Annotated in this window: 211 protein-coding genes (1 of these 211 cut by a window edge); 100 read left to right on the plus strand and 111 right to left on the minus strand. The window is 45.1% G+C overall.

From position 1 onward, the window contains the following. Together NOM90_RS00770 and NOM90_RS00775 are read right to left on the minus strand one after the other, a co-directional pair. A protein-coding gene (locus NOM90_RS00770; RefSeq protein WP_255939268.1) for an amidohydrolase family protein crosses the window boundary here: on the minus strand, nt 1-354 show its 5' portion. Its footprint begins 534 nt before the window's first position; only the first 354 of its 888 coding nucleotides appear in the window; the start codon lies at nt 352-354; its stop codon lies off the left edge, out of view. A 27-nt stretch (nt 355-381) separates the two neighbouring features. After that, on the minus strand, nt 382-3,513 hold the full coding sequence (locus NOM90_RS00775; protein ID WP_255939270.1) for a GNAT family N-acetyltransferase: 3,132 nt from the start codon (nt 3,511-3,513) through the stop codon (nt 382-384). A 179-nt stretch (nt 3,514-3,692) separates the two neighbouring features. Between NOM90_RS00775 and NOM90_RS00780 the strand changes: the two genes are divergently transcribed. The 3 genes from NOM90_RS00780 (at nt 3,693) to NOM90_RS00790 (ending at nt 6,999) form a co-directional block, all read left to right on the plus strand. Next, the gene (locus tag NOM90_RS00780) at nt 3,693-4,889 is read left to right on the plus strand and encodes a S1C family serine protease (protein WP_255939271.1); all 1,197 of its coding nucleotides are present in this window, start codon (nt 3,693-3,695) and stop codon (nt 4,887-4,889) included. Nucleotides 4,890-5,061: 172 nt separating this feature from the next. Then, nucleotides 5,062-6,000 (plus strand): EAL domain-containing protein, encoded by a 939-nt coding sequence (locus tag NOM90_RS00785; protein ID WP_255939272.1) that lies wholly within the window; start codon nt 5,062-5,064, stop codon nt 5,998-6,000. Between the two features lie 24 nt (nt 6,001-6,024). After that, nucleotides 6,025-6,999 (plus strand): GGDEF domain-containing protein, encoded by a 975-nt coding sequence (locus NOM90_RS00790; RefSeq protein ID WP_255939273.1) that lies wholly within the window; start codon nt 6,025-6,027, stop codon nt 6,997-6,999. Between the two features lie 287 nt (nt 7,000-7,286). Here the strand turns inward: NOM90_RS00790 and NOM90_RS00795 are convergent, their stop codons facing one another. Then, nucleotides 7,287-8,201, minus strand: a complete 915-nt coding sequence (locus NOM90_RS00795) for a LysR family transcriptional regulator (RefSeq protein ID WP_255939274.1) — start codon at nt 8,199-8,201, stop codon at nt 7,287-7,289. A gap of 126 nt (nt 8,202-8,327) precedes the next feature. Between NOM90_RS00795 and dapA the strand changes: the two genes are divergently transcribed. Beyond that, nucleotides 8,328-9,227 (plus strand): 4-hydroxy-tetrahydrodipicolinate synthase, encoded by a 900-nt coding sequence (gene dapA, locus NOM90_RS00800; RefSeq protein WP_255939275.1) that lies wholly within the window; start codon nt 8,328-8,330, stop codon nt 9,225-9,227. Between the two features lie 81 nt (nt 9,228-9,308). On the opposite strand, the gene NOM90_RS00805 is transcribed toward dapA, so the two are convergent. Further along, nucleotides 9,309-10,514 (minus strand): acyltransferase, encoded by a 1,206-nt coding sequence (locus tag NOM90_RS00805; protein ID WP_255939276.1) that lies wholly within the window; start codon nt 10,512-10,514, stop codon nt 9,309-9,311. Between the two features lie 114 nt (nt 10,515-10,628). Here NOM90_RS00805 and NOM90_RS00810 point away from each other — a divergent pair, with 114 nt between their 5' ends. The 20 genes from NOM90_RS00810 to NOM90_RS00905 all read left to right on the plus strand — a co-directional run bounded on the left by NOM90_RS00810 (nt 10,629) and on the right by NOM90_RS00905 (nt 33,807). Then, a complete protein-coding gene (locus NOM90_RS00810) occupies nt 10,629-11,228 on the plus strand; it encodes a GNAT family N-acetyltransferase (protein ID WP_255939278.1) in 600 nt (199 codons plus the stop codon). Nucleotides 11,229-11,296: 68 nt separating this feature from the next. After that, nucleotides 11,297-13,156 (plus strand): glycoside hydrolase family 35 protein, encoded by a 1,860-nt coding sequence (locus tag NOM90_RS00815; RefSeq protein ID WP_255939280.1) that lies wholly within the window; start codon nt 11,297-11,299, stop codon nt 13,154-13,156. Between the two features lie 74 nt (nt 13,157-13,230). Continuing rightward, entirely contained in the window at nt 13,231-14,595 is a 1,365-nt protein-coding gene (locus NOM90_RS00820) for an AraC family transcriptional regulator (RefSeq protein ID WP_255939281.1), read from the plus strand. Nucleotides 14,596-14,708: 113 nt separating this feature from the next. Next, entirely contained in the window at nt 14,709-16,253 is a 1,545-nt protein-coding gene (locus NOM90_RS19290) for a response regulator (protein ID WP_255939282.1), read from the plus strand. Next, complete coding sequence (locus NOM90_RS00830) at nt 16,250-18,061, plus strand: sensor histidine kinase (RefSeq protein WP_255939284.1); 1,812 nt, start codon at nt 16,250-16,252, stop codon at nt 18,059-18,061. The genes NOM90_RS19290 and NOM90_RS00830 overlap by 4 nt, the downstream gene beginning before the upstream one ends. Nucleotides 18,062-18,063: 2 nt before the next feature. After that, nucleotides 18,064-19,605 (plus strand): response regulator transcription factor, encoded by a 1,542-nt coding sequence (locus NOM90_RS00835; protein WP_255939285.1) that lies wholly within the window; start codon nt 18,064-18,066, stop codon nt 19,603-19,605. 136 nt (nt 19,606-19,741) lie between these two features. Next, the gene (locus NOM90_RS00840; RefSeq protein ID WP_255939286.1) at nt 19,742-21,397 is read left to right on the plus strand and encodes an ABC transporter substrate-binding protein; all 1,656 of its coding nucleotides are present in this window, start codon (nt 19,742-19,744) and stop codon (nt 21,395-21,397) included. Between the two features lie 90 nt (nt 21,398-21,487). Further along, on the plus strand, nt 21,488-22,444 hold the full coding sequence (locus NOM90_RS00845) for an ABC transporter permease (protein ID WP_370866545.1): 957 nt from the start codon (nt 21,488-21,490) through the stop codon (nt 22,442-22,444). Nucleotides 22,445-22,459: 15 nt separating this feature from the next. After that, nucleotides 22,460-23,365 (plus strand): carbohydrate ABC transporter permease, encoded by a 906-nt coding sequence (locus NOM90_RS00850; protein ID WP_255939288.1) that lies wholly within the window; start codon nt 22,460-22,462, stop codon nt 23,363-23,365. A gap of 43 nt (nt 23,366-23,408) precedes the next feature. Continuing rightward, complete coding sequence (locus tag NOM90_RS00855; protein ID WP_255939290.1) at nt 23,409-24,413, plus strand: endo-1,4-beta-xylanase; 1,005 nt, start codon at nt 23,409-23,411, stop codon at nt 24,411-24,413. Nucleotides 24,414-24,452: 39 nt separating this feature from the next. Then, the gene (locus tag NOM90_RS00860) at nt 24,453-25,448 is read left to right on the plus strand and encodes a glycoside hydrolase family 43 protein (RefSeq protein ID WP_255939291.1); all 996 of its coding nucleotides are present in this window, start codon (nt 24,453-24,455) and stop codon (nt 25,446-25,448) included. 256 nt (nt 25,449-25,704) lie between these two features. Further along, the gene (locus tag NOM90_RS00865) at nt 25,705-26,652 is read left to right on the plus strand and encodes a phosphate ABC transporter substrate-binding protein (protein ID WP_255939292.1); all 948 of its coding nucleotides are present in this window, start codon (nt 25,705-25,707) and stop codon (nt 26,650-26,652) included. 84 nt (nt 26,653-26,736) lie between these two features. Next, a complete protein-coding gene (pstC, locus tag NOM90_RS00870; RefSeq protein WP_255939294.1) occupies nt 26,737-27,660 on the plus strand; it encodes a phosphate ABC transporter permease subunit PstC in 924 nt (307 codons plus the stop codon). Then, nucleotides 27,657-28,553, plus strand: coding sequence for a phosphate ABC transporter permease PstA (gene pstA / locus NOM90_RS00875; RefSeq protein ID WP_255939296.1), 897 nt, complete (start codon nt 27,657-27,659; stop codon nt 28,551-28,553). Before pstC ends, pstA begins: the two co-directional genes overlap by 4 nt. A 13-nt stretch (nt 28,554-28,566) precedes the next feature. Next, nucleotides 28,567-29,337 carry a phosphate ABC transporter ATP-binding protein PstB gene (gene pstB / locus NOM90_RS00880; RefSeq protein ID WP_255939297.1) on the plus strand — a complete coding sequence of 257 codons (771 nt, stop codon included), beginning with the start codon at nt 28,567-28,569 and terminating at the stop codon, nt 29,335-29,337. Between the two features lie 217 nt (nt 29,338-29,554). After that, a complete protein-coding gene (locus tag NOM90_RS00885; protein ID WP_255939298.1) occupies nt 29,555-30,364 on the plus strand; it encodes a (2Fe-2S)-binding protein in 810 nt (269 codons plus the stop codon). After that, the gene (locus NOM90_RS00890; protein WP_255939300.1) at nt 30,361-30,915 is read left to right on the plus strand and encodes a metallophosphoesterase family protein; all 555 of its coding nucleotides are present in this window, start codon (nt 30,361-30,363) and stop codon (nt 30,913-30,915) included. The genes NOM90_RS00885 and NOM90_RS00890 overlap by 4 nt, the downstream gene beginning before the upstream one ends. A gap of 79 nt (nt 30,916-30,994) precedes the next feature. Continuing rightward, a complete protein-coding gene (locus NOM90_RS00895; RefSeq protein WP_255939301.1) occupies nt 30,995-32,944 on the plus strand; it encodes an LTA synthase family protein in 1,950 nt (649 codons plus the stop codon). A 44-nt stretch (nt 32,945-32,988) separates the two neighbouring features. Continuing rightward, on the plus strand, nt 32,989-33,585 hold the full coding sequence (locus NOM90_RS00900) for a DNA-3-methyladenine glycosylase I (protein WP_305120884.1): 597 nt from the start codon (nt 32,989-32,991) through the stop codon (nt 33,583-33,585). A 66-nt stretch (nt 33,586-33,651) separates the two neighbouring features. Next, nucleotides 33,652-33,807, plus strand: a complete 156-nt coding sequence (locus tag NOM90_RS00905) for a hypothetical protein (RefSeq protein ID WP_255939302.1) — start codon at nt 33,652-33,654, stop codon at nt 33,805-33,807. A 109-nt stretch (nt 33,808-33,916) separates the two neighbouring features. Here the strand turns inward: NOM90_RS00905 and NOM90_RS00910 are convergent, their stop codons facing one another. Next, a complete protein-coding gene (locus NOM90_RS00910; RefSeq protein ID WP_255939303.1) occupies nt 33,917-35,572 on the minus strand; it encodes a putative bifunctional diguanylate cyclase/phosphodiesterase in 1,656 nt (551 codons plus the stop codon). A gap of 205 nt (nt 35,573-35,777) precedes the next feature. Here NOM90_RS00910 and NOM90_RS00915 point away from each other — a divergent pair, with 205 nt between their 5' ends. After that, nucleotides 35,778-36,491 (plus strand): general stress protein, encoded by a 714-nt coding sequence (locus NOM90_RS00915; RefSeq protein ID WP_255939304.1) that lies wholly within the window; start codon nt 35,778-35,780, stop codon nt 36,489-36,491. Between the two features lie 439 nt (nt 36,492-36,930). Here the strand turns inward: NOM90_RS00915 and NOM90_RS00920 are convergent, their stop codons facing one another. Beyond that, entirely contained in the window at nt 36,931-38,145 is a 1,215-nt protein-coding gene (locus tag NOM90_RS00920; RefSeq protein WP_255939305.1) for an MFS transporter, read from the minus strand. Between the two features lie 209 nt (nt 38,146-38,354). On the opposite strand from NOM90_RS00920, the gene NOM90_RS00925 reads away from it, so the two are divergent. The 6 genes from NOM90_RS00925 (at nt 38,355) to NOM90_RS00950 (ending at nt 45,688) form a co-directional block, all read left to right on the plus strand. Then, nucleotides 38,355-38,777, plus strand: a complete 423-nt coding sequence (locus NOM90_RS00925; protein ID WP_255939306.1) for a hypothetical protein — start codon at nt 38,355-38,357, stop codon at nt 38,775-38,777. Between the two features lie 85 nt (nt 38,778-38,862). After that, nucleotides 38,863-39,585 (plus strand): YebC/PmpR family DNA-binding transcriptional regulator, encoded by a 723-nt coding sequence (locus tag NOM90_RS00930; RefSeq protein WP_255939307.1) that lies wholly within the window; start codon nt 38,863-38,865, stop codon nt 39,583-39,585. A gap of 171 nt (nt 39,586-39,756) precedes the next feature. Further along, nucleotides 39,757-40,224, plus strand: coding sequence for a chemotaxis protein CheW (locus NOM90_RS00935; RefSeq protein WP_255939308.1), 468 nt, complete (start codon nt 39,757-39,759; stop codon nt 40,222-40,224). Nucleotides 40,225-41,711: 1,487 nt separating this feature from the next. Next, the gene (locus NOM90_RS00940; protein ID WP_255939309.1) at nt 41,712-42,281 is read left to right on the plus strand and encodes a GNAT family N-acetyltransferase; all 570 of its coding nucleotides are present in this window, start codon (nt 41,712-41,714) and stop codon (nt 42,279-42,281) included. A gap of 200 nt (nt 42,282-42,481) precedes the next feature. Then, the gene (locus tag NOM90_RS00945) at nt 42,482-43,084 is read left to right on the plus strand and encodes a biliverdin-producing heme oxygenase (RefSeq protein ID WP_255939310.1); all 603 of its coding nucleotides are present in this window, start codon (nt 42,482-42,484) and stop codon (nt 43,082-43,084) included. A gap of 42 nt (nt 43,085-43,126) precedes the next feature. Continuing rightward, a complete protein-coding gene (locus NOM90_RS00950) occupies nt 43,127-45,688 on the plus strand; it encodes a diguanylate cyclase domain-containing protein (RefSeq protein ID WP_255939311.1) in 2,562 nt (853 codons plus the stop codon). A gap of 68 nt (nt 45,689-45,756) precedes the next feature. On the opposite strand, the gene NOM90_RS00955 is transcribed toward NOM90_RS00950, so the two are convergent. After that, complete coding sequence (locus NOM90_RS00955) at nt 45,757-46,938, minus strand: cytochrome P450 family protein (RefSeq protein ID WP_255940501.1); 1,182 nt, start codon at nt 46,936-46,938, stop codon at nt 45,757-45,759. A gap of 171 nt (nt 46,939-47,109) precedes the next feature. Here NOM90_RS00955 and NOM90_RS00960 point away from each other — a divergent pair, with 171 nt between their 5' ends. The 11 genes from NOM90_RS00960 to NOM90_RS01010 all read left to right on the plus strand — a co-directional run bounded on the left by NOM90_RS00960 (nt 47,110) and on the right by NOM90_RS01010 (nt 58,128). Continuing rightward, nucleotides 47,110-47,574: a DinB family protein gene (locus NOM90_RS00960; protein WP_255939312.1), complete on the plus strand. Its 465-nt coding sequence runs from the start codon at nt 47,110-47,112 to the stop codon at nt 47,572-47,574. A gap of 57 nt (nt 47,575-47,631) precedes the next feature. Continuing rightward, entirely contained in the window at nt 47,632-48,606 is a 975-nt protein-coding gene (locus NOM90_RS00965; protein WP_255939313.1) for an alpha/beta hydrolase, read from the plus strand. A gap of 143 nt (nt 48,607-48,749) precedes the next feature. Further along, the gene (locus NOM90_RS00970; protein WP_255939314.1) at nt 48,750-49,178 is read left to right on the plus strand and encodes a DMT family transporter; all 429 of its coding nucleotides are present in this window, start codon (nt 48,750-48,752) and stop codon (nt 49,176-49,178) included. 18 nt (nt 49,179-49,196) lie between these two features. Beyond that, nucleotides 49,197-49,898, plus strand: a complete 702-nt coding sequence (locus tag NOM90_RS00975) for a Crp/Fnr family transcriptional regulator (protein ID WP_255939315.1) — start codon at nt 49,197-49,199, stop codon at nt 49,896-49,898. Between the two features lie 14 nt (nt 49,899-49,912). Continuing rightward, complete coding sequence (locus NOM90_RS00980; RefSeq protein WP_255939316.1) at nt 49,913-50,386, plus strand: DMT family transporter; 474 nt, start codon at nt 49,913-49,915, stop codon at nt 50,384-50,386. Nucleotides 50,387-50,424: 38 nt separating this feature from the next. Then, a complete protein-coding gene (locus tag NOM90_RS00985; RefSeq protein WP_255939317.1) occupies nt 50,425-50,802 on the plus strand; it encodes an NUDIX hydrolase in 378 nt (125 codons plus the stop codon). A 45-nt stretch (nt 50,803-50,847) separates the two neighbouring features. After that, nucleotides 50,848-51,327: a GNAT family N-acetyltransferase gene (locus tag NOM90_RS00990; protein WP_255939318.1), complete on the plus strand. Its 480-nt coding sequence runs from the start codon at nt 50,848-50,850 to the stop codon at nt 51,325-51,327. 107 nt (nt 51,328-51,434) lie between these two features. Next, the gene (locus NOM90_RS00995) at nt 51,435-52,442 is read left to right on the plus strand and encodes an ROK family transcriptional regulator (RefSeq protein WP_255939319.1); all 1,008 of its coding nucleotides are present in this window, start codon (nt 51,435-51,437) and stop codon (nt 52,440-52,442) included. Between the two features lie 36 nt (nt 52,443-52,478). Beyond that, a complete protein-coding gene (locus tag NOM90_RS01000; RefSeq protein ID WP_255939320.1) occupies nt 52,479-53,708 on the plus strand; it encodes an MFS transporter in 1,230 nt (409 codons plus the stop codon). 169 nt (nt 53,709-53,877) lie between these two features. After that, nucleotides 53,878-55,173, plus strand: coding sequence for an arsenic transporter (locus tag NOM90_RS01005; protein ID WP_255939321.1), 1,296 nt, complete (start codon nt 53,878-53,880; stop codon nt 55,171-55,173). Nucleotides 55,174-55,323: 150 nt separating this feature from the next. Beyond that, the gene (locus tag NOM90_RS01010; RefSeq protein ID WP_255939322.1) at nt 55,324-58,128 is read left to right on the plus strand and encodes a glycoside hydrolase family 2 TIM barrel-domain containing protein; all 2,805 of its coding nucleotides are present in this window, start codon (nt 55,324-55,326) and stop codon (nt 58,126-58,128) included. 86 nt (nt 58,129-58,214) lie between these two features. On the opposite strand, the gene NOM90_RS01015 is transcribed toward NOM90_RS01010, so the two are convergent. Both NOM90_RS01015 and NOM90_RS01020 read right to left on the minus strand, forming a co-directional pair. After that, a complete protein-coding gene (locus NOM90_RS01015) occupies nt 58,215-60,674 on the minus strand; it encodes a molybdopterin-dependent oxidoreductase (protein ID WP_255939323.1) in 2,460 nt (819 codons plus the stop codon). Next, the gene (locus NOM90_RS01020; protein WP_255939324.1) at nt 60,671-61,102 is read right to left on the minus strand and encodes a hypothetical protein; all 432 of its coding nucleotides are present in this window, start codon (nt 61,100-61,102) and stop codon (nt 60,671-60,673) included. Before NOM90_RS01020 ends, NOM90_RS01015 begins: the two co-directional genes overlap by 4 nt. Nucleotides 61,103-61,301: 199 nt before the next feature. On the opposite strand from NOM90_RS01020, the gene NOM90_RS01025 reads away from it, so the two are divergent. The 4 genes from NOM90_RS01025 to NOM90_RS01040 all read left to right on the plus strand — a co-directional run bounded on the left by NOM90_RS01025 (nt 61,302) and on the right by NOM90_RS01040 (nt 65,253). Further along, complete coding sequence (locus tag NOM90_RS01025) at nt 61,302-61,979, plus strand: GntR family transcriptional regulator (protein WP_255939325.1); 678 nt, start codon at nt 61,302-61,304, stop codon at nt 61,977-61,979. Nucleotides 61,980-61,994: 15 nt separating this feature from the next. Beyond that, nucleotides 61,995-63,698, plus strand: coding sequence for a dihydroxy-acid dehydratase (ilvD, locus tag NOM90_RS01030; protein WP_255939326.1), 1,704 nt, complete (start codon nt 61,995-61,997; stop codon nt 63,696-63,698). A gap of 6 nt (nt 63,699-63,704) precedes the next feature. Then, the gene (locus NOM90_RS01035; protein WP_255939327.1) at nt 63,705-64,292 is read left to right on the plus strand and encodes a sugar O-acetyltransferase; all 588 of its coding nucleotides are present in this window, start codon (nt 63,705-63,707) and stop codon (nt 64,290-64,292) included. Between the two features lie 148 nt (nt 64,293-64,440). After that, nucleotides 64,441-65,253, plus strand: coding sequence for an HAD-IIB family hydrolase (locus NOM90_RS01040; RefSeq protein ID WP_255939328.1), 813 nt, complete (start codon nt 64,441-64,443; stop codon nt 65,251-65,253). Here the strand turns inward: NOM90_RS01040 and NOM90_RS01045 are convergent. Then, nucleotides 65,250-65,462: a hypothetical protein gene (locus NOM90_RS01045; RefSeq protein WP_255939329.1), complete on the minus strand. Its 213-nt coding sequence runs from the start codon at nt 65,460-65,462 to the stop codon at nt 65,250-65,252. The two genes, NOM90_RS01040 and NOM90_RS01045, sit on opposite strands and share 4 nt — an antisense overlap. 170 nt (nt 65,463-65,632) lie before the next feature. On the opposite strand from NOM90_RS01045, the gene NOM90_RS01050 reads away from it, so the two are divergent. Beyond that, nucleotides 65,633-65,782 (plus strand): hypothetical protein, encoded by a 150-nt coding sequence (locus NOM90_RS01050; protein ID WP_255939330.1) that lies wholly within the window; start codon nt 65,633-65,635, stop codon nt 65,780-65,782. Between the two features lie 88 nt (nt 65,783-65,870). On the opposite strand, the gene NOM90_RS01055 is transcribed toward NOM90_RS01050, so the two are convergent. Next, the gene (locus NOM90_RS01055) at nt 65,871-67,304 is read right to left on the minus strand and encodes a DHA2 family efflux MFS transporter permease subunit (protein WP_255940502.1); all 1,434 of its coding nucleotides are present in this window, start codon (nt 67,302-67,304) and stop codon (nt 65,871-65,873) included. 274 nt (nt 67,305-67,578) lie between these two features. Between NOM90_RS01055 and NOM90_RS01060 the strand changes: the two genes are divergently transcribed. Next, nucleotides 67,579-68,178, plus strand: a complete 600-nt coding sequence (locus tag NOM90_RS01060; RefSeq protein WP_255939331.1) for a TetR/AcrR family transcriptional regulator — start codon at nt 67,579-67,581, stop codon at nt 68,176-68,178. A 71-nt stretch (nt 68,179-68,249) separates the two neighbouring features. Here the strand turns inward: NOM90_RS01060 and NOM90_RS01065 are convergent, their stop codons facing one another. From NOM90_RS01065 to NOM90_RS01075, 3 genes are all read right to left on the minus strand, one after another. Continuing rightward, nucleotides 68,250-69,350, minus strand: coding sequence for a DUF4179 domain-containing protein (locus NOM90_RS01065; RefSeq protein WP_255939332.1), 1,101 nt, complete (start codon nt 69,348-69,350; stop codon nt 68,250-68,252). Further along, a complete protein-coding gene (locus NOM90_RS01070; RefSeq protein WP_255939333.1) occupies nt 69,337-69,870 on the minus strand; it encodes a sigma-70 family RNA polymerase sigma factor in 534 nt (177 codons plus the stop codon). Before NOM90_RS01070 ends, NOM90_RS01065 begins: the two co-directional genes overlap by 14 nt. A gap of 182 nt (nt 69,871-70,052) precedes the next feature. After that, on the minus strand, nt 70,053-71,366 hold the full coding sequence (locus NOM90_RS01075; protein ID WP_255939334.1) for an aldehyde dehydrogenase: 1,314 nt from the start codon (nt 71,364-71,366) through the stop codon (nt 70,053-70,055). Nucleotides 71,367-71,536: 170 nt separating this feature from the next. Here NOM90_RS01075 and NOM90_RS01080 point away from each other — a divergent pair, with 170 nt between their 5' ends. The 3 genes from NOM90_RS01080 to NOM90_RS01090 all read left to right on the plus strand — a co-directional run bounded on the left by NOM90_RS01080 (nt 71,537) and on the right by NOM90_RS01090 (nt 74,101). Continuing rightward, nucleotides 71,537-72,145 (plus strand): TetR/AcrR family transcriptional regulator, encoded by a 609-nt coding sequence (locus NOM90_RS01080; protein ID WP_255939335.1) that lies wholly within the window; start codon nt 71,537-71,539, stop codon nt 72,143-72,145. Nucleotides 72,146-72,230: 85 nt separating this feature from the next. Next, nucleotides 72,231-73,205 (plus strand): hypothetical protein, encoded by a 975-nt coding sequence (locus tag NOM90_RS01085; RefSeq protein ID WP_255939336.1) that lies wholly within the window; start codon nt 72,231-72,233, stop codon nt 73,203-73,205. 89 nt (nt 73,206-73,294) lie between these two features. Then, entirely contained in the window at nt 73,295-74,101 is an 807-nt protein-coding gene (locus NOM90_RS01090) for a hypothetical protein (protein WP_255939337.1), read from the plus strand. Here the strand turns inward: NOM90_RS01090 and NOM90_RS01095 are convergent. The 3 genes from NOM90_RS01095 to NOM90_RS01105 all read right to left on the minus strand — a co-directional run bounded on the left by NOM90_RS01095 (nt 74,079) and on the right by NOM90_RS01105 (nt 77,694). After that, nucleotides 74,079-75,326, minus strand: coding sequence for an MFS transporter (locus NOM90_RS01095; protein ID WP_255939338.1), 1,248 nt, complete (start codon nt 75,324-75,326; stop codon nt 74,079-74,081). The genes NOM90_RS01090 and NOM90_RS01095 overlap by 23 nt on opposite strands. A gap of 131 nt (nt 75,327-75,457) precedes the next feature. Next, nucleotides 75,458-75,940 (minus strand): MarR family winged helix-turn-helix transcriptional regulator, encoded by a 483-nt coding sequence (locus tag NOM90_RS01100; RefSeq protein ID WP_255939339.1) that lies wholly within the window; start codon nt 75,938-75,940, stop codon nt 75,458-75,460. 371 nt (nt 75,941-76,311) lie between these two features. After that, nucleotides 76,312-77,694: an MFS transporter gene (locus NOM90_RS01105; RefSeq protein WP_255939340.1), complete on the minus strand. Its 1,383-nt coding sequence runs from the start codon at nt 77,692-77,694 to the stop codon at nt 76,312-76,314. Nucleotides 77,695-77,812: 118 nt separating this feature from the next. Between NOM90_RS01105 and NOM90_RS01110 the strand changes: the two genes are divergently transcribed. The 9 genes from NOM90_RS01110 to NOM90_RS01150 all read left to right on the plus strand — a co-directional run bounded on the left by NOM90_RS01110 (nt 77,813) and on the right by NOM90_RS01150 (nt 86,076). Continuing rightward, nucleotides 77,813-78,142 (plus strand): ArsR/SmtB family transcription factor, encoded by a 330-nt coding sequence (locus NOM90_RS01110; RefSeq protein WP_255939341.1) that lies wholly within the window; start codon nt 77,813-77,815, stop codon nt 78,140-78,142. 252 nt (nt 78,143-78,394) lie between these two features. Next, a complete protein-coding gene (locus NOM90_RS01115) occupies nt 78,395-79,405 on the plus strand; it encodes a M14 family metallopeptidase (RefSeq protein WP_255939342.1) in 1,011 nt (336 codons plus the stop codon). A 50-nt stretch (nt 79,406-79,455) separates the two neighbouring features. Beyond that, nucleotides 79,456-80,991, plus strand: a complete 1,536-nt coding sequence (locus tag NOM90_RS01120; protein ID WP_255939343.1) for an ABC transporter substrate-binding protein — start codon at nt 79,456-79,458, stop codon at nt 80,989-80,991. A gap of 50 nt (nt 80,992-81,041) precedes the next feature. Continuing rightward, nucleotides 81,042-81,959, plus strand: coding sequence for an ABC transporter permease (locus NOM90_RS01125; RefSeq protein ID WP_255939344.1), 918 nt, complete (start codon nt 81,042-81,044; stop codon nt 81,957-81,959). 19 nt (nt 81,960-81,978) lie between these two features. Further along, a complete protein-coding gene (locus tag NOM90_RS01130) occupies nt 81,979-82,818 on the plus strand; it encodes an ABC transporter permease (RefSeq protein ID WP_255939345.1) in 840 nt (279 codons plus the stop codon). Between the two features lie 39 nt (nt 82,819-82,857). Further along, complete coding sequence (locus NOM90_RS01135; RefSeq protein ID WP_255939346.1) at nt 82,858-83,895, plus strand: hypothetical protein; 1,038 nt, start codon at nt 82,858-82,860, stop codon at nt 83,893-83,895. A 6-nt stretch (nt 83,896-83,901) separates the two neighbouring features. Beyond that, nucleotides 83,902-84,720 (plus strand): ABC transporter ATP-binding protein, encoded by an 819-nt coding sequence (locus NOM90_RS01140; protein WP_255939348.1) that lies wholly within the window; start codon nt 83,902-83,904, stop codon nt 84,718-84,720. After that, nucleotides 84,717-85,502 (plus strand): ABC transporter ATP-binding protein, encoded by a 786-nt coding sequence (locus NOM90_RS01145; protein ID WP_255939350.1) that lies wholly within the window; start codon nt 84,717-84,719, stop codon nt 85,500-85,502. Before NOM90_RS01140 ends, NOM90_RS01145 begins: the two co-directional genes overlap by 4 nt. A 16-nt stretch (nt 85,503-85,518) precedes the next feature. Beyond that, on the plus strand, nt 85,519-86,076 hold the full coding sequence (locus NOM90_RS01150) for a carboxymuconolactone decarboxylase family protein (protein WP_255939351.1): 558 nt from the start codon (nt 85,519-85,521) through the stop codon (nt 86,074-86,076). Nucleotides 86,077-86,134: 58 nt separating this feature from the next. On the opposite strand, the gene NOM90_RS01155 is transcribed toward NOM90_RS01150, so the two are convergent. Continuing rightward, complete coding sequence (locus NOM90_RS01155; RefSeq protein WP_255939352.1) at nt 86,135-86,974, minus strand: YitT family protein; 840 nt, start codon at nt 86,972-86,974, stop codon at nt 86,135-86,137. A gap of 213 nt (nt 86,975-87,187) precedes the next feature. On the opposite strand from NOM90_RS01155, the gene NOM90_RS01160 reads away from it, so the two are divergent. After that, nucleotides 87,188-87,517 (plus strand): hypothetical protein, encoded by a 330-nt coding sequence (locus tag NOM90_RS01160; protein ID WP_255939354.1) that lies wholly within the window; start codon nt 87,188-87,190, stop codon nt 87,515-87,517. A gap of 97 nt (nt 87,518-87,614) precedes the next feature. Here the strand turns inward: NOM90_RS01160 and NOM90_RS01165 are convergent, their stop codons facing one another. Then, complete coding sequence (locus tag NOM90_RS01165; RefSeq protein WP_255939356.1) at nt 87,615-88,133, minus strand: TetR/AcrR family transcriptional regulator; 519 nt, start codon at nt 88,131-88,133, stop codon at nt 87,615-87,617. A 141-nt stretch (nt 88,134-88,274) separates the two neighbouring features. On the opposite strand from NOM90_RS01165, the gene NOM90_RS01170 reads away from it, so the two are divergent. The 5 genes from NOM90_RS01170 to NOM90_RS01190 all read left to right on the plus strand — a co-directional run bounded on the left by NOM90_RS01170 (nt 88,275) and on the right by NOM90_RS01190 (nt 92,400). Further along, on the plus strand, nt 88,275-88,823 hold the full coding sequence (locus NOM90_RS01170; protein WP_255939357.1) for a DUF4334 domain-containing protein: 549 nt from the start codon (nt 88,275-88,277) through the stop codon (nt 88,821-88,823). 12 nt (nt 88,824-88,835) lie between these two features. Beyond that, the gene (locus tag NOM90_RS01175) at nt 88,836-89,816 is read left to right on the plus strand and encodes an aldo/keto reductase (RefSeq protein WP_255939358.1); all 981 of its coding nucleotides are present in this window, start codon (nt 88,836-88,838) and stop codon (nt 89,814-89,816) included. A 48-nt stretch (nt 89,817-89,864) separates the two neighbouring features. Beyond that, a complete protein-coding gene (locus tag NOM90_RS01180; RefSeq protein WP_255939359.1) occupies nt 89,865-91,157 on the plus strand; it encodes an MFS transporter in 1,293 nt (430 codons plus the stop codon). Between the two features lie 111 nt (nt 91,158-91,268). Further along, nucleotides 91,269-91,508, plus strand: a complete 240-nt coding sequence (locus NOM90_RS01185; protein WP_255939361.1) for a DUF896 domain-containing protein — start codon at nt 91,269-91,271, stop codon at nt 91,506-91,508. A 112-nt stretch (nt 91,509-91,620) separates the two neighbouring features. Then, nucleotides 91,621-92,400, plus strand: a complete 780-nt coding sequence (locus NOM90_RS01190; RefSeq protein ID WP_255939363.1) for a PP2C family serine/threonine-protein phosphatase — start codon at nt 91,621-91,623, stop codon at nt 92,398-92,400. Between the two features lie 85 nt (nt 92,401-92,485). Here NOM90_RS01190 and NOM90_RS01195 read toward each other — a convergent pair whose 3' ends face one another. From NOM90_RS01195 to NOM90_RS01205, 3 genes are read right to left on the minus strand one after another with little or no spacing between them, the layout of a single operon-like run. Next, nucleotides 92,486-92,962 (minus strand): DinB family protein, encoded by a 477-nt coding sequence (locus NOM90_RS01195; RefSeq protein ID WP_255939365.1) that lies wholly within the window; start codon nt 92,960-92,962, stop codon nt 92,486-92,488. A gap of 14 nt (nt 92,963-92,976) precedes the next feature. Next, the gene (locus tag NOM90_RS01200) at nt 92,977-93,558 is read right to left on the minus strand and encodes a TetR/AcrR family transcriptional regulator (RefSeq protein ID WP_255939367.1); all 582 of its coding nucleotides are present in this window, start codon (nt 93,556-93,558) and stop codon (nt 92,977-92,979) included. After that, nucleotides 93,555-94,016 carry a nuclear transport factor 2 family protein gene (locus tag NOM90_RS01205; protein ID WP_255939369.1) on the minus strand — a complete coding sequence of 154 codons (462 nt, stop codon included), beginning with the start codon at nt 94,014-94,016 and terminating at the stop codon, nt 93,555-93,557. The genes NOM90_RS01200 and NOM90_RS01205 overlap by 4 nt, the downstream gene beginning before the upstream one ends. Before the next feature lie 169 nt (nt 94,017-94,185). Here NOM90_RS01205 and NOM90_RS01210 point away from each other — a divergent pair, with 169 nt between their 5' ends. Continuing rightward, the gene (locus NOM90_RS01210; protein WP_255939371.1) at nt 94,186-94,998 is read left to right on the plus strand and encodes a GNAT family N-acetyltransferase; all 813 of its coding nucleotides are present in this window, start codon (nt 94,186-94,188) and stop codon (nt 94,996-94,998) included. 191 nt (nt 94,999-95,189) lie between these two features. Here the strand turns inward: NOM90_RS01210 and NOM90_RS01215 are convergent, their stop codons facing one another. From NOM90_RS01215 to NOM90_RS01230, 4 genes are all read right to left on the minus strand, one after another. Then, nucleotides 95,190-95,951, minus strand: a complete 762-nt coding sequence (locus NOM90_RS01215; protein WP_255939372.1) for a hypothetical protein — start codon at nt 95,949-95,951, stop codon at nt 95,190-95,192. A 144-nt stretch (nt 95,952-96,095) separates the two neighbouring features. Next, nucleotides 96,096-97,124 (minus strand): zinc-binding alcohol dehydrogenase family protein, encoded by a 1,029-nt coding sequence (locus tag NOM90_RS01220; protein WP_255939373.1) that lies wholly within the window; start codon nt 97,122-97,124, stop codon nt 96,096-96,098. Next, nucleotides 97,121-98,089, minus strand: a complete 969-nt coding sequence (locus tag NOM90_RS01225) for an aldo/keto reductase (RefSeq protein ID WP_255939374.1) — start codon at nt 98,087-98,089, stop codon at nt 97,121-97,123. The genes NOM90_RS01220 and NOM90_RS01225 overlap by 4 nt, the downstream gene beginning before the upstream one ends. After that, complete coding sequence (locus tag NOM90_RS01230) at nt 98,086-98,934, minus strand: amidohydrolase family protein (RefSeq protein ID WP_255939375.1); 849 nt, start codon at nt 98,932-98,934, stop codon at nt 98,086-98,088. The genes NOM90_RS01225 and NOM90_RS01230 overlap by 4 nt, the downstream gene beginning before the upstream one ends. Before the next feature lie 140 nt (nt 98,935-99,074). On the opposite strand from NOM90_RS01230, the gene NOM90_RS01235 reads away from it, so the two are divergent. Next, nucleotides 99,075-99,947, plus strand: a complete 873-nt coding sequence (locus NOM90_RS01235; protein WP_255939376.1) for an AraC family transcriptional regulator — start codon at nt 99,075-99,077, stop codon at nt 99,945-99,947. Nucleotides 99,948-99,986: 39 nt separating this feature from the next. On the opposite strand, the gene NOM90_RS01240 is transcribed toward NOM90_RS01235, so the two are convergent. Further along, nucleotides 99,987-101,039: a dienelactone hydrolase family protein gene (locus NOM90_RS01240; RefSeq protein ID WP_255939377.1), complete on the minus strand. Its 1,053-nt coding sequence runs from the start codon at nt 101,037-101,039 to the stop codon at nt 99,987-99,989. A 30-nt stretch (nt 101,040-101,069) separates the two neighbouring features. On the opposite strand from NOM90_RS01240, the gene NOM90_RS01245 reads away from it, so the two are divergent. After that, on the plus strand, nt 101,070-101,939 hold the full coding sequence (locus NOM90_RS01245) for a helix-turn-helix transcriptional regulator (protein ID WP_255939378.1): 870 nt from the start codon (nt 101,070-101,072) through the stop codon (nt 101,937-101,939). On the opposite strand, the gene NOM90_RS01250 is transcribed toward NOM90_RS01245, so the two are convergent. Next, nucleotides 101,869-103,362: a glycoside hydrolase family 28 protein gene (locus tag NOM90_RS01250; protein WP_255939379.1), complete on the minus strand. Its 1,494-nt coding sequence runs from the start codon at nt 103,360-103,362 to the stop codon at nt 101,869-101,871. The genes NOM90_RS01245 and NOM90_RS01250 overlap by 71 nt on opposite strands. Nucleotides 103,363-103,589: 227 nt before the next feature. On the opposite strand from NOM90_RS01250, the gene NOM90_RS01255 reads away from it, so the two are divergent. Then, entirely contained in the window at nt 103,590-104,474 is an 885-nt protein-coding gene (locus tag NOM90_RS01255; RefSeq protein WP_255939380.1) for a dihydrodipicolinate synthase family protein, read from the plus strand. Between the two features lie 19 nt (nt 104,475-104,493). Next, on the plus strand, nt 104,494-105,360 hold the full coding sequence (locus NOM90_RS01260) for a DMT family transporter (RefSeq protein ID WP_255939381.1): 867 nt from the start codon (nt 104,494-104,496) through the stop codon (nt 105,358-105,360). A gap of 293 nt (nt 105,361-105,653) precedes the next feature. On the opposite strand, the gene NOM90_RS01265 is transcribed toward NOM90_RS01260, so the two are convergent. The 10 genes from NOM90_RS01265 to NOM90_RS01310 all read right to left on the minus strand — a co-directional run bounded on the left by NOM90_RS01265 (nt 105,654) and on the right by NOM90_RS01310 (nt 113,025). Further along, nucleotides 105,654-106,418, minus strand: coding sequence for an energy-coupling factor transporter transmembrane component T family protein (locus tag NOM90_RS01265; protein ID WP_255939382.1), 765 nt, complete (start codon nt 106,416-106,418; stop codon nt 105,654-105,656). Next, complete coding sequence (locus NOM90_RS01270; RefSeq protein WP_255939384.1) at nt 106,405-107,328, minus strand: ATP-binding cassette domain-containing protein; 924 nt, start codon at nt 107,326-107,328, stop codon at nt 106,405-106,407. Before NOM90_RS01270 ends, NOM90_RS01265 begins: the two co-directional genes overlap by 14 nt. Continuing rightward, a complete protein-coding gene (locus tag NOM90_RS01275) occupies nt 107,313-108,113 on the minus strand; it encodes an energy-coupling factor transporter ATPase (RefSeq protein ID WP_255939385.1) in 801 nt (266 codons plus the stop codon). Before NOM90_RS01275 ends, NOM90_RS01270 begins: the two co-directional genes overlap by 16 nt. Before the next feature lies 1 nt (nt 108,114). Then, complete coding sequence (locus tag NOM90_RS01280) at nt 108,115-108,666, minus strand: biotin transporter BioY (protein WP_255939386.1); 552 nt, start codon at nt 108,664-108,666, stop codon at nt 108,115-108,117. A gap of 177 nt (nt 108,667-108,843) precedes the next feature. Next, the gene (moaA, locus tag NOM90_RS01285; RefSeq protein WP_255939388.1) at nt 108,844-109,860 is read right to left on the minus strand and encodes a GTP 3',8-cyclase MoaA; all 1,017 of its coding nucleotides are present in this window, start codon (nt 109,858-109,860) and stop codon (nt 108,844-108,846) included. Beyond that, nucleotides 109,860-110,501 (minus strand): molybdenum cofactor guanylyltransferase, encoded by a 642-nt coding sequence (mobA, locus tag NOM90_RS01290; protein ID WP_255939389.1) that lies wholly within the window; start codon nt 110,499-110,501, stop codon nt 109,860-109,862. Before mobA ends, moaA begins: the two co-directional genes overlap by 1 nt. Then, nucleotides 110,498-110,731 (minus strand): molybdopterin converting factor subunit 1, encoded by a 234-nt coding sequence (gene moaD, locus NOM90_RS01295; protein ID WP_255939390.1) that lies wholly within the window; start codon nt 110,729-110,731, stop codon nt 110,498-110,500. The genes mobA and moaD overlap by 4 nt, the downstream gene beginning before the upstream one ends. Continuing rightward, nucleotides 110,728-111,171 carry a molybdenum cofactor biosynthesis protein MoaE gene (locus tag NOM90_RS01300; RefSeq protein WP_255939392.1) on the minus strand — a complete coding sequence of 148 codons (444 nt, stop codon included), beginning with the start codon at nt 111,169-111,171 and terminating at the stop codon, nt 110,728-110,730. The genes moaD and NOM90_RS01300 overlap by 4 nt, the downstream gene beginning before the upstream one ends. Then, nucleotides 111,158-111,772, minus strand: coding sequence for a molybdopterin-guanine dinucleotide biosynthesis protein B (gene mobB, locus NOM90_RS01305; protein ID WP_255939393.1), 615 nt, complete (start codon nt 111,770-111,772; stop codon nt 111,158-111,160). The genes NOM90_RS01300 and mobB overlap by 14 nt, the downstream gene beginning before the upstream one ends. After that, nucleotides 111,769-113,025, minus strand: a complete 1,257-nt coding sequence (locus NOM90_RS01310; protein ID WP_255939394.1) for a molybdopterin molybdotransferase MoeA — start codon at nt 113,023-113,025, stop codon at nt 111,769-111,771. Before NOM90_RS01310 ends, mobB begins: the two co-directional genes overlap by 4 nt. A gap of 64 nt (nt 113,026-113,089) precedes the next feature. On the opposite strand from NOM90_RS01310, the gene moaC reads away from it, so the two are divergent. Next, a complete protein-coding gene (moaC, locus tag NOM90_RS01315) occupies nt 113,090-113,578 on the plus strand; it encodes a cyclic pyranopterin monophosphate synthase MoaC (protein ID WP_255939395.1) in 489 nt (162 codons plus the stop codon). 17 nt (nt 113,579-113,595) lie between these two features. On the opposite strand, the gene NOM90_RS01320 is transcribed toward moaC, so the two are convergent. From NOM90_RS01320 to modA, 4 genes are all read right to left on the minus strand, one after another. Further along, nucleotides 113,596-114,111 carry a MogA/MoaB family molybdenum cofactor biosynthesis protein gene (locus NOM90_RS01320; protein ID WP_255939397.1) on the minus strand — a complete coding sequence of 172 codons (516 nt, stop codon included), beginning with the start codon at nt 114,109-114,111 and terminating at the stop codon, nt 113,596-113,598. A 14-nt stretch (nt 114,112-114,125) separates the two neighbouring features. Then, complete coding sequence (locus tag NOM90_RS01325) at nt 114,126-115,157, minus strand: ThiF family adenylyltransferase (RefSeq protein ID WP_255939398.1); 1,032 nt, start codon at nt 115,155-115,157, stop codon at nt 114,126-114,128. Nucleotides 115,158-115,230: 73 nt separating this feature from the next. Next, nucleotides 115,231-115,917 (minus strand): molybdate ABC transporter permease subunit, encoded by a 687-nt coding sequence (gene modB, locus NOM90_RS01330; RefSeq protein ID WP_255939400.1) that lies wholly within the window; start codon nt 115,915-115,917, stop codon nt 115,231-115,233. Further along, the gene (modA, locus tag NOM90_RS01335; RefSeq protein ID WP_255939402.1) at nt 115,914-116,717 is read right to left on the minus strand and encodes a molybdate ABC transporter substrate-binding protein; all 804 of its coding nucleotides are present in this window, start codon (nt 116,715-116,717) and stop codon (nt 115,914-115,916) included. Before modA ends, modB begins: the two co-directional genes overlap by 4 nt. Before the next feature lie 125 nt (nt 116,718-116,842). On the opposite strand from modA, the gene NOM90_RS01340 reads away from it, so the two are divergent. The 6 genes from NOM90_RS01340 (at nt 116,843) to NOM90_RS01365 (ending at nt 124,716) form a co-directional block, all read left to right on the plus strand. Further along, on the plus strand, nt 116,843-118,525 hold the full coding sequence (locus tag NOM90_RS01340; protein WP_255939403.1) for a sigma-54-dependent Fis family transcriptional regulator: 1,683 nt from the start codon (nt 116,843-116,845) through the stop codon (nt 118,523-118,525). A 160-nt stretch (nt 118,526-118,685) separates the two neighbouring features. After that, a complete protein-coding gene (locus tag NOM90_RS01345; protein ID WP_255939404.1) occupies nt 118,686-119,714 on the plus strand; it encodes a 2-keto-3-deoxygluconate permease in 1,029 nt (342 codons plus the stop codon). 61 nt (nt 119,715-119,775) lie between these two features. Further along, a complete protein-coding gene (locus NOM90_RS01350) occupies nt 119,776-121,071 on the plus strand; it encodes a four-carbon acid sugar kinase family protein (RefSeq protein ID WP_255939406.1) in 1,296 nt (431 codons plus the stop codon). Next, complete coding sequence (gene pdxA, locus NOM90_RS01355) at nt 121,068-122,063, plus strand: 4-hydroxythreonine-4-phosphate dehydrogenase PdxA (RefSeq protein WP_255939408.1); 996 nt, start codon at nt 121,068-121,070, stop codon at nt 122,061-122,063. Before NOM90_RS01350 ends, pdxA begins: the two co-directional genes overlap by 4 nt. A gap of 208 nt (nt 122,064-122,271) precedes the next feature. Next, nucleotides 122,272-123,324, plus strand: coding sequence for an NAD(P)/FAD-dependent oxidoreductase (locus tag NOM90_RS01360; RefSeq protein ID WP_255939410.1), 1,053 nt, complete (start codon nt 122,272-122,274; stop codon nt 123,322-123,324). Between the two features lie 159 nt (nt 123,325-123,483). Next, nucleotides 123,484-124,716 (plus strand): aminopeptidase, encoded by a 1,233-nt coding sequence (locus NOM90_RS01365; protein ID WP_255939411.1) that lies wholly within the window; start codon nt 123,484-123,486, stop codon nt 124,714-124,716. Nucleotides 124,717-124,805: 89 nt separating this feature from the next. Here the strand turns inward: NOM90_RS01365 and NOM90_RS01370 are convergent, their stop codons facing one another. After that, nucleotides 124,806-125,948 carry a zinc-dependent alcohol dehydrogenase gene (locus tag NOM90_RS01370; RefSeq protein ID WP_255939412.1) on the minus strand — a complete coding sequence of 381 codons (1,143 nt, stop codon included), beginning with the start codon at nt 125,946-125,948 and terminating at the stop codon, nt 124,806-124,808. A 251-nt stretch (nt 125,949-126,199) separates the two neighbouring features. On the opposite strand from NOM90_RS01370, the gene NOM90_RS01375 reads away from it, so the two are divergent. The 3 genes from NOM90_RS01375 (at nt 126,200) to NOM90_RS01385 (ending at nt 128,686) form a co-directional block, all read left to right on the plus strand. Next, the gene (locus NOM90_RS01375; protein ID WP_255939414.1) at nt 126,200-127,012 is read left to right on the plus strand and encodes a TraR/DksA C4-type zinc finger protein; all 813 of its coding nucleotides are present in this window, start codon (nt 126,200-126,202) and stop codon (nt 127,010-127,012) included. Nucleotides 127,013-127,329: 317 nt separating this feature from the next. Continuing rightward, entirely contained in the window at nt 127,330-127,899 is a 570-nt protein-coding gene (locus NOM90_RS01380; RefSeq protein ID WP_255940503.1) for an RNA polymerase sigma factor, read from the plus strand. Continuing rightward, nucleotides 127,880-128,686: a DUF4367 domain-containing protein gene (locus NOM90_RS01385; protein WP_255939416.1), complete on the plus strand. Its 807-nt coding sequence runs from the start codon at nt 127,880-127,882 to the stop codon at nt 128,684-128,686. The genes NOM90_RS01380 and NOM90_RS01385 overlap by 20 nt, the downstream gene beginning before the upstream one ends. A 73-nt stretch (nt 128,687-128,759) precedes the next feature. On the opposite strand, the gene NOM90_RS01390 is transcribed toward NOM90_RS01385, so the two are convergent. From NOM90_RS01390 to NOM90_RS01415, 6 genes are all read right to left on the minus strand, one after another. Next, nucleotides 128,760-129,320 carry a hypothetical protein gene (locus NOM90_RS01390; RefSeq protein WP_255939417.1) on the minus strand — a complete coding sequence of 187 codons (561 nt, stop codon included), beginning with the start codon at nt 129,318-129,320 and terminating at the stop codon, nt 128,760-128,762. Between the two features lie 120 nt (nt 129,321-129,440). Continuing rightward, a complete protein-coding gene (locus NOM90_RS01395) occupies nt 129,441-130,931 on the minus strand; it encodes a PH domain-containing protein (protein WP_255939418.1) in 1,491 nt (496 codons plus the stop codon). Beyond that, nucleotides 130,928-131,422 carry a PH domain-containing protein gene (locus NOM90_RS01400; RefSeq protein WP_255939420.1) on the minus strand — a complete coding sequence of 165 codons (495 nt, stop codon included), beginning with the start codon at nt 131,420-131,422 and terminating at the stop codon, nt 130,928-130,930. Before NOM90_RS01400 ends, NOM90_RS01395 begins: the two co-directional genes overlap by 4 nt. A gap of 166 nt (nt 131,423-131,588) precedes the next feature. Then, nucleotides 131,589-132,971 (minus strand): hemolysin family protein, encoded by a 1,383-nt coding sequence (locus NOM90_RS01405; RefSeq protein WP_255940504.1) that lies wholly within the window; start codon nt 132,969-132,971, stop codon nt 131,589-131,591. 376 nt (nt 132,972-133,347) lie between these two features. Then, nucleotides 133,348-134,139, minus strand: a complete 792-nt coding sequence (locus NOM90_RS01410; protein ID WP_255939422.1) for a class I SAM-dependent methyltransferase — start codon at nt 134,137-134,139, stop codon at nt 133,348-133,350. Nucleotides 134,140-134,157: 18 nt separating this feature from the next. Then, a complete protein-coding gene (locus tag NOM90_RS01415) occupies nt 134,158-135,612 on the minus strand; it encodes a DUF6892 domain-containing protein (protein WP_255939424.1) in 1,455 nt (484 codons plus the stop codon). A gap of 207 nt (nt 135,613-135,819) precedes the next feature. Between NOM90_RS01415 and NOM90_RS01420 the strand changes: the two genes are divergently transcribed. Continuing rightward, nucleotides 135,820-137,226 carry a glycoside hydrolase family 30 protein gene (locus tag NOM90_RS01420; protein WP_255939426.1) on the plus strand — a complete coding sequence of 469 codons (1,407 nt, stop codon included), beginning with the start codon at nt 135,820-135,822 and terminating at the stop codon, nt 137,224-137,226. A 123-nt stretch (nt 137,227-137,349) separates the two neighbouring features. Here NOM90_RS01420 and NOM90_RS01425 read toward each other — a convergent pair whose 3' ends face one another. The 6 genes from NOM90_RS01425 to NOM90_RS01450 all read right to left on the minus strand — a co-directional run bounded on the left by NOM90_RS01425 (nt 137,350) and on the right by NOM90_RS01450 (nt 141,536). After that, nucleotides 137,350-137,727, minus strand: a complete 378-nt coding sequence (locus tag NOM90_RS01425) for a spore coat protein GerQ (protein WP_255939427.1) — start codon at nt 137,725-137,727, stop codon at nt 137,350-137,352. Between the two features lie 184 nt (nt 137,728-137,911). Then, nucleotides 137,912-138,658 (minus strand): SDR family NAD(P)-dependent oxidoreductase, encoded by a 747-nt coding sequence (locus tag NOM90_RS01430; protein ID WP_255939428.1) that lies wholly within the window; start codon nt 138,656-138,658, stop codon nt 137,912-137,914. A gap of 100 nt (nt 138,659-138,758) precedes the next feature. Beyond that, complete coding sequence (locus NOM90_RS01435; protein WP_255939429.1) at nt 138,759-138,941, minus strand: hypothetical protein; 183 nt, start codon at nt 138,939-138,941, stop codon at nt 138,759-138,761. Nucleotides 138,942-139,116: 175 nt separating this feature from the next. After that, nucleotides 139,117-140,403, minus strand: a complete 1,287-nt coding sequence (locus NOM90_RS01440) for a WD40/YVTN/BNR-like repeat-containing protein (RefSeq protein ID WP_255939430.1) — start codon at nt 140,401-140,403, stop codon at nt 139,117-139,119. Nucleotides 140,404-140,500: 97 nt separating this feature from the next. Further along, nucleotides 140,501-141,184, minus strand: coding sequence for an LrgB family protein (locus NOM90_RS01445; RefSeq protein ID WP_255939431.1), 684 nt, complete (start codon nt 141,182-141,184; stop codon nt 140,501-140,503). Between the two features lies 1 nt (nt 141,185). Beyond that, on the minus strand, nt 141,186-141,536 hold the full coding sequence (locus NOM90_RS01450) for a CidA/LrgA family protein (RefSeq protein WP_255939432.1): 351 nt from the start codon (nt 141,534-141,536) through the stop codon (nt 141,186-141,188). A 225-nt stretch (nt 141,537-141,761) separates the two neighbouring features. Between NOM90_RS01450 and NOM90_RS01455 the strand changes: the two genes are divergently transcribed. After that, nucleotides 141,762-142,691: an L-lactate dehydrogenase gene (locus NOM90_RS01455; protein ID WP_255939433.1), complete on the plus strand. Its 930-nt coding sequence runs from the start codon at nt 141,762-141,764 to the stop codon at nt 142,689-142,691. Between the two features lie 86 nt (nt 142,692-142,777). On the opposite strand, the gene NOM90_RS01460 is transcribed toward NOM90_RS01455, so the two are convergent. The 4 genes from NOM90_RS01460 to NOM90_RS01475 form a co-directional block, all read right to left on the minus strand. Then, on the minus strand, nt 142,778-143,863 hold the full coding sequence (locus NOM90_RS01460; protein ID WP_255939434.1) for a hypothetical protein: 1,086 nt from the start codon (nt 143,861-143,863) through the stop codon (nt 142,778-142,780). 20 nt (nt 143,864-143,883) lie between these two features. Then, a complete protein-coding gene (locus tag NOM90_RS01465; protein WP_255939436.1) occupies nt 143,884-144,978 on the minus strand; it encodes a DUF3900 domain-containing protein in 1,095 nt (364 codons plus the stop codon). Between the two features lie 184 nt (nt 144,979-145,162). After that, nucleotides 145,163-145,507, minus strand: coding sequence for a hypothetical protein (locus tag NOM90_RS01470; RefSeq protein ID WP_255939437.1), 345 nt, complete (start codon nt 145,505-145,507; stop codon nt 145,163-145,165). Continuing rightward, nucleotides 145,497-146,486: a tyrosine-type recombinase/integrase gene (locus NOM90_RS01475; RefSeq protein ID WP_255939439.1), complete on the minus strand. Its 990-nt coding sequence runs from the start codon at nt 146,484-146,486 to the stop codon at nt 145,497-145,499. The genes NOM90_RS01470 and NOM90_RS01475 overlap by 11 nt, the downstream gene beginning before the upstream one ends. Nucleotides 146,487-146,676: 190 nt before the next feature. Between NOM90_RS01475 and NOM90_RS01480 the strand changes: the two genes are divergently transcribed. Then, nucleotides 146,677-147,624, plus strand: coding sequence for an alpha/beta hydrolase (locus NOM90_RS01480; protein WP_255939441.1), 948 nt, complete (start codon nt 146,677-146,679; stop codon nt 147,622-147,624). 252 nt (nt 147,625-147,876) lie between these two features. Here the strand turns inward: NOM90_RS01480 and NOM90_RS01485 are convergent, their stop codons facing one another. After that, the gene (locus NOM90_RS01485; protein ID WP_071318957.1) at nt 147,877-150,843 is read right to left on the minus strand and encodes a Tn3 family transposase; all 2,967 of its coding nucleotides are present in this window, start codon (nt 150,841-150,843) and stop codon (nt 147,877-147,879) included. Nucleotides 150,844-150,989: 146 nt separating this feature from the next. Between NOM90_RS01485 and NOM90_RS01490 the strand changes: the two genes are divergently transcribed. Beyond that, nucleotides 150,990-151,559 carry a recombinase family protein gene (locus NOM90_RS01490; protein ID WP_017815735.1) on the plus strand — a complete coding sequence of 190 codons (570 nt, stop codon included), beginning with the start codon at nt 150,990-150,992 and terminating at the stop codon, nt 151,557-151,559. A gap of 73 nt (nt 151,560-151,632) precedes the next feature. Here the strand turns inward: NOM90_RS01490 and NOM90_RS01495 are convergent, their stop codons facing one another. Together NOM90_RS01495 and NOM90_RS01500 are read right to left on the minus strand one after the other, a co-directional pair. Then, on the minus strand, nt 151,633-152,055 hold the full coding sequence (locus NOM90_RS01495) for a universal stress protein (RefSeq protein WP_017815736.1): 423 nt from the start codon (nt 152,053-152,055) through the stop codon (nt 151,633-151,635). Nucleotides 152,056-152,082: 27 nt separating this feature from the next. Continuing rightward, nucleotides 152,083-153,105 (minus strand): YeiH family protein, encoded by a 1,023-nt coding sequence (locus NOM90_RS01500; protein WP_017815737.1) that lies wholly within the window; start codon nt 153,103-153,105, stop codon nt 152,083-152,085. Between the two features lie 148 nt (nt 153,106-153,253). On the opposite strand from NOM90_RS01500, the gene NOM90_RS01505 reads away from it, so the two are divergent. Both NOM90_RS01505 and NOM90_RS01510 read left to right on the plus strand, forming a co-directional pair. Next, on the plus strand, nt 153,254-154,129 hold the full coding sequence (locus NOM90_RS01505) for a LysR family transcriptional regulator (RefSeq protein ID WP_107935737.1): 876 nt from the start codon (nt 153,254-153,256) through the stop codon (nt 154,127-154,129). A 446-nt stretch (nt 154,130-154,575) separates the two neighbouring features. Next, on the plus strand, nt 154,576-157,080 hold the full coding sequence (locus tag NOM90_RS01510) for a DUF4116 domain-containing protein (protein WP_255939453.1): 2,505 nt from the start codon (nt 154,576-154,578) through the stop codon (nt 157,078-157,080). Between the two features lie 87 nt (nt 157,081-157,167). On the opposite strand, the gene NOM90_RS01515 is transcribed toward NOM90_RS01510, so the two are convergent. The 25 genes from NOM90_RS01515 to NOM90_RS01635 form a co-directional block, all read right to left on the minus strand. Continuing rightward, on the minus strand, nt 157,168-158,067 hold the full coding sequence (locus NOM90_RS01515; RefSeq protein WP_255939455.1) for a 3-hydroxyacyl-CoA dehydrogenase: 900 nt from the start codon (nt 158,065-158,067) through the stop codon (nt 157,168-157,170). Nucleotides 158,068-158,187: 120 nt separating this feature from the next. Next, nucleotides 158,188-159,162: a phosphotransferase family protein gene (locus tag NOM90_RS01520; RefSeq protein ID WP_255939458.1), complete on the minus strand. Its 975-nt coding sequence runs from the start codon at nt 159,160-159,162 to the stop codon at nt 158,188-158,190. Between the two features lie 184 nt (nt 159,163-159,346). Then, nucleotides 159,347-160,222 (minus strand): hypothetical protein, encoded by an 876-nt coding sequence (locus NOM90_RS01525; protein WP_255939460.1) that lies wholly within the window; start codon nt 160,220-160,222, stop codon nt 159,347-159,349. A 134-nt stretch (nt 160,223-160,356) separates the two neighbouring features. Further along, on the minus strand, nt 160,357-161,262 hold the full coding sequence (locus tag NOM90_RS01530; RefSeq protein WP_305120886.1) for a LysR family transcriptional regulator: 906 nt from the start codon (nt 161,260-161,262) through the stop codon (nt 160,357-160,359). A gap of 228 nt (nt 161,263-161,490) precedes the next feature. Beyond that, on the minus strand, nt 161,491-162,135 hold the full coding sequence (locus NOM90_RS01535) for an HAD-IA family hydrolase (RefSeq protein WP_255939463.1): 645 nt from the start codon (nt 162,133-162,135) through the stop codon (nt 161,491-161,493). Between the two features lie 227 nt (nt 162,136-162,362). Then, the gene (locus tag NOM90_RS01540; RefSeq protein WP_255939466.1) at nt 162,363-163,034 is read right to left on the minus strand and encodes a pyridoxine/pyridoxamine 5'-phosphate oxidase; all 672 of its coding nucleotides are present in this window, start codon (nt 163,032-163,034) and stop codon (nt 162,363-162,365) included. Nucleotide 163,035: 1 nt separating this feature from the next. Continuing rightward, entirely contained in the window at nt 163,036-163,905 is an 870-nt protein-coding gene (locus tag NOM90_RS01545) for an aldo/keto reductase (RefSeq protein WP_255939469.1), read from the minus strand. Between the two features lie 162 nt (nt 163,906-164,067). After that, nucleotides 164,068-165,525 carry a glycoside hydrolase family 1 protein gene (locus NOM90_RS01550; RefSeq protein ID WP_255939471.1) on the minus strand — a complete coding sequence of 486 codons (1,458 nt, stop codon included), beginning with the start codon at nt 165,523-165,525 and terminating at the stop codon, nt 164,068-164,070. Nucleotides 165,526-165,538: 13 nt separating this feature from the next. Further along, nucleotides 165,539-167,416: a beta-glucoside-specific PTS transporter subunit IIABC gene (locus NOM90_RS01555; RefSeq protein WP_255939473.1), complete on the minus strand. Its 1,878-nt coding sequence runs from the start codon at nt 167,414-167,416 to the stop codon at nt 165,539-165,541. Nucleotides 167,417-167,554: 138 nt separating this feature from the next. Further along, nucleotides 167,555-168,397: a BglG family transcription antiterminator LicT gene (licT, locus tag NOM90_RS01560; protein WP_255939475.1), complete on the minus strand. Its 843-nt coding sequence runs from the start codon at nt 168,395-168,397 to the stop codon at nt 167,555-167,557. Between the two features lie 210 nt (nt 168,398-168,607). Continuing rightward, nucleotides 168,608-169,393 (minus strand): AraC family transcriptional regulator, encoded by a 786-nt coding sequence (locus NOM90_RS01565; RefSeq protein WP_255939476.1) that lies wholly within the window; start codon nt 169,391-169,393, stop codon nt 168,608-168,610. A 14-nt stretch (nt 169,394-169,407) separates the two neighbouring features. After that, nucleotides 169,408-169,998: a LysE family translocator gene (locus tag NOM90_RS01570; protein ID WP_255939478.1), complete on the minus strand. Its 591-nt coding sequence runs from the start codon at nt 169,996-169,998 to the stop codon at nt 169,408-169,410. A 74-nt stretch (nt 169,999-170,072) separates the two neighbouring features. Further along, on the minus strand, nt 170,073-170,966 hold the full coding sequence (locus tag NOM90_RS01575) for a Cof-type HAD-IIB family hydrolase (RefSeq protein WP_255939480.1): 894 nt from the start codon (nt 170,964-170,966) through the stop codon (nt 170,073-170,075). A 122-nt stretch (nt 170,967-171,088) separates the two neighbouring features. Further along, on the minus strand, nt 171,089-171,886 hold the full coding sequence (locus tag NOM90_RS01580; RefSeq protein WP_255939482.1) for a hypothetical protein: 798 nt from the start codon (nt 171,884-171,886) through the stop codon (nt 171,089-171,091). Nucleotides 171,887-171,920: 34 nt separating this feature from the next. Beyond that, nucleotides 171,921-172,334, minus strand: coding sequence for a DUF3592 domain-containing protein (locus NOM90_RS01585; protein ID WP_255939483.1), 414 nt, complete (start codon nt 172,332-172,334; stop codon nt 171,921-171,923). A gap of 139 nt (nt 172,335-172,473) precedes the next feature. Then, a complete protein-coding gene (locus NOM90_RS01590) occupies nt 172,474-174,714 on the minus strand; it encodes a TerD family protein (RefSeq protein WP_255939484.1) in 2,241 nt (746 codons plus the stop codon). Between the two features lie 192 nt (nt 174,715-174,906). Beyond that, nucleotides 174,907-175,278 (minus strand): hypothetical protein, encoded by a 372-nt coding sequence (locus NOM90_RS01595; protein ID WP_255939485.1) that lies wholly within the window; start codon nt 175,276-175,278, stop codon nt 174,907-174,909. A gap of 79 nt (nt 175,279-175,357) precedes the next feature. Then, nucleotides 175,358-176,275 carry an NAD(P)/FAD-dependent oxidoreductase gene (locus tag NOM90_RS01600; RefSeq protein ID WP_255939486.1) on the minus strand — a complete coding sequence of 306 codons (918 nt, stop codon included), beginning with the start codon at nt 176,273-176,275 and terminating at the stop codon, nt 175,358-175,360. A 157-nt stretch (nt 176,276-176,432) separates the two neighbouring features. Further along, the gene (locus NOM90_RS01605) at nt 176,433-177,443 is read right to left on the minus strand and encodes an ABC transporter substrate-binding protein (RefSeq protein ID WP_255939487.1); all 1,011 of its coding nucleotides are present in this window, start codon (nt 177,441-177,443) and stop codon (nt 176,433-176,435) included. 125 nt (nt 177,444-177,568) lie between these two features. Then, the gene (locus NOM90_RS01610; RefSeq protein WP_255939489.1) at nt 177,569-178,030 is read right to left on the minus strand and encodes a hypothetical protein; all 462 of its coding nucleotides are present in this window, start codon (nt 178,028-178,030) and stop codon (nt 177,569-177,571) included. 127 nt (nt 178,031-178,157) lie between these two features. Further along, entirely contained in the window at nt 178,158-178,910 is a 753-nt protein-coding gene (locus tag NOM90_RS01615) for a hypothetical protein (RefSeq protein WP_255939491.1), read from the minus strand. Nucleotides 178,911-179,084: 174 nt separating this feature from the next. After that, on the minus strand, nt 179,085-179,600 hold the full coding sequence (locus NOM90_RS01620; RefSeq protein WP_255939492.1) for a hypothetical protein: 516 nt from the start codon (nt 179,598-179,600) through the stop codon (nt 179,085-179,087). Nucleotides 179,601-179,717: 117 nt separating this feature from the next. After that, nucleotides 179,718-181,034: a GNAT family N-acetyltransferase gene (locus NOM90_RS01625; RefSeq protein WP_255939494.1), complete on the minus strand. Its 1,317-nt coding sequence runs from the start codon at nt 181,032-181,034 to the stop codon at nt 179,718-179,720. A 36-nt stretch (nt 181,035-181,070) separates the two neighbouring features. Further along, nucleotides 181,071-182,066 (minus strand): nucleoside hydrolase, encoded by a 996-nt coding sequence (locus NOM90_RS01630; RefSeq protein WP_255939496.1) that lies wholly within the window; start codon nt 182,064-182,066, stop codon nt 181,071-181,073. 81 nt (nt 182,067-182,147) lie between these two features. Then, nucleotides 182,148-183,911: an ABC transporter substrate-binding protein gene (locus NOM90_RS01635; protein WP_255939499.1), complete on the minus strand. Its 1,764-nt coding sequence runs from the start codon at nt 183,909-183,911 to the stop codon at nt 182,148-182,150. A 151-nt stretch (nt 183,912-184,062) separates the two neighbouring features. Here NOM90_RS01635 and NOM90_RS01640 point away from each other — a divergent pair, with 151 nt between their 5' ends. Further along, entirely contained in the window at nt 184,063-185,319 is a 1,257-nt protein-coding gene (locus NOM90_RS01640; RefSeq protein WP_255939502.1) for an MDR family MFS transporter, read from the plus strand. A 206-nt stretch (nt 185,320-185,525) separates the two neighbouring features. Then, nucleotides 185,526-186,896, plus strand: coding sequence for a magnesium transporter (gene mgtE, locus NOM90_RS01645; RefSeq protein ID WP_255939504.1), 1,371 nt, complete (start codon nt 185,526-185,528; stop codon nt 186,894-186,896). A gap of 280 nt (nt 186,897-187,176) precedes the next feature. Here the strand turns inward: mgtE and NOM90_RS01650 are convergent, their stop codons facing one another. Continuing rightward, entirely contained in the window at nt 187,177-189,435 is a 2,259-nt protein-coding gene (locus NOM90_RS01650) for a heavy metal translocating P-type ATPase (RefSeq protein WP_255940506.1), read from the minus strand. 175 nt (nt 189,436-189,610) lie between these two features. Between NOM90_RS01650 and NOM90_RS01655 the strand changes: the two genes are divergently transcribed. Together NOM90_RS01655 and NOM90_RS01660 are read left to right on the plus strand one after the other, a co-directional pair. Next, nucleotides 189,611-190,003 carry an ArsR/SmtB family transcription factor gene (locus NOM90_RS01655; RefSeq protein WP_255939507.1) on the plus strand — a complete coding sequence of 131 codons (393 nt, stop codon included), beginning with the start codon at nt 189,611-189,613 and terminating at the stop codon, nt 190,001-190,003. A gap of 309 nt (nt 190,004-190,312) precedes the next feature. Further along, nucleotides 190,313-192,514 (plus strand): anthranilate synthase component I, encoded by a 2,202-nt coding sequence (locus NOM90_RS01660; RefSeq protein WP_255939510.1) that lies wholly within the window; start codon nt 190,313-190,315, stop codon nt 192,512-192,514. A 77-nt stretch (nt 192,515-192,591) separates the two neighbouring features. On the opposite strand, the gene yidC is transcribed toward NOM90_RS01660, so the two are convergent. After that, complete coding sequence (yidC, locus tag NOM90_RS01665; protein WP_255939511.1) at nt 192,592-193,455, minus strand: membrane protein insertase YidC; 864 nt, start codon at nt 193,453-193,455, stop codon at nt 192,592-192,594. 479 nt (nt 193,456-193,934) lie between these two features. On the opposite strand from yidC, the gene NOM90_RS01670 reads away from it, so the two are divergent. Next, nucleotides 193,935-196,046, plus strand: a complete 2,112-nt coding sequence (locus NOM90_RS01670) for a sensor histidine kinase (RefSeq protein WP_255939512.1) — start codon at nt 193,935-193,937, stop codon at nt 196,044-196,046. A 54-nt stretch (nt 196,047-196,100) separates the two neighbouring features. Here NOM90_RS01670 and aguB read toward each other — a convergent pair whose 3' ends face one another. The 4 genes from aguB to NOM90_RS01690 all read right to left on the minus strand — a co-directional run bounded on the left by aguB (nt 196,101) and on the right by NOM90_RS01690 (nt 200,506). After that, on the minus strand, nt 196,101-196,982 hold the full coding sequence (aguB, locus tag NOM90_RS01675) for an N-carbamoylputrescine amidase (protein WP_255939513.1): 882 nt from the start codon (nt 196,980-196,982) through the stop codon (nt 196,101-196,103). 44 nt (nt 196,983-197,026) lie between these two features. Then, entirely contained in the window at nt 197,027-198,055 is a 1,029-nt protein-coding gene (locus tag NOM90_RS01680; RefSeq protein WP_370866547.1) for an agmatine deiminase family protein, read from the minus strand. Nucleotides 198,056-198,190: 135 nt separating this feature from the next. After that, a complete protein-coding gene (locus NOM90_RS01685; RefSeq protein WP_255939514.1) occupies nt 198,191-199,423 on the minus strand; it encodes a Bcr/CflA family multidrug efflux MFS transporter in 1,233 nt (410 codons plus the stop codon). 156 nt (nt 199,424-199,579) lie between these two features. Next, a complete protein-coding gene (locus NOM90_RS01690) occupies nt 199,580-200,506 on the minus strand; it encodes a ketopantoate reductase family protein (protein WP_255939515.1) in 927 nt (308 codons plus the stop codon). Between the two features lie 174 nt (nt 200,507-200,680). Between NOM90_RS01690 and NOM90_RS01695 the strand changes: the two genes are divergently transcribed. Both NOM90_RS01695 and NOM90_RS01700 read left to right on the plus strand, forming a co-directional pair. After that, a complete protein-coding gene (locus NOM90_RS01695) occupies nt 200,681-201,283 on the plus strand; it encodes a TetR/AcrR family transcriptional regulator (protein ID WP_255939516.1) in 603 nt (200 codons plus the stop codon). Nucleotides 201,284-201,369: 86 nt separating this feature from the next. After that, on the plus strand, nt 201,370-202,500 hold the full coding sequence (locus tag NOM90_RS01700; RefSeq protein WP_255939517.1) for an AI-2E family transporter: 1,131 nt from the start codon (nt 201,370-201,372) through the stop codon (nt 202,498-202,500). Between the two features lie 86 nt (nt 202,501-202,586). Here NOM90_RS01700 and NOM90_RS01705 read toward each other — a convergent pair whose 3' ends face one another. Then, nucleotides 202,587-203,474, minus strand: coding sequence for an aldo/keto reductase (locus NOM90_RS01705; protein WP_255939519.1), 888 nt, complete (start codon nt 203,472-203,474; stop codon nt 202,587-202,589). Between the two features lie 92 nt (nt 203,475-203,566). Further along, complete coding sequence (locus NOM90_RS01710) at nt 203,567-204,085, minus strand: GNAT family N-acetyltransferase (RefSeq protein WP_255939520.1); 519 nt, start codon at nt 204,083-204,085, stop codon at nt 203,567-203,569. 153 nt (nt 204,086-204,238) lie between these two features. Here NOM90_RS01710 and xerS point away from each other — a divergent pair, with 153 nt between their 5' ends. Then, entirely contained in the window at nt 204,239-205,324 is a 1,086-nt protein-coding gene (xerS, locus tag NOM90_RS01715; RefSeq protein ID WP_255939521.1) for a tyrosine recombinase XerS, read from the plus strand. Between the two features lie 220 nt (nt 205,325-205,544). Here xerS and NOM90_RS01720 read toward each other — a convergent pair whose 3' ends face one another. The 5 genes from NOM90_RS01720 to NOM90_RS01735 form a co-directional block, all read right to left on the minus strand. Beyond that, a complete protein-coding gene (locus tag NOM90_RS01720) occupies nt 205,545-205,955 on the minus strand; it encodes a DUF350 domain-containing protein (protein WP_255939523.1) in 411 nt (136 codons plus the stop codon). A 134-nt stretch (nt 205,956-206,089) separates the two neighbouring features. Beyond that, the gene (locus NOM90_RS01725) at nt 206,090-206,761 is read right to left on the minus strand and encodes a PspA/IM30 family protein (protein WP_255939524.1); all 672 of its coding nucleotides are present in this window, start codon (nt 206,759-206,761) and stop codon (nt 206,090-206,092) included. Nucleotides 206,762-206,859: 98 nt separating this feature from the next. Next, the gene (locus NOM90_RS19295; RefSeq protein ID WP_370866548.1) at nt 206,860-207,066 is read right to left on the minus strand and encodes a DUF5316 family protein; all 207 of its coding nucleotides are present in this window, start codon (nt 207,064-207,066) and stop codon (nt 206,860-206,862) included. Between the two features lie 147 nt (nt 207,067-207,213). Continuing rightward, a complete protein-coding gene (locus tag NOM90_RS01730; protein ID WP_255939525.1) occupies nt 207,214-207,936 on the minus strand; it encodes an amino acid ABC transporter ATP-binding protein in 723 nt (240 codons plus the stop codon). Next, nucleotides 207,923-209,398, minus strand: coding sequence for an ABC transporter substrate-binding protein/permease (locus NOM90_RS01735; protein WP_255939527.1), 1,476 nt, complete (start codon nt 209,396-209,398; stop codon nt 207,923-207,925). The genes NOM90_RS01730 and NOM90_RS01735 overlap by 14 nt, the downstream gene beginning before the upstream one ends. Before the next feature lie 208 nt (nt 209,399-209,606). Here NOM90_RS01735 and NOM90_RS01740 point away from each other — a divergent pair, with 208 nt between their 5' ends. Then, nucleotides 209,607-210,797 carry a M20 family metallopeptidase gene (locus tag NOM90_RS01740; protein WP_255939529.1) on the plus strand — a complete coding sequence of 397 codons (1,191 nt, stop codon included), beginning with the start codon at nt 209,607-209,609 and terminating at the stop codon, nt 210,795-210,797. Nucleotides 210,798-211,039: 242 nt separating this feature from the next. Further along, nucleotides 211,040-212,806 carry an alpha-glycosidase gene (locus NOM90_RS01745; RefSeq protein WP_255939531.1) on the plus strand — a complete coding sequence of 589 codons (1,767 nt, stop codon included), beginning with the start codon at nt 211,040-211,042 and terminating at the stop codon, nt 212,804-212,806. 26 nt (nt 212,807-212,832) lie between these two features. Here NOM90_RS01745 and NOM90_RS01750 read toward each other — a convergent pair whose 3' ends face one another. From NOM90_RS01750 to glgB, 3 genes are all read right to left on the minus strand, one after another. Then, nucleotides 212,833-213,204: an iron chaperone gene (locus NOM90_RS01750; protein WP_255939532.1), complete on the minus strand. Its 372-nt coding sequence runs from the start codon at nt 213,202-213,204 to the stop codon at nt 212,833-212,835. A 369-nt stretch (nt 213,205-213,573) separates the two neighbouring features. Then, entirely contained in the window at nt 213,574-215,004 is a 1,431-nt protein-coding gene (gene glgA / locus NOM90_RS01755; RefSeq protein ID WP_255939534.1) for a glycogen synthase GlgA, read from the minus strand. Beyond that, entirely contained in the window at nt 215,004-217,040 is a 2,037-nt protein-coding gene (gene glgB, locus NOM90_RS01760; protein ID WP_255939536.1) for a 1,4-alpha-glucan branching protein GlgB, read from the minus strand. The genes glgA and glgB overlap by 1 nt, the downstream gene beginning before the upstream one ends. A 220-nt stretch (nt 217,041-217,260) precedes the next feature. Here glgB and NOM90_RS01765 point away from each other — a divergent pair, with 220 nt between their 5' ends. After that, complete coding sequence (locus tag NOM90_RS01765; RefSeq protein WP_255939537.1) at nt 217,261-218,481, plus strand: glucose-1-phosphate adenylyltransferase; 1,221 nt, start codon at nt 217,261-217,263, stop codon at nt 218,479-218,481. Between the two features lie 83 nt (nt 218,482-218,564). Here NOM90_RS01765 and NOM90_RS01770 read toward each other — a convergent pair whose 3' ends face one another. The 6 genes from NOM90_RS01770 to NOM90_RS01795 all read right to left on the minus strand — a co-directional run bounded on the left by NOM90_RS01770 (nt 218,565) and on the right by NOM90_RS01795 (nt 224,669). Beyond that, nucleotides 218,565-219,080, minus strand: coding sequence for a GNAT family N-acetyltransferase (locus NOM90_RS01770; RefSeq protein WP_255939538.1), 516 nt, complete (start codon nt 219,078-219,080; stop codon nt 218,565-218,567). Between the two features lie 46 nt (nt 219,081-219,126). Continuing rightward, the gene (locus NOM90_RS01775) at nt 219,127-220,581 is read right to left on the minus strand and encodes a sensor histidine kinase (RefSeq protein WP_255939540.1); all 1,455 of its coding nucleotides are present in this window, start codon (nt 220,579-220,581) and stop codon (nt 219,127-219,129) included. Continuing rightward, nucleotides 220,578-221,276 (minus strand): response regulator transcription factor, encoded by a 699-nt coding sequence (locus NOM90_RS01780; RefSeq protein WP_255939541.1) that lies wholly within the window; start codon nt 221,274-221,276, stop codon nt 220,578-220,580. Before NOM90_RS01780 ends, NOM90_RS01775 begins: the two co-directional genes overlap by 4 nt. 59 nt (nt 221,277-221,335) lie before the next feature. Continuing rightward, entirely contained in the window at nt 221,336-222,640 is a 1,305-nt protein-coding gene (locus tag NOM90_RS01785) for a hypothetical protein (RefSeq protein ID WP_255939542.1), read from the minus strand. Nucleotides 222,641-222,694: 54 nt separating this feature from the next. Then, the gene (locus NOM90_RS01790; protein WP_255939543.1) at nt 222,695-223,420 is read right to left on the minus strand and encodes a phosphonate ABC transporter ATP-binding protein; all 726 of its coding nucleotides are present in this window, start codon (nt 223,418-223,420) and stop codon (nt 222,695-222,697) included. A gap of 73 nt (nt 223,421-223,493) precedes the next feature. Continuing rightward, nucleotides 223,494-224,669 carry an MFS transporter gene (locus tag NOM90_RS01795; protein ID WP_370866549.1) on the minus strand — a complete coding sequence of 392 codons (1,176 nt, stop codon included), beginning with the start codon at nt 224,667-224,669 and terminating at the stop codon, nt 223,494-223,496. Nucleotides 224,670-224,897: 228 nt separating this feature from the next. On the opposite strand from NOM90_RS01795, the gene NOM90_RS01800 reads away from it, so the two are divergent. Both NOM90_RS01800 and NOM90_RS01805 read left to right on the plus strand, forming a co-directional pair. Further along, nucleotides 224,898-225,758, plus strand: coding sequence for an ArsR family transcriptional regulator (locus NOM90_RS01800; protein ID WP_255940509.1), 861 nt, complete (start codon nt 224,898-224,900; stop codon nt 225,756-225,758). 59 nt (nt 225,759-225,817) lie between these two features. Further along, nucleotides 225,818-226,582 (plus strand): HAD family hydrolase, encoded by a 765-nt coding sequence (locus NOM90_RS01805; protein ID WP_255939544.1) that lies wholly within the window; start codon nt 225,818-225,820, stop codon nt 226,580-226,582. Nucleotides 226,583-226,614: 32 nt separating this feature from the next. Here NOM90_RS01805 and NOM90_RS01810 read toward each other — a convergent pair whose 3' ends face one another. Both NOM90_RS01810 and NOM90_RS01815 read right to left on the minus strand, forming a co-directional pair. Then, nucleotides 226,615-228,891, minus strand: coding sequence for a DNA topoisomerase III (locus NOM90_RS01810; protein WP_255939545.1), 2,277 nt, complete (start codon nt 228,889-228,891; stop codon nt 226,615-226,617). A 202-nt stretch (nt 228,892-229,093) separates the two neighbouring features. Beyond that, nucleotides 229,094-230,581, minus strand: coding sequence for a glutamate synthase subunit beta (locus tag NOM90_RS01815; RefSeq protein ID WP_255939546.1), 1,488 nt, complete (start codon nt 230,579-230,581; stop codon nt 229,094-229,096). Between the last annotated feature and the right edge of the window lie 105 nt (nt 230,582-230,686).

Genomic DNA, 230,686 nt, shown 5'->3' on the forward strand with positions numbered 1-230,686 from the left:
ATATAGCTTGATTCCCACTGTTTTGGGATGTTGAAGCGACTTTTCCAAAGCTTCCAATTGTCCCGGTTCATGTAGAGTATGCGGATTGATGCCCGCGCACTCGAATACATTTTTCGGTAACGTATCCAGCGTGCCGTCGCCAAGATCCAGACCCATTGGGTTAGCAGCGGCATGATCTGGAAATCCGCCGGCTACCGTCTCCGTCACGCCCATACCCACAGCGGCAACAACGCCTGCGCGGCGGAATTCATCGGCGAGCCCTTCCGGGGTATAGCTGAGTAGAGCTACTTCGTTAGCGGTCTGATGAAAAGCCTCAATTTCGGAGTAGTGGATATGAGCGTCGATAATTTTCAAAATAGAAATCCTCCTTTGGGAAAAAGATTATAGAAATTCGATTCGGCGAAGATCGGTCAAATGTTGATCTTCCGGTTCCAAATCCGTAAAGACATAGAAATAAGGGCGAGTGAAGCTGGTTTTCCCGTCACGTCCATCAAACTGATCTTTGTAATTGACAAAAGAAACTTCATTAAGAACCATCAATTGTTGCTGCAAAGGCGTCTCGATCCCGGGAACGATAAGCAATTTTTCTGTCCGTTCGTTAGAAAAGGCACGCAGTACATGTTCAAAAGTCGTACTGTTCTCGTAACGTCCTGTTTTGTAAATCATTTTATCGCCTTGTGAATCGTGAACTTGCCATTTACCGTCGCGCGGATCTTCCGAACTGTAAATATGGGCTTGCGTGAGCATCGCTGCATGTGGAATCGGGTTGCCGGATTGTTGTTCAATCCGCGTGACAGATGCCATCACCGGTGTGCCTGGACGCAGCAAAAAGTATTGATGGTAAGTTAGACCTTTGAATTTTTTGTTTTGTTCAATCGTAATCGTAAGTCGGATTCCTGACCACTCATTACCTGCGGTATCAGAAAGACGATCAAACTCCGCAAAAATCTGTTCTTCCGTTAGCGCACGTAATGTTAATCCTTCCGGTACACTTCCAATCCCGCCTAACCACGGATTCCAGAACGATTTAGGCCCCGCTTGCGGGAACGAAGAATCTAGCCATTCCTTGCCTTGATATTGCATCGAGTACAACGCAGAGCCGAAAGAAGGTGCAACGCGCAACGTTAAGATCCCATTACTGACTTCAAACACATCCAGCTCTTTGTCGATTATTCGACGCGTAGAAACTTTTTCGCTATCAAGCGTGGAAGACGGAAATACCAGTTGTTTGCGTTCAAAGCTCAGCGCGTCCATATCAAAGTTCCAAGTCACCATATCGCTTTCGACGGGGTTGGTCACTTTCAGGGTATCCGTAATTTGATGGAACTCGGACGTTGATTCAGGCGCGAATTTTTTCGTTTGTATCGAACCGCGCTGAGCAGACAATGTGATCTCGCCGCTTAAATAAATATCTTTATGCTCGCGGATATGGAGATCAAAGGCTTCGGGTAAAAACGGATTTCCGTTATTCAACGAAGCAGACAAATGTTCCGTGATCTGCGAAGGTAATAACGCACTTTGCTCTAACGCGTGAGCTCGAAGCTGCTGCCAGTCGCGGAACGTATCGACAAATAATCGTAGAGGAGCCGTCGAATCAGATTCGCCGATTGCAAGCGGTCCGATTGATTGTTCAAAAGTATAACTACGGTGACTTCGAACAGGCTTCAAGCCCTTATGCCAGACCACTCCACAAGCCGAACTTAAACGACGGAAAAAGATCCAATTTTCGCTTAAGCGCTCGGGTTTCCAATAATCCAGTGGTATTGCACCTGCGCCGGTACTCAAATCCAAAAAGGTATCATCGTAAGGCAATACAGCTTGAGTCAAAGAAATCGGCAGATCCAATTTCAATTTCAAATCTGTGGCTGGAGCAGCTTCTTCGGTACGCAAAACACGGTGAGACAACTGCAAAGCTCCATTCGGAGACAATTCAGCTACAACGGTCAATAAGATTCCACTCAGTTCTTGCCACATATAATCGGCTTCCAGCGTAACTTTCTCTTCCTGCTGAACAAAACGGACATCCACAGGGCGACGTTCGACAAACTGATCGCTAAAAGGCGGCCCTAACTTCGGTAAATTAAATTCGAATGGCGTAGAAGGTTCAATTGCGCTTCGAAGCGATAGGCGGTTATCAAATTTGTTTAAGGAAAGAACCGTAGATCCGTTTGCCGCAAGCCATGCGCTAGACGTTTCCCCGTAAAAGATACCGGAAGGCGATACAAAATAAGCATCGAGTTCTCCATGTACGGTGAACGTTTCCGTCCCCGAAGTGACGCGGATCGGCAGACTCGAAGCGGCAATACCCGGTTTGGTCACATGCGTGTGGACGGTAGCTGAAGTTCGGCTTCCGGCAGGCAGATGAAGCGACAACGTATTCGGTTCAAAAGACACCGCTCCCGACGCAGGTAACGTCACTTGAATCTCGGTACCTTCCGCAAAACGGCTTTCAAAGCTCAATTGAACTTCATTAACTTGACCCGGATAAAAGACCGGATCAACAATCAGCGTATGAACGTCGATCGGGAACACGGGTGCAATCCCTGTTTTGAATACAGCGGATTTGCCATTGATCGACAGCTTGGCTTCTACGCCCGGATGCGTACGCCATACGCTCGGTTCTTCTGCTTGTTCAAGCAGCTCAAAACTTCCGGTGACGTCTTGCGAGCTGCCTGCTGTCGAAAGGGAAATTTGTTGGTTCAGATCGAACTGAATGCCTTTACCGGGTTGACCTTCAATCGTAACGTCTAGCGGCGCTCCGCTTTTATTCGTAATCCGATAAGTAACAGGGTAGCTGCGACCGAAAGGAAGGGTATGCCTTTCAATGATGGTTTCGATCCTATAATCATCGTTTTCGATTTTACGTAAGCCACGTCCAGTGCGTTCAAACTGCATCGTTAACGAGCGGCCTTCTTTTTCCCAGTCGTAAGTGAAAAAGTCGAACCCGTTTTCGCCGCCGCCATCCGGGTATACGGACAAGTCGCGTTTGCCGTCCGTATACCAATCCGCAACATCGAAAAAGTCGGATACCGCCTCAGTCGCGAGAACGCTCGGAATAAAGTTCATTAAATGCGTAGTATCTTCACGTTTTTCCCAGAAAAAGCCGCTTTTTTTGTAAGCAGGAACAGCCTTGATATTGCCCGGCCATGTATACAGGTCAAGCCTTGGATAACCAAGCTCGATCGTCCGGCGAACAGCGTTAAGAACAAGCATTTTGCCGACTTTTTGCCCGTGATAATCCGGTCTTACATTGAGCAGCGGAATATACATGGCGCCTTCGTCTTCTTTGTAATAAGAAAAGCTGCAAAATCCAACGACCAAGTCGCCATCGAGTGCCAAAAAAGTCTGTAGATCAGTGCTATGTTTACTTTTTTCCAAGATATCTTGTTCGGTATGTACGTAAGCGTCTCCGCCCCAGCTATCGCTGCTTACATTCCACATTTCGGCAAGCGAAGCCGCATAACGAGGTTCATATTCGACGATCGTGATCGGTGCTTTTGAAGAAGTGTTCATAACGTGCCTCCTTCGCCTGATAAACATCCGGCATAATTAATCAACCCACCTTATTATAAGCGGAAAATAAATTACATTCCATAAAGCCCGTTTGGTGACTGAGTATCAAGGGTATGTCAAAAGAAAGAGCCTCTATTCCACAAAATCTTCTGATTATTTAAATAGAAAGGATGGAGAAGATGGAAAAATCAAAAGGGAGTCGTTTGGGATATTTCTTATCCAGTCTAGTCGGTTTGATCCTTGGAGCTTTATTGGTCTTATTCTTTTTGCCGACTGCATCCGAGCAAACTGTTACAGAATCTGCTGTTAGGGAGACTCCGGCTGTTCAAGAAACGGCAAGCCAGCCTGCTCAAACCGCGGCTTTGCCTCAATCTGAAGTCATGGATGTATCCTCTGTGGTCGAACAAGTCGGAGGGTCTGTAGTCGGAATTACGAATATTCAAATGCAGCGGGAAAATGGCGTGTTCGGTATTCCGCAAAGCACGCAAGAAGTTCCGGCAGGAACGGGTTCAGGTGTCATTTACAAAAAAGAAGGCGATCTTGCATACATTGTCACAAATAATCATGTAGTCGCCGGTGCCAATCAATTGGAAATCACATTAGATGACGGAACCAACGTAGAAGGCAAAATGGTCGGTACCGACGTCTGGACAGATCTCGCCGTGATTACCATGGATGCTTCAGCAGCAGAGACGGTAGTCGATTTCGGTGATTCTTCCGCGTTAAAAGCCGGTCAACCCGTGATCGCAATCGGAAATCCGTTAGGGCTAGAATTTGCAGGTTCTGTAACGACTGGAGTCGTGTCAGGAGTGGAACGAATAGTACCTGTCGATGTGGATGGAGATGGCAGACCGGATTTTCAATCGGAAGCGATTCAGACAGACGCTGCTATTAATCCGGGAAATAGCGGGGGAGCACTGCTGGACACGTCGGGTAAGTTAATTGGAATCAATTCGATGAAAATCAGCACGGAGACCGTAGAAGGAATTGGGCTCGCTATCCCGATTAGTTACGCAATGCCAATCATTGAGCAATTGGAGCAAAATGGAGAAGTCCATCGAGCGACGATCGGAGCAACTCTTATCGATCTCAGTGCGATTCGTTCTGTTTATCGTGCTGATCTAGGTTTGCCAGAAAGCGTAGAATCGGGCGTGATCGTGCAGCGCGTACTTCGAGATTCAGCAGCTTCGCGCGCGGGTCTTCAAGCGGTGGATGTGATTACATCTGCTGACGGTCAGACCATCGAAAGTACGCAGCAGCTCAGACAATATTTATTTACAGAAAAGAAAGTCGGCGATGAACTGCAATTACAGATTTACCGCAACGGAAATCCGATGCAAATGACATTGTCGTTGACAGATAATCTGCAAATTTAATTTCTTCTTCGATTGCGGCACTTGGAATCTTAAAGTGCCGCAATCGTTTTTTCGTTTACATGGATTTTACATAGTCTTGACGCTTGCTGAGACTTGAAATGGTACGATAGTCGCATAGAGATGCTCCAATCCAATGACAGTCTCGATTCTTAATCGATCAGGTGAATCTATTATGAAATTTCCGCCCACAACGACGGGGCTTAGTACCGCTTGGAAAGACCTTGTAGAAAGTATTCAATCTTCGACGCGAACGTATCGCAAGTCCAGAGAACTACATCGAATTATTCAAGAACGCAAGCTCTCGACCTTTTTCCAGCCTATTTTAAATTTACAAAGCGGTAGTTGTCTCGGTTATGAAGTGCTCAATCGTCCTCCGAGTTCAATCAGTTTTCCGAATACCGAAATGTTTTATGATTATCTGGGGCAGACCAATCGGGTATTTGCTTTTGAACAATATTGCCGGGAGACTTCGTTTGAACGTTTTGAAGCAGCGCGTAGTCAAAAGCAGTCGCAACCTACGAACGAGACTTCAAGCGATATTGTATTTATCAACGTTCATCCTTTGATCATGACGGATTCGGCATATCGCAGCGGAGAAACGGTTCGGATGTTGGCTAAATACGGGCTTTTACCGGAGCAGGTTGTTTTTGAATTGACGGAAAAACAAGCAGTGACCGATTATGCTGAATTTTCGCGCGTACTTTCGCATTATCGCGATCAAGGGTTCCGAATTGCGGTAGATGATGCGGGGTCGGGATATAGCAGCCTCAAAACGATTGTGAATTTGAAGCCGGAATTTATCAAGCTCGATAAATCTTTGATTCGTGATCTACATCAACATGAAGATCGGCGTCGTATGGTCAAATTGTTGCAAGAGTTTGCGCAAGGTTCCGGTACATCGATTATTGCCGAAGGAATTGAAAACCGATTCGAAGCGGAATTTTTACGGGCTGAAGGGATTCAGTATGGGCAAGGATATGCACTGGGTTATCCCGATCCTCAATTGAAGCCGGCACAGTTCCCTATTGAAGACTATCCGGTTGCTCAGAGTGAATCGATCATTCCATCACATAAAGTACCTGAGATCAAGCCTCATGGACGTTTGGCTTAAACATGCGGAAAGGGGAAACAGCGATTGCTTACAAAAATCGGAGAGATAGCAGAATCGATTCCGGTCGTCGATGCACGTACCAAATGTGAAGCGGTGGACGATCTGTTCAAACGAAATCCTAAGCTCGAAGGCTTAGCAATCGCTTGTGAAGACGGAACGAATGCGTTGATGATGCGGGTTCACTTTTACCAACAGATCGGGACGAGATATGGCTATACGCTGTTTATGAATCGTCCAGTCGGGATGATGTCTAATGCTCGACCGCTGCTTGTCGATGAATTCGAATTGATTACGGATGTCAGTATTCAAGCGATGAATCGACCCGCAGAAGAACTGTACGACCTGGTTCTGGTGAGCGGTGGAGGCGAGCTGCGCGGAGCGGTAAGTGTGCGACATTTGTTGCTTAGCGTTGCGGATGTTCGCACGCAGATTGCGACTTTCATGAATCCGTTAACGGGGCTTCCCGGCAATCGGATTATCGAAGATCGTTTGAATCAGATTTTGGGCTTGGAAAAGTTCAGCGTGCTCTACATCGATCTGGATCAATTCAAATCATTCAATGATGGTTACGGCTTCAAACAAGGTGATCTTCTGCTACAAGCGACAGCGAATTTATTGAGCGAGATCTTCAATCAATCGGATAGCTTTTTCGGGCATATCGGCGGAGATGATTATGTCGCGATCTTGCACCATCATCATTATGAAGAAGCTTGCGGAGTCGCGATCGAGAAATTCGAACAGTTAAAACGCGACTTTTATCGTCATGAAGATTTGATGCGCGGAGCGGTAACCGGCGAAAATCGATATGGCAGTCGCGGGCTGATTCCTCTGGTTTCTTTGTCGATTGCGGTCGTTACCAATCGCAGTCGCCATTACGAAAATATTGATGAAATCGTCGAAGAATCGGCACGGATCAAAAAGCGTTGCAAAGCGGTGCAAGGGAGTATTGTTTTTGCGGATGGGCAGACGTTGAATAAAGAATCGTGTTGCGTCGAATAAAAGCTAGATGAATAGAAAACGAAACGGTTCTCATCGTAAAGTCGTCCTTTTCATCAGGGCGGCTTTTTTATTGTTTTTTTCGTTTTTTATAAAGTAGACATTTAGAAGCAAAACGTAAACTACATACATAGATAAGCACAATACCTCTATGGAAGCAGTCATTGTCATGTATCGAATATCTGCCGACGAACTAACTTTTAAGCCTAATGAGATTACCGAACGATTTGTACGCGGGGATATGATTTGGCGACGTATAGAGTCGGTCTAGCAGCTTGAAAAAAATTTACTTATTGGACGCTTTCGCTCAATCGCTGATTCACTTGTTCGCTGTCTTCGCCGGTCATAAGGCCGATCAACGTCAGCAGCACTTGAGACATCCATTTTTTCGGGTGCAGCAGTAATTGTAGATGGAATTTCAAGTCGGGATGGACGAAAGGAATACTTGCGAGCGTACCGCGTTCCAATTCTTCTTCGACCGCAATTTGTGGCAATAGCGCAATACCCAGACCGTTCATTACACAGTGCTTGATCGCTTCCAGACTGCCGAGTTCAAACCCGATTTTATAACTGACCTGATGCTCACGCAGCACTTTCTCGAACGTACTTCGATACAAGCAGCTGCCTTCGGATACAATCAATTCGCATCCGTTCAGATCACCCAGTTGAATCTGTTCTTCCAATGTTAAAGTATGTCCCGGAGGCGCAACAAGGACAAGCGGTTCTTCGCGAATGATAATGCTGCGTAGCGAAAGATCGGCAGGTTTGCGGTCAAGAAGTAGAGCCAGATCGTATTCGCCTTCTTTAAGCTTGTTGACGAGATTGCTTTCGCTATCCGGTAACATCTGAATTCCGATTCCCGGATGCTTTAGGCGAAGCTGTTGCAGATAAGGTGGAAGATAATAAGCGGCAAGAGAGTCAATGGTGCCGATCGTGACGGCTCCGTCAAGTTGCTTGCCTATTGCTTCTTTGGATTCGTCATAGAGCTCGAGCATCTGCACCGCAAGTTTGAGCAGTGCTTCTCCGGGCGGGGTCAGTCGAAGTTGCCGACCGTAACGTTCGAATAAAGCGACGCCGTATTCGCGTTCTAACTTCTGCATTTGCATCGTGACACTGGACTGCGCATAGCCTAATTCTTCCGCAGCTTTTGTAAAACTTTGTCGCCGAGCGACTTCCCGAAACGTTCGGAGATAGGTCAATTCCACGGTATAGCTCCTTCATAAATGAATTCATCAATAATTTTGATACGATGTATCATTTATTATAGCTAACGCCGATGCAATTTTCCATGATAAAGTAAACCTAACAAAAGTCTGCTGGGAGGAAACCCAATGTTAACCGAACAACAGCTGCATGGCATTTATTTGCCAGTCGTTACCCCGTTTCTGCCGGGAGGAGAGCTGGATCTGGAGTCATTCCATAAGCTTTCTTCATCACTCATTTCTCAAGGAATCGACGGTCTGGTCGTTAATGGCACGACTGGCGAATCGCCAACTGTAAGTTGCGAGGAATTAAGTCTATTGTCCGCTGCCGCTAAATCTGCAATCGGAGCGTCGAAAGTTCCGCTTGTGCTTGGAACAGGAACGAACGATACTCGCGCTTCTGTCAAAAAAACCGAACTTGCGGGTCAACTCGGCGCAGATGCTGTGCTGGCTGTTGTTCCGTATTACAATAAACCTTCGCAACAAGGGCTGATTGCCCATTTTCGTAAAATCGCTGAAGTCGGTATTCCCGTTGTCGTCTATGAGATTCCAACGCGAACAGGAGTTTCTTTAGAACTTGATACGATGCGCACGATCTTGGAAATCGATGGAATCGTCGGCGTCAAAGACTGCTCAGGCAGTACAGAATTGCTCAAAGGTCTGCAAGCTTCAGGTCATCATAAGCCATTTCTAAGTGGAGACGATACAAAATTGCTTGAATTTTTGGAAGCCGGTGCAGCGGGCGGTATGCTCGTATCCGCACATGTGCATACCCAAAAGTTTGTACAAATTTATCGTCACTTCCGTATGGGGCATATGGAGCAAGCTCAAGTGATGTTTGACGAACTGATGCCCCTGATGAAACTGATGTTCGAAGAACCGAACCCAGCGCCCGTTAAATGGCTACTCGCGGAACTCGGTGCGATTTCACACGGGACGCTGAGGTTGCCGATGGTCGAGATCGGAGAAGAGTTGCGCCGGAAGTTGCGTGAGACAAGAGTATTGCCGGGCGATGCGTTGGCTCTATAAGATTTAAATAAAAGAAATGAGCATATGAAAAAACCTTTCTAAAAACCGCTAGCTTGCGGGTTTCGGAAAGGTTTTTCTTTTTTAGATCGAAGATTTATTTTTGCTCAATCGCCAGTTTCGTCCAGCTCCGCCGGTTAACCAATGCCCACCGGGTAAGCGAGATAACGTGACGCATAATAATATCGCTACCGGAGCGACGATAAGTGCCGTCAAGACGGACACCAGTAGATGCCAACCCGGGAAAATCAAACCTTTGGTGTAGAATGCGATCAAGCTAATAAACATGGCATGACTGAGATAAGCTCCGAACGAGTATTTTGCACATACCGCCAGCACTTTCTTGAATCTGCTATTTTGTTTTTGCAACAGAAGTGCCCATCCGTATAACATCAAGATCTGAGCAGTCACCGCGATAAAGCTACTCGGTTTCAAATACGTCGAGTAATTCAGATTGATTTGCTCACCTGAACTGCGAATCATATCGAGGTTCATCCAGATATACATCGCGACAAATAACAGCGTACTGTAGGGAAGAACTTTTAACACGAAGATTCGCCATTGTTCCAAATAAGTGCCGCAGATCCCGCCGAGTATAAAATAAAACGCATAATAAGGAAATTCGTACGTTCGATAATCCAGCAGCGTTTTCCAAAGCCCGGATGTTTGCCATTGCGGCATTTCATAGTAAGAAGCAAACATCAACAAGCCGTAAGCTAATGTGAGTAAAGTCAGCAGCAGTGCTATCCGTCCCTGTTTGCCTTGATCGGAACGGGCTGCTTTTTTCCACCGACCGATCGCTGAGGCAGCAGATCGAAATAGCGGGAAACATACATAAAACTGAAAAATCATAACGACAAACCATAGATGGTACCCGTAAGTCGGAGCGATAAATTGTTGAAGAAACACAGGCAGGTCACCTTGTACGAATAACGGCTGATAAGATGATTTTTTCGTAAAAATCCAATAAATGATCGTCCATAGTGCAAACGGAACATAAATGTCACCGATTCGCTTCACCAGTACCGGCGCATAACGCCGATCGCTTTTGCCATATTGATAAAACAAAATCGCACCAGCGAGAAACACGAAAGTCAGCGTGCCGTAGCGGATAAAATGATAAAGCATGGCAATCGCGACCGCGTCGGGATACAAAATATCACTACGATAAATAAATTCTCCGAGACTATGCTGCATTACAATTGCAAAAAAAGATAAGCCGCGCAGCAATCCCCATTCGTCTACACGGGTAAGAGAAGAGCGCTTGGTCGTTGAAATTGCTTCAGACATGACAAAAATAACTCCTTCCACAACCATTCTTCCTGTATTCTATACTAAGCAAGTCAAGTAGCAATAGAATTAAACCGGTTATCATTATAAATCGAAAAGGAGTATAAATTCAAAATGCCAACTGCAAATTTTAAAGAAAAGCCAATATTAGCTGGGGAAAAAGTTCAACTGCGTCCTTTTGAAGAGAGCGACGGAAACCGGATGCTTAAAATCTTGGCAGAGGTCGATGTTCAACGTCTAACAGGTTCTGTACATAACGATCAAGAAGCACTTAAAGTTCGTACCGACGAAGAAAAGCAAAAAGTGTTGGCATGGTATTCCAGTCGCAACGCCCAAGAAGATCGATTGGATCTCGCGATTGTCGATATGGCAAGCGGGCAGATAGTTGGAGAAGCGGTTTTCAATGAATACGAAGAATATGCCAATAACGCCAGTTTTCGAATTTTGATCGGTTCGGACGGACAAGGCAAAGGGCTGGGGACAGAAGCGATTGCTTTATTTTTGAAATACGGATTTGAGAAGTTGGGGTTGAACCGGATCTGGCTGGAAGTGTATAGCTTTAATCCTAGAGCCGAGCGGGTCTATATCAAAAGCGGTTTCGTTTTAGAAGGGGTAAGGCGCGAAGATTTTAAATATGACGGTCAATATATCGACACCAAAATATACGGGATGCTGCGTTCCGATTATGAATTCACCAAAAAAGCAGGAATATGAAGTCAAAATCTCGAAATCTATATTGAAAGCGTTCTATAGTTATTATTTTTGGATTGGGAGGCTGTTTGATGTCGACTTTTGGAACACATGGGAATCAATTTATTTACAATGACGAACCGATCACTTTATTATCCGGTGCGATTCACTATTTCCGGGTGGTTCCGGAATATTGGGAAGATCGACTCCGTAAACTGATGGCGGTTGGTTTTAATACGGTAGAAACGTATGTGGCTTGGAACGTGCATGAACCGAAAGAAGGAACTTTCGTGTTCGATGATATCGCCGACTTGGAAGCTTTCGTTCGGCTTGCAGGTAAACTCGGCTTGCATGTGATCGTTCGACCTAGCCCTTATATTTGCGCGGAATGGGAATTCGGCGGATTACCGGCATGGCTGCTCGAAAACGGAGATATTCGTTTACGCTGCGCCGATCCTGCTTTTTTGGAAAAAGTAGATGCTTATTTCGACGAGTTGTTGCCTAGATTGGTTCCTCTTCTTTGCACGAACGGCGGTCCAATCATCGCCATGCAGATCGAAAATGAATACGGCAGTTACGGAGCCGACGCGACATACCTCAACTATCTGAAAGACGGTATGATCCGTAGAGGGATCGACGTCTTGTTGTTCACTTCCGACGGTCCGGAAGTTGCGATGCTGCGTGGGGGTTCGGTTGAAGGCATCCTGGCGACAGTGAACTTCGGTTCCAGAACGCGCGAAGCTTTCGAGATTTTGCGCAATCATCAACCGGAAGGTCCTCTGATGGTTATGGAATTTTGGGACGGTTGGTTCGATCGATGGTTAGGGCCTCACCATACGCGCCCAACCGCAGAGATCGTGACCGAACTCGAACAGATGTTGGAGCTTCAAGCATCGTTCAACTTCTACATGTTCCACGGCGGCACGAACTTTGGTTTTATGAACGGAGCCAATCACGTCAACCATTATGAGCCGACCGTGAACAGTTATGATTACGATGCCATTTTGAGCGAAGACGGGCAACCGACTCAGACATTTTTCGCTGTTCGTCAATTGTTAACCGAACGTCTGGGCCTGACGCCGCCGGAACTTCCGGCTCCTTTGCCGCAAAAAGCATACGGACGCGTCGAATTGACGCAATATGCGGGATTGTTTGAGCAAGCGGAGCAGTTATCCGGTAAGCCGATTGCCAGCATCTATCCGGAGCCTATGGAAAAAGTCGGCCAAGCTTACGGATTTATTTTGTATACGACAACGATCGGCGATGAGCATAACGGAGGCAAGCTGATCTTGCAAGAAGTTCGCGACCGCGCGCTTATCTTTGCGGACGGCAAGCAGATCGGGCTTGTAAACCGTTGGGAAGACCACCCGGAACTGATCTTGAACGTACCGACGGGAAGCAAGGTACGCCTTGATATTCTGGTCGAAAACATGGGACGGATCAATTACGGGCCACTGATGCGCGATCGCAAAGGCATTACGGAAGGTATCCGAGTCGGCAATCAATTTTTGCATGGCTGGGAAATTACGCCGCTTCCTTTAGAAAGTCTGGAAGGATTGAACTTTGCTTCGCTTAAAGGCCATTCAGACCAAAGCAAAACTTCGAAGTTGCACAGTAAACCTCGAACTGGAGAAAGTTATTCGCAAGAAGCTTGGGGCGAGAGTGAAGAGTCACAGCCTGGTTTTTATCGCGGCGTGTTCGATGTTCAAGACGCTGCCGATACTTTTATTCGGACAGAGGGTTGGGGCAAAGGCGTGATTTGGATCAACGGATTTTTGCTTAGCCGTTATTGGCAAGCGGGACCGACCAAAACAGCGTATATTCCTGCACCGCTATTGCGTCAAGGAGAAAATGAAATTGTTGTGTTCGAATTGCATCGCTTTGGCAGCGTAGACGGGGATTTGAACGTATTGCCATTCGTTGAACTGACGGATAAGCCTGATTTGGGCTAATCTCAATCCAAGATCATAACAGCCCGTCTTTTATACAAAAGGCGGGTTTTGTTGATCGGAAAAGAGGCGGGAATATGTCGTGGATCTCGGAAGCGGCTGGCGGCAGAGAATTTAATATCGATCAATATGCGATGCCGGATGTACGTGTTTCGATGCAAATTTGCGGTACGCATTGGCGTGAAGTATCGACCGGTTGGTCGTATCCGGCTCACAACCATGCCTTGTTCGAACTGAATTACGTATTGGAAGGTCAACAATTGATGACCATCGACAATCGGCGGTATGTCCAGCAGTCTGGCGAATTGCTGATGCTGGCACCGGATTGTTTACACGAAAGCCGGATAGGACGCTGCCCTTCGATGTCGTATTTTTGCTTGCATTTCGATATCGAAGACGAAGTGATGTACAGACGAATTGCGGCTTTAGGAAGTCAGTTATTCGACGCATCAGCGGAACTTACGATAAAGCTCAAGCCAGAACTTGAGCGATTGGCTGCATTGTGCAGAGAGCAGACCGAAGACGCCGTAGAAGGGATCGAAATTCGGATTTCTATTCTGCGTTTGATCTTGGAGTTGAGCGAATATTGCGTGTCGCTTGCCACGCAAGAACAGCAGATCACCGCAACAAAGCGACAACAAACCGAGTCTGCACAAGGGCTAAGAGAACGATACGCATTGGAAAAAAAGATTCAAGATTTTTTGGGGCATGCAGAATCTATGGGCGCTTGGAATGAACGAACATTGCTACCTCCTTTTCATTGGGTAGGGTTATTTACGATTGGTGTGCCGGATCGAAGTTTCTGGACAAAGCCGGATCGTTTTTTAGCGAAAACGTTGTTGGAAGATGCTTTGTCGGAATGGGCAACGCCTGCGGTGGTAGTCGGTAAGCAGCGGTTGACTGCCGTACTGTTTATCGAAGGCTATAGCGTGCCGCCCCTAGAAGAATACGCTTCGGATTGTCGGAGCCGGCTCAAACGCAAGCTGAATCAAAATATAACGCTTGGTATTGGCGGAGTAGCGGTGTCGCCTAATGAATTACAAGGATTATATCGTCAAAGTCTTCGCGGACTCGGACTCAATGAAGAACTCGGCTCTATGCCTGACTTTGAATTTACGAATCGAACGATTCGCTTGGCATTGCTTGCGATTGAATCGGAATATGCCGATTCTTTAACGTTGAGCCAACTCGCTAGCCGCTTACAGCTAACGCCTAATTACTTGAGCGGTTTGTTTACAAGCGAGACCGGGCATTCGTTCACATGGCATTTGACTCGGATTCGAATGGATCGAGCCTGTGAACTTCTTGCCAATACGCAGATCAAAATTCATGAAGTCGCGCGGCAAGTCGGGTATTCGGATCAAGCGTATTTTAGTCGTTGCTTCAAATCTATGATCGGGATGAGCCCGAACTCTTACCGAACCAAAAGACTTGAGTATTAAAGAATACGCTTACAATTGACTGTAGAATTGTCCAAAAAAGCGTAGATCATTACATTGTCGGCTTTATGAGGTAATGACATACTGGAAAAAATACTCAGTCAGGGGGAGACACCGTGTATAAAGTCATCGTAGCGGACGATGAACCGCTAATGTTGGAAGGCTGGAAAACGATGATCGATTGGGAAGCATTCGGCTATCAATTGTGCGGAGCCGCTTCGGATGGGGACGAAGCGCTTGAATTGATCGAACAAATCAAGCCTGATCTGCTTTTGACGGATATTCGGATGCCTGGGCTGAGTGGGCTGGAATTAATCGGTGAGTTGGATAAGCGAAATCATCTGCATATGAAAAGTGTGATTGTCAGCGGCTACGCGGAATTCGATTATGCACGTCAAGCGATGCAATATGGTGTTGACCGGTATGTTTTAAAGCCAATTATGCCGGATGAAATCCATGATTTGTTGCAAGAGTTGAAAGCCCCGCTGGAATCATTGTCTACCGTGGAACTATCCAATTCGGTTCAGAACGCTGATATTCAGAGCGGTATTTTACAACTTCTACACGGACAGTTACACACAAGTTCGCAAGTCGAAAAGGTGCTAGGGGATATAGATCACCCTTTATTATCTGTATTGCTTACGGAATCTTCGTTGATAGGCGAATATTCCGACTTCAATCCTGTCCGTTTTGTTTTGGGAGAAATCGTAAGCCGAATGCGGGCAGATGGAATCTCTGCTTGGTTTTTTGAAGACGTTCAACCTCATATCGGGTTACTTGCCGGATGTTCGTCTGAATCGTTACTGACGTATGTAACGCAAGTAAACAACAGCTTTGCAGGGATAAGTACGTACACAAGTGGAACTGTAGAAAATCATACGGCTTTAACTTCTTTATATTTGGAGTTACAGCAACAACTTAATCACAGCGTTCAAAGCTTTCAGACCGTCAACAAGAAATCTCCGATACCAACGGCTCAACAGATCGCTGCGTCTCATGCACTAAGCACTAGGGAACAAAGTATCTATACAACGACGCTAACTGCAGCAGAATTTCTTTTGAAGCAAGTGAAAGCAGGAGAAGCCGAAGCTGCCGAAGCTGCGGTTAACGATTTATTTTATTTATTCGAAGAACAAGAGGTGCCAGAGGGGTGGAGCGATTCGCTTATCCGGCATATCGAAGATGAACTTTTACAGCTGTTATCCTATTCGCCTGAGCACTTGTCCAAGTTAGAACACTTAGAAAATAATACCCGTCAAGCACTCATTCTTCGTTGCCGAAGCCAAGCGCAGCAAGTTGCAGATTCGCTAGCTGGTCAATCTCAAGCTTCGACAAACCCGGTTCAAGCTATCGTTGCATATGCCAAAGCTCATTACCGCGACAAATTGCAATTACGTGAATTAGCGGACAAACTGCATATTAATTCGGTACATTTAGGGCAAGCCTTCAAGCGTGAGCTAGGTTGCTGCTTCAATGATTATATTCATCGTCTCCGCGCCGAAGAAGCACAGCGAATGTTACGCCGTACCGATATGAAGATTGCTGAAGTCGCAGAGCGGCTCGGGTATCATGATACTGAATATTTCAGTGCCAAATTCAAAGCCGCGACCGGAGAACTTCCTTCTGCGTACCGCACGCGAAAGCAGGTGGCTTCGTTATGAAACCACGGCGTTTGATTTTGTCGAAGCTTAACGATTTGCCGCTCAAACGTAAATTTTTGCTTATTTATTTGCTTTGTGTGTTGTTACCGATTATGACCATCAATCTGTTTTTTTATTTTCGTACAGTCGCCGATATTCAAACGCGCGAACAAGAAAATCTACGACGTTCGCTTGAACGTGCCAGTGGCGAGTTAATCGGCATGATCGATGAAAGTATTGCTTTAAGTCGATCGATTGCTGCCGACGATTTTCTGTATAAAGCTTTAGATGAAACGTATGCTTCGCCTTCCGATTATTATGTCGTATACGATGAGTCGCTACGCGATAAGCTGACTCGCTATATGTCTGCCAATATTGGAGAGGTGCGGGTGTATACCGATAATCAAAGTATTCAAAGCGGTTCCAATTACGGGGTGCTCAGCGATCGATATCCGAAGCCGGCGTGGTTAGATGCACTGAAAGATCCGTCTTCATCGATTGCCGTCACAGCTTATATGGATACCGAAACGCAGCAACCCAGACGGCGTCTGAGTGTAGTCGGCAAAATGGATGTCTATCCTTCGTATGCAACGTATCCCAAATACTCCAAAGTCGATCTGGATCTTGGGCGAGTGTCGGCGATTTTGAATCGCGAGCGCAGCGTGAAATTCCGATTGGTCAATCATCAAAATCAAGTCGTTGCGGACGGGATCGGTGGCAGAGACGGCGAAGGAAGTTTGTACGCAAATCCAGCGTTGACTCCTGAGCAAAAAAAATCCGGTTTTGCACTTGAACAGTCGCTTGGCAATCTTCGTTATATCGAAGGTTGGAAAGTCGTTGGGATTGCAGATACGCGCTATCTCGATGGGCTTCGTCTGGAATCGATGCGTTCGATTTTGTGGCTTGGCATACTCAGTACAATCTTGCCATCGTTGCTGATCTTTTTCATCTTCCGTTCGTATCATAGCCGGATCAAGCATCTGTACCGGCATATGGAAAAAGTCGGCGACCAACGTTTCGATTCGATCGTGATTGCGGAAGGGAAAGACGAAATCGGCGGGCTGATTCGTGCGTTTAATTCGATGTCGCAGCGGATCCGTCTATTGATTGACGATGTCTACAAACTTGAAATCCGACAAAAAAATCTCGAGCTTGACCGGGTGCGTACCGAACTTGCGATGCTGCAAAGTCAAGTGAATCCACACTTTTTATTCAATACACTCAATGCCGTAATGATTGTCTGTGCCAAAAACGGATATCGGGAAGTAACGGAAATTGTCAAAAATTTATCTATGCTGATGCGTCAGCTATTGAATCGACCCGACGATTTGGTTCCGCTTGAAGAAGAATTGAAATTTATCAAAATGTATCTGGATATTGAAAAATTCCGCTTCGGCGATCGATTTGATTATGTTTTCCGTGTTGAACCCAGCACATTGTCACTTCGAATTCCGAGTATGAGTCTTCAGCCGCTAGTCGAAAACGCGTGCAAGCACGGATTACAAGCGATCAAAGGCGATCGGAAAATCGAAGTCATCGCACGGATGACAGGAGACGGCTTGCAATTGGCGGTGTCCGACAACGGAATCGGTATCAGTGAAAGCCGAATTTGTGAGATCGAAAAGAGGATGGCTTCCGATTATTCGCCTGACGGTAATACGATCGGACTACGCAATGTGCATCGGCGCTTGGAATTGTTTTATCGACGGGATGTTCACTTAAGTCTGCAAAGTCAAGTCGGGCAAGGAACGGTAGTCGGATTTACGATTCCTTCGTTCTGGCTGCATGCAGAAGATCCAAATACGTATCTATGGGACAAGGAGGCATAAATATGTACAAAGTGCTATTGATCGACGATGAACCGTTAGCAATCGAAGGGTTGAAATGGCTGATTGATTGGGAGAAGTATGATTTTCATATTCAAGGCACTTACGACAATGGGGAAGATGCGCTTGAACATATTCGCCGAAATGCGCCTGATCTTGTAGTGACCGATATTCGGATGCCGGGCTTAGACGGATTGCAATTTATCGAAGCTGCACGAAAAATAGGCAATACGTCTACGTTATTTGTGATCGCGAGCGGATATGACGATTTCGATTATGCAAGGCGAGCCGTGCATTTAGGTGTATCGGGGTACTTAACAAAGCCTCTAATCGAAGAAGATACCCAGCAACTTCTAGCGAGGCTTTCTCGAGAATTACACAAACAAAAGTTAAAGAAAGCAGCAGAGGTTCAAAAACAAGCTTGGCAAGAGCAGTTGTTGCTACAAAAAATGCTGGATGATCCGCAAATGGATCTTTCACAAGATCAAGCGGGATTGCAGCTCTTATCTCAACAAGCGAATTATTGGTACTGGGCTAAGTTATCTGGCGATACCCGAATTTTTCCGACGCTTCGCGAACGGTTTCAAGCTTCAGTATTTGAAGTTGATTTCGTTAGATGGATTGAAAAAGATCGTTGCGGCTTTGTGATCGGAATTAGCGCACAACAGGAGAAGTTAGCCGATGATCAAATGCGAATCGTTGTGAAGCAATTAGAAAAACAACTTTCTACATCAGTCGCAGATTCCATAACACTCTCAATCGGATGCCAAGTGAACCAACCGCAGCAATTATGGCTTTCGGTAAATACAGCCGAGATCGCCTCTGTCGCCGCTTTTTTTAACGGATCGAAAATCGGATATTACGCCGATGCAGAAGGTATAGAGCCGTCTTCGGAAATACCAAGTTCACGATTGGCGCAACAGATCGCGGAGATTGTAGAAAAAGGTAGCGAAGATGAAGTGGACAAGCTTCTGACTTCTATATTCAAAGAGTTCCGTCGCAAATCATTATATCCATACCGGATTCAAGCTTTTGCGCAGCATATTGTACTGAGCTGTGCTTATATCTTAAAAGAGTTAGGCGGCGACCCCGAACCGCTCATTTCCCGTTCGCCGTTTTGTGGTCATTCAGCGCCGTTATCCGCATGGGAGCAGACTTTAAAGGCACTAAAAACCTTTTGTTTATCGTGTCGTCAAGAAGTACTATTGCTGCGCGAGTGCAGCGGAGGCGGTGTACAAGGGCAAGTCGCGAATTTTCTTCGCTGCCATTACACCGAGACGTTTACCATTCAGGAACTTGCCGAACGATTTTATGTGCATCCGACTTATTTGGGTCAATCGTTCACTCGAAAATATGGAGTCGGAATCGCAGAATTTGTGCATACGCTACGAATAGAAGAAGCTTGCCGGCTGCTGCAAGATTGCGATATGAACGTCTGCACAATCGCTGAACAGGTAGGTTACAAAGATTACCGACACTTTTTAAAGCAATTTGAAAAAAGAACAGGTAAGAAGCCGGCTCATTATCGGACGCTAGCTTACAGCTAGACGTCTTTTTTTGTGCAAAATCTGACTTTCCTAAAATTAGGGGGGGAAGAAGCTTAAATCCAGCCATTTTGTAAGCGTATACATTCAATCATAATAAAGAAGCAAAGAAGATTATATTTCCAGAGGAGGTCAATTGATGGGGGGTTATAAAGTGAAAAAATTATGGGGCAGCGTATCGTTGGTATTGGCTGCGGCGTTGACGTTAAGCGCATGTGGCGGCGGCGGAGATACCACCACAGCAGAAGACGGTTCAGAGATTACGACGATTTCCGCTTTTATTAGTACACCGAATCAAGCGCCGACGGAAGACAATCGGATTTATAAAAAGATTCAAGATGATCTGGGCGTTAAGTTAAATATGGAATTTTTGGTCGGCGATCTGCAACAAAAGCTCGGCGTTATGATCGCAGGCGGCGAATACCCGGATTTGATTACAGCGGATACGAAATTAGTGGCGGCAGGAGCGGTTATTCCGCTTGAAGATTTGATCGAAGAACACGCGCCAAATTTGAAAAAGCACTATGAGAAATATTGGAACCGAATGAAAGACTCCAGCGATGGGCATATTTATTGGTTGCCAAACTACGGCGCGTATTCCGGTGAATTCAACAGTAACTCGTATTCGGGCCCTGCGTTCTGGATTCAAAAAGCGGTACTGGAAGATGCCGGCTACCCAACACCGAAAACGCTGGATGATTTCACCAAGCTGATTCGTGATTACGCGGCGAAAAATCCTACAATCGATGGTCAACCTACAATCGGATTCAGTACACTTGCTTCCGACTGGCGGACTTTCCCGCTGCTGAACCCACCTGAGCATTTGACAGGGCACCCGAATGATGGGGGCGTAGTCGTAGATGATGGCGTAGCGACAGTATTCGCGGATAAAGACATTTCCAAGACTTATTACAAAGAACTCAATAACTTGTTTAACGAAGGTCTATTCGACAAAGAAGCTTTCGTACAAAACTATGACCAATACTTAGCCAAACTTTCCTCGGGACGCGTTCTCGGGATGTTCGACCAGCATTGGAATTTCCAGCCTGCCGAAGACACGCTGATTTCTCAAGGCAAAATCGATCGTACTTATGTCGGATTCCCGCTCGTCTATGATACTTCGATCAAAGATCATTATCTCGATCGTCCGGTTATCAACTTGAATAATGGATTCGGGATCAGCAAAAATGCAAAAGATCCAGTGAAAATCATCAAGTTCCTGGATGCGCTGATGGATGAAAAATATCAAAAAATGTTGAGCTGGGGCGAAGAAGATGTCGACTACAAAGTCGATGACAAAGGTCGTTTCTACCGGACGCCAGAGCAACGCAAAGAGCAAGAAGACCCAACATGGAAACTGGCAAACCGCGCAGATGGATTCTACGGTGCCGCTCCGAAAACACAAGGTACGTTCAGTGACGGTAACGCAACCGGTCCTGGCGACCAACCGGAAGAATTCTATGCCAGCTTAAAAGAAGAAGATAAAAAGATCTTGGATACGTACGGATTCAAAACATGGAGCGATTTCTTCTCGCCTGCCCCGGAAAACGAAGTGTATTACCCGGTATGGCAGATCGATCTGATCGAAGGGTCTGATGCGTCTGTTGCCAACAAGCAAATGACAGATACTTCGCTGAAGTTCTTACCGCAAGCCGTGATGGCGACCAATGGTAACTTCGACTCGGTATGGGATCAATATGTACAAGCTTTCAGCAAGATCAATGTGAAAGCTTACGAAGACCGCGTCAATGAACAAATTCAATGGCGGCTCGAAAACTGGTCGACAGACAAGTAAATCGGTAGCGAGTGTCGGGGAAACGAATACCGTTTCTCCGGCTATTCGCGCCTATCCAAGCGGTTAAGCCGGTAAGGGGGAGGCATCACTATGGCAAAAGTCATTTCACGCAAATCTGCAACCACAGATCTGCCTAAAACTTCATTACTCAAAAAGATGCGCGGTCAAAAGCAGTTGATGTTTATGTCGCTACCGATTGTCATTTATATTTTGGTTTTCTCGTACTATCCAATCTGGGGTTGGACGATGGCATTCCAAGATTACAGCCCGGCAAAAGCGCTTTCTGAACAAAAATGGGTTGGATTCAAACATTTTGCGTTTTTATTTACGGATGAAGCTTTCTTACGGGTACTCCGCAATACGATTGCAATGAGTTTAATCAATATGATTTTGGGGTTCGTTACAGCGATTGCATTCGCATTGCTGCTGAATGAAATCAAAGGACGCTTTTTCAAAAGAACGATTCAGACCGTATCTTATTTGCCTCACTTTTTGTCATGGATTATCGTAACGGGCATCGTGGCAAGTTCGCTATCCGTAGACGGAGGCATTATCAACGTACTCCTGCTCAAACTCGGATTTATTAACGAACCGATCATGTGGCTGAGCGTTCCCGAATACTTCTGGGGCATCGTCGGCGGTTCTCATGTATGGAAAGAACTCGGTTGGAACGCGATTATCTATTTGGCGGCAATCACTTCGATTGATCCTTCGCAGTACGAAGCAGCGGAGATCGACGGAGCGAATCGTTATCAAAAGATGCTCTACATTACATTGCCGGGTATCAAATCGATTATCGTAATCTTGCTGATTATGAATATGGGATGGATGTTGGAAGCTGGATTCGAAGTTCAGTATTTGCTGGGCAACGGGGTAGTCGTAGACTGGTCGCAAACGATCGATATTTTCGTGTTGAAATACGGAATTCAGATCGGCAACTATTCGCTCGCAACCGCAGCCGGTATTTTCAAAACAGTCGTGAGTATCACGTTGATTTTCGCAGCCAATTCGATTGCCAAGCGGATCGGCGATGACCGACTCATTTAAGAAAGGGGAAAGTCGATGAATACGAAAAAAGTAGGCATAGAGCCGGTCGTTTTCCATACGCTCAATACGCTGCTCATGATCGCGATCGCGGTCATTACGCTTTATCCGTTTCTTAATACATTCGCCGTATCGCTAAATGCAGGTAACGATACGATCCGCGGCGGGATCTATTTATGGCCACGGGTATGGACGGATCAGAACTACAAAGCGGTTTTTGCTAACGGCCATATTCTGAATGCGTTCTGGATCTCGGTTGCTCGAACGATTTTGGGAACGGTACTAAGTCTATTCTTGACTTCGATGTTGGCATATACGCTCAGCCGCAAAGATTATGTATTTCGTAAACCGATTACGATCTTGGTCGTACTCACGATGTACTTCAGCGCAGGCTTGATCCCGACTTATTTTTTGATCAAAGATTTGCATTTGCTGAACAACTTCTTGGTGTATATCATTCCGGGTCTGGTTAGTGCATTTAATATGATCGTGATTCGAACGTATATTCAGACGCTTCCCGAAGGGTTGATTGAATCCGCGAAAATCGATGGTGCCGGCGATTTCCGGACATTTATCTCGATTATTTTGCCGCTGTGCCAACCCGTGCTTGCCACCGTCGCTTTGTTCGTCGCGGTCGGGCAATGGAACTCTTGGTTTGATACGTTCTTGTACGCGTCATCGAAGCAACAACTGAGCACCTTGCAATTTGAATTAATGAAGTTGCTATCGTCTTCGATGAACTTGAACAGCAGCGCCGCTGTAACGAGTGGAGCCGATCCGGCTGCCGCGGCGCAAAGCATGGTTACGCCTGTCTCGATTCGCGCTGCGATCACCATTGTAGCTTCGCTTCCGATCTTGATCGTGTATCCATTTTTACAAAAGTATTTCGTACACGGTCTGCAATTGGGCAGTGTCAAAGAATAGGCGAGAGTTAAGATATTACGGAATCTTGAAAGGAGCTTCTTAGATGAATACAGAAATTCCGTCTTTACATCAAGCGTATACGGGGACATTCAAAATCGGAGCAGCGGTTAGCACTCGCACGCTTCGCCGAGAAGGTTCGTTTATCGCCAAGCATTACAATAGCCTCACTGCCGAAAATCAAATGAAATTCGAAGAAATCCATCCGGATCTTGATCGTTACGATTTTGCAGCCGCGGACGAAATCGTCGATTTTGCCATGCAGCATGGAATGGCACTTCGCGGACATACGTTAGTCTGGCATAATCAGACTCCGAATTGGGTATTTGAAAAAGAAGACGGTACTCCGGCTTCCAGAGAGCAGGTATTGGAGAGACTGCGTAGTCATGCTCAGACTGTGATGGGACGGTATATCGGCAAAATTCAAGCTTGGGATGTCGTGAATGAAGCGATTGAAGATAAAAGCGAGGAGTATTTGCGCGAAACCAAATGGCTGAGTACGGTCGGCGAAGATTATTTGGAGCAAGCGTTCCGTATTGCACACGAAGTCGATCCTTCGGCGCAACTGTTTTACAATGACTATAATGAAACGAATCCGGTCAAGCGCGATAAGATTTACCGCTTAGTCCGTTCGTTATTGGATGTAGGAACGCCAATTCACGGGATTGGGATGCAAGGGCATTGGAATTTATATGGCCCTTCAATTGATGAAATCCGCGAAGCTATTGAATTGTATGCTTCGTTGGGGCTTCGGTTACATATTACGGAACTCGATATTTCATCTTTTGATTTTGAAGATCGTCGTAGTGATTTGAAAGCTCCGACAGATGAGATGGCTCAGCGACTCACGCATCGATACGATGAAATTTTTAAGCTACTGACGGAATACCGCTCCGAGATCGATTCTGTCACATTTTGGGGAGCAGCGGATAACGGAACTTGGTTGGATGGGTTCCCGGTACGCGGACGACTGAACTGGCCGCTTCCTTTTGATCGAGAGTTGCAACCGAAACCTTCTTTTTGGAAGATCCTTGAGCATGGACAACGTTAAATCTATAGCATCTATCTAAATATCCAAAGGAGCGATCTTATGCGTACTCCATTCAATCAACCGATCGTGACTCATATTTATACCGCCGATCCATCGGCACATGTATTCGAAGGGAAATTATATATTTATCCTTCGCATGATTTGGATCACAATGAACCCAGCAACGATAACGGCGATCAATATAAAATGGAAGATTATCATGTGCTGTCTATCGATGAGATCGGCGGAGAAGTGACGGATCATGGGCAAGTGCTGCATGTGCGCGATGTGCCGTGGGCTTCCAAGCAAATGTGGGCACCTGACGCCGCGTACAAAAACGGAAAGTACTATTTGTTTTTTCCGGCACGCGACCATGAAGATGTATTTCGGATCGGGGTAGCGACTTCCATGTCTCCGCAAGGGCCTTTCGAAGCAGAACCGCATTATATTCCGGGCAGCTTCAGTATTGATCCGGCGGTACTTGTCGATGATGACAATCAATCGTATATGTACTTCGGGGGATTATGGGGCGGTCAATTGGAAAAATGGCAAAGCGGAAGTTACAAGCCTGATGTCGCGGAAGGACCACCTCACGATCAACCCGCATTAGGACCTTATGTTGCGAAGTTGAGCGAGGATATGTTGTCGTTTGAAGGTCAGCCACAGCAAATTTCAATTGTAGACGAAGATGGAAATCCGATTTTGGCAGGCGACGAAGAACGGCGTTATTTCGAAGGGCCGTGGATGCACAAACATCACAATCTTTATTATTTGTCTTACTCGACAGGCACCACGCACCAGATCGTCTACGCCGTGAGCGAAAATCCTCAAGGGCCTTTTCAATATAAAGGCGTGATTTTGTCTCCCGTTGTCGGCTGGACAACACATCATTCAATTGTTGAATTTAACGGAAAATGGTTTTTGTTTTATCATGACAGTTCCTTATCCGAAGGAGTCAATCACAAACGCTGCGTAAAATACGTGGAGTTGAATATCGGAGAAGACGGGACGATTGAAACGATTCATCCGTATGAAGTTATTGAAGCGGAAGCTTGAACCTGTCAGATACACTTTAATCAGTTGAGCCAAGCACCTTGAGCAATCAGGGTGCTTTTTTGCGCGCGATCCTATCCGAAACAAGCTTCCTCGAATTTTAAACACCTTTCAAAATATTTTACATAGTTTTTACAAAAGAAGTGTTTTGCGTTGATTTTCGAATCCTACAATGAGAACTGTAAAGCGGCTCGGACAACTCGGACAGAGAGAAGACGGTCGCAATCGTATGAATATACCTAGGAGGGTCAACCTACTCATGAAATCGAAAAAAACGTTATTCGGTACTTTAACACTTTCCGCAATGCTCGCACTTACTGCTTGTGGCGGAGGCAACACAGCAGCAACTACAGACGCGACAACAGGATCGGGTGCAAGCACGACTCCAGCAGCAACAGAAGCACCTGCTGAAGCTGGTGTATCCGGCGAAATCTTGGCAGTTGGATCGACAGCATTACAACCATTGGTTGATCAAGTTGGACAAAACTTCATGGCTGAAAATAAAGATGTGACCGTACAAGTACAAGGTGGCGGTAGCGGTACAGGTCTGACGCAAGTTTCTGAAGGCGCAGCAGACATCGGTAACTCGGATGTATTCGCGGAAGAAAAATTAGATGCTGACAAAGCAGCTGAATTGGTCGATCACCAAGTGGCGGTGGTTGCAATGGCAACTGTCGTAAATAAAGATGCAGGCGTAACAAACCTGACTAAGCAACAACTGCTTGATATCTTCAAAGGTACGATCACGAACTGGAAAGATGTAGGCGGCGCTGATCAAAAGATCACAATCGTTAACCGTCCAAGCAGCTCGGGTACACGTGCTACTTTCGAAAAATATGCACTAGGCGAAAAAGTTGAAAACGTACCGGGCGCAATCGAGCAAGATTCCTCGGGTACCGTTAAACAAATCGTTGCGGATACAAAAGGTGCTGTAGGCTACCTGGCATTCTCTTACCTCGATGATACGGTAACTGCTTTGTCTTATGACGGCGTAGAGCCAAAAGAAGAAAATGTACAAAGTGGCGAATACCCAATCTGGGCTTATGAGCACATGTATACAAAAGGCGAAGCTGAAGGCGCGACGAAAGCATTCCTGGATTACTTCATGACCGAAGAAGTTCAAAATGCAGATGTAACTGAACTGGGCTACATTCCAGTATCGAGCATGGAAGTTAAGCGCGATGCAGAAGGTAAAACAGTTCAATAATACATTCGACGCACCAGCAAAAAAAGAGGCGGTCTTTCCGCCTCTATTTTCGCGTTTATTAACGATTGGAGAGGGTATCCACTTATGGAAAATAATAAGGAAGCTGCTGCGCCTAAGCCGCGCGGATTAGCAAAACACCGTCGCGAAGATATGATCGGCAAAATTTATACGTATCTTTGTGTATTGATGTTAATTGTCGTGATTGTTGCGATTGTATACTTTGTAGCTTCAAAAGGTCTGGCAACTTTTTTCAAAGACGGCGTAAGCCCGCTCGAATTTTTGTTCGGCACGACTTGGAGCCCCGACGGCGATAATCCATCGTTTGGCGCATTGCCGTTTATCGGCGGATCTTTTGTAGTCTCGATGCTTGCGGCTCTGATTGCAGGTCCGCTGAGTATTTGCGCGGCATTGTTCATGACGGAGATCGTACCGGGTAAAGGCAAACGCATTCTGCAACCGGTTATCGAATTGTTGTCGGGTATCCCGTCCGTTGTCTATGGCTTTATCGGTCTGACCGTGTTGGTTCCGTTTATTTCTAAGTTGACAGGCGGCGATTCGCTTGGCTACGGCGTAGCAGCGGGCGCATTGGTCTTGTCGGTTATGATTTTGCCAACGATCACAAGTATTGCGGCAGATGCACTGGCGTCGCTACCGCGCGGGATGCGCGAAGCATCTTACGCACTGGGAGCAACACGCTGGCAAACGATCTACCGCGTTGTCCTGCCTACACTAGCTCCTTCGCTGTGGACAGGAGTTATCCTCGGTATTGCGCGTGCATTCGGTGAAGCGCTCGCTGTACAGATGGTAATCGGTAACGCGCCGTTCTTGCCGACATCGCTTCTCACATCGGCTTCTACGCTGACAAGTGTGATCACGCTGAATATGACGAATACATCGACCGGATCGGTTCAAAATAATGTCCTTTGGAGCATGGCGCTTATGCTGCTCTTTATGACCTTCGTATTTATTATCATCGTACGGTTGCTTCAAAGGAGGAATAAGCTGTGAAAGCAAAAACAGCCGATAAAATCGCCACAGGCGTCATTATCTTTTTTGCGGTACTCATCGTCGCTATCTTGGGAGGATTGCTTGGCTTTATCTTGATTCGAGGCATCTCTCATATTGACTGGCATTTCTTGACGTCGCCTTCACAAAACTTCAAAGCAGGCGGCGGTATTGGGCCTCAATTATTCAACTCGTTGTTCTTATTGGTATTAACGATGATCATCACCGTACCTCTAGGTTTAGGCGGCGGTATTTATATGGCGGAGTATGCAAAAGACAACAAATTGACTGGATTTATCCGTCTCGTTGTCGAAGTGTTGTCTTCGTTCCCATCGATCGTTGTAGGTCTGTTCGGCTTGTTGCTATTCGTTAACACATTTGACTTCGGTTATTCCTTGCTATCCGGCGCGATTGCTCTTGCGATCTTCAACTTGCCACTGATGGTACGGATTACCGAGCAATCGTTCCGTGCGGTTCCCCAAGAGCAAAAAGAAGCAGGGCTTGCACTCGGTCTATCCAAGTGGAAAATCATTACGTCGATCTTGCTGCCGGTAGCTTTGCCAAGCTTGATCACGGGTACAATCTTGGCGGCTGGACGGGTATTCGGTGAAGCGGCAGCATTGCTGTTCACATCCGGTATGACGACGCCACCACTGGATTTCACCGATTGGAATCCGTTCAACGCGCGTTCGCCAATCAACCCGATGCGTTCGGCAGAAACTTTGGCTGTACACATCTGGAAAGTAAACAGCGAAGGACGTATCCCGGATGCCAAAGACGTATCGGCTGGAGCTTCCGCAGTCCTGGTCATTATGGTATTGCTGTTCAACCTCGTGGCGCGTTGGTTCGGACGCGTCGTCTATCGTAAAATTACTGCTTCCAAGCAAGTGAACTAGGAGGGCTTCCGTTATGCAAACAACAAGCACACAACCTCGCTTCGGCACGGAAGAGCTAAGCGTCTTCTACGGCACGAACGAAGCGGTCAAAAAGATCAATATGGAATTTCCCGAAAAAAGCGTAACTGCGCTGATCGGCCCTTCGGGATGCGGCAAATCCACGTTTTTACGTTCGCTCAACCGGATGAATGACGAGATTGCTTCGGCAAAAGTTGTCGGCAAGATCTGGATGGATGGGCAAGACTTGAATAACAAAGAAACCGATGCGGTCACGCTTCGCCAAAAGATCGGTATGGTATGGCAGCGCCCGAATCCGTTCTATAAATCGATTTACGAAAATATTGCGTTTGGCCCTCGTTACCACGGAACGAAAAACAAAAAGCAATTGGATGAGATCGTCGAGCAAAGTTTGCGCAAAGCTGCGCTGTGGGATGAAGTCAAAGACCGATTGAAAGAATCGGCATTGGCTTTGTCCGGCGGTCAACAACAGCGTCTATGTATTGCGCGCGCGTTGTCGGTTAGCCCTCAAATTTTGCTTCTGGACGAACCGGCATCGGCGCTTGATCCGGTATCGACCGGCAAAGTCGAAGAATTGATTATCGAGCTGAAAAAAGAACTTCGAATCGTAATCGTCACGCACAATATGCAGCAAGCCGCGCGTGTATCAGATTCGACCGCTTACTTCTACTTGGGCAATCTGATTGAACACGACGAGACAACCAAGTTGTTCTCCAACCCTGCTAACCAAATGACGCAAGAATATATTATGGGTCGTTTCGGTTGATGAAAGTTTCATGCTTGTAATCTGTTCAGATCATTTGTTCAGCTATAGGCGCAACGATTCATACGATTAAATGTTGAACCGTTTCCTTCTACTGTAGAAGGAAACGGTCTTTTTTATTTCAACGACGGGATTGGATCGCAATATAGAGCAAGATTTTGTATGATTAATAAGTTAACAATGATAAGAACCATTTCCGATACGGAAAGGATGAAGATACATGCCGGATAAAATCTTGTTCGACAAGGAATGGATTCAACCTCAATTTTATATGGCAACCGAACGTAACCCCGAAGCCGTAGCCACTGCGACGCTTGAAGAACTATCCACGCCTGAAGGCGCGAAGTCTTTTTTGCATACTTTTGCCCAGCTGCTTCAAGCTCCTGATCTCCAAGCTGCTGTGACTTACTTTTGCAGTTGGTTTAGCGGAGCGGTGACGGCTTCTTTATATTTCCCGGTTGTAAAAGGAATCCGTCCGGATTTTTCGGCAAGTAACCTAAGCGCTCAGCTTTTTCGTTATGATAACGGCGGTCATTCGATGCAGATCGTGATCGATAGCCGATTAGCAGAACCAGCTCCGCAAAAAGAATCGCCTGCTAGATGGACAGAAGAAGGGTTCCGTCTTTTTTACGGAGAAACTTGTCGTCCTCTTTTTGAAAATTTTGCGGCGTTATCCGGTGTTCCCGTCGGAATGATCTGGGCACAGTTGCCGGGTCGACTCGACTATTTTGCGCAAACCTGGCGGACTCACCCGGATCTCAGCGTGGAGTTAGCGCCTTATGTCGAGCAATTAGAAAAAAGCTATGCACAAATTAAAAATTTAGAACCTCAATTATTCGGACGTAAAAAAAATCCGTTTGATCTACGGTTTCGTTATATTGAACATATGACCGATCCGACTCAGCAAATCCAGATGCGACCAAGCTGCTGTCTATATCATATGTTGCCTGGTGCCGAAGCTTGTTATAACTGTCCGAAGCTAAGCGAGCAAGACCGAGTAGAGCGAAGAGAGAAGGCGCGGGCGCAATGAATATTCCGATTAGCCGACCTACCTGTGATTCGCTGTCTCCTTATATCGTTGTCGTATCTGATACGCATATGCCGAGAATGGCAAAATCTTTACCGTCTGAACTGATCGAGGAATTGGAAAAAGCAGATCTGATTATCCATGCCGGAGATTGGACAAAGCCGGACGTATACAAGCTATTTGAAGCCTATGCACCGATCGAAAGTGTAGCAGGGAACAATGATGGCGACGAGATTATCGAGAAGTTCGGCTATCACCGGATTATCGAGATTGGTTCGATCCGAATCGGATTAACTCATGGACATATCGGACGCCGCAGTACGCCTGATAACGCAGCATCTGTTTTTCAAAATGAACAAGTGGATCTGATTATATTCGGTCACTCCCATATTCCGTTTCTTTCGCCAGAAGCAGATTCTAGCGAAGCCGTCCCTTTATTCAATCCCGGATCGCCTACCGACAAACGTCGTCAAAGCCAATATTCATTTGGAATCGTAACGTTTAACGGTGGAAAAGTTCAGTGTCAACATCGCTATTATGCAGAAAAAGGTTAAGACTATGTTTTGACGAGGTAAAAAGAGTGTTTTATAATGGGTATTTAATCCAAACACTCTAGTTAAAGAAGGTTATTTAATGAACAAAATATTATCTTCACCGCATATCACTCGAAAGCCCGATCGTTTATTCGTAGCGTCGGTCAGCATTCTATTTGCTAAACTTCTGATGCTACGCGGATTTTTCTTCGGGCATTATGAATTTAGCGGGATGTTTATCGACTTATTTACCGCGATCGGTGTGGTATGTATATTCGAATTGATCGTACCGCGCCGGGTTCGTTTCATATCGGCGTGGAGCGTCAACATCTTACTATCGGCTGTCTTTTTCTCAGCGGCAGTCTATCATTCTTATTTCGGTTCCGTCCCGACTTATGTTGTACTCGGTTCGCTGGGTCAGGTCCCGGAAGTCGGCAATATGGTCGGAGGTCTGATCAAACCCGCATTTTTCTTGTTTTTCGCCGATTTACTTGCTTTCGTGATTTCGATTGCTGTACTCAAAGTTCGTTCTCGCAAAGGATTATCCTTCCACAAACCGCGTCGTTCCCGATCGAATTGGGAAGGTAAAGCGACTCGGATGAGCCGGATCGTCGTATCGGTTGCTCTGATTGTATGTTTACTATTGTCAGGCGTATGGATCAATCGCAGTGTAGCGATCAGTAACGAGATTGTACGTGCGGAGAATGTAGGCTTTATCAATTATCAAGTCAGCACAGCGATTGAAAAACGCAAAGAACGGGATTTCCTTGAATCGACTTCTCCAGAAGAAGTACAGCGTCAAGTGAAGCAATTGCAACAATCGTTCCCGTACACAGAAGACGCTACATCCAATGCTAAAAGTCAATATTTTGGCGTTGCAAAAGGGATGAATGTCGTCGTCGTACAGATGGAATCGTTCCAAAACTTTTTGATTAACTATAAGCTCGATGGAAAAGAAGTCACACCTAACCTCAACGCACTCATGAAAAAAAGCTTCTATTTCCCGCATGTGTATCAGCAGATCGGACAAGGGAATACTTCCGATGCTGAGTTTATTTCGAATACGTCGATCTATCCGACTGCGGACATCGCGATGTCTACCGGTTATGGAGATCGCAAAATTCCAAGCTCTCCAAAATTATTAGCAGAAAAAGGTTATCAAACCGCGACGTTCCAAATCAATAACGCTTCGTTTTGGAATCGAAATCAATTGTATCCGGCGCTTGGTTTCCAAAATTTTTATGACAAACCAAGCTACGAAAACGATAAGTTCAACAATTTTGGCGCATCAGATGAAGAAATGTACAAAGTCGGTTTAGAAAAAATCGATGAAATGACGGCGGACGGGTCGAATTTTTATACGCAATTTGTGACCACTTCCAGTCATGCGCCTTTTGATGTACCGGAACAATTTCAACAATTCGAGATTCCTGAACGCTTGCAAGGTACGCAGCTTGGCAGATATCTGAATGCTCAACATTATACGGATTATGCGTTAGGTAAGCTGATCGACGGGCTCAAAGAAAAAGGATTATGGGACAATACTGTATTGATGGTCTACGGCGACCACGGTGGATTGTCTACCGCAGATAATGATCCGAAGTGGGTGTCCGACATGCTTGGGATTTCATACGATGCGAATGCGAGTCGATTTAATATTCCATTAGGTATTCACGTGCCGGGTGTGGAAAAAGGTAAAGAAGTTAAGCTTGCAGGCGGACAGATGGATTTTGTTCCGACTCTGATGAATTTACTTGGCATTTCGTTGGAACAAGAATCGTACACGGCATTCGGTCGAGATCTGCTGAATACGGATCGCAACGTAGCAGGTATCCGATATTATCTGCCAACCGGTTCTTTTGTCGGGGATAACATCTTATTTATTCCAGGTAAAGGATTTGAAGACGGAACCGCAATCTCTTTGGATACGCATGAACCGATTACCGATCTTGAGCCTTACCGTGAAGATTACGAACATATATTGAAGTTAATGAAATTATCTGATGATTATGTCAAAGTATTGCCTAGACGTGGTTTCGGTGCCAATTAGTTTTAATCGGTTTTTCAAATCGTAGAGAAGAGGTACACGCGTAGATGTATGATCCAAAAGAAATTGTTCGTTGCCGCTGGGTCAATGACGATCCGCTCTATATTCGTTATCATGACGAAGAATGGGGTGTACCCAATCACGACGATCAGAAGTGGTTTGAACTATTGACACTTGAAGGCGCGCAAGCCGGGCTTAGTTTTTATACTGTATTAAAAAAGCGGCAGCGTTATCGCGAAGTGATGGATGATTTTGATCCGGAACTTGTTGCGCAGTATGATGCAGCCAAGATCGAAAACCTATTGCAAGACGCCGGCATTATCCGTCATCGCGGCAAACTGAATGCTACGGTCAAAAATGCTCAAGCTTTTTTGCGTGTTCAACAAGAGTTCGGCAGCTTTGATCATTATATATGGGCATTTGTATCCGGTGTACCGATTGTTAACCATCATCAAGTGCCGGGAGATGTTCCGGGAAGCAATGAACTTTCGGATCGCCTAAGCAAAGATTTGAAAAAAAGAGGATTTACTTTCGTCGGAAGTACGATCTGTTATGCTCTTATGCAAGCTTCGGGAATGATTGATGATCATTGGGAATATTGTATATGTCGTACCCGGCATAATACCGAGTCGCAAGAAGCTTGAAGCGGGTAATAAAGGATAGATGTACAAGCAAACAAGCTCTGCTATGGCGAAAGGGGTCGGATAACGATGAAAGTCATGATTACTCAACAAGAAGCAATGCAACGGAAAATTTGGAGTCAAATTATCGCCATGTTCGGATTAGATCCGGACAAAGATTATTGGGAAACGGAACAGTTTATTTTGACCGAAGAACAAGCTCGCGAAGTTGGACTGATTCGTTAGATTTAACAAATCATGAATAGCAACAAAAAAGCTGTCGGCGTCGCAATCAAGCGATACCGGCAGCTTTTTTGTTGATCAAGCGATCAAGCATAAATACAATTATTGCTCCTTACATAACATAAGGGCGCGTTGCGTCTGGGAACCAAATATTTGGTAGATCCCCTACGCTCATTGGACGACAAATCAAGTATCCTTGAATGCCTGGGCAGCCCATATTCATCAGTTGAATGAGCTGCTCACCGTCTTCGACGCCTTCCGCGACGACATCCAAATTCATTGCACGCGCCATCGCGAGAAGCGCTGAGATCACGGCTGGATTCATCTGTACAATAAAGGAACGATCCAGCTTAAATTTATCGATCGGAATTTGAGACAAAATACCAAGTGACGAATATCCGGTTCCAAAATCATCAAGTGAAATCGTATAACCTTGCGCTCGAAGTTGTTCCAAAATCAAGCAAATTTCTTCGAGGTTTCGCATCACGAGTGATTCGGTGACTTCCAAATCAAAATGCCTGGAAGGCACGCCTTCTTCGGTAAGAATCGTATTCAGACGTTCAACGAAATATTCTTCTTCAAATTGTACACGCGAAATATTTACTGCGATCCGTACATCCGGTCCGAACTTTTCACGGATAGCCGGTAAATCGCGGCAAGCTTGCCGGATCACCCACTCGCCGATCGGAACAATAAGCCCGGTTTCTTCTGCTACCGGAATAAAATCAGCAGGCGAGACCATTCGGGTATGACCCAAATTCCAACGCAGGAGTGCTTCAACTTCAACCACTTTATTTTGTGAAGCGTCGAAGATCGGTTGATAATGCAAGATCAATTCATCACGTTCGATACAATGGTTTAGCGCGATCTCGTAGTCGAATTTAAGGACCTGATCGTAACGTAAATCTTCATTATATTCATGGTAACGGTTGCGACCTTTGCTTTTGGCATAATAGAGCGCAATATCTGCTTGTCTTAACAAGACTGATAATTCGGAACGTTCAGCAGATACGGCAATCCCTACGCTTGCACTCACGCGTACCGAACGTCCTTTTAAGATAAAAGGCTCGTCCAGCACTTCAAGAATCCGTTTGGCTTGTTCTGCGGATTTTAAAATAGGGGTGTCGCAAACGATAATAAATTCGTCGGCACCTTGACGCGCAATCGCATAAGGCGAATCAAAAGCTTTGCGGAAACGCTGCGCGACTTCGATCAGCAAGATATCGCCGGTTTCATGACCCAGCGCATCGTTGATACTTTTAAAGTTATCGAGATCGATTAAGAAAAGACCGAACGATTTATGCAAAAATTCGTAAAGAAAACGTCGATTGAACAATTGAGTCAATTCGTCATGATACGCGTAATGATGCAAATGTTGCCGATCTTCCGCACGGGTAATATGATCGCGAGTCATACAAGTGATCGCTTGTATGTTGCCATGCTCGTCAAAGATTGGAGACAAAATACTTTCGCCGCTCAGTGATCCTGTTGGCAACAAAGCTCCGTCAGCAAACCGAATACTTTCGCCTTTCTCAATGACTTTCATATATTTGTGATGCAGATATTTTCCCATTTCCGGTTCGTGCGTAAATACTTCTTCGAAAGTTCGTCCCATATGTTGAGGTCCAATATGACTGATTTCAGCGGCAGCTCGATTCACATAACGATATCGAAAATGCTTACCGTCCCAATCCATAACATATAAAGAATCCTCCAGCGCATGAAGGTATTGGGCAAGATCTGATGCTTGGTCTTTCATTTGTGTCATTTTATAAAAGCCCTCCTTATCCGCCTACAACCGAGATACCTAATTTATATAGTCCTATCATACTATGTGTAGGCGTCCACGCAAAGGGAAGAAAGGAGGATAGCCTCATCTTTATTGAAAAGAATTTTTCTCATTTTAGCAGAACGTTTGATGCTTATTGACAACGGGTAAAAAAAGGAAACGACAATATCGGGAGGAATAGCAGATGATTAAAAAAATCTCAGCCACTTTCGAACGAGAAGAACAAGCGATTCAAGCGATTCATGATCTGCAAACAGCCGGCTATAGCCAAGACGATATCTCTATCGTAACCAAAGACCGCAAAGAATCCGAAGCACTGCGAACCGAAACCGGTACAAAAGCGCCAGAAGGATTAACCGCAGGAGCGATTACAGGCGGAACACTCGGCGGAGCGGCAGGCGTCATCGCAAGTCTGGGGGCTCTAGCCATTCCGGGCATTGGACCTCTTCTTGCAGCTGGACCGATTGCAGCCGGGCTTGCCGGAGCAACAGTGGGAGCCGGAATCGGCGGACTAACTGGAGGATTTATTGGTCTGGGTATTCCGGAAAAAGAAGCGGAATATTACGATGAACGTGTACATGAAGGCGACGTACTCGTCATGGTCGATGAAGACGAAGCGATGCGTAGTCAAATCTACGAAATCTTTGAGCGTAACGGGGCGAATAATACCTCGTACTTCGACCCCGCCGGAACTTCACGTACTTCAGGCATGGCGCCTGTGGACGAACGAGTCCCGCCAGCCGGTGTAGATTCCAATACGTTAGAAAATTCATCTGAGAAAGACCGTTCGGCTTACGATCAATCCGATGATATTGATTTTCGTGATACGACCGACCCAACACGTCAAGCTTCAAACTTAATCATCGGACAAAACGACCGCCCTTACAAAGGCGAATAAATCACCAAAAAAGCCGACTGCTGGATATACAGTCGGCTTTTTTGGTGATTTGGTGGGGGAATCGAGGATACTGCGAGAGAAATTTGTTGCGGTCGCTTGTTGAAATTGGGAAAAGAGATTGAAGTTGTAGTTGATTGTTCCCGATTTCAAAGGCGAACATTCCATTCCTAAACTGAATTTATCTCTCCATCAGCTCGCTTCTAGTTACTGTAGTTTTGGAACGAAAAAACGACGGAAAGTAACCGTCGCTTTTTCTTTTAAACTCTATTCAATGTTAGAAACCGCGCAGCAGCGGAGGAAGAAATTCAGAGAAAAACGCCTTTGAACTCGGAAAATTCCTTGCTCCAATCCAATTCCATTTTCCGAGTGAAACAGCGTTTTGAACCAATTTCTTCCGAAGCGTCTTCCAAAGCGGTTCCTAACGCATCAAAGTAACATTTTACGCCGAAGCTTTTGAAGCATCCTGATGCGATACGGTCGAACTTTTACGCTGACGTTGTTCTCTACGATGATATAGTCCGTAATATACGGCGAGCGAAAGAAGAACCGTCACGCCTCCGACAGCGTACATTGCCGAGTACCCCGCAGAAGAAGCTAGACGTCCAAGTAGATAAGAACCTAATCCATAACCAAGATCGAAAAATACGAAGTAGGTTCCGGTCGCAAGCCCGCTACGGTGTGCGGGAGCCGATTGGATCGCAAGGGTTTGGAAACTTGGGATGATCGCGCCGTAACCTAGGCCGATAATCGCCGCTGTAATCAAGAAAAAGGTTGCCGAATGCGCTTGGCTTAACGCGATCATGCCAATCGCAAATAAAGCGATACCCGGATAGACCAGCATATGCGCGCCGCGACGGTCGAACCATCTTCCGGTAAACGGGCGAGAAAGCAGGACCATCGCTGCAAATACGATGAAGAAATAACTCGCAATACTTTTGAGTCCCAAAGAATTCGCATAGACCGAGATGAAAGTCGAGATAGCTCCGTAAGCGAATGCAATCAGAAAACCTGCCGATGCAATCGGAATCGCGCGGAATTCGATAAACCGTTGAATATGCCACGCGCTTAATTCACTAGGTTTACGTTCGTGCTCTGGAATATGACTAATTACGCCGAATAAACAAGCCAAAGCTGCAAAGATCGTGATGCAGATAAATAACACCGGATACCCTGCATTTGACGATACCGACAACCCGATAAAAGGTCCAAACACCATAGCTAGACTCATAAATAGGGTGAAGTATCCAATACCTTCGCCTTTGCGTTCACGCGGAATGACGTCCAAGACGACGGTAGACGTCGTAGTCGCTGCAACCCCGAATGAAATACCGTGTACGAAGCGAAGAACAAGCAACAATGTATAGTTGGGTACCCATAGATACAAAAAGCTGCATAAAGCAAACATAATAACCGAGATCACAAGAAGCTTTTTACGGTTGATTTCATCCAGCCATTTGCCTGTTAACGGACGAAAAATAACAGCCGCAATAACGAATACGGTTGTCACGAGCCCGATTCCGTTTTGACTGCCACCCAATTCATTTAACGCGTATTCCGGCAAAGTTACCGCTAAAATATAAAAGTTAATAAAAATAAAAAAACTACTAAAACTGATGGTCAAAAAATTACGGCTCCATAACGATTGTTTTTCCAAGATGATAGGCCTCCTAAATCTTATCCATAAACGAATATTTAATTGTCTTAACAAGTATATCGTTTAACCTCAACCTTTGTCAATTTCAGTCTTTTTTGATCAAGGTCGTGAAGAACAGGGGGAGTTAAGGTTCGTTTTTGCCGATCTTATGATATGCTGAAACTATCTAATATGTTGACGAAAAAACGTTGAAGAACGGAGGATTATTCATGTCGGAAGAAGTGAGCCGAGTGCACCGGATTCCTTTTAGTCGTATTCGCGGCGTGCTGGGGATTAGGCAGAAGATTACGAATGTATACGCGGATCATGTGAATCAATGCGTCGTTGTCGAAACAGACAAAAACGTGCGAATTCCAAGTACGATCATTGAAGTGAAAAATACGTATCTCGATGTGCGAACGGTGAGCGCCGAAGAATATAACCGAATGCCTTACACGCCTAACGTAACCGATAAATTAAAAGCCTTATTGGACGAAGCTGAGCGGGAAGTGTTAAGACAAAGTCTGCATGAGGCAATCGGAAAAGCGGAACATCGTCTGCAAACGGAGTTGTCGGAATCGGAACGTTTGGAACAAGAACGCTTTTTGAAAAGCGCCCGTAGAGCGTTCAACAAGCTGAATGGCGATTTATAACTTGTTCCAATCTCTTTTTCAGGCTACAATAAATAGGTGTGAAATTTAGGACATAACCAATCAATGGAAAGCGAGCGGGATAGATATGGGTCGTAAATGGAATAATATTAAGGAAAAAAAAGCTTCCAAAGATGCTAACACTAGCCGGGTTTATGCAAAATTCGGCGTTGAAATTTATGTAGCAGCCAAAAAAGGCGAGCCGGACCCGGAATCGAACCGTGCACTTAAAGTCGTGCTGGAACGTGCGAAGACGTATAATGTACCGAAAGCGATTATTGATCGTGCGATGGATAAAGCAAAAGGTAGCGGCGACGAGACGTATACCGAGCTTCGTTATGAAGGATTCGGTCCGAACGGATCGATGGTTATCGTGGATGCGCTGACGAACAACGTCAACCGCACAGCATCCGATGTTCGTTCGGCTTTTAACAAAAACGGAGGTAATCTCGGCGTAAGCGGATCGGTCGCTTATATGTTCGACGAGACAGCCGTAATCGGTATTGAAGGCAAGACCGAAGAAGAAGTGCTTGAACTGTTGATGGAAGCAGATGTCGATGCACGCGATATTTTGACCGAAGATGAAGCGGTTATCATTTATTCAGCGCCAGATCAATTCCACGCCGTGCAAGAAGCGCTTCGCGCAGCTGGAATCGAAGAGTTTACGGTAGCTGAAATTACGATGTTGCCTCAGACTTTTGTATCGCTGGATGCAGAGTCGGAAAAGCAATTCGAGAAAATGATCGACGCGATCGAAGATTTGGAAGATGTTCAACAAGTCTATCATAACGTTGATTCTGAAGAAGAATAAGCGGATTTTCCAAAGCGGAATAGCCTCAAATGGCTATTCCGTTTTTTCGTATCATCGACTATATATCTTATCCGTTGCTTTTTAACTTAGTCGGTATGTCCCGTAGGCGATCCTTTAACTTTCATGTAAAATAAAAACAAATCTCAGCGGTAGAAAGGAAGGGTTAAGCTTATGTTCCAAGACCATGTAGAGCAGTATGTTGTTTTTAAGATTGAAGGCGAAGAATACGGATTGCCGATTCAATATGTACTACAAATTTTGAGTGTTCCGGAAGATGTTCCGATGTCCGATTACTATTCGGCAATTCGGGGCATGATGAAAGTCCGTGAACAAATCATTCCGATCTTCGATGTGCGTTTTGCTTTTGGTTTTGAGGAGGCAGAGCCTGATCCCAAACAACGACTTTTACTGGTTCAGATCGGTCGATTACATGTAGGTCTGATTGTCGAAGAAGTAACCGAAGTGTTGAAAGTAGGGGCAGAAGCTCCTCAGATCAGCGATGGAAAAAGTCGAGGCAAACGCAAAGGCTCATTCTTTACGGGTATGTACAAAACGTCAGATCGAATCGTGATGTTGTTTGATGTCGAAGAAATGTTAGAAGAAGAAGGGCTGAATACACAAATACCCCCACATCCTTGAATTAACAAGACTGTGGGGGGCTATTCGTTACGGTCAGTATTCAATTTTGTTCGTTCCTCCTGATGATCCAATCCACATGCTTGACATGGTAAGCCACTAGCTTTTGTATCCAGTCTTGCCGATTGTCGTATGCTTCACAGCTTTCGTCAACCGTTTAGCGGTTTGTTCTTAGTTTTTTGATTATTCTTTTTCTTACATCCGTACTCCGGTACTTTCGGAGCTCGTCGCAACTTCGCGACGATCACCATGTCGTATGATGTGGTTATGAGTTCCCGCATACATCGATTTCACGAAAAGTGTTTTCACGGACACTTTTCCTTTGTGTAAATCGGGCTAGTATGCTTCGCTTGCGCTATTGCATCGGAATCCTGCTCCTTTCTATGCAAGGCTTAATCTTGCGCGAAACGGCCGTTTCCACTGAACAATAGTTCATGTTGGTTTGACAACCTGAATACTCGCATGAGACGTCTGCTGAACAAAATCATTCAGTATGCGAAAGCAACGGTCTGCCTGCCTAACCTATTGCATTGGAATCATGCTCCTTTTTTGCAAGGTGTCTTTCCTTGCTTGAGATCGCGATTTCCTTCTACAATGGTCTTTTTCAAAACAGATTCACCTTTACCTTGTTCAATTTTTTGCTTATGACGACTTGTGGCTCTGAGTTTCCCACATACCTGATTTTACAGAAAGGTGCTGTCACGAACGCCTTCTGATCGTAAAACCACTCAGTATGCTTCGCTAACCTGTTTCATCGGAATCTTCTCCTTTAGAGCGATTAACGCTACTTTGGTATTTTCCGTCGATCGACAAGTTGCCTCAAATGTACAATGTTCTAAGCCGACTAGCTTTGGTAAGTTCCCACGTATCCTCGATCTCACGAAAAACGTTTTCACCGACGTTTTTCATGCGTGAAAATCGGTCATTGATACGCTTCGCTAACCTGTTTCATTGGAATCCTGCTCCCTTCGAAATTAAAGATTGAACTTCTTTTCGATTGGCATTCAATTCCCGTCCTTTACAATGGTCTACGGTGAGTACTCTGAGTTCCCCACATATCTCTTCTCTCGAAAGACGTTTTCACGAGCGCCTTTCTTTCAATGTAAGAGTATAAGATATGCTTCGCTTACCCTAGTCCATTGGACTTGTCCCTCCTTTTAATGGATGATGGAAAAGTCTTGGATTGGCACCTGCAATGACTTCGTGGTGAAGACTGTTGAAGTATTGTTGGTGTTGCTCATATATTAACCCCGTGTAAAGAAAAGTAAAACGTCTGTAAAAACATCTCGAAGTTTGTAAAAGCACATCTGCGTCATTCAGCTCTTTCGTACTTCCTCGTACGCATGATAACGCTTTATTTTACGTTTTTTCGCGATTTTATTACCTAGCGACCTCGATAATCTAACTTAAAAAATACCATTCACTTTTACATATAAATGCAGGGAGTTGGGTAATAGACAGTAAAGAAGCAATATAAGGAGGCGTGCAATATGGGAATGTTGAAAACGATCAAAAATAGCATGAACGATACAAAGCAAGCGCTGGACGGAATCAAAGCATCGATGGATGGTCTGAAAACAGAAATGGATACGCTGAAAACGAGCATGGGGCAAGTGCAAGAACAGATGAAAGACAAGCCTGCCACATTTAAAGCCTCGTTGTCGTATTTGAAATTGGGAGTCGGTGATTTGAAATCAGAAGTCAACACGATCAAGCAAGGAATCGCTCAATACAAAGATGCGGGAAAAGATCGTGAGCCGGCTGCTTCAATTGTTGCGGGAGCCGAGTTTGTTCGCGAAGATTCGGGCTTTAAGTTAGTTCGAGGCACAGAAGTGATTGGTGAAATTACGTATGCCAATGGTGCAGAACCGGATGTATGGATTGCTAATCATACGTATGTAGACCCGAAATATCGAGGTGCAAGTGTAGCCAAACTGCTGCTGGATCGATTGGTGGGGGAAGCAAGAGTACAAGAAAAACAGATTTTCCCGGCTTGTTCTTACGTACGTGCACAGTTTAAAAGACATGCTTCGTATCAAGATGTATGGCATCAATATTGATTTTTGTATAAATGCAGCGGACCAAAGCGGGAAAACTCGCGGAGGTTCGCTCTTTTTTTTATAAGAAGAATCAGGTATTGTTAACATAGAGAAACTTGTAACAAATAAAATTGTTCATAATCACTTAAGATCGTGCAAGAAGCGACAGTCTAGCAGCTGTCGCTTCATTTTTCGGCGCGGCAGCAAGGAGAGAAAATAAGATGACGGCAAGTATTTTAGAACGCCTGAAAAATGAAAGTGCTCCGTATCACGATCGAGTTGAAGCGAATCCGTACGCTTCGGCGATTATGAGCGGAACAATCGATTTGCATGAATATAAGCAGTATTTAGCGCTGTTTTATGGATTTATCGCCCCGCTAGAACGTCAAGCTGAAGCTTCTCCAGGATTAGAGTCGTCCGGTTACGATCTGAGCGCACGTCGCAAAACGCCAATGCTTGAAAAAGATTTGATGGAGCTTGGCATGAGTAGTCAAGAAATTGCCGACATTCCATTAAGTGAAGAATTGCCGGACGTATCTACGGCTGAGCAGCTATTAGGCACTTTTTACGTGATTGAAGGGTCTACGATGGGTGGACAATTTATTACAAGAAAATTATTGGGTACACTTGCGATCACACCGGATTCCGGGCTTTCGTATTTCAATGCTTATGGTGAACATAGCCGCGCTCGCTGGGGAGAATTCCGCGAATTACTGCTTGCAGCAGGGACGAACGAATCACAGTGTGATGAAATTACGCGATCTGCAATCGATACATTTCGTTTGCTGGAACTTTGGTTTAATCGAAACACAAGCCAGGCATAATCAAACCCAACTCTAGAACGTACAGGAGGCAAACGCCCTATCATGTCTAACTTCAATGCGAGCTCCGAAAACGATTCGTTAAATCGCTCGTTGATTACCGGCGACGGCTTCGTTACCGACGAACCGATCGATTTAACCAACTGCGACAAAGAACCGATCCATATTCCAGGCATGATTCAACCCAATGGTGTTTTGCTTGCAGCAAGACGCACAGCGAATGGCAAAATTGTTCAATGTAGTCGTAATTCCGGTAGCCTTCTTGGACGTGCGCCTGAGCAACTGCTTGGAACTCCATTGTCCAACCTGATTGGACAAGACATCATGCAAGAGTTGATTCAGCGCGATCTGAACGCAGTCGCGTCTTCAGACCTTCAATATTTGAAATTGCAGATTGAAGTCGATGGATTGCCGGTTCGATTTACGGCGGTCGCTCATGAAAGCGAAGGGTTGCTCATTTTGGAATTGGAACTTGAGCAAGACGAAAATGATGAAGGTGAAGATGATTTCCGCTGGATTCGTACTTTTTTCGTGAAGCTCAAGCAAAGCTCTAACCGTTACACAGCAAGTCAAGCGGCAGCTGAACAAGTCAAAGAAATTCTGGGTTATGACCGAGTGATGATCTATGAATTTGATAAGCAATGGAATGGTAAAGTTATCGCGGAAGCTAAAGAATCTGCGTTAGAGCCATTCCTGGGTCACCATTATCCGGCTTCGGATATTCCGAAGCAGGCTCGTGAACTATATCTGCGTAATTGGCTGCGTACGATCGTAAATGTCAATTACGAGCCAGTAGAAATCGTACCTACCGTGCAGCCGCTGACAGGACGCCCGCTTAACTTAAGTTTGTCGGTGCTTCGCAGCGTGTCGCCGATGCACATCGAATATTTGAACAATATGGGTGTTGGAGCGACCGTCACGATCTCGCTTATTCACGACGGACAACTGTGGGGCATGATTACTTGTCATCATTATTCGCCCAAGTATGTCACCCACCGGATTCGCAATCTGTGCAATTTCCTGGGTGCCTTTTTCTCCAACGAATTGTATCAGCGTCAGCAGCTCGACGAGTATCAAGCGGAACTCCAGCTTCGTACCGAAGCTTCCAAGATTGCGAAAATTTTCTTGGGCAACTCCAGCCCGTTTCATATCGTGGAAGAATTATACGCATCGGAAAGCCGTCTGCTTCGAATGATGGATGCTTCGGGAGCAGCAATTAGCTACAATGATAAATTATTGCTGTTTGGAGATACGCCGGCTCCGGCGCAAGTGCGTGAACTTTCCGGCTGGATGGCGGGGAAAGCGAAAAATTATTCGCATCATACGTCACGATTAAGTTTGGAGTTTTCTCCGGCTACTGCTTATAAAGAAAAAGCTTCGGGAGCTTTATATGTGGCATTATCTCCGGGTCAACAAAACTATATCATCTGGTTCCGTCCAGAAGTGCTTCAGATTGTGGATTGGGCAGGAGACCCTGCAAAAGCCGTGATTCGCGACGACGACGGTATGCGATTATCGCCGCGCAAGTCGTTCGAGAAATGGCGTCAAGTCGTACAGTCTACCGCTTTCGATTGGAAAACCGAACAATTGAACGCACTGAGCGAATTGCGAGCTGTTGTCGATAATCAGACGAAAAGCGATTTACAACGCGCGGAAGAACAAGCTTTGCAAAATTCTCGGATGCTCCGTCAAAATGAGCAACGTTATTTGCAACTGATGGAATTTTCTCCGGTAGCCTTTTTCACGATTACCGATCAGCATATCGTTTATTGCAATGAGCAAGCTTCCCATTTGTTAGGCGAACCTGATAAACAAGAATTGATCGGCAAAGATTTCCTGCCGTTCGTATTGCCTGAATCCAGAGAACCGATGCGCCGCTTATTGGATCAATTGGAACGTGATGCTTCGGCACTCGTTTCGGGGACTCAAGCTTTTGTCAATGTACAATGCGAGACCCTTCAACTCGATATTACTTTGGCAGCGGTGTCCCATAGCGGCAGACCTTCGATTATGTTGATTGCTCGAAAAGCGGCAGAGACCGTAGAGCAACTGACCGAATACACGAGTATTACCGATCAGTTGAGCAGCTATATGACGACAGACCCGCTGACAGATTTGCCGAACCGACGTGCTTTTGAAGAACGTCTGGAAAGCGACTGGATTGCAGCGGCTTCGTCAAATGCTCGATCGTTAATCGCGCTATTGGAGATCGATATTGATGATTTCCGGGCTTACAACGCTGTACATGGCTTGCAAGGTGGCGATCTATGTATCCAAAGCGTAGCGCAAGTCTTGGACGTATTCGGAGGTCAGCATGAAGCGAGTGTATCACGGACAGGTGGCGGCACATTTATGCTTCGTCTGGACGGAGAACATGCGGACCGTGCACCGGAGCTTGCCGAACAATTGCGTGAAGCCGTGGAAGGTCTGCAAATGAACCGAGACGAAGGACGAGGATCTGAAGATTATGTGACGGTCAGTATCGGAGGCGTCATTATGCGTCCGAATCGCGATTATCGCTTTACCCATTTTATTTCACAAGCAGATCGCGCGCTGATGAAAGCCAAAAGAGAAGGCAAAAATCGCGTGGTCTTTATGGAAGAATAGAACAAAAGTACAAAGTAAAATGCGAAAAAGCCGTTCCCGAATTTCGGGAACGGCTTTTTTATAAGCAATTATAGAGATAAAGGAATTTCTTTGACGCCGCGTACGATCATACCCGGACGCCATTCCAATTTTCCGGCATCTTCGCGAAGCCGAATATTAGGGAAACGGCGCAATAACGTATTGATCGCAATTTCGCCTTCGAGTCTTGCGAGCGGAGCACCGAGGCACATATGGATGCCGTGACCGAAAGCCAGATGGCGACTACGTTCACGTGTAATATCGAATTGATCGGGATTTACAAATTGCTGACCGTCTCGATTCGCGGAATCCAGTGCGACAACAACCAAATCGCCTTTTTTCATCGCATGACCTTTGAAGTCCAAGTCTTCGCTTGCCCATCTGGATGTACTGAATTCGACCGGGCCATTATAACGTAGCATTTCTTCGATAGCCCCTTTGATTAACTCAGGGTTTTCTTGCAATTTTGCCAACTGATCAGGATGTTGAAGCAGCGAAATCATGCCGTTTCCAATCAGATTGACGGTCGTTTCGTGCCCTGCAATAATCAAAAGCGCGACTACCCCATAGATTTCTTGTTCCGATAACTTTTCTCCAGCTTCTTCGGCAGTGATCAACTGGCTAATCAGATCATCACCGGGCTGCTGGCGGACTTTTTCAAACCATTGTCCGAGGTAAGCGGTGAATTCTTGCATATGTTGATAGACGGTGGCGCTTTCTTCCGAATTGGAAGCTCCGATGATCGAATTTGACCACACCCGAAATTTATCTTGATCTTCGATCGGTACCCCTAGAATTTCACTAATCACGATAATCGGAAGCGGGAAGGCAAAGTCGTCGATCAACGCCATGCGATCTTTTCCTTCTGCGTTATCGAGCAACTGATCGGCAATTTGCTGAATATGACCACGCATACTTTCAACAAGCTTGGGCGTGAAGCCTTGCTGAACCAGTCCGCGCAAACGTCGATGATCGGGTGGATCGGAAAATAGCATATTGCTCGTAAATATACTTTGAGAACCGCTGCCGAATACTTTCGTCATATCTTTGATAAAACGATTATCTTTAAGTACTTCGGCGGCATCTTCGTACTTGGTAATCATCCAACCAAACTGCCCGTCAGGAAACATAAGCTTAGCAATGGGTTCTTCTTCTCGCATCTGTGCATACACCGGATACGGGTCTTGTGTAAATGATTTCGAAAATAATGAATTGGAAGCGTTCAAGCGAATCACTCCTTTTTGGATTTGGGAATTGGTGCTCCCTTCCATAAAGTTAAGTGTAGCGGATACAAGAAGGGTTTTGCAATTTTAGCGTTAGAGTGGCGTTGGATATGCAAAGAAGAACACGATATAATAGAGATATGTGAAAAGGATACGAATTGAAATATGGAGGGCAATAACATGACAGAAGCTTTTGTTTTTAAAATGACAGATCGTGCGGGAGCACAAGCTCTGAAGTATTTGGAAGGCGTATCGGAAGAAGCTCGCACACAGATGCCGGCAGGGTACTCCAACAACTTGCATTGGCAATTGGGTCATATTTTGACCGTAGCTGACCGAGTTGTAAATGGTTTATCCGGTCGTCAACCGGTTTACCCGGATACGTATACGACTTTCTTCGGACCGGGAACCAAGCCTGCTGATTGGCAAGGAGAGCCGCCTGCTTGGGACGAGCTGGTCGCGAACTTGCAAAGTCTTCCGCAACGTTTCCGCGAAGAATACGAAGGTAAATTTGATGAAGGTTTGGCAAACAAAGAAAATTTCGCAAAAGCGGAGACGCTCGGCGATCTGCTATGGTTGAATGCTGGGCATATGCAGCACCACGGCGGATTTATCAACGCACTAGCACGTACGGTTCGTAATTAACACCATTAAGAGCTGCCTATCTTTAAATTTCATCCAAACGAGAAGGAGAGATTTTCTGTGAAAAAGTCTACAGCGTTGTGGACAGCTCTCGGCGTTGCGGCGATTCCGGCTGCTGCGGTTATTGGTGGGAGCTTCTACTTTTATAAATTGGCAGTCGCACGCGCACCGAAAAAGTTTCTCGACGGTGATCCGGGGCTGCAACCTCATCCGGATGTGCAGACCGAGACAACGTCTAGCCGCGATTGGTGGAACTCGCAAACGTTTGAACATCGACAATTGAATGCTACAGACGAGCTGATGTTACATGGTTATTATTTACCGGCAAAAGCTTCAACGCATCAAACGGCGATTTTGGCACACGGATATTCTGGCGACGCTTCGATCATGAGCGGGGTCGCGAAATTTTATCATGAAGATTTGAACATGAATATTTTGGTGCCGGATGCCCGGGGTCATGGACGCAGTGAAGGTACGTATATCGGCTATGGCTGGCATGAGCGGATTGATTACTTGGGCTGGATTCGGCAAGTGATTAAGCAAGACGGACCGCAAGCGCAAATCGTTTTGCATGGTATTTCGATGGGCGGCGCGACGGTCACGATGACAAGCGGCGAAGACTTGCCTCCTAACGTCAGAGCCATCGTTGAAGACTGCGGATATACATCGGTTCAGGCGGAGCTGGAGTATCAGATGAAACGGATGTATAAATTACCTGCGTTTCCGATGATTCCGGCGACGGATGTGATGACGAAGATTCGTGCAGGATATTCATTTAGCGAAGCGTCGGCACTTAATCAAGTCCGTCGCAGCCGGACACCGATGTTATTTATTCACGGATCGAACGATACGTTCGTACCGACTTCGATGGTGCATGAATTGTACGAAGCTTGCCCGGCGGAAAAAGATCTGTTGATTGTAGACGGCGCGGGGCATGGCGATTCTTTCTTGATCAACAAAGTCATGTATACCGATAAAGTCAAAGAGTTTTTAGCCGATCGATTGACGGATTTGCCTTTAGCTGATGCTCAATAAAATAGTCGCTTTTCTTCGTCATTAAGACGGGGAAAAGCGTTTTTTTATGCAAATTTTTAAATTTGGGACATATGTCCTTCCCTATTCCTACAGGTCTATCCGTATAATGAGAAAGGCATTCAAAGGAAACGGAGGCATACGACGTGTTTAGAGGAATACTTTTTGCTTTTTTGGGCGGAGCTTGTATTACGTTGCAAGGTGTAGCGAATTCGCGGATCAGTCACGATATTGGAACTTGGCAAGCCGCGACCATTACTCAGCTTACCGGATTTATTATGGCGTTGTTGATCTACTTGTTAGTGCGAGATGGGGACTTGGGCGGATTCCGTAAAGTCAAACCGCTGTATTTGGCGGGCGGGGCATTCGGTTCGGTCATTATTTTCAGCGAAGTAACAGCGATTCAGACCATCGGGGTTACGTTCACCATCTCGGCTTTGCTTATTGCACAGCTTCTGGTCACTTTTTTGATTGATCGATTTGGTTGGTTTGGTACGTCCAAAAGTAAAATGGGCGCAGCACAGTTTATAGGATTAGCATTGATGATCGGCGGCGTGCTTATTATGAAATTATAAAAGAAGGAGTCTTTTACGATGAAAGAAATCAAAGATTCCGCTTTACTGAATCATTATCTACGGGAACACCAGTTGCAAGACGTTTTTCATGAACCGCTACGTCCTTTTTTAACTTTGTATCTCGTACAACCCGGCGAAAAGTTATGCAATCAAGGCGAACAAGCGGATACGATCTATGTGTTGGTCAAAGGAAAAATTAAAATCTATACCACCTCGCCGGAAGGACGGACGCTAGTCATTTCATTCAAGCCTCCACCAGAAGTAATCGGAGATATCGAATACATTCGCGATCTACCGATTATCAATACAGTCGAAGCGGTATCGCCATCTACAGTGATCGCAATCCCCGCGAAAATGCTCCATCGTTATGGAGATGATCATGCGCCGTTACTGCGATTCATGCTGGATATTATCACAAAAAAGTTTTATATCAAATCGGACTTTTTAAGCTTTAATCTGATGGTTCCGGTCGAAGTGCGGTTGGCGAGTTACTTGTTGTCCGTCTGTTATGACGAGAGCGATCGTACTTTTCAAGGACGCCTTGCCACGTCAGAGTTGACCGATACCGCGAATCTGATAGGAAGTAGTTATCGACATTTGAACCGGGTAATTCGCAAACTTGCCGAAAAAGGCTTGATTGAGCGAAGCGGCGGATATGTATATGTACGAGATCGAACAAAGCTTGCTCAACTAGCAGGCAAAAATGTATACGAACGATAGAAGGAGAGACGAACATGGCTTTAGGATTATTACTTGCCGTATTTGCAGGCGTTATGGTCGCGTTGCAGACGATTTTTAACAATCGAACCGATGTACATATGGGTTCTTGGGCGACGACGACTTGGGTTTTGTTTATGGGGTTTGTCGCTTCGCTTGCATGCAGCTTGATTTTCGAAGGCAGTCGCACATTCAATTTACAACAGATGCAGCCTTGGTATTGGTTCAGCGGCTTGATCGGCGTTGGCGTGGTGATTTGTTTAGTATTGGGGATCAAAATTTTGGGACCCACATTCTCGGTATCGATTACGCTGACGGCTCAACTCGGATTTGCTCTATTATTCGATACGATGGGTTGGCTTGGTTTAGAAAAAGTCGCGTTCGATTGGAAACAACTGCTCGGCGTTACCGTGATCGTAGCAGGTATCTTTATTTTCAAATTTGGCGGGAAAAAGGGTGCGAAAGCCAAGACGGTAGCTGCAAATCAATAAATAAGCTAGATAGGTATCCAAATCAGGAGGTAATGATCATGATCGATAAAATAGCATGGATTTCAATAAAAGATGGAAAAGTTCTTGGCGCAAGATCGAAAGGGAAAGAAACGTATTATTTCCCCGGCGGTAAAAGAGAAGTTGGAGAAAGCGATATCGAAACGTTGGTACGGGAGATCGAAGAAGAATTAACGGTACAGATTGACAAAGAAAGCGTACAGTTTTTCGGAACATTTGAAGCGCAAGCAGACGGAAAAGCAAGCGGTGAAACCGTACGAATGACTTGCTATACCGGAGATTACACCGGAGAATTAGCGCCGGCAGCGGAAATCGATGAAATTGCGTGGTTAGACGAAAAAGATCGAGATCGAATATCGGCAGTCAGTCAGCTTGTTTTTGATCAAATCTATTCGTAAACTTGAGAGATCAACAGCAAGCGCTAGCGGCAGGAGGGTAAAGATTTGGAAATTAGAGAACTTCGTAGCGAAGACAATGCAAGGCTTGAGACCGTTATTCGGGAATGCCTGATTGAGTTCGGCGGCAATCGTGAAGGATTAGCTTGGCAAGACGATAGCTTATCTGCTTTATCCGAATTTTATCAAGGTAAAGGTCTGAAGTACTGGGTCGTGATCGAAAATGGAAAACTGTTAGGCGGTTGCGGGATCGCGCCTTTCAATCATTCAACAGAAATTTGTGAGCTGCAAAAAATGTACCTGGTCGCAGAAGCACGCGGAACCGGAGCCGCGAACAAGTTATTACAAATCGCACTGGAATTCGCTTCGCGTCACTATAAAGAATGTTATCTGGAAACCCTGCAAACGATGGAAGCCGCTAATCGTTTTTATCGTAAAAACGGATTCCGAGAATTGACTGAGCCGCTTGCCGGATCCGAACATTTTGCTTGCGATGCTTGGTATATCCGTTCGCTGACAGCAAATTAATTTAGAGCCGATTCTTTACGAATCGGCTTTTTACATTGACAATCGATCAAAGAGTACGCTATATAAATAAAGGATCTTTATAAAGTGTCGAAAAGGACGGAGGTTACATGAAAAAAGCCGATACCACATTGATGAAACAAATCAACATGAATACGGTGCGCCAAGCGCTTAAGCGATTAGAAACCACAACCAAACCACAATTGGCAGCAGAAACAGGGCTAAGCGTCGTCACAATCGCCGCCCTTGTTCGAGAACTTGAGCAAGAAGGAGAAATCCGCGAAGAACAACTGGGGGTCTCGACAGGCGGACGTCCAGCGACTATCTACCGATTTAATTACGAATACCGACTGGCGTTGTCGATTCATCTGCACGAGCAAAATGGGATCGATACCCTATTTGCAGCAGTCGTTAATCTTCGGGGCGAAGTCTTAAAGCAAGAAGAACGACCTTTTGATACATGGAATCAGACGTCGCTACTGAATTGGATCGATCAATGGATTTCTGTTTATCCGCAAATTCATATCGTGGGTCTGGGCATTCCGGGGCAAGTCGTCGATGGCGAGATCGTCGTCAGCAGTCACAATGAGCTGCGCGGCACGTCGCCAGCAACTTGGATTCAAGAACGTTTTGGGCTTCAAGTTCTGATCGAAAATGATGTGAATGCAGCACTACACGGTTATCTTTTACAAGAAAATAAGCCTGAACGTATATCGAATGAAATCGTACTGGGTCTATATTTTCCCAAAAAGTATCCACCCGGTATGGCAATCTCGATCAATGGAACCTTGATTGGCGGAAAACGCGGTATGGCGGGTGAAGTGAAATATTTGCCATTAGACATCGACTGGACTCAGCCGCCGATAGGCGAAGAGTGGCAAGAAGTTCTTTGCCGCATTATACATACGGCGTCGGTTATTCTCGCGCCAGAACGTATCGTGCTTTACGATGAAGTCACTGAGCAAGAGTCATTGATGAATAATTGGCAATCTTTCCTGCAACGTTATCCGTTACCGGCTGAGCCAAACATTCATAAATCGGAACGTTTTTCGGAACATTTTGCAACAGGTTTACATGATTTAGCTTTACAGGCAATCGAACCTCGAATTTTTGAATAACAGAATCTACTATGGAACGAAGGAAGGAAGATCAAGATGGCAACGTGGTTTTTGATCGTCATTTATTTAGCTTTTATCAGTCTGGGCTTGCCCGACTCTCTACTTGGAGCGGCTTGGCCGGTCATGCAACCGTCACTTGGCGCTCCGCTCGAATCGGCAGGGATGCTCGCGATGATTGTAGCTGGCGGTACGATTGTATCCAGTCTCGCTAGCGGCAAATTGATCGAAAAAATGGGCACCGGCTTGCTGACGTTGATCAGCTGTCTGATGACAGCGGTAGCGCTGCTTGGATTTTCTTTGGCGCCTTCGCTAATGTGGCTGGCACTGTTAGCGATTCCACTCGGTCTAGGTGCCGGAGCGGTCGATGCGGCGCTGAATCATTACGTCGCAACGCATTACAAAGCGCATCATATGAGCTGGTTACATTGTTTCTGGGGGCTTGGCGCAACCGGAGGGCCCTTGCTCATGTCGTATTTTATCAAAGAGCGAAATTCATGGGAATCCGGCTATATGGCAGTTGCGATTATTCAGTTTAGTCTCGTGATTGTGCTGCTCGTCACATTGCCGTTATGGAAAAAGGTTGCGCAGCAACGCGGCGATCTCTCGAATGCTGAAATTGCAGACCAAGCTGCAACGCACGATTCGGCTTCGGTCGCTACGAAGCCGAATGATCATGCACCGTCTAAGCAACCGCTTCGTTTGCCCGGTGTCAAAATGACGCTGCTCGCCTTTTTGTTTTATTGCGGTGTAGAAACGACGGTTGGGCTGTGGGGAGCGAGTTTCCTTGCAGGTGCACGCGGAATGTCGGCGGACACAGCGGCAGGCTGGATCTCGCTGTATTACGGCGGAATCACGATTGGACGATTGATTACCGGCTTCATTACGTTAAAAGTAAGCAATCGCGTTCTCATTTTGGTGGGACAGACGATCTCGGTATTGGGTGCGATTTTGCTGATGTTGCCTTTACCCAACGTTGTAGTCTTGATCGGATTCGTTCTGATCGGTCTAGGCTTTGCTCCCGTCTATCCGGGTCTTATTCATGAGACGCCAACTCGATTTGGACGTGCCAATTCTGCCAAATTGATAGGATATCAGATGGCGATCGCGTACACGGGAACGACGCTGTTACCTCCGCTATTCGGCGTATTCGCTTCCCAATGGGGAATCGGCTTGTTCCCATTCATTACGTTATTATTGGTCGTCTTGATGTTGCTGAGTTCAGAGCAAGTCAACCGAGCTATTAAACGAAATGCAGTATCCAATTGAGTCCAGATTAGCAGGGTTCATCCAGACTATCCGATACCCGGAACAAGCCGCTTGATTCCTTGTAGCGAAGCAGATAATATATAGACGGCTATTCGGAAGAAACGTGCAGGGCAAGCGTCCAAAATGAAAATTTTGGCTCAGGTTTGCTCGATCAATTGGAGGTTAATCGGTGTACGCTGCATTATGGGCAATTTTCATCTTTGTGGTTACTTTATTTTTTGTTATTCGGCGTCCTTACGGTCTTCCGATCGGATGGTCGGCATGTGGCGGAGCGGTGCTGGCTTTGCTTACTGGAGTTGTCGATCTGCAAGACGTTCGGGATGTAACGGATGTGGTCTGGAACGCTACACTGGCTTTTGTCGCGATCATTTTGATTTCATTGGTGCTGGACCGTGTCGGATTGTTTGAATGGGCGGCGCTGCATGTGTCTCGTTTATCGAATGGAAGCGGCATACGCATGTTTGTCTATTTAATTTTGCTCGGAGCGGTTGTCGCGGCATTGTTCGCGAATGATGGGGCGGCGCTCATTTTGACCCCGATCGTACTCGCAATGGTACGTGCGCTCAAGCTGGATGAACGGCAAGTATTTCCGTTTATTATTGCGGGCGGCTTTATTGCCGATACGACTTCGCTACCGCTATTAATCAGCAACCTGGTCAATATCGTGTCTGCGGATTATTTCCATATCGGATTTATGCAGTATGCAGGTCGGATGATTGTGCCGAATCTTTTTGCATTGGTAGGAAGTCTTGCCGTTCTATATTTCTTTTTCCGTAAAAGTATTCCTAAGACCTTCGATAAATCTCAATTGCAAGATCCTTCAACAGCGATCCATGATCGTAAATTGTTCAAGGTCTCGTGGGTTGTCGTCGTATTGCTGTTGATCGGTTATTTTGCTGGAGAGTTACTTGGGGTTCCCTTGTCGCTTACAGCCGGCATTATCGCGATCTTGTTTTTGATTCTTGCAAGCCGCAGTTCTTCAATCTCGGTCAAAGCAGTGGTCAAAGAATCACCGTGGTCGATCGTCTTTTTCTCTGTCGGTATGTATGTCGTCGTCTATGGGCTGCGTAATGTAGGATTTACAGATTTGCTGGCTCAAGGTATTCGCGCATTTTCGGATCACGGATTGTTCGCAGCGACGATGGGCATGGGTTTCCTTAGCGCTGTAATGTCTTCCATCATGAATAACTTGCCAAGCGTGCTGATCGGCGCGCTCGCCATAGACACTGCAAATACAGCGGGGCATATTCAAGAAGCGCTGGTATATGCGAATATTATTGGTGCGGATCTGGGTCCTAAGCTTACGCCGATCGGATCGCTTGCGACGCTACTATGGCTACATGTACTCGGTAATAAAGGGATCAAAATCACTTGGGGGCAATATTTCCGTATCGGCGTGATTTTAACGATTCCGACGTTGTTTATTACTTTGCTCGGATTGTATTTATGGTTGTCTTGGCTTTAAAAACATTTTAGCTAAAAAGTTCCAAAAGTCTCGGAGAAATCTTCTCCGGGACTTTTTTTATGTAAATAAAGCGTTTGCTCTACATTTACGAAAACGTTATAGTAAAAGATAGAGTGGACCGAAAACGTATTCAATTAGGAGTGAATGATGATGTTAAACAAAATAAATCTATCTGGTAGTTGGCAAATGACTTTGGACGAACAGCAACAAGGATTCCCACAATCGTTTGAAGATGAGATGGAACTGCCAGGTACGACTTCACACGCACGAAAAGGAAAACGAAATGACGAAAAGTTAACCGGATCTTTAACCGATACATACAAATTCGAAGGCTCCGTCTGGTTTCAAAAAGAAGTTGAGCTTTCCGAACATTCGGCAACTCAGACGATATTTTTGCATCTGGAACGGACACGGATCACGACGGTATGGGTGAACGGCGAAAAGATCGGAAGTTGCAATAGCCTGAATGCACCGCATATTTACGATCTGACAGGCAAGCTTGCCGCAGGTTCGAATACGCTCACGATTCGAGTAGACAATATCGGCTATCCGACCAAAGGCGGTCATATGACTTCCCCGGATACGCAAACGAATTGGAATGGCATCACAGGTGCGATCGAACTACAATTTTACGGAGAATCGCGTCTGGAGACACTTCGTACCTATCCGAATGGTGCAGAGAAAAAAGTTCGAATTACAGCGAAGGTTGCAGGGAAACCGGCAGCAAAACTTCGCGTCTCGGCAGAAAGCTTTAACGGTGAAAACGTGCATACGCCGAGTTCAGCAGAATTTGATCTGAATGGATCTGAGGTCGAAGTTATTTATGACTTGGGACAAGAAGCACGTCTTTGGAGCGAATGGACGCCCGAATTATACCGTCTGAAATTAGAGCTGTTAGAGGCTAACGGAGCTGTGGTTGATACGACAGAAAATGTGCTTGGGTTGCGCGAGTTCAAATCAGCCGGCGATAAATTCGAAATCAATGGAACACGAACCTTTTTACGCGGTAAGCACGACGGGCTGATCTTCCCGTTGACCGGATATGCGCCAACGGACGTGGAAGAATGGGTACGGATTTTGAATATTTCCAAATCCTACGGTATGAACCATTATCGGTTCCATACCGCATGCCCGCCGGAAGCCGCGTTCGTCGCTGCGGATCTGCTGGGCATCTATATGGAGCCGGAATTGCCGTTCTGGGGAACGGTGACGGAGCCGGGCGAAGACAATCACAACCAAGCCGAACAAGACTATTTGATTCAAGAAGGATATCGAATTTTAGAAACTTTCGGTAATCATCCGTCGTTTGTTATGTTCTCGCTGGGGAACGAATTATGGGGCAGCCGGACGAAGATCGATTCGATTTTAAAAGGATACAAAGAATTCGACGAACGCCCGCTATATACGCAAGGGTCGAATAACCATCAATGGGTACCGGAGCTTTTGGAACATGACGATTTCTTTTGCGGAGTTCGTTTTACGCGCGAGCGGTTGTTCCGAGGTTCGTATGCGATGTGCGATGCGCCGCAAGGTCATGTTCAAGTCGGCGTGCCAAGTACATTGAGAGATTATGATCAAGACATTGATCCGCCGAAAGTGGCATCGACCGATATCGAAGACAGCGGGAAAAAGCAAATTCAGATTCAATACGGCACGGAAATGAAGACGGTTGAAGCGGAAGGCGATGGCGGAGAATGGGTATCGCCGCTTCCGGTTATCTCGCATGAGATCGGTCAATACGCGACATTCCCGAATTTTGACGAGATCGAAAAGTATACCGGTTCACTGCAAGCCGAAAATTTCAAGATTTTCCGCGAACGTTTGCAAGAAAAAGGATTGCTTCATCTAGCGGATGCTTACTTCGAAAATTCCGGTAAGCTTGCGATGGAATGTTATAAAGAAGAATTGGAAGCGGCGCTTCGTTCACGTAAATTGGCAGGATTCCAACTGCTTGATCTGCAAGATTTCAGCGGGCAAGGAACAGCTTTGGTCGGTGCGCTAGATGCTTTTATGGATTCCAAAGGGTTGATCAGCGAGGAAGATTGGCGCTCGTTCTGTGATAATGCGGTATTGTTAGCGCGTTTTGCGACGTATAACTGGACGGGCGGCGATACATTCCGTTCAGACGTCGAACTCAGCTGGTATCGTGGGCAAGCACCGGGCAGTGTAGAAGTGAATTGGTCTCTGCATCATAATAGTAGCGCGATCGGTGAAGGCACCGTTCAAGCTGATATCACTCAAACGGGCGATTTGTTCCAACTTGGACAGATTGAATGCACATTGCCAGATGTAGACCAGATGCAGCAAATTCAGTTGACGTTAAACCTTAAGGGTACAGATGTCTACAAAAATTATACGTTGTGGATCTATCCGGCTCAGCAAAAAGCAGATTTCGATGGAATGTATCTGTTCGACAGCTTAACGGAAGAAGCGGAAAAAAGATTGGCAGAAGGCGAAAAAGTAGTGCTGATGCCGAATCTGTCCAAGCTTCAGCATTCGATCGAAGGAACGTACGCGGCTGACTTCTGGTGTTTCCCCATGTTCCGTTCGATCTCGGAAAGTATGGAGCGTAAAATTCCAGTCGGTACGCATGGTCTGTTGATCTCAAAAGAACATCCAGCGCTTCAAGAATTCCCAAGTCAGACCCATTCTACCTACGCATGGTGGAACATTGTGATGAATTCGCGCTCTGTCATTATGGACGATATGCCTGCAGAATGGGAGCCGATTGTCCAGACGATCGACAATTTCGAACGAAATCATAAGCTTGGATTGCTGCTGGAGTGTCAGACGGGAGGCGGTCGCTTGCTCATCTGCAACGTCGATGCCGATGCCGCGAAGCAATCTCCTGATGGTCGACAGTTTTTGAGTAGTGTATTCAATTATGTCCGTTCCGAGAGTTTCCAGCCGACTGTAAAGATTGAATTGCAGCAAGTGAAAGCCTTGATGAATTAAAAGGTAATAATCGATCAGAGCTCAATATCAAAAGCCCTCGTTGTCCGTATATGGCGGATATCGGGGGCTTTTTGATACAGCTTTAATTAGGTTTGATCTTGTTCCTGAACCCGTGTCTTTTTAAAATCGGTTCGTTGAGGCGAATAAGGTTGAATCGGTACATTGATCATCGAGATTGGAACCTCCAGTTCTCTGCCAACCTGGATATCGTAAGGTGTCGTCATAGCGTTAACCCGAAGCAAATCTTCGGTACTCATCTGGTATTGCTCCGCAATATAGTCGAGGGTTTCACCGTCTGCGACCAGATGTTGCTGACGTAATTTCTCGATTCGACAAGCCGATTGCTTGAATGTCGGCTGCTTCGATAACGGATCGACAAAGTCGGCGGTCAGATCGTTTGCCGCTTGATTACTTTCCCAACTCCCGAAATGGAACGGAACGAATACTAGACCCGGCTGCACCGCATCGCCAATTTTAGCCGGGACTTCGATCTGTCCGCGTGGAGAAACGATCCGAATCACTTCGCCTTCGATAATACCTAGTTTCTGCGCGTCTTTTTCGTTCACTTCAACATAGCCGTGCGGCGCAGCAGCTTGAAGATACGGCGAACGTCCGGTTTTGGTGCGCGTATGCCAATGCCATACTAGACGTCCGGTTGTTAGCCACATCGGGAAATCGGCATTCGGTTGTTCGGAAGGTGGATTGTAGCGCGTCGCATGAAAAATCGCCCGTCCGTTGGCTTGTTTTTGTTCATATTCAGCTCGGGTCAAAGCTCGTCCGGTGAACTGATTTTTAGTATAACTTTGTGCATAATCCGTATCCGTCGCAAATTTGAAATCTTCGTACAAACGAACGGTACCTTCGGGATTGTCTGCTGTAGCCGGCCAGCGTATGCCGTTTTGCGCTTCGAGCTTGGCGTAGGTCATACCGGTCATATCGCTTGGACGTCCCCGTGATACTTTTTTCCATTCTTCGAAGGCTGCTTCAGGAGTGGTGTACTGAATTAACGGTTGACCGTCTTTGTCACGGAAATCCATACGTTTGGAAAAGTCGAGCAAAATATCCAGATCGCTTCGAACTCCTTCGGGTGGATTCACCGCTTTGCGAAGCAGGTTAATCCGGCGATCCGCGTTCTCCATCGTACCTTCTTTTTCGCCCCACATCGCCGCCGGCAAAATAACATCGGCAACTTTTGAAGTTTCGGTCAAAAAGTGATCTTGCATAATCAAAAATACTTTGCCCAATGCCGCACGTGCTCGTTTTCGATTCGGCAACGAAACAAGCGGATTCGTCCCAATATTCCAAAAAACATCGATCTGATCTTGCTCGATCATTTCTAATTGTTCTTCGATGCCTTTTTCCGGGCCAGCAGGTAATTTGCTTTCGTCTACGTTCCATAGCTCCGCCATTTCTTGCAAATGCTGAGGATTCATCGGATTGCGGTTCGCCGGATACGTTCCGACGCCGCCAACGGTCCGATTCGACGAAGAACTAGGTTGCCCTGCCATATGCAAAGGCCCGCTGCCCGGTTTGCCGATCAAGCCGCGTACCAAGTGCATATTGTTGATCGCCACGCAAGCAGTGGTCGCATCCGCGCTTTGAAAAGCGCCTTGAAGCGTCGTCGTGACAAGGGATGGCGTCTCGGATAAGATGCGCCCGGCTTCAAGCAACGTATCGACCGGTATTCCTGTGATCTCTGACGTATACTCCGGTGTCCACGGTTGCAACGCTTCATACATATCTTCGTATCCAACGGTATATTGCGCGATAAATTCTTCGTCGGCTGCGCCATTTTCTAGCATCATACGAAGTAGCCCATTCAGTAGCGGAACGTTGGTTCCGGGGCGCAGCTGCAAATGCAGATCCGCACCACGCACGGTAAGCGTTCGGCGGGGATCGACAGCAATGATATAAGGTTTGCCTGTACGGGCTTTACGATCCATGATCCGTTCATGCAGCACAGTTCCGGTCTCCGCCACGTTATGGCCGAACAACGTCAGAGTCTCTGTCTGGTCAATATCTTCGTAAGAAGCAGGAGCACCGTCCGCCCCGAACGATTGCAGCAAACAAAATTCTGTCGTTGCGGTGCAAAGCCGTGTATTGGCATCCAAAAGATGTGTGCCTAGACCGGCGCGTCCGATTTTGGCGATTGTATAATAGTCTTCCAAAAAAGCTTGACCCGTCGAATAGATCGCGATGCCGTTAGGTCCTTTGTCCGCTAAAGTCTGTTTCATCTTAGATACGATCAGATTCATCGCTTCGTCCCAAGATGCGGGAACCAATTGACCGGCTTCATTGCGGATCAGCGGAGAGAGTAGACGATCAGGGCTGGAATTGGCTTGCCATTGATGTTCGCCTTTCGGTCCAAGTCGTCCGCGGTTGATCGAGTGGTTCGCGTTCCCGCGAATCCCGACGATTTTTTCGTCTTTGACCGCAATCTCGCAACCGCAGCCAACCGAACATAGATTGCAAGTGCTATATACCCAACGGTCCACTTCGCCTTGACTATATACGTTCATATCGATGCGTTCTTTTTGCCAGCTCATCGCACGCCTCCTGTTTGTGGACGATAAAGTACAGGAATTACATATTTGCTTGTATCGTCGCCATACGTATTTTCGATTTCGGTTGCGGCTTCGGTCAATATTTGTTTGATTTTAGGGAAACGGTTTTCTAATTTAGCTGCTTCTTTAGAGTCTTCGTGATCTATCCAATCTACAGCACGTCTCCATGCGCGAAACGTAGATTCGACGATTTCATCGTTGAGATACACGATCGAACAATCCGTTCTGAAATCTTCCAAACGAACATCGGTTTTCTGTAACATTGGCAGAAGATTACGCAGCGCTTTTTGCTCATCTTCCAATGCCGTGCGAAACAAAATGACGAGAGGATGGCTCATATCGACGGTTTCTTTTAATACCTGTTCAACTTCTTCAAGTACGGAGCCAAAAAGGGTATAGAGTTTACTCATTTTATGCCTCCTATTCAGTCGCTTCTTATTTTGAAAGTTTTTGTGCGCACAATTATGTATGCTCAAGATTACATACCCGGATTGTCTTTGGGTTAACAAAAAAAAGCGAAATGTATCAATAAGGATTGATTTTCATATACATATGCGATATATTGCATACGTAGAGATTGTTGCTTTGTTAAGCAAAGGAGGCATCTCATTGCCCGTTCCTCAAAATTTTAAAGCGCCGGCACGTATTTCTGCAAAAGAAAAAGCGCTCACACAAATTCAACGCTGGATTGTTGACGGAACGCTTCAGCCGGGAGAAAAATTGCTGGAAGCGGAACTGAGCGAATCGCTTGGTGTGAGTCGTACGCCGATCCGCGAAGCTTTTCAACTGCTTGAAGTACAAGGGCTGGTTGCTACTTATCCAGGGAAAGAAACGAAAGTGACAGGAGTCGAAAAAGGCGATATTCTTAAGTTGTATTCGACTTTGGCGGCATTACATGCTTCAGCTGCGGAAGTGGCTGCAGAGCTTATTTCTCCACAGCAAATCCAACGTCTGATCGATTTGAACGCAGAATTTGCACATGCGGTGAGCAGTGACCAACCGTATTTGGCGATGGAGACCGACGAAGAATTTCACAAGGTTATCGTGGAACTTTCGAATAATCCGTACACGGCAACGTTCAGTGATTCGCTTCAAGTACATATCCGTCGATTCAAATACGTGTTTTTGCAGCAACCGATCGATTCGACGCAAGCTTCGGTAGACGAACACGTCGCGATTATTGCGGCTTTTCAAAATCGAGATGCCGCCGCTGCACATGAAGCCATGAAAAAAAACTTAATCCGTCCTATGCGTGAACTGGAACACCTGATTGATACTTTCAATTGATAGGAGCTAATCCACATGGAAAACAACAACGAAACCAAAAAAGACCTGAGAATCCGCAGTAAAGTGATCAGCGAAGGCGCAAACCGCGTACCGAACCGTGCGATGCTGCGTGCTGTAGGTTTTACCGACGAAGACTTCAAAAAACCGATGATCGGCGTAGCCAGCACATGGAGCGAAGTCACGCCATGTAATATGCACATCAACGACTTGGCTTTCCAAGCGAAAAAAGGCGTTAAAGACAGCGGCGGCGCGCCACTCGTGTTCAATACGATTACGGTATCCGACGGTATTTCGATGGGTCACGAAGGTATGTTGTTCTCGCTGCCAAGCCGTGAAGCAATCGCCGATTCGATCGAAATCGTAGCGGGCGCGGAACGTTTTGACGGGATTGTAGCTGTAGGCGGATGTGACAAAAATACACCGGCTTGCCTCATGGCAATCGGACGTCTGAACGTACCTTCTGTGTATGTATACGGCGGCACGATCCAACCGGGTATCTTGGACGGCAAAAAAGTCGATATCGTATCGGCATTCGAAGCTGTTGGTCAATATCAGGAAGGCAAGATCACGGACGAAGAATTGAAACAAGTCGAATGTAGCGTATGCCCGGGCCCTGGCGCTTGCGGCGGTATGTACACAGCGAATACGATGGCTGCTTCTGCGGAAGCGATGGGGATGAGTCTTCCGGGTTCGTCTTCGACGCCTGCGATTTCTCCAGATAAAGCCGACGAGTGTGAAAGAGCGGGAGCGGCAGTTCTTAACTTGCTGGAAAAAGACATCTATCCTCGCGACATCATGACCAAAGAAGCTTTCGAAAATGCGATCACAGTCGTTATGGCTCTTGGCGGTTCGACTAACGCATTCTTGCACTTGCTTGCAATGGCGCATTCGGTTGACGTCGACCTGACGTTGGACGATTTCGAACGTATCCGTCTGCAAGTGCCGCATTTGGCTGACTTGAAACCAAGCGGTCTGCACGTTATGCAAGACTTGAACGATATCGGCGGCGTACCGGGCGTCATGAAATTGCTGCTCGAAAAAGGACTGCTGCATGGCGATTGCATGACAGTAACCGGACGTACATTGGCAGAAAACCTTGCGGATATGCCATCGCTGCAAGAAGGGCAAGACGTGATTCGTCCATTCGACAACCCACTCAAGCCAAACGGCCCATTGGTTGTATTGAAAGGTAACTTGGCTCCGGACGGAGCGGTAGCGAAAATGTCGGGTATGAAAAAATCCCGCTTTACCGGCCCGGCAAAAGTCTATGACAGCGAGGACGAAGCAACAGAAGCGATCATGAAAGACGAGATCAAAAAAGGCGACGTGCTGGTTATTCGTTATTGCGGACCTAAAGGCGGCCCAGGTATGCCGGAAATGCTTTCGGTTACTGCGATGATCGTCGGTAAAGGTCTGGGCGGCGAAGTCGCATTGATGACAGACGGACGTTTCTCCGGCGGTTCGCACGGTTTCGTAGTGGGTCACGTTTCGCCGGAAGCGCAAGTCGGAGGACCAATCGGCCTGCTTCGTACAGGCGATATGGTCACTTTCGATAGCGAAAGCCGTGAAGTGACCATGGACGTGAGCGAAGAAGAATTGGCGGCACGTAAGAACGCTTGGGTACAACCACCGCTGAAAGTAAAAACAGGCGTACTGGCAAAATACGCACATCTGGTTTCTTCCGCTTCCAAAGGCGCGGTAACCGATCTGTTCGAGTAATTGCTGATGAATGAGAAAGAAAAAGCAGCGGCGGGTCTGTTATACGATAACAATAACGACCCGCAACTGATTCGCGAACGCAATTATTGCAAATCGCTTTGTTTTGAACATAATCAGTTGAATCCGCTAAAAATTACCGAGCGAGAAGAGATGATTCGGAATATTGTCGCAGAAGCCAAAGGACCGTTTGTCATCGAACAACCTTTTTATTGCGATCTGGGTTATCATATCGAGCTTGGACGGAATTTTTTTGCGAATCATAATTTAGTGATTTTGGACTCGGCAAAAGTGACTTTCGGAGACAACGTATTTATCGGTCCGAACTGCGGATTTTACGCAGCGGGTCACCCGCTTGATGTCGAACAACGTAACGCAGGGTTAGAGTATGCGTATCCAATCACCGTTGGCGACAACGTCTGGTTTGGAGGACATGTCTCGGTATTGCCGGGTGTGACGATTGGTTCGGGAAGCGTGATTGGAGCGGGTAGCGTGGTGAACCGCGATATTCCGCCGGGCGTCATCGCCGCGGGTAATCCATGCCGCGTGATTCGCGAAATTACGGAAGAAGATCGAAATAAATACAATCGAGATTGAGTATAAAAAGAAAGACGTATATCCGCTTAGGCGGATGTACGTCTTTTTTGTTGAAGCAAGCTTGACATGAAACGCGTTTCAACATGTACCATTAACTCGAATCTTAATAAATGATCTTTATAAAGTGTGGAAATAGAGGAGGAGTAAGATGTTTAAGTTGATTGTGAGCGATTTGGATGGAACTTTTTTGAATGCTACAGGTGGGTTTAACCGACAGCGATTTGCAAACGTCTATGCGCAGATGAAACAGCAGGCAATTGAATTTGCCGCTTGTACAGGGAAACAATGTGAGCGAGTCGAAGAACTTTTTGCAGGATTTGAAGGGATCTGGATTCTGGGAGATAGTGCAACCCGAATCAAGCGAGATGGGAAAGTGATACAAGAATTTACGCTAGAGCGTGAACTCGCACTGCAATCGATTCAAGAAATTGAAGAGTTCGATCAAGAGATGATTGTGATTGCGTGTACAGGCGATGCCGCTTATGTGTATGATACGTTGAATGAAGAAGACTACCGCCTTGTCAAAAGTTCGTACCGTGAAGTGATTAAAGTTTCTTCATTTGACCAAGTGCCAGGCGCATTTGTTAAAGTCACAGTGTTCGATGCAAAAGGACGCACTGCAGAGCTTCGACGCAAGATTGAACATACCCTTGGCGGGAAAATATACATGGTCGATTCCGAACCGCGTTGGCTAGATATTGCCGCGCTCGGTACACATAAAGGAGAAACGGTCACTAAGCTACAGCATAGGCTAGGCATTACGCGGGAAGAAACGATTGCTTTTGGCGACGGAGAAAATGATATCGAACTGATGCAGATCGCCGAGTTCAGCTTTGCTGTGCGTAATGCGTGTGAGAATACGAAAGAAGCTGCGGCTTTTGTGACCCGATCCAATGATGAAGATGGCGTGCTTATGACGATAGAGAAACTTCTGAAGTTGCAGCCCAGCTTGCATGTTTAATTCTTTTTTCTGAAAAAATCGAATTTGATCACGTAATCAAAAAGGAGTGTAATTGCAGTAGCTCCCAGCGGAATCATCGCATAAGCCCATGGTGGATTAACGGGTGATTCGCCTTCAGGAGCTTGGATCAGAATCGCATATAAGACAAAGCAATAGAGAACAGCGACAATAATCCCCGTAATATTTCTTGGTTTTTTCTCTTTTTTCATTTGGCTGTACCTCCTTCATGCCGTAGATTCACTCATTTTTAGCTCCTCTTTTATTAAGCGTATCTTCAGTGGATAAAGTTTGTTTTTATAGCTAAAAGGTACAAACAAAATAGAAAGAACGAGGTATGATAGGAACATCAACGATATTCGGTAGGGAGGAGGCATAAACGATGAAAAAAGCACTGGGGTTGTTCGCGGTGGTTGGATTGTTATCGATTGTTATGGGTTGCGTTGCGGATAATGATCACGATATGAATGATATGGATATGGACGACGCAGAGCATCAACAGATGGATCATGATGAAACTGACGATGATTAAGTAGAGATTTGGCGTATGGAAAAGCCCTGCGAGTTAGAAATTTCTAACTCGCAGGGCTTTTTGGTGACTTGTTATGATAAAAATCGATTTACGCGTTGACTGTTTTTTCTTCGTTGGAACGAACTTCAATCGTAGCCTCACTACCTCGTTGCACCTTTTTAATAAAGAACGAGAGCAATAACCCGACCACGCCAATACCTACGATAACCAGATACGCATCGTTGATCCCGGAAATTTGAGCTTGCGTTGCAATCTGAGCCGGATCTGTACCGTTTTGCATCATTTCAGCGGCATGAGATTTCGCGCGATCCGACATGACGGTAACAAGCAGCGATGTACCGATAGCACCAGCAACTTGACGCGTTGTATTGCTGATTGCCGTACCGTGCGCATTCAGACTTGGCGGCAATTGATTCAGCCCGGCAGTCTGAAGCGGCATCATCATGAACGCCATTCCGATTCGGCGAGCGGTAGACATCAAGACCAAATACGTGTAACTTGTGGTATCTGTCAAATTAATGAAGCCAAGCGTTGTCGCGATAACAATTGCCATACCGATGATCGTCAGCCATTTGGCACCGTATTTATCGAACAATCGTCCGGTGATCGGCATTAACAGCCCCATTAATAAAGCACCCGGCAATAATAACAATCCTGACTCGATCGCCGTATAGCCGCGAGCATTTTGCAAATACAGAGGAAGTAGCATCATATCCGCATACATAATCATTGTAACTGCAATACTGATCACAATCGTTAATGAAAACATATTAAAGCGGAAAGTGCGAAGGTCAAGCAGCGGCGATTTCATTCGCAATTGCCGAACGCAGAAAATGACCAGACCAACCACGCCGATTGCGATCATGATCAGCACTTCAGAGCTAGACCAACCGAGACTTCCTGCGCGGCTAAATCCGTACAACAAAGCGCCAAAACCAATCGTTGATAAGATTACGCTGATTGCATCGAATTTGACATGTTGACGTTCACCTACATTACGCAGATAGATGAAGCCAAGTACGATAACGAGTAAAGCGAGCGGGATCATCGCATAGAACATCGTTTCCCATGAATAATTTTCAAGCGTATAGCCTGCAAGCGTTGGACCGATTGCGGGTGCGACGATAATCGCAAGACCAACCAATCCCATCGCGGAGCCACGTTTTTCAGGAGGGAACAAGGCAAGAATAACGTTCATCAACAGAGGCATAATAATCCCTGCGCCAGCGGCTTGGATCAATCGTCCAGTCAGCAGTACGGGAAAATCATTGGCAAGCGCCGATACCGTTGTACCCACCAAAAAGATCATCATTGCCGTTTGGAAAAGTTGGCGTGTCGAGAATTTTTGCATCAAATACGCGGTGATCGGAATCAAAACGCCATTCACAAGCAGATAACCCGTGGTTAACCATTGTGCGGTTGCAGCGGTAATATCAAAGTCTTTCATCAGTTCCGGTGTTGCCACGCTCATCAGCGTCTGGTTTAGCGTCGTCAGGAAAGCACCCAGAATCATGATAAACATAATCGGGCCTTTTTTGATCGAAGCTGTAGATAATATCGCGGTACTACTCAATTGTTCTCCGTCCTCTCGTTTCTGGGCTAGACTTTTTTTACATTGTGTCGGATAATCAACAATACATAAAACAGATTATAATCATCTGATGTGTATCGATACAAGCAACAGTTTTTGTGAAAACGTCAATTAAATCTCGTAAATCATCAGAATGTTGTTTAACTTTTGAATAATCGACAAAATTTTTAAAAGTGTAAATTTAAACATATAAGGAGAAACCGTGATGGCAGAAAGCAACAAAACCAAAATCGACCCTCGGGTAGTGCGAACTCGTCAATTGTTGAAACATGCGTTAATCGAGCTGCTGCAAGAGATGGAGCCTGAGAAGATTACTGTGAATCGGATTGCGGAAAAAGCGACGATTAACCGTGTAACCTTCTATCTGCATTATCGGGATATTCAAGATATGATGGAGAAGATGGCAGACGAAATGGTAGAAGCGATCAAACTTGCGATGACGAAAACAGTTGAGGAAAAGAAAACGGGTAGCGACGATGTGATTTTGCTTGGGTTGCTTGAACATATCGCGGAAAATGCCAGTTTCTATAAAGTCATGATTGGCTCGTATCGAATTCCGATTTTCCAAGAAAAATTGAAAGATATTTTTGTGCAAAAAATAACAGAAGGCGTGGCAAAACGTTCACTCCAAGAACATGGCATTCAGCAAGACTTCGCGATTTGGTTTGGTTCGTCGGCTCTGCTGGGCACGATTGTTTCTTGGCTCCGTAACGATATGCCTTACTCTCCGCAGTTTTTGGCGCGTCAATTCGCGTTGCTTCTTCGCCGGGGAGATTTGGAGCTTCTCGAAAAGTCTACGTTTTGATTCAACAAAAATCCGCTGCGAAAAGTTCGCAGCGGATTTTTTTATTTCTTTTAGAAGTGGAGATTGCCGTATTATTTTTTTGCCTTTAAATCAATTTGAAGTTCAAGGTTTTTCAAATATTGCTTGTTATCGTTTTTAAGCAGGTAAGGTTTGATTGTAATGAATTTCGTTTTGGCAAGATCGGCTCCGTAGTTGGACATCCCGACCATTTTGTTTCCTTCTTGCGTAGCTTGTCCGCCAATCACATCAAGAGCATGACCGCGATCATCGACAAGTTCGTAGCCGCTAGGAAGCAAAGCTTTTTGTTGTTCTTCTGCGGACATTTGATTTGCGTTCAGTTCAAGCGTCGTATTTAATTGTACCGTCGATGCGGTTACGTTCAAGCGATCAATATTCAACGTATACTTTTGATCCGAAACGGTAGGCCCAGGAGTAAGTTTGAATTCATAACCGGTAACAATGCGCTCGAAAGGAACCGTCGCTTGAAGCGGCTGCGTTTGATTTTGGATCGAAATATTAAGCCGTGCTTCGAAATCAAGACCTAAGGCATCGGCTTCTTTGGCATCAAGCGGTCGGTTGGCTAGAAGCGTATACGTACCGTTACCTTGATCAATCGGCTTCTCGTAAAAGAATCCGTCTAATTTCTTGCCACCGATCTCTAAAGTGATATTTTCTACTTGACCTTCGAAGTCGCTGGTGTTTGAAACTCCCGGTAGAGTCAGATCAAGAGCTACTGCGATTCTGGAACCGTCAAAGATCGTTTCTTTGATATTCATTTTCGTATTTCCCACGGCAGCTGTAGCATGAACCATTAATCCTTGTTGACGTTCTCCCGCTGTACGCAGACCTTCGTCTCCTTTAATTTTGGTAAACAAGCTACCGATCAATGGAATTTCGCGAATGGTATCTGCCATAGCAGGCGAAGCGAATCCCGAAGCAAATACCCCGCTAGAAATTACAATGACAGAAGCGGCAGTCCACATCAAGCGATTCATATGACGTTTCATTGCAAAGCGCGGGCGTGCCGATACAGGTGTCGCTGCAACTGTTTGTTCAGGTAACGAAGCATAAGTGTCATCTAAACGAGAGCGGACGAATGGAGAGATCGGTGGCGTGTTTTCCCCAGCTTTTTTGAGATGAAGCTCCAATGGATGGTTGTTAGACGGATTCATAATTTATTCCCCTTTTCATCGGAATTTGAAATTTTTTCATTAAAGCAGTTCTTGCTCGCATCAATCTTGTTTTCACGGCGCTTTCTGTGAGATTGAGCGTCTCGGCAACTTGCGTGATACTCATATCTTCAAAGTAATGCAAAATGATCACGGTACGTTGTTTTTGTTCCAAACGATCCACAGCGTCTCGCATATCTACGCCGTCATAATCGTTTCCTTTTGCTGCGACGATCGGGAAATCCGAGACAGTGACGGTTCGGTTACGACTTCGAAGCAAAGTGTTACATTCGTTGATTAAAATCCTAAAAAGCCAGGTTCGAAAAAATTGCGGGCTGTGTAAGTCTGAGATTGCACGGTAAGCTTTAAGTATCGTTTCTTGCAATACATCTGCGACATCTTCTTCTTTTCTCAACATCGACCATGCCATACGGTGAAGCGCTTCTTCATGTTGCCGCATCAACTCGACAAAAGCGTCGCGGTCGCCATGTTGGGCTCGTTGTACCCATTCTTCATTTTCCAAAGCGTATCGTCCTTTCTTCTTTTTGGATAACTATTAGAGTGCGCAAGCTGCCGATCGGTTACATTTGATTTCATCATAAACGAAAAAAAGTTTAAAAGTCAGATACGAAAGGCATGGGACGAAAAAAAGCGGCGATTCGCATGAGGTGCGAATCGCCGCTGTAGATCAATTAAAATCCAATTTTATACGTTGCGAACAAGCATGGATTTATGGTGCGAGAATGTCTCAAAGCTTTGACGACCGTGATACGAACCCATACCGCTATCGCCGACCCCGCCGAATGGCAGTTCATGCGAACTCATATGCAGCAAGGTTTCATTTACACAACCGCCGCCGAAAGAAACGTTATTCAATACAAGGTCTTGCACCTGTTGGGCGCGAGTGAAGAGATACAAAGCCAAAGGTTTTGGACGGTCTACGATTTTTTCGATCACTTCGTCCAAGTCGGTATAGGTCATCATAGGCAAGATCGGTCCAAAAATTTCTTCTTGCATGATTGGCGAATCCCAAGTAATACCTTGAAGCAAAGTAGGCTCGATCATCAACTGTTCACGATCCGAACGTCCACCGATGACTTTTTCACCATTCTCCAAAAACGCATTCAATCGATCGAAGTTTTTTCCGTTTACGATATGCGGGAAGTCCGGATTTTGCATCACGTCTTCGCCGTGCTTATTCGTAATTTCTTGACGGAGTTCTTCAATAAACGCATCGCGTACATCTTCATGTACAAGCAGATAGTCCGGTGCTACGCAAGTCTGACCTGCATTGAGGAACTTACCGCGAACGATACTTTGCGCTGCGCTTTTGAGATTGGCATCGGCATGTACGATTGAAGGGCTTTTTCCCCCAAGCTCAAGGGTAGTCGGTGTCAAATGTTCAGCAGCAGCGCGCATCACGACTTTGCCGACCTGTGTGCTACCTGTAAAGAAGATATAATCGAATTTTTCGCGCAATAGCTCGGTACTTGTCTCAACTTCACCTTCCATTGCTGCAAAGAACTCTTCCGGGAAATACTCACGAATCAGCTCAGCGCTGATTTTAGAGACAGTAGGTGTGAGTTCAGAGGGTTTCAATACAACGGTGTTCCCTGCGGAGATCGCACCGACGATTGGAGAAAATGCGAGCTGGAACGGATAGTTCCAAGGCGCGATCACCAGTGTTACGCCATAAGGTTCCGGATGGATTTTGCTTGTACCGTCCGGAATCTGATCAGAAGTCGGTACCGTGCGAGGCAGCACCCATTCTTCAAGACTTTTCAATGTATAATCGATTTCTCCGAGGACTAAGCGAATTTCTGTATAAAAACCTTCGCCTTCGGATTTGTTAAGATCGGCGCGCAAAGCACTTAGGATACGTTCTTGATAAGTCTCAATACCGCTGCGGAGACGTTTGAGCGCATCGATTCGGTAAGCGACCGATTTGGTTTCTCCTGTACGGAAAAATTTACGTTGTTTCTCTACTAATTCTTTGGCACTTAGTGTAGTTGTTGTCATTTCAATCGCTCCTAAACATTTTAAATTTCTTATCATTTAATTGTTATAAACTTATATTTGAAATTATAAACGCCGCTTGACTCCTTCACAATAACCAGAAACGCCCCAATTGCGGCTTATGCCACAAATGAGGTAAAGTTGGGGTGCGATAAACAAGGAGGAGAATTTTTATGCCAACATTTGCTGATCTACCCGAGAAAATCGATCCTAGGATTGTGCGAACACGAAATATGCTGAGGGACGCTTTAATCGAATTATTGAAAGAAAAATCGTACGACAAGATTACGATCTCGAATATCACCGAACGAGCAGGCGTTAATCGAAAAACTTTTTATCTTCATTACGAAACGAAAGACCATTTGCTGCAAAAGGTGACGGATCAGATTTTAGACGAAATGCTTGGCGAAGCGGAGAAAGCGCAACCTGTTGATCTATCGATTGACGAGATGCAGCAAGATATAGCAGGGCAGATTTTTACTTATGTGAAAAAGCACCGTACTTTTTTCGAGGTAATGTTCGAACGAAAAGCAATGACCGACTTTGTTCAATATATGAAGCGGTATTTTGCCCGTTTTTATGAAAAAAAGTTCGCTGATCTGGATGAAAGTCGATTGCCGGTACAAAAAGACGTGATTGCAAGTTATATCGGTTCGGCTTATGTGGGCGTTATTCATGGTTGGCTCAATGACGGAATGAAGCAGACACCCGAAGAAATGACACAGCAGATGATGTTGCTTAATATGCAAGGCCCAATTCAGACAGTGAAAAATTCACAATAGAAAAACAAAATTAAAATCAAAACCAACGAAAAACGTAGATCGAACGTTTGATAGATATAAAGCTATTCAACAAGGAGGAAATAGAGTGCGGTTAAAAAACTTGAAAGAACTTATGCTGCTCCCTGAGCGCGAAATTTTGCTAAACCGGTGGGCAAAGATCGGTGGCGTTGATGTGTTATTACTGACAATCACGTCGGAGAATGGAATGAACAAATTGTGGACGCTTCAAAAATTTCCGGAAAAATCGAATCAAGAAAACGATTCTAACGACCAGCAACCTTATCTGAGTCAAATGATCATTCAAGGACAGACTATGACTTTTTCCTCATCGGAATCTACGTTTTGTATACCTGGGCATCACGATATCGAGATGAAACTTCAACATTTTGCCGAAACAGGAGTTGATCTTGAAGCTTTCTCAGACGTTCGGTTGAAGCAGTTATTTTTGACTTGTCACGAGCAAGATGCAAATGAATCTTTCCCGAACATTGATCCAAGCCAAGAATTGGACGTCATTATAAAATTGAATAGTTATTACCGCCAAATTCCGATACAAATCGAGCCGATCGTACTGGAATTTGAAGAATTCCCAAACAAAATTAAATACACGTATTACGATTCCTTTTATAAGCAAGATCGAGTTTTCTATATTCATGCTCTGAAACGTCATGATATTTGGGAAGAAGTAGAAAATACGCTTGAGCAGCAATTGCCCGAAGAAATGAGTGAAGAAGAATGGGCAGCATTCAAAAAACAATATACTCAGAATATGGAGGGGATATGTTCCAGAGATCAAGACTTGGCGATCATCGAATATCAATCAGAAGGTAATGTTCAGTTGAATTTTCATGTTCAAAGTTCTTTAAGAGAAAAAGCTTCGTCATCCGAATACGCACACAGCACGATGTTTTTTTCGTTAAAACAAAGAGTAGGGGATGACGGATTACCTGTTCAAATAGAATCTCTTGTTCCAGTAGACAAAAAATTTAAAGGGAATGTGATGATTAAACTTCTTTCTTATTATATGGAGATACCGGAAGAAGAAATCAAAGTCCATTAAGCAAAAATAAATATTTAAGGCAATGAAAAATTCACAATAGTAAATCTAAAATCGAAACCTGAAAAAATTAAAAGAAAAGGTGGAAACCAATGAACCAAACCTTATATGAAAAGCTTCTATCTATGGATAACGAAGTGGAGCAATTTTTGACTTTATATCATAAGCTGCACGCCAATTATTCAAAAGAAGCTAGACAACGATTTGATAGCGAGACGGTAGGGTTTTCACATGAATCGTTAATTTTACTGAAAGCATGCAGTCAAATTGGGTTGACCGGCTTTGGCGAAATATATTTTTCCGATGATAACAATGATCAGCAGATTAGTTCGTATTCATTGTTTATTGAAGAATCTGCGGAAGATCTTTTAAAACGCTATGTCTTATTTTATGTTTTTTGCAGCCGTGAAGAGTTACTGGATCATATTGCTCGATATATTGAATTTAGCGAAAGCTTAGAGAAGGGCTTGAGCCTTTTAAAAAGTCTACAAAAGCCTGCTACTTCACTTCAATTAGAGGCAGGCTTTGAAGAATTAGTATTAAACACAATGAACGGCAAAGCAGATCTTTCTTTCACCCAAGCTGCAACTTTAGTTGTAGCGATGGACTACTCAAACGGGAAATACATATATTTTGAATTTCGCGAAGATGTGGCGCATCGAATCGAAGAATTACGTACTGAGTTCTATGATTGGATGTATACACGAAAAGGAATTCAGCCGTTTAGAATCGATCGTTTCGCTCTTTATCAAGGAGAGATTGTAGATAAAGGCTGGTACTACATCCAATCTCACCATGATTTCGTAAATTGGATAAATGTTATGGTATACAAAGAGCGCGTCGGACGTAAAAAGGTAGATCAATCCGCCCAAGAACTTATCGCCATGATATCTTTTTAAAACCAATAGGCAATCGAACGTACAGGAAAACTATTGCAATACCGATCAAAATCACGCCCATAAAAGCAGGAGCAGCATGACCCAGCCATACATACAATTGACCTCCAACGACCGGACCACCAATACGCGCTAAGGCTTGGATAGATTGACTGCCTCCTTGAATCCGTCCTTGTTCGTGATCGTCGACTGATTTGGACAACATTCCGTTGAACGAAGGGCCGAAGATCGAATCACCGAAGCCGAATACGAATAGTCCTGCGATCAGTAGCGGATAATAGGCGAATATAGCAGAGAGTGCGATCAGCAGGTAAGCCACCATTTCGGCAATCATCCCGAGCATCGCGATTTTGGAATCGGTTAGCTTTTTGAGCAGCACCGGCATTAGAAGAGCTTGCGATAAAATATCTTGAACTCCGATGATCGAGAACATGACTCCGATAGCGGTAGGCTGCCAGCCGAACCCATCGATGGTGAACTGAGGAAGAATCGATTGGAAAGAACCGTTAGGCAGCCAAAGTAAAAAAGCGGTGATAAACAGTCTTTGTAGAGGTTTGACAGAAAGTACACTTCCAAGTTGAATAAACGGATTTAATCGAGCGGCTGTGATCTTTTTTAGACGTTGCTCTGACTTTAGCGTTTCTGGCATGATGACTAATCCCAGCAAAAATGTAAGCAGAGTTACAGCCGCTCCGGCAAACATCGGAACCGCATATCCATAATGAGCAAGCAAACCTCCAATAACAGGACCCAGAATCGTTCCGACGCCTGCCATTGCACCGACCCAACCAAAGTAACGAGTGCGTTGTTCGCGAGGCGTAATATCAGCAAAGTAAGCAAACAACATCCCGATACTGCCACCGGTGATTCCTTCAATGATCCGTCCAACGAACAACACCCACAATGCACCACCGATTCCGAACACCGCATATCCGATAGCAGAACCGAGTAAGCAAAGCAGCAGCAAAGGACGACGCCCGAAGCGATCACTCAGCGCACCGATTGCAGGAGCAGCGAGGAATACACATGCGGCGTAAATCGCCATCAGTAACGTCACCATTGTCGCTTGGTCGGCAGCGTTATGTACGTAAGGCTGAATAAGGAACGGAACGACAGGGGAGATGATCGTGAATCCTACTCCGCAAAGAAATACAGCAAGCAAACCGAAAAATAAAGCTTTTTTGTCGATAGGTGGAGAAGAATGATTTGTGTTGGAAGATGAGGACATAAGGTGAACACTCCTTCAAGATGATTTTTAGTTTCCTAAGAAACAATATCATCATAAGACCATTTTGTTTCCTTGTCAACAAAAATAATAAACCGCTTTTCTATAAGAATAGAAAAACGGTTTATCTCTAGTTAAGACTTGATCTGATCTTCAGGTGTAATCCCTTGTTTATGAATTTCATGATCCAAATGCTGACGATAAAGATCGAGAAAATGAAAGATCGTCTCATACTGTGCATCTGATATATGTTCAAATACTGCATCGTCTCGCTCACGAAAAGATTGGTGCAACCCTTCGTGAATCTCAAACACTTCTTGTCCTTGCGGCGTTAGTTTGAAATAAATTTCTTTCTTGTTCTCTGCACTCTGATAACTTTCAATCAATCCTTTGTCCAATAACTTCTTCGTAATTTTACTAATCGCTCCCCGCGTCATATAAAAAGCATCCGCGAGCTTCGTGACATTGGAATCTTCATGCTTACCGATATATTCGATACAATGAACCTCGGAAGATTTATGACCTTTCAACTTTTCTTCCATTTCCCCGCGATTCAACCACACGAGCTTATTGAATACATGACCGAACTCCTCTAGCAGTTGTTCTTGTTTACTCATTGGTAATCCTCCCATTCTATACACCCACACACCCGATCTATGTTATAAATTTAATTATATGCAAGATTTGTTTCCTTTACAACAAAAAAGGCGACTACATAAGTAGCCGCTCTTTTTATTTAAACTGTATAAAACTCTGACGCAAAACGTAACTGGGAAGCAAGGAGACGGAGGGGGAATTCAGTGTAGTCAAATCTTTTCGAAGAAAAGATACTTCGGAAGCATATGCTTGGAATGTTCGCCTTTGAACTTGGGAAAATCCAAACAAAAAATTCCAATCCAGTTTTCCCGAGTTCAACACGCGACCGAAACGAATTTACCCCGTAGTCTCCTTACTTCCCCACAACCGTAACTTTTTCGATGTCTAAAATCTAACCAAGCTGCACCCTAGAATGTCGACGATACCAAATCGCACTCCCAATCGCAATCAAAGCAAAGATCGACAATCCCCAATAAATATTCGAATACGCCGTAGACATCGGAAGCGCATGCTGCCATTCCATCGCAGTCGTCGCCATTGCCACGCTAAAAGCTCCGCTGAAGAATTGCAACAATTGGAATAGACCCATACCCGAACCGATCGAAGATTCAGGAAGCACACGCGAAATTTCATTCGATAAGCTGCTGGAAAGCGCAGTGAACGAAATACTTAAAATCATATAAATGATCATTGCAGCTACCCACGACTGTGTAATAAATAGCGCAAACAACAAAGTTGAAGTCAACAATAGCGGCGGACCGAAACGCAAGATGCCGTGGTTCCCGTATCGGTCAATAATTTTACCGATTTTACGCGATGCGACGATCGCAAGTAATGAACCCGGGAAAATAACAAGACCCGCATGACCCACAGTAAACTCGAAGTTTCTCGTTAAGATCTGTGGCAGCATGAACAACGTCGAGAAGTTACATACATAAGCCGTCATTCCAGCCAATGCCAATAACAAATATTTGCGATTCCCGAACAGAGAAGGTAACACGAACGGATCAGGCGTTAAGCAAATCCGAACAACGAACAAAGCAAGTGCCACAACCCCGAGTACAAGCAATGCCCAGATCTGATTCGTTAAGAACAGAAGAAGACTTGTAATTCCGACAGCAAGCAGCACGCCGCCGATCGCATCGAAAGAACCGCGTTTCGGTAATTCTTTTGGCAACAACCAAGCGAATAAAGGAAGTAGCAAAAGTACGATCGCAGTAATCGCAAACAACCAATGCCAGCTTAGATTTTCAACAATCAGACCGCCGACAACCGGACCTAAGCCCAGACCCAGTGCAACCGCAGACATAATCGTTGCCATCGCCGAACCTCGGCGCTCTAGAGGTATGTAGCGAGTGAACAAGACCATTGCAAGCGATACCGTACCGCCGGCTCCGGAAGCTTGAATAATTCGGCAAATCAGCAGAACCATAAAGCTTTGACTGAAAAATCCGATTACGCCGGCTCCGCCCAAAGCGATAAGCCCGATCATTAACAATCGGCGCAGCGGGACAAAGTCAGATAATCGGCTAAACGTGATCGACGAGATCGCAAACATAATCGAATATCCCGTTACAATCCACGAAGCCGCCGTTGCAGAAATTTGAAAATCGGAAGTGATACCGGGTAATGCCATATTAAACATTGCCGTGTTCATGACGACCAGAATAACCGCGATGCTAAAGACAAGTACCGTCAATCCTTCACGATTTAAAGATACTTGATGTTCGGTTTGCGGGGCTTCTGCCGCATAAGAAGGTTCAGTAGTTTTCAAAATCCATTCTCCTTTTTCTATAGTTCGGTAATTAACGAACCATTGAAGTATAGCAGGAGAATAAGCTAAAATACAATTGAAACTTGAAAATTTGATTTCGAAAAAAGGAGTAACACATATGAAACTTTTGCATCATCCTTCTCGCGACGATCTGATGTTACCTACCGTACTTTATGCGCTAAGCGATCCGATCCGTCTACAAATTGTTTCTCAGATCCATCAAGGCGGCGAACAAGCTTGCAAAAATTTCGAAGTTTCAATCGCCAAGTCTACCTTTTCCCAGCATGCACGCATGCTAAGAGAAGCTGGCGTCACCCATACCAGAGTCGTAGGTACCCATCGTTTGTTATCTCTCCGTACTGAAGACTTGGAAGCTCGTTTTCCAGGGTTACTTCATGCTGTGCTAAGTAGTTACGAATCGAATCTACAGGAACATTTGTCCAAATAAAAGTCAAATGATGCAAACTTTCTATAAATCTTTATCTATAAGTTCTATCAACTATTTCCTTGTAAGCGAAAGGCATTTTGAACTGAAATAAGAGTTGACGAAAATTAAGTTTTGAAATGTATTATAGAAGATTTCTATAGGAACTTTATGACATTGACTTTGTTTTCCAAACTTTGATAGCATGGCAATTAATTTAGAATTCCTATCCAATCACCCGGATATAACATGACCATGTAAAGGAGGCTTTTGGAGATGATGCAGCCCGATTGCCTTTTTCCTACATTAGAAGATGCACTGTTGCATCAGACACCTGGAACTATTGCTAGAATTGACGAAGTTCAAGACGATCTTTCATTTGTTCTTTTCCGCGCCGTAGGTGAGCAAGAAGGTCCAGTAGTATGGATTCAAGCCGCTGTACACGGAGATGAACATGACGGTGTGATTGCATGTATACGTCTTTTGTCGGAATTATCTTTGCATCGTCTACGAGGAAGTTTGATCGTGTGCCCAGTCGCGAATGCGTCTGCGCTGCTTGCTGGAACCAATGCCAGCCCGATCGATGGAATCAATTTAAACCGCGTTTTTATCGACACCTCAGAAGAACATCAAGAAGCAAGCCAAACCTATTCCTACCGTTATGGACAATTTTTCGCTGACAAGATCAAGAACAATGCCAACCTATTTATCGACCTACATGGAGGCGGACAATATTTGGATGTTACCTCATTCGCGATGGTCGCCAAAAATCATGAACAAGCGTATGAGACTGCACTGAACGTGTTAAAAGACACACCGCTCGTCGCGATTTATCATTGTCCTTCCAGCAGCAAAGGCATGCTTATTAACGAAATCTGCCGGGCGGGTATTCCGTCGATTTTGTTAGAAAACGGAGGCGGAAGTAGCTGGGAAGAACCTGCGGTCGAAAAGCATCTGGAGATCGTACGTACCCTCCTACATAACTTTGAGTCTTACTCTTTTGCAACATCCGACTTTGATACTGCACAGCGTTACTTGGATTTAACTACCGCTCATATCGATGATGTCGTTGAACTTCGGTTCGAAGTAGACGGGGTCCGCACGTTTCGAGAGCAAGTCGGCAAAGTCGTCAAACAAGGAGATCTTTTACTCGAAACTTTGGACTATCCTTCGTTTACCGAGCAACAACTGATCTGCCCAATTCCTTACGGTATCATTTTATCTATTCATACCGCTTCTTCTGTCCACAAAGGCGGATACGCGGTTATGCTTGGAAAATTTTCATAAAAAATAAAAGGTTATGGGGGCTGTATATGTTGAAGAAAAGCAGATTTTTTATGAGTTTGACCTTGTTGGCGGCGTTGACGGCTGGATGCTCGACCGTAAGTAAAGAGCCTGCAGCAACAGGGGAATCAACACCGGGGACAGCAGCGGAGCAGAATTTGGATATTACGATCGGTCGTGCTTTTGACGTAAGCGGTCTTGATCCAGGATTTTTGACTGAAAATGCACAAGTGGTGGACAACATCTTCGATACCTTGGTCAAACGCGACGAGAACGAGAAATTGATTCCGGGTCTTGCAACAAGCTGGAAACAAGTTGACGATCTGACTTGGGAGTTCAAATTGCGCGAAGGCGTAAGTTTCACGAACGGCGAACCCTTCAATGCGGAAGCCGTTAAATATTCGCTTGACCGAGTCATCGATCCGGCTAGCAATGCACCGACAGCAAGTTATGTATCGACCATCGATAAAGTTGAAGCCATTGATGATTACACGGTACATGTAATTACGAAAAAACCAGATCCGCTGATCCCGACACGGTTTAACCGATACCCAACTGAAGTCGTGCCTCCGAAATATGCCGAAGAAGTAGGACAAGAAGAATTTGCGCAAAAACCGATCGGTACAGGTCCTTACAAATTCGTAAGCTGGGATAAAGGCAGTAATGTCGTGTTAGAAGCGAATGCCGATTATTGGAACGGAGCACCTGAAGTTAAAAAAGTAACATTCCGCTCGATTCCTGAAGCTTCGACGCGTGTGAGCGCTTTGTTAAACGGGGAAGTCGATATCGTAACCGGCGTATCTCCAGAAGATCGCAGCAAAATCGAATCGTCTTCGAATGCGCGTCTGTCTACGGTAGAGCGTGCAGGCAACACCGTCTATGTTGGATTTAAAACAGACGTAAAACCATTCAACGATCCAAAAGTACGTCAAGCGTTGAACTACGCGATTGATGTCGATACGATTGTCGATAAAGTGCTTCAAGGCGCTGCGGTACGTACCAACAGCTTGATCGGACCGAAAGACTTCGGTTACGCTGGCGAACCGGAAGGTTACAACTACGATCCAGAAAAAGCAAAACAACTGCTTGCTGAAGCGGGTTATCCAGATGGATTTTCGATCACACTGGATACCGTAAGCTGGTATATCAAAAATACAGACGTGGCTCAAGTTATCGCGGAGCAATTGAAAGCCGTTGGCGTTACCGTAAAAGTCAATAACGTCGAAAGTTCCGTATATCGCACGCTTGTACCTGCAGGCAAACAATCCGATATGTATGTACTCGGTTGGAGCAGTACGAATACGCTAGATGCGGATGCTGCAATCTATGCGATCCTGCGCTCGGGCGAATCGTATTCGACGTATCATAACGCGGATGTGGATGCCAAGCTGGATGAAGCAAGATCGTCTACGGATGAGAATAAACGCACAGAGCTATACAAAGAAATTCAAGACGAAGTCATCAAAGATGCGCCGCGTATTTTCTTGTATCAAGAAAATCAATACTACGGTGTATCGGATTCTCTGAACTGGGATGGTAGAGTCGACACTTCGATTCAAGTCTCGACGATCACCGCAAAAACGCAATAATGACAACTATGCAAAAGTTTTGGCTTAAGCCGGATAGGAGGTAGACAGCCGTGAAACGTTATGTACTCAAGCGTCTGGGACAGGCACTTCTTGCTGTGATCGGCGCGGCAACGATTGTATTCTTCATTATCCGGCTGTCGGGCGATCCCGCCCGGCTGATGTTGCCACCGGAAGCCAGCGAAGATCAAGTGACGGCGCTGAGACAAAGTCTCGGCTTTGATCGTCCGGTATGGATGCAATATATCGATTATCTCAAAAATTTAGTCACCGGCGATCTAGGCAACTCTCTTTATTACAAAGATTCAGCTCTGAAAATGGTGCTTGAACGTATGCCTGCAACGATCGATCTGGCAGTATTCGCGATTATTATCGCGGTTGCCGTCGGGTTGTTAGTTGGCATTTTGTCGGCGTACTACAAAAACAGCATCATTGATTATCTACTCAATGGTTGGATCTTTTTAACCCAGTCTTTACCGGTCTTTTGGATCGGTATCGTGCTGATTTTGATTTTTGCCGTGAATCTGCACTGGTTACCGACATCCGGTAATCGCGGGCTTGAATCGATTATTCTTCCAGCATTGACTCTAGCTGCGTATCCGATTGCTCCAATCGCAAGGACGATGCGCGCTTCGCTGATTGAAGTCATGGAGCAAGGTTATATGGTCACTAGTCAAGCTCAAGGATTTTCCAAGCGCAGACGAATCTTCAAACGCGGATTGAAAAATGCACTGCTTCCCGTCGTCACCGTTATCAGTTTGGAATTCGGGGTCATGATCGCAGGCGCGGTTGTTACCGAAACGATCTTTTCTTGGCCCGGCGTGGGTCAGTTGATTATCCAAGCCGTAAGTAATCGAGATTTCCCATTGGTTCAAGCCAGTATTTTAGTCGTCAGCATTTTGTATATTACGCTGACGCTCGTAACAGATTTGATCTATCATCGTATCGATCCACGTATCAAGGTTCGATGAATGAAGTGAGGCATACGTGATGAAAAAAAGCATTTTACCGCGCGGCGGTGCAAAAGGCATCGTGAGTATCGGAGCGCTTGTTGTCATCTTTATATTGACGGTATTTGCTCCTTGGTTCGCGCCCGTCGATCCGTATAGTCAATCACTCCAAGATATTTTGATTCCGCCGCTCAGTCATTATGGCAATGATGGCGGCATCAGCTTGCTTGGAACCGATCAACTAGGACGAGACGTATTAAGCCGTTTGTTGTATGGCGGGCGTTTGTCATTATGGATCAGTATCATCGCCGTATTCGTTTCTGGTGTTCTTGGGAGCGCGATCGGTATTATCGCAGGGTACTTTGGCGGTAAAGTCGATGCCTTACTCATGCGCCTGGCGGATATTCAAATGTCGATTCCGAGCATGTTGCTTGCGATTGTGATGGTAGCGGTATTGGGTTCGGGACTTACGAATATCGTCATCGTACTCGCCGTAACAGGTTGGGTGACGTTCGCCCGGGTAGTCCGTAGCCAAGTGCTGTCATTAAAAGAAATGGAGTATGTCGAAGCAGCGCGTGCAATGGGCGTTCCGCATGCTACCGTTATGATTCGGCATATTTTACCGAATACGTGGTTTACGATTGCCACGCAAGCGGCGCTGCAAATGTCGCATATGATCTTGCTTGCCGCTGCACTGAGTTTCCTCGGGCTTGGTATCGAAGTCTCGACGCCAACTTGGGGCGGTATGGTCAATGACGGCAAAAGCTATATTGACTCCGCATGGTGGTTATCGACTCTTCCCGGTCTTGCAATCGCCTTTGTGATCTTGAGTATTAATCTGTTCGGCGATTGGCTACGGGATCGCTCCGAAGCTAGATAATGTAACGTTTAGATTCAAAAGAAAGGAAGCGAACGCAGAATGTATATCGTGTCCCGCGATTTGATTGAGCAAAGCGGTATTGATGATCCACAGTTAACGCTGTCAGTGATTGAAGAAACACTACGCGGCAAAGCGGCTGGAACGTCGGTTTTTGCACAGGAAGTTGCGATGAAGCGAGGAAAGCCGGAACACGGCGCATTTTATTCGCTCCCTGCTTATCTTGGCGCTACACCAGAAGCTTCCGGCGTTGCCGGGCTAAAATGGACATCGCATATGCCAAGAAGTAATAATCAAGCCCTTCCTTATACGCAGCCAATTATTTTGTTAAATGATCTGGAAAGCGGTCAACCGATTGCTCTGCTTGAAGGTGAGCTAATTAGCGGGCTACGTACGGGTGCGGTATCTGCTGCCGCTGCACGCGCTCTTGCTCATCCTTCAGCAGGCTCTTTGCTAATATGCGGATCTGGGTTCCAAGCTTTTTATCAATTACGCAGTCTATTACCCGTACTGCCGAATCTAAAAGAGCTGCATCTGTGGAGTCGTAATCCCGAACATGCCAAGCAGCTTCAAGAAAAGTTCCAAGTTGAACTGGATAAACGAGGCATTACGGTTCGAATCCACCTTGAACTTCCAAACCGGCTTGATTTTGTAGAAATTATTGTCGGGGTAACATCGGCAGCTGAGCCGTATTTAAATTCTCAGCATTTCGTGAACGGTCACTTGTATCTGCACGTAGGGATGAGAGATGTTTCAAGTGATGCTATCGAAGCTTTCGATCATATTGTATGCGACGATTACGCAGCGGGCGTTCCGTCCAGTAGTCAATCTCTTTTCGTTCATGCAAGAGAGTACCCTTCTATTGAAAACAAAGTGAAGTTATTGGAGAATGTGAGCGATACGAATGTGATCAAACAAAATTCTTCCACTAAGCTTATGTTTAACGCTTTCGGGCTATCGATTTTTGATCTAGCTCTTGCCCGTGAAGCTCTGCAGCGTCTACGGCGTAGCGACAATTTGGCGCATCAGCCGCTTTCATTCAATCTCACGGGCGCATCGCCTCGGGAAGGAGGAGACTAGACCATCATGTCTACACCGCTTATCAAAGTTCAACAACTCGGTCTGCAATTTGTAAAACGCGAATCGACAACGACTATTTTCAAAGACTTGTCTTTCGATATTCGCGAAGGCGAAGTGTTATGTATGGTCGGCGAATCCGGAAGCGGTAAAAGCGTCGCCGCAAAATCGATTATGCGATTGTTACCAGAACCGCCTGCGCAATATACCCAAGGACAGATTCTTTTTGAAGGTCAAGATCTATTGAAGCTTAACGAAAAGCAATTATGCCAAGTTCGCGGCAAAAAGATTGCGATGGTCTTTCAAGATGCGCTTAGCGCGCTGAACCCGGTCTATACGATCGGCACGCAGATGGTCGATCTGATTCGACTACATGCTGACAAAAAACTCAGCCGTAAAGTCGCACTGAGCGAAGCCAAAGAATTGCTGAAACAAGTCGAAATTCGGAATGTCGATGATGTGGTGAAGCAATATCCGTTTCAACTCTCTGGCGGGATGCGGCAACGCGTAATGATCGCCATGGCTCTTTCTTCGAAGCCGAAGTTGCTGCTTGCCGACGAACCGACGACTGCTCTTGACGTCACTGTGCAAGCTCAGATCTTGCAGCTGATCTTAAAGCTTAAAAAGCAATACGGCATGACCGTATTATTTATCACGCACGATTTAGGCGTTGTGCATGAAGTCGCAGATCGAGTGATCGTCATGAAGCAAGGCGAACTCGTTGAAGAAGGCAGCAAAACCGATATCTTCACACGTCCTGCGCATCCCTATACCAAACAGCTGTTAAGCAGTATGCCGCGGATCTACTTCGAGGAGGTGAAGCTATGAGTGAACCTGTACTTGAAGTTGAAGGTCTACGCAAAGTCTATCCCACTCGAAGCGGCAAAGATTTTACCGCGGTAGACGGCGTTTCGTTGTTTCTGGGAAAAGGAGAGACGTTAGGCATTGTTGGAGAGTCCGGTAGCGGAAAAACAACAGTTGCCAAAATGATCGCGGGTATGATTCCGACAACGGAAGGTCAGATGCGATTAAATGGCAAAACGCTAGATCGTGCTTCTCGCCCTAGAGAGGATAAACGCAATGTTCAGTATATTTTTCAAGATCCGGTGTCATCATTGAACCCTCGGTTGAAAGTGCGCGATCTGATTGCCGAACCTTTGAAGCTTTATTTCAAACTTTCGGGCAAAGATATCGATACACGCGTCGATCAATTGCTGAACGATGTAGGGTTGCCGCTGGAATATCGATCGCGATATCCTAAAGAACTTTCTGGCGGTCAGTGTCAGCGGGTCGGAATAGCTCGCGCACTAGCCGCCGAGCCATCGATTATCGTGTGTGACGAACCGACATCCGCACTCGATATGACGATTCAATCGCAGATTTTAGAATTGCTCAAAGCATTGCAGCGAAGCAAAGGCGTATCGTATTTGTTTATCGCTCACGGTTTGGAAGTGATCTATAGCATTTCGCACCGGGTGATGGTCATGAAAGAAGGCGTTGTCGTTGAAGAAGGCGAGACCGCAGATATTTTTCATCGTCCGCAGCATATGTATACCCAGTCGCTAATCGGAGCGATTCCAAAGATCGACATTCCACAATTTACAGATTAATAAGGAGGAGTTAACTATGACGATCAGCAACAGTGTTGTACCTTTGATGAAACCCGAAGAGATGAGCCCGGAAGTTCAAGCTTTTATGGATGAACGGTTGAAAAGCGGTAGCCGCGTTACAAATATGGTGAAAACATTGCTGTATTCGATGCCTTCATTCCGCGCGATGGAGTTTTATCCGGTACGTAATGAACTCCAAGAAATTATCGGCAGCCGCGCGGTATACTTCTACTGCTATGCGATTTCGACCGAAAACGACTGCTTGGTGTGCTCGACTTACCATGCGAAACTGCTTCGAGATTTGGATCTGCAATTCGACGAATTCGAATTTACAGAGACTGAAAAAGTATTAATCGACTACGGTCGCGGCCTGGTGAACAACGCGAACAATATCGATCCTTCGATCTATGATCGCCTGAAAGCGAAATTTACACCGGCAGAGATCGTTCTGATTACAACAGTAGGTTGCAAAATGATCGCGTCGAACATTTTCAATGAAGCGCTCAAAGTTGATCTGGACGAGTATTTGTTCGAAGTTGAATTCGACAAAAACATTTTGCCGGAAAAAGCTTAAGCTCATTTAATCGGTAACAATCAAAAGACTCTTTCCCACTTGGGAAAAGAGTCTTTTTTTACGATTTTTGTAGATCGACGAATCCTTTTCCGAATACATCTTGCAGTTGATGAATCGTTAGGAAAGCATCACGGTCTGTATTTTTGACGATATTTTTAAGCAAAGGCAGTTCTTTTTTATTCACCACGATATACAAAATGTCTACCGCATGCTGGGTGTCATAGCCTTGCCCGCTGACGACCGTTACGACGCGATCCATCTGAGCATTCACTTTTTGAGCGATCTCATCTTTTCGTTTGGAGATAATGGTGACCGATTTTTGTGGATTGACGCCTGTGGTTACGAGATCAATCACTTTTGTCGCGACGACGAGCATGATAATCGTGAACATTAGCTTTTCTGCTCCAATAATAAAGTACGAACCGGCAGCTACAAGCACATCACAGACCAGAAGCGCCCGGCTAATATTCCAACCCCAATATTTATTCATTAGACGAGCGATAATGACGGTTCCCGCCGTTGTGCCGTCTCTACGGATAATGAGTCCGATTCCAAATCCGATCACAGCTCCGCCGAAGATCGCATTCACCATCAGATCATTCGACGCGACATGCCAACCTGCGGTGAGGTGGAGAAACCAAGCGTGCATAGCGACGGCAACTAAGGTGTAGCCTACTGTTTTTTTCGGGAGTAATCGATAACCGATCGCAAGCAAGGTCATATTAATAATGAAGCTGCTCCATCCCGGCGACCACTGAAGCGCATAATATAAAATGATCGTAATCCCGACTACGCCGCCTTCGCCCAATTCATGAGGAATAACAAATACATTGATGCCAAGCGCGAAAGCCAAAGCACCGATCGCAATCAGGAGTAGATCTAGAGCTGTCTTTTTCAACGAACGATCCTTCTTTCTATCCGGTTCACGGTTCCTATAATCCTCTACGTATTTAAGCATGATTGCCTGATTTCTCTCAAGAACCTGATCTACCAAGATACCAGAGTAACGGAGTAGACGACTAAAGGAAACGTGCGAGTTAGATGAAAAGAGACCGAGACGTTAGTTATGTGGTATACTTAATAAAAAGGTACGACAAAGGAGACGCTCTGCATGCAGTTTATCGGTCAAAAAGTAGAACATGTAAGTTATGGACAAGGAGAAATTGTAAATCACGAGGGTCCGCGTATCGAAGTTCGTTTTGCCGATGAGCCGGAGACTCGGAAGTTTATGTATCCAGATGCTTTCGAAAAGTTTTTGACAATGCAAGATGAGAAATGTCGTGCGCAAGTGGAGACTGACGTGCAGGCGATGCACGAAGGACGCCGCGAAGAACGCGAAGAAACCGAACGTAAATATCAAGAAGGTAAAGAAGCGGAAGCTGCTGCGAAAAAAGCAAAAAAAGCACCTGCACGTAAAAAAGCAGTTGCCAAAAAAGCTTAAGCATTCGACCAGGCTTTCGTTTTTCTAAAAATGAATTGGTTGCAAAAAAGCTCCCTTCGGTAACATTCGAAGGGAGCTTTTGATTATAACGGCTACGTTACATCTCGTATAAATACCGAAACACATCAGCCATTTGTTCATCGCTTTCTTGAAAATCGTTTTTCACCCAAACCAAAATGATATTCGCAAGCCCGCCTATACGGTAAGAAAGTTCGTAACTGCGATATTGCTCATTTCGATCCAATTGATAAACATCAACGAACAATTTAACAAAATGATGACTAAAGCTGTTTGTAAAGATGCTGAACAGATCGGCTTTCATTAGGCTTCTCATCAGTACGTGATGGTGCCGCAGATAAGAAAAGAACACTTTTGAATCTTCAAAAACCTTCAATTCGTTAAAATCCGGAATTTGATTTACAAAGTCTTGAAAAATTTGTTCCATATAGTTGACCAAGACTTCTTCTTTTGAATTAAAATTACGATAAAAGGACATACGCGAAACGCCTGCTCTTTTGGTTAACTCCACGATCGTAATTTTATCTAAGGTTTGTTTTTGCATAAGCTGTAATAAAGATTCAGCAATAGATGTACGAACGACTTCGTTTTCAGTCATGTATATTCTCCTCTTGTTTGTATCGCTTGGGTTGTGTTGATGGATGGGTCAAGTCGTAATCGTACCGATCGTCTTGCCTTTTCAGATACAAGTGTATCAGTGCTTGGCGTCTACTTCAAATGCCAAAGGTGGGAATTTGATTTGAATTTTACAAAACAACGCTTAAATCAGATGCTAAACCGTTTTTGTTCGCAAGAAGAATCTTTTTCTTTTTTTGACGAGTTAGATTCGGTAGATATGCAGGAGATGTGGGGGCTATGGAAAGGCGAAGAACTGAACACCGGACACCCCCTCGAAGGGCTACTTACGGCTTCGGGCTGGTACGGCAAAGAATTTCTTGACCCTGAGAACGTGCATCCTTTGGTGTTTGAGAAAAAGAACGGAAACCGTTATATCGTGAATCCGCTGCTGATCCCGATGAATCTTCCTTTTCAAAATATCCCAACGTCCATGATTCGCCCAGCGATGACGATCATGCGTCCTATTTTACAAACCCGTAAAAGCGCAGCCCGATTACGTCATATCGAATATCGAGGGAAACAGAGTGCTTCTATGGTCTATGATCAAAAAGACATCATCGATGTTTTCCGGAAAGTGGACGATGATACGTTATTTGCGATTATGGATATCAAAAGTCTGGATAGCGATCTGACATACTTTTTTGTGTTGAATCGAGTAGATACTCATTAAGGAGGACTCTACATGCAATACGTGAAGCTAGGAAATACCGGGCTGGATGTCTCTAAATTGTGTCTAGGATGTATGGGATTTGGCGACCCCACTAAATGGATTCATTCTTGGGTGCTAAACGAAGATCAGAGCCGACCAATTATTCAAAAAGCATTAGAACTTGGAATTAACTTTTTTGATACGGCTAATGTGTATTCGATGGGCGTTAGCGAAGAGATTTTGGGAAAAGCGATTAAAGACTTTGCTAATCGGGATGAAGTGGTACTCGCCACAAAGTTACATGGTCGGATGCACGAAGGACCAAATGGAGCAGGATTATCCCGTAAAGCGATATTCAGTGAAATCGATAAAAGTCTACAGCGACTGCAAACCGATTATGTGGATCTATATCTGATTCACCGCTGGGATGAACATACGCCGATCGAAGAAACGATGGAGGCTTTGCACGACGTTGTCAAAGCGGGAAAAGCCCGATATATCGGGGCGTCTGCAATGTATGCGTGGCAATTTCAAAAAGCGTTATATACCGCAGAAAAGAATGGGTGGACTAAATTCGTCTCGATGCAAAATCATGTGAATCTGATCTATAGAGAAGAGGAACGGGAGATGTTGCCTCTATGCAAAGCGGAAGGAATTGGAGTTACGCCGTATAGCCCTTTGGCTTCGGGAAGATTAACGAGAGATTTGTCTCAGACAACCGCTCGTTCGGAAAGCGATCAGGTGCAAAAATCGAAGTATGATGCGACAGCAGATGCTGACCGTGTCATTATCGAGCGGGTCGCTGAACTTGCAAATCGATACCAGGTAGGGCGGACTCATATCGCATTAGCTTGGTTGTTACACCATACATCGATTACTTCTCCTATTATAGGAGCGACCAAGATTTCTCATTTGGAAGACGCTGTACGGGCATTAAATGTCCAACTCACGGCAGAAGATATGGCTTGGTTGGAAGAACCTTATATTCCGCATGCTATTGTAGGGCATAGTTAAGTTGAAATAGGATCTTTTCATCAGAGAGAAAGCAGAGGGACGTCAATCATGTCGGCAAAAGAAAGTTTACAATCTTATATCGATTCACCGGAATTACAGCGTAATTTGTATCGCAAAACCATGAAGATCGTTATCGCTTCGCAAATGTTCGGGGGAGCAGGTCTAGCTGCCGGAATCACGGTCGGAGCATTGCTGGCACAAGAGATGTTCGGCACAGATAGCTTTGCGGGTATTCCGACCGCTTTGTTCACGTTAGGTTCGGCAGCCGCAGCATTGCTTGTCGGACGTCTGTCTCAGCGGTATGGCCGACGGATTGGATTAGCTGCCGGATTTATTGGTGGGGGAGTCGGAGCGATTGGCGTTATTTTCGCCGCTATGCTTCAAAGTATTCCGCTGCTTCTGATCTCGCTTCTTGTTTACGGAGCAGGTACCGCGACGAATCTGCAAGCGAGATATGCGGGAACGGATCTTGCGCTGCCGACAGAGCGTGCCAGATCGATCAGTCTCGCGATGGTATTTACGACGTTCGGTGCCGTAGCGGGACCGAATTTGGTCAATGTGACCGGGGGAATTGCGACTTCTATAGGAGCACCGACTTTATCCGGGCCTTTTATGTTGGCGGCGGCGGCATACTTGTTAGCCGGGTTTGTTTTGTTAATCTGGTTAAAGCCCGATCCGCTGATCGTCGCTAAAGCGATCGCGACAGCGCAGCGCGAACAAGATCAAATGAAAATGGAAAAATCGACGGCAACGTTATCCAGTTCAGCTAATGTAGTAACTGCTCAAGCCAACAAAGTCGGCATCATCGTAGGCGCTGCGGTTATGGTACTGACGCAAGTCGTAATGGTCGGCATTATGACGATGACACCTGTGCATATGAAACATCACGGGCATGGGCTAGGCGCAGTCGGGATCGTTATCGGTATCCATGTCGCCGCGATGTATCTGCCTTCGCTGATTACAGGCGTACTGGTCGATAAATACGGTCGTAAAAAGATGTCGTACGCTTCGGGGGTGACGTTGCTGCTAGCAGGTCTGGTAGCTGCTTTTGCGCCGGGAGACCATATGGGGATGTTAATTCTAGCCCTTGCGCTGCTCGGCTTGGGATGGAACTTCGGTCTGATCAGCGGTACGGCTGCGATTGTCGATGCGACAACGCCGGAGAATCGCGCGAAGACGCAAGGGACGGTAGATGTACTCATTGCGTTGTCTGGAGCATCAGGAGGCGTATTATCGGGTATGGTCGTGGCGCATAGTAGTTATTCGGTTCTTTCGCTGTCAGGAGCCGTATTGTCCTTGCTGTTAATTCCGGTCGTATTGTGGTCGAGAAAAGCTAAGTAATAGGTGAGTTACGCCGCGCTTGTTGCCCGTCTATGTACAACAAAGCTCATATTCGTTAAAATTGGGTATAAACGCTCGTTAGAGCTTGTCAGGAATAAAGGAGGTCTTGTTATGGTTATTCCAATTTTGGAACGCATTAATGAACTGTCGAGAAAAGAAAAAGAAGAAGGTCTGACTGAAGCGGAAAAAGCAGAACAACTCACATTGCGTAAAGAATATTTGCGCGTATTCCGTGGTTCGGTCAATGATATTTTGCTTAATTCTACGATTGTCGATCCATTAGGTGACGATGTGACGCCGGAGAAATTAAAAGCAAAGCAAAATGAATTAGGACGACATAAAAACGACTAAGTTATCATGACATAAGGGCATAGCATCATAATGGACGTATCTATCTGAGTCGTATAGATACGTCTTTCTTGTATATAGGGATAAGAGATTGTGATCAGAGGAGGGATGACCGGTGGATAGCAAAGACTGGGTCGGTTCGCAACACGCGTATTTGGATTTGCCGTCTATTGAGAAAGTGTCACAACTTACAGTGGGTCGATATGGCGGGAACACACAAAGCGGCGCTTATAAAAATGAAGACGGGTTCTTGATTTGGTGTGATCCAACATGGGAATTCGTCACGTTGATCGATGCGCATCATTCTTGCGATAGCGCGGAACTCATTATTGCGACGTTGCAACAACATGAGGAAGCGATTCGATTTATTTTGGATTCCGATATTAAGGTACTATTTGATAAAATCGAACACTTTCTGCTTAGCTTGTTGAAATCGGATTCATTTTTGGAGCAATGTCGTTCTCTTCAAGGGGAAGCATCTTGTCTGATTACGATTCGAAAAGACAATATGCTAGGATGGCTTTCTGTAGGTGATTGTGAGTTGTTTTTGATCCATGAAGAGTTAGAAAAATGGAATCAAACCCGCTTGAATCAGCGGAATTTTTATGAGTGGATCGGGAAAGTGAATTCATTTGATCAAGTCGTTCCGAGTTATTCGCTTGGACGCAGACAACTTCGCACAGGGACAAATCATATTTGTATGATTACAGACGGATATTTGGATCATACGGATGCTGCGATTTCGATTGCGGACTTATGTCGTTCGGAAGACTTGGGTCAAGCTTTTTTGGAGGAATTGCATCAGGGGCAGACCGTAGATAGTACGACCTTTGTCAGCTTTCGTACACATAATGAGCGGGAAGCGGCTATGCCGTCGGATTCACCTCAGACATAGAATATCTATTTGTCTAAAATATTGGATTGAAAAACAAAACCGGTCTTACTTTCATTCAGTTAGAAGGTAAGATCGGTTTGTTTTTTTAACCTTGATTTTGGATGATACTTTTTAAATTTTTGATTGTCGCAAAATGCATCGCTTCATGATAAATCAGAAATCCCAGCAGTTGTTCGACATTCGTAAACGTAAGACCTGTAGAAGATTTGTAATGGGGATGGATTTCTTCTTGCGTCTTGCTCGATAGTATAAGTTCAGCTCTTTCAAATTGTTCGGTTAACAAATCACTGATTTGAGACAAAGTTGGAGGTGTCGTCTTCCATTCAGCAGGTTGAGTTCCTGGATCGAACCATTTGTTAAAGTCAGTAGGATATTGGGTTTCTTGCCCGGTAAGCTGGAGAGCAAACTTCTCAAACACCACATACAGATGTCCCAAATTCCATTTGATATTGTTTTTCAAACCGACAGGGATGATCTCAGAGATCGATTCATCTAGGTTACTCACATAATCTAAGGTCTGACGGCGAATAAAACTCAATTGATCGATTACAAAATGGCTCATGATTTGCCCCCTAATTAGTGACTACCGTTAGTTGCAGAAATAGCAGTTGAGATTCGTTGAGACAAATTTTCCAACGTGCGTCCAAAGAACGTTTCATCAGAAAGGGCTCTGCTCAATACCAATCCGCCTTGAATCCCTGCAACGGTTTCTTCTGACATTCGATTCGCCTCTTCAGGTGCAATACCTGCTCGTACCAAAGCCGCGCTTAATGCTTCCATCCACCTGATAAAATACTGGCGAATCGTAGCCGCAAAACGATCTCTCGTTTCATCCAAAGCGAATGCGCCGATTAGACATATCCGTTGACCGGATTGGAAATAAGCATCGACCTCTTGCCACATATGAGTAATCGCTGCCTGCGGTTCATTCTTCTCAAGCGGTTCAAAAAGGTGAAGGACAAACCACTTATCGATATGAGTCAGAATTTCAGCAGCGATCTCGTCTTTGCCGCCGGGGAAGAAGTGATACAGACTTCCTTTGGATAAGCCGGTTCGAGCTGTAATCTTGCTCATAGAAGCCCCTTCGTAACCTAGCTCACGAAACACTTCGGTAACGAGCGGGATGACATCTGGTTTTTCAAAAACGGTACGTGTCATAGTCCCAACTCACTTAAGCTTGGATGATCGGCAGGACGCGTGCCAAGTGCCCAATGGAATTTTCGATCTTGCTCTTGGATCGGCATATCATTGATCGAAGCGAATCTACGTTGCATTAATCCGTTCTCGGCAAATTCCCAATTTTCATTTCCGTAAGATCTGAACCAATTATTGCTATCGTCGTGCCATTCATAAGCGAAACGTACGGCGATGCGATTGTCTGTAAATGCCCATAGTTCTTTAATCAGTCTGTAATCCAATTCTTTTGCCCATTTCCGAGTAAGCAGAGCTACAATCTCTTCACGACCTGTAAGAAACTCGCTGCGATTTCTCCAATAACAATCTTCGGTGTATACAAGCGATACGCGTTGTGGATCCCGGCTATTCCAGCTATCTTCTGCAAGACGGGTTTTTTGAATAGCCGTTTCGAGGGTGAATGGAGGTACTAAGTTTGACATGTGTATTTCCTCGCTTTCTGTACTGTTTGTTTTAATATAAACCGATCGGTTTAGAAAAGCAAATACTATTTTTGATATTGTTAAAATATTGAGAATTACTATATCTGTAAAAGAAAAAAATGTTAAATTAATAGGAGCGAGCAGTACCTATTAAAAAGGAGGTTGGACATTGAATTTTTTAGTTGTAAATAAGCAATTAGCCAAAGAGATCCAGCAATCCGAAATCGAATATTTTCATTCTCGAATTAGCTCTATAGGCGAGAAAAGCGGCAACCCAGAAGGGGTTGAAATCAAAAAGTTCGTTAATGCTACAGCTTTTTATATTCAATCGATGCCGTGGGCTTTATTCAACTCGGTCAAAGGTATCTCAGAGAATGAGATTGATCGATTGGAAGAAATGATAGAATTTTATCAAACGAAAGAACGAAAATTCCAAGTTGAAGTCGATCCGATCAACGCAACGCCAAGTTTATTGAGAGAGTTATCGGAAAAAGGATTGTTTCAAGAAAGCTTTCAATCTGTATTGTACGGGCTGCCAAGTCAGCAAAACTTTGATTTTTCGCCAGAAATTACGATCAAAGAAATCAAGGATGCCGCTCATTTTGAGGACTTTGCAGGGATACATTGCGTAGCATCAGGGATCGATCTCGTACATAAACATCATTTTGTAAACAATAATATCGGCTTACTTCATCGTAAAGGTTGGAGATTGTTTTTGGCGTATTGGAATGAGCAACCAGCGGCTGTAGGTGTCATGTATAATAACGAAAAAATCGCATCGTTTACATTAGCGGCAACCGCACCTGAGTTTAGAAAAAAAGGTCTGCAAACCGCACTTTTAAAATGGCGTATGAACGAAGCTTACCGAGCGGGTTGTGAATTGATCGTGGCACAAGCAAGCTCGGGCAGTTCAAGCCAAAACAATATGGAACGGATCGGTTTACGGATGGCTTGGACAAGAGCGATCTGGGTTTCACGTTAATCCAAATAAAAATGCCGGTTCTTAAAAAAGAGTCGGCATTTTTATTTGGAACGTATAAAACAGACTTAAATGCGATAAAACAGGGTATTGAATTGATCCATATACATATGTACAAAATACTGATTTTGTGAAAAAGTATGTTTAAAATCTTTAATCAATGCGACTTTTACTTATAACAAGCTGTCATCTATTTATTTAAGAATTTTTATTTGCTTCTTACTTAAAATAATAGTTACAAGTTTATTTTCATTTACGGAGAAACTCCATTTACCGGCTACAATTATATTGTTGTCTTTATTGTTAAAAATCTCGTCTCGTATAGCTTTAAATTCAGTTATATCATCGAATTTCAGTGAAAATTTGTATTCTTTCTTTCCTAAATAAGCCTTCAAATGAATTTCATTTTTGGATGAATCATAAAATTTAGGCTTATCACGCTTTAATTCAACGATTCTATTGCCAACAATATCCTGAGTACTTGAATACATTTCAGTGCTACCCTCATAAACTAGTATTTTACCGACAATATGCCCATTGTATGTGTCAGTATAATGGTGAGTTTTACACATCCCATATATTTGCAGCAATGTACGAGGCGGCTTTAGATCGAATGACCCTTTTTTAGATATGGTAGAATTATTTTTTTTGGTTTGAGGATTGCTTTTCTCAGTTAAAGCTAAAAATGCTTCATTAAAATCAAATTTATTTTCGTCATACTTAGTAGGATCAAAGTTGCTTAGTGATGCATGATAAGGACAATTTTCTACATGTCTGTGTCTTTTGATTTGCGTACTAAAATAAAACTTTGCACTACCGTTTCTACCACAAATATGCATATGTGCATCACATGCTAGATTTGGACAATAGAATCGAGTGCTTTTGTTTTCTCTAAACGCAGTGTTTGCCACTACTTTTATTGTTCTGGCTGGATCTCTAAAAGCATACATTACCATGTATTTTCACCGTTCCCGCAACTGAATAGAATTTGATTTTAAATTTAAAAAGCTTTTACCGTCTAATTATATAACAAAATTTAAATGCAATAACTTTAAATTCATTACTGAAATAGATTTAAAGTTATTGCATCGTCTAGCAATTTATTCTCCCAATTCAATCATCGCTTTAATCACACCGGATTCCGGCTTCAGCCAATGTTCAAATTCGCCTACAGCTTCTGCAAAACCCGCTCTGTGCGTCACGTAGCGATCCGCATCGATATAACCCGCTGCAATAGCTTTGCGGACTTGTTCAAAATCTTCCATCGTTGCATTTCGGCTGCCTAGCAGCGTCATTTCGCGGCTATGAAAATGCGGGTCGTTGAATGTGATGTCTTGTTTGACCAGTCCCACATATACAAGAGAACCGCCATGCGCGACGTATCCGAACGCATTTTGCATCGATTGTACGCTGCCCGTCGCATCGATCACGATCGGCGCGCCTTCTCCGTTCGTGAGTTCATTCAACTGATTCTCCGCATCTTCCAACGCGTTAATCGTGTGGGATACCCCTGCCCAATCGCGGCAAAATGCCAGTCGCTCTTCGTTAATATCCAGCGCAATCACATTCGCTCCGGCATAACGTGCCAGTGCCATAATGCCAAGCCCGATCGGACCTGCGCCTACGACCAATACCGTCTCTCCGCTTCCTGCAACTAGACCCGAACGACGAATCCCGTGTGCACCAATCGCAAGTGGCTCCAAAATAGCCGATTGATCCAGCGTCAGCCCTTGTGTGCCAATCAGATGGCTAATCGGTAGCAAGACGCGTTCGCGCATCCCTCCGTCAATATGCACGCCGAATACTTGCATATGCTGACAGCAGTTCGTTTTGCCCGAGCGGCAAGCCGAACATTTGCCGCAGTGCATATACGGAACGACGCTGACGATATCGCCTACGCGTAGCCCTTTTTCATTTTCTCCGATTTGTTCGATCACACCGGATAACTCATGACCTAAAATACGCGGATAGCTGAAAAAAGGTTGTTGGCCCCGATACGCATGAAGATCTGTCCCGCAGATGCCGACGCGGCGAATACTGACAATCGCTTGTCCAGCTTCAAGTACCGGTTCAGGCAGATCTTCTTTCCATACTAAACGTCCGACTTCTTCGCAGATAATCCCGTTCATCGCAGTCCCTCGCTTTTGCCGGATGTCGCTACGGATTGGTTGTACCGCTCAATCCCGCTAGACCAGCTTACATTATGAATCGGTTGTAAAATATCCAATACTTCTTGGAGCAACGCTTCGTCGATCGGTTCTTCGATCCATGCCGCATTACGCGCGATATTTGCTGGCGAAGCCGTGCTAACCAGCGTAGTCGGAATATCCGCATGGCTTGTCGAATACTGCATCGCAAGCTTGGCGATATCCGTTCCGGCATTTGCGCAGTGCTGCGCCGCTTTTTGACAAAGGGCTTTTACTTCTTTGCTTGCCGGATGCCAAGACGATGGTTCGCGTGTACTCAGAAGCCCCATCGATAACGGCGAAGCATTCACTAAGCCGATATTTTGCTTTTTCAAAAGCGGAACGAGTTCCAAAAGCGAATTGTCATTGAGCGAGTAATGGCAGTACGACAGAATTGCGTCCACTTCGATCTGCGGCAACATTTGTTCAAACAATGCTAATGGCAGCCCGCTAATTCCGGTAAACCGGATTTTGCCTTGTTCTTTTAATCGATGCAGAGCCGGAACCGCTTCTTCCAAAATAATCTCGGGCGATACAAATTCAATATCATGCAAAAACAAAATATCCAAATAATCGGTCTGAAGACGTTGCAGACTTTCTTCGACGCTGCTGAAAATTCGTTTCGCCGTAAAATCGAACTCGGCTTCGCCGTAACGCCCCGCTTTTGAAGAAAGCAAAAACTTATCGCGCGGAAGCTGTGCCACCGCTTGTCCCAATACCGATTCGGCGCGAGTTAATCCGTAATAAGGCGATACGTCAATGTAATTGATACCGCAATCGATTGCCGCATGTACCGTGCGTACGCTTTCGCTATCGTCCGTCTCACGGAATACGCCTCCAAGTGACGAAGCACCAAAGCTTAATACCGATACATCCAGGTTCGTTTTGCCTAGTTTACGCGTTTTCATGAGATTGCTCCCCCGTTTTCCAAATAAAATCGTTTTGCATTTTCTCCGAATAACAGATCTCGGTCTGCCTGACTCCATGCTGGCGGTAGTGCTTGCTCCAAAATATCGACCACTTGATCGTAATCAGCAGCAAGTAGACATACCGGCCAATCGCTTCCGAACATCACACGCTCAGGCCCGAACGCTTTGAGTACGTGACGCACGTACGGAACGAAATCTTCGGGTTTCCAACCAGACGGATTGGCTTCAGTCACCATGCCCGACAATTTGCAGAACAATCCCGGGTACTTCGCAAATTGACTGAGATTCGATGCCCAACTTTCAAATTCGCCTTTTGCGATCTGAGGTTTGGCAATATGATCGATTACGCCGTAGAGATTCGGAACCTTTTCGAGCAATTGCAACGTAATCTCCATTTGAGGAGATGTAAGCAGCAGATCGATCGGCACTTGCTCCGCAGCGTAACCGCGCAGCGCATCCACGAACGAAGGAATCAACATTTTCGAAGGGTCTTCCATATCTTGAATCATAATGCGGAAGCCGCGAAATTTCGGGTGAGTACGGAATTTGTTGTAATGAGTTCGGTGGTCAGGGTCAAATAAATCAATCCAACCTACGACTCCTAAAATCGAAGGATTCTCATCGGCAAGCGATAAGATATATTCGGTTTCTTCAAGCGTTGGAGCTGCCTGAACGAGGATACTTCCGCCTAATTGATGCTTCTGAAGCAAAGGCTCAAAATCCACCGGTAAAAAGTCCCGATACAAAACCGGAAGTTCCGGTGTAATCCAGCCGTAATCGCCGCGCTGAATCTTCCAATAATGTTGATGAGCATCGATACGCATAATGATTCTTCACTCCTTTATCGACATTGTATATAATGAAAAGCGGATTGAATATCATCGTTTCTTGCATATTTGTCACTTTTTTTGATATTTTGTAAGCGTAACGCATTTGATTGAAAAAGAGAAAGGGAAAACTTCTTATGAAACCTTTGCGTAAGCCTTTTGTCGGTGATCCCTTATTTCCGTTGGAACTTTCCTACCGGACACTCAAAAAAACGATCGACGAACTGCCGGACCATCTGCATGACCGTTACGAAATGGTGTTTATCCATAGCGGACACGGGATATTTTTTATCGATGATGCGTGGTACGACAAAAAAGCCGGCGATCTTTTTTTGATTCCCGGCAATACGATTCACCGCTCTTTGCCGCATGATGAAGATCCGATTGTGTCTTCGGTGTTGTTTTTCGCTCCGAGTCTACTGCATAGCGAATCGACGGAAGCTTCGTATCACGCTCTATATAGTTTTGACTGGGTGCGTAAAAATAAAACGTACCGGATCGAGCTTACGCCGCTTTTGACCAAAGAAGTCGAAGCCGCTTTTGCCGATATTCAGAGCGAGCTGGAGCAACGTTTGTTTGGCAGTCAAGAAGCGATCAAGTTGAGTCTGCATCGCCTGCTGCTGCAACTGAATCGTTCCATTCACGCAACGCAACCGGATTCTTTGGAACAAGCGAACAGTATTCCGGCTTGGATGCGAGATGCACTCCGTGAAATCGACGAACATCCCGAACGCGCAAACGGATTATCGACTTTAGCTGCCAAAGCTTGTATTTCCGCTCCCCATTTTTCCCGGGTGTTCAAACAATTGACCGCGATGAATGTGACGCAATACGTGAATGCCAAGCGGATTGTGCGTTCCAAAGAATTGCTGCTCAGCACGGATCAAAGTATCGCCAATATTGCCCAAAGCTGCGGATATGAGACGACCGCGCATTTTCACCGCATGTTCAAAAGAGTAGCAGATGTTACGCCTAGTCAATACCGCCGTAGTTTAAAAGGACACAAATAAACGGACAGCGGCAGGGCTATCCGTTTGGTGATTTGTCTTTTAATTCAGTTCTTTTCGCAACCATTCAAAAGCAGGTTTCCCGTGGATTTCATGACCCCCCTTAAACAAATCGACTTGAAGACCGTCCACCCGCCCTGCTGCTTCAAACAAAACGGTCAATCGTTCAAGCGCCGTATGAACGCCTGCTCGGACAAATAAAGCATCGGTATCTCCTGATTCGATAAGTAAGCTTCTAGGCGCGATGAGTCCAAGTAGATCGGGCATCTCGGACTCCAGCAGTATGCCGGGGATATAATTATCCAAACAATGCGAACGAGCCAAAATACTATCTTGGAACGTATTGGCATAACCGCTGATCACGGCACATGAAATACGAGCGTCCAAAGCTGCTGTAAATCCTGCGACGAGGCCGCCACCGGAGATCCCCATGATGCCCAAGCGATGAGCTTGGTTTTGCCAACGGTTTTGTACATAGTCGATGGCTCGCATGGTTTCGTAAATTCGATAACCCGCTATCGTTTGTCCGATCATCAGCAGTGCTGACGACAAGCGAAAACACGAATTTTTGCTTGGGTCGTGTTCGGCTAACATCCGATCTTCGGTTAAACGCCGATCGCCGAAACCAAGCAATTCCGGAGCCAGTACAATAAATCCTTGCCGGACAAGCGATAACGCAAAATCTTGATGTAGACCGGGATCGCCGTGTCTGACTGAGCCGTCAGGTTCTAGCCCGACAATCTCCCGGCTTCCGTACCCATGACCATGGATCGCAAAAACAATAGGCGTGGAGTCGGCAACATGTTCTGGGATCAGTACATACATAGGCATTCGAAGATACTCGTACGTCGTAATTTCGATCCGTTCCCGAGTATAGCCTTCGCAAACTGTCTGCTCCAAAAGTTCGGGTTGAAGTTCATCAGGATTTTCAGGAAATGCCCCTAACTTTTCGCGAAATCGCTTTGTCGTCTCGGCTTGCCACTGTTCAAATGTAGAATTTTCTTTCCATTCCGAGCGCCGAGGTGCTTGATGACTCAGATTTTGGATAAAGGCGTCCAATTCGTTTCCTAACTTTTGCGAATACGAAGATGTCATTTTATTGATCTCCTTAAAAGGAAGTGACTTATGTCTACCGTAAATAACCTTCATCCCAAGTACCGTATCTGTAAAGACCGATTCAGCATTCAACATATGAAACGAAAAGGCGTTACGGCAATGCCGCGCCCGCACCGTCATGAGCAGATCGAGCTGTATTATCTATGCGAAGGCGAACGGGTTTACTTTGTAGATGATCGCGTCATTACACTGCGTAAAGGCGAGTTGATTTTGATTCCTGCGGCGCAGATCCATTCGACTGCAAGCTCGGAGGTCGCGGAGTTCGAACGGATTTTAATCAACTACGATCCGCGTTTGTTGCCGACATCTTTGCAAAACGAAGCGATCTGGTTCCATCAACACAGGTACCGTGTATTTACGCTGACGCTTCGTGAACAAGATGAAGCGAAACGGTTGCTTCTTAAAATGGTAGACGAATGCCGAAGTGAACGATGTCATTACGAAGATTGCGTACTCGCCTTGTTTACGGAGCTATCGGTACTGCTTCAGCGCTCGGAAAATATGCAACTTGATGAGCCAAGTGAAGCCGCAAAACCGCCGCTACACGATCTTATCAACGAAGTAGCAGCGTATATTCGCAAGCATTATGACCAATCGCTAACCTTGGAGCAAACCGCGGCCCATTTTTTTATCAGCGCTTCGTATTTAAGCCGCGTTTTTCATCGGTTAACCGGTTTTCATTTTCGAGAATACATTATTCATATTCGGATGCGCGAGGCGGAGAAACAATTAATTCATTCGGAAGAACGGATTCAGGATATTGCGCTCAGCATTGGATTTGAACATTTGTCGCATTTTAACAAAACGTTCAAGAAAGCGACTGGATGGACTCCGCTTCAGTACCGGAAGCAGACAAGATCGGATCGCCATTCCAAGTAACGTTGCAGCAGTTATGTGCAGTGAGCTGGGGCTGCTGATGCGTTTGAAGTTCAACCTGATTAAATGTAATCCCGTCTCCGTAACGTAATACGATCCCTTTGCGACTTGCGGCACGGAAATTTTCGACATGCAGATTGCTGAGCGGCATCTCTGGAAGACCGTTGACCAATAAAGCCGTCTCCGCGCCGCCGCATACAAGATCTTTAAGCGTGATATCACGGAATATAGGCGTTTCTTCCGTCACCGGATATTTCGTATCGTCATGACCTTCAGAGCCTTCTACCCCTGCATAAAAAAGATGGAACGAGACCGCTTCGTAGATGATATCGCGCATCAAAATCCGCTCCATCACAATGTCTTCGACTACCCCGCCGCGCCCGCGTGTGCTTTTGAAGCGTAATCCAATATCCGTACCGCTGAATACGCAATCGCTCACCCGTACATGCTTAACGCCGCCTGACATTTCGCTGCCGATCACAACGCCGCCGTGCCCGTGATACACCGTACAATGCCGAATCGTAATGAACTGACAAGGCATCCCCAGCCGTCTGCCTTCTTCGTCTTTGCCGGATTTCAAGCAGATCGCATCGTCACCCACGTCAAATACATTATGTTCAACTAGCGCATGGCTGCATGATTCAAGGTCCAATCCGTCTCCATTTTGCGAATACCACGGATTACGGACTTGCACATTGCGAATCGTGACCTCTTCGCAGCCTATAGGATGCAGGCACCACGCCGGCGAATTTTGAAAAGTAGCGCCTTCCAGCAAAACACGCTTGCAAGAACGCAGACTCACCATGTTGGGACGTAAAAACATTTTCGCAGGCAAATAATCTTCTCTGCTCACGGATTGGGATCCTTGCGCTAAAATAAGCTCGCGAAGATGTCGACAATGAACCTCTCCGTCTCTGGCTTCGGCACTTGGCCACCAGATTTCGCCGTCTTCATCCAAGACTCCCCCAGATTGAATTAATTCTTCCCACTGCGGCTGCGTCGCTTTGACCCGTTTCACCGGGCGCCAACCTTCTCCTGCGCCATCCCAAATGCCATCACCGGTAATCGCCACATCGGTCAGGTTCACGCCGTCAATCGGGGACTGACAACGCCACTCTGCCCAACCTTCAAAATGCGAAGGGATGATCCGGTATAACTCAGGATTGGAGTCGAATTGAACGATAGCCCCGCTTTTTATATGCAAATTGATATGGCTACGCAAAGTGAGCGGGCCTGTGCGCCATAGCCCAGCCGGAATCACGACTTTCCCACCGCCGGAAGCATGAGTTTCGTCTATTGCAGCTTGGATCGCGGATGTGCATAACGTGAATCCGTCACCCACTGCACCGTAATCGGTCACCGTAACGGTACGCCGTGGAATTTGCGGCAGTTCAGGCAGTCGGTAATCGCTTGATTTCGTATTCATAGATCTACTTCCTTTCTTTTCGAAGTTTATGTGTTTGTTATGCAATATGTGTTATTAAGTCTAGTTCATGCAAAATTAAAATTCTGCTTATTATTATGTCTGTTTCCTCTTTTTTTATACTTTTATGTTCTAAAATGAGATAAAACCCTCTTCGTCATGAAAATTTGCTATTTTGCTGTACACTGAGTTTAAAGCGATACAAAGATCAAAATAGGAGTGTGAATCATGTGTTTAACGGATTATCCGCTTTCCCATTAACGCCTTTCAAAGACGAAAAGATTGATGAACAAGCTTTTGTTGGATTTATGGATCGATTGGTCGATGCCGGAGTAGATTCGATAGGCGTACTTGGGTCAACCGGAAGTTATATGTATCTGGATCGCGCGGAACGTCGGCAAGTCATTGAACTCGCGGTGAAGCAAGCAGGAAATATTCCGGTGATGGCAAGTATCAGCTCGCTCCGTCTTCGCGATGTACTCAGACTTGCAGAAGATGCTCAGCAGGCCGGTGCTAGCGCTTTGCTTCTCGCCCCGGTCTCGTATCAGCCGCTTAGCGAACAAGAAGCCTACCTGCTCTATGAGCAAGTTTCGCAACAGGTTTCGGTGCCGATCTGCGTCTATGACAATCCGCGCACGACACAATTTACGTTTAGCGATGAATTGCATGGCAAAATCGCTGCACTTCAGCATATTCAATCGGTTAAAATTCCAGGGATATCGGATGATGCTATGCAAGCGAAAGCTCGGGTTGATCAACTTCGATCCGTAGTGCCCGATAACTTTTCTATCGGAATCAGCGGCGACGCGGTCGCGGTAAGAGGGCTGAATGCAGGATGCGAAGTCTGGTACTCGGTGCTGGGAAGTTTGTTTCCCAAGTTTTGCTTGGAGATGACGCGCCATGCCCAAGCCGGACGCGCGGAAGAAGCGCTGAAGCAATCCGAGCAATTGTCTCCGATCTGGGCTTTGTTCAATCAACATGGAAGTGTACGCGTTGCCGCCGCAATTGCGATTTATAAGAAATGGATAAGTGCGCCAGGGCTTCCTTTGCCGTTGATTCCGGTTGGTTCTTCGGCGATTGAAAATATCGAAGATTGTCTGAACGCGCTGGAATAAAGGAGGCTTTTATTAAATCGTGTGGTTTGTATTTGCGGTCGCAGCTGCCGCTTGCTTTGGGGTTCGGGGTATTTTGTATCAATGGACGTCTCAACGCCCGGTCGATCGGAATTTGTTATTTGTCGGTGTGTATCTATCCGGGATTTTGGTTTCGCTTCTTTTGAATATCCAAGCCAAGCAGCCGTGGAATCACGGTGTAGGACTAGGCGTGTTAATGGGCGTATTTTCTTTTGCGGCGAATGCTTCGATATATCGGGGTTATGAAGTCGGCAGAGCTTCTGTCGTCGCTTTTTTCTCGGCATTATCGCCTTTGGTTGTGGTCCTTGTCGCTTTCTGGTTATGGAATGAAGCACCGAATGGCGTTCAAGGCATAGGATTCGGGATCGTCGTACTGGCTCTGATTCTTGTTCGGTACGGGCAAGATTTTCGTAGCGGAAGCCTGCGAGGGTGGAACTGGGGTCTGATTGCGATGTTGCTCTATAGCTTCACCGATCTCAGCTCCAAACAATCGGTACTGATTGGAGCTTCGATGTTGCCCGTGCTCACGATGATGTTTGCGACGGGTACGGTATTGTTCTTCTTGATGTACATAAGCAGTCGAATATCGAAAAAGAACAGCCGGCCTGCCAGCCCTCCTGCATGGAAAGCACGGCGTACTTTAACATGGGGGATGACGGTTGGACTAACGAATATTGCGGGTATGATTTTGATGCTCCATGCTTTGCAAGAAGGGGTTACGGGGATTGTATCCGCGATTACCGCGATGAGTGTCATTATCGTGATTTTGTATGCGCGGTTTTATCTCAAAGAAACGTGGAGCCGGCGTGAGGCTTTCGGCATTTTGTTGGCTTTTGCGGGGATTGTTGTGTTGCGGTTGGCATCTTGAGTATTATCGGCGCTTGGGGTTTCTAGAAAGTTACGTGGGTAGTGGAAACCAGCTGACTCCGAGGAAAATTCGTTTCGGTCGCGTGTTGAAATCGAGAAAATGGATTTAACTTTTGATAGGAGTTTTCTCGATTTCAAAGGCGAACAATATCAGCGTATGCTTTCGAAGTATCTTTTCTACGAAAAGATTTCACTGCACTGAATTTCCCTCTCCGTCGGCTCTCTTCTAGCTAGTGTAGCATTTCTTGACACTTGAGCGTCCGATCAATATCGGCGCTTTTTTTGTTTGGTTAGTTAGTATGGGAAAAGCATATCTATCGCAAAAATGATGCTTAGACTAAGGACGATCAAGAGCGTCGCTAGTGCATCGGGCTTTTTGAAAAGAAGACGACGAAATACGGTTCTACCTCGTCCATCGCCGTAAGCGCGGGCTTCGATTGCGAGTGTGAGCTGATCGGCGCGGCGTACGGTGCTGATCAGTAGCGGAACTAAGATTTGAATAAATTCGATCATCGGAGAAAGCAGGTTCCGCTTCGATTGGAAACCTCTCGCTTTTCGAGCCAAACGGATTCGCTGAATATCTTCCAAGATCGTAGGGATAAATCGGATTGCGATCACAATCATCAATGCGAATTGTTCGACGGGAACGCGAAGTTTGGATAAAGGTTTGAGCAAAGTCTCGATTCCTTGCGCCATCTGTAGAGGTCTTGTGGTAGCGGTTAGTGCAGAAGCCGGTAAAACCATCAGCAGTATGCGCCAAAAAATTCGGATTCCTTCTCCGATTCCTTGCCCCCATAACAGATGATAAAGCAAAGTGAGCAAAACAACCGGAAGTAGCGGCATCAGACCACGGATGTATAAGGTCAGCGGAATACGAGATAACTGTAAGACGATGAATACGAATAAAGTCGCCGCTATATAACCGCTTTTAGTATCCAACAGCATAACCACGATCATAAATAAAAGAAAACCAATCAACTTGGTTCGCGGATCAAGAATATGCAGACTGGATTTTCGTTCCAAAAATTGCCCGACAATCAATCGATCAGAAGGATTCATGCTTGGCTCCTTCTTGCGGTATTTGCCAGATTTGTTCTACTTCTCGAAGAACGTCGGCTTCGCGGCAGCTTGCCGGGTGTAAGGTCATTCCTGAAAGTTGCTCCGTTAAGCGAAGCAGTTGTATCGATTCCGGCAAAGGAATTCCGGATTGTATCAGCAACTCGCTATGATCTAACAGCAATTCGTTTGCCGTCTGATGGGCAAGTAACTTCCTTTCATGCAGCAGCAAAATGCGATCGGAATATTCCGCTACGTCTTCGATACGGTGTGAAATGAATAATACGGTACGTTTTTGCTCGGTGCCTTTCTCTTGTTGCCAATCTTGAAGCAGATCGAGCAATTGACGGCGGCTAACCGGATCAAGAGCGGCTGTCGGTTCGTCCAGAATAAGAAGACTCGGATTAGCGATCAGCACCGAAGCGATCGCGAGCCGACGCTTTTGGCCTCCGCTAAGAAGAAGCGGCGATTGCGGCAACAAGTCTTCACTTAAGCCCACTTTCGGTAACAGGTTTTGAATCTGCTTCTGAATATCCGACATGGAATCTCCTCGCATACGTAAAGCAAAACTCAACTCACGTTCAACCGTTGTTTCGAAAATCTGATGCTCCGGATATTGAAAAACAAATCCAATCTCCGGAACCACCAAACTTTTTCCTTTTCGGTCTGTAGCGATAGGCTGACTACCGATCAGATATTGCCCAGTGAACCGAGGAATCAGCCCTTTGAGTAAAGACGCCAATGTAGACTTCCCGGCGCCTGTTTTGCCGATCAACGATGTCCAGGCGCCTGGCGTCAACGTTAGATTAATCCGCTGTAAGACGTCACGTCCGCTGCGCTGTACACTCACATCATGCAGTTCCCAGCCTACTCGTGTTTCTGCCGTCGTTTCTTTTTTTATCGATTTAACCATTGGGATGCGGCACGTCCTTTCCAGTCAGCCGCCAGTTCTCCGCGCCAATCAAGTCTTTTATGGATACGCAGCGCAAAAGGCGCTTCCAAGCCGTACGACTCAAGCGGTAGCGTTTTGAAAAAGTGGTCTGGGCGACCGTCGAATATCAAACATCCTTGATCTAGCAGTAATACGCGTTCCGAAACCAAAACTTCGTCCATATGGTGCGTGATTTGAATGATAGTAATTCCTCGCTGATGCAAACTCTGCATAAGTTGGATGAGTTCGAAACGGCTCGCTGGATCAAGCATCGAGGTCGCTTCGTCAAAAACAATCCACTTGGGACGCATGGCAAGAATAGCCGCGATCGCTATCTTTTGCTTTTGCCCTCCGGATAATTCATGCGGCGAAGCTTGAGCAAAAGACGTCATCCCTACGACTTGTAGCGCTTGATCGACTCGCTCTTGCATCTCTTCTGCGGGAACACGTATATTTTCTAACCCGAATACGATCTCATCGGTCACATTTGTCGTGATAAATTGATCTTCGGGATTTTGGAAAATCAATCCGATCTTTTGACGAATATGCGGCGTGTAGGCAGGATCGGACACTTCGATCGAATCCAGCTTTACCGAGCCTTGTTTTGCCACCAACAGACCGTTCATCAACTTGGCTAATGTCGATTTTCCGCTACCGTTGCCGCCGACAACCGATACAAACTCGCCTTGTTCAATCGAAAAATTGATCTCGTTTAATACCGATTGTCCTCTGCGGTAATAAAATTGTACGTGATCAAATACCAGCATTTTAACCCATCACTTTCTCTTCGATCGGGCTTAAGGCGCGTGCTTGTACGATCACGATTGCCGCAATCACCGCTTTGATGATATCTCCTGGCAAAAAGACAATCCCCGACACCAGCCCTGTCCAGATCGAAGTATGCGTAATGAGTGCCATAATCGGAGCTCCGATCAAGTTCACTAAAATTACGCCAAACACAATATGGATCAAGATCAGTTTCCACGTCTTTAATTTAGCCCATACCTTTTCTGTTGCAAAACCAATCAAAAATGCCGCAATCGGCCAACTAAAGATATAGCCGGCTGTCGGGCCTACCAGCGGAGCAAGCCCTCCTGAACCGCCTGTCAAAATCGGTAATCCGATTGCAACTAACACAATAAACAAAATCAAGCTGATTGCGCCTGTTTTTTTACCGAGAAATCCACCTGCAAGCATGACGCCAAGCGTCTGCAACGTGATCGGTACCGGAATAAACCCGAGCGGAATCGGCGGAATCATCCCAAGCACCGCAATCAGAGCGGCGAATAGCGCGGCGTATACCATATCTTTCGTTTTCATCGTAGAGCCTCCAATTCCAATTCTATGCTTTTGCATTATAGCGAGCTTTATTTTGATTGTAAACCATGATTTTATTTTAGGTTAACAATAAAAAAAGAAAAGAATTGTTCCTGAACGAAAAACGTTCATAGGTACAATTCTTTTTATTACATTCGAATTTGACTTGCCATTGAAATTTTAACCGCCTATATACGACATATCGATCTTTTTGCGGTTTTTTGCGGTCTGCTCCGTTCGTTCATCCGAATAACGGTCTGTACGGCGTTCCCATACTCCGATGATCGCCGCCAAAATCTCTTCGTCTGTCGCACCGCCGCGCAATAAAGCACGCAGATCGAACCCGCTTGAAGCGAATAGACAGGTATAAAAGATTCCGTTTGAAGAAAGGCGCGCCCTTGTGCAAGACGAACAAAACGATTCCGAGACCGAAGTGATAAAACCGACTTCGGTGTTCGTTCCTTCATATCGATAACGCGAAGCGACTTCGCCGAAATAATCGGACTCTATAGGTTCTAGCTTGTATACCGCAGACAGTCGTTCAATCATTTCTTTTTTCGTCACGACTTTTTTGAAGCTCCAACCGTTATCATTGCCTACATCCATGAATTCGATAAAACGTAACGTGATGCCTTTTGATTTGAAATAAGCCGCCATCGGCAAAATTTCGGAGTCATTGACGTCTTTTTGCACGACCATATTCACCTTGATCTCAAATCCGGCTTGTTGCGCACGGTCAATCTGCTTCAATATGAGCGCTGAATCGATCCCTCTGCCATTCAATTTTCCGAATAATTCAGGATCTAGCGCATCCAAGCTAATATTTAACCGCCGAAGCCCGGCATTGTGGAGACCTTGGATATGAGAGCCGAGCATCGTTCCGTTGGTAGTCAGAGCGACATCTTCCACCCCTTCGATTGCGCCTAGACGAGAGATCAGATCCGGCAACTCTTTGCGAAGCAGCGGTTCGCCGCCTGTCAAACGGATCTTTTTCACACCGATCGATACAAACAACTCAGTCAAACGCTCGATTTCTTCGAAAGTAAGCAGTTCGCTTTTCGGCATAAAAGCAAAGTCGTCACCGAAGATTTCTTTGGGCATGCAATACGAGCAACGAAAGTTACAACGATCCGTAACCGAAATCCGCAAATCACGAATCGGTCGGTTCATCTGATCGACAGGCGTTATTCGATTCATTACGATTTCCTCCTGTGCTCGTTTGGCTCTATAAGGTGACCATCCGGCGTATTGTAGTTTCGAAATACCTGCTCATTGTCGTTGATATCAGCGGAATCGATCCAGTGCGTATGGAGTTCAGCAAGCAACTTCATCACGCTTCGTTGACCGGAAGAGATATGAGATAACAACTCTTGAGATAGATCGCGTCGCCATATACTGAGTAGCGGTATATCTGATGTTGAAGTTCGAACGGCAACTACATCTGCATCTGGAAGACTTACCGCTAGCTGATGCAATTTTTGAATATCTGCCGGTTCGATCGCGGGCATATCGCAAGGCATAATCACATAAGAGCAGTCCGGGTATTGCTTCATCCCTGTATAGATCCCGGCAAGAGGGCCTTGACCCGCGACTTGCGGTAGATCGATGCAGAGTTTCAAATTCGCGGGAAACCGTTCTTTTAGCTCAGGATTCGTGACGATCACGATCGATTCGCAAATACGCTGTAAAGCAGAGACGGATCGCTCGTGAAAAAGAGATTCTTCTCCATCCGGCGTGCTGAATGCCGCAAACGCTTTAGGTGAACCGAAACGGCGGGACAAACCGCCTGCAAGCACAATACCAATGATCGGTGATATGTTGTTGCTTCGTTCGCTCATCCGCCGCTAACCGGAGGAATAAGCGCGGCAACATCGCCATTTTGCAAAACATCTTCTCCCAGCGCGTATTCTTCGTTAATTGCTACACGCACGGCATCTATAGACATATGCGGGTACTGCTGACTTGTCCACGCCAACAATTCAGTGACCGTGCGCCCTGCGAATTCGATCTCTTCTTGAGCTTTCCCTGCGGCGTCTTTCAATCCTGCAAAATAAAGTAGCGTAATCATACAACGTCTCCTTCCTTCGGTTTTTTCCGTTGATCGCCGATCCACTCGGTGCCGTCTTCCCAAATTTCTTTTTTCCAGATCGGCACCAATTCTTTGATCCGTTCAATCGCGTATTCATTTGCTTCATAAGCATCTTTGCGGTGCGGAGAAGATACGGCGATCACGACGGCAATTTCGCCGATCTTGAGTTCGCCGATCCGGTGCGCAATTGCGGTTCTGGTTTCGGGAAAACGTTCCTCGATCTCCGTGCCGATCTGCCGAAGCATCTTTTCAGCCATCGGAATATAAGCTTCATAAGATAAATATAACGTACGTACACCGTGTGTCCATTCCCGGACATGCCCGGTAAACAAAGTCACAGCGCCTGCTTGCGGACGTAATACATAATCGGCATATCGCTGAGGATCAATCGGTTCCGTAACAATTTCATAAGCTTTCATAAGCGGCTCCTTTCAGCCATCTTGTGAACCAAGATGTAATATCGTGATGTTGATCGCGATTATAGATGGTGAAATTCGATGATTGGATTGAAGTGGCGCGGTGATGCTCGGCAATTTCTGCTGTAAGATCATGTTCAATAGCGATCACCAGCATAATTGAAGACAAGTGCTGTAGACTTATCCAATCTTCGAGTGAACGGATCAGTACGATTTTGGGATAAGCTTCGGACTTGAAGCCTTCGACTAAAATCAAATCCGGCTGCGAGTGAGTGGTCGTCCATTTTATATGTCGATCCAGCGTATTCAATCGTTCATCTTCGCCGGGAGTTCGTTGCTGGATCAGCGTTATTCCTCCGCCCGTCACCATCGAACTTACTGCTCCTGCTTCAAAAAACCGAGCCGAATCTGTATTTGCCGGCGGAGGTTCCGGTGTACCGCCATGCCCGTGATGCTTGATTGTCGCAACCTGCATCGATAGATCGATGGTGCTGGTCATTAGCGATTGCAGCAACGTTGTTTTACCGCTATTTTTGTATCCGACGATCTGCAAAATTTTCGTATGATTCTTGCGTTCGCCAGCACGTTTACGAATCTTTCTCATAGCTTCCAGACCGGCGATCCTTCGTCCATCCCCGGAAGCAATACATCGACGGTATCTCCGATCTTGAATCCCCGGCTTCCGCCTGGCAATACGATCAGCGCATTACTTCTGCCAATCGAAGAAACCGCGTTGGATTTATTGAACCCGGCGGGCCGTACTTCATGTCCATCATACACTGCGCGAATAAACCGATCGAATGGATTTGCTTTTGCGAAGTCTTCGCTTAGAACGGCTTGCGTGTGCATGGGATATATACCCGTAGCTCCCATCATACGTAGCAAAGCCGGACGTACAAACAATTCAAAGCCTGTATAACAAGCCGATGGATTACCCGATAAGCCGAATAGATATTGTCTGCCTAGCGTGGCTACCGTCGTTACGCTACCCGGACGCATCGCGACTTTGTTGAACAGGACTTTAGCGCCGAGCTGCTCGTATACCGCAGGAAGCAGATCGAAATCGCCTACCGATACCCCACCAGTCGTAATTAACACCTCGCACTCGGTCAAAGCTTCTCGAATCGACTTTAGCATATCGTCCAATTGATCGGCTGCCGCGCTATACATCCGGTAAGGAATTCCGATTCTACGCAGTTGCGCGGCAATCATAGGACTGTTGCTATTACGGATTTTGCCCGGTTCGAGCGCAGCGCCCGTCTCTAGCAATTCTGTTCCTGTAGACAAAATGCCGACGGTTGGGAGTTTGGCTACTTCAACTTGTTCATAGCCGAATGTGGCAAGTAACGCGATCACGCCGGGATGGATTAGACTTCCGCTTGGCACGATTTCTTCACCGAGCTTCATATCTTCCCCTTGAAAAGAGATATTTTCTCCGACCGCAAAAGATTTGCGAAGCGTAAATTTACGGTCAGGTTGCTTCGGATCGGCTTGAGTCTGTTCCAACATCACGACGGCATCTGCGCCTTGCGGAAGCTGCGCACCCGTCATAATTCGAATCGCTTGATAAGCGCTCAGCGTTTTTTGCGATACTTGCCCGGCTCCGATATGATCGACGACTTCAAAAGCAATCCGATGTTCACCTGAAGCTCCTAACGAATCGACGGCGCGAATAGCAAAACCGTCATAAGGCGATCGGTCGAATGCCGGGACATCATGTGTCGCTACCAAAGGCTTCGCTAAAATCCGTCCGTAACTTTCTTCCAGCGATACGTATTCGCTTGGCAGTCTTTGAGCTTCGGCTTGAACGCGTGCGATCGCCTCGCTTACCGCAATCGGAGTTCGAATTTCAACCATGAAAAATGCCTCCTTTGCACATGGTATACTGAATTTATAATGAATCGATGAAAGGATGATTGTGTTGTCTGAATTTACGCATTTTAACGAACAAGGACGCGCCAAAATGGTCGATATTTCCGAAAAACAAGAAACTGTACGCACCGCGCGTGCCACAACTTCGATTGCAGTGAATGAGATTATTTATAACCAAATCCAGACCGGAGGCAACAAAAAAGGCGATGTGCTCGCCGTTGCTCAAGTTGCGGGTATTATGGCAGCCAAAAACACTTCGCAAATTATTCCGATGTGCCATCCGTTGATGCTGAGCGGCGTCGATATCGAATTTGAATGGAAAGTGAATTCCGAACAGAGTAAGTATGAACTTTTCCTCTACGTTACAGTGAGAACCAAAGGTTCTACAGGCGTAGAGATGGAAGCATTGACCGCGGCGAGTGCCGCTGCGCTGACGATCTATGATATGTGCAAAGCCGCCGGTAAAGAAATGGTGATCGGACCGACCTTTTTGCTGGAGAAAACCGGCGGTAAATCAGGCGATTACACGCGCGAATAGCTTGCGATCTGATTGGCTTATTGCAGATGCTTAGTCAGTTCGTAGCGAATATGATGAATCTCCGGCAAAATAATGCGCCTCATCGCAAGCGTGACCGCACCGGTCGAACCCGGTAGCGCAAAAATGACTTTTTCATTGACTGTTCCAGCGGCGGCTCGGCTTAGTATCGCTCGGGTTCCGATATCTTCAGTGAAGCTCAAGTAACGGAACACTTCGCCGAAGCCGTCGATTTCTTTTTCGAATAACGGTCGAACCGCTTCTAGCGTTACATCTCGGCTCGATATTCCGGTTCCGCCTGTCGTGATAATCACATCGATCTCACTACGCAGTAGCCATCCGGCTAAAATCGAACGAATGGCTTCGATATCATCGGTGCATAGGGTATGCTCTGCAATCTGCATATTATTTTGCCGTGCCAATTCGAGGATCCGGTTCCCGCTTTTATCGTTTTCTTTCGTTCGGGTATCGCTGACGGTTAGCACAGCTAACGAAATCCGATTTCCTGTTAAATCTTTCGGTAACTCTTCACTCACGTCCAACCCTCCTTTTATCCAAAAAGTTTGCGGTACAAGCTTCGTCCTTCTTCGATACTTTCGATTCCGTGAATCAACAATCTACCGTTCGCAAATAAAATAAAACGAGCTTCCAGCGCGTGAAACTCTACAAAATGCGGCGTACGTCTGATCGACGATCCGACTTTTCGCCCAATCTTCTCTGCATCGTCTAATGTAATTCTCCGATCTTGCTGAGGCACGACCTGCACCGTATCCCGTCCGCAAAGACGGGTATACATCATGCGCGAGCTATAGCTTAGTGCTGGATAAGTCCGTTTGGAGCCGCAAGAAGCACAGTCTTCGTCTCGAATCCGCTTCACCCCGATATTCATTTGCTCACCTGTCCATAGATCGAAATGATGCACTTTGGTACGTAGCGCCGCTTCGTTTCCGCTCAACCATTTGATCGCTTCTGCACACTGCATCGCGGCTGTTGTCTGCACCGCAGGTGCGATAATTCCATTCGTCTCGCAAGTCTCGCTTACCGCCGGAAGAACAGGCAGCAGACAACGGAAACAAGCCGAACGATCAGGGACAAAAGGAAATATCGTGCCCGAACTTCCTACACAGGCTCCATAAATCCACGGAATTCCGGCTTCAAGTGCGGCATCGTTAATCAGTAGCCGAGTCTCGAAATTATCAGTCGCATCCATAATCAATGAACACTTGGCAGCAAGTTCACGGATCAATGCAGGATTTAGATCATCCAAATACGTATGTATCTGTGCATCCGATCGAATATGAAGCAATCGCTCACGTGCCGCTTCGACTTTCGGATTCATCTGCTGGGCATCGCGTTCGGTAAAAAGCTGCTGCCTCTGAAGGTTGGACCATTCTACATAGTCCCGATCAACCAGATGAAGTTCGCCTACTCCGGCGCGTGTTAAAGTCTCGGCAATTGCCGAACCGAGAGCGCCGCATCCGATCACAGCTACCGAAGCTTGCTGCAAGCGCTCTTGACCTTTATGACCAATCGGAGCGAACAACGTCTGACGAGAATACCGTTCGCCGCGCAAATCTTCCATCTTATGACGCCCTCCTTCTATCTACGCTGTTATCATACATGGCAAAGTTCTGAATCACAAAACGGAACCTCGATTAATCGGTTTTTCTCCGCCCGGTTAATAAAAGTAAAACAAAAGAAATCGCAATGATCGCAATCGTCAAAGCCCAAGCCAGAGATAAATGCCCGGCATCGACTGCAACGTAGATAGCAGTTGGAATCGTCTGCGTCCGTCCCGGAATATTACCGGCGATCATTAAAGTCGCGCCAAACTCTCCCAGACTTCGAGCGAATCCGAGAATATAAGCCGTTTTCAGAGCAGGCGTAATCAAAGGTAAGGTAATATGCCGAAACACTTGCCATTCATTCGCTCCGATCGATCGTCCTGCATCTTCAAGATCGGAATCTACGGATTCGAACCCGATAACCGTTGTCCGGTACACCAGCGGAAAAGATACGACTACAGCTGCAACGACTGCGCCTTGCCAAGAAAATAGGAAGTTGAATTGAAAAAGCCGTTCAATCGCGATACCTAACCAACCGTTCCTGCCAAATAAGATCAATAACAGAAAACCAACGACTGTCGGCGGTAAGACCAGCGGCAGCATAAAGAACGTCTCAAGTAATAGTTTTCCTCGGAATTTCGTACGTCTGGACATGAGCCAAGCCGTAGCTGTTCCGATGATTATCACACATAGACTAGCTAAAAAAGACACTTGCAGCGATAACCAAACAGGCTGAACAAAGCGATTCCAATCCAAGTCCGAATTTAGATTTGTCATGCCGCATCAAAACCGTACGAACTCAATATTTTTAACGCTTCCGGAGTCTGTAGATAATCATAGAAAGACTGGGCAGCATCAATATTTTTCGTGCTTTTTAGAATAGCGATCGGGTATACAATAGGTGAATAACTCCCTGTTTCCACTTCAAAAGCGATTTTGACTTTTTTGGAAGCCAGAGCATCTGTCCGATACACAAAGCCGATATCGACATTATTCGTTTCCGTGTACTGAAGCACTTGTCTTACATCTTTTCCTTGCACCATTTTATCCGATAATTCATCCCATAATCCCGCAGAATGCAGCGCTTCTTGTGCGTAATGACCGGCAGGAACACTATCCGGTATTCCTATAGCGATTCGCTTCACAGCAGGTTGCTTGAGATCTTGGATATTATGTATATTCAGCTTAGCGTTTTGCGGTACGATCGCAACTAAAGTATTCTTTAGCCAATCTTGTTGTTGATCCGGTGCAATGATCCTTTCACTCACTAAGGCTTGCATATTTTTCTCGGCTGCCGATAAAAAGAGATCAACAGGCGCACCTTGCTCAATTTGCCGCTGTAAAGCGCCGGACGCGCCGAAATTGAACGCGAGCTTAATATCGGAATGATCTTGTTCGAAATTTTGTTGAAGTTGCTGAAGCGCATCGGTGAGGCTTGCTGCTGCCGAGACGGTTAAGGTCACGGGTTCCGAAGATTCCGCATTTTTTTGCGATTGGGTCTTCTCGGCTCCGCATCCGGCAACAAGCAGTAGCGTCAGCACTGCGAGCCACTTGATATAGGTGTAGCGTCTAGACATGATGAAACTTCTCCTTTTTGATTCAAGTCTTATTCGTTCTATTTAATGTTATAATGTTCCAAGTGTGTCGCTTAAGATAAACGATCATTACCAAATTTGATTATACAGAAAAAGCGGGGAAGTTTATGACCATTCACGTACATATTATTGCACCTTACGCTTCTATGCTTTCGATTATCGAAGAATGTGTACCCCTATTCCCTGATCTTCATATCGAGTGTTCCGTAGGCGATCTGGAAAACGGTGTTCAATTAGCGGTCGAAGCAGAACGTGCCGGAGCGGATATTATTATTAGCCGAGGCGGAACCGCCCGGTCCATTAAACGCTCCGTGACGGTTCCCGTCATTGATGTGCAATTATCCGGCTATGATATGATTCGCTCCCTTTTGCTTGCCAGCAGCCTCAAAGAAAAAACAGCCATTGTCGGATTTGCCAATATTACCGCGGGTGCTCAGGCGATTATCGATCTGCTTGATCTACCGCTTAAAGCTTTTACGGTAACTGAATCGCGGGAAGTTCCTCCGCTTATCCTTGAACTGAAAGACCGGGATTATAAGCAGATTGCGGGAGACGTCATTACTCTAAAAACAGCGAACGAATATGGATTAAAAGGCTTTTTGATTCAATCCGGCCGTGAGTCTGTACGTAATGCGCTTGAAGATGCTCGGCTGGTCTATGCTTACGTACATCGTAATGATGAGTTGGTACGCGTCTTCGGGCAATTTTTACAATCGACGTTTCCTAATCTGGTTGTTGCAGACGTAAATCATCGCATTGTGTATGCACGGACACCTGATTTTGAGCAAAATCCGTTGACTTCGGAACGTCTTGCTACGCTAAGTGCTAAGTTATTTGTCGATGCAAAACCAGTCTCGCAGTATTTAACGATAGATCGTCAACCTTTGATCGTGGAAGGGCAACGGTACGAGACGGACAATAATGAGTATACGTTATATACGTTGCGAAAAAATGAACATGATCTTGCCCATGATGTCGGTATTTTGATCCATCGACTTGAACCTTCCGGTTCTCTAGTCCAGTCTTCACTTGCTATGCAGCAATGTGTAGAACGACTTCGCAAATTGTACCAAGCGGGTGAAGTCATATGTCTGTATGGTGCGAGAGGTAGCGGTAAAAACTTTGTCGTTGATTATCTTCATCAGCAAATTTCCTCGGATTCGCTCATCATGACGGTCGATCTTAAGCAGGCTAAGCTGGATCAGGTGAATGTAGCTTCACTAAGCTCTGTCTCTACAATAAAGTTGATTCATACTTCTGATGTTGATCTAGAGCTTCTACACGATTTTGCCCAACAAGTTAAAGCCTATAAGATTCGTCTGATCATCATTGAAGATCAAGTCCCTAATCAACTTTTGCTTTCTGCGGCTGACGCGATCTCGTTAGCGATCCCATCGTTAGCCGAACGCCAAGAAGATCTTGCACCGCTCACTCAAATCTTTTTGTCGGAGTGTCATCAACAATTAGGAACGAATGCGGTCAAAGTACAAGCTGCCGCGATGCAACTGTTGCAAAATCTTGAATATCCAGACGGAATCAACGGATTAAAAAGATTCATCAAAGAATTGGCTCTGCATGAACCGGATTATGTGATACGCGCAGAAACGGTGCAAAAAATAACGCTTCAATCTCCTCTTTCTTACCAAGCCGAAGCTCCTACGGGTACGCTAAAAGAAATTGAAAAACAAGTCATCGAATCTGTTCTACGTGAAGAAAATTACAACCAATCTCGAACTGCGGAACGGCTAGGCATCAATCGTGCCACCTTATGGCGCAAGCTCAAAGAATAATTCTTCGAGTTTGCTTTTTTTATACTCTAATATGTTGCATTATTAAACAATTTTATCTCGATTCGAATTAATTCAAGAAAATATGTTGCTTTTATAAACATGTAAGCGTATATTACGAAAAGTAAACGCTTTAAAAAACATCGAGAGGGGCTTGGCAAGTATGAAAATTAAAGCGACATTAGATCGTATTCCCGGAGGTATGATGGTCGTTCCGTTGCTGTTAGCGGCATCGATCAATACATTCTTTCCTAATATCTTACGAATCGGCGGATTTACAGAAGCTCTTTTCGTTAATAGTGCAAGCGCTTTAATCGCATTGTTCCTATTAATCGCAGGGACGCAAATCAATCTCCGAACCGCCAAAGCTTCTGTGGCAAAAGGTGTGACGCTATTATCCGTAAAATGGCTATTGGGCGCGGCTGTCGGTCTACTCGCTTTTTGGCTAGCCGATAGCAACGGATTATTTTTGGGTCTTGCTCCGATCGCAATCATCGGCGCAATGACCAATTCTAACGGTGGTTTGTATATTGCTTTTGCCGGACAGTATGGTAAAGAAGAAGACAAAGCAGCGTATCCGTTTTTAGCGTTGAGCGACGGGCCGTTTTTGACGATGGTGGCACTTTCGATCTTTGGCGCGATGGGTTTTGCTAACGGATTGTTCTCGCCTATGGCGTTCGTTGCAGTCTTGCTTCCACTCGCTGTCGGTATTTTACTTGGCAACTTGGATAAAGAAATGGGCGACTTCTTGTACAAAGGCAGCGACAAACTCGTTCCGTTTTTCGCTTTTGCACTGGGTATGGGAATCAACTTCAACGCCATCATCAAAGGCGGGCTTAGCGGTATCTTGTTAGGTGTAATTACAGTGCTTTTGACCGGCGGAGGATTGTATCTCTTATTCAAATTCCTCGGTTGGAATCCAATTGTCGGCGCAGCCGAAGGCTCTACAGCCGGTAATGCGGTCGGAACTCCAGCGGCGATCGCGGCGGCTAACGTGGCATTCGCTCCGATTGCGGAACTTGCTACGGTTCAGATTGCAGCGAGTGTCGTGACCACTTCGATCTTGCTTCCGATCTTTATCGGATTCTTGGCAAAACGGCTAAATAACGAAAAAGGCGGTCTTGCGAAGTATAATTTGTCAGTAAAAGAACGTCGTGAATTGGAAGCTTCATCAGCAGTTGAACATAAATAGAGAAAAAGCCAAGCGAAGTCTTAGCTTCGCTTAAGGCTGAAGCACGGAAGGAGAAACCGCTATGAAACTGGCTATTATTGCCGACGATCTGACAGGAGCGAATGACAGCGGTGTACAACTCGCTCGAAATGGGTTAAAAACAACTGTGTTATTCGATAAAGATATGGAAGCGGCACGATCCTACGAAGCGATCGCATTTGATACGGATAGCCGGGCTTCGGAGCCGCTTGAAGCTTATACCGCAGTCAAAGCCGCCGCACAATTTTTATTGCAATCCGGTTTTGATCATATTTTCAAAAAAGTCGATTCTACGATGCGTGGCAACATCGGTGCGGAATTGGATGCGTTTTACGATGCGTTGCAACCCGACTTCGTCATGTTTGCTCCCGGCTATCCCAAAAATGACCGAACGGTACTTCATTCTTCGTCGTATCTCAAAGGCATACCGCTTGGCGAAACTGAAATTGCCAACGATCCCAAAACGCCGGTAACGATCTCGAATCTAACCGAGCTGATCGGGCTGCAATCTTCCCATGCCGCAGGAACGCTTACCGTAGACGACTTGAACCTGGGCGCGTCGCATCTCCTTCGTAAGCTTGATGAATATGCGCAGCAAGGAATCGTATATATCGTAGTGGATGCCATGGAAGAAAAGCATTTGGAGCAGATTTTGCAAGATCTCAAAGCCGCCCCGTATCGACTGGCTTGGGCTGGATCGGCTGGGCTTGCGAATTACTTACCGGCCTATTACGGATTACCGATCCGCTCGCAAAATCTTGAAATTCAAGGTCAACCCGGACTCGTTCTCACCGTTGTAGGCAGTGTAAATCGGAATTCTCGCAAGCAGCTTCGTTATTTATTGGAGCGCAGCGATATTCACGCTGTTTCTTTCGAGTCGTGGCGTGCCGTCTCCTCGCCTGCCGATTGCGAAGCCGAGATCAACCGAGTCTACGAAGAAGCTTTACGCGGCGCTCAGCAAGGTTTGGACGTCGTCATCTTTTCCACGGGAGATCCCGAGCATATCCAGCAAGCTTGGACGATAGGCGAAACCGCTGGATTTAGCCGTACGGATATAAGCAATCAGATTGTCAAAGCATTAGCTGCGGTATGTGCCCCGCTATTGGAACAAAATTTGTTCAAAGGCGTCTCGATGAGCGGCGGCGATACCGCCAAGCAAGTCTGTCTACGCTGGGGTATCAAAGGCTTCGAATTGTTAGACGAGCTTGAAATCGGCGTGCCGATCTCAACTTTTTTAGGAAAAAAAGAATTGTACGTGGTCACGAAAGCCGGCGGATTTGGAACAGAAGCTGTATTTGGACATGCGATTGATCGATTAAAAGGAGTGCATAGCGAATGAAACCAACTATCGGAATAACCATGGGCGATGCCGCAGGGATCGGTCCCGAGATCATTGTCAAAGCGTTGCTTGATCAAAAAGTTTACCAGACCTGCGATCCTCTAGTTATCGGAGATGCCAAGATGCTGGAGCGAGCGTTAACCGTGACGAATACGAGTTTAACCATTCATGCGATCCAGACGGTTGCGGAAGCCAAATTCGAATACGGAACAATCGATATTATCGATCTAGACCTACTCCCTGCCGACCTCCCATTCGGTCAAGTCTCGGCGGAAGCCGGCAATGCTGCGTATCAATATCTGGCGAAGTCGATCCAGCTTGCTCAAGCTGGCGAGATTCAGTCGATCTGCACGGCTCCGCTGAACAAAGAAGCTTTGCATTTAGGCGGTCACCTGTATCCGGGGCATACCGAAATTTTAGCGGCGCTGACCGATACCGAAGATTTTTCGATGATGCTGACAACCCCGAATCTACGCGTTATCCATTTGACGACGCATATGGGATTGATCGCAGCGATCGAAAGTATTACGCCAGAGCGTACGTATACGGTCGTGAAGCTTGCGCATGACACCCTTAGCAAAGCAGGATTGGACAAGCCGCGTATTGCGGTATGCGGAATCAATCCCCATGCGGGCGAAAATGGTCTATTCGGCAACGGCGAAGAAGAAGAAAAATTAGCGCCGGGTATCGCCCGTGCAGCGGCCGAAGGGATCGATGTTACCGGTCCTTACCCCGCAGACACTTTATTCTTCCGCGCAGGTCGGGGAGATTTTGATATGGTTGTTGCTTGTTATCACGATCAGGGTCATGCTCCGATCAAAGTGATGGGCATCGAAGACGGTGTCAATATTACGGTCGGTCTCAAAGGCGGCATTATCCGCACTTCTGTCGATCACGGTACCGCTTTTGATATTGCCGGTAAAAATATTGCCGGAGAAGCCAGTATGCTGGCGGCTATTCGTTCGGCAATCGAATTAGCTCCCAAACGTTAAGATTCGCCCTCCGAAGCGATGATGCCGATCTCAGCATGGGCTACACTCTACTCGACCGCCCTTTTTGCACATTAAAAAGGGTAGGTCGTTTTTGTTTTAACCTTTCATTTTTCGTTTTTTTCGAAAACGCTATTGTCTTTTTGCAAAAATTAAGGATATACTTACAAGTGATATTGAGAATCATTATCTATAAGGGGGCTTGCGCTTCATGGACAATCAAGAAGTGTATGATGTAACGATTATTGGCGGAGGCCCTGCGGGGTTATTCTCGGCTTTTTATAGCGGTTTGCGTGAAATGAAAACGAAAGTGATCGAATACCAACCTTTCTTAGGCGGCAAAATCCATGTATATCCCGAAAAAATGATCTGGGACGTAGGCGGAATCACGCCGATGCCGGGCGCCAAATTGATCGATCAATTGGTCGCGCAAGGGCTTACGTTTCAACCGGAAGTTGTTTTGAATGAAAAAGTAACGTCGATCTCACGCTCTGAACAAGATGACCATTTTGTGTTACATACTTTGTCCGGCGAAATTCATTATTCCAAAACGATCATTTTGGCGGTCGGCGGCGGCATCCTCAATCCGACGAAACTCGCGATTGAAGGCGCTGAACGCTTCGAAGTGACGAACTTGCATTACACGGTGAAATCGATCGCTAGATTCAAAGACAAAACGGTCTTGATCTCAGGCGGCGGTCATTCCGCTGTCGATTGGGCGAACGAATTGGCTCCTTTTGCGAAAAAAGTGTATCTGACTTACCGTAAAGAGGAACTTAAAGGTCATGAAGCCGACGTCACCAAGATGAAAGCGAACGGCGTTGAATTGCTTCTGAGCGCGACGATCAAAACACTGATTGCGACCGAAGACCATTCTGCAATCGAGACGGTTCTGATGGAGAAAAACGATTCTCAGGAAGAGTTCCAGCTGTCTGTCGACGATGTGATCATCAGCCACGGATACGAGCGCGATACCGAGTTGCTCAAAAAGAGCGAAATCAAAATCGAGATGAACGAATATCAAGTGCTTGCGTCTTCTTCGAGCGAATGTTCGGTACCCGGCATTTTCGCGGCGGGCGATATTGTTCATTACGAAGGCAAAGTCCATCTGATCGCCGGAGCTTTCCAAGACGCCGCTAATGCGGTCAATAAAGCGAAGCAATTCGTCACACCCGAAGCGAACGGTTACGGTATGGTGTCGTCGCATAACGAATTGTTCAAAGAAAAAAATCAAGAAATTCGCAAAGAACTATATAGCAATTAATGGGTTTCAAAAGACCGCAGAAGCTTCGGCTACGCGGTCTTTTTTGTATTCTTTTTGCATGAATTAACCGATGTTAGATTTTCTTTCTTCGCACAATCTTGTACAATAAAAGACATAGTGTCACATTTTATCGAGCAAGTATCGAAATGGAGGATTATCATGTCGGATTTTCAAACGAACTTAAACAAATATGCCGAACTCGCAGTTAAAGTCGGTGTAAACGTACAACCGGGTCAAATTCTGATGATCGACGCTGGCGTCGAGTCGCTGGAATACGTACGTCTTGTCGTTAAGCATGCGTACAAAGCCGGAGCCAAATTAGTTAAAGTCAATCTTGCAGACGAAGAAATCACTCGGATGCGCTACGATCTGGCTCCAGACGATTCGTTCGAAATCGCACCGAAATGGACAGCTGCCGAGCGTGAAGAGTTAGCGGAAAACGGCGGCGCAATGCTGGCGATTATCTCTAACAACCCTGATCTGCTCAAAGGCGTTGACCCTGCTCGAATCTCGACGCTGCAAAAAGTATCCGGCGAAGCGCTCAGCAAATACCGCCAATACGTGCAGTCCGACAAACTCGCTTGGTCGATCGTGGCCGTTCCTTCGGCGGCTTGGGCGGCTAAAGTCTTCGCTCACCTTCCGGAAAACGAACAAATCCCGGCAATGTGGGAAGCGATCTTCAAAGCCGTTCGCGTAGATCAACCGGATCCGGTCGCGGCTTGGCAGCAACATATCGAGACGCTGAATGCAAAATCGATTTACTTGAACGATAAAAAGTACAAAGCTTTGCATTACACAGCGCCAGGTACCGATCTGACGATCGAACTCCCTCCTACTCACCTGTGGGTAGCGGCGGATAGCGAAAGCGAACGCGGTTCGGGCTTCGTGGCAAATATGCCAACCGAAGAGGTATTCACCGCAGCGCTGAAAACAGGCGTTAACGGTAAAGTGTCCAGCACGAAGCCTTTGAGCTATGGCGGCACGATTATCGATAACTTCACGTTGACGTTCGAAAATGGACGTATCGTCGATGTCAAAGCCGAGCAAGGCGAAGAAACATTGAAACGCCTTGTTGAAATGGACGAAGGTTCGCATTACATCGGCGAAGTCGCTCTCGTTCCGCATCAATCGCCGATTTCCGAATCGGGCATCCTGTATTACAACACATTGTTCGACGAGAATGCGTCTAACCACTTGGCGATCGGTAGCGCGTATGCGTTCAATATCGAAGGTGGCAAAAGCATGTCGCGTGAAGAACTCGCCGCTGCTGGGATTAACCAAAGTCTGGCGCACGTCGACTTCATGATCGGTTCCGGCGAAATGAATATCGATGGCATCGCGCAAGACGGTTCGGCTGAACCGGTATTCCGTAACGGAAACTGGGCATTCTAATCGTTAAATGATCAAAGCCCTCCTTTTCCTATCCAGGAAGTTGGAGGGCTTTTTATATTGAAACTTAACGTTGCGCTTGATCTGGAATTTTACGGTTTCAACACGACTTTAATACAATCTTCTTTTTTGCTGTCGAAAATATCATACGCGTGCTCCGCTTCGTCGAGCGACAAACGGTGCGTAATAATATCGGTCGGATCGAGCTGACCTGTTTTGATCTGATTGTACAGTTCTGGCATATAATGAATGACTGGCGCCTGTCCGGTCTTGATCGTGACATTGCGTTCGAAAATATGTCCGAACGGGAAATTGTTGTAACGCAGCCCATATACGCCGGTTACTTGAATCGTACCGAATTTACGTACGACATTCGACGCCATATGGAAAGCTCCTAATCCTCCGCCTTGCAGCTTGAGTTTCGTTTCTACTTTTTCCATAAACGTCTTCTCGGAATCCAGACCCACGCAATCGATGACTACGTCGGCTCCCCCGCTCGTAATCTCAAGTAAGTGATTGTCGAGATCGTCATTTTCCATAAAGTTAAAGGTCTCCACTTGATTGGTGAGGCGCGCGTGTGCCAGACGATATTCGACATGATCGACAGCGATTACGCGTTTGGCGCCTTTTTGCCAAGCGAATTTTTGCACCATCAGACCAATAGGGCCACAGCCTAGCACAATGACCGTATCGCCTTTTTTGACGCCAGCGTTGTCTACACTCCAATAAGCGGTCGGAATCACGTCAGAAAGCAGCAGGACCTGCTCATCGGTCATATCGGCATCTGGCGGAATCACGAGCGGTCCAAAGTTGCCGAAAGGCACTCGCAATAGCTCAGCTTGCCCGCCGGCGAATCCGCCGTACGTATGCGAATAGCCGAGCATCGCGCCTGTATCTTTTGCCGGATTATCATTCGCGTTGTCGCACTGGCTTTCCATTTGGTTTTGACAGAAGAAGCATTGACCGCAAGAAACGTTGAACGGAATGATCACGCGGTCGCCTTTTTTGACATGCGTCACTTCGCTTCCGATTTCTTCGACAATCCCCATCGGTTCGTGCCCAATAATGTAATCATCGTTCATACCCGGAATTTCTCCGTTGAATAGATGCAAGTCCGAACCACAAATCGAAGTCGAAGTGACGCGAATCAGAATATCGTCGCGCTTTTCAAGCTTCGGCGTTGCGACCTCTTTCACTTTTACTTTACGTTTCCCTTGATAAGTGAGTGCTTTCATCGTCGCTCATCGCTCCTTTTGACTGAATGTGTAAGTATAGAAAAGCCTACCTTCCCTCATTAAACGAAAAAGCCCCTCCTTTAACAAAAAATTTCCAATTTCGAGTAAGGAAAGTACAAGCTTGCGTGTTGGGGAGGGGCGAAAGATTGGTTAGGCAGTCTTGCGGGTATAAAAAAGGAAGAGAGCGACGGTTCAGAGTAAGTCATATGACCGTACGACTGGGATACCCACTATGGATGGAGGACTACATCATGAAACATTTATCCGATACTCAAATCGATACATTGAAAAGTCTACTGTTGGAACAAAAAAGCGAACTGGAGCAACATTTCGGTAATTCCGAAGATACGACTGAAGGGTTTGAGACTTCACTTCGTGATTCGACGGGAGAATTGTCTTCGGTAGATAACCACCCTGCCGACTTAGGCACGGAAGAATTTGAACGCAGCCGCGATATGGCGATCGATAGCGATCTTTCGGATCGGTTGGACGAAGTTAACGAAGCGCTGAAACGTATGGAAGACGGAAGCTACGGAGTCGATGTGAAAACGGGCAAAGACATTCCGTTCGAGCGTCTTGAAGCGATTCCTTACACGGCGTATAACGTTGATACGACACCGGAAAATGCTCCGATTGAAGATTATCGTCCAGTGGAAGAAGACGTGATGACCCCTCCTCCATCCGGCGCAGGCGAGAATCGCCAAGCCCATGCAGGCAAATTCGATGATTCCGATGCTTGGAAAACAGTCGAGAGCTACGGTAACGCCGATTCTCCAGCCATGTCTACCAAGCGCGATGTAGAAAGTTACGATCAGCTGTCCAGCGATAGCAATGAACAAGAAGGTTCGGTAGAATCGTATGAAAACTTCACGGCTAACGATATGACCGGCGAACAGCGTAGTGTCGAAATGACACGCGCGGAACGTGAGTATGTCGAAGCTGGCGAAGGCGAGCCGATCGCAGAGATCGACGAAGTGATTGGTGATGAAGAAGACGACGCGACGGTGGAGCAATTGATCGAACAAAGCGGCGTGCGTTCGGATAAAAGAAGCAGCGATCAATAAAATCTTTTTTTTGTCAATAAGGCTGTTCAATCTCAAAAAGCAAACCAAAACCTCGGATCTTATTCCGAGGTTTTTTTGTGTTTATTCGTTTGTTCTAATTGTTATCGTTACTTGAATAATTGTGCAAAAGACATTCGAATATCCATATTCTAAACGTTATATAATAATAAAAACCCCACCTTCTTCCTACTTTCGTGTAGAATAGGAGAATAATTAATTGGATTGATAACAGATTACACTTCTTATTCATCAAGAATCGAAGTGTACGGATCGGAAATAAAGCCGAGAAAGGAGCATATATGGCTCAACATCTTCAAATGCTTCTCAGCCACGGCTTCGACGAATTGGACGAAGGCATGCAGGAGCTTATTTATAATGAGTATTACGATTTGGCTTACGGCGCTGTATACTATATTGTACGGGATCATGCGGCAGCCGAAGATGTGATTCAAGAAGCATTTTTGAAACTTATCAGCCGGAGACCGGAATTCGAAAACGAATCTAAATTTTTTGCTTGGCTAAAAGTGGTCACGCGAAATAGCGCAATAAATGATTTAAGAAAAAATAAAAGACACCGTAACCATGTAGAGGCAGAGAGCGTTCTTAATTATATAGAGGCTAAACAGGATCACGCGACTTCCACAGAAAAAACCGTAGAGGTTAAAATGATGGAAGAAGCGATCCAAGAGCATCTACAAAACATGAAGCCGGAATATCGGGCGATTATTTTGTATCGTTGGAAATACGGCATGTCTTACAAAGAAATTGCCGACTCGCTTGGCACCAGCGAAGATATTATTCGGCAAAGACTTTTCCGAGCAAGAGAAAATATGCGTAAGGTGCTGCGCAAGGATTGGGAGGGCAGCGATGAAAGACGAAAAATTTGACGAGCTGTTCGACGAGGCTTTCGAGCGTGTCGTCAGCTCGGCATCGCCTGTCGATGCAACATCCCGACAGGCGTCCTGGCAGCGTGTACAGCAGCACCGATTGCAACAAACTAGACGAGTACGGCGTAAGCGTACAATTCGATTGACTGGAGCAGCCGCAGGATTGATTTTGCTTGGCTCCGTCATCTTTTCTGAACCGGTACGAACCGGAGCGCTGAGTCCGATTTATCAGAAATTATATACATGGAGTACGGGCGAAGCCGTATTGTTTACCGGTAAAGAGAAGCCGCTGGAAACAGAAGGCGCGTTAACCCCTCCTCCTCCCGAAGGTATCCAAAAGCCGGAATGGTCAAGCAGTGAATTCGAAGCAAGCGTGATCAGTTTTACGGATACCACGATGAGCATGGAAGAAGCGCGTCAAGCGTTAGGTTATCCGATGCCTGAATTCCCTCGGGTTCCGGAAGATCTGAAGCTTCAGAAAGTATCGGTGATGGTTCCGGATGACGATACACCTCCTGTTACTTTTACCCTCACTTATAAAGGAGAAAATGAACGTGAAGTGATGATCAATGTCGATCTTATACCGGAAGACGAGAATCGGGTCTATAGCTTCGGCAGCAATGATTTTGAAGAAGTGATGCTGGACAATAATCTTCCGGCAAAATATGTACATCGCGAATATAGCGATCTGATTTATACAATTCGCGGCAAACTGGGTATCATGGTGAGCGGTACCGTTACACGCGAAGAACTACTTGATATTGCAGGGCATGTTATTGACGGTTAAGCGTTGAATACAAAAAAAGATCTTTTCTTCTTCGGGAGAAAAGATCTTTTTGCATAAAGGATCAACAAACCACTCATGAAGACACCAGAAGCGTTGAACTGTAAACTGTCGTCACTTCTTTATGGTCTCCATTCATCGACCAATGTTCAGACTTGATTCGATAATAATAGCCTTTTAATACGGGAAGCTTATACTTTAATACTGCACTATTGGTCGCTGTACTTGTCGTTCTTCGCTCTCCGAAAAGTTCCCAACTACTTCCGTTCCATCGCTCCAAAGAAACACTCAATCCGCTACGTGAAGACGATGAGGTTCCCACTGTGGAAGAAGAGATCAAGACCGAAGAACGATCCAGCGTATCCACGTTAAGATTGGAATACGCAGAGTTCAAATATTTTCCGGTCGTCGAGTCGTGTTGCCCCGGATTCGGATTGGTCGCCGGAGGCGGTGACGTCAATGCACCCGGTACACGAATGATATTCGGAGGTTGCGTTGTATCCAGCGGTGGAAGTTGGGTAACAGGCGGTGATTCTTCCGCATACCCGCTTCCCGGTATCAAAATGATCGTCGATATTAAAATTGCGGTAGGAATAGCCAGAAGTTTAAAAAATGAAGATTTGGTATTCAAGTTCATTTTTATTCCCCTTTCTAAAAGCAAAGCTTTCTAGCAATCTGTATTCAAATTTATAAGATGTATAACGAAAAAGGAACCTAAAAGGTTCCTTTTTTCTCTAAATTTATTTTACTTTATTTTTTATAGCTTTCTACTTCTTCGATCTCGGCGGTACCATTCATAAATTTGCTGAGCATCTGACGCGTTCAATCGAGCAATCCGAAGCGAAGAACCGCCCGAGCCCCCCAGCAAATGAGCTTTGAGATTTAACATCTGCCCTTTTCGTTGCCAATGACTTCCGCCAAGTTGAATCGCTACGATATGACGCTTTAATGTGAAATGTGTCTGTTTGGCAATTGCTCGGTTTACAATGGTGAGTCGATCTCCATCGAGCCTTGCACCGCTTGTACGGAAAATCCAATAATCTAATGCGAAGACGATAGGAATCAGCAATAATGCCCAGCGCCCGATATGCGGGAAAAAGTAGATCAGTACAGCCGCCAAAACGATCGTAAACAGCAATCCTGCTCTGACGTATCCGAACAATGCACGTTTCGGCGGATGTACCTGCGCAGAAGCAAACGTAAATTGCGGAACCGTTTGCTCCAGTAAAGCTTCGATCTGCTTACGCGCGATAAAAGGATGCAATGCTGGCGTTTCTTTTTCACTCGAAGAAGACACGACATTGATTTCCACATGAGCGTAACCCAGAAGCTGTCTAAGCCATCCCTCTTTCACCGTAACCGATTGAACACGGGACGGATCGAACAAAAACTGCTTGCGTTCCAATAGACCATACCGAATCGATAAGCGATCTCCTTGTCGATATAACGAAAACCCGGCGAATTTGATCACAAATAATAATACAGATAATAACCAAGCTCCTACTAGCGCTACAGCGATGATAATTAAAATAGCTTTGATCCCTGTAAAATAAGCTTGTGCATTCGTCACCAGTTGATTTACCCAACGATCCGGCAGCAGGTCATCGGCAAACGAAATCAGACCTGCGATAAAAGCGACGGCTAGCCCGATATTGAGTTCAGTCAAAGCCGCTTGCAGTAAACGCCCCGGACTTAATCGATATAGCAAAGTCGACTCTTGTTGAGCTTTCGGCGTGTGGGCTTCACTATTGCCTTCTTCTCCACTTTTCTGTTCTACAGGACTTTGCGAAGCAGCTGCTGAGCGTTCGTTGAGCACGTGTTGAAGCCGCTCTGCTTCTTGCCTACGAAGTACAGGTAACGTTGCATCCCCTTCGCTTTTACCTCCAGGTGTCTCAATTTTGAGCTGCACGACGCCAAGCAAACGTTGAATCAAAGGTTGTTCTTGGCTTACCGAATGAATCCGCGAGTAATAAATGATTTTTTCGCTACGCTGAATGATTCCTTTGCGAATCGTGATCCGATCTTCGGCTTCTTCGTACGTAAACCTTTTCCAGCCGATGACTTCCATAACGCCGGTTAATACAATAAGACCCAATGCGATTCCGAGAATGGCGTATACGCTTGGCGGAAATCCACCGTTCGATATGAATTGAATCCCGAAGATAAAGATCAGGGGAATCAAGCTGCGGATGACTTTTAGAATTGAAAAAACGATATAGAGCGGAGACATCCGCTTGGGTTCGTTCACTCTTCCGTCCTCCTCGCCAGTTCTCCGATCGTGCGTTTTAACTGCTCGGCTTCATCCGCTTTTAACCCTGCAATGGTATGTGTAGTCGCCGCGGTCACAATCTTTAATTCAGCCAAACGGTATTTACGCAAAATCGGTCCGTTTTCTAATTCGACATGTTGAACTTTCGTCATCGGAATCAAGGTTTCTTTCATAAAAAACAGCCCTTTGCGAATCTCGATCTCTTCTTCGAAAACGGCGAATTCCAATCGATTGTAGCGAATAACAGGTACTCGAAACGCAAAGAAAACAAATAATAGAGCGAATACAACGATCGCGATGACGCCGATCCATAGCGGTAACCAATTCCAATCCAATAAAGCACTCAGTATCGTTAAGGTTATAGCTATAAGTAAAGGTATTATGTATAAACAAGCACTTCCGAGTCTGGATGCCGCAATCCAATCGGGATGTAGCCTTCGAAATTGAGCTTTACCTTCCTGTTCTTCCATCGTAATCCCCCCAATGCTTTAAAGCGTATCGATATTTACACATGAAGTCAATTCGCTCTCTTGGAAGCTCTCCTCAGAGAAAACAAAAACCGCCGAGATTGTATCGGCGGTTTTTAGAACTGACTACCAAATCATTGTAGATTTAAAGATTGGATTGAAGGAATTCTTAAGCTCCGGCTTCTACTTGTTTGGCGGTTAAAGACGCTACAGAGTCAGTTTCTGGAGACTCGCTTGGAACTTCGACCTCAATTACGTTATCTCCGCGTTCCGGAAAACGATCGGCTTCCGGTAACGGCTTCAAGATCCGTACGCGAGAAATCCGTTTTTGTTCCGTCTCGTCAACGATAAAGGTAGAGCCTTCGTGATCGACCGATTGTCCTTTTTGAGGAGGCAGAGCGTCTATTCGCGCATAGAGCCAGCCGCCAATCGTATCGTAATCATCAAAGTCCAGATTGAATTCAAACTGATCGTTCACGTCTTCAATCAACATCATCCCGTCGATCGAGTAACTGAATTCACCGGCTTGTTCGAGTTCAGGACGTTGTTCTTCATCGAACTCGTCTTGAATTTCGCCTACAATCTCTTCCATAATGTCTTCCAGCGTAACAAGCCCCGCTGTACCGCCATATTCATCGACCAGCATCGCGATTTGTGTTCGACTACGCTGCATAAGCTTCATCAATTCGCTAATGCGAATCGACTCGGGTACAGCGATAATCGGGCGAATCAAGCGGTCATAGTCGGCGTCGGGTGTCCGCATCAAGTCTTTAATATGGATAAAGCCAATAATATGGTCTTTATCTTGCTCGCAGACCGGATAACGCGTCCGCATCCCGTCATAAGCCACTTCCAAATTTTCTTCACGCGACACATTCGTATACAGACAGATCATTTCGGTCCGAGGAATCATGACTTCGCGTGCTGTGGTATCAGCAAATTCAAAAATATTATCGACAAGCGCCATTTCCGTATTGTCGATTAATCCGTTTTTGTTGCTTTCCTTCACCAGAATTCGGATTTCTTCTTCGGTGTGTGCCGAATCTAATTCGGAAGCCGGTTCGATCCGCAGTAGTTTCAGCAGACCATTCGCCATTCCGTTCAAGACCCAAATAAACGGATACATCATTTTGTAGAAAAAGACCATCGGAACAGCGGCGGTTAATGCCACTGCTTCTGTTTTGCGAATTGCCATCGATTTCGGAGCTAACTCTCCGATGACGATATGCAGCATGGTGATGATGATAAACGCAATCGCTACCGATGTGCCGTGAATCGCCACTTCGTTATTCCAGCCAAAGCTATGGAACAGCGGACGTAAGAACGAAGCTACAGCGGGTTCCCCGATCCAACCAAGTCCAAGCGATGCCAGCGTAATCCCGAGCTGACAAGCGGACAGATACGCATCAAGATTATTGACCATGCTTCTGGCGAATACCGCACGCTTACTGCCGCTATCCGCCATCGTTGCGATTCGACTTTCACGTAACCGCACCATCGCAAATTCCGCCGCTACAAAAAATCCGTTTAACCCGACAAGCAACACAACCATCAAAATACTTAACCAACCGGGCAAGGGGTCACTATTCAATATACATCCCGTTTCCGTACCGCTTTATATCGCGTTATACTCTCGGAAAACGGGTCCACCTCCTTCGTTTTCCTAAATAATAGACTTCTAATTGTTCCGACAATAATCGATAAGCCACTTCCCATCTAAACGCTAGCAACTCCCCAATTTCGCTCACTCCGTTTCTTTTTTGCTATACGATCCATTATAAATGTTAGTTACTCACAGCAAAATAGGAACGAAAGGTCAAAAAAACCAAAAAACCGCCTTTTGAGCGGTTCAAGGTTCATTTTCATGCTTCATCTTCTTTTTTCACGTTCGTGCACCGATTTAGGAGCAATTTCGGCTATTTCATTGATTATTTACGTGCGATTAAGGTGAAGGTCTTCGGAATTCCTTTATCAAAGCTATCTCCAGACAAATTCGGTTCTTCTTGTAGACGGGATAAAATTAAGCCGCTTTGCGCTACCGAAGTTACGATTTCGCCTAGATTCCATTTGCGCAACCAGACTTTCGGCGATTCGCCTTCGGCATATTTAGCAAAAGAAGCTTCTTGCTCTTCTAACGAAGAATCGAAATAATCGCCGTCTACTTTGTGTTTGCGGATTTTGGCTGTCGTGCCTCGCGAAGAAATCAACTTGGTTGATACAGGATGGAAATCCCGTAAAACAAATTCACCTTCGGGCGCCAGCAAGGTATGAACCAAATTCATAAACGGAGTCAGGTCCGTAAAGTAATGCAAGATCCCCATTTCCGCAAATACAACATCGAAAGTGCCCGCAAGCGTCGCCGTTTCTAACTTGAGTACGTCAGACACGATATAGGTCAAAGGAACATCAGCTGCGGTTGCCAGTTCTTGCGCGTAACGTTGATTACCCGGCGAAAAATCCACGACAGTGACTTCAGCACCCAGCAGTGCCAAAGCAATTGCTTTGCTTCCATTGGAACCCATTAGATTCATGATCTTTTTTCCTTGCGGATCACCGATCGCTTCGCCAAGTACCGATAACGATTTGGCAGGTTGAGCTTTGATACGTTCTGCGGCTTCAGCCGGTGTACCGAACCTTGTTACCCAAGCATCGTAGGTCTCCTGGTTCCATGTTTCTTCATTAAAAGGGTGCGCAACATTCGCTGCATCCGGGTTTTGCATGTTAATCTTCCTTTCTAATCAATCTTGAATCCAAATAAGACCGCGATCTATTGCCGGAGCTGGATCTGCTTTTAGCAGCTTCACAGTCTGTAATACACGTAAATTCGGCACATGTTGCAGGTCTTCCAGAGAATGAACATCGAAGTAACCGTCTTCCCCATTCCAGAACGGAATAATCTGAAGCTGAACTTGCTGTCCGGTCGAGACGACGAGCTTGGTTACATGGGCTAGATCTTCTTCGGTTAAAATTAGACGCTCAAAATATTCTCGAACTTCGGGAATCGCCCGATCGCCTTCTTCGGCGATTGAAATTTCGCGTAACGCATATTCTTGTACAAAAACAACAACGTCAAAACGCGGCGTGATTCTTTTTTGTTTGTACATTAATTCTTCGATCACCGCTAGCTTAAAGTTAAAATCAACAAATTCGACGCCTTTTGATCCATTTTTCGGACTGGGCATTGTATGTTCTTCGATCTGCGCAATGATCACCTGCGATTGCCTGAGCGTTTCGGAAGCTTTAGCCGCTAATGCGGTCTGGCGATGTTGAGCGATAACGAGATCCAGAACCAGCCTTCGATCATTTGATCGCGTAATTTGCAATAAAGGCTGCCTGCGCAGTGGATCATAAATAAAATCTTCGATAAATTCGTCGAATTCTCGATCTGACCAAGTCGGCATATCAAGTTCCAGCTTTTGTAGCACAGGGCGAATCCCTAATTCTAACGCAGCTGCATCTTCCCCAATAAAAGAAGTCGCTAAGCTCAAGTAAGCTTTCCCTTTGTTTTCTTTAGGTTGATCCAGTTTGAGGTAAAAGTCAATCAGCCCGGCAAATTCTTGGGCATAGCAGGTATGGTAACCTAACATATAAATATGAACATGGTGACAAGCGGGGTAAAAAGTCCGAATCAGTTTCGGTAGCAGCGCTGCCGCTTCCGAGCGTAGATCGTCGTCGTCCATATAATGAGGATGATTGAAATAAACTTCGAATAACGCGGCAGCCGTATTGGACAATGAAGTATAAATCGTTTGGCTGAGTGATTCTGTTTGTCCTTTTGCAATCCATTTCCGTAGTAATTCAAGTACTCGATTGTGCTGCATGCGCAGCTCGTTGCGCAAAGCGTAAGAACTTTCCAGCGAAGCTTTACGAAAAGCGAATAGTTCTGCTAATTTGGCAGTTTTGCGCGCCGAATCAATATCGTTGAATTCTTCTTTTTCCAATCGACTCAACATTATATCATAAAACCATGAGCGCCTATCGGCAGTTAATAAAACAAAGCTGCACCACGCTTCATTGATTTGTTCATCTACATCTCTTTGGTCTTCCTCTGAAATTTCAAAATGATCGATCCATTCGAAAGAAGCCACGACCCGTTCATAGCCTTCGGACTCAGGTATAAACCCTTGCAACCGAGTAAGCAATTGGTATGAGAGTTCCGTAGGCTCTTGATCGGGATTTGCCCGATTGGTCATCGCATTTCCTCCTATTACTTGACAGATGTCCATGACTTAAGTCGTTCGTTCTATAGTAACATTCTCTTCGCTTTTTGCACCAGTCCAACTTTTTGGAATCTGTTAAGTTGACGTTCAAAGCCATGTAAAAGTTGCGGGCTTCTGTAGTTCGTTTACCTCTCTTGATGTAAAATGAAAAAGAATCCGATACCCAAAGGAGAGGATCTATTGGAACGTCTGGACAAAGTTTCTGTTGAAATTGATATGTCGGTACATCATCAAACATTTGAAGGTTGGGGTACGTCCCTGGCATGGTGGGCAAATGTCATCGGTGGCTGGAGCGAAGAACGTCAGCAAGAGATTGTGCAAAAGTTGTTTCATGCTACAGACGGAATTGGACTTAATATCGCAAGGTACAATATCGGCGGTACGAAAAACGCGGACGATCCTTTTTTGGAATATGGCAAAGCGATTTTGTCCTACCAAAATGAAGACGGCAGTTGGGACTTTTCGCGCGATCACAATCAACGTTCGATTCTTCAAAAAATCGCCGAGATCGTCGATGCACCGATTTTCGAAGCTTTTTCCAATTGCCCGCCATGGTGGATGACCAACTCTTACGATCCTTCTCGACCCGATGGAGCTGAAGGTTCAACTACAGGAGGGTTAGAAGGCGGCGATAACTTGAAGGCAGGATCTGAAGCGGATTTTGCTCACTATCTAGTTGAAGTGGTTCGACATTTTCAAGAAGTTCACGGCATTACGTTTCGAACGATCGCTCCTTTTAACGAACCGGTAGCCGGATGGTGGAAATATAAAGTCACCACGCAAGAAGGCGCACAGATTTTACCGGAGCAGCAACAGATCGTCATTCGCGAAGTATACGAGGCTTTGAAGAAGTCAGGATTGTCGAATACCTTCATCAGCGCTTCAGACGAATCTTTTGTTCAGATGGCTTTGGATACGTGGAATGCGTTTGATCCAGAGACGAAAGCTTTAATTCCTCAAGTGAACACCCATACGTATAATGACTTTGATTATAATCCTCAAGAATTTTTGAGAACGGTTACATTTGACAAGAAAAAGCTTTGGATGTCTGAAGTCGGGTTTGAAAATGGCGTTCATCCTACTATTGATCCGACTTCTATGAGCGGTGCAAGCAAATTATCGGCGGGTATTACAAAAGATTTAAAAGAAATGCGCGCCGAAGCTTGGGTATATTGGCAAGCGGTAGAAAGTAACGTCAGTACATGGGGGCTGATTTTTGCTCCTTTTGAACAAAATGAAGCGGAATCGTATACGATGTATAAACAATATTACGCGTTAGGCAATTATAGCAAGTTTATTTCGCCGGGCAGTCGATTAGTGGCTAACAACGGACAAAAGTCATTGACGGCAATCGATCCTTCTGGCAAAAAAGTGACGATTGTGACTTATAACGATAGCGATACGGAATCTATAGAGTACACGTACCGGTTATCGGGATTGCCAAATCCTTCTTCAGTGAAAATCGCTGTATACCGCACAAGCGTAAAAGAAAATCTGCAACAATTGGACTCACTTTTATTGGAGAACGGTACGTTTGCGGCTGAAGCGATCTGCCATTCGGTTACGACGTATGTCATTGAATTATAGACCCTGAATCAGCATGAGTTAAAAAGATCAAAAAAGACCTCTTCTACATTCGATATGTAGGAAAGGTCTTTATTCATAACTGTTCATTCTAAATCAAGCCCTTCTTGGCTTAAGATTAAATGCTTATTGCCCTGCGAAAAAAGCTTCGTTACCCGAATAGAAGTATCCAGTGGTATCGTCAAACACAACGTAATCGATACAATTCAGCGGAATCACTGTCCGTTGCCCATAATCGACACTCAATACGACATGATCGCTACCGGCTGCTTCCAAACGCCCTGCAAGCGAAGTTGCCGTAATTCCGGTGTTCATTCCGGCTACCATATAAAAAGTTCCGGTGCGACCCAGGTTATTTTGTAAGGTAGACCTAACCGTAGGCTGCTCATACTGCGTTTGCGGAATAGAAGCATCTGCCATCGATGAACCCGATCTTGTATATCCACTTCGTTGCTTTGCGCCGCTGCTGATCCGATACGTCACAGGTGAATATGAATATTCCATCGTAATTCCTCCTCGTAAAAATGCAGATGACTGACTGTTGCCCAACAACTTGATGCTTGCCTGATTGCAAAAAAAGAGGAACGAGTATTTTGTATCTTTTTCATTACCCTTGTGCGTAGAAATCGAATCCGCATACAAAAAAAGCGGATGACATCTACTCGATGCTCCGCTTCTTCTATTTTAACTATTCGACATAGATCATTTTCCGAGTCATACCGCCGTCTACGACTAATTCTGTTCCTGTCACGAATGTGTTATCCGGGTGAGTCAGATACAGACAAGCTTTGGCGACATCTTCTGTCTTGCCGACCCGTCCGCTTGGATGTTGCTGATGGTCTTCAGTACGTAATTGATCGTAGTTTTTCGTTTCAATCCAACCCGGGCTGATACAGTTGACTTGAATGCCATCTTCGCCGAGTGAAATCGCAAGCGAATGCGTTAAGGCTAAAATGGCCCCTTTGGAAGCCGCATACGCTTCAAAATTCGGTTCCGACATATGCGCACGGGTCGAGCATAGGTTTACGATCGAACCTTTGCCGTTTTTCCGCATATGCAGAGCGGCTTCGCGCGTTGCCAAAAAGGTGCCGCGTACATTCGTATTCATGACGTCGTCCCATTCTTTTACGCTCAGTTCATAAGGAGATTTCCAAATTCCAAATCCGGCGTTATTGATCAAGATATCAATCTTGCCGAACGCTTCAATCGTCTCGCGCATCAGTTGTGTAATATCCGACTCATTGGACATATCGCAAGGGACGAAGATAGCTTCGCCTCCTGAATTGCGAATTTCTGCCGCGGCTGCGGCGCCTTCTGGTTCTTGTGTATCCGCAAGTACGACGCGTGCGCCTTGCTCCGCATAACTTTTAGCTAGCGTGTGTCCAATCCCTTGAGCGGCACCGGTAACAATCACGGTTAACGATTCAAAACTCATCTCGTTGTCAGCTCCTTCTTCTATGTCTCTTTTACTATTAACCAAAGAAATCGTCGAAGGAAACTGAATAACTCTGGATACATAGAAGGATCGAATCTAGTTACGCGTAGTACATTGTGAGCAATCGACCAGTTTCTTCTGCTTTCGGCTCTACTTGATCCAACATTCCTTGTTCTGCCCAGCAAGCCAGACATTGTTCTTCACTTTCGCAAATCGGAGCGTCTTGGCACGTATAACAAAGGTTCAAATAATTACGGGTAAGTTGATTTGTTGGCGCAGTCATCACAATCACTCCCTTTATAAATGTAGGTTGTTTGTCTTTCTATTTAAAAAATAACAGAAAATCAGAAAATATTATGTGATTTAATTCACAAATAAAAACAAAAGTAGAGCTAAATCAAAAGTTAAATGCTAACCTTCAAACCTTCGATCTAGCTCTACTGGGATTCATTTTAAAATTATAATACGTTCCAGGTTAAGCCGCCGTCCAGTGTTTGTAGCAGTAATGAACGTCGAAGCTCGGTTTTGCCGATCAAGATCCAACCCACTTTGTCGGTCACAAATTGAATTTGAAAAATTTCCGGATACTTCTCCATATTTTCTTTCAACTTTTGATCTTCCGGTAAAGCTTTCCATGTCTTCCCTCCGTCAACCGTGCGATACAAGGTAGAACCGATCGGCATCCAGCCTTTTAGCCGGTCGAGAAATACCGGAGCGATCTGTACATTAAGCGATTGTTGCGCAGGAACAGTGAACGGTTCATATTTCCAACCGGCACCGCCATTTTGCGTAAAGTAACCGCTATATTGCACATTGTCGCGCTGTTTACACCCGACAGGAACCCAACCTCCTTGTGCTGTTTGATACTTTTGCGGTTTGCTGCTTATGTAAGTATCGCAAGTTCCGATTGGGGTTTCACCAGCAAAAAAGGAAGAAGATTTAATCCAATTGCGTCCGCTATCCGTCGTTCGGTACAATGCAGGACGTCCAAGTTCCAATAATGTCACATAACCGCTCGTTGCGGAGTCGAATTGCATACCGGACATATAACCGATTTCTGGCAAAGGATCTCCGGAACCGTTCGGTTGTGTACCACTTGCTGTACGCATAATCGCGTTCCAACTTTTCCCGCCATCAATCGTACGGTACAAGGTTTTATTTTCTCTTCCCGGTGTATCTGACGTCTTGGTCGTTAATAGCCATCCCCGAGTCTGATCGGTAAAATACAAAGAAGCGGGTAACTCGTCTGTGCGTCCGAGGGTAGCTAACGCCCAATTTTGACCTCCGTCTGAGGTTCGAAGAACTAATGACTCGTCCGCAATTCCCGCACTTCGAACGATCCAGCCATGCTTCGTATCGGTAAAAAAGACGTCTTTTCCGTACTCTGGAACATCCGAAAATGCGATTTGCTCCGAAGGGGATAATGGTGTCCAATTTTTTCCGTTATTTTCGGTCATATACATACGAAGCGCACTTCGCGTAAGCCCCCACGCCATTCCTTTTCGAGCATCAAATAAATGAAGTTCGGTCAATCTGGTCTGTACGACATATTCTTCATATTGATTGTTACTACCGCCGCCTTTAGGTTCGACCAGCGTAATTTCTTGACCACCCATATCATCGGATTTCGTCGTTTCTTGTGTTGGTTCGGATGTCTGATCTTCGTTAGAAGAATCGTTCGTACATCCGGCAAGTACAATCAGCATAGCAAGCAGAGGCAGCAGTAGCTTGTGCTTGATTCGCATTGTAACCGCCCCCTTTGATTCTCAATAATGTCTTGCGGAGCGTAAGTCCTTCGTCATTATAGCATAAAGAACCTGCCGCCCCGCAACTGCTTCCGATTCAACCTAGCGCTATATAGATCGGAATAAAAAGTAAAGAAGTCACGATACCCGTAAGCCCCATAGCAAGCGCGCTGAAGCTGCCTGCGGTCTCCGATTCTTGCAAGCTGCGCGCCGTGCCGAATCCATGCGCGGCGCTCCCCATCGCAAGGCCGAAAGATACCGGATCACGCATACCGAGGCGATACAGGAAAGCAGGTCCCCATACTCCGCCGATCACTCCTGTCACAACGCTGAACATCACGGATAACTCTGGCGTTCCTCCAACTAATTTTGAAATTTCGATACCGATTGGAGAACTGACGGATTTCGGTAAAATGCTCAGTAACACTTCATGCGAACCTTTTGTCACATAGACAAGCAATCCTGCACTTACAATCCCTGTAATCGAACCGGCCAATACCGATACCGAGATCGCCGCCAGCCGCTCACGAATCAATTGGCGATGTTTGTAGATCGGGACCCCAAGTGCGACTGTAGCCGGCCCAAGTAAGCTCGTCAGTAATTCAACATCGACTTGATAATTAGCGATAGGTGCACGAAGCAACGCAAGTACGATCAACACAATAGCACTGCTGCTTAAGATAGGATGCAGCCACGGTAACTTTCGGTTTAATCCTTTAGCAATTGCATAAGCGCCGATCGTAATCGTTAAGCCGAATAATGGATCTTGAAGAAAATTCATCTTACTGCGACCCCTCCTTTTCTTTCGGCTGCATCTTCAGCGCGACTTTCCCCGTAACCCAAAGTACGGCAAATGTACTTCCGATCAGCCCTACTGCGATCGATACCCAATCATTGCCGAGTAAAGGAACCAACGCTGCCGCTCCCACGACATACGGGATAAAAAATAACAGGAGATGACGAGTAAGCAAATTCGCCGACTCTTCGACCCATTCCAGCTTGATGATTTTTGCAAATAAACAACCCAGAAACAACAATAAACCGATCACGTTTCCCGGTAGCGGTACATGCAACGTATCATGTATAACGACTCCGATAAAACTAAATCCCAGAAGAATTGCAAACCCGCGCATACCTTTTTCAACCTCATTTCTGACTTGTTCAATCCGTACATTTGTTCAAACCTTGTCTATTATAGCAAACTTAAATTCCAATCTCACAATGCTGAAAATCGAAAACGTTTCATTTTATCATCCAAACCCGTGCAAGACCTAAATAAAAAGGTTACAAAATGGGGAGGGCTTTTTGTATAATAGATTTGAAGATTCTATTCTATGGAAGAAATGGAGTGATTGAACATGACGACCTCATCTTCACGTTCTCGCCGCGTTGTCGTAATCGGCACAGGTGATGTTGGAGCCACAACCGCGTATACGCTATTGCTTAGGCAACGAATGACTGAACTTGTGTTGATCGATGTCAACAAAGAATTGGCTTTAGGGCAAGCGCTGGATATGAATCATGGTCTGCCTTTCGTTGGCGGCGTCAAAGTATGGTCGGGCGATTATTCCGATTGCAAAGATGCCGCGATCATTATCATTGCAGCCGGTTCGGCGCAGCGTCCTGGCGAGACACGGATCGATCTTCTGAATCGAAACGCGGAAATCTTCGATCAGATCATTAGCAATATTACGAAGTATAATGACAACGGAATTATTCTTGTCGCGACAAATCCTGTCGATATTTTATCTTATGTCTCTTACAAAAAAAGCGGCTGGCCTGCTCATCGCGTGATCGGCTCGGGTACTCTGCTGGATAGCGCTCGCTTCCGTTATCTGATCGGTCAACAGAAACATCTTGACCCGCGTAGTATTCATGCTCATATCATTGGCGAACATGGCGATTCCGAACTTCCGGTCTGGAGTCGAGCAAATATCGCGGGTGCCGATCTGAATTTATCGGAGAGCGTACAAGACGAAATTTTTGAAAACACAAAAAACGCAGCGTATGCGATTATTGATGCTAAAGGATCTACGTATTATGCGATCGCTTTGGCACTTGACCGGATCGTCGCGGCTATTTTGCAAAACGAAAGCTCGGTTCTTAATGTCTCTACCCTACTCGATAACTATCATGGCATTTCCGACGTATATTTAGGATTGCCTTGTGTCGTCGATAGTAGCGGCGTGCGCGAGCATCTGGAAATTCCGCTCAACGACAAAGAGTTAGAATTACTGCGAGCATCAGCGGATAAACTCAAATCCGAGATCGCTAAAATCGATTTGTAACAAATCATTCGGCTAAGCGCTTATACGCAATCAAAAAAGACCCTTACAACTAGACGACCAGACGTAAGGGTCTTGATTTTGAAACGTTATAGACGAATGATTTCAGTATGCACCAAATGACCCGAAGAAGCTTCACACACATATTCGCTTTCTTCGATCCAATGTAACGATACGATCTTCACTCCATTGAAGTCTTGACCTGTCACGACATAATAAGGCGAAATTCGGATATGAACTCGAAGTTTTTCCCACGCTTCTATCGACGAAAGCTTAGGCTTAACCAGCGCTTCAGTAAAACGTTCAGCCCGCATCCGGCGAAACTCTAGTTCATCTGAAGCTGCGATCACTTTGCCGCTGCGACGTTCGATATACAAATCCAGACATCCTCCAAGTACGGGTAATCCATGCACCAGGCGATACAAGCGTACATGGACGATCCCGCCTATTGCACGAAAAGACGAACGTCGTTTTCCAGCCAAAAAAGCCCATCGATATCCTCGCGGCTTTGCGGTATTGAGCAAATAATCGAGTACTGTGCTGCGAACTTTTCTTAGCTCTTCCCGCTCCAACGCTTCTACTTTTTTGGACTCCGGCAATGAAAAGTTTCCTTGTAACGAACGGATTTGCGTAGAAGAATTCCGTTTACGGGTATGCGCACCGCGTAGATCGATCCATTCCCACGGCCCAAGCTTTTCATTTTGAAGCACAGGCTTCCCGCTTGCATCGTACATTCGCGGTAGGTACAAATAAAAAGGATAAATAGCTGATACATTCAAAGCATAAGCCCCGCGCAGACGAGAAGATTCTTCTGGCACATTCAAAATCGCGGGCGGTTTTTTTGGATCTGCTTCCGATTGTATTCGGCATGAACTCCAATCCGTCTTGATTGAGCAGAGTTCACCGGAACTACGCATCGTAATAAATAATTTTGGCCCTCGGTAAAAAGGAATCCCCGAATGATGCCGAGCGTATTCCAAAAGCATTTCGTCATGATCTAACTCGACAGCCCGAATCGGCAATAATTGATTCAGATCTATATCGCTTCGCAGCCGCATCAGATGGTCTTTCGCTAACGCTGCATAATGAGAGCTTTCCTGATCGGATAAAAAACGTACTCCTTTGAAGCCTTCTGTTCGAATTCCTGATAGTGAATCATAGTTGCTTCTGTTCAAAGGCTCCACCCCTATCGCGATTAATAAGGTAACCCATCATCTCCGGAATCGTCTTTTCGTTCAAGCAGACGCTTGGCAACCGTCTCGAAATCTTCCGGTTGCAGCAGTTCGACCGGAGAATGCCCTTTATCGAAAACAAAAGATTCCCCTTCTAAAATCACCGCATAACGTCCATTGAGACGAGTGATATGAACGCCATAGCCGAAGTCGGCAAGTAGCCCTTTGATTTGCGAATTTCCTAGTTTAAACCGAACCTCGATATCCGGCTGAAACTCGGTGATGCGTTCAGCAGCTTCCATCACTTGCTCAGGTTCCCATTTTTCTTGAATATCGCGTTTATCGCTCGCTGTCCATAGTTCCAGATCATGTTCTTCACGCTGACGTTCTTCGCTCGTTTCGTCCGGCCATTTTTCTTCGACGTAAGTCTGTACGAATTCCATCACTCGCTCATTCACGATCTCTGGCATCGACTGTTCGTACACGACAAATTTCAAGAAATCTTCAAAATATCGAGCATGCGACGGTTGGTGGATTTTTAATTCCCACTCTTCGGTCATTCCTGCTTCTGGCATATGCGGGTACATGATCGATTTGATGCTCTTAGTGCTGATCGCCATTTCGACTTCATCGATCAAATTTTGCTCATCGGAAATTCGGGCAATTTTATTTTCAAAATCACATTTCATAACGAAAATAAACGGGTCATCCGAATGCGTTGGCATTTTGGCACGCGTGAGCACTAAAGCCCCTCCGCGAACCGATCCCGTATCCAAATAATTACGTACCACATCGTCGCACGCATTTTTAAAATCTTCTTTGCCGTCGGCTGTCCGCATCCGATTGAACATATTGAAGTTAGGATTGCTGTCTAGTTCATATCCCGGCTCTACGATAAAGGTTCCGATCTTCGTAGGCGCTTGTTCGGTCAACGGATTTTTTTCTACTTTACGCTTAGCGATTCGAGAAAATTCGCTATCCAGGAACTTTTTCACCGGGCTATCTTCATAATCGTAATCGTCCATCGTCTGATAATGCTTATATCCTCTGGCGCCTTGGCCTTCTCTGCCTTCAACCTGAATCACGAAAAATGATAAAAACTCAATCTCAAAACGCATGATGTATTAAACTCCTTCTATAACCGTAGTGTCGGATAACAGTAATGATCAATTTGCTTTTTTGCTTACTTCTACCTGTCTGTTTACGATAGCATGACCACTGCAAATGAACAATCTATCCTTGAAGGAATAAAAAAACGCGGGATGTCAAAATCGACACCTCGCGTGATGAGTATAGGTTTATTTACTTGCCTTGGCGTTGTTGCATAAATTCCAAGCCTTTTTGAATCAATTCTTGCATGGAACCGAACTGTGTATTTTCTTTGACTTTTGCATCTAATTCTTGCGGCGGAACGCTCTGAAGCGCATTAGGATCACTACCGCCGATACCGAATTTTTGCAGCATTTCTGCTGCTGATTTGAACGGCGTGTATTTTTGTAAAAACTCCGAGTTGAGCAATTGGTCCAACGGAAGCTTTTGCAAAATTTCGTTTAACGGAAGCTTATTCGCCATTTCGCTCAGCCCGCTAAGGTCACCTTGCTTTAATTTGTTGAATGCGTCTCCAAGACCTCCAAGATTAAATCCCATCTGTATCCACTCCTTCGTTGATGTCGATTACCGACTTTTTACCCGAATTACTTGGAACTCTAACATGCAGCCGATTCATTGCCTCTTCTTTTTCCCGATTCGAGACGTGCGTATAGACGGTTGTGGTCTGTATAGAAGAATGGCCCAGCATTTCTTGTACGGTACGCAGATCGGCTCCTTTTCGAAGTAACATGGTTGCAAAAGAGTGCCGAAGCTTATGGCTGGAATAAGGAATCCGCTGATGAGGCTCTAGTTGATGCTGGAAACGATCAAACGTATCCGAAGCCAATTGCTGAATCGCGCGGATCGACATTCGGCGTCCTTTTTGCGAAACGAATAGCGCTTCTTCCCGATCAGTCCAAGGAGACAATCGCTGCGCAATCGCGTCTTCCAGCACGGTCATAACGGCTTCCGGTACTGGCAGAGTACGCCATTTCCGTCCTTTGCCGAACACTTGAAGAGTGCGCCGCTCAGAATTGTAATGCGAAATATTAAGAGCGTGAACTTCGCCGACTCGAAGCCCCATATACGCCATAAGCAGAAAAATCGCTAGATTACGTTCGCGGTATTTACCATCGACAGCTTCAAGAAACTCACCAATCTGATGTTCGTCCATATAGACGGGTGCGCGGTTTTTTTCTGTTTTGGCTTTTTTGACTCCAATAGCCGGGTTGTGTTCCAAAAGCTCAAGTTCGATCAAAGCTTTGTACAAACAATGCACAGCGGCGTGTTTGCGATTACGCGTGGCATCGCCTGAGCCATTACGCCGAGCCATCGATAAAAACGACATCACGTGAATTTTTTTCACTTCTTCTAAGCTTCGTCCATTAAGTCCAAGTAAAAATTGCCTTACATCGCTTAAGTAATTTTTTTGCGTATAGTCGGTATATCCGGCATCTTGCATCCAGATCAAAAAAGCTTCCAAGTATTCGGCGTAGTCTTCCAGTGCTTCATCTTCGGGAATCCGAATCGTTGCCATAAAAGGGTTCTCTCCGTTCTGATCGTAAACATGGATCGGCTATTCATATTGATATTGTGAACTAATCACTAAGGTAAACGCAAGCTTCGAATGTAAAATCAAATTATGTTTCAAAAAATCAAATTTTGCGTTATATGATGGTATTCCCATTTGCCTAGGTACTGCATGTACCCGAAAGGAGCTTGTAATCATGACAGACGCTAAAAAACCCGTACTTGAACCCGCAGCTCAGAAATTCGCAGACGACAATTCGAAACCGCCTTTTTTGTCTGACTTAGGGCCAGAAAAAGGTCGGGAAACCGTCGATGAAGTACAATCCGGCGAGGTCTTCAAACCTGAAGTGGATATGGAAGACAAAGTGATTACAGGCGGTCCTAAAGGCGAAGTGTCGATCCGTATCGTCCGGCCAAAAGGCTCGACAGGTACGCTGCCGGTACTTTTGTATATTCACGGAGCGGGCTGGGTATTCGGCGATGCCCATACCCATGACCGTTTGATTCGCGAATTGTCTGTAGGTTCCGAAGTTGCTGTCGTGTTCCCGAATTACAGTCGTTCGCCTGAAAGCAAATATCCAGTAGCGATCGAAGAAATTTATGCGACTTTGGAATGGATTGCCGAGCAAGGCGAAGCCGAAAAATTCGATACTTCGAAATTGTTCGTAGGCGGCGATAGCGTCGGCGGAAATATGACAGCTGCGATTACGCTCATGTCTAAAGAACGCAGCGGCCCTAAAATTGCGAAGCAATTGATGTTCTATCCCGTTACCGATGCTTCGTTCGATACGGAGTCTTATAATCAGTTTGCTGAAGGTTATTTCTTGATGAAAGACGGCATGAAATGGTTCTGGGATCAGTATACGACAGATCCAGAAGAACGTGCTCAGATTACAGCTTCTCCGCTACGCGCAACGACCGAACAGCTTAAAGGTTTGCCAGAAGCCCTGATTATTACAGGCGAAGCCGATGTATTGCGTGACGAAGGCGAAGCTTACGGCAATAAACTTCGTGAAGCAGAAGTACCGGTTACTGTAGCCAGATTCCAAGGCATTATTCACGATTTTGTCATGTTGAACGTGCTGGCAGACACTAATGCGAAAAAAGGTGCTTTGTTGTTGGCGAACGCTTGGCTGAAATCATAAATCGAATTTAGTTAACTGTAATTTAATTATGTAAACTAAAGAAGAGTCGAAGCGACTTCCATAAATTTGGGAGTCGCTTTTTGTGATGTGGTTCGTTTGAATGAATGAAGTTAAATTTTCTGAGTTAATTTTACATAGTATCATAATAATTATTATGTAACCTATGGACTTTTTATTCGGGGTAGCGTCAGGAAAATGCGGATTTACAACGCTAAGCACATTTTCGAGACGATTCCCCCATTTTTAACAACGTTAAGAAAATTTCAATGGTCTTAAAGAATCTAACGAGACCATTTTCTCGGAATTAAAATGGTATTCTCCTAGCAAATTAATATGTTCCCAACCTAGAGGCGACATATGGTGCAATAATTCTTCATTAAAACTACTAGCCTGTTTTTGATATTCAACTGCTTTTGTTAGGTGTAAGGTATTCCATATACTGATGGCATTAATGATTATGTTTAAGGCACTGGCCCTTTGCAATTGATGTTGTATAGTCCGTTCCCTAAGCTCACCTTGTTTTCCGAAGAAAATAGCTCTTGCTAATCCATTCATGGCTTCTCCTTTATTCAATCCTCTTTGTATTTTTCTTCTTAATGATTCATCCGATATATAATTCAAAATAAAGATCGTTTTTTCTATTCGGCCCATCTCACGTAAGGCCGAAGCCAAGCTGTTTTGTCTTGAATAGGAACCTAGTTTCCCCATAATAAGGGATGCTGAAACTGTTCCCTCTCTTATAGAATGAGCTAATCGCAAAACATCCTCATAATTTTCTTTAATGACCTTTGTATTTATTTGTCCACGTAAAATGGCTTCTAATTTTGGATATTCACTTGCTTTATCTATTGTAAATAATTTTGAGTCTGATAAATCTCTTATTCTAGGAGCAAATTTAAATCCTAATAAATGAGTCAGTCCGAATATTTGGTCTGTGTAACCGGCCGTGTCTGTATAATGCTCTTCTATATTTAGATCCGTCTCATGGTGCAACAATCCATCCAAAACATGAATCGCATCCCTTGAATTTGTATGAATAATCTTTGTGTAGTAAGAAGAGAATTGATCACTAGTAAAACGGTAGATGGTGGCTCCTTTTCCAGTCCCGTAATGTGGGTTTGCATCTGCATGAAGTGATGAAACACCTAGCTGCATTCTCATACCATCTGATGAGGATGTTGTACCGTCGCCCCAATTGGAGGACAACTGTAATTTATGATGGAAATTTACTAATATGGCTTGGGCTTTATTCATTGCATCTTCATACATACGCCATTGAGATACATTGGCTAGTTGCTTATATGTAAGTCCGGGTGTGGCCTCGGCCATCTTGCTCAAGCCAATATTCATACCCATTCCTAAAAGGGCAGCCATGATAATGATTGTTTCTTCCTTATCTGGTTTTCGATTATTGGAAGCATGAGTGAATTGCTCATGAAATCCTGTTATATGAGCCACATCCATGAGTAAATCAGTTAACTTTATTCTTGGTAGTATCTGATAGAGGCTTGCGCTAAATTTTTTTGCTTCTTCTGGAACATCTTTTTCTAAGCGTGCAAGTGACAGTTTTCCTTTTTCAAGAGAAACTCCATCTAGCTTGTTGAAATTGGCAGCTAACCACTTTAACCTTTCATTAAGGCTTCTAGTTCTCTCTGTTATATAATCTTCAAATGATAAACTAACTGATAATCTCGTATTCCCCTTCGATTGATTCCATGTATCTTCCGAAAACAAATATTCCTCAAAATCCCTATATTGTCTGCTGCCCACAATGGAAACATCTCCTGCCCGAACATGCTCCCGAAGTTCTGTTAAAACAGCCATTTCATAGTAATGACGATTAATTGTTGTACCATCATCCTCGTATAAATGCTTTTTCCATCGTTTTGAAATAAAATCCACAGGTGAGTCGTCAGGCACTTTTCGCTTTCCGGATTCGTTCATTCCTCGGATAATCTCAACAGCCTGTAAAAGTGGCTCATTTGCTTTTGTAGAATGAAATTCCAATACTCTTAATAGCGTTGGCGTATATTTTCTTAGTGAATAAAACCGTTTTTGCAGTAAGTCCAAATAATCATAGTCGGCAGGACGTGCAAGCTCCTGAGCCTCTTCTACTGAAGAGACAAAGGTATTCCATTCAATAACCGATTCTAAAACCTTAAAAACATCTAATTTTTCCTCTTTTGCTTTAATTAATGCTTGTCCGATGTTCGTAAAGTGTATAACTTTCTCATTTAGCTTTTTACCATTTTGTTTCTGGATTTCCTCTTGAGCCTTACGACCTTTTGATAACAAACTAAGTATTTGCCTATCATGAATTTCAAACGCTTTATCCGTTAGCTCCTGAGTAAGTTGTAATAAATAGACGGTTAATATCGAATAACGTTTATTTTCTTGAAAGTCACGGAATGCATACGGCTCGTATCTTGAACCTAAGCGAGACAGCTGCAACAGGCGGTTGCGGTGCAAATGACTAATTTGTACCGTTTCCAATTCCATTCCTCGTATATATTCGAGTCGTTCTATTACTTTTAGAAATGTTTCGGGTGAAGGATGACCCGGTGGTTCCTTTAACCAACCCAATATCGTTTTATTAGATTCAGATGGATGCTGCGAAGTAATAATCTCTTCAAGCTTTTCTTTTTGCTCATTTGTAAGAGATTTACTAACTGTATTAAATAGCTTCTTTTCAGCCATCGCCCTTGCTTCCCACACCATTCTTTCAAGTGTAGTGATAGCAGGCAGTATAATTTTGTTTTTTCTTAGAAAATCTATGCATTCATGCAGTAGATGAATGGGATCACCATTTTCCAAAGCTAATTGATGAAGGTACTTAAATGTCATTCGATATTCACTCAGGGTAAAAGTTACAAAGTCGTATTCACTTCGAATTTCTTTCAAATGATCCCAAAGTGTATTTTCCCTTTGAGGATAATGACCAAGCGAGGATGGACTAGCACCAATCTGTTTCGATATATATTGTATGACCGAATCTGGGATGCTTTTGATATGAGTGTATGGCCAACCGGGATACCGAAGAACAGCTAATTGAACGGCAAACCCTAAACGGTTTTCTTCCCTCCTTCGCTTATTAACTATTTCTAAATCACGTTTGGAAAAAGTGAAGTAGGTCCCCAATATCCATTCATCTTCAGGGATTTGCATAAAAGACTGTCTCTGTTCCGGTGTAAGCAATTCTCTACCTCTCGCAATTTTCATTCAGTATCATCCCATTTCTGTATTTTTCAATTTATTAGTTCAATTATATATCAATAGAGTGTACTCTATTGATACAAGTATAGTAGACAGATAAAATCATAGTAGGGAGTGTCTCATAAGACTTGTATCAAAAACGAGGTGGTATGATGCGAAAAATCGGTTATATACGTGTCAGTTCAACTAGCCAGAATCCTTCAAGGCAATTTCAGCAATTGAACGAAATCGGAATGGATATCATTTTTGAAGAAAAAGTTTCTGGAGCAACAAAGGATCGTGAGCAACTTCAAAAAATGTTAGAGGATTTACAGGAAGGTGACATTATTTATGTTACAGACTTAACTCGGATCACTCGAAGTACGCAGAATTTATTTGAAATGATTGATTTAATACGCAGTAAAATGGCAAACTTAAAATCACTCAAGGATACATGGTTAGATTTATCAGAAGATAATCCATACAGCCAATTCTTAATTACGGTAATGGCTGGCGTTAACCAATTAGAGCGAGATCTTATTCGTATGCGTCAGCGTGAAGGGATTGAGCTAGCAAAGAAAGAAGGAAAGTTTAAAGGTCGATTAAAGAAATATCATAAAAATCACGCAGGTATGAATTATGCAGTTAAACTATATAAAGAAGGAGGAATGACTGTAAATCAAATTTGTGAAATTACAAATGTATCTAGAGCTTCTTTATATAGAAAATTATCTGAAACATGAAAAGGATTAAAGAATTAAAGGATTATAGGAGTATTAAGGGCTTTACCTTATGGTAAGCCCTTAATTTGAAGAATTACTTCTTAACAATCAAGACAGGAATTTCGGACCGGTGTAACACCCCTTGAGCAACACTGCCCACCAATACTCGATCAAAAACACCTCTTCCATGACTACCCAATATAATAAGATCTACTTCCTCTGTTTGGGCAACATGACAAATGGTTTGACTTTGGTGACTTATTTGATGATTATATTCAAGACGATCCTTCCAAGGTTGAAGGACTCCTTCCATAATTTTCTTTTCAATATGTTTACTAAGTTCTTTTTCGTATCGATCCACTGCTTCAGTTGCAAAATCATAGGCGTAATTTTCTTTAACCGTGACGTAAAGCACAACACCTGTTGCATTTGGCCAAGCTTCCAAGAACTCCCCTGTCATTCTTGCGGCATGTTCAGAATAAGCCGAACCATCAGTAGGAAATAATATTTTATTCATTTAAGAAACCTCCTGATTTACAATTAATTACATTGTGAAGTATGTGATAACAGATAACAAAACAGATGTAATAGCCATTGCTAGAAGTGGTCTTAACGCTTTCGTTCTAAGGTCTTTTAGACTAACATTTAAACCTAATCCAATCATAGCCATAGTTAGGATAAAGGAAGTGAAGAAAGAGATGCTATTCATGACACTAGTTGGGACGGTAATCAAATGACCAAGGACATAACTTCCAAATAAGCTCATGATAATAAAACCTATGAGAAACCATGGAAATTCAATTTTAGCATCAGAATCTGATTCAACTTTATTTTTTCGTTTCATCCAGTACATAAGAATAAAACTAAGTGGAACGAGTAAGAAAACACGACCTAGTTTCGCTAACAAAGCAATAGCAAGTGCATCTGGACCAGCAGGCGCTCCTGCTAAGGCAACATGAGCAATTTCGTGTAGACCTACACCTGACCAAACACCGTATTGAAGGTCTGTCAAAGGGAGAAACGGACGTAAGATAGTGTATGTTATGGCGAAAATGGTACCAACTAAAGCAATTATACCTGCCCCAATAGCAGTATCTTCATCCTTTGCTTTCAAAATGGGTGAAACGGCTGCAATTGCAGCAGCGCCACACACCCCTGTTCCAATTCCTAATAACAAGGATAAGGAAGAATTCGCTTTGAATAGTTTTGCAAGCAACATTGTAAGAAGGATTGAAAAAACGATGGTTCCAACATCTCTTGCAAGCAAACCTAACCCTTGATGAAAAACAACATCAATGTTTAGTTTTAACCCAAAAAGGATAATAGCAAGCCTTAACAACCTTTTGGCAGAGAATTGGATTCCAGTACGGAATTTCTCAGGATATCCCCAAATTTGTCGATAAACTACTGCAATGATGATTGCACAGGCGAGCTGACCAACATGATCTAACCCGGGTATTTGTGATAATCCAAAACCAACTAATGCAATAATAAAGGTAAATCCAACACCACCGAACCAAAGTCCTCTCGAGGATGATTTTTTATGTTTTGCTAATGATGTATTCATTTTAACAACTCCTATATTTGCTTCCTTGTATTAAGAGTATATTTGTTTTGATAATAAGTAAAATAGATTATAATTATAGCTGTAATATAAAATTACTTATCATTGAAGTTTCTTAGACCCCATTTTATTCTAAGGAGGAAGACTCATAATGGATCAATCTTTACTTGTATTTACTACAGTTGCAGAACAAAAGAACTTTACTCGAGCAGCTGAACTTCTCCATATGACACAACCAGCAGTCAGCAATTATATACAAACGTTAGAAAAAAACATGGGGATAAAATTGTTAGAGAGGACAAACAAATATGTTCGACTTAGCAAGGCTGGAGAAATAGTATTTCATCACGCCAAGGACATCTTAGGTCTCTATACTCGAATGGAAAGACTCATTGATGATTTAAAACATACTGCAAGTGGTCCTCTTTCTATTGGTGCAAGTTATACTTTCGGAGAATACATTCTTCCTCATAAAATTGCCAGTTTGCTTAAATCCTATCCATTATTAAATCCAATCATTACTATAAAAAATTCTAATGAAATTATAGATTTAATAAAGAAACACGAGGTAGATGTTGGGATAATCGAAGGAGAGGCTAATAATGAAAATATAAAGGTTATACCATTTTCTCTTGACGAGTTATCAATTACAGTCCCTTCAAATCACCATTTAGCAGAACAAAAGGAAATAGACCCCTTGTTATTAAACCTAGAGACTTGGTTAGTTCGTGAAGAAGGTTCTGGAACGAGAGAAATGCAAGAAAAGGGATTTAAACAATTGGGGTTTTCTCCGAAGAAGTATATGACATTTGGGAGTACGCAAGTTATTAAGGAATCTATTGAAGCTGGTCTAGGAATTTCTATACTCTCACACGCGTCAATAAAAAACGAACTAGAACTTGGTAAAGTGAAGTTACTTGATATAAATGGGTTTCCAATCTCACGAAATTTTTCACTTATAACTCCAAGAGTTGAATTTTATACAAAAGCAATCGAGATATTTATTGAATCCTTAGTTATAGAATGAAATCCAGTCAATTGTGAATAACGAGGTGAAAAGCAAGCCCTATCAACGTGGAACAAGTTCATCCAATGTCAGATAAAATAAATACCAATCCTCCACGTATCGTTGTTAAAATCGGGTTATTAATCTTGGGAGTGATCTTAGCGTTGTAAATCCGCATTTTCCTGACGCTACCCCTATTCGAAAGTTTAATCGCAAGAGATATAATTGCTGAAAATTATAAAAGGTAAAACCATACATAAAATTGATTTTGGGGCTCTTTTTGAGTCGATCTAGGAGCTGACTTTTGAGTTTTTAATCGATTTAAACGGAAACAGCGTATAATTTATATTATACGCTGTTTTTTTATTATAGAATTAATACAATAGATATCGTTTCAAGATGTGTAAATGAAGGATATATGGTATATTTTTCATGCATACATTTTGAGTCAATGGAGTGAAAATAATATGAAGAAAAAAAGACTGGAATTCGACCCCTTAGATGTTTTTGAACCTATTTCTTTAGGCGATACTTTATCAGGTATACCTAAAGGTGAATTGACGCTTGATCTATGTATGAAAGTTTTGAAGATGAATGGATTTCAAATACGCTTTGTACCTGAACATTTACGATCAGAAGATATTATTATTGCGGCAGTTTCAAGTACGAGTACTGTATTACGTTTTATTGATCCTGAGTTAATTACGCTGAAAGTGGCTCAAGAAGCTATCTCTAACGATCCTTTATCCTTAAGATATATTCCTCATGAACTTCGCATACCTTCCCTATGCAATCAAGCAGTCAAAATGGATTGGGGGGCATTTGAATATTTGCCGCAACGATTAATTACAAAAAAAAGATGTATTACATTTTTGAAACAAAGATTAGAAGAACTAGAGACATTAAATATTAATAAATTGCGAAGCGTTGTTAGAAATTGTTTTCCTTCAAAAATTCGTGCCGATCAGGAAATTATTGAATTAGAATGGACTCTAGGCGTACGTTACTTTAAAGTCAAAAAATTTGATGCTTCTATTAACAAATTCATTGTAGTCGAACCAGCAGTTTTAGATTGTTTTGACATCGAAGTCTTCCCAGAAAGAATTTTTTCCTATAAAACGTTTAAATCCTTTTTAAAAAAAATAAATAATGATCTGAGTAGAGCGGAATTACAAGACTTCCATTTTGATGGTATAAATATTCGGAAGTTGAATATTAAAGATGCATATATTTCTACAAAGACATTGCAACGCTTTGGGCTTTATGATGATTCCTTTTATAAACTCAATGTTTCAGATGGAAAAGTCCAATCTCTCACTCATACACAAATTATCGAACAATCTTCTGTAAATGAAAAACCTCGTATTTTACCTTTTACTAGCGATTTACATGAGCGTGAGAGTGTTATGAGACGTATTCATTACATAAGCGATATTCATTTGGATCATCGTTTAATTAAAATGTTTCCAACCCAAGCCACAAGAAGAGAAATCCATAACTTCATTAACAAGATTGTAACTGAGATGCTTGAATCCACAGATTTAGGTTATAACGATTATTTAGTTGTAGCGGGTGATGTTTCATCGCATTTCGATATTGTTCATATATTTTATGAATTGTTATCTTCAAAGTGTAAAAACGTTAAAATCATCGCAATTCTAGGCAATCATGAGCTTTGGGCAGTGAGGGAGCAAGATAATTCTTTAGAGGGACTTATCGATGAATATCGTAAGCTATTCGATGAACTAGGTATTTTGTTTTTGCATAATGACCTGCTTTTTCTACACGATAATGATCAATTTGATTATCTATCTGAAGAAGAAATCTTGAAAAGTAGCATCGAAGAATTGCAAAAATGGAGTCGAATGTCTTCATTCATATTCTGGGGAGGTCTAGGATTCTCAGGCTTAAACGATTCATTCAATGCAACGAATGGTCTTTATCGAAATACCATACTGACCAGAGCAAAAGATCAATATTATTCGCAAAGATTTGATGCTATTCATAGAAAGTTAATTGACGCATTAGGAGCACGTGAAGTTATTATTTGTACTCATACCCCGCTCTCTAATTGGAGTTCCGATACTTATCACCCCTCTTGGATTTATATGAATGGGCATACGCATCGTAATTTGCAACGAATAGATAATACATGTACGGTTTACGCTGATAACCAAATCGGTTACTACGGTAAAACAGTATTTTTAAAATGGTTTGATTTGCGTTGGCAGTATGACTTTTTTTGTGAATATCCTGAAGGAATACACCTCATTTCACAAAAAGAGTATCGACAGTTCGCAATCGGTTTGCGAATACAAATGCAATTCACTAGAAAAGGGAAAATATATATGTTGAAAAAGAAAGATCTCTATTGCTTTATATTTGAAAATGATAAAAAAATTCGTTATTTTTTAAGTGGGGGGAAAATCAAAAAGATCGAAGAACAAAATTTGAACTATTATTACGATCATATGGACAAGTACGCAAAAGCAATTAAGATCGCTTTATCGGGTTATCACGAACAATTACTTATGCTTTCCAAATTTATTAAAAACATTGGAGGAAGTGGAATTATTCACGGTAGCATTGTTGATATCGACGTTTATAATCACATTTATCTGGATGCTCAAACACGTAATATCGTTTCTTATTGGGCTGAAGATATTACTTCACGTTATATAGCGACTGATATACCAACACTTCTTTCAGAAAAAAGACCTGATCTATATAAAAATTATAAAAAGTTAATAAAAAACTCTTCTTCAAAAATGGAAGTCGTTGAATTTAAACAATCTAAAACAGGTAAACTCGAATCAGGTACAGAAATGTATAAAGGATCAAATCAAATGAGATCTTTACAGTATTTATTAGATCACAATATTATACGTGAATGGAATGAATCAGTCGTCGATAAAATTCTTCAAGGATCATCTGTTCCATTGTCATTATTGAACGATATAAAATCTGATTAAAACAACTTCATATTTTCCACTTTTAACCATAAAACAAACTGCTATCAAAAAATGATTTTTGATAGCAGTTTGTTTTATATCTTCTTATTAACCTTTCAAAAACCCAGGCTCCCGATAACTTGGATTCGGATACGTGTAGAATCCTTCCCCCGTCGCCGTACCCAATTTACCTTTATCGATATACTCGTTTTTCAACAGATCGGCAACGGCTTTGAAATCAGAATCGCCTGTCTGATCGGCTCTTGTTTTTGCTACGTGGTGAGCAGTATTGATTCCGATCACATCCAGCATACCGAAAGGACCTACCGGAGCGCCGGTTCCGACCATCCATGTTTTGTCGATCGTCTCAACGTCTGCGATTCCGGTAACGAGTAACTTTTGCGCCGAACTAAGCAGTGGAACAAGTAGTGAATTGACGATATAACCCGGTTGTTCTTTTTGAATAGGAAGAGCAACCATACCGATTTGTTTGGCGAATTCAATTACGTCATTAAAGACTTTATCGTCTGTGCGAGCATGCTTCATGATTTCGCCGGTATTGTTTTTCCAAATTTCGTTCGCAAAATGCAGTGCCAAAAATTGTTCGGGGCGACCTGTAGCATCAGCGAATTGACTTGGCAACAATGTCGAAGAATTCGTTGCAAAAATCGTATGCGCTGGAGCGACTTTACCCAATTTTTCATAAAATTCAACCTTGATCGGCATCGATTCCGGTACAGACTCGATAACTAGATCTGCATTCGCTGCCGCTTGAGCCAGATCGCTTTGGAAAGTTAAACGTTCCCATGCTGCTTCTACTTGTTTTTCGGTAAGCCCTAAGTCTGCTTGATAACGAGGTTTCAACTGTTGGATTCGAGTTTTCGCTTGATCCAATGCTGCATCGTTAATATCGTAAACAGTGACTGCGAATCCGTGTACAGCGGTTTGGAAAGCGATTTGGCTACCTAATACGCCACTTCCGGCGATCAAAATATTTGTATAACTCATGTTACAACAATCCCTTCTATTATTTATATATAAACATTGTCATATATTTATTTTAAACTTAATTTATATTTTAAGCAACTTAAATTCGAACTATTAGATTATTGAAAATATTTATTAAGCTTAACTGACTTTCGCTTGTGTAAATGCTTTTCGTGCAATATCCGCAAATTGTGTAATATCTTTCGGGCTACAGTCGATCGCCCAGCGCAGTTTATCGAATGAGCGAAGAACAAATAGCTCTCTCGTTTCTTGTAGAATAGCAGAAGAAAGACCATATCCCTCTAAAAAGGCGTTAATTTCATGTTCATCCGGTTTTCCTTCTATCATTTGGATTAACAGGAGTTGCATAAGATCCACATGCGGAACAGGCCCTATCTCCGCATTACCCCAATCAATAAGCGTCACATGCAAGGAGTGATCAGAAAACGATCCATCTATAAGTATGTTTTTCAAAGATAAATCTCCATGATTCAACCCGAATTCCCATTTTTTCTTCGCCAACTTTTGAAATAAGAATTGAGCTTGTCTTGATTCCTCGCGCGTAATTACACCTAATTCCAGCAGTTTATCTTGATCGTTCAGACTATTTATATTGTATCGCAAATAACCATTCCAGCTCCCGTCGGAACCGGGATGTGGCGGTGAATAGAATTCTCCTCGCTGTGCGTCTTTTAGTTCTTCACCGTAGCCTTTTACCGGGATTTGATGAAATAAAGAAGCGTATTTGCCGATTTTTCGCCAAAGTTCACAAGGATCTGCTTCGTATTCAAGCCCATTTACTCCGTTTTTAAAAGATTGAATCATATAAGGTACTTCATCCCGCACACCTAATTCTAGAATTTCCGGACTTGGAATTCCTACAAGGCTGGCTTGTTCTATACACCATTTTTCTTTCAAATAGATCTTTTCTGCGCGGGAATCTTCATCATTCATACGAATAATGATTTTCTTCCCTACAGCTTCAGCAACCCACACTTCATTAACGAAACCTTTACCAACGATCGGGTTAATAGACACTGAAGGCATGTGGAGATCTTTTTTTGCGAAAAAATCTTTTGCGATTAAAGTAGCTAATTGTCGGTTGTGCGGATTCATAAGACGTAAGCTCCTTTTGCGAATAAGATAACTTTTCACCACTATTTCTCCTTACACCTTAATTTCGATATAAATTTGAAAATACCTCTTAAAACGTAACTATTATTATGTAAACTAAAACAAAAGAAGACGAAGAGCTACTGCTCTCCGCCCCGCATGATTCATTGATTTTTTTAACTTCTGATCAATAACGATCCAAAATCAGATTCGTTTTCAGTGAATCCGCAGGAACTAACCATCCTTCGGACTGTAATTCGTTCATTAATTGTGTGCGTTGCGCAGCGGCTTGAGCATATTGGTCGGTTTTGAAAGAAATTTCGACTAACGATTCTGTACCTGTTCCCGCAGCATTCAAGATCGGCCATACTTCAATATAGACTTCGATTCCGTTAAAATCTCCGCTATATTTGGTTACCAGTACCGGACCGTGAGCACGTGAATTTTGCAAAGTCGTGGTGCCCCATCCTTTAACGCGAGTCTTATCAAGTTTACCCGGAATTTCGCTCACCAACATCTCTAATGCTTTTTCGTTGGAAGGTAAACTCAATCCTTTGGAAGCTTTTTTGCTTTTTGTCACGGAGAAGCTGAGTGTTTGTTTATTGTAGCCCCAGTCTACTTCGGCTTTGTAATTATCGTCAGAAGAGTCGAAACCGACAGCATTTGCAGTGGTTAGCGCGGCATCGATCTGCCCGTTTTGAACATCGAAACGCTTTTTATACGTCAGTTCATAATCCGATTTGCTTTCTTTTTTGCGAAGACGAACGTTCCAGTCCTCGCTGCCTAAATCCAAAGAATTCGTATCAAAATATTCGACCAACAGACGTTCAGGCGAGCTTACAATATCAAAATTTTGATTAACCGCTGGATTCAGTCCGCCGCCAGAAGTTAATACTTTATTTGCATTCATCAGGAATTTCACTTCGTAACCAGGCACGGCATTGGACGCGGCATTAACTTCCGGCAGAACGCTCCATCCCGCTAACAAAAGACTGCTTCCCAATACGGTGACTGTGACTTTTCGAACCAACTTACGAGGATGCAACGATTTGAATAAACTCATATGACTATTTTCCACTCCTTCGGATTGAGGTTCCTTTACCTTATCCACTTTAAAGAATCCGTATTCGAGTGAAATCAACAGAGTCATCGTTTCCGGTAAAAAAGAGCAAGAATTCACTGATCCAAACAAAGATTTTATATCAAAAATTCAGTGGACAACGAAGCCGAAAATTCATCAGCAAACCGTTCCAATAAAGTCGAAGCGTATCTTTCTTTGTGCGTAGCGAGACAGATTTTTCTTCTAAAACTGTGACCCGGCGGCGAGTAGCTGCGGAGTAACCCCTGTTCAACTTCATATTGTACTGCCAACCGAGAAACAAAAGAGATATGTTCGCCCAATATGACAGTCTGTTTAATCGCTTCTAACGAATCGAGCTCAAGCCCAATCGGAAGACGCTTGCCATGGTCCGCCCACCAACGTTCGGTAAGTAGGCGAGTGCTCGATTCCAACCCGTGCATCACAAAATAAAAAGAAGCGATTTGGTGTGGAGTCGGATCAGCTATCGAAGCAAGAGGATGTGTAGGCGAAAAAATCAAAACCAATTCATCTTCGCATATAGGGTCTATCGACAAATCCGGCAATTGTAAAACATCGGTTGAAAATACGCCTAAATCGATTTCTCTTCGTTCTAACATGCCCGTAATCAAAGGAGTCGGTTTTACGGACAACGAAATTCGTACACCTGGATAACTTCTTGAAAAGTGGTATAGCATCTTAGGCAACAAATAGGTAGCCGGTACGTAACTTGCACCGATTTTCAATTCGCCTTTGCGTAACGTATCGAATTCTCCGACCGCCCGTTCAGCTTCTTCCGCAAGTTCGTTAATTTTGACTGCGTAATGGTGTAAAGCTTTGCCCGAATCGGTTAACCAGACGCGTCCAATGCGTGTTTCGAACAATTTCACGCCAAAATCCCGCTCCATATTTTTCATGTGGAAAGTAATCGTAGGCTGCTTGAGATCCAAAATCTCTGCAACGGTCGTGATTTTATGATGCTTTTCGATCAATTCGATAATTTTCAATTTGGTCAGATTAAACATGATCGTTCCTCCGCTTATGTAGAATAGTCTACTATCAGTTAAATCGATAAATGTTAGGGCTGTTCATCGAGAAAATCAATTTAACGTAGAACATAAAATGCAATTAGTTACAGAACTTTTATTATGTAAACTATGTATACCTTACTTCTTTCTTCTCAAAACAGCAAAAAGCCGCAGGCTCTTTACCCACGGCTTATCCTTATAATAACGCTTACATCCATTTTCTATTTAAATAAGACCTGCGTTGAATCCTCTAATTGCAGCGGGTACTTCACCCGGATATAAAGCCGTAAAATCAGGCGACAATCGATTCATAATTTCGGACGAATCATATCCCCATCCTGCGGCGATGATCTTAATTCCAGAACGTTGTCCGGCTTGAATATCTCTGAGTTCGTCTCCGATATATAGCGCTTCATGTCGATTTAGCTTATTGTCGCGCAAAAACGAATGAATCGCACGGTGTTTGCCGAATAGGCTGAAGCACGAACGAACTTGTACGAATTGGCTGATCTCATTGTGTTGCAAAAATGAGCGAATATTGCTTTCCAAATTCGAAGAAATGATACTCAGCTCATAGCCTTGCGCGTTCAAATCTCGAATTAGATCGCCAACGCCGTCTTTGATTTCCAAAGTCTTGATCTGACGACGATATTCTGAAAACAATTGAAATCCGAGTAGCGGCAACCGGTACATCGGAATGCCGAGCGACTTGGAACGTTCGCGTATGGACCGTCCAGCAAAAGGCTCTGACTCGTCTTCGCGAATTGCGTTATATCCATGCTTAGCCGCTAAGCGATTATATAGCTCAACGATCAAGGGGCGAGAATTAACAATCGTTCCGTCGAAATCGAAAATAATATGCCGAATCATGGTCCATACCTCCTCTTATAATGAGAGCGTATCTTATTATTTAACCGTTTTGTTTAGAACTTTGACTTAAAGATGATACTTAATATCTATTATAACGGATTTTCGCCTCGAAAAATCAAGCTTTATTTTAATTTTGTGCAATTTAAGCGAAAAAATAAAAAGAACGCAAATTTGCCCGTAACCTTCTACTAAAAGGCTACAGGCAAATTCGATAATGATGATAACAACTACGGATACAATAGCTGCTGCTCCCAGCGTCCATCCTTGTTCAAACGATACTGCACACGAGTGTGTTTTCGCCCCGAATCCGCTTGCCAAAATTCGGCTTCGTCGATTTTTAACGCGTATAATCGCCATAGTGGCGCGGCTGCATCCGGATGTTCTTGCAAATATTGACGTTGTTCATCCAATACATGCTCTAACTCCTGTTGACTCTCCAGCACTTTGCTTTGGCGACCAATCATCGCTACTGCTCTCGCTTCTGCCGGACGGCGACGAAAATCTTCAGCACCTTCGATAGAACCGGTCTCTGTAGCTGTTCCGCGCAAGCGAATTTGTCTGCCTAACGTATGCCAATAAAAGGTGATCGCGGCATAAGGATTTTGCTCAAGCTGTAATCCTTTGCGGCTCTCCATACTGGATGCGAAATAAAAAGATTCACCGTGTACGTCTTTGAGAATCAACATTCGCGCATCCGGGCGACCTTCGTGATCAACCGTAGAGAGCGTCACCGCATGAGGCTCAGGAACTCGTTCTTGAAGCGCTTGTTCAAACCATCGGATAAACAACTCTCCCGGTTTTTCCGGAAGATGATCGATTTCAAAAGGTGTAAAATTGCCGGTTAAGGACTTTAATCCGCGAAACAACGGGTTACGGTTATCTTTTTTGGAATCGCTCATCTTAGTTCGTGATATCATTCAATGTCTCAAAGTCTTCATCGCTTAATTGCAAACTTGCTGCCGCAATATTTTCTTCCAAATGAGAAACGGTAGACGTGCCCGGAATCGGCAGAATCACAGGCGAGCGGCGAAGCAACCATGCCAACGCAATTTGTGCAGGCTTCGCGTTTAGACGCTTTGCGATCTCGTCGAGTGGGCCGCCGTCTTTCGCCAATTCGCCAGTTGCGAGCGGGAACCATGGGATAAAGGCGATGCCGCCTGCTTCCGCTTCTTCAAGCACGTCTTCTGCTTTTCGGTTCGAGAGATTGTACAAGTTTTGCACCGATACGATTTCGGTAATCTCTCTCGCTTCGCGAAGTTGTTCGACATTCACTTCGCTCAGACCGATATGCCGAATCTTGCCTTCTTTACGAAGCAATTCCAGCTCGCCGAGTTGTTCAGCCAGCGGCACTTTCGGATCGATTCGGTGTAATTGGAATAGATCGATTCGATCCACGCCCAAATGACGTAAACTCATCTCCGCTTGCTGGCGCAAATATTCCGGCCGACCGACAGGGCGCCAATCATTTGGACCCGAACGAGTCAATCCGGCTTTTGTAGCCACGACCACATCTTCTTGGTACGGATGTAGCGCTTGACGAATCAAAGGTTCCGCCACAACAGGGCCATAAGAGTCGGCAGTATCAATAAAGTTGACACCTAGCTCTACCGAGCGTTTCAACACCTTCACCGCTTGTTCCGGATCTTTAGGATCGCCCCATACACCGGGACCTGTTAATTGCATGGTGCCGTAACCCAGTCGGTTAACCGTCATATCTCCACCGATTGTAAAAGTACCGGAATGCGCCGCATTCATGTGATTTTCAGTCATTTGAGTTTGCTCCTCTCGAAATACGAAATTCGTTTTTCACGCAAAGACATCTTCAATTATTACCCGCAGTCTGTGTTTTGCAATCGACCTTGTTACAAAAGAAAAAGGAACAACGCATCGAATGCGTTATTCCTTACTTGAATTTAGATGTATAGATGAAAATCAACTCAGATCGGAACCATTCGTTTCGATTACTTTTTGATACCAATAGAAGCTATTTTTTTTGCTTCTTTGCAGTGTACCTTCGCCGTTATCGTCTTTATCGACGTAGATGAATCCGTAACGTTTGCTCATCTCGCCTGTAGACGCGCTCACGATATCGATACATCCCCATGACGTATAGGCAATCAGATTCACGCCGTCGCGCACCGCTTCTCTCATTTGCTCAATATGCGCCCTTAAGAATTCGATCCGGTACGTATCGTTGATCGTTCCATCCTCTTCAACCACATCGACAGCACCCAAGCCGTTTTCGACGACCATCATCGGAATCCGGTAACGGTCATACACATGGTTTAATACGTAGCGCAGTCCCACAGGATCGATCTGCCAACCCCAATCGGTCGCTTTCAGATAAGGATTTTTGAATCCTCCAAATACATTACCCGGCGTCTCGTCTCCTTCAGGGCGCGTACCGACAACGTGAGACTTATAATAGCTGAAGCTATAGAAGTCGACGCAACCTTGCTTGAGCGTTTCTTCATCTCCGGCTTCCATTTGAATCTCGATGCCTTTTTCCTCAAAATAACGCTTCGCAAAGTCCGGGTATTCGCCGCGTACTTGGACATCGCCGCATAGCATATTGTTAACCTGATCCATCCGAAGAGCGAGCAACATGTCTTCCGGCTTACATGTACTTCCGTACCCGTGGCTATAGTTAATCATACAACCGAGCTTGAAGTCTGGATTAATCTCGTGAGCAAGCTTCACGGCTTTCGCACTCGCTACAAATTGATGATGCAGCGCTTGGAATCTCATTTGCGTGCTATCTACAGCTGTGCTATTAAACACGCCGCTATCGTCGACCAGCAGTGCTCCGGCAAGATAAGCGCCAGCGGGAACGATCAGACTATTGATTTCGTTGAACGTAATCCAATACTTTACAATGTCTTTGTAACGAGTGAAGATCGCTTCGCAATACCGAACATAGCAGTCGATCATCTCTCTGGAAGCCCAAGCGTTGAATTTCATCGTTAAGCCAAAAGGCGCTTCGTAATGCGAGATTGTCACAATCGGCTCGATATTATACTTTTTCAATTCGCTGAATACACGATCGTAAAACTGTAGCCCTGCTTCATTCGGTTGTACTTCATCGCCGTTCGGGAAGATTCTTGACCAGGCGATCGACATCCGGTAAGACTTGAAGCCCATTTCGGCGAACAAGCGAATATCTTCTTCGTAATGGTGATAAAAGTCTACGGCTTCGTGCGAAGGATAATGTACGCCTTCTTCCGTCGTTCTCGTCACTCGTCTTGGCACCGTGTGGCTTCCGCCTGTCATCATATCGGACGTACTTGCCTTTTTTCCGTTTACGTTCCAAGCCCCTTCGTACTGATTGGCAGCCGTCGCGCCGCCCCACATAAAGTTCTCCGGGAATACGTTCTTCGTTTCGTTGTGCATGTGTATTTCCTCCTTAAACAATTTGAACCAACTTTTCGCCGATCGTAATCGACGTTTTATCTGTAGCAATCACATCTGTAAAGTCATCGGAATTCGTTACGATAATCGGAGTCGTTAAGTCGTAACCTTTTGCGGCAATCGCAACGGTATCAAATTCAAGCAGCAAATCGCCAGCTTTGACCGTCTGACCTTCTTGAACGTGGGCGGTGAAATGCTCGCCTTTAAGTTTTACGGTATTCATTCCCACATGAATCAATAACTCCGCACCGCCGCTCGAACTAATGCCAATCGCATGCGCGGTAGGGAATACGGCTGTTACCACGCCATTTACGGGTGAAACCAATTTGCCTTCTGATGGCGTAATCGCAACCCCTTTCCCCATAGCACCTGAAGCAAAAGCTTCATCTTGAATCGTAGACAATTCGTGTACCTGACCGGACAACGGAGCGGTCAGTACCCGATCCGAAGTCTGAAGAGCAGAAGCTCCAGCCACTACACCCGATACCGGCTGTGCAGAAGTCGTAGTTGCAGTAGCCGTTGTTTCTTCCGGAACATCTTCAAACCCTAAAATCAAAGTCATCACGAACGTCACGACAAAAGCGATCACGCAACCAATTGCGGCATGTACTAAATTCCAAGGATTTTCTGTGATAAAAGCAGGCAGAGTCGCGATCCCCGCAATACCCAGTGCCGAACGTGCTACGCCGAATAGTCCGACATATACACCGGCTACAGCACCACCGATAATGACTGCGATCAATGGCTTTTTCAGTCGCAGAGTGACCCCGAATAATGCCGGTTCTGTAATACCCAAAAGCGCAGTCACGCTTGTCGAGAAAGCGACTTGTTTGAAAGCTTTGTTCTTCGTACGTAAACCTACAGCAAGAGCTGCCGCACCTTGGCTAATATTATGGACAAGCATACCCGGTCCGACAATGCTGTCTTTTTGCGTTTGCGCATAAGCAGTCAGGACTACAGGTCCAAGGCTGTAGTGCATCCCTGTCATAATCAAGAACGGGAATGTTGCGCCAATCACACCGGACAACAACCAGCCTACATGCGTATTGATATAACCTACGCCTGTTGCCAGATAATTACCTACAATCGCGCCAAGCGGTCCTAGTACGATCAGTGTCAAAGGCGCCATCACGATCAGAATAATCAAAGGCTTGAGAATCGATTTAACCACCGAAGGTGAATATTTTTCCGCAAAACGTTCTACATAAGACAAGATCCATACTGCTAAAATAATCGGGATAACAGACGAAGAATAAGTTGCTGGAGTCACGGGCAGCCCCAAGAATTTGATAGGATCTCCAGCCGCCATCAAAGCCGAGAAGCTAGGATGTAACAATACGCCTGCAACGGCTAAAGACAATCCTACGTTTGCTTTCAGCTTCACTGCCGCGCTCCAAGCAAGTAACATGGGCAAGAAGTAATAAGCAGAGTCGCCGATAAAAGTCATGATCGTATTGAATTGACCATCCAGATCAACGAGGTTGAATGTTTTCAAAATCAGCATTAAAGCTTTGATCATGGCGCAGCCGATCATAGCAGGCAAGATTGGAGTAAAGATTCCGGAGATCGTATCCAGGATCGTCACGAAGCGTCCTTTTTTCGCTACGGGCGCATCTGAAGGAGCACCGAAATCGCCAAGCTTAGCCAATGCTTTGTATACATTGTGAACTTCGTTCCCGATAATGACTTGGTACTGACCGCCACTGCTGGCAACGCCCATAACGCCGGGTACATTTTTGAGTGCGTCGCCGTTGGCCACCGACTCGTCTTTCAGGTTAAAGCGAAGCCTTGTTGCGCAATGCGTTACGCTATCTACGTTTTTTTCGCCACCAACGAGTTTTAAAACTTCGCTAGCTGTGTTCTCATGTTTCATGAACGAATCCCCTTTGAACAATTTTTTTATAAAAAAAGACCTAGAGCCCTATCGAATATAGATGTGCTCTATAGCCGATAGGACTCTAGGTCTTGCCTGCTTCACCAGTAACAATCCTAGTTTATTCATTATGAAAATCTATTCGTTCTTTTCTTCGTCGATAACTCTTTTGATATGAACGGTGAGGTAAACAAGCTCATCATCCGTCAATTCTTTCCCGTAATCGACACGTATCAACTTTGCGATCCGCAGACTGCATTGATATTCGTTTGCATATTTTTCTTTGATAATCGGTAAGAAGTCGCTATCTCCGCTTCGTACCACGTTATCATTGAACAACCGATAAGCAAAAAATTTCAAATGCGTCGTCAGCCTGGAGTAGTGAATCGAACTTTCGTTAAAATGGATATTGAATTGATACCGAATCAGGTTCAACACTTTTTGGATAAACTGCGTGATCTTCATCGTTTCTTCCATATCGGATCCAAGCTCTGCATTAACGATATGCAAGGCAATAAAACCAGCTTCATCTTCGGGCAACTCAATATCAAACTCTTGATTAATCATGTCTAACGCTTTCATCGCAACCCGGAATTCGTTCGCATAAAAAGCTTTAATCTCAGATAAGAGTGCATTGTTAAAATTCATTCCTTTGTTATAACGAGCTACAGCGAAGTTAATATGATCAGTCAGCGTCAAATATATGTTTTCGTTGAGTTCTTTGTTCAAAGTCTCTTTGGCATATTGAATGATACTGTCCGACACACGAATATACTCCATCGGGATTTGCGCGAGTAAGGCATATAATTTGCCCGTTACATTTTTAGATTTCAGAAAAAATTCTTTTTCGATTTTGGCTTTTTCAACCTCATCTCCTTTTTTCTTCTGAAATCCAATGCCGCTTCCGAGAAGCATCATTTCTTGACGTCTATCATTTACAGCACAGACGACATTATTGTTAATAATCCGCGTGATTTTCATAGGATCTCCTTTTAAAATGAAACGTTTACAAAATTTGCAAACAAAAAAGACCGATAATAGCCAAACCATGAGAAGAAGTGCTCACGCTGGGTATTAATCGGTCTTGCCTGCTTCACCAGTAACAATCCGAATCGTATTCATTATGCTTTTATAAAGTCATATTAGTGTAAAGTATTATCTTTGTCAATCCTGTAGTATCGCTTTTTCTATTTAGCTTAGAACGTTCATATACTCAAAGGCAGTAATGCCATACACGCTTTTAAAATGTTTATTCAAATGCGTCAAATCTACGAATCCGCACTCTGCCACCGCCGTATACACATCTTTTTTCTGCTCGATCAGCTGCTTCGCGTATTCGATTTTACGATTTAAAAAATACTGATAAGGTGAGATGCCCGTCTGAGCTTTGAACATTCGAATAAACTGAAATTTGGACAGATTCAGCTCTTGGCTAATCTCATCAAGCTTAACGACTCCAGCCAGATCCGTATGCAGCATTTCTTTGGCAGCAGAAATTAAACGAGGATCTTGTAAGTGTGGAACTACAAGTTCCGCCCCTGTCAGATGATCCGCTAGCGACAGTAGTCTTTCTGTGCGCAACGCTTCGTCTCCGCCATGTACGGTCACCTGCGACAACTCCAAAATTTTTCTTTGAAGTGCCGAATCGTACACAACCGGCGACGAAAAATAAATCCAGTCTTTTTGCCCTGCCGCTTCGTTCAACATCTGCGGATCGATATAGAGCATCACATAATCCAGACCTTCTTTTCCGTTTGCCATGCCGTCATGTGCTTGTTCCGGGTTGAACATCATAACGCCGCCCGCATGCGACAGTTGCAAGCTCCCGTCCATCGTAAACCGCTGAATGCCGCGTAGAGTCACGCCGAATGAGTATTCTTGATGCGAATGTTTTTTGTACGTGAAATCTTGGATACTTGCCGATAAAGCGGTGATTCCCTCTACCTTTTTATATTGAAAACGTTCGGTCGGATTCATTTTCCTTCGCTCCTCTACACCCACATCATGACTGCCGCATACAGTAAAAATACAGTCATGACCAAATTCGCGATACGCTGATGCCGTTGCAAAAATCTTTTGAAAATTGTACCAAACATCACCCAGGTTGTATAGGCAAGGAATCCGATCAGCGTAACGCCCAAAACGCTTGTCAAAAGCGCGGAAGCTGCCGAATAATAAGGCATGATAAAAGTCGGAATGACTGTCATCGTGAACAAGATTACTTTAGGGTTGACGAATTGCGTAATAAATCCCGCTTTGAAAGTCCCCATCGTAGCTACGGATTCGACTTGGGACGATTTTTTCGGCTTGGATTTACGCGAAATCTGATACGCCAGATATAACATGTACAGACTGCCGACAATCTGCATCCCCAAAAGAATAGAAGGCAATACGGCGGCGATTAACCCATTGAGCGTAGCCGACGCCGTTAGCAGCAGTCCAAATGCTAGCGTCGCTCCATACGTATAACGAAGTGCGCGAGTCGTACCTTCTTGATGTGTAATAGAAAAGATCATCAACGTACTGGGTCCCGGCGTAAACGTCACGATAAAGCAGTAAAATAAAAAAGACAGCATATTCATTAGGCAAACGCTCCTTTAAATTTGGCGGTGTTTGTCTATGAATATAGCGGTCTTTATTGGATGGCTATAGTATATTATTGCGCAGCAAGCGGAAGCTCTCCGCCTTGAATCAGACCCACTTTCACAAACCCTTGATACAGCCCGTCCTCTTCAAGCGAAGTTGTTACGTAATCCGCCACTTTTTTCAACTCTTCACGGGCATTGCCCATGGCGATTCCAATATTGCAATACTCGAACATTTCGAGATCGTTCAGACCGTCTCCGATCGCAACGGTATCCGCAGCAGATCGACCCAAGTGTTGCAACACATCTGCGATCGCAACCGCTTTATGCACACCGGGTACGACTAACTCGCCGCTATTTTCCCCAAACATCGGAACCGTGCATTGGATAACGTCGAAAATGCCTGCAAACTCGGCTTTGATCTGTTCAAAAGGCAAGGTGCTCTCCAGAAAACAGATCTTGTTGACGTCTTCTTTGTATAGATCGACTTCACCAAACGTTAACGCTTCGAAAAAAGGATGCGGCGAATCTTCTAGTTGCTGCATCGCAACCGGATCATTCGCGATATCTCCGCGAATACGACGGATCAGATGATCACGTAAATGTTCACTCGCATACAATGCCGAATTCGATTCCAGATAAAAGTCGATCCTATGCCGGTTAAAAAAGTCGACCAAATGCCGCACCGATGATGGCGAAACTTGTTTGTGATACAGCATATCGCTACCGCATTCGACGTATCCGCCGCCCGCGCCGATCAATCCATCAAAACCGACTTCCCAGATCACGTCATAAATCTCAGGCTTGGAGCGTCCGGTGCATAAATAAAGCAAATGACCATTGGCGCGAGCTTCTTGGCAGGCGCGTACCGCAGATTCCGGTATACTTCCATCGTCTTTTACCAGCGTACCGTCAATATCGATAAAAACGATTTTGGACAAATCATGAGAATAAGTATTGTTCAACAGTAAAACCTCCCGGTTTTCAGTTCAGATCGTACAAGGTGAGTCTAGCTCACTTACTGAGCGTACAATCTGAAACGCGTTCCATGTCAACACTTGTCTCATCCTCTATATTGCCCAATATGTTATAACCATTTACCGAAATATTGCTGGATTTTCGCTTTCGAATATCGATCTTGCCCTTGCCACCCGCTCATCGATATAAAATCAGTATCGCCCGGCTTGCCTATACGCGGAAGTTCGGTTTCTTTTAAGATACCGGCATATCCCCATATTTCCATCAACCGATCACGTTCCGCTGGATTTGAAGACAGTACCGTTTTCCAACGTTTTTCTAATTTGCGAGCCCGTTCTTCGGGTGCACATTCTTCAATATTTTTAAGCATTTGTTTCAAAATCTCTACATCTTCCGAAGTGACTTCACCGATTTCTTCGCGCATAAATAAATCCAGATCCATCGAGATATACGTCAGCCAATTCAGTCGTACGCCGCCCCATTTGATCCGTTCAAAGTTCAGTACGTTCAGATCATGGTCGGTATAAGCATCATCAGACTGAATCCCGGCTTCATTGCATATAGCGCAAGCGCTGGTTTGACGAAGTTCAGTCGGGAGCGAATCATTGTAGGTATGGGCAATCAGATCTTGCGTCAAAGCAAAACTGCTCAAAGCGCTACGTAATTCGACTCGGCGTGTTGATAAACTATGTAAAAAAGCATCGCCCACTTGTTCAGCGGTTAACTCCGTATGTATACGCGTAATCTGTTCGATCAACTCATCGTGAGTCTTGTTAAGCGGATCGAACATGACCCCGTGCGATTTGGCATATTCGAAGTCTTCGCCGGCATAAGAAGGTCGGTTGCTTTTCCAACCTTGTGCCGACCAAAACGTAGAAGTTAGAATCTTTTTCGCTTTTTTATCCATTTCTTAATCTCCTTGCTTTCATACTTTTTTATTCTTAGAAAGATAATGCGGTAGCTAGCGCCAAAAAGACAACCCCAGCGATCAAAGGCAAGGTTTGCTGACGTAACTGATCACGATCGCTCAACACTTCGAACTGCGCCGGATCTTTCGGGTTGTAATGAACGTTAACGGAAGCGCCGCTATTTTGCAAACGCATCGAACTTCCGATTCGGGAGACATGCTCGACCGTACCTGACGGCGTATCGAAGCGAATAACTGGATGATAAAGAATCCCCGTACTGCCTCGCTGTATACCGGTGTCTGGAAATTCTTCGTAACGCAAAATCTGTCCGGTTACCGTATGTGGGCTTTTCAATAACTTTCGGCGACGAATGATCGAATACAGCCCGAACACGATAAATACGACGCCTAACGCCCAAAATAATCGTGCGTTGCCCCATCCTTCCATTGATAAAACCTCCTTTTTTGATTGAATGGATAGGAACTCGCGATACCTATTCATCTTCTAAGTTTCACCTAGTTCCAACCTTGCTAATCGAAAAAACGAAAAAAAGCGCCACAAACTTTACGTTTGAGCACGCTTTTCGTTACAAATATTCACTTGCGATGATATCTGTAAGGTACGGCGTAATGCCTGTTTCCATACCGAATATCGTATCCGCTTGCTCTGGATCGTAGACTTGCGTGCCGCGAGCCTTGGCATGGAGCGTATAAAGATCTCCAAGACTTGTACGTCGCGTATCGGCAAAGGCTCGACCCAGTAACTCCAAACCGCTCATATTATCGTGTGCCGTAATATTTAAGCCTCTATTTTTCACGGCCGAGTCCATCCAGACCATTTGGTTCTCCCGCAGATCGATTGCAAAAGGGACGGCTTGCTGCGCTTCAGCGGTCAGATCAAACTTCGACTCAACGGTACACGGATCATAAATTTCTCCGCTTTTTCCATTCGGACGCATCATAAATCCTGCAAAACATTCCGGTAACGACGCAAAGGTCTGCCCAGTAAAACACGCCACTTGAACCATCGCATACCTTGCTTTCGTTTGCTCAAGGACCGCCGGAATATTCAGATCGATAAATTCTGCCGCTCCTTTCGGAGCATCCGTAATATCGCCGCTATGCACGCCAAAGTCTTCTTTCAGGTTGTAAAAAGCTAACGTCTCGACATGTTTCCATTGTTTGTCTAAAAGAACAAGCGACAAATCGATATCTACGCGTTGCTGATGGGTAGAGTCGTTTTCGATATTTTTCCACCAGCAAAATAACCGAAGAATATCGCCTTCCGGCACGGCAATCCGGCTTCCGCGGGGCAACGGACGTAAAGCTGCGCTCGCTGACCGATTCGAAAAAGGAACAGGGATATCATTCAGCCTCGGATCGATATAGACCTTACCCAGCGATTCTCGCTCCGCAAAACGAGCAACCAGCTTTTGTTCGATTACCTGTACAAGCGAATGAATCATGCTTGGGGCAAGCTTCGGCAAATGATTATAGATCGCAACCACTTTGCCCAGATTCCCTTTTGGAAAAAACACCCGGTACTTTCGAGAGTCGTTCCGGTATTTGAAATGGGCGAGCAATTGCAAGAGGAGTGGAACAGCAACGTGATCCGCCACTTGCCGGAACTGAGCGATAATGTGTTCACTTTGACTAGGTTGCGAGCGTATCAATAGATCTAACCGCCGAGCCAATTCACCCGGTCTACATGCAAGTAAGTCGATGACTTCGGGAACTTGCCATTGGATGCCTTGTTCCACTTCGCTACGGAATGTGGAGATCGGTTTTTGACGACGAAGACGGGTAAAAGCTTCGAAAGCTTTTGGATAACGCACACGCATTTCGCCTGGATGCAAAATTTCCCCAAGTCTTTTCCATGTCTCGCGATACAGCACCATATCTTCGATAGAAGGTTTGCTTTGTTCCAGTAATGCGAGCAATAATCGACGTTCCGCACGTTTGAATTTACGGAACCGATATGGAGGAACCGGCTTATCTGCTGTCGACTCTGGCTCTACGGATATACGTTGCGTCCAATTATACGGATTTTCGCCGATATAAGCGGATACATTTGTCTTTTTTGCCCAAGCCAGGCTTGTATCTAAGCCGGATAATCCCGCAGCCAAGCGTAATACGTCTTTCGAGGTGACCAAATATTTTGAGAGTGTCGATAGATCGGCTAATCCTTCCTCCATTAGAATAGAAGCGACGAACGCCGCATTTTCTTTGTAAGGAATCGATTCCGGCAATACGGCCGCAAGCTCGGCAGTCGAGAAAAGACGCAAAGAATCGGCGATGTCCTGTTTGTCTTGCGCAGACAACGAAGTATTGGCGCTGATTAAATTTCGGATCATTGTCATGTAGTCTTGTTTGGAACTGGCTTCGATCTGCTTCAAAGCTTTTCGGATTCGCAATTGCGAACGGAGTCGAACAGGCGTTTCGGGCAAGATTCCAGTCACGTAATGAAGCAAGGCGCGCAAATACAACTCTGCATCGCTAGCTTCCATCACTTGAGTAGGGAAGTTCGGATACATAGGTTTGTAAGGTACATGGTCGCCTAGCATTTGTTTTAAAGTCTCCATTACGATCTCATGCCATTCGATTACGGTTTGAGTTTCCCATGTTTTCGCCGCTGTCAGTAAATCTGGCGAAAAGGTATAACCGAGTCTTTCCATATGTTTAAGTAACGCTGCAAGCAATCCGGGCGCTGCTACTTGATGCGTAACAGTCGAAACGGATGCAGGCACGATTAACTTTTGGGTTCTTCTTAAATAGATACGGTTGAAGGTTCGATGCGCTTGACGCACCTCTGTGTGTTGAAGCTCCATCGGAGTTCCTCCTTTGTGAATAAAAAGTAAAAGAAGCTGCAGGAGAGCCGGAACGCTGGGATCAATTAGAGGGATAAAAGGAAGCGTTCCGATAGCCTGCTGCTTCTTTGTGTCCTTATTATAGCGGTCAATCTAACCAATCAATAGGGCAAAAGTATGGCGACAACAAAAAAGAGCAAGCAAAATTTCTGCTCACTCTGCCAAAATCTCGATCCGATGTACCATTTTACTGCGTTTACCCAGCTTTAGCTTAACAGGTTGTCCTTCTGTGAAACTTTCCGGATTTTGATTCGCGGAAATCACCGAACTTTTATGTTTGCCGTTTTGAAGCTTTACCCATACTTGATTGCGATGACGGCTAACAACTTGCCCTTCTACCGCTATGAAGTCTTTTCGGCTAACATCCATAATCAAAATCAAAAAGATAATCAACGAAAAAATTCCGACTATACTGAACATGATAAATAATACGGAAACCTTCTCATTCCCTAAATGACTGATGACCTGGAATGCCGATAATACGAGTAACATAAAAGAAATAAGTAAAGACGATTTGATCTGCAATGAAGATGCCTCCTTTTGCGATATGTAGAGAATAAAAAAACCGCAGAGTTCATTTCTGCGGCTTTGCCATGATTCTATTTTACCTATTCTCCCAATCTTGTTCAAGAAACTCAGAGTTAATTACGACGCCAACCAACGATCCGCTAGATACCGCTGCTGCAATCTGATACATACGTGAAGCACTATCTCCCGTTCCGAACACACCTGAAATATTAGAACGACCCATTTCGTCAACTTGCATAGCGCCAAACTCGGTCATGGTGCAACCCATTTTTTGCGGAAGGTCGGAACCTGAAATGAGTTTGGGAGCAAAAAAGATAGAAGTACGCGGCACTTCGGTGCCGTCTTCTAACAAAATCGCATGTGTCTGACCGTCTTCCGACAAGATCTCACGAATCTTGGCATCGTAGATTGTAATCCCACGACTGCTTAACTGCTCGACTTCTTCATCTGGACGAGGACTGCCGTCGGTGAATACGATCAGATCGCTTGTCCATCCCGATAACGTTCGTGCCAAATGCAAAGCATGATCGCCTGCTATGATAGCGGTAGGTCGATCTTGCATCTCCCATCCATCGCAATACGGGCAGACAAAAGCGCTTTTCCCGTATACGTCTTGTAGCCCTTTTACCTCAAGCGGTGCATCTTTCATTCCTGTCGCAAAAATGATTTTGGCACCTTGATAAGTGGTTCCTGAACTTGCCTTGACCTCAAAATGACCATCCGTTCCTGTTACGTCCGTCACAGTCTCTTGTACAAAAGAAACCGATGGATAAGCTGAAATTTGCTCCCGAGCAATTTGACGAAACTCCGCTGGAGCAATGCCGTCCCGTGTCAAAAATCCATGCGATTCGTGAGTTACCCGGTTACGCGGTAAAGCTTCGTCGATCACAAGTACATGTCGTCTAGCCCGCCCTAATACAAGAGCAGCGCTCATTCCAGCAGGCCCTCCGCCAATAATGATTACGTCGACTTTATTTGATAACGAATCTGACATTCCGATCTCTCCTTTTTAATAACTATTATAGATACTTTATGTCTTTAATTAAAATAAAAGACTTTATGTATCTATAATAGACATATTCATTCTTGCTTGTCAATTCCAAAAAAAGAAAGCTCCTCTATCGATGTAGAGAAGCTTTGCATGTTCGATATTATTTTGTCGATTTCAAGCTTTCGGTAATGAAGTCCAACTGTCCTTCAAGCGATACCGGATCGTTGTACGTATCGGAAGTGGCATCCAATTGGAAGACATGCCCTGCTTTTACTGCGGGGAGATTTTTCCAGATGCTATTGCCGTAGATTTTTTGCGGATCGCTATCGTCGCCCGACCAGCGACTTGTGAAAATAATATCGCCTGCATATTCCGGTAATAGTTCAAGCGAGATCGAAGCAAATCCTGTACCGCTATCAATGACTTCCGCTTGTGCTTTTTCTGGTGCTTTCAAGCCGAATTCGCCATACAAAATCTCGCCGCCGCGTCCATAGTTATGACCGAATACATACAGACCTTTGTCATATGGATTCAAGATCGATACTGTGCGATCGCCTACGATTTCTTGCATTTGAGGTTTCAATTCAGCGATTTTCGCTTCCCATTTCTCGACCCAAGCTTTGGCTGCGTCTTCGCGGTTTGTTAATTTGCCCATTTCGATCATCAGATCTTTGTAATTATGCTTGCCATACTCCAATTGAACGACAGGCGCAATCGCAGACAATTGATCCAGCCCTTCTGTTCCTTTGTATGCAATGATCAAATCAGGTTTCAAGCTCAAAATCGGTTCGGCAGTTGGCAACTCGCCCAAATCTGTCGTGCCTTCCGCTGCCAATTGCTTTTCGATATATTTGTTATGGATTGCTCCAGTTAGAGCACCTACGACAGGCGCATCGAGAGCTACAAAATATCCCGTTGTAAAAGCAGTCAAATCCACGATCCGTTGCGGATTTTTGGGAACTTGAATATCGCCGACATCAGATGCGTAAGTAACCATTTCGCCTTCTGTTGCCGCGTTGTCTTCGGTAGCTGGTTGAGCAGCTGTTTCATCAGTCGTTGCCGTTGTCGAGCTAGGTGCTGCATCATTGCTTGTCGCTTGTCCACATGCACTCAGTACCAAGATTAGAACCAGTGCAAACATGAACAAGACTGTATTCGATTTTTTTAACAAAACAAACCCACCTTTTTTCTCTTTTGATATTGATAATCGTTATCAAATAAGGTATCACGTCATTTGTTATTTGACAAGCAAATTTTTAGATATGAATAAAAAGGTAAAGATTCTTCCTTGCATGATTACTTAATTTGGATCGATAAGCTATAACTTGCATAATCTTCATTTCCCCATACGCTCCAAATCTGAAGTGCGTAATAACCGCTTAAATTCGGTAAAGTCACCGTTTTTCCATCAACTCTTGTAGGGATTGCAGGAGCTTGAGGATTTTCCATACTAATTAAGTTGGCGGATAACTGGAAAGGCTCTTCTTCTTCAAACTTCAGACGAATCCCCCCTTTTTTCGGTAATTCGTGAACGTCTTCGTGAAGAACTTGCATCGTCGGTGGCTCAGAATCCGATTCGGTACCTTGCCACGAATAACTACCTAGTACAGGCGTAGACATTTCTTGACCATTCAAGCGTGTAGCGGTTAGACCAGGAGGTGTGTGGACAGACTGACAACTGGATAATATCAGCAAAAGTGAAAGTAAGATCGTCAGCATCATAATTTTCGATCGAGCAGAAACAGAGTTTAGATTCAAAATCACACTATCCTTTCTATACCTATTAAATCTATTTTATTCCATTTTTCAAAAAGGAGCTAGTGCAAAAAAGACCTTTCCTTATAGAAGGAAAAGTCTTTTGCCATTCGATTTTAAATACCGTCCATTAATAGGCTTTTTCTTGCTCGATTCCAAGATTTAGCTCAAGATTCATTTCCCTGCGTCCCAAAATTAATTCGATCTCAAGTAAGCGATCCGCTAGTCGAAGTGGAATACATTCGTACAATTGTCGCCACGTCATGAATTGTTCCGGTAACAATCGATATTCCGTATATTCCAAGGCAGGCTTGAATGCAAAAGAATGCAAGTAACGTTTCACTCGTGTATGGAGTGTGTCGCTGTCCTCTTCTGACGCTAACAAACAAGCGATTTCTCCATTCGCATAAAGCCCGTCAACACCTGCACGAGAACCGGCTGCTAAATAGAGATCCGGTAATAATTCAAATACCTCCGGCATCGGCGATAACGCATGTTTACCCGGTTGAGCGAACAATCGTACATGCGTGTTATCGCTGAGGTTGCTTCGATTTTTGAGCAGCCCTTTTAAAATACGTCCGTGGAAAGTCACTTCGCAATCCAGCACTTCCCCATTTGGCCCGACATAGACCCAGACCTGTTCCACTTGATAAATATGCCCAATTTCGTAATCCCACCATACCGCATATTCCAAAATAAATTCGGTCCGGCAATCACTTTCTTCGAACGATCGCGGAAAAGATGGAGAAGACTCGTCTGTTCTCAACACAGTAAACCCAACTAGATTGGGAAGAAAAGGTTCGCGCAAGTCGAACATTAAGTAAGGCGCGTAGCGTTCGCAAAGCGTGCGCTCTTGATCTTCAAGTAATCGGGATTGGTTCATCTTTTCAACTCCTTCACTTAACATTTCACTACATCTCTACCTAATATCCATTCTCGAATACGTATTCATTTTCCCTATACGCTTATTTTGAGGGAACAATGTTCGGTGAATGTTAAGCGAGATAGAAAGAAGCGTTAAGTTTGTTCAAAAAATGAGCCAATTACGGTGGGTTTGTTAACGAGTGCGAGTATCGAAAGAAGCGGCGTAAGTCACTTGATTCCCATTTTCCCATTTGGCTAATACAGCAAGAACATAAGGCTTCTTTTCCTCAGGAAGTACGACTATGCCTTCTCGAACGTTTAACCGTTGATTGGGACCTCCATCCGGTGACCAGATTTTCGCTCTAATCTTAGTCGGCTGCGTTTTTCCAAAATTAAGTTCAACTTGACCTGAAGACTCGGTTCGATAAATCGGCTTATCTTGAACCAGCGTTAAAGGATCACCCGAATCAGCTTTCGTATTGCCCCAATTATAGCTGCCCGTTACGAATTTAATTTTGGTGTCACCAGACGAGGCTCCAAGTTCTGGAGGTTGCTTTAAGGTAACCGTTTTATGTGAGCCGTTACTCGCTACCGCTGAAAGATTGGGCGGTTCATCGTTAGAGCAAGCTGTCGTCAATAGTATTGCGGAACTGACGCATACAATCAGACTGCCTATTTGAAGTGTTTTCTTGCTTTTATATCGATTCATCGTACATCTCTCCTTTTTTTCTAGACGATAAATTTTTGGGGAAGGTTGCTTATCTGCCTATAATTGTCTAACAAAAAACCTGACCGCTCGAAAGCGATCAGGTTTACATGTATGCTTCTACTGTTCTTCCAAAAGGTCTTTTGGGTTGATGATGGCTAGGCGTACATGGTCTTGCCAACGTCCATTGATATGCACTTGGCTTCGGCAAATGCCTTCGCGTTCAAATCCGGCTTTTTCCAATACGCGCAGCGAAGCTTGGTTATGCGGCATGACGCCCGCTTCGATTCGATGGAATGCCAATACTTCAAAAGCATAGCGAACGATAAATCGTACGGCTTCGGTCATATATCCTTTTCCATTGAAATCTTGATCCATTGCATAGCCAATAATTGCACTTTGCAAATTGCTTCGAAGGATATCCATTAAGGCTACGTTGCCAATCAATATGCCGGATTCCCGCTCGCGGATCATGAACATATAAAAGGTATCAGCATTCGCGGCTTCGACTGCTCGTTGGATACGTGCTTGCTGTTCTTTTTTTGTATAAAAAGTTTCTTCGCGAGTAGCCGCGAATTGGCGGAACAACTCTTTGTTTTTCACTTCAAGCGCCAGTAAATCTTCTAAATCTTGCTCGGTAACCAATTGAATCTGTAATCGTTCGGTACCGTCATGGTATAAGCCAAGTGCAGAAGTTTGATGTTCCGTATTGAGATTTGAGGGTTGAGAGTTCACTAAAGATCCTTCTCCTTTGGGCTCTATTTTGTCGATAGAAGGTCTGAACGTAGATCGATGTTCCAAAAACCAACGATATAACCCCTGATTGGCATAGACATGTTTCCAACAATCGTGACCGACCCCGGGATGTAGCGTGAGTTCGACTTCTGCTCCTTCTTCGCGAAGCGCTTCGGCAATTTTTTCCGACTCTGACGACCGAATAACTTGATCGTCTGTGCCGTGGAAAATCCATGCGGGTATGTGTTTGAGCTCTTGCGCGTGCCTCGGATCGCCTCCGCCGGATACGGGCGCAATCGCAGCGAACCGATGCGGATGATGAAGCGCCAAATGCCACACCCCATAAGCCCCCATACTGAACCCCGTTACATACACCCGATCGGTATCGATCCGAAATTGCTGCTCTAATTCATCCAAGATCGTTACGACTTCGTCTTCGCGTGTATTCCAAAAACTCCCGAGCGGGCATTGAGGAGCCACCACGATAAAAGGGAAGTCGTGCTGCTGCTCGATATAAGCCGGCAATCCTTCTTTTCGAATACTGTCCAGATCGGCTCCGCTTCCTCCTGCTCCATGTAGATAGACAATCAGCGGCAACTTTTTTGTATCGTTTTCGTTATAGGACAATGGAAGGTAAAGCAAATACTTCATATGTATCTTTTTGAGAATTTCTTTGTCGATTTGGAATTCTTGTCCGTTCATGATGTCTACCCTCCTTGAATGATGTCCTGTTGAAGTCTAATGGATCGCGCTGAGTACATCGATCAACATCTGCTTAAAGCGTGAACGATCAATGCCTTCGCAGACGCGCACATTAGGTTCAAAGCCGAGGCGTCCGTTAATATCCACGACGCTATAACCGCGAGTCCACTTACCCTGTGTCTCTACATCAACAAAATACGACTGGCTTTTTGTCATAATCGATTCGTCAGCGGCAACTGCCATAAGCAGCGTATCCGGATGGGTTGTCCCGTTTAGACGATGTACGGTTTTGTTAAACTGCATCACGACTTTGTTGACTGCGCCAAAAAAGGCTGCACCGGATGTGCCGAGAGCTGCAATCTCTGCATGATCGTCGTCGTCCATCAGCGAAAAGTCGATACACATATCCCAGCCGACCATCGTCGTTGGAATACCGGAATTCAGTACCAGACTTGCGGCTTCGGGATCGGTATAAAAGTTATATTCGGCAGCAGGCGTAATATTTCCAAGTGAGTTATTTGTACCGCCCATCACATATAAGTGTGCGATTTTCGGCACGATCGTTGGATCTTTTTGAATCGCCATTGCGATATTCGTGAGTGGCGCAATCGCAAGCAGCGTGATTTCCCCAGAATAACGATGTACGGTATCAATCAAGAAATCAACGGCATGACCTTCAGCGGGACGCTGCTCGGCAAGAGGAAAATTCGCACCGCCCATCCCATCACTGCCATGTACATCTTCAACGGTTAGATGCGAAGGAGAATTCCAAGGCATCAACAACGGTCGTTCACAGCCTTTAAAAACAGGAATTTTCCCGTCTGCGCCACCTTGACCTGCTACTTGAATCGTATAAAGTGCATTTTCGACTTCTTGGTCAAATTGTACGTTGCCGCCTGTCATCATAATGCCCATCACTTCAAAATGATGTAACGCGGTCAAAATCGCAATCGTATCATCTCCCGCGGTATCGGTATCAATGATGACTTTGCGGCGTTCTTTTGGATCTGACTTCGGTTGATATAGAGTCATGAGTTATTCAGCCTTTCTTTCTGCAAATTGGTTGTTTGGTGTACCTGGATACATTAAGCATACGTCTGCGACCTTTTTCGTTCAATCTTTTTCGACGATTCCTTTGGTTTTTACCCATAAACGCGATAAATTCGGGAATCCGAGTGCGTCCATACGCAGTCCGTATAAGTTTCGATTGAAATACCCTCTGTGATTGAGATGAGTGCCGTACAATAACCAATTTTCGCGTTCCAGCAAAGCTTGCGCTTGTTCAAAAACCTCAGCCCGCCCTTCTTTTTCTTTGCCCATAAAACCGTCAAATAGCGAATGAAGTAACGTGAGTTGTTCCTCGTTTAATTTACGGTTCAGGTACGAACCTTTGTTTAAAAAGAAATTAAGTAACTCCAGTTCCCAATCGTCTTCCAACATTTCGGTTGCCCATGATAACTCACCGGGATCCGCTTCGGTTCGACCTAACGATACATCGTGAGGGCTGGCTTCAAGAACAAGACCGATCTTTTTAGCACGCTGACATAACCATTCGACTTCGCTTCGTTCTTGCTTACGATCCATGAGCACGATTTTGAGTGTCTGACCTGCATATCCGCTTAGCGCCAGTAACTTCGCCGCTTCGGCTAACGACCCTTGCTGAATGAAACTTCGCTGACTTCGCTCAGGTAAAAATCCGTTCGCCGGAGATAACAGATTGCCGCCCAGGTCTTCAATAATTTGGGTACGATCGTATAAAAGGCGAATGGCTTCGCGAAACCGCGGATGATGATGCGGTCCCGGCGTTTTGAAATTAAAAATCAGATAGCGACATCCCATCCCCGCTTGGTTAAGTTGACGGCTTTGCTCCAAATCTTCTTCTTCCGATAATTGATACGTCCGGCTTTCTTGCTGAATTCCCGGTAAAAACCACACGTCTACACGATCAATCAGCGGGCGATAACCGAAATAACCGTCAAAAGCACTCAGTGACAATTTACGGGGTTGAAGTTCGGTTAAACGAAAAGGTCCACTTCCGATCGGCAACCCTTCTTTTTCTTCAGTAGGCAAAATCGCTAAATACAAACACCCTACGATATGCAAAAAGAAAGCGTTCGTACGTGCTAAATCAAAAACAACGGTGTAATCGTCAGGCGTATGAACTTCTTCAATATCGACAAATAACGTGAGCGCCGGCGACTTTTTGCGACGGAGTCGTTCGAACGTTGCTTTCACATCTCGCGAGGTTAACAACCGCCCGTCGTGGAAACGTACCCCTTTGCGCAGATAAAAAATCCACCGTGTCTGATCATCGTTGCTTTCCCAGCGATGTGCAAGTTTAGGTGAAAATTTTTCGGTTGCTGTATCGTAATCGACCAAGGTATCGAAAAGTTGCCCTAAAATATATAGCTCAAATACGGTATAGGCGAACGCTGGATCTAGATTTTCCAGATGCTGTGCACGAATGATCTGTAATACATCGCTACCCGAGGATTGCTGCTCATTTTTTAGACCGAGATGAAGATGAAATCTAGACCATAATTCTTCTTTGAGCGACTCGTTCACTTCAATATGAGAAATAACGTCTAAAGCTTCACTGACCCGACCATTTTGCAGCAATTCATCGATCTTGATGGTCAAAATTTCAAAAGCTTTTTGATTAAAACAAAGACGGGACGTATTTCCTCTTCCTCTGCCCGCTTTCCACTCGATCCAACCTTTGTCTTCAAGTTTGCGGAGCACAAATTTGACGTTCCGTGGTGTACAGCACAACAGATTTGCAAGGTGATCGACGGTAACAGGGATATCGACGTGTTTCTCATGAAGCGTATGTAAATGATTATAGATTCTCATATATTGCAAGATGCTGTTGTCCATAATGCTGTCTCCCTTCTCATGATCAATTCAAAAAAACCTTATCTATATAGAATCCTATAAAAGGTGAAAAAAGCAAATGCTTTCTTACTCTTTTTCTTCTCCTTTTCGCTCGTTACAATGAATACAGTTGAACAGAAGGAGCGGAAAGCCTATGTTTCCAAAAGCGTTAAGTACGATTCACCCTTTAGCTTGGACGATTATTATCGGTACCATGTTCGGACGTGTGGTTACCTCGATGAGTATTCCTTTTCTTGCCATCTATCTGACTTCTACGATGGGCGTGTCGGCAACGCAAACCGGATTTATCGTAGCGGCAAGCTCGCTCGCGGGCGTATCGATTAGTTTCTACGGCGGTTATATTTCGGATCGGATCGGTCGAAAAAAAGTCATGCTTGTCTCTGTGTTTTGCTGGGCGATTGTCTTTTTCGGCTTTGCCGCATCGACCGTGGTCTGGATGTTTTTTATCGTCAATATATTGAACGGTCTGTGTCGCTCTGTGTTCGAACCGGCTTCTCGGGCTTTACTGTCCGATACAACGCCGCCTGAACACAAACTGCTGGTATTCAATTTACGCTATGCCGCTATTAATATCGGGGTTGTGTTCGGCCCGATTCTTGGGCTTCGATTGGGTTCGGCAGAATCGACGTTTCCGTTCTTTATCGCAGGGATTGTTTACGTTTTGTACGGAGTGGTGCTTATCTTGCAATTTGCTGCCCATAGCGAAGGTTTGCCGGCTCCGAGTGCGGCGACGCCGCCCAAAATTCGTGAAGCTTTTGCGGTGACGAGCCGAGATCGTATTTTTCTTCCGATTTTGATCGGGACAACGTTTTGCGTATTGGGGTATGGGCATTTTAGCTCCACGCTGGCGCAGTATGTATCGCTCGCGCCGGAAATCGATAACGGAAAGCAGTTGTTTTCGTATATGCTGGCGATGAACGCGGCGGTCGTGCTTCTTGTACAGTATCCGGTCGTCAAATTTGCAAGTACGTTCCGTCCGGTAGTGCCTTTGATACTGGGGAATATCTTTGTTGCTCTTTCTCTGCTTATGTTCGGAATGGGTCATAGTCTTTTCTTGTTGTTATCGAGCGTATTCGTCTTCACCGTCGGGGAAGTGCTTACGTTTACGATGATCGATGTGCTGATTGACCGGATCGCGAAGCCGGAATGGAAAGGGACTTACTTCGGAACGATCGGCTTCAACAATTTAGGCAACGTCATGGCTCCGGTGATCGGAGGGCTGCTGATTGACCGATTTGCTTCCCATAGCGGATTTGCGATCTTTGCGCCTTTGGCATTATTGACTGCGGTCGGGTTGCCTTTTCTATGGGCGGCTCATCGCCGCTTAACGGTCAAAGAAGCGATAGAATCCAAATCCGAAGGTTCAGAGCCGAAAATCGGAGTCGTTTAACAGAAAGTTCAACTGCGCAAATGCTTTCGAGCATTGCGCAGTTTTTTGTTGATTAAGCTTTTGTCGGGACTCTTTTCGTTTTATCACAGTCTCAGACGTTTACAGTTTAGAGAGTAAGCAATATCGAAAAAGACGATTGTGCATCTAAGTTTGGAGATTTCGACCCAGACCTTAAAAAGGCGCACCTGACGTTGAAGGAGGAATTTATGTCATCAACATCAACTACGCAAGAACAGTACATTCGGCAGTTGACCGAAGAAGCAATGCTTCTCATGCAGAAAAATCAAGCGACTGAATTTGAACATTTTGTTCAAGATATCCACCCTTATGATCTGGTACAGATTTATCATGAACTGTTGCCGCCTGATCAGATTTTGCTTTTGCAAAAGTTGCCTATCGAACAACTCGCTGATTTAACGGAGTCCACGAGTAATTCGGAACAAGTCGAGATTTTCGGTATTTTAGGGCCTGAACGTTCGATTGATGTCATGCAGCGTATGGACGAAGGCGATTTGGCTCGCTTTTTGAATGTATTGCCGCCGAACGAGCGCGAAGAATTATTATCCAATATGCACGTGAGCAGTTCCGCTTCGCTACGAAGATTGCTCAGTTACCCGGCAGAGAGTGTCGGCAGATTGATGTCGGAGCGGTTTATTTCGATTGCTGCTGACGATACGCCCAAAAAAGCGACTGAGCATATTCGGCGTGTCGCTTCGTTGTCCGATACGATCAGTTATTTATATGTGGTGGACGAGAATAATCGATTAGTAGGCGTAGTGTCGTATCATGATCTGTTTTTCGCCGATGAAGAAGCGAAAGTCGAAGATTTGATGCGTAAACGCGTAGTGACGGTTCCTGTGACGATGGATCAAGAAGAAGCTGCGCGTCTGATCCAAGATTACGATTTCTTGGCACTTCCTGTCGTGAATGAAGATCAACAATTATGCGGGGTTATCACGGTTGATGATATTTTGGATATTGTCGTATCGGAAGCCGATGAAGATGTCGCAAAAATGGGCGGCGGCGGCAAAGACATTGATTTTGATACGAAAGCTTTTGTCGCTGTACGCCGAAGATTACCGTGGTTGATCTTACTTCTTTTTATTGGGCTGGTATCGGGCAGTATCGTCGATTACTTCGAAGATACGCTGAAGCAGATTGTCGCGCTTGCTTTCTTCATGCCGATGATTGCAGGAATGACCGGTAATACCGGTACGCAATCGCTTGCGGTCGTCGTACGCGGTCTGAATGGACGTAAGTTAAACGCGCAGACGGTCTGGAAATTAATTCGGCGCGAATTGGTGGTTGGCGTCTCGATCGGGATTTGTTGCGGGATCATTATTACGCTTATTGCGTATTTCTGGCAAGGCAGCTTGGTGCTCGGCGGAATTATCGGATTCTCGCTATTGGCGACGCTTATTATCGGGACACTTACCGGGACGTGTATTCCGCTGATTTTGAGTCGGTTCAAAGTTGACCCTGCGGTAGCTTCGGGTCCGCTGATTACGACACTGAACGATATTTTGTCGTTGTTTATTTATTTTGGGATTGCTTCGAGGTTTTTGAATATGTTATGAGGGGAAGCGAAAAGGCTGCGAGGTAAATTTGTATCAGTCGCTTGTTGCAATTGGGAAAACTTGATTGGAATTTTTTATAGGAATTTTCCCAATTGCAAAGGCGAACGCTAACGCTCTTTTACTAAATTCACCTCTCCGCCTTTTCGCTTCCAGGTAGGTTGGAGTTTGGTGATACTTAAATAGCAAAAACCCTTCTCCCAAGAGAAGGGTTTTTACCTGTTTAAAGAATCAAATTAATGAATCAAAATTAGAAATCAGAATAACAGAATCGATCCTCAAATTACGTTTGGATCGGTTTAGTTTCAAGTGCTGTCGATGTTGGTTGTGTGTTAGGAGTACGCAAGATACGCATAGCATTGAGTACGGCGATTACGGTGACGCCGACGTCGGAGAATACGGCTTCCCACATGGTCGCGATGCCGAAGACGCCGAGGATCAGGAACACGGCTTTGACGCCGAGTGCGAAAATGATATTTTGCCATACGATGCGGCGCGTGCGTTTGGCAATACCGATCGCGGTAGCGATTTTGGAAGGTTCATCGGTCATGATGACGACGTCTGCGGCTTCGATTGCGGCATCGGAACCGAGTCCCCCCATCGCTACGCCGACATCGGCGCGTGCCAGTACCGGTGTATCGTTGATGCCGTCACCGACAAACAAGATTTTTTCTTTGTTTCCTTTTGCAAGATCCAACTTCTCGATCTGCTCGACTTTGTTTTCTGGAAGAAGTTCGGCGTGAATATCGTCGATATTGAGCTTCATCCCTACCGCTTCACCGACGCTGCGTGAATCGCCCGTTAACATGACGGTTTTGCGAATACCTAGCGCTTTTAAGCGTGTGATCGCTTCGGCTGCGTCTGATTTGATTTCGTCTGCAATTACGATGCGACCTGCGTATCTCCGATCGACAGACAGATGCACGACGGTACCCGTATCTTCACCTTTTTCAAAAGCAATACCTTGTTGATTCATTAATTTAGCGTTCCCTGCAAATACGGTGGATTGGTTAAGTACGGTTCGAATCCCGTGCCCGGATATTTCTTCGTAATCGTCGATTCGAGTGGGATCCAGCTTTTGGCCCCATGCCGCGATAATCGAATCGGCGATCGGATGGTTGGAATGCGATTCGGCGTAAGCCGCCAGTTCAAGCAAGCTTTCGCGATCAAATCCGTTTGCGGGAATGACTTCGGTCACTTTAAAATTCCCTTGCGTCAAAGTGCCTGTTTTATCGAATACGACGACTTTGACATCATTTAACGCTTCGAGATAGTTTCCGCCTTTGACTAGAATGCCTTGTTTGGATGCGGCACCGATTCCTGCGAAAAAGCCAAGTGGAATCGAGACGACCAATGCGCAAGGACAAGAAATGACGAGAAAGATCAGAGCGCGGTAGATCCAATCCGAGAAGGTCGCACTAGGCATAATCAGCGGTGGAACCACAGCGAGCAAGAGTGCAGTCAATACCACGATAGGCGTATACGCACGAGCGAATTTGTTGATGAATGTTTCGGTTGGTGCTTTGCGGCTAGCTGCATTTTCGACCAACTCCAAAATTTTAGCGACAGATGATTCTGCGAATATACGCATGACTTCTACAGTCAGTACCCCGTTTTTATTGATAAATCCTCCTAATACCTCGTCGCCGACTTTCACGTTTCGAGGTACGGATTCGCCGGTGAGCGCTGAGGTATCGACGAGAGAAGAACCTTCGATAATCCGTCCGTCGAGCGGTACTTTCTCACCAGGTCGTACTTGAATATGGGCGCCGACCGTCACGGATTCCGGGCTGACTTTCTGTAGCTCGTTGCCGACTTTGAGGTGGGCATAATCAGGTCGAATTTCAAGTAAAGATGTAATCGATTTACGCGAGCGGTTGACCGCCAAGCTTTGGAAAAATTCGCCCACTTGGTAGAACAACATAACGGCAACACCTTCCGGATATTGACCAATCGCGAAAGCCCCTACCGTCGCGACCGTCATCAAAAAGTATTCATCGAATACTTGGCCGCGGAAGATATTTTTGACCGCTTGCCATGCGACGTCGCCGCCTACGATCAGATAAGCCAAAAGGAACAGCCCGAACTCAAGACCTCCTTGAAGCGGAGTTAGCAAAGCTGTGGCAAGTAATGCCGCACCTACGCCAAGACGTATCAGCAATATTTTTTGGCTTCCCCCATGTTCATGCGAATGACCGCTATGATCGTGACCTCCATGGTCATGTTCGTGATGATGATCCTTTTTGTTGGATGTCGGCGCTGGCAAGACTTCACCGGAAGCATTGACCGTTTGCCGGGTTCCTTTTAACTGGATATGCACATGAGGTTCGAGTTTTTTGATCGTGCCGGCGGCTTTGTTGGATACTTCTTTTTCATGTATGGAATCTGTCTCGAATGTTAACGTTTTGTTGACGAAGTTTAATGAACAGGAAGAAACGCCTTGAAGCTGCTGCACCCGATTTTCGATTTTGAGCGCACAGTTGGCACAATCTAATCCTTCGAGCACCCATTCCCGTTTAATTTTATCTGCGGCAGTTCCCATCATGAATCCCTCCTTAACTTTTCTATATCATCTCATATGAGCATGTATTCATTTGTTATTTTGATTATATTCTTCTCGTATGCAAAAGTCAAAGATTCATAGAGGGAAAGCCTATTCGTAATCTCAACGATTTTTGCTATAATACAAGCATGACGCAAACGGGAAGGTGATACGTGTGACACAACAAGACACGTTGCATGAAGATGTAATCGACGAATGTGGTCACGACGACGCGGATAGTTCCGCTCCTCGCGATACGCTTGTACGGATCAAAGAAAATTTTGTAGATGATTCTACGATTATCGATATGGCAGAAATGTTCAAAGCTTTGGGTGATCCGACGCGGGTTCGAATCATTTATACGTTATTGCAAAAAGAACTCTGTGTTCACGATCTGTGTATTGTACTGGATATGACGCAATCCGCAGTCTCACATCAGCTTCGGTATTTGCGTAATACACGGATCGTTAAACGCCGTAAAGTCGGTAAAACCGTCTTCTATTCGCTCGATGATCGGCATGTCGAAGAAATTTTCGCACAGACCCTTCAGCATTTGCAGCATGGCTAGGTAATCATAATTAAAAACGACGACAATAAAGGAAGCCCGCAGTTTGGGCTTCCTTTTTATCTTCAAGATTGACAAACAGCCGTCTAACCCGGTATGATTTGCGATAAGTCCGGAGAGCCGGGCGCCCGCGGAAGAGTCCGCAAGCACTACCGAGCCGATTTACCGGAAACATTCCCTAGCAGAGCCTGAGCAGAGATAAGAGCAGAGACAAGTTGAGCGGAGCCGAGTCCTCATTTTTTTAAATCGCATATCCTATCACTTTCTTTCTCTTTTCTGTCCACCCTTGTCTAAATTAAAGGAGGAGAAAAGATGAAATTTCAATCTACACTTAGCCCACAGCAATCTACCTATTTTACTCAAAGCCATTTAGAAATCACACGGGTACTGACCCCTCTCGATTCAGAAGAGGCAGTTTCTCCGATTCTTAATCATATCGATCGCCATCGCGGCGCCCTTTTTACGAGCGGCTATGAATTTCCGGGTCGTTATTCAAGATGGGACGTCGGTTTTTTGAATCCGCCGATTGAGCTTCGTTCGTCGCGCGGTCTTTTTGAAATTCAAGCATTGAATGAACGCGGCGATCTGCTGCTCGATTTTTTATACAATCATTTAACTGCCGATCCGGTATTCCAATTATCGCGAAATGAACGTTTGATCGAAGGTTCTATTATTCATTCCGAAGAAGAAGACATGTTATCCGAAGAAGATCGTACACGCCGCCCTTCGATCTTTACTTTGATTCGTAGTATCAAGCAAGCTTTGGAAGCACCGGAAGACTCACAGCTGGGTCTGTATGGCTCTTTTGGCTATGATCTCGTATTCCAGTTCGAGCCGATGCCGCTTAAGCACGAACGTACGCTGGAGCGTCCCGACGTCGTGTTGTATTTACCGGATGAAATTATTATGGTCGATCGTCAGTTAGGTCAAGCGTACAAATTGAGTTACGATTTTGCTATGGACGGTCGCTCTACCGCTGGATTAGATCGCTTAACACCGCCTACAACAAATTCGACAACTCCCCTTCCAACTCAAATCGAATTGCCTAAGTATCAGCCGGGACGATATGCAAGTCTGGTCGATACAGCGATTGAGCAGTTCAAAGTCGGGAATTTGTTCGAAGTGGTGCCGACACAGACGTTGTATGAACCTTGCCCGGAACCCCCTTCTGCGGTGTTCCGCCGCTTAAGCGAGATCAATCCAAGCCCTTACGGATTTATCGTGAACTTGGGTACGGAGCATCTGGTTGGTTCTTCGCCGGAAATGTATGTACGCGTCGAAAACAAGCGGATGGAAACTTGCCCGATCTCCGGCACGATCAAACGCGGCGCTTCGCCGATCGAAGATGCCGAGCAAATCCGAAAATTGCTGAATTCGCGCAAAGACGAAGCGGAACTTAACATGTGTACGGATGTCGACCGAAACGATAAATCCCGTGTCTGTGAACCCGGATCGGTCAATGTCATTGGGCATCGTCAGATCGAGACCTACTCTCATCTGTTCCATACTGTCGATCATGTGGAAGGCACACTTCGCGAAGGTTGCGACGCGCTGGATGCGTTCATGACGCATATGTGGGCAGTTACGGTTACCGGCGCTCCGAAAAAAGCGGCGATTCGCTGGATTGAAGATCACGAAGATTCTCCGCGCGACTGGTACGGAGGCGCAGTCGGATTCTATAGCTTCGACGGTGGGTTGAACACCGGTCTTACGCTTCGTACGATTCGGATTCGCGGAGGAGTAGCCGAGATTCGAGTTGGTGCAACATTGCTATACGATTCGATTCCTGCCGAGGAAGAAGAAGAAACATTGACGAAAGGCGCTGCGTTGGTCAAAGCCGTTCGCGGTAATCGCAATGTAGATTCTACTGCTGGTTCTCAAGCAATCAACAATAAACCGGGTGCCGGAAAAAGATTGTTGTTCGTCGATCACGAAGATTCGTTCGTGCATACACTTGCGGGTTATTTCAAAGAAACCGGCGCCGAAGTGTTGGTGCTGCGTACTCCTGCGGCACTTCGAGTGCTTCAAGGCCAAGAAGTATTCGATGGCGTCGTATTATCGCCGGGGCCAGGACGCCCAGACGATTTCCGGATGCGCGAAGTGTTAGACCTTGCAATGGATCGTCAATTGCCGTTATTCGGAGTCTGCCTTGGGTTACAAGGAATTGTCGAGTACTTCGGCGGAAGCTTAGGCATTTTGGATACTCCACAGCACGGCAAGCCTGCTTATGTCACGACTTCTTCGGATTGCCCGTTATTCGAAGGGATCGACGAAGCGTTTAAAGTCGGACGGTACCATTCCCTGTATGCGGAAAAAATGCCAGAGAATCTAGAAGTAACCGCACGTTCGGAAGATGGCGTAGTCATGGGTGTTCGTCACCGCGAACTTCCGATCTACGCGGTACAGTTCCATCCTGAGTCCCTGCTTACGGCAGGAGGACGTATTGGGCACCGAATTATCGAAAACTTTATGCGCAGCGCTCAATTAAGCCCTTCCCCTGTTTTGAACGACTAAGATTTGTAATGATCACAAAAAGCCCGATTAGATCTCTTAAGATCTAATCGGGCTTTTAATTATACTTTTTGAAAATATTAAGCTTTTGCGGGTTGATCGATAGGTAATTGCTTGGCTTGCATAGCCGCAATAGAGTCAGGATCGGACGGGTACATTTTGCGGAACAATAAGGTCTGAAGAATCAAGAACGTACCGCTCGCCATCCAGTATAGCGGCATCGCCGCAGGTGCGCTGAATGAGAAGAACAACATGAGAATCGGTGAAATGTAACCCATGATCGCCATTTGTTTGCGCTGCTCAGGTGTCATATTGTATTGCGACACTTTTGCTTGGACGAGATAGATCACCGCTACCAAGATTGCCATTATCCAGTCCGGCGAACCAAGCTTGAACCACCAGAATGAATGACTGGATAGTTCAGGAGTAAAGCGAATCGCGGTATATAGTCCCGATAAAATCGGCAGTTGAATCAACATGGGCAGACAACCGATATTAAGCGGGTTAAAGCTATGCTTTTTGTAGATTGCTAGCATCTCTTGCTGCATCTTCTGTTGCTCGGCAGCTTCTTTTTTATTCTCGTATTTCTTTTTGAGTGCATCCAAGTCCGGTTGCATGACGCTCATCTTCATTTTCATCTGTTGTTGCGAACGGGCTTGGCTCATCATGAATGGGAACAATACGACACGGACGATCAATGTAATCAAAATGATCCCGATTCCGTAACTTCCGTCGAACCAACCTGCTAGATGCTGAATCAGATAAGAAATAGGGAACACGACATAATGATTGAAAAATCCGGGTGTCGTACTTGTAATTTCATTATTTTGTACGCCGCAACCGGCGAGTAATGTCACTAATCCGATTAATACCGTTAATAGCAGAAACTTGCGTTTTGCCGAGCTAGAAGTGAATCTTTTGGACTGATTATAGGCTTGAGCCATCTTTCTTTTCCTCCTCGTGAGTTCAAATCAACGTCATCGAAAAGGAAAAAGCAGTCACTATTATCGTCATCGGGCGCTTCGCGTCTTCGAATCATCCGACTAAGCCTAGAAGGTGCATCGCAGCTATACGTGATCGGCATCCGGTAAAAATAATTGCGATTATCGTAATTTCCGAATCCGATCCAGGTAAAGCGCAGGCTCCCGTACACAAACATCAAATAAAAGTATCGTAAAATCAACAGCAAACTGATCGAAAATAAATAAGGCAACAAGTCCTGAAAATCGAGCAAAAGATTCACCTCCTTTCACCGTGCACATTTATTGTTTTCTATGTGAATATTATAACAGACAAGGTTTACCTTGTATATCTTCCCACCCTACTTGCTTCAAGTTTCCAGCTTTAAGGTAAACAACCTGTAGGAAGTCAATTTAGGAGAAAACCGATCGCAAAAAGGTCGGACCGGAAAGCGGGAAGACCTATGATGAGTTATCGAAAAAAGCAACTTCTTGGCTTTGGCGTCATTCTTTTTGCTCTGATGATCCTTCTTCTTGTATTGGCTGCCATGCTAGACGGAGTCAAACAAAACTTATCGGAAATCATGGATGAACGTTATGATAAAGTCAGTCGCTCTACAGCTTTTCGCACAAGCTTTTCGTATTTGGACAGCGAAGTGGGTTACTTGATTAATGAAAATGATCCTCAGCAAATTTCTTCTCATCTCTCGGAAATCGAAAGACGCATTCAATCTGCTTATAATCATCTCTCTTATCTCCAACTGCATATCGGCAAAGACGGCAATCTACCGATGTTGGGATCGATTCAGCAAGGATTAGATCGTTATATGTCGGTATTCGAACAAATCGATCAAGCTTTGGATCAAGGCAATACAGAAGCCGCCGCTACTTTATTTATCGAAGAAGCTCAAAGCATCCGTACCAACCTGCTCCGTAATTTAGGGGAGTATACGACGATGCAAGAAAACCGAATGCAAATGGCGCAAAAAGAAGCCGACGAACGTTTTGAACATATTTTGATCGTCAGTGGAATTTCGGCTTTGGCTATTATTCTTATTGGTGTCTTAACTGCGATGTGGGTGATTCGTGGAACGAGTCGGAGTTTGAGAAAAATTGCAGACCGGATGGATACCTTTGATCCCGGAGCGATCGAAAAGATGTCTCGCGTGACGGTTGATACCGACGATGAAATCGGGCATATCGCGAATGGTTACAATCATATGCTGGATGCGCTGGAAGAACATAATCGCCAAAGCAAAGCGTTCAACCGACATATCGAAGACAACAATTGGTTACAGACCAAGCTAAATCAGCTTGTCGTGCTCTATCCGCAAATGACGAGTCAAGATGAGTTGGCTCAGAACTTTTTGTCGATCGTCGCGCCTTCTGTGCAAGCTTGTTCGGGTCATTTTTATATTCGCGAAAAAAAGAACGATCAAATTAGATTTGTAACGGTAGCCTCTTACGCCGATACGTCTTCCCCTAGTAAACGAAAACGCTTTTTACCCGGAGAAGGTCTAATCGGTCAAGCCGCTATCGACGCGCGTGAAATTCTACTCGATTTTCCTGAAGGCAATCAGGAGGATTTGCAGGTTGGTAGCGGAACTTTCCACCCGAGGCAATTATGGATCATTCCGATTGAAGCTGACGAACGTGTAGAAGCTGTACTTGAACTTTCTTCTCTTCAGGTCTTCTCTCCTCTTCATCGTCAACTGATCGAACAACTTCGTTCAACGCTTGGCATTGCCCTGCAAAGTGTATCGGGACGTAGTGAGGTTGAACGACTGCTGCGTGAATCGCAATTATTGGCTGAAGAACTACGTCGTTCATCCCAATATAAGTCGGAGTTTTTGGCGAATATGTCGCATGAACTTCGAACTCCGCTCAACAGTATTTTGATTCTATCGCAGCTGATTGCCGAGAATATGGAAGAAGAATCTGGAGAAAGCAAAGAATACGCAGACATTATCCATCGCTCTGGCGAAGATCTGCTGAATATCGTGAACGATGTGCTCGATCTTTCGAAAGTCGAAGCCGGAATGCTCGATATCAATCGGGAAGCTTTCCCTTTGCGTGATTTCCCTGAACTCATTCATTACGGATTCGATACGCTTGCCAAGCAAAAAAATATCGAATTCGATATTAAGCTTAGTGATGATATTCCGGATTTCTTTTATACCGATGGCAAAAGGCTGCAACAGATCGTGAAAAATTTACTATCCAATGCTTTTAAATTCACGGCTACAGGAAAAGTGTCTTGTATTCTTCGCAGCGTGCAAGTATCTGATATTCCTTGCCAAATGCCGATAAGCAAAATTGAGCGGTCTTGTATCGCGATTACGGTTGAAGATACTGGAATCGGGATTGCCGAAGACAAACGCGAGTTGATTTTCGAAGCGTTCCGGCAAGCTGACGGAAGTACGGAGCGTATGTACGGAGGCACAGGTCTGGGTCTATCAATCTGTCGGCAATTTGCTAAACTACTCGGTGGATGTATGACTCTTGAGAGTATTGAAGGAAAAGGCAGTTCGTTTACTTTGTACATGCCAGAGTTACCTGAAGGATCGGGCGATTAACATAAAAAAGCCGACTGTCTAGCGCAGTCGGCTTTTCGTATTCAACTTAATCGTTTAGTTGCCCATTTTGCGTTCGCCGTCGTAAGTAGCAAGCACGCCATATAGTTCCGGTCTACGATCACGGAATACGCCCCATTCAATCCGGTCGATTTCCAATTGATCCAGATCGAATTCAGCAGTCAAGATTTCTTCTTGATCGCGACTTGCTTCAGCAACCTTGTTGCCGCGAGGCCCTGCGATAAAGGAAGAACCGTAGAAGTTGATCGATGAATCTTCATCGCTTTCCGGTCCAATTCGGTTCGAAGCGATAACCGGAATCAGGTTGGAACCGGCATGACCGATCATGCACGCTTGCCAGTGGTCTTTGGAATCGATAGAGCTATCTTGCGGCTCTGAACCGATCGCTGTCGGGTACAGCAAGATTTCTGCGCCCATTAGCGCCATAGCACGTGCGGCTTCCGGGTACCATTGATCCCAGCAGATGCCGACGCCAACTTTGCCGTAACGGGTATTCCATACTTTGAATCCGGTGTCGCCTGGGTTGAAGTAGAACTTTTCTTCATAACCGGGACCATCCGGAATATGGCTTTTGCGATACGTGCCGAGGATTTCTCCGTCTGCGTCGATCATGGCAAGCGTATTGTACCGGGCATAGTTTTTCTTTTCATAAAAACTGATCGGCAGTACGACTTGTAATTCTTTTGCAATTTGCTTGAAATGGTTGATTGCTTTGTTGCTTTCAAGCTCTGTTGCGTATTGGTAATACTCTGCTTTTTCTTTCTGGCAGAAGTAAGGCGTCTCAAAAAGTTCTTGCAACAAAATCACTTGCGCGCCTTCGGCTGCTGCTTTACGTACCAGCGCTTCGGCTTTACGGATATTATCTTCGATATCCCACGTACAGCTCATTTGCGTTGCCGCTACTTTTACTTTTCTCATAATGAAAGATGCTCCTCTCGATTGTAGATGATCCGATCTATCGATTAAATTCCTGCTGGAATTTGTTGCGTGGTGCAGTGAACATTGCCGCCTTCGCGAATAACAGCCATTCCGTCTACCGTACGAATACGCAGTTCAGGGAATGTACGTTGCAAGACTTCTTCAGCAAGTTGATCCGTTTCGGCTGCTGCTCCGCCGAATACCGGCAGAATAATGCCACCGTTCACAAAATAAAAGTTCAGGTAACTCAAAGTCAGACGGCTTCCTTCGTATTCGGCATAAGGAGGTTGTTGGATTTTAATGATTTCAAGCTTGCGTCCTTTTGCATCGGTTGCTTCTTCGAGAATCCGCAAGTTTTCTTGCGTAATCGCATAGTTTTCATCTAAAGGATCTTCGCATACTTGAATAATGACTTTACCCGGTGCCGCAAAGCATGCTGCGTTATCGACATGGCCATCGGTTTCGTCGCCTGCAAGCCCGCGATTCAGCCAGATGATTTTTTCAATATTCGTGAAGTTTTTGACATGTTCTTCGATTTCGGCACGGCTCAAGTCTGGATTGCGATTCTCGTTCAGCAGACATTCTTCGGTCGTCAGCAATGTGCCTTCGCCGTCTACATGAATCGAACCGCCTTCAAGTACCAAAGGCGCAGCGAATTGACGAAGCCCTAAGTGTTCCAGCACGGCCGGTGCCACTGCATCATCAAGATCCCAAGGCGTATATTTGCCGCCCCAAGCATTGAAGCCCCAATTGACACCGGCGCGTTCGCCTTTTTCATTCAAAAGAATCGTAGGCCCGTTATCGCGTAACCAAGCATCGTTATGAGGAATTGTCAGTAGTTCGACCGAATGACCGGCAAAAACCGGATGCAGACGCTCCACGTCTTCCGGATTCACGACTAACGTCACCGGCTCGAATTCAGCAATCGCTTTGACGAGTTCGGTATACCCTACGCAGACTTCTTCGAAGTTCCCTGGATACACCATTGAAGATTGTACCGGCCAAGACAACATCGTCCGTTCATGCGGCGCCCATTCGGCAGGCATTGTATAATGAAGAGTTTTCGGATTCACTAATTTGTCGTCCCCTTACGTATAGAAAATAATTGTTCAAAAGAACATAGATTCGCGAACACCATCATACAATAACTGGTTCACACAAAACAAGCCATTCTCACAAAGAATGAGAACAGCTTGTTTGCTTAACTTTTAAGAGAATGATTTTGAACGTGAAGCCGGCAAAACAAAGATCAGATACGAGATCAAAGCCAGTAGTTCTGCGATTCCAATCACTAGCCCCATTGGAAATGCAGTTGTGCCGCTTCCAAGCCCTACAAGTGGCGTCGCGCCTGCTCCGAACAACAAGGGCATCAAACCAATCAAAGCTGAAGCACTACCTGCCGTGCGAGGTTCTTGACTTTGCATCGCAAGCGAAGTCGTCGTGGAGGATAGCATCCCGACACTTGCTACGATCAAAAATAAGAACGGTGCAAGACTCCATAGCCCGCCTCCGATCCAAGTCAGTACCATTAACGATATACCGGAGATTACAGCGATCAATAACCCGGTCACAAGGAGCCTGCTTTCTCCAACTCGATAGACCAATCTACCGGTAATTTGAGAAAACAACACAATACCAAGCCCATTAATAGCAAAGAACCAACTATAGCCCTGAGGTGATACGCCAAACAAATCTTGAATAACAAAAGGCGAACCGGAAATATACGCAAACATCGCTGCCATAACAAAAGCTTGGCATAACGCATATCCGATAAACGCACGGTTACGCAGCAGTTTTCCGAATGTACGTAACGTATCACCTAGACCTCCAGAAGAACGACGTTCACGCTCTAAGGTCTCGGGCAAAGCGAACATGACCGCAAGCAACATCATTCCTCCGATCACGCATAATACCCAAAACACACCGCGCCAATCGACGAAATTCAAAATGAACCCGCCGAAGATCGGCGCAAGGATCGGAGCCAAACCGTTTACTAGCATGAGCATTGTGAAAAATTGGGTTAATTCTTTGCCGGCATATAGATCGCGTACCGTGGCTCGGGAAATGACAATCCCCGCCGCTCCTGCTGCACCTTGAACCAATCGAAGGGCAATCAATACCCAAATCGACGATGCCAAAGCACAAGCGAGTGAAGCGATCGTGTACAACACAAGCGCTACGATCAAAGGCATACGTCTGCCTCGAATATCACTGAGAGGGCCTGCGATCAATTGTCCGAGTGCCAATCCGAGTAAACAAGCCATCAGGCTAAGTTGCGCCAACGGTTGTGTTGTATTCAAATTTTGCGCAAGTGTCGGTAACGCCGGCAAGTACATATCAATCGATAAAGGGCCAAAAGCCGATAAAGAACCCAGAATCAAAATGAACTTTAGTCGTTGCGCTTTGCCAATCGGTGTTTTCGTAGAAATTGAAGTAGCCATGAATATGTAGGTTCCTTTCTATTTTCGATAAGTCGAAGAACATATTAAATTTCGATTATCGATGTTTTCTACATATTCGTCAATATAGATCGCTAGGTTGCGTTTTCTTTTTATTTTTTCGTGGTTTTGATTTTTGGTTTTATTATTGTGAATTTTTCATATGATGAAATTATTTTTGAATAAGTTATCCCAGTTGGGCGTTGCTTGATTGGACGACTCTGTCAGCTTGCGAAATGCCTCCTCTAGTGCCCGGGCTTCGGTGGTAGAACTGTCAACTAACTTGGCAATCGGCAGCCGATGATAGATCCCTAATAAAATCGGCAATATTTTTCTGTATTTTCGCAGCTTCCGTGCTTGCTCTATAGGCACCAACGGATAACCGGCATGTTCTAATCGGTCGAATCCCTCGATCATTGCCTCTACCACTTGCTTGAGCAGCGCTTTGTCTTTCGCAACGGCTTTAAAGTCTCCATCATGGGCTTGCCATGCTGCGCTAAGCGGAAGAATCGGAATGATATGATTTTTGAGCCATCCATCGATATCGGTATGAAGAGTTAACTTGCAAGGAGCAGCTTCGAAAATGTTTTGCAATAAAGGCAAGATTGGTACTTTTCCTTTCTGACCTCCCGCGATCAGTTTCATCTTCCCTACTCGAAGCGATACAACTTTGCCATCTTCTTTACGTACACCCGCTCCGACTAGAAATCCGAAAGCAACCTGTTTTATATCGGTACTCATTTTTTGCAATTGCTGCTCCGTGTCTTCGATACTCGGATTGTTACCAATCATCATGATATGCTGACTATTGTTTTGAGCCAATATCGGCAAGATCGATCGGATATCGGAATATTTCATTACAGTAAAGATCAGATCGTACCTATCGTCAGCTGCGAGAGTCTCAATGACTTTTGGCCAATCAACCGTCGTTTTATTTTGAAGATGATGCTTAATGACCAGTCCGTCCCGCCGAAGCTGCTCTGCTCTTTTTCCACGGGCAAGAAAAGTAACGTCATGTCTCCCTTTAATCAATAATTGTCCAAGCACGCTGCCCAATACTCCCGCTCCCAAAATCAAAATCCGCATAAGTCTCTCCTTTTATATCCAGATGTTCAAAGTTAGCAAACGTTGATTAATGAACATCTGTTGATTAATATAAAAGTAGCAAGTAAGTTTATCATCAGCAATCGCCGATATTCGACTTTTTGTTGAGTACTCAACACATGAAAACAATCTGTTTAGTAAAAAGGAGTGAAACCGTTGGATCGACGTGTACGTAAAACGAGAGAGAAACTATTTCATACGTTTTTGACTTTACTTCGCGAAAAAGGATTCGAAAAAATTACGATTCAAGAAATCGCAGATCGCGCGGACGTGAACCGAGGTACGCTATACTTACATTTTCAAGACAAATTCGATTTACTGGATCAAAGTATCGAGAAGTATTTGCAGGAATTAAATGAAAGCTGCCGGATCGAACAATCGCAAGAAAATCCTGAAGCTGCATTACTTCGTACTTTTGAATATTTACAGCAAAGCTCCGATCTTTATATGTTATTGGTTCGAAGCGAAGGTAATCCGGCTTTTCGTTCCCGTTTGTCTGCTCTGCTCAAAACAAGCGTGGAACAACAGGTTGATCGTTTTGTTGATAATAAGCGGATGGATAAAGTCATTGCGGTTCAGTTTCTCACAACAGCGATCGTCGGGATGTTTGAGTGGTGGCTCACAGAAGGCATGCCCTATTCACCAACGGAAATGGTCGAGCAACTCATGATATTGCTTCAAGTACAAGGTCTATCTTTAAAAGATGCTGAAAGCCATAACGAATCTTCGATTTCTATTTCACACCAAGGGATAAGCTAACTTGTATAGGATTCACGCATTTTGTATGCTTGAGTATAAAAAGAAAAACGAAACCTCAGATCAATCCAAGAATGGAGAAATGAAGAATGAACGAAGCCCGGTCATGGTCAGGACGATTTCGAAGGTTATTTTTGAACAACAAGTTTGTACTGTTTTTATTGGTAGCTTTATTGGTCGGCGTCAACATTTTGATCTTTTCCAAAGTGTCGTTTATTTTCAATCCGCTTTGGGTGCTGCTCAAAACCGTCGTCCTCCCGATTATCCTGACAGGAGTTGTCTATTATTTACTCAATCCAATCGTCGATTTTATGGAAAAAAAGAAGGTTAAACGGGTCTATACCATTTTAGTTCTGTATCTGCTGATTATCGGTCTACTGGTCGGCATCATTACGTTGATCGTTCCGATTATCCGTGAACAGTTACTCGGATTTTTCGAAAACTTCCCGGCTTACAGCCAGACGATCCAAACTGAGTTTGAAAAGTTGATCGGTAGCGACTTGGTCGCGCAATTCCAAGCCGCAACTAATCTCAACACGCAAGAAATCGTGAGTACGATTTCGGAACGAGCGACAACGATTCTGAATCATACGTGGACAGGAATCGGCGGATTGCTTGGCATCGTCAAAGAACTGGTGCTGGCGATCGTCACGTTGCCTTTCATCTTGTTCTACCTGCTCAAAGACGGCCGTAAGCTTCCGAATTATATTTTGAGCTTCATCCCAACGAAACTTCGTCCAGGGACACTCACTGTGCTGAAAGAAGCGAACCACCAAATCAGTTCGTATATTCGCGGTCAGATTATCGTCAGCTTATGTATCGGTGTACTTCTCTATATCGGCTACCGGATTATCGGCTTGGAATATTCTCTTGTTCTGGCGATTGTAGCCGCGTGTACGGCAATTGTTCCTTATCTGGGGCCTGCCATCGCGATCACGCCTGCAATCATCGTAGCCGCAGTTACATCGCCGATCATGCTGCTCAAAATGGTCATTGTCTGGACCGTTGTGCAGTTAGTGGAAGGCAAGTTCATTTCGCCGCAAATTATGGGTAAATCGCTACGTATCCATCCGATCACAATCATCTTTGTCATTTTGACATCGGGTAATTTGTTCGGTGTGGTCGGAATTTTGCTGGCTGTCCCTGGTTACGCAGTGCTGAAAGTATTGGCAACTCATGTATTCGACTGGTTCAAAATGCGTTCTCAGCTTTATCTGTAATTTTTCAAAAAAGATACACATCAAAAAAGCCTTTCGTTCGCAGTTCGCGATTGAAAGGCTTTTTTTGGTTCGTACTCAAATGAAGCTTACGTACGCCCTGTCCAATCCGCTGGCGCGATTTCGTGCCAACGTCTACGAATTTCATCGTATCTAGCTTGATCGAGTGCTCCGGCTTCTAACAACTTTGCGTTTTGATGCCAACGATCCGGCTTTGTCGTCCCGACGATAGCCGTGTGCACGCCCGGCGTCGATAACGTAAAGCGCAGCGCCGTCGCTACCGAATCTTCTTCGGATTGGAATCCGTATTGCAGTTCACGCAGACGTTTCCAATAGACATACGCATAATCGTCTGGATCGACATTGTCGAATAACCATGCCGCATTCGCAATCGGACGTTTTACCGTCACGCCCATATTGCGTTTGATTGCTTCAGGCAAGGTCAGATCAATGACTTCTTGGTCGGCTACGTTGAGCGATGTCTCCAGACTATCAAACACCCCTGTTTGTACCGCGTACAGTGCATCTGTCGTATCTCCGCTATAACCGATAAAACGAGTCTTTCCGTCTTGTTTGGCACGTTGAAGCACTTCGATCACTTCGCCTTTTCGCAGCACTTCTTCGGAGCAGCTATGCAGATGAATCATATCCACATGATCCACTTGAAGTCTTTTCAGACTGCGATCAATGGTTGCCGCCAGCGTAACCGGGTCCCAATCGGCACCGTCAATACGCGAAGCATGACCGCATTTCGTAAATAAGTAAAAGTCGTCTCGTCGATGCGAGATCGCGCGTCCAATGAGTTCTTCGCTGTCTCCGTAACATTCGGCGGTATCAATAATATTCAGACCTTCGTCAATTGCGCTACCCAGTAGCTTGTCTACATCGTTTTGCGAGACACCGCTTCCGATCTCCGACGCTCCAAATCCAAGCACGCTAACATCCATTCCGGTGTTGCCGTAGGTTCTTTTTTCCATGATCCATCCTCCTGTTCAAAGTGACTGCATCTTGATGCCCACTGTCTTTTACCCTTCACCTCTAAAAAGAAAGCGTATTCGCGAATACTTTTTTAAAAATCTTCGCCGGGCAATTCTCCGTTGTCGAAATATTGACTCGGATGCCCGTTAAACGGATGATGACGTTCTCTGTAGGCGCCGTTCGTATAAATACCGATCGTATTTCGCCAAAAAAGCTGCGCGGTTTCGTTATTTTTGAGCTGAGTGACTTTCCAGCGTCCACGGAATTTATCGAATAATAATACTGCCGCTATACCGCCTACGCCCAGACGACGAAACTTACGCAATACAAAAAACTCGACCATATAATACGAAGGCTTTTTGTCGGAATCGTTGGTTTTTTCAACTAACGCCAGACCTCCCGGTTCACCATTCACACGAATCAAAAAAGGAAACTTCCGATCGCTTTTTGTCCAATATTCATCCAGATCCGGATAATTTGGAAACCGCCCATTTTCATCGGCTGGAATATCTAAATACGCTGTAAAATCATATAAGTAAAACTGAAGCAGATTTTCGATCACCGTTCGGCTTTGTTGCGGCACAAGCTCCAACTTTACATTTGGCTCCATTGCTTTCGGCTCCTTTGTCTGGTTGCTTCGTATTTTCATTTTCTATCGTAACCGACAACCTTCTACCTCGGCAAATTTTTGGATTATGGTACACTGGGTAAAGAAGATCCGATGTAGATCAAGCCGTAATTTTTTGAAAAGAGGATATCGATTATGAGTATTCAAAAAACGATCGACCGCGCCAAACTTAATGAAAAATTGCCCGAAATGCCGTGGTATGTTCAGCAATTTATCGATTATAAACTACCGGATTTGTCCCCTTCGACGTTGCTCGAATACGTACGGGATTATGAATCGTTTTTTAACTGGCTACGCGTCGAAGGTCTCTCTTCCGCTCCCAGCTTAAAAGAAGTAACGCTAGAAGAATTAGAATCCCTACGCATGGAACAAGTAACTGGCTATCGACTGCACTTGACGACGCGAACCGAAGGAACCAATTCACGGACAACCGTCACCCGCAAACTTTCGGCGCTGCGCTCTATGTTCCATTATCTTAGTCAAATTGCGGAAGACGAGAACTTTTATCCGTTATTAAAACGTAATGTCATGGCAAAAATCGAAATCAAGCGTACACATAAACCAAAAGATACCGCAGCCAAGCTAAAAGGAAAAATTTTAGAAGAATCCGAACTGACCGATTTTATTGATTATATTCGCGAAGGCTATGCGCTCGATGTTGCCACTAATAAGCAAGCCCTATATGCCCATGCGAAAAATAAAGAACGCGATGCTTCGATCGCGAGTCTGATTTTGAATGCAGGTCTGCGCGTCTCTGAAGTCATCAATCTCAATATCGCCGACCTGGATATGAATCATAAGCTGATCTATGTCATGCGTAAAGGCAATAACGACGAGACGTTCAAAACGCCGGTCTATTTCCGCGATCAAGCTCGCTTCAACCTGGAACGTTATCTAGATTTGCGAGATACGGATTACGCCGCTCCCAAGCGCGAAAAAGCATTGTTCCTTGCGATTCCGAACGGTCAAAAAGAAGGCAAACGAATGACGAAGCGCGCTGTTCAAGCGATGATTATCAAATACGCCAAATATTTCGGCAAACCTTATCTAACCGTTCACAAACTCCGTCATTCTTTCGCCACCGATTACTATTTGCAAAACGATATCTACAAAACCAAAGAACAACTCGGACATGCTTCCACCGAAACCACCGAAATCTATGCCCACCTCACCGACAAAACGATGTCCGAAGCGATCGAACGCCGAAATGACGAATCTTGATACAAAAAAAGAAGCGGAAGTTCCGCTTCTTTTTTAATGCTTTTCTCTTTTCCCACACTCACTACGCCGTTATCGATAAACACCGCCCAGCGCAGCGAAGGCAGAAATTCAGCGAAAGTCGCCTTTGAGCCCGGAAAGCTGTAAGCTTTCTGGGCGAAACAGCGACTTGAACGAATTTCTGCCTTAGCGTCTCCCACGCCTAAGCGAAGCGCCAACGTAACTAGATCGATAACGCCGCCGTAATCACCATCGCACCGATGACATGCAGCGTCCCCGCAAACAGCCCGTGCGCGACGTTACCGCGCTCTGTGCCTTCGTCCAAGTTCAGATTGCCCCACTTCCGCAAAATGAACTCTACGGCACTTTCTAGCGCTAGCAATACGATAAAGGAAATAAACGAAATGATCCAAGCATCCACGATACTTGACGATCCTTCGAGTACATATTTCAAGATCAAAGCTTGAGCAAAAATCTTCATCACTAGACGAACCGTGACCGCAAGATTGCCCCGTCTGATTTCTTGAAAGTCTTTATACTTCGTGAAAAATGAATCGATAATCATTAATAAAGTCAGCAGGATCGCTCCGGAAAGCGTCCATACGACAAGTCTTGCCAAATCCGAAAATTCCACTTTCCGTCCTCCTTGCGCGCCGGCTATGTAAAACCATGAAAAAGCGAAGGAAACCCGCCGCGTACACGCGTTCCCCTTCGCTTGGCTTTGTTCGCTTTTTTAGCGGCGCTTAGCCTGTATTCTTTTTTTGAAGCTTACTCGTTTTTCTCGTACTGCTTCATCAGTGCTTCGAGTTCGCTGTCGACTGCGCTGTTTTTGCCCAATTCCGCAAATTCGTCGTCGAGCGATTTGCCTTTGGAAGACATTTCGTTGCTCGCTTCGGCTTGAGCTTCCATATTCAACATTTTTTCTTCCATACGTTTCATACCGGAAGATGCGCTGTCCGAGTTGAATCCAGACATCGTTTTGTTGATTTCGTTTTGTGCTTTTGCCGCACTGTAACGCGCCACCAACGTATCGCGTTTGTTTTTCATTTCAGTCAATTGCTTACGCATTTCTTCCAGCTTGCCACGCAGGTTGTCCGCAGCCGCTTTGTTTTGATCGAAGCTGTTTTTGTATTCGTTCATTTTCTGTTCAGCTGCATTTTTTTCTTCCAGAGCACGGCGAGCCAGATCTACGTTTTGAGCTTTTGCCGCCATATGCGCTTGCTCTGTACGACGATTTACCAGCTCTTGTTGTTCTTCATACAATTGCTTGAACTTTTTCTCGATTGCGATTTGAGCCGCTACCGCTTTTTCTGCATCGGCAAGGTCTTCTTGCATATCTCGGATATATTGATCTGTCAATTTAACCGGATCTTCGGCTTTCTCGATCATGGCATATACATTGGACAAAGTCAGGTCACGCAATCTTTTAAATACGGACATCTTTTTTTCCTCCTTGAAGTTAACTTTTCTCTATTCATTTGAACCATTACCCTACCTATTACGAATTACGTCACAATCGGTTTCATAATGTACGATAATTATTTTAAAAAATAAAAAAGTGCGAATATGCCCAAGCAAATGATCCCGACCAAAAAAGTTTTGAATCCAAATGCTCTTCTCCTAAATCTCGATTCTTGATCTTCTGTATGAAAATTACTTCGTTGTTCGCTACCTGAATTAAAAACACCTGTAAGGATTCCAGAAATCAATAAAAAAATCAGACCTGTCCACAGAAAAATCTCCATAAGTTCCTCCTTGATGCGTTCGATTTTAAATTGTGCTTCTCTATTATTTTAATTGATTACATCTAATTTGAGAAATATAACCAGTCATCTCATAGAAAAAAAGCTGTTCCTTTACTTAAAAGGAAACAGCTTTTGTTGATGTGCATTTTATAAAACTTTGCTCAAGAAGTCTCTTGTACGCTCATGTTTTGGCGCCCCGAATACTTCTTCAGGGGTTCCTTCTTCGACGATCACGCCGCCGTCCATAAAGATGATCCGATCGCCCACTTCGCGTGCGAAGCCCATTTCATGCGTCACGATGACCATCGTCATGCCATCTTCCGCAAGCTTTTTCATAACGTCCAATACTTCACCGACCATCTCTGGATCGAGTGCCGATGTCGGTTCGTCGAACAACATGACGTGCGGACGCATCGCAAGTGCGCGAACAATCGCGATACGCTGCTTTTGTCCACCGGATAACTGTGCGGGATACGCATTCTTTTTATCAGCAAGGCCGACAGATTGGAGTAAAGACTCCGCATGTACATTCGCATCTTTCGTCGATACATTTTGCAGCTTGGTTGGAGCCAGTGTGATATTTTCCAATACCGTTTTGTGCGGGAACAAGTTGAACTGCTGGAACACCATGCCCATCTTTTCGCGCGTTTTGTCGATATTGTGTTTTTTGTCTGTGATTGATTTGCCTTCGAACAAAATCTCGCCGCCTGTTACTTCTTCCAGACGGTTCATGCAACGAAGAAACGTACTTTTACCCGAACCGCTGGGCCCGATAACAACAACGACTTCGCCTTTTTGAATTTCCGTATCGATTCCGCGCAACACTTCGTTTTTGCCGAACGACTTTTGCAAATTATTAACGGTTATCACCGGCACTCAACCTCCGTTCAAGTAGATTCAATAATTGAGACAAGATCAGCGTCATGACCAGGTAGATCCCTGCTGCGATCACAAGCGGATACAGACCGGAATAGGTCAGTGTACGCACCGCATTGGCTTGGAACATCAGATCTGCTACCCCGATAAACGATACGATCGAAGATTCTTTGATAATAACGACGAATTCGTTACCGATCGCGGGCAGCACGCCTTTGATCGCCTGTGGAATAATGATCGTGCGAAGCGCCATGCCTCTAGGCATCCCCAAAGAACGAGCGGCTTCCATCTGACCTTTATCGACATTTTGGATACCTGCACGGAAAATTTCCGCCAAGTAAGCCGAACTGTTCAGCGACAAGGTAAGAATACCGGATTGTAGGACTGTAAATTTAATATCGAATGCGCTGGCAAGACCGAAGTGGATAATTAACAATTGCACCAACATCGGCGTACCGCGAAGCACTTCGATATAAGCAACAGCAATCCATTTTAGAATCTTTACGCCAGACAAGCGGGCAATCGCAACGATTAGACCGATAATGAAACCGAACAATACGCCCAAAGCGGATAACAGCAGTGTGTACTGTACGCCATCGGCATAAAATCCGCGATACTTCCAGAAGAACGAGAAGATATTGCTTGGAGCCGTATCGCCCGAGCTCAATTCGTTCGCTTGTTGAATGAATCCATCGACTGCATCTGTCGCGCGCAGACGCTCAAGCGTCACATTAATTTCGTTAACCAGTTCAGTATTGCCTTTTTGGACTGCAATCGCCATCGGTGTATCGCTGTCTTCAGGAACGGCTTCGGCAATCGCAAGACCTGGACGGTTTTTCACTTGAGATTCGGCAACTGGCCCTTCGAACACTGCCGCATTGACACGATCCGATGTAAGTAAGCTTACAACGTCCGAGATTGTTTTAACCGCTGTAACTTGAGCATTCGGAATACCGTTCGCAATTTCTTCTTGAATCGAACCGGTCTGTACGCCGATCTGTTCCCCATCCAAAGCATCCATCGTTTTGTATTTATCGACATCCGCTGCGCGAGTCAAAATGACTTGGCGCGACGTGTAATACAAATCCGAGAAATCAACGTTTTGGCGTCTTTCGTCGGTTGGGGTCATCCCCGAGATGATCATATCGATCCGACCGCTTTGCAGCGCTGGAATCAGACTGTCGAATGACATTTGCTCAATGACAAGGGTTACGCCCATGTCTTTGGCAATCTCTTCGGCAATCATTACATCTGATCCGACAACTTTACTTTTTCCGTCTACCGTCATTAAGAATTCATACGGCGCAAAGTCCGGGCTTAACCCGACTTTAATCGTTTTTTCTTCACTTGTGCCTGATGCGCTTTGTGTGCTAGCTTGTCCGTGACCCGGATACAATGCCAGCATTAATATAAGCAGCGCCATCAGCATAGGAATTAACCGTTTAACTTTTAACATGCTCTCTCTCCACTCTGTAAGTAAAATAACAAGCCCTCATTATAGAACGTCATTCATATTTATACAACAATATACGATAAATGTCGCGTACTTTTTTAAAGTTATTTTAAGTTGCCTTAATGCTTACAAAGCCGCGTCATCATTGAAAACGTTTCGTTTGCATGATAAGCTTTGACTTCAAGTACACCGAAATAAGGAGCGTTTATTCATGAATACGAAACAAACGTTATTCAATACGATCGACAATCATGCGGCTGAGCTTACGGAAATCGCTGTATATATCGCAGAGAACCCGGAGCTTGGCAATGAAGAATACAAAGCGTCCGCGAGACTCAAACAATCATTGGTTAATCATGGATTTGAAGTCCAAGCACCCGTGCTGAATATCGAGACTGCGTTTATAGGGACTTTTACTTCTTCGAAACCGGGCCCTACAATTGCGTTACTTTGCGAATATGATGCGCTGCCGGAGATCGGTCATGCTTGCGGCCATCACTTGATTTGCACGATGAGTCTAGGCGCGGCTATTGGCTTAAAAAACTTCGTGAGTGAGCATGGAGGCACGCTACGGGTATACGGTACGCCTGCCGAAGAAACGAGAGGCGCAAAAGTCACGATGGCTGACGCAGGTCTTTTCGATGATTGCGACTTCGCTCTGATGGCACATCCGTATTATTCGTACCAAAAATCCGGTAGCGCTCTTGCAATGGATGCGATTCAATATGAATTTCACGGGAAATCTTCACATGCCGCAGCTAGCCCGGAATCAGGCATCAATGCGCTGGATTCGGTTCTTCTATTATTTAATGCAATCAATGCACTGCGGCAGCAAACTCGCTCCGATGCACGTATTCACGGCATTATTAATCATGGCGGCGTAGCGGCGAATATTATTCCCGACTATGCTTCAGCGCAATTTTATATCCGTTCTGCCGATCGCGCGTATACCAACGAATTGGTCGAAAAAGTTCGACGGATCGCGGAAGGTGCTGCTTTGCAGACCGGTTGCGAACTCAAAATCTCGAACTATGAATATTCGTATGACGAATTGATTACGAATGAGACATTGTCCGAGACGTTCACGCAAAATCTTATTGAATATGGAATTCCGGCAGAAAGTATTGAGGAACCGGTAAACGGCGGTTCAGCGGATGTCGGAAATGTATCTACGCGTTGCCCCGCTATTCATCCGTATATTCAAGTTATTCATGAACGTCATGAGCTGCACAGTATTGGATTCCGGGATCTGGCACAACAAGAACCTGCTTATCAAGCAATGATTTTGGGTGCCAAAATTCTTGCGGCAACTGCATACGATACCGTCACGATTCCAGGTCTATTGGAAAAAGTTCAAGCCGAGTTCAATCCAAATGCGGCTCCACAAACATCTTCCGTTTAAACTTATATTCTACTATTGATCCTGCTTTTGTTTTCTCGAAAGTGGGATTTTTATTATTGATAAGATTGGTTTCAGTGTCAACTTTTTCCGGGTAATAACGTCCATCTTTTCGACGCTGGGTAACTTGACTTCCTAATTGAATTTCAACTGCCGTCACTGTTTGGTAATCCATTCCGATCGACCGATTCGACGTCTCATAGTAGAGATGATGCAGCAGTTTGGATAAAAAAAGGGGAGATTTTATGTTTCGCGAAGCGATGTATCATGTACCACGTGACAAATGGGCTTATTCATACGACTTACATACCATTCATTTACGTTTTCGCACCAAAAAAAATGACGTCGATCGCGTAACCGCAATGACCGGCGACAAATATGATTGGAACCGTACTTATTTTGAAGTCGAATTGGAAAAAGCAGCAACCGACGAATATTTTGATTATTGGGAAGGTCCTGTGCGCCCAAAGTTCAAGCGTGTCGCTTATATTTTTCGTTTGATTTCAGGAGACGAGACGCTATTCAAAGCCGATAACGAATTTCACCAAGGCTTCCCTTCTCCAACAGGAGGATTTTACGAGTTTCCTTATATTCACGTTGTCGATCTGTTTGCCGCGCCGGACTGGGCAAAAAAAGCGATCTTTTACCAGATCATGCCGGATCGGTTTGCAAACGGTAATCCCGCGATTAATCCTCCAAACACACTTGAATGGGGTGCGCAACCGACATTAACCGATTATTTCGGCGGTGACCTGCAAGGCGTACTGGATCATATCGACTACTTGGTCGATCTTGGCATCAATGCTATTTATTTTACGCCGATCTTTACTGCCATGACTTATCACAAATACGATACGGTCGATTACAAAACGATTGATCCGCATCTTGGCGATTTGACCGTACTCAAGCAACTGGTTGAAATCTGCCATAGCAAAGGTATAAAAGTAATCCTCGACGCCGTGTTCAATCATTGCAGCGATCAATTCCCGCCTTTTCAAGACGTTGTTCGAAAAGGTTCTTATTCGCCTTACGCGGACTGGTTCCATGTCAATACGTTCCCGCTCGAAGTACAAGAAGGCATTCCGACTTACGATACATTCGGCTTTTACGGCAACATGCCTAAATTTAATACAGGTAATGAAGAAGTGCGCAAGTATTTGCTTGGCGTCGCTAAATATTGGATCAAAGAAGTCGGGGTCGACGGTTGGCGTTTGGACGTAGCCGATGAGGTCGATCATCACTTTTGGCGTGAATTTCGAGATGTGGTCAAAGGGGCAAAACCGGATGCGTATCTAGTCGGAGAAGTCTGGAGCGATTCGCTTTCGTGGTTGTTAGGCGATCAATTCGATTCCGTCATGAACTATCCATTTTCCGATAAAGTATTGGCGTTTTTCGGCGGCGGAATGGATGGGTATCAATTTGCGAGCCATATGAGCAGTCTGCTTATGCGTTACCCGCAGCAAACGAACGAAGTCGTGTTCAATATGTTGTGCAGTCACGATACCCCTCGTCTACTCACTCGATTAGGCGGCGATCAACGCAAGTTGAAATTGGCAATCGTGTTTTTATTTACGTATATGGGTACGCCTTGTATTTTTTACGGCGACGAAATTGGTCTTCAAGGCGGCGCCGATCCCGATTGTCGAAAATGTATGGAATGGGAGCCGTCCAAGCAAGACCGTGAACTCCATAGCTTTTACCGCTTGATGATCAAACTTCGCAAAACGTACCCAGCTCTACGCGGCGGACGTTTTCGCTTCCTGATGGCGGAATCGGGTGATCCTTGTATTATATACGAGCGGATCGACGATCATATCCATTTTACAATCTGGATGAATAACACCGGGCAACCGAGCATTTTGTCCCATCCGATGGAAACGGACGATTGGTGCGATGCTTTGACAACAGATCGCGTGCCTACGATCGACGGACGGCTTGCGATCCCACTCGACGCTTACGGCTACCGAATCTTATACCGTAATCTGGCACAAGCAGACGCGAACGTAGGTTAAACCCAAATCTTTTTGCAAAGCGCTTTTTATTTCCGCCAAAATGTCGTAGATTCTACTTTATCTTCAATATTGAATGCAATGATATTTTTCAACAATTCATAATCGACCTGACTTTTCCACGGAATCCGAAACATCTGATTCGTATAGGTATACCCCGAAGCGGCGATCTGATCGGTGAAACGATCCAGCGCCGCTTTTTCCGGTGCCACCGACATATGTGCTTTCGCGGCACTAAACGCAATAATAAACGTCTCATGATCCGTAAACATCGGCTGATTCCAAGCGATCTTCATCCCAAGTTGCGGAAACGTAGTATGTATCCATTCAAAAATATGTTCAAATCTTTCTTTCCGCAACGGATCATCCAACTTATCCAAATACTCCTTAAACACTTCCACCCCAATCCCTCCTATTTTTCTTTTTTGGTTTGCTTTTGCTTTATTCTCTTCACTTTACTACTCCTCTCCATTTTGCCGAACAACCTTCCCTTTCACAAGACCCAAAAAGACCGAATTTTATTGAAGGTTTTGGTTTTGAAAAAGTTGCTATTGAGCAACATGAAGCGGCGAAAGAAGAGATTTAGTGAAGGAACGATAGTGTTCGCCTTTGAAATTGGAAAAAACCAAATAAAACTTCAATCTCTTTTTCCAATTTCAACAAGCGACCGAAACAAATCTCTTCTGTAGCCTATACGTGCCGCACCCGCATCCAACAGAAACTCGCCCAACAAAAAAAGACCGGAAATAAATCCCGGTCTTCCTCAGCTCTTACGCGTTAAGTTGTTCGTAAATCTCCATATATTCTTTCGCCGAAGCCAGCCAACTGAAATCCGCATTCATCCCGTTCTGCACAATCTTTTTCCAAGCCGCATCTTGTCGGTAAAAGTGTAAAGCACGGCGAACCGTATGCAGCATATCATGCGCATTGTACGAAGCGAAACTAAATCCGTTGCCTTCATGCGTATGCTCATTGTAAGCATGAACCGTATCGTTCAGCCCTCCGGTTTCCCGTACAATCGGCACGCTGCCGTAACGCATCGCCAACAACTGACTGATCCCGCAAGGCTCGAACATCGATGGCATCAAGAACATATCGCTCGCGGCGTAAATGTTTCTTGATAGCGGTTCGCTAAATCGAATTTGAGCCGACAATTGCTCGGGATGACGATACGCCGCTTGACGGAACCAATCTTCGTACCCCGGTTCGCCCGTACCCAATACAACAACTTGCACATCGTCGCCGTAAAGCAACTCGTCGAGTACACGCACGATCAGATCCAGCCCTTTAGGTTCAACCAAACGAGACACAATCCCGATCATTGGCGTTTTGGCGTTCACCGGAAGACCCAGTTCTTTTTGCAGCGCTGTTTTGTTTTCGCGTTTTTTAGCAATACTGCTTTTATATCGTGTGCTTAACGCTTGATCCGTATTCGGATTATAGCTTTTCACATCGATCCCGTTCACAATACCTGTAAGTTTATCTCCGATTGAAGACAGCAGACCGTCTAACCCATAGCCGTAATGTGCGGTACGAATTTCGTCGGCATACGTTGGGCTTACCGTTGTCACTTTACCCGCGTATACAATGCCTGCTTTCATAAAGTTCACATTGCCATAATATTCGGCTCCGCTTTCGGTGAAATGACGATTGTCCAAGCCGAGCAATTCGCCAAACACCGCATAAGGAAACACACCTTGATACAGCAAGTTATGAATCGTATATACCGTTTGGATATTATCGTAAAACGGATCATGCGCATAAGAATCTTGGAGCAGTAGCGGAACCATCCCTGTATGCCAATCGTGGCAATGAATCACGTCCGGTTTAAATCCGATTTCAGGCAAAATATCGAGGATCGCTTTGTTGAAAAAGCCGAATCGCTCGCCGTCGTCGCCATAACCGTATACGCCATCGCGTCCAAAATAATATTCGTTATCGATAAAATAGACCGGGATTCCGTTGTCATCATATTCTTCGATCCCGCAATATTGACTTCTCCAGCCCATTTGTACATAAGTGACGCCTTTGTGTACCAGTTTTTCTTTGTACGTATCAGGAATCGTTTTGTATTTCGGAATGACGACGCGAATATCGGCTCCGGCTTCTTTTAAAGCTCTCGGCAAAGCTCCGATGACGTCAGCTAGACCGCCTGTTTTGATAAAAGGAGCGGCTTCTGCGGCTGCAAATAATAGTTTCATTAAGCTTTCCCCTTTCGTGTTCCTGATTTGGCATCGGATTTCGGCTTTTTGACCGGTTTATCGGATGTTTTCTTTTTTACGGATGGTGATTTTACAGGAGCTTCCGAACTTTTCAGACTCTCCGTAGCACGGGCACTTTTTTTAAGAATCACGATGCTCAGAGCCGGAAGTTTCACAGGGAAATGGTAAGGTCGATTATGCCAAGATCCTTTTTCGGCGCGAATAAGTTCTTCATTCAAAATACCGTCTCCGCCGAATTCGATTCGATCGCTGTTGAATACTTCGGTATACGTACCGGGCTTATCGACACCGATCCGGTAATCTTCGTAAGCAACCGGTTGGAAATTGATCAGGATATACAACGTATCGCCCGGTTTTTTTCCTTTTCGCATAAAGGTAATGACGCTCTGATTAGAATCGTCGGCATTAATCCAGTCATACCCGCTCCAACTATGATCCGCTTCCCATAATGCTTTTTCGTTCAGATACAGATGGTTCAAAGCTGCCGTAAAATCTTTCATATTCCGGTGAGCTTCATATTCCATCAGCAGCCAATCCAAAGATTCTTCGTCTTTCCATTCGATAAATTGCCCGAATTCTCCTCCCATAAAGAGAAGCTTTTTGCCCGGATGCGTCATTTGGTAACCGAGTAGCAAGCGAAGCCCCGCAAATTTTTCTGCATACTCACCTGGCATTTTATCAAGTAACGATTTTTTGCCATGCACGACTTCATCATGCGACAGCGGCAAAATAAAGTTTTCCGTATACGCGTACATCACCGGGAAGGTCAATAAATTATGAAGCGAAGAACGTCCATCGAAATGAGTTTCTACATATTTAAGTGTATCGTTCATCCAGCCCATATTCCATTTGTAATTGAACCCAAGACCGCCTTCGTGTGCTGGAGCTGTGACCATCGGCCAAGCGCTGGACTCTTCTGCCGCCATAATCGTATGTGGATAATAGTTGAAGATTGTAATATTTAATTTGCGTAAAAACTCGATCGCATCGTTGTTTTCGACCCCGCCTGCTTCATTCGGTCTCCACTGATGCGGTTTTTTCTCGAAATCCAGCCGTAACATACTCGTCACTGCATCGATACGCAGCCCATCAAAATGGAACATTTCCAACCAATACAGCGCACTGGAGATCAAGAAAGATTGAACTTCAGGTTTACCGAAATCAAAAGACAACGTGCCCCAGCCCGGCTTTTCCGCTAACATCGGATCGGCATACTCGTAAAGAGGGGAACCGTCAAATTGTCTAAGCCCATGAGCATCTTTGGCAAAATGACCCGGAACCCAGTCCAGCAAAACGCCGATATCTTCTTGATGGCAACGATCGATCAGATACATCAAGTCTTTGGCTTCACCATAACGGCTCGTAGGCGCAAAATACCCGGTCGCTTGGTAGCCCCAAGACAAGTCATACGGATATTCGGTCAACGGCATAAATTCCAGGTGCGTGTAACCCATTTCTTTAATATAAGGAATCAGTATGTCGGCAAGTTCACGATATGTATAAAAACTTCCGTCTTCTTTTTGACGCCAAGTACCGACCTGCATTTCATAGATATTAATAGGCTTGTTATAAGGTGCCCGACGTTTTCTGCGCCAAGCTTGATCGCCCCATTGATAACCGTCTACAGAACCAACGCGTGATGCAGTATTCGGTCTAACTTCCGCATAGACGCCATAAGGATCGGCTCGTAGTAGACGCTCGTCTTGATGAGAGCGAATATCGTATTTATAAAGATCTCCATATTTTACATCTGCAATAAAAGCACTCCAGATGCCTCCTGACTCCGGCAAAAGTTCCAACGCATCACGAGTTCCGTCCCAATCATTGCGATCCATTGCGACACCGACAGAGATAGCATTAGGTGCCCAGACGGTAAAGCGAACCCCTTCTACTTGTCGTTCGGTACAAAGATGTGCGCCAAACACTCGGTAGCTATGAAAAAGATTGCCTTCATGGAATAAATAAATGTCTTGTTGCGATACCGGCTGAGTACCAGCGCCTGATGGTTTGGTCATCTTTTCACACTCCTTTTATCTCTATCTTTTGTTTGCTAACTATCTTATTCAAAACAGATCAATAGTTTTATTACCCGATTTTGCAGACAATGAATAAAATGATACCGAAAAAAATAAATACAAGAAAATGCTATTCAATTCCAGTTTTCATGGTTTCAAAGCTAGGTTCTTCCGTTTAATTATACCTCATGTTGACATACATCACGGGAGGGAAATTCACATGGAAAAGAAAGATTGCATCGCAATGTTGCTGGCAGGAGGAGAAGGTCGCAGATTGGCCCCACTGACGTCTACGATCGCCAAACCTGCCGTACCTTTCGGCGGGCACTACCGTATTATCGATTTTCCTCTCAGCAACTGCCTCAATTCAGGTATCGACACAGTAGGCGTACTGACTCAGTATGCAGCTGAATCGTTACATGACCATATAGGAGACGGCACACCTTGGAAAATCAATACACAAAGCGGCGAGATCGCTCTTTTGCCACCTGGTAAACAAGGCGAATATCGCGGAACAGCCGATGCCATTACTAAAAATATCGCGTATATCGATAACCAAAATCCGGAACACGTACTGATTTTGTCCGGTGATCATATCTACCATATGGATTACGCAGAAATGATTGAAGCTCATAACAACTCCGGTGCAGATGCTACGTTGTCTGTCATGGAAGTTCCGCTTAACGAAGCGCATCGTTTTGGTATCATTACAACAGATGCTGATATGAAAATCGTGGATTTCACAGAGAAACCTGCAGAACCGATGAGCAGTCTTGCTTCGATGGGTATCTACGTATTCAAATGGTCGTATCTGCGTAACTATTTGATCGAAGACGCTAATAAAGAAGAATCTGGTCATGATTTCGGTAAAGACCTGCTTCCTTTGATGCTGCAAGACGGTTCGCAATTGACGGCGTATCCTTTTGCTGGCTATTGGAGAGACGTAGGCACAGCAAACAGCCTGTGGGAAGCTCATATGGATTTGCTCGGCGATAATAGCCAATTCAGCTTAAACAAACCGGAATGGCCGATGTATACGTACCGTCAAGAAAGCCGTCCAGCATTGTTCCGTCGTACTCTCGCTCTTTCTCCAATTGACTCGATGGTTCACGAAGCTTGCATCAACGAAGGTTCGATCAAACATTCGGTCTTGTTCCGAGATGTTGAAGTTGGTAAAGGCTCGACGATTATGGATAGTGTGATTATGCCAGAAGCGACAATCGGACGTAATGTAAAAATTCAGTATGCCATTATCGGTGAAGGTGCCGTTATTGAAGATGGTGCTGTTGTTTCTGGAACTCAGGAAAACATTTTGATGATCGGTCCAAATGAAGTGGTTGAAGCAACACCTGTGATTCACCCTCAAACGGTAGCCGTGCATACATTAACCGAAACATTCGAGCCTGTGGCTTTACGCCGCGCTGAAGGATTGTCTTCTTAATTCGAAAAATTCCGAGCAATCGGTTCTAAAAAAGCCTTTCCCGACTAGATCTTTATACCGGGAAAGGCTTTTCTCATGTCTTTTTAGAAGACCTTCTCATATAGATTGACGTAACGTCCACCTACACTTCGCTTTAAATCACGCTCTGCAATCCACTGGAACCCGCATCGTCGATAATACTCATTCAGCGTAGGCAGATGCTTCACACAATCTAGCCGCAAACCACGTTTATGAAGACGTATTGCTTCTTGCTCAGCAAAAGAAATCATAAATTCTCCATAATGAAGTCCACGATAAGCCGAGCGAACCGTCAAACGATGCAGATACAAATAATCTTCATCATTCAACTCTTCCCAATAGGAGGGGTCGCTATTTTGGAGCGTGAACAGACCCGCAGCTTGATGCTCTTTTTCCAAAATAAACACTCTTCGACTTACAAAGTATTCGCTGACTGTCTTTTCGTTAAACATTTCAGGCTTCCATTGTTCAATTCCTTGTTCCACCATCGCTTGCGCTGCTTCTTGCAACATCTCTACTAAAATCGGAGCGTCTGAGACCGAAGCTTCGCGAATCGCTAGAGAAGAATCGTAAACTTCCATTGTAAGTTCACCCTGCTTTCGATAACTCATAACAGTAGTGCTCGATTCACACATCTTCTGTAGAATCGGGCTGCGGAGCTGGTAACTCCGTTTTGACTTCTTGTGCTTCCAGCAACGGCAGTTTCACGCTAACTGTCGTCCCTACACCAAGTTCACTCGTCATATCGAGCTCTCCCTCATGCAGTTCGACCAATTGTTGCGTAATCGCAAGCCCAAGACCTGTTCCGCCGCCTTGTGTATTCACTTGGAAAAAGCGGTCTTTCACTCGTTTTAGATTTTCTTCATCGATACCGATTCCTTGGTCTTGCACCGCTGTACGCACCCAACCTTCTTCGCGCGTCATATGCAGGACGATAACCGAATTTTCATGAGAAAATTTAATCGCATTATCTACAATATTCAAAAAGACTTGTTTTAACCGATTGGCGTCGCCATACACGGCAAAACTTTCTTCGTCTGCTTCCAGACGCAAATGAACTTTTTTGAGTTCCGCTTTCGCCCATACATTCAGAACAATTTCTTTCAAAAGTTCTTTCAGTTCGACATGCGTCATCGTAAGTTTCATCTCATTTTGTTGCAGCTTCGAGAAGTCTAGCAGCTCTTCGACCAAGCCAATCAATCTTTCTGTCTCTTTCGAAATAATGCCCATTCCGATCCTTGTCTCGTCCGGATCGTATCCGCCGGAATCCAGCGTCTCGCTCCATCCTTTGATCGAAGTAAGCGGCGTTCGAAGTTCGTGCGAGATCGAAGAAACAAAATCGTCTTTAATCTGATTGCTTCGCACAATTTCTTCTGCCATATAGTTCAAGGTCGAGCCCATCTCTCCCAGCTCGTACCGATAATCCCCTTCGACTCTGACATCGAATCGCCCTTTTGCCATCTGCGCGGAGACCGCAATAATATTGTTGATCGGCTTAACGATCGAGTTCGCCAATCCGATACTGACAATCAAGACAATGACCATGATCCCCACGATAATCGACATCGAAACAAACGTAATCTCCAGCAATCGCTGGTTAACTTTTTCGATCGAGGTGACGAATCTTGCCAAATAGACTTGACCGCCGCCCGGTTGGAGCGTCGTCGTCACTGCCATAACCGGTTCTCCTGTTGTCGCTTGACGTCCGATCCATTTTGCGGTGTTACCCGAAGCCAAAGCTTGCGGAATATCACTCGTTTGAACCGGTTTGTCCGCGCGAAAGCCTGAAGAACTGATCAGTACGTCACCTGTACTATTCAAAATTTGCAGTTCCGCATCCGGCAGTTTGAGCAGACTCAAAATTTGCGTCAGGTACTCCATCTCCCCATAATCGCCTGCACTCGTCGAAATTAAAGCACTTCGCACCGTCACATCGATATGGCTTGAAATCATATTGTAGATCGTATCGTAATAATAGGCACGAATCGCAAACAAAAACACCACTTCCACGAGCATCAGCGCCAGGAAGATGACGATGAAATAGTGCATGACGATCTGCCTGCCGATGCCTTTCTTAATCATTGACCTTGACCTTTCCATTTATACCCGTGCCCCCATACCGTTTGTAAGTATTCCGGTTCGGATGGATTGTCTTCGATCTTTTGGCGCAGTCTACGGATATTGACGTCTACAATCTTCGGATCGCCCATATATTCTTTGCCCCATACGTGATCGAGCAATACATCCCGGCTAAGCGGCGTATTTTCTTTTTCCAAAAAGAATTGAATCAACGAGAACTCGGTCGGTGTCAATTCGATCGCCAGATTGTTCTTTTTGAATTGTTTGGAAATCAAGTCCAGCTTGAACGGGCCGGAGTCGAAAGTAACTTTAGCCGCTGTTTCTTGATGAACATTGACACGGCGCAGTAAAGAGCGAATCCGCGCAATCAATTCTGTCGGGCTAAAAGGCTTGCTTACATGGTCGTCCGCACCGACAGACAGCGCATAGACTTTATCTTGTTCTTGCACTTTCGCAGTCAAAAAGATAATGCCCATTCGTTCGTTCGTTTCTCGAATCCGGCGACATACCTCAAATCCGTCGATTCCCGGAACCATGACGTCGAGCAGTGCCACATCAATACCCGGAACAGTTTGCAAAATATGCAACGCTTCGTTTCCTTCTCCGGCTTCCAACACTTCGAATCCATTACGCTTCAAGTTAATGACAATAAAACTGCGGATCGATTCTTCATCTTCCAAAATCAACACTTTACTCATAAGGCTCCCCTTCCCGGATCTGAACATCCGTCTGTTTTTCTTGGTATATGAACGATTGATCAGGTTGCAGGAACGCCTGCTTTTTGCACGCCCAAATCTCCATTCGAATTCACCCGGTAAGCGATGACCTGACTGCTGGTACTATAAAGCTTGATCCAGCCTTTATCTTCAGATTCATTTTGCCATTGCGCCGGTGTGAAAAAGCGAACTTCTTCAATCCATTCGCGGTTATCTGTTCGAACGAATTTCAAATATTTATCCATGATCGATACCGTATCCAGCGTTACGTTTTTCAACAACTTTCCGGGGAAAGGTTGAAGCACAAATCTGCCTCCCGGGTCACGATATTGTTCCATCACCGGATCCAATCCTTTTTTCTTGTCCCATTGACTGTATAACGTAAGCATCGGAATATCTTCTTTATTCTCGAAATAACTCCATCCGTCCGGAACACTGAGCAATCCGATTTCAATAATTCCGTCGCCGTTCACATCTTCGCTTTTGACCCATCCATCGCGGAAGGCTGCATCTTCACTAAGTACCGATTGCAGAATACCATTTTTCATGACGACGATCTGCGTATAAGAACCGGAACCGATCATAATATCGAGTACCAGCCCATTTTGGTTAGGTGCCACTTCACCCGAAGTCGCGTTATAATATCCGGTGACCGTTTTGTTTGGAAGCAAGATCGAAGAAAGTTCTTTGAAATTGTTGTCTTCGAACTGATACGTTTTGATATCGGTTCCGACATTGGATCGCAAGTTAATTAACGACAGTTCGCTTTTGCCGTCTCCATTCAGGTCAATCAGTGAAAATGCCGAATAGGCAAGCTTGTTGCCAAGTTTCTCGAGCGATGCGCTCACTTCGGAATTGACGTACGAATAGACCATCAGGATATTACTGCCTCCGAATAACGGATCTTCGCCTTCCGTGCTGTATCCTGCCAAAATGTCGACCGCGCCGTTGCCCGAAATATCCGCGAATTCCAGTTTGTCGAGCACGGTGCCTTCTCCTTCGATATCGAGCACTTTTACCCAAGTTCCGTCTTGATCTTGCAAGATCATCACATGCAGATTTTCTCCGCTGTTTGCCGGTTTATAAAATAAGATCGCTTCGTTTACGCCGTCGCCATCCAGATCTTCATAACGGATCGCGCTTGTATCTTTGGAATCGCGCGCTCGTACTTCCACGGCTCCCGCTGGGAGCTGACGGTCGATCGTACTACGCAGCGCTTCTTTGTCAGCGGGTAGACGCGGCGGCTGGATCAGCGTAGTCGGATCAGGAAGCGATAACGTATCGCTACATCCTGACAACAAAAGCAGACCTAATGTCCCGGCAAGGCTTAACCAAAATTTTTTCATCCTTTTGCTCACTCTTTTCTGCTTAGGCGCCGGTCAAACGATGCCGAAATCTGATTATAAGCGGCTTTTCTCCGCTGTAGTCAGGCGACGACCGCGAACGTCCAGAATGATCTTGCCTTCTTCCATCACCCATATTCGGCTTGCATGCCGTTCAGCAAGTTCTATAGGAAGCACCGCGACGACCGTCGTTTCCTGCGTTTCGCACAAATTTTTCAACATGCCCAGTACATGATCAGCGGTATGCGGATCGAGCCCGATTACCGGCTCATCCGCGAGCAGCACATTAGCTCCATGAGCCATCGCCCGAGCTGTGGCAATCCGCTGCTGTTCACCGCCGCTCAAATTACCGGCTTTCAATTTGGCTTTATCCAATAAACCGAACGATTCGATAGTATCCATCGCGCCCATATAATCGTCGGTTCGAACCATCCCCGTAAAACGTCGCCATGCCGGAGTCTGTCCAACTTGACCAATCAATACATTTTTGAGTGCTGTACGATTCGGATCCAGATCCGGATTTTGTTTCAAGTACGCCCATTCTCTGCGAATACGACGCTTGCCGCTCCATCCTGCTTTGAATACATCCAGATCGTCGACGATAAAGCTACCGCCATCCCAATCTTCTTGCAGAGCTAGACAGCGAAGCAAGGTACTTTTCCCACTGCCGCTCCCACCGACGATTGCTACAAATTCGCCGCGAACCAAATCAAAGTCTATGCCTTTAAGGATCGACGTTTTATCACTAGTTACCGTCTTTTTTAAGCCTCTCACCTTAATCATACGCTATCCGACTCCCCTGACTTGGTAAACTTCACTTCTCTAGTGTACCCCGAAACGTTCGCTAAATGCCACGTCAGGAGGTCTTTTTCTCGAACTTTTTCACAGAGCCGCCTCGGAAAAAGAATCCCATCAGACCAAATAACATATAAGCACCGCCCATAATCCAAAAAAGCAAAAACGGTGAACCATGCTGCATGCCAAATCCTCCGATTCCCGGTCCAACCATACTGCCAAGACTGAAATGGAACGATGCGACCACATTGGCAGAAGGAATGAGTGCTCTAGGTAGCAAATCTGCCGCATAAGCCATTCCGAGCGAATAGAACGATCCAACTAGACCACCGGCAACCAGGAACAACGCCATATTTGCCCAAAAATGCGTTCCGGCAAGCGGAACCAGAGCAAACAGCAACCCGCCACAGATTCCGGCTGCGATCAAAATAGGGCGTCGACCGTAACGATCGCTTAACATGCCGAGCGGTAATTGCAAAATCAATCCACCGATTCCGATGCCCAGCAGGAGCAGCGCAATATCTTCTTTGACAAAACCGACGCGCAATCCGTAGACCGGGAAGTTTCCGTTAAGCGAAGCTTCCATATAGCCGTACAAAAATGCCGGGATCAGCGCAAACCAAGCATACCGATAAATACGCGGGAATCTGGCAAAGCCTTTATGTTCTTGCAAATCGCGTTCTGGCTTATACTCCGGCAAAAAACGCATGACAAGAATCAAAACCAACAAAAACAGAACGGCTAATGCAACGAACGGAACATAATCGCCATAGTCGATCAACCCGATCCCAAGCGGCCCTACGCTAAATCCGATTCCGTAAGACATGCCGTAGAGCGATAAATTCCGACCGCGGTTTTCGGCAGGTGTGACGAGTAAAACCCAAAGCTGCGCGACATAGTTTAATGCGCTATCGCCTGCTCCGACAATCAAGCGCAGTACGAACCATACGCCGATACTCGGAATAAGCGGAAACAAAGGCAAAGCAATCAAGACCATAAGCAGGCCGCCGATCAGTAACTTTTTGAATCCGACGACGCCAACCAACCGTTCAGCGACCAATGTCATCGCAAATGATCCAATATACAAAGCTGCCGAGTTCAGCCCGTTGACTGAAGCGGATACGCCTTGTTCTTCAAGCAAGATCGACAATAAAGGCAGTAACAACCCTTGACTCAGACCCGCCATCACGACGATCCCGAGCAAGATATAATAAGAAAAAGCAGAGCGAGAAGCCAACAGAAGATTCCTTCCTTTCGTGCGCATAAGCCGGTATACCTACCGCTGCGCGTAACCCTTGTAATAGTAGTGGACAAGTTCAAGCAAAACCATACATAATAAGTTCAAAAGAGATCTGTTTCATCGATCCAATCGATCAAGCATTTAGGGATCATAGGAGGTCGCGACTTGAATAACTATAACGTCAAAATTGATGTATCCGAAATCTATGAACTTCTCGGTAGCTTTATGGTTCATACCACAAAAAAATGGCTACAAAACCTCGATATCGGCGCTACATGGTCGACTGAAGCGGAAGCGGGAATGCCAATCGAATTGCGCGCACGGTTTGCGGAAGCCGCGCAGTGGCCGTTTCTCGATTTTGATGCGCTGTACGCGCTTGTCATCGAACGCGAAGCCGAAGAAAATATTCCGGCTTTTCTGGATCGATTGCTGACTGAGCCTGCTGAACAATTGTTGGAGCGAATTTCTTCCCAGTTGCCAGATCTCACTCAAGAAGATGTATCTCGTATTCAACGCGACTACACGCCACTATTGAAATCATGGTATACTTATTACTTTAAGAATATTCAACATTCCATTATTCCTTTGATTGAAGAAGATGCGACTGAAAAGCGCGAACTCCTTCTTAAAATGGATGCTAGCGCATTGGTGGAATACGCATCGGGCGGTCTCGTTGTCGAAACGCCGCTCGATCTCAAAACCGTCATCTTGTTCCCAACCGTGCATAATCGTCCGATGAATACGTATTGCTTTTACGAAAATACGTTATTGATTCAATATCCGGTCGATGTGCCTCAAGAACAAGAAGACGAGCCGCCAACGGTACTTCTGCGTATGACGCGCGCTTTGGCGGTTCCGGATCGGTTAAAGTTGCTGCGTTATGTTGCCGATCAGCCGCGGTCTTTGATGGAAATGGAACGCGACCTGAAGCAACCTGCCGAAGCGCTAAAGCATCATATGGTATTACTTCGTACAGCCGGATTGCTTCGCACGCATATTGGCGAACAATTCAATGAAAAATTTAGTATTCGTCCCGATGGGGCATCGGAATTGCAAATGTTTCTGGAATCGTACCTACGTCTTTGACCGGTTTCTCCGAACCATTAAGCCGAGCCTCATGGGAGCACACAAGGAGTGAATAGCCCATGTTAGGCACCGAACACCAACATTTAATTTTTGACTTGGACGATACGTTAGTTTATTGCAATCGATATTTCGATCAGATTTTAGACGAATACATCGATCGAATGATACGCTGGTTTGCCCCTTACGGATTAGAAGCGCAGCAAGTGCGCGAAAAGCAACTGGAAATCGATATTGCCGGCGTTCACGTCGTAGGTTTTGCCAGTCATCATTTTCCGGAATCGCTGATTGCCACTTACCGGTATTTCAATAAAGCCTATAATCGGATCGGTAGCGATGCAGAAGAAGCACAACTGATGAAACTGGGTCTAAGCGTCTACGATCACGAAGTCGAAGCGTATCCGGGTATGGTCGATACGTTAGAACAACTTCGCAGCGACGGACATTCCTTGTACCTCTATACAGGCGGCGAAGATCAAATTCAGCAACGTAAAATCGACCAAATGAAGCTGAGCACGTATTTTGGTTCCGACATCTTTATTCGCCAGCATAAAAATGTCCAAGCGCTTGAAGGCATTTTGCTCCAAAAATCTTTGCCGCGCAGCACGACTTGGATGATCGGGAACTCGCTGCGTACCGATATTGCTCCTGCTCTTAACGCAGATATCAATGCCATCTATCTCAAGCAAGAAAACGAATGGGCATACAACATGATTGATCTGGATTCGAATTCCAAAGGCACGCTGCATACGATTTTAAAACTTCCGGAAGTACCGGAAATCATTACGAATTTCGCCCAAATCTCTCCTCAAAAACGGACCCTTTGATCAAAGGGCCCGTTTTTTTAATATAAAGAATTTTATTTCGTTGGTTCTTTTTTCTCTACGCGATCCGCAAACAGGAAATCAAGCTTTTTCTGCTCGGCATTCCAAGATAATGCGGCATCGAAAGAACGCTCGCCTTTTTTGAACCCTTTAAGCATAAGCGTCTGACCTTTATCCAGCAAACGTTTAACCTGACTTTCCGAGATCGATTTGCCGAGAATTTTTTTGGAAATCGTAAATGCGCAAGACGGATAGCCTGTGCATCCATACAATTTCTTTTTGTCGACGACTGCTTTGCCGCAGATCGGACAAGTTCCAAGTTCAGCAGATTGGGCATGACCTGTATTACCTTTCGCGCCTTCTCCGTTTGAAGATCCGCTTTTATTGAAAGCAGGGCGCTGTTCGCCGCTTGGCATGTCTACCGTGAACATCCATTCCTTTTCAGCGGCAAGCGCATCGGATACGATCTTTTGCGCCAATCGCTGAGCTTGCTCCATAAATGCTTTAGGAGATTCTTGACCTTGGCCGATCTCGCTTAACCGCTGTTCCCATTTTGCGGTCATCTCAGCAGAAGCGAGCACGCTCTCCCCTAGTGCTTCGATGAGTACTGTGCCTTTGTTCGTCGCGTACACCATATTTTTGCGCACTTCGATATATTGACGGTCTTTCAGTCCGCCGATAATATTCGCTCGCGTTGCTTCCGTTCCTAGACCTTCGGTACGTTGAAGCACTTTTTCTAACTCCGCGTTGTCCAAATGTTTCCCAGCCGTTTTCATCAATGTAATCAATTGGCCTTCGGTATACCGTTTTGGCGGCTGTGTTTTGCCTTCTTTGACTTGAATATCGGCGACATGCCCGGTATTTCCTTTTTGTACAGGTGGGAGCACCGATAAATCTTCGTCGTCTTCTTCTTTGTTACTTGAATGATCTTCGCTGGCTCCGGCTTTTGGTTTCTTTTTCGGAGTCGGTTCATACAATACTTTGCGCCAGCCTTCTTGCACAATCACTTTACCTTTAGTCACGAATGTATCTAACTGATCGACTTTGGTAATGAGATTGGTATAATCGATGATTGCTTTTTCTTCATGAGCCGCGATAAGCCGCTTTGCGATCAATAGATACAAATTCAAATTCATCCCTTGCAGCTTACCGGGAGCCGGCACTTGCTCGGTCGGAATAATCGCATAGTGATCGCCGACTTTGGACGCATTGACGTATCGTTTGTTACCGATCAACGTCTTTTTCGGTGGCGGCAAAAACGTATTTAATTGCGGAAATCCACTCAGCTTTTTTAAAATATCGGGAAATTGCTTGGCTTCTTCATCGGTCACATAAGACGAATCCGAACGCGGATACGAGATATAACCGTCTAAGTATAATTGTTGCAGCGCACTTAGCGTATCTTGCGGCGAATATTTGAAAATTTGGTTCGCCGAAGCTTGCAAAGACGATAACGAGAACAGCTGCGGAGGTTGAAACTCTTTGCGCTCCGTTTCGATCGACTCCACTACGGCTTCTTTGCCTGCGCAACGATCCGCGATTTCTTTGGCTTCTTCGGGTGTTTTCAGACGAGATTCTTCCCCTTTAAACCATAATCCTTCATATTCCGCATCGCCGAACGCAAATTTCGCTTTCACTTCCCAAAAAGGCTCAGGCTTAAAATTAGAAATTTCTTTTTCCCGCGTTACGATCAACGCTAAAGTCGGGCTTTGAACGCGTCCTGTAGAAAATACGCCTTGCACGCCTCTACGCTGAAAAAGTAGCGAATAAACGCGTGAACCGTTCATTCCCACTAGCCAATCCGCGCAAGAACGACTGACGGCTTCGTAATACAGATTGCGTGTTTCGATTTCTTCTTTGAGATTGGCAAAACCTTGCTCCACCGCTCGCGGTGTCAACGACGAAATCCATAAACGTTTCATCGGCTTTTTCACACCGCTAAGCTGAATCACGATCCGTACGATATATTCGCCTTCTCGCCCCGCATCGCTTGCGATAATGATCTCTTTAACTTCCTGACGTTTTAAAAGTTCATTAAGCAAATTGTATTGTTTGGCTTTGCTTGGAGTAATCCGATGCTTGAATTTACCGGGCAAAATAGGCAAACTATCCAGACTCCAGCGTTTATAAGACGGATCATATTCTTCCGGCGGAACCAATTCGCAAATATGACCGACTGCCCAACTGACATAAGCGCCATCGGGAAATGTCGCACATTTTTCGATCTGAATATATCCCTGCGTTTTTTTATGTTTAAACGGTGCCGCCAGCTTCGCTCCCTGGTCGGGTTTTTCCGCTATGATGAGTTGCACATTATCTCCTCCTGTGGAATACAGCAAGCAAAAGGTCGAGAGTACGTCTCCCGACCTTTTTAGCCACATGACTTACGACCTTTGTATCCGAACTCTTATTTTAGCATGTAGCCTTATTTTCCGCTACTGATTGAATGCCTCTCTTCAACCCGATAATCGCACAAAAAAACCACTCTGCGCAGAGTGGTTTTTCATCAGCCGATTATACCAATACGGTAGCGCCCATCAGGAACTTGTCAACTTCTCTTGCCGCTTCGCGACCTTCGTTGATTGCCCATACAACCAGACTTTGTCCACGGCGCATATCGCCCGCAGCAAAGACTTTTTCGGAATTGGTACGGTATTCGCCGTATTTCGCTTTTACATTTGTCCAACGATCCGTTTGCAGACCGAGTTGCTCAGCAAGGGTCTGTTCCGGACCATCGAATCCGATTGCGATCAATGCCATTTGAGCCGGGAAGACGCGCTCTGTACCTTCAACAGGTGCATATACTTTGCGTCCAGTCTCATCAACGGTACGTTGAATTTGTACAGTGTGCAGTTCTTTCAAATTGCCTTCTTCGTCGCCGACAAATTTAGTCGTCATGATCGAGAACTCACGCGGATCGTCACCGAAGATCGCTTTCGCTTCTTCTTGTGCGTAATCCAATGTGTACACATTCGGGAATTGTGGCCAAGGGTTAGCTTTCATATCGCGCTCAAGCGGTGCTTTTTTGTGCGTACCGAATTGAGTGACACTGCTGCAACCGTGACGAAGCGAAGTCGCTACACAGTCAGATCCTGTATCGCCGCCGCCGATTACGATTACATCTTTGCCGGCTGCTGAAATATAGTTACCATCTTCCAGATTAGAATCCAGGTAACTTTTAATCGTACCATTCAAGAAGTCCATCGCATACGTTACGCCTTTTAGATGACTGCCTTCAATGTTGAATTCTCGCGGCTTCGTTGCACCGCCGCAAAGTACCACCGCATCAAATTCATCGGTAAGTTGTTGAGCCGGGATATCTTTACCAATTTCAACCGAAGTGATAAACGTGATGCCTTCAGCCGCAAGCAGATCGACGCGACGCTGTACGACGTTTTTCTCAAGCTTCATCGAAGGGATGCCGTAAGTCAGAAGCCCGCCTACACGGTCGGAACGTTCATAAACCGTCACATGATGACCTGCTTTGTTCAATTGAGCCGCACATGCCAGACCTGCAGGACCCGATCCGATGACTGCGACTTTTTTGCCTGTACGCGTTTTTGGCGGTTCAGGTTGTACCCAACCTTCTGCAAAACCACGTTCGATGATCTCTTCTTCGATCGATTTAATCGTAACCGGTTGACCAATCAGACCAACGGTACATGATCCTTCGCAAGGAGCCGGACATACACGTCCAGTGAACTCCGGGAAATTGTTCGTTTTATGCAAACGGTCAAGTGCTTCTCTCCACAATCCGCGATACACCAAGTTGTTCCATTCCGGAATCAAGTTGTGTACCGGGCACCCCGAAGTGCCACCGCTCATATTCACGCCTACATGGCAGTATGGCGTACCGCAATCCATACATCTAGCACCTTGAGTACGCAATTCTTCTTCCGACATATGTTTATGGAATTCTTCCCAATCTTTCACGCGTTCAAGCGGGCTGCGATCTGACGGCAGTTGCCGCTTATATTCCATAAATCCAGTAGGTGTAGACATGAAACGTTTCCCCCATCCGCATAAGTTCTTAATTTTTTTATCTATTCTATCACAAGCGATATATTTCAACCATACTATCATTTTACGAAGATCGTTTGAAATAGA

The sequence above is a fragment of the Saccharibacillus sp. JS10 genome, from assembly GCF_024436065.1.
In the GTDB taxonomy this organism is placed as follows: domain Bacteria; phylum Bacillota; class Bacilli; order Paenibacillales; family Paenibacillaceae; genus Saccharibacillus.

Excerpts from the sequence above, each read along its gene's own strand:
- NOM90_RS00960 (WP_255939312.1), top strand. The coding sequence starts at position 47,110 with ATGACAGAAGCTTTTGTTTTTAAAATGACAGATCGTGCGGGAGCACAA.
- NOM90_RS01235 (WP_255939376.1), top strand. The coding sequence starts at position 99,075 with ATGAAACCTTTGCGTAAGCCTTTTGTCGGTGATCCCTTATTTCCGTTG.
- NOM90_RS01590 (WP_255939484.1), bottom strand. The coding sequence starts at position 174,714 with ATGGAGCTTCAACACACAGAGGTGCGTCAAGCGCATCGAACCTTCAAC.
- NOM90_RS01250 (WP_255939379.1), bottom strand. The coding sequence starts at position 103,362 with ATGAATACGAAATCAAGCGATTACCGACTGCCTGAACTGCCGCAAATT.
- NOM90_RS01670 (WP_255939512.1), top strand. The coding sequence starts at position 193,935 with ATGATGAGTTATCGAAAAAAGCAACTTCTTGGCTTTGGCGTCATTCTT.
- NOM90_RS01555 (WP_255939473.1), bottom strand. The coding sequence starts at position 167,416 with ATGAAACATGAGAACACAGCTAGCGAAGTTTTAAAACTCGTTGGTGGC.
- NOM90_RS01380 (WP_255940503.1), top strand. The coding sequence starts at position 127,330 with ATGCTTCTCAGCCACGGCTTCGACGAATTGGACGAAGGCATGCAGGAG.
- NOM90_RS01400 (WP_255939420.1), bottom strand. The coding sequence starts at position 131,422 with ATGGAAGAACAGGAAGGTAAAGCTCAATTTCGAAGGCTACATCCCGAT.
- glgB (WP_255939536.1), bottom strand. The coding sequence starts at position 217,040 with ATGACCAAACCATCAGGCGCTGGTACTCAGCCGGTATCGCAACAAGAC.
- NOM90_RS01530 (WP_305120886.1), bottom strand. The coding sequence starts at position 161,262 with ATGTTTAATCTGACCAAATTGAAAATTATCGAATTGATCGAAAAGCAT.
- NOM90_RS01015 (WP_255939323.1), bottom strand. The coding sequence starts at position 60,674 with ATGAGCTGGCAAAAAGAACGCATCGATATGAACGTATATAGTCAAGGC.
- pstC (WP_255939294.1), top strand. The coding sequence starts at position 26,737 with ATGGAAAATAATAAGGAAGCTGCTGCGCCTAAGCCGCGCGGATTAGCA.
- NOM90_RS01035 (WP_255939327.1), top strand. The coding sequence starts at position 63,705 with ATGAATGAGAAAGAAAAAGCAGCGGCGGGTCTGTTATACGATAACAAT.
- NOM90_RS01765 (WP_255939537.1), top strand. The coding sequence starts at position 217,261 with ATGGAAAAGAAAGATTGCATCGCAATGTTGCTGGCAGGAGGAGAAGGT.
- NOM90_RS01520 (WP_255939458.1), bottom strand. The coding sequence starts at position 159,162 with ATGAATCCGCACAACCGACAATTAGCTACTTTAATCGCAAAAGATTTT.
- mobA (WP_255939389.1), bottom strand. The coding sequence starts at position 110,501 with ATGAGCGAACGAAGCAACAACATATCACCGATCATTGGTATTGTGCTT.
- NOM90_RS01265 (WP_255939382.1), bottom strand. The coding sequence starts at position 106,418 with ATGAATCCTTCTGATCGATTGATTGTCGGGCAATTTTTGGAACGAAAA.
- NOM90_RS01185 (WP_255939361.1), top strand. The coding sequence starts at position 91,269 with ATGGTTATTCCAATTTTGGAACGCATTAATGAACTGTCGAGAAAAGAA.
- NOM90_RS01080 (WP_255939335.1), top strand. The coding sequence starts at position 71,537 with ATGCCAACATTTGCTGATCTACCCGAGAAAATCGATCCTAGGATTGTG.
- NOM90_RS01145 (WP_255939350.1), top strand. The coding sequence starts at position 84,717 with ATGAGTGAACCTGTACTTGAAGTTGAAGGTCTACGCAAAGTCTATCCC.
- NOM90_RS01275 (WP_255939385.1), bottom strand. The coding sequence starts at position 108,113 with ATGCTGGTATTTGATCACGTACAATTTTATTACCGCAGAGGACAATCG.
- NOM90_RS00995 (WP_255939319.1), top strand. The coding sequence starts at position 51,435 with ATGAAAAAAGCCGATACCACATTGATGAAACAAATCAACATGAATACG.
- NOM90_RS01200 (WP_255939367.1), bottom strand. The coding sequence starts at position 93,558 with ATGACACGTACCGTTTTTGAAAAACCAGATGTCATCCCGCTCGTTACC.
- NOM90_RS00930 (WP_255939307.1), top strand. The coding sequence starts at position 38,863 with ATGGGTCGTAAATGGAATAATATTAAGGAAAAAAAAGCTTCCAAAGAT.
- dapA (WP_255939275.1), top strand. The coding sequence starts at position 8,328 with ATGTTAACCGAACAACAGCTGCATGGCATTTATTTGCCAGTCGTTACC.
- NOM90_RS01360 (WP_255939410.1), top strand. The coding sequence starts at position 122,272 with ATGGACAATCAAGAAGTGTATGATGTAACGATTATTGGCGGAGGCCCT.
- NOM90_RS01020 (WP_255939324.1), bottom strand. The coding sequence starts at position 61,102 with ATGAGTAAACTCTATACCCTTTTTGGCTCCGTACTTGAAGAAGTTGAA.
- NOM90_RS01140 (WP_255939348.1), top strand. The coding sequence starts at position 83,902 with ATGTCTACACCGCTTATCAAAGTTCAACAACTCGGTCTGCAATTTGTA.
- NOM90_RS01270 (WP_255939384.1), bottom strand. The coding sequence starts at position 107,328 with ATGGTTAAATCGATAAAAAAAGAAACGACGGCAGAAACACGAGTAGGC.
- NOM90_RS01480 (WP_255939441.1), top strand. The coding sequence starts at position 146,677 with ATGACAGACGCTAAAAAACCCGTACTTGAACCCGCAGCTCAGAAATTC.
- NOM90_RS01805 (WP_255939544.1), top strand. The coding sequence starts at position 225,818 with ATGTTAGGCACCGAACACCAACATTTAATTTTTGACTTGGACGATACG.
- NOM90_RS01440 (WP_255939430.1), bottom strand. The coding sequence starts at position 140,403 with ATGCGAATCAAGCACAAGCTACTGCTGCCTCTGCTTGCTATGCTGATT.
- NOM90_RS01625 (WP_255939494.1), bottom strand. The coding sequence starts at position 181,034 with ATGAACGGACAAGAATTCCAAATCGACAAAGAAATTCTCAAAAAGATA.
- NOM90_RS01100 (WP_255939339.1), bottom strand. The coding sequence starts at position 75,940 with ATGAGTAAACAAGAACAACTGCTAGAGGAGTTCGGTCATGTATTCAAT.
- mobB (WP_255939393.1), bottom strand. The coding sequence starts at position 111,772 with ATGAGAAAGATTCGTAAACGTGCTGGCGAACGCAAGAATCATACGAAA.
- NOM90_RS01775 (WP_255939540.1), bottom strand. The coding sequence starts at position 220,581 with ATGATTAAGAAAGGCATCGGCAGGCAGATCGTCATGCACTATTTCATC.
- NOM90_RS01800 (WP_255940509.1), top strand. The coding sequence starts at position 224,898 with ATGGTTCATACCACAAAAAAATGGCTACAAAACCTCGATATCGGCGCT.
- NOM90_RS00850 (WP_255939288.1), top strand. The coding sequence starts at position 22,460 with ATGAATACGAAAAAAGTAGGCATAGAGCCGGTCGTTTTCCATACGCTC.
- NOM90_RS01705 (WP_255939519.1), bottom strand. The coding sequence starts at position 203,474 with ATGGAAAAAAGAACCTACGGCAACACCGGAATGGATGTTAGCGTGCTT.
- NOM90_RS00975 (WP_255939315.1), top strand. The coding sequence starts at position 49,197 with ATGAAAGAAATCAAAGATTCCGCTTTACTGAATCATTATCTACGGGAA.
- NOM90_RS00815 (WP_255939280.1), top strand. The coding sequence starts at position 11,297 with ATGTCGACTTTTGGAACACATGGGAATCAATTTATTTACAATGACGAA.
- NOM90_RS01450 (WP_255939432.1), bottom strand. The coding sequence starts at position 141,536 with ATGCGCGGGTTTGCAATTCTTCTGGGATTTAGTTTTATCGGAGTCGTT.
- NOM90_RS01455 (WP_255939433.1), top strand. The coding sequence starts at position 141,762 with ATGACGACCTCATCTTCACGTTCTCGCCGCGTTGTCGTAATCGGCACA.
- NOM90_RS00830 (WP_255939284.1), top strand. The coding sequence starts at position 16,250 with ATGAAACCACGGCGTTTGATTTTGTCGAAGCTTAACGATTTGCCGCTC.
- NOM90_RS00805 (WP_255939276.1), bottom strand. The coding sequence starts at position 10,514 with ATGTCTGAAGCAATTTCAACGACCAAGCGCTCTTCTCTTACCCGTGTA.
- NOM90_RS01525 (WP_255939460.1), bottom strand. The coding sequence starts at position 160,222 with ATGAGTTTATTCAAATCGTTGCATCCTCGTAAGTTGGTTCGAAAAGTC.
- NOM90_RS01735 (WP_255939527.1), bottom strand. The coding sequence starts at position 209,398 with ATGTTAAAAGTTAAACGGTTAATTCCTATGCTGATGGCGCTGCTTATA.
- pdxA (WP_255939408.1), top strand. The coding sequence starts at position 121,068 with ATGAAACCAACTATCGGAATAACCATGGGCGATGCCGCAGGGATCGGT.
- NOM90_RS01055 (WP_255940502.1), bottom strand. The coding sequence starts at position 67,304 with ATGTTTATCATGATTCTGGGTGCTTTCCTGACGACGCTAAACCAGACG.
- NOM90_RS01435 (WP_255939429.1), bottom strand. The coding sequence starts at position 138,941 with ATGACTGCGCCAACAAATCAACTTACCCGTAATTATTTGAACCTTTGT.
- NOM90_RS01095 (WP_255939338.1), bottom strand. The coding sequence starts at position 75,326 with ATGTCCTCATCTTCCAACACAAATCATTCTTCTCCACCTATCGACAAA.
- NOM90_RS01195 (WP_255939365.1), bottom strand. The coding sequence starts at position 92,962 with ATGAGCCATTTTGTAATCGATCAATTGAGTTTTATTCGCCGTCAGACC.
- NOM90_RS01685 (WP_255939514.1), bottom strand. The coding sequence starts at position 199,423 with ATGGCTACTTCAATTTCTACGAAAACACCGATTGGCAAAGCGCAACGA.
- NOM90_RS01770 (WP_255939538.1), bottom strand. The coding sequence starts at position 219,080 with ATGGAAGTTTACGATTCTTCTCTAGCGATTCGCGAAGCTTCGGTCTCA.
- NOM90_RS01570 (WP_255939478.1), bottom strand. The coding sequence starts at position 169,998 with ATGAATATGCTGTCTTTTTTATTTTACTGCTTTATCGTGACGTTTACG.
- NOM90_RS01160 (WP_255939354.1), top strand. The coding sequence starts at position 87,188 with ATGCAGTTTATCGGTCAAAAAGTAGAACATGTAAGTTATGGACAAGGA.
- NOM90_RS01165 (WP_255939356.1), bottom strand. The coding sequence starts at position 88,133 with ATGACTGAAAACGAAGTCGTTCGTACATCTATTGCTGAATCTTTATTA.
- NOM90_RS01505 (WP_107935737.1), top strand. The coding sequence starts at position 153,254 with ATGGATCAATCTTTACTTGTATTTACTACAGTTGCAGAACAAAAGAAC.
- yidC (WP_255939511.1), bottom strand. The coding sequence starts at position 193,455 with ATGGCTCAAGCCTATAATCAGTCCAAAAGATTCACTTCTAGCTCGGCA.
- NOM90_RS01075 (WP_255939334.1), bottom strand. The coding sequence starts at position 71,366 with ATGACAACAACTACACTAAGTGCCAAAGAATTAGTAGAGAAACAACGT.
- NOM90_RS01515 (WP_255939455.1), bottom strand. The coding sequence starts at position 158,067 with ATGAGTTATACAAATATTTTGATCGCCGGAAGTGGCGTATTAGGTAGC.
- NOM90_RS01325 (WP_255939398.1), bottom strand. The coding sequence starts at position 115,157 with ATGGAAGATTTGCGCGGCGAACGGTATTCTCGTCAGACGTTGTTCGCT.
- NOM90_RS00835 (WP_255939285.1), top strand. The coding sequence starts at position 18,064 with ATGTACAAAGTGCTATTGATCGACGATGAACCGTTAGCAATCGAAGGG.
- NOM90_RS01630 (WP_255939496.1), bottom strand. The coding sequence starts at position 182,066 with ATGACTCTATATCAACCGAAGTCAGATCCAAAAGAACGCCGCAAAGTC.
- mgtE (WP_255939504.1), top strand. The coding sequence starts at position 185,526 with ATGTCATCAACATCAACTACGCAAGAACAGTACATTCGGCAGTTGACC.
- xerS (WP_255939521.1), top strand. The coding sequence starts at position 204,239 with ATGAGTATTCAAAAAACGATCGACCGCGCCAAACTTAATGAAAAATTG.
- NOM90_RS01040 (WP_255939328.1), top strand. The coding sequence starts at position 64,441 with ATGTTTAAGTTGATTGTGAGCGATTTGGATGGAACTTTTTTGAATGCT.
- NOM90_RS00780 (WP_255939271.1), top strand. The coding sequence starts at position 3,693 with ATGGAAAAATCAAAAGGGAGTCGTTTGGGATATTTCTTATCCAGTCTA.
- NOM90_RS01700 (WP_255939517.1), top strand. The coding sequence starts at position 201,370 with ATGAACGAAGCCCGGTCATGGTCAGGACGATTTCGAAGGTTATTTTTG.
- NOM90_RS01615 (WP_255939491.1), bottom strand. The coding sequence starts at position 178,910 with ATGAACCAATCCCGATTACTTGAAGATCAAGAGCGCACGCTTTGCGAA.
- moaD (WP_255939390.1), bottom strand. The coding sequence starts at position 110,731 with ATGATTACGCTACTTTATTTTGCAGGATTGAAAGACGCCGCAGGGAAA.
- NOM90_RS01785 (WP_255939542.1), bottom strand. The coding sequence starts at position 222,640 with ATGAAAAAATTTTGGTTAAGCCTTGCCGGGACATTAGGTCTGCTTTTG.
- ilvD (WP_255939326.1), top strand. The coding sequence starts at position 61,995 with ATGGAAAACAACAACGAAACCAAAAAAGACCTGAGAATCCGCAGTAAA.
- NOM90_RS00775 (WP_255939270.1), bottom strand. The coding sequence starts at position 3,513 with ATGAACACTTCTTCAAAAGCACCGATCACGATCGTCGAATATGAACCT.
- NOM90_RS01365 (WP_255939411.1), top strand. The coding sequence starts at position 123,484 with ATGTCGGATTTTCAAACGAACTTAAACAAATATGCCGAACTCGCAGTT.
- NOM90_RS01310 (WP_255939394.1), bottom strand. The coding sequence starts at position 113,025 with ATGGTTGAAATTCGAACTCCGATTGCGGTAAGCGAGGCGATCGCACGC.
- NOM90_RS01495 (WP_017815736.1), bottom strand. The coding sequence starts at position 152,055 with ATGAATAAAATATTATTTCCTACTGATGGTTCGGCTTATTCTGAACAT.
- NOM90_RS01000 (WP_255939320.1), top strand. The coding sequence starts at position 52,479 with ATGGCAACGTGGTTTTTGATCGTCATTTATTTAGCTTTTATCAGTCTG.
- aguB (WP_255939513.1), bottom strand. The coding sequence starts at position 196,982 with ATGAGAAAAGTAAAAGTAGCGGCAACGCAAATGAGCTGTACGTGGGAT.
- NOM90_RS00855 (WP_255939290.1), top strand. The coding sequence starts at position 23,409 with ATGAATACAGAAATTCCGTCTTTACATCAAGCGTATACGGGGACATTC.
- NOM90_RS01045 (WP_255939329.1), bottom strand. The coding sequence starts at position 65,462 with ATGAAAAAAGAGAAAAAACCAAGAAATATTACGGGGATTATTGTCGCT.
- NOM90_RS00840 (WP_255939286.1), top strand. The coding sequence starts at position 19,742 with ATGGGGGGTTATAAAGTGAAAAAATTATGGGGCAGCGTATCGTTGGTA.
- NOM90_RS00865 (WP_255939292.1), top strand. The coding sequence starts at position 25,705 with ATGAAATCGAAAAAAACGTTATTCGGTACTTTAACACTTTCCGCAATG.
- NOM90_RS01790 (WP_255939543.1), bottom strand. The coding sequence starts at position 223,420 with ATGATTAAGGTGAGAGGCTTAAAAAAGACGGTAACTAGTGATAAAACG.
- NOM90_RS01740 (WP_255939529.1), top strand. The coding sequence starts at position 209,607 with ATGAATACGAAACAAACGTTATTCAATACGATCGACAATCATGCGGCT.
- NOM90_RS01660 (WP_255939510.1), top strand. The coding sequence starts at position 190,313 with ATGAAATTTCAATCTACACTTAGCCCACAGCAATCTACCTATTTTACT.
- NOM90_RS01565 (WP_255939476.1), bottom strand. The coding sequence starts at position 169,393 with ATGAATCCGACCGAACGTTTTCAATATAAAAAGGTAGAGGGAATCACC.
- NOM90_RS01050 (WP_255939330.1), top strand. The coding sequence starts at position 65,633 with ATGAAAAAAGCACTGGGGTTGTTCGCGGTGGTTGGATTGTTATCGATT.
- NOM90_RS00980 (WP_255939316.1), top strand. The coding sequence starts at position 49,913 with ATGGCTTTAGGATTATTACTTGCCGTATTTGCAGGCGTTATGGTCGCG.
- NOM90_RS01815 (WP_255939546.1), bottom strand. The coding sequence starts at position 230,581 with ATGTCTACACCTACTGGATTTATGGAATATAAGCGGCAACTGCCGTCA.
- NOM90_RS01215 (WP_255939372.1), bottom strand. The coding sequence starts at position 95,951 with ATGGTAATGTATGCTTTTAGAGATCCAGCCAGAACAATAAAAGTAGTG.
- NOM90_RS01230 (WP_255939375.1), bottom strand. The coding sequence starts at position 98,934 with ATGCGTATCGATGCTCATCAACATTATTGGAAGATTCAGCGCGGCGAT.
- NOM90_RS01430 (WP_255939428.1), bottom strand. The coding sequence starts at position 138,658 with ATGAGTTTTGAATCGTTAACCGTGATTGTTACCGGTGCCGCTCAAGGG.
- NOM90_RS01010 (WP_255939322.1), top strand. The coding sequence starts at position 55,324 with ATGTTAAACAAAATAAATCTATCTGGTAGTTGGCAAATGACTTTGGAC.
- NOM90_RS00860 (WP_255939291.1), top strand. The coding sequence starts at position 24,453 with ATGCGTACTCCATTCAATCAACCGATCGTGACTCATATTTATACCGCC.
- NOM90_RS00885 (WP_255939298.1), top strand. The coding sequence starts at position 29,555 with ATGCCGGATAAAATCTTGTTCGACAAGGAATGGATTCAACCTCAATTT.
- NOM90_RS00910 (WP_255939303.1), bottom strand. The coding sequence starts at position 35,572 with ATGACACAAATGAAAGACCAAGCATCAGATCTTGCCCAATACCTTCAT.
- NOM90_RS01175 (WP_255939358.1), top strand. The coding sequence starts at position 88,836 with ATGCAATACGTGAAGCTAGGAAATACCGGGCTGGATGTCTCTAAATTG.
- NOM90_RS01385 (WP_255939416.1), top strand. The coding sequence starts at position 127,880 with ATGAAAGACGAAAAATTTGACGAGCTGTTCGACGAGGCTTTCGAGCGT.
- NOM90_RS00810 (WP_255939278.1), top strand. The coding sequence starts at position 10,629 with ATGCCAACTGCAAATTTTAAAGAAAAGCCAATATTAGCTGGGGAAAAA.
- NOM90_RS00900 (WP_305120884.1), top strand. The coding sequence starts at position 32,989 with ATGTATGATCCAAAAGAAATTGTTCGTTGCCGCTGGGTCAATGACGAT.
- NOM90_RS01650 (WP_255940506.1), bottom strand. The coding sequence starts at position 189,435 with ATGGGAACTGCCGCAGATAAAATTAAACGGGAATGGGTGCTCGAAGGA.
- NOM90_RS01725 (WP_255939524.1), bottom strand. The coding sequence starts at position 206,761 with ATGTCCGTATTTAAAAGATTGCGTGACCTGACTTTGTCCAATGTATAT.
- modB (WP_255939400.1), bottom strand. The coding sequence starts at position 115,917 with ATGACAAATCTAAATTCGGACTTGGATTGGAATCGCTTTGTTCAGCCT.
- glgA (WP_255939534.1), bottom strand. The coding sequence starts at position 215,004 with ATGAAACTATTATTTGCAGCCGCAGAAGCCGCTCCTTTTATCAAAACA.
- NOM90_RS00915 (WP_255939304.1), top strand. The coding sequence starts at position 35,778 with ATGATTAAAAAAATCTCAGCCACTTTCGAACGAGAAGAACAAGCGATT.
- NOM90_RS01220 (WP_255939373.1), bottom strand. The coding sequence starts at position 97,124 with ATGAACGGGATTATCTGCGAAGAAGTCGGACGTTTAGTATGGAAAGAA.
- NOM90_RS01375 (WP_255939414.1), top strand. The coding sequence starts at position 126,200 with ATGAAACATTTATCCGATACTCAAATCGATACATTGAAAAGTCTACTG.
- NOM90_RS00845 (WP_370866545.1), top strand. The coding sequence starts at position 21,488 with ATGGCAAAAGTCATTTCACGCAAATCTGCAACCACAGATCTGCCTAAA.
- NOM90_RS00905 (WP_255939302.1), top strand. The coding sequence starts at position 33,652 with ATGAAAGTCATGATTACTCAACAAGAAGCAATGCAACGGAAAATTTGG.
- NOM90_RS01090 (WP_255939337.1), top strand. The coding sequence starts at position 73,295 with ATGAACCAAACCTTATATGAAAAGCTTCTATCTATGGATAACGAAGTG.
- NOM90_RS01415 (WP_255939424.1), bottom strand. The coding sequence starts at position 135,612 with ATGACCAATCGGGCAAATCCCGATCAAGAGCCTACGGAACTCTCATAC.
- NOM90_RS01465 (WP_255939436.1), bottom strand. The coding sequence starts at position 144,978 with ATGCGTTTTGAGATTGAGTTTTTATCATTTTTCGTGATTCAGGTTGAA.
- NOM90_RS01340 (WP_255939403.1), top strand. The coding sequence starts at position 116,843 with ATGACCATTCACGTACATATTATTGCACCTTACGCTTCTATGCTTTCG.
- NOM90_RS19295 (WP_370866548.1), bottom strand. The coding sequence starts at position 207,066 with ATGGAGATTTTTCTGTGGACAGGTCTGATTTTTTTATTGATTTCTGGA.
- modA (WP_255939402.1), bottom strand. The coding sequence starts at position 116,717 with ATGTCTAGACGCTACACCTATATCAAGTGGCTCGCAGTGCTGACGCTA.
- NOM90_RS01245 (WP_255939378.1), top strand. The coding sequence starts at position 101,070 with ATGTCTACCGTAAATAACCTTCATCCCAAGTACCGTATCTGTAAAGAC.
- NOM90_RS01425 (WP_255939427.1), bottom strand. The coding sequence starts at position 137,727 with ATGGAATATTCATATTCACCTGTGACGTATCGGATCAGCAGCGGCGCA.
- NOM90_RS01585 (WP_255939483.1), bottom strand. The coding sequence starts at position 172,334 with ATGGAAGGATGGGGCAACGCACGATTATTTTGGGCGTTAGGCGTCGTA.
- NOM90_RS01350 (WP_255939406.1), top strand. The coding sequence starts at position 119,776 with ATGAAACTGGCTATTATTGCCGACGATCTGACAGGAGCGAATGACAGC.
- NOM90_RS01180 (WP_255939359.1), top strand. The coding sequence starts at position 89,865 with ATGTCGGCAAAAGAAAGTTTACAATCTTATATCGATTCACCGGAATTA.
- NOM90_RS00950 (WP_255939311.1), top strand. The coding sequence starts at position 43,127 with ATGTCTAACTTCAATGCGAGCTCCGAAAACGATTCGTTAAATCGCTCG.
- NOM90_RS00785 (WP_255939272.1), top strand. The coding sequence starts at position 5,062 with ATGAAATTTCCGCCCACAACGACGGGGCTTAGTACCGCTTGGAAAGAC.
- NOM90_RS01065 (WP_255939332.1), bottom strand. The coding sequence starts at position 69,350 with ATGAATCCGTCTAACAACCATCCATTGGAGCTTCATCTCAAAAAAGCT.
- NOM90_RS01745 (WP_255939531.1), top strand. The coding sequence starts at position 211,040 with ATGTTTCGCGAAGCGATGTATCATGTACCACGTGACAAATGGGCTTAT.
- NOM90_RS01620 (WP_255939492.1), bottom strand. The coding sequence starts at position 179,600 with ATGAATCGATATAAAAGCAAGAAAACACTTCAAATAGGCAGTCTGATT.
- NOM90_RS01205 (WP_255939369.1), bottom strand. The coding sequence starts at position 94,016 with ATGTCAAACTTAGTACCTCCATTCACCCTCGAAACGGCTATTCAAAAA.
- NOM90_RS01300 (WP_255939392.1), bottom strand. The coding sequence starts at position 111,171 with ATGAAAGCTTATGAAATTGTTACGGAACCGATTGATCCTCAGCGATAT.
- NOM90_RS01535 (WP_255939463.1), bottom strand. The coding sequence starts at position 162,135 with ATGATTCGGCATATTATTTTCGATTTCGACGGAACGATTGTTAATTCT.
- NOM90_RS01470 (WP_255939437.1), bottom strand. The coding sequence starts at position 145,507 with ATGGGATTTAATCTTGGAGGTCTTGGAGACGCATTCAACAAATTAAAG.
- NOM90_RS01445 (WP_255939431.1), bottom strand. The coding sequence starts at position 141,184 with ATGAATTTTCTTCAAGATCCATTATTCGGCTTAACGATTACGATCGGC.
- NOM90_RS01405 (WP_255940504.1), bottom strand. The coding sequence starts at position 132,971 with ATGGTTGTGTTGCTTGTCGGGTTAAACGGATTTTTTGTAGCGGCGGAA.
- NOM90_RS01600 (WP_255939486.1), bottom strand. The coding sequence starts at position 176,275 with ATGTCAGATTCGTTATCAAATAAAGTCGACGTAATCATTATTGGCGGA.
- NOM90_RS01240 (WP_255939377.1), bottom strand. The coding sequence starts at position 101,039 with ATGACATCTTCGTATTCGCAAAAGTTAGGAAACGAATTGGACGCCTTT.
- NOM90_RS01110 (WP_255939341.1), top strand. The coding sequence starts at position 77,813 with ATGAAACTTTTGCATCATCCTTCTCGCGACGATCTGATGTTACCTACC.
- NOM90_RS01635 (WP_255939499.1), bottom strand. The coding sequence starts at position 183,911 with ATGGACAACAGCATCTTGCAATATATGAGAATCTATAATCATTTACAT.
- NOM90_RS01710 (WP_255939520.1), bottom strand. The coding sequence starts at position 204,085 with ATGGAGCCAAATGTAAAGTTGGAGCTTGTGCCGCAACAAAGCCGAACG.
- pstB (WP_255939297.1), top strand. The coding sequence starts at position 28,567 with ATGCAAACAACAAGCACACAACCTCGCTTCGGCACGGAAGAGCTAAGC.
- NOM90_RS01280 (WP_255939386.1), bottom strand. The coding sequence starts at position 108,666 with ATGAAAACGAAAGATATGGTATACGCCGCGCTATTCGCCGCTCTGATT.
- NOM90_RS01580 (WP_255939482.1), bottom strand. The coding sequence starts at position 171,886 with ATGGATAAAAAAGCGAAAAAGATTCTAACTTCTACGTTTTGGTCGGCA.
- NOM90_RS01060 (WP_255939331.1), top strand. The coding sequence starts at position 67,579 with ATGGCAGAAAGCAACAAAACCAAAATCGACCCTCGGGTAGTGCGAACT.
- NOM90_RS01640 (WP_255939502.1), top strand. The coding sequence starts at position 184,063 with ATGTTTCCAAAAGCGTTAAGTACGATTCACCCTTTAGCTTGGACGATT.
- NOM90_RS01345 (WP_255939404.1), top strand. The coding sequence starts at position 118,686 with ATGAAAATTAAAGCGACATTAGATCGTATTCCCGGAGGTATGATGGTC.
- NOM90_RS01225 (WP_255939374.1), bottom strand. The coding sequence starts at position 98,089 with ATGAAAACGCGTAAACTAGGCAAAACGAACCTGGATGTATCGGTATTA.
- NOM90_RS01550 (WP_255939471.1), bottom strand. The coding sequence starts at position 165,525 with ATGCACAACGAAACGAAGAACGTATTCCCGGAGAACTTTATGTGGGGC.
- NOM90_RS01370 (WP_255939412.1), bottom strand. The coding sequence starts at position 125,948 with ATGAAAGCACTCACTTATCAAGGGAAACGTAAAGTAAAAGTGAAAGAG.
- NOM90_RS01115 (WP_255939342.1), top strand. The coding sequence starts at position 78,395 with ATGATGCAGCCCGATTGCCTTTTTCCTACATTAGAAGATGCACTGTTG.
- licT (WP_255939475.1), bottom strand. The coding sequence starts at position 168,397 with ATGAAAATCACGCGGATTATTAACAATAATGTCGTCTGTGCTGTAAAT.
- NOM90_RS00935 (WP_255939308.1), top strand. The coding sequence starts at position 39,757 with ATGTTCCAAGACCATGTAGAGCAGTATGTTGTTTTTAAGATTGAAGGC.
- NOM90_RS00945 (WP_255939310.1), top strand. The coding sequence starts at position 42,482 with ATGACGGCAAGTATTTTAGAACGCCTGAAAAATGAAAGTGCTCCGTAT.
- NOM90_RS01485 (WP_071318957.1), bottom strand. The coding sequence starts at position 150,843 with ATGAAAATTGCGAGAGGTAGAGAATTGCTTACACCGGAACAGAGACAG.
- NOM90_RS01510 (WP_255939453.1), top strand. The coding sequence starts at position 154,576 with ATGAAGAAAAAAAGACTGGAATTCGACCCCTTAGATGTTTTTGAACCT.
- NOM90_RS01390 (WP_255939417.1), bottom strand. The coding sequence starts at position 129,320 with ATGAACTTGAATACCAAATCTTCATTTTTTAAACTTCTGGCTATTCCT.
- NOM90_RS01490 (WP_017815735.1), top strand. The coding sequence starts at position 150,990 with ATGCGAAAAATCGGTTATATACGTGTCAGTTCAACTAGCCAGAATCCT.
- NOM90_RS01150 (WP_255939351.1), top strand. The coding sequence starts at position 85,519 with ATGACGATCAGCAACAGTGTTGTACCTTTGATGAAACCCGAAGAGATG.
- NOM90_RS01120 (WP_255939343.1), top strand. The coding sequence starts at position 79,456 with ATGAGTTTGACCTTGTTGGCGGCGTTGACGGCTGGATGCTCGACCGTA.
- NOM90_RS01690 (WP_255939515.1), bottom strand. The coding sequence starts at position 200,506 with ATGCGGATTTTGATTTTGGGAGCGGGAGTATTGGGCAGCGTGCTTGGA.
- NOM90_RS01545 (WP_255939469.1), bottom strand. The coding sequence starts at position 163,905 with ATGACTGAAAATCACATGAATGCGGCGCATTCCGGTACTTTTACAATC.
- NOM90_RS00895 (WP_255939301.1), top strand. The coding sequence starts at position 30,995 with ATGAACAAAATATTATCTTCACCGCATATCACTCGAAAGCCCGATCGT.
- NOM90_RS01500 (WP_017815737.1), bottom strand. The coding sequence starts at position 153,105 with ATGAATACATCATTAGCAAAACATAAAAAATCATCCTCGAGAGGACTT.
- NOM90_RS01130 (WP_255939345.1), top strand. The coding sequence starts at position 81,979 with ATGAAAAAAAGCATTTTACCGCGCGGCGGTGCAAAAGGCATCGTGAGT.
- NOM90_RS01410 (WP_255939422.1), bottom strand. The coding sequence starts at position 134,139 with ATGCAAAACCCGGATGCAGCGAATGTTGCGCACCCTTTTAATGAAGAA.
- moaA (WP_255939388.1), bottom strand. The coding sequence starts at position 109,860 with ATGAATCGAATAACGCCTGTCGATCAGATGAACCGACCGATTCGTGAT.
- NOM90_RS01540 (WP_255939466.1), bottom strand. The coding sequence starts at position 163,034 with ATGAGCGATTCCAAAAAAGATAACCGTAACCCGTTGTTTCGCGGATTA.
- NOM90_RS00925 (WP_255939306.1), top strand. The coding sequence starts at position 38,355 with ATGTCGGAAGAAGTGAGCCGAGTGCACCGGATTCCTTTTAGTCGTATT.
- NOM90_RS01780 (WP_255939541.1), bottom strand. The coding sequence starts at position 221,276 with ATGAGTAAAGTGTTGATTTTGGAAGATGAAGAATCGATCCGCAGTTTT.
- NOM90_RS00890 (WP_255939300.1), top strand. The coding sequence starts at position 30,361 with ATGAATATTCCGATTAGCCGACCTACCTGTGATTCGCTGTCTCCTTAT.
- NOM90_RS00820 (WP_255939281.1), top strand. The coding sequence starts at position 13,231 with ATGTCGTGGATCTCGGAAGCGGCTGGCGGCAGAGAATTTAATATCGAT.
- NOM90_RS00985 (WP_255939317.1), top strand. The coding sequence starts at position 50,425 with ATGATCGATAAAATAGCATGGATTTCAATAAAAGATGGAAAAGTTCTT.
- NOM90_RS01475 (WP_255939439.1), bottom strand. The coding sequence starts at position 146,486 with ATGGCAACGATTCGGATTCCCGAAGATGAAGCACTGGAAGACTACGCC.
- NOM90_RS00940 (WP_255939309.1), top strand. The coding sequence starts at position 41,712 with ATGGGAATGTTGAAAACGATCAAAAATAGCATGAACGATACAAAGCAA.
- NOM90_RS01135 (WP_255939346.1), top strand. The coding sequence starts at position 82,858 with ATGTATATCGTGTCCCGCGATTTGATTGAGCAAAGCGGTATTGATGAT.